This is a genomic window from Actinokineospora cianjurensis (assembly GCF_003663795.1).
GTDB classification, from domain to species: domain Bacteria; phylum Actinomycetota; class Actinomycetes; order Mycobacteriales; family Pseudonocardiaceae; genus Actinokineospora; species Actinokineospora terrae.
In genome coordinates this window covers 287902-518587 of record NZ_RCDD01000002.1, presented here as the reverse complement: position 1 = coordinate 518587, position 230686 = coordinate 287902, and the positions used below count along the sequence as shown (strand labels likewise).

Annotated in this window: 195 protein-coding genes and 1 pseudogene (2 of these 196 running past the window's edge); 113 read left to right on the top strand and 83 right to left on the bottom strand. The window is 71.2% G+C overall.

Going from position 1 to position 230686, the window contains the following annotated elements; translation table 11 throughout:
• Window positions 1-568: the 3' end of a fibronectin type III domain-containing protein gene (locus tag CLV68_RS16965; protein WP_147460033.1), read on the top strand. Its footprint begins 773 nt before the window's first position; 568 of the gene's 1341 nt are visible here — the last part of the coding sequence; its start codon lies beyond the left edge, outside the window; it ends in the stop codon at window positions 566-568.
• Window positions 569-629: 61 nt separating this feature from the next.
• Here CLV68_RS16965 and CLV68_RS16960 read toward each other — a convergent pair whose 3' ends face one another.
• From CLV68_RS16960 to CLV68_RS16950, 4 genes and pseudogenes are all read right to left on the bottom strand, one after another.
• Entirely contained in the window at window positions 630-830 is a 201-nt protein-coding gene (locus CLV68_RS16960) for a hypothetical protein (RefSeq protein ID WP_121391841.1), read from the bottom strand.
• A gap of 39 nt (window positions 831-869) precedes the next feature.
• Window positions 870-1820: a DUF4034 domain-containing protein gene (locus CLV68_RS16955; RefSeq protein WP_246010009.1), complete on the bottom strand. Its 951-nt coding sequence runs from the start codon at window positions 1818-1820 to the stop codon at window positions 870-872.
• 144 nt (window positions 1821-1964) lie between these two features.
• Window positions 1965-2105: pseudogene (locus tag CLV68_RS35675) on the bottom strand (M48 family metalloprotease); the annotation flags it as partial.
• Between the two features lie 92 nt (window positions 2106-2197).
• Window positions 2198-2746: a hypothetical protein gene (locus tag CLV68_RS16950; RefSeq protein ID WP_147460032.1), complete on the bottom strand. Its 549-nt coding sequence runs from the start codon at window positions 2744-2746 to the stop codon at window positions 2198-2200.
• A 157-nt stretch (window positions 2747-2903) separates the two neighbouring features.
• On the opposite strand from CLV68_RS16950, the gene CLV68_RS16945 reads away from it, so the two are divergent.
• A complete protein-coding gene (locus tag CLV68_RS16945; protein ID WP_121391838.1) occupies window positions 2904-3608 on the top strand; it encodes an SDR family oxidoreductase in 705 nt (234 codons plus the stop codon).
• Window position 3609: 1 nt separating this feature from the next.
• Here CLV68_RS16945 and CLV68_RS16940 read toward each other — a convergent pair whose 3' ends face one another.
• The 3 genes from CLV68_RS16940 to CLV68_RS33985 all read right to left on the bottom strand — a co-directional run bounded on the left by CLV68_RS16940 (window position 3610) and on the right by CLV68_RS33985 (window position 6258).
• Window positions 3610-4536: a helix-turn-helix domain-containing protein gene (locus CLV68_RS16940; protein ID WP_121391837.1), complete on the bottom strand. Its 927-nt coding sequence runs from the start codon at window positions 4534-4536 to the stop codon at window positions 3610-3612.
• Between the two features lie 98 nt (window positions 4537-4634).
• Window positions 4635-5852, bottom strand: coding sequence for a S1 family peptidase (locus tag CLV68_RS16935; protein WP_121391836.1), 1218 nt, complete (start codon window positions 5850-5852; stop codon window positions 4635-4637).
• Window positions 5853-6105: 253 nt separating this feature from the next.
• Window positions 6106-6258, bottom strand: coding sequence for a hypothetical protein (locus tag CLV68_RS33985; RefSeq protein ID WP_170224413.1), 153 nt, complete (start codon window positions 6256-6258; stop codon window positions 6106-6108).
• A gap of 453 nt (window positions 6259-6711) precedes the next feature.
• On the opposite strand from CLV68_RS33985, the gene CLV68_RS33980 reads away from it, so the two are divergent.
• The 5 genes from CLV68_RS33980 to CLV68_RS16900 all read left to right on the top strand — a co-directional run bounded on the left by CLV68_RS33980 (window position 6712) and on the right by CLV68_RS16900 (window position 14149).
• Window positions 6712-8064 (top strand): hypothetical protein, encoded by a 1353-nt coding sequence (locus CLV68_RS33980; protein WP_170224412.1) that lies wholly within the window; start codon window positions 6712-6714, stop codon window positions 8062-8064.
• A 146-nt stretch (window positions 8065-8210) separates the two neighbouring features.
• Window positions 8211-9665: a PKD domain-containing protein gene (locus CLV68_RS16915; protein WP_147460030.1), complete on the top strand. Its 1455-nt coding sequence runs from the start codon at window positions 8211-8213 to the stop codon at window positions 9663-9665.
• Between the two features lie 26 nt (window positions 9666-9691).
• Window positions 9692-11140: a PKD domain-containing protein gene (locus tag CLV68_RS16910; RefSeq protein ID WP_170224411.1), complete on the top strand. Its 1449-nt coding sequence runs from the start codon at window positions 9692-9694 to the stop codon at window positions 11138-11140.
• A gap of 1008 nt (window positions 11141-12148) precedes the next feature.
• Window positions 12149-13285, top strand: coding sequence for an actin cross-linking domain-containing toxin (locus CLV68_RS16905; RefSeq protein WP_121391832.1), 1137 nt, complete (start codon window positions 12149-12151; stop codon window positions 13283-13285).
• 78 nt (window positions 13286-13363) lie between these two features.
• On the top strand, window positions 13364-14149 hold the full coding sequence (locus tag CLV68_RS16900; protein ID WP_121391831.1) for a helix-turn-helix domain-containing protein: 786 nt from the start codon (window positions 13364-13366) through the stop codon (window positions 14147-14149).
• On the opposite strand, the gene CLV68_RS16895 is transcribed toward CLV68_RS16900, so the two are convergent.
• Entirely contained in the window at window positions 14146-14505 is a 360-nt protein-coding gene (locus CLV68_RS16895; protein WP_121391830.1) for a nuclear transport factor 2 family protein, read from the bottom strand. The two genes, CLV68_RS16900 and CLV68_RS16895, sit on opposite strands and share 4 nt — an antisense overlap.
• 100 nt (window positions 14506-14605) lie before the next feature.
• Entirely contained in the window at window positions 14606-15601 is a 996-nt protein-coding gene (locus tag CLV68_RS16890; protein ID WP_121391829.1) for an enoyl-CoA hydratase/isomerase family protein, read from the bottom strand.
• Between the two features lie 230 nt (window positions 15602-15831).
• Between CLV68_RS16890 and CLV68_RS16885 the strand changes: the two genes are divergently transcribed.
• The 6 genes from CLV68_RS16885 to CLV68_RS16860 are packed head-to-tail and all read left to right on the top strand — an operon-like array spanning window position 15832 to window position 22263.
• The gene (locus CLV68_RS16885) at window positions 15832-17187 is read left to right on the top strand and encodes an aminotransferase class I/II-fold pyridoxal phosphate-dependent enzyme (protein ID WP_121391828.1); all 1356 of its coding nucleotides are present in this window, start codon (window positions 15832-15834) and stop codon (window positions 17185-17187) included.
• Window positions 17188-17199: 12 nt separating this feature from the next.
• Complete coding sequence (locus CLV68_RS16880) at window positions 17200-17742, top strand: OsmC family protein (RefSeq protein WP_121391827.1); 543 nt, start codon at window positions 17200-17202, stop codon at window positions 17740-17742.
• Window positions 17739-18899, top strand: coding sequence for an ABC transporter substrate-binding protein (locus CLV68_RS16875; protein ID WP_121391826.1), 1161 nt, complete (start codon window positions 17739-17741; stop codon window positions 18897-18899). The genes CLV68_RS16880 and CLV68_RS16875 overlap by 4 nt, the downstream gene beginning before the upstream one ends.
• On the top strand, window positions 18900-20720 hold the full coding sequence (locus CLV68_RS16870; protein ID WP_121391825.1) for an ABC transporter permease: 1821 nt from the start codon (window positions 18900-18902) through the stop codon (window positions 20718-20720).
• The gene (locus CLV68_RS16865) at window positions 20717-21559 is read left to right on the top strand and encodes an ABC transporter ATP-binding protein (protein WP_121391824.1); all 843 of its coding nucleotides are present in this window, start codon (window positions 20717-20719) and stop codon (window positions 21557-21559) included. The genes CLV68_RS16870 and CLV68_RS16865 overlap by 4 nt, the downstream gene beginning before the upstream one ends.
• The gene (locus tag CLV68_RS16860; protein ID WP_121391823.1) at window positions 21556-22263 is read left to right on the top strand and encodes an ABC transporter ATP-binding protein; all 708 of its coding nucleotides are present in this window, start codon (window positions 21556-21558) and stop codon (window positions 22261-22263) included. The genes CLV68_RS16865 and CLV68_RS16860 overlap by 4 nt, the downstream gene beginning before the upstream one ends.
• A gap of 5 nt (window positions 22264-22268) precedes the next feature.
• Here the strand turns inward: CLV68_RS16860 and CLV68_RS16855 are convergent, their stop codons facing one another.
• The 3 genes from CLV68_RS16855 to CLV68_RS16845 all read right to left on the bottom strand — a co-directional run bounded on the left by CLV68_RS16855 (window position 22269) and on the right by CLV68_RS16845 (window position 24241).
• Entirely contained in the window at window positions 22269-22847 is a 579-nt protein-coding gene (locus tag CLV68_RS16855; RefSeq protein ID WP_121391822.1) for a hypothetical protein, read from the bottom strand.
• 76 nt (window positions 22848-22923) lie between these two features.
• Complete coding sequence (locus CLV68_RS16850) at window positions 22924-23325, bottom strand: hypothetical protein (protein ID WP_147460029.1); 402 nt, start codon at window positions 23323-23325, stop codon at window positions 22924-22926.
• 55 nt (window positions 23326-23380) lie between these two features.
• Window positions 23381-24241, bottom strand: a complete 861-nt coding sequence (locus tag CLV68_RS16845) for an NmrA family NAD(P)-binding protein (RefSeq protein ID WP_121391820.1) — start codon at window positions 24239-24241, stop codon at window positions 23381-23383.
• A 72-nt stretch (window positions 24242-24313) separates the two neighbouring features.
• On the opposite strand from CLV68_RS16845, the gene CLV68_RS16840 reads away from it, so the two are divergent.
• Both CLV68_RS16840 and CLV68_RS16835 read left to right on the top strand, forming a co-directional pair.
• Window positions 24314-24880 (top strand): TetR/AcrR family transcriptional regulator, encoded by a 567-nt coding sequence (locus CLV68_RS16840; RefSeq protein WP_121391819.1) that lies wholly within the window; start codon window positions 24314-24316, stop codon window positions 24878-24880.
• Window positions 24881-24978: 98 nt separating this feature from the next.
• Window positions 24979-25902: an NADP-dependent oxidoreductase gene (locus tag CLV68_RS16835; protein WP_121391818.1), complete on the top strand. Its 924-nt coding sequence runs from the start codon at window positions 24979-24981 to the stop codon at window positions 25900-25902.
• 68 nt (window positions 25903-25970) lie between these two features.
• Here the strand turns inward: CLV68_RS16835 and CLV68_RS16830 are convergent, their stop codons facing one another.
• Window positions 25971-26612, bottom strand: a complete 642-nt coding sequence (locus CLV68_RS16830) for an LLM class flavin-dependent oxidoreductase (RefSeq protein ID WP_246009921.1) — start codon at window positions 26610-26612, stop codon at window positions 25971-25973.
• Window positions 26613-26921: 309 nt separating this feature from the next.
• Here CLV68_RS16830 and CLV68_RS16825 point away from each other — a divergent pair, with 309 nt between their 5' ends.
• Window positions 26922-28229 (top strand): MFS transporter, encoded by a 1308-nt coding sequence (locus CLV68_RS16825; protein ID WP_281274671.1) that lies wholly within the window; start codon window positions 26922-26924, stop codon window positions 28227-28229.
• On the opposite strand, the gene CLV68_RS16820 is transcribed toward CLV68_RS16825, so the two are convergent.
• Window positions 28214-29380 (bottom strand): S8 family peptidase, encoded by a 1167-nt coding sequence (locus CLV68_RS16820; protein ID WP_121391816.1) that lies wholly within the window; start codon window positions 29378-29380, stop codon window positions 28214-28216. The two genes, CLV68_RS16825 and CLV68_RS16820, sit on opposite strands and share 16 nt — an antisense overlap.
• Before the next feature lie 391 nt (window positions 29381-29771).
• On the opposite strand from CLV68_RS16820, the gene CLV68_RS16815 reads away from it, so the two are divergent.
• Window positions 29772-29996, top strand: coding sequence for a hypothetical protein (locus tag CLV68_RS16815; protein ID WP_121391815.1), 225 nt, complete (start codon window positions 29772-29774; stop codon window positions 29994-29996).
• A gap of 623 nt (window positions 29997-30619) precedes the next feature.
• Here the strand turns inward: CLV68_RS16815 and CLV68_RS16810 are convergent.
• Genes CLV68_RS16810 through CLV68_RS16795 form a run of 4 tightly spaced genes read right to left on the bottom strand, consistent with a single transcriptional unit; the run spans window position 30620 to window position 36475 of the window.
• Window positions 30620-31003 (bottom strand): DUF7674 family protein, encoded by a 384-nt coding sequence (locus tag CLV68_RS16810; RefSeq protein WP_121391814.1) that lies wholly within the window; start codon window positions 31001-31003, stop codon window positions 30620-30622.
• Window positions 31003-31668, bottom strand: coding sequence for a hypothetical protein (locus CLV68_RS33390; protein ID WP_147460028.1), 666 nt, complete (start codon window positions 31666-31668; stop codon window positions 31003-31005). Before CLV68_RS33390 ends, CLV68_RS16810 begins: the two co-directional genes overlap by 1 nt.
• Window positions 31665-34469 carry an ATP-binding protein gene (locus tag CLV68_RS16800; RefSeq protein WP_121391812.1) on the bottom strand — a complete coding sequence of 935 codons (2805 nt, stop codon included), beginning with the start codon at window positions 34467-34469 and terminating at the stop codon, window positions 31665-31667. The genes CLV68_RS33390 and CLV68_RS16800 overlap by 4 nt, the downstream gene beginning before the upstream one ends.
• A complete protein-coding gene (locus CLV68_RS16795) occupies window positions 34466-36475 on the bottom strand; it encodes a hypothetical protein (RefSeq protein ID WP_121391811.1) in 2010 nt (669 codons plus the stop codon). Before CLV68_RS16795 ends, CLV68_RS16800 begins: the two co-directional genes overlap by 4 nt.
• A 503-nt stretch (window positions 36476-36978) precedes the next feature.
• On the opposite strand from CLV68_RS16795, the gene CLV68_RS16790 reads away from it, so the two are divergent.
• Window positions 36979-37500: an ATP-binding protein gene (locus tag CLV68_RS16790; RefSeq protein WP_121391810.1), complete on the top strand. Its 522-nt coding sequence runs from the start codon at window positions 36979-36981 to the stop codon at window positions 37498-37500.
• 11 nt (window positions 37501-37511) lie between these two features.
• On the opposite strand, the gene CLV68_RS16785 is transcribed toward CLV68_RS16790, so the two are convergent.
• Window positions 37512-38024, bottom strand: a complete 513-nt coding sequence (locus CLV68_RS16785) for a hypothetical protein (RefSeq protein WP_121391809.1) — start codon at window positions 38022-38024, stop codon at window positions 37512-37514.
• A 155-nt stretch (window positions 38025-38179) separates the two neighbouring features.
• On the opposite strand from CLV68_RS16785, the gene CLV68_RS16780 reads away from it, so the two are divergent.
• From CLV68_RS16780 to CLV68_RS16770, 3 genes are all read left to right on the top strand, one after another.
• Entirely contained in the window at window positions 38180-39706 is a 1527-nt protein-coding gene (locus CLV68_RS16780) for a cation:proton antiporter (RefSeq protein WP_121391808.1), read from the top strand.
• A gap of 172 nt (window positions 39707-39878) precedes the next feature.
• Window positions 39879-42755, top strand: a complete 2877-nt coding sequence (locus CLV68_RS16775; protein ID WP_121391807.1) for a trypsin-like serine protease — start codon at window positions 39879-39881, stop codon at window positions 42753-42755.
• A gap of 269 nt (window positions 42756-43024) precedes the next feature.
• Window positions 43025-43927: an XRE family transcriptional regulator gene (locus CLV68_RS16770; RefSeq protein ID WP_121391806.1), complete on the top strand. Its 903-nt coding sequence runs from the start codon at window positions 43025-43027 to the stop codon at window positions 43925-43927.
• A 420-nt stretch (window positions 43928-44347) separates the two neighbouring features.
• On the opposite strand, the gene CLV68_RS16765 is transcribed toward CLV68_RS16770, so the two are convergent.
• Both CLV68_RS16765 and CLV68_RS16760 read right to left on the bottom strand, forming a co-directional pair.
• Window positions 44348-44782, bottom strand: a complete 435-nt coding sequence (locus CLV68_RS16765; RefSeq protein WP_121392337.1) for a response regulator — start codon at window positions 44780-44782, stop codon at window positions 44348-44350.
• On the bottom strand, window positions 44761-46605 hold the full coding sequence (locus CLV68_RS16760) for a PP2C family protein-serine/threonine phosphatase (RefSeq protein ID WP_246009918.1): 1845 nt from the start codon (window positions 46603-46605) through the stop codon (window positions 44761-44763). Before CLV68_RS16760 ends, CLV68_RS16765 begins: the two co-directional genes overlap by 22 nt.
• Before the next feature lie 162 nt (window positions 46606-46767).
• Here CLV68_RS16760 and CLV68_RS16755 point away from each other — a divergent pair, with 162 nt between their 5' ends.
• The 7 genes from CLV68_RS16755 to CLV68_RS16720 all read left to right on the top strand — a co-directional run bounded on the left by CLV68_RS16755 (window position 46768) and on the right by CLV68_RS16720 (window position 57509).
• Complete coding sequence (locus tag CLV68_RS16755) at window positions 46768-49014, top strand: ATP-binding protein (protein WP_121392336.1); 2247 nt, start codon at window positions 46768-46770, stop codon at window positions 49012-49014.
• Window positions 49015-49690: 676 nt separating this feature from the next.
• Window positions 49691-50557, top strand: coding sequence for a matrixin family metalloprotease (locus CLV68_RS16745; protein WP_147460027.1), 867 nt, complete (start codon window positions 49691-49693; stop codon window positions 50555-50557).
• Between the two features lie 161 nt (window positions 50558-50718).
• Window positions 50719-51069: a hypothetical protein gene (locus tag CLV68_RS16740; RefSeq protein WP_121391801.1), complete on the top strand. Its 351-nt coding sequence runs from the start codon at window positions 50719-50721 to the stop codon at window positions 51067-51069.
• Window positions 51070-51116: 47 nt separating this feature from the next.
• Window positions 51117-52292 carry an MFS transporter gene (locus tag CLV68_RS16735; RefSeq protein ID WP_170224410.1) on the top strand — a complete coding sequence of 392 codons (1176 nt, stop codon included), beginning with the start codon at window positions 51117-51119 and terminating at the stop codon, window positions 52290-52292.
• Window positions 52289-53389: an aminotransferase class V-fold PLP-dependent enzyme gene (locus CLV68_RS16730; protein ID WP_170224409.1), complete on the top strand. Its 1101-nt coding sequence runs from the start codon at window positions 52289-52291 to the stop codon at window positions 53387-53389. The genes CLV68_RS16735 and CLV68_RS16730 overlap by 4 nt, the downstream gene beginning before the upstream one ends.
• Window positions 53390-53661: 272 nt before the next feature.
• Window positions 53662-56136 carry a tetratricopeptide repeat protein gene (locus CLV68_RS16725; RefSeq protein ID WP_121391795.1) on the top strand — a complete coding sequence of 825 codons (2475 nt, stop codon included), beginning with the start codon at window positions 53662-53664 and terminating at the stop codon, window positions 56134-56136.
• Complete coding sequence (locus CLV68_RS16720) at window positions 56133-57509, top strand: leucyl aminopeptidase (RefSeq protein WP_147460026.1); 1377 nt, start codon at window positions 56133-56135, stop codon at window positions 57507-57509. The genes CLV68_RS16725 and CLV68_RS16720 overlap by 4 nt, the downstream gene beginning before the upstream one ends.
• On the opposite strand, the gene CLV68_RS16715 is transcribed toward CLV68_RS16720, so the two are convergent.
• The 3 genes from CLV68_RS16715 to CLV68_RS35205 form a co-directional block, all read right to left on the bottom strand.
• Window positions 57487-57927 carry an HAD-IA family hydrolase gene (locus CLV68_RS16715; RefSeq protein WP_246009917.1) on the bottom strand — a complete coding sequence of 147 codons (441 nt, stop codon included), beginning with the start codon at window positions 57925-57927 and terminating at the stop codon, window positions 57487-57489. The two genes, CLV68_RS16720 and CLV68_RS16715, sit on opposite strands and share 23 nt — an antisense overlap.
• A 166-nt stretch (window positions 57928-58093) precedes the next feature.
• A complete protein-coding gene (locus CLV68_RS16710) occupies window positions 58094-59053 on the bottom strand; it encodes a quinone oxidoreductase family protein (RefSeq protein WP_121391789.1) in 960 nt (319 codons plus the stop codon).
• Between the two features lie 194 nt (window positions 59054-59247).
• Window positions 59248-59808 carry a hypothetical protein gene (locus CLV68_RS35205; RefSeq protein ID WP_246009916.1) on the bottom strand — a complete coding sequence of 187 codons (561 nt, stop codon included), beginning with the start codon at window positions 59806-59808 and terminating at the stop codon, window positions 59248-59250.
• On the opposite strand from CLV68_RS35205, the gene CLV68_RS36005 reads away from it, so the two are divergent.
• The gene (locus CLV68_RS36005; RefSeq protein WP_425454866.1) at window positions 59752-60192 is read left to right on the top strand and encodes a hypothetical protein; all 441 of its coding nucleotides are present in this window, start codon (window positions 59752-59754) and stop codon (window positions 60190-60192) included. The two genes, CLV68_RS35205 and CLV68_RS36005, sit on opposite strands and share 57 nt — an antisense overlap.
• Here the strand turns inward: CLV68_RS36005 and CLV68_RS16700 are convergent.
• The 3 genes from CLV68_RS16700 to CLV68_RS16690 all read right to left on the bottom strand — a co-directional run bounded on the left by CLV68_RS16700 (window position 60189) and on the right by CLV68_RS16690 (window position 62565).
• Window positions 60189-60812 (bottom strand): TetR/AcrR family transcriptional regulator, encoded by a 624-nt coding sequence (locus CLV68_RS16700; protein ID WP_246009915.1) that lies wholly within the window; start codon window positions 60810-60812, stop codon window positions 60189-60191. The genes CLV68_RS36005 and CLV68_RS16700 overlap by 4 nt on opposite strands.
• A 64-nt stretch (window positions 60813-60876) precedes the next feature.
• Entirely contained in the window at window positions 60877-61641 is a 765-nt protein-coding gene (locus CLV68_RS16695; protein WP_147460025.1) for a hypothetical protein, read from the bottom strand.
• A 93-nt stretch (window positions 61642-61734) separates the two neighbouring features.
• A complete protein-coding gene (locus tag CLV68_RS16690; RefSeq protein WP_211346577.1) occupies window positions 61735-62565 on the bottom strand; it encodes an NAD(P)H-binding protein in 831 nt (276 codons plus the stop codon).
• Window positions 62566-62645: 80 nt separating this feature from the next.
• Between CLV68_RS16690 and CLV68_RS16685 the strand changes: the two genes are divergently transcribed.
• Both CLV68_RS16685 and CLV68_RS34740 read left to right on the top strand, forming a co-directional pair.
• The gene (locus CLV68_RS16685; RefSeq protein ID WP_121391776.1) at window positions 62646-63548 is read left to right on the top strand and encodes an AraC family transcriptional regulator; all 903 of its coding nucleotides are present in this window, start codon (window positions 62646-62648) and stop codon (window positions 63546-63548) included.
• Between the two features lie 97 nt (window positions 63549-63645).
• Window positions 63646-64428 carry a gamma-glutamylcyclotransferase gene (locus CLV68_RS34740; RefSeq protein ID WP_211346575.1) on the top strand — a complete coding sequence of 261 codons (783 nt, stop codon included), beginning with the start codon at window positions 63646-63648 and terminating at the stop codon, window positions 64426-64428.
• A gap of 121 nt (window positions 64429-64549) precedes the next feature.
• On the opposite strand, the gene CLV68_RS16675 is transcribed toward CLV68_RS34740, so the two are convergent.
• Window positions 64550-64930 (bottom strand): PRC-barrel domain-containing protein, encoded by a 381-nt coding sequence (locus CLV68_RS16675; protein WP_246009914.1) that lies wholly within the window; start codon window positions 64928-64930, stop codon window positions 64550-64552.
• Window positions 64927-65307 carry a VOC family protein gene (locus CLV68_RS16670; RefSeq protein ID WP_121391773.1) on the bottom strand — a complete coding sequence of 127 codons (381 nt, stop codon included), beginning with the start codon at window positions 65305-65307 and terminating at the stop codon, window positions 64927-64929. The genes CLV68_RS16675 and CLV68_RS16670 overlap by 4 nt, the downstream gene beginning before the upstream one ends.
• Before the next feature lie 38 nt (window positions 65308-65345).
• Between CLV68_RS16670 and CLV68_RS16665 the strand changes: the two genes are divergently transcribed.
• Window positions 65346-65747, top strand: coding sequence for a hypothetical protein (locus tag CLV68_RS16665; RefSeq protein WP_211346571.1), 402 nt, complete (start codon window positions 65346-65348; stop codon window positions 65745-65747).
• 44 nt (window positions 65748-65791) lie between these two features.
• Here CLV68_RS16665 and CLV68_RS16660 read toward each other — a convergent pair whose 3' ends face one another.
• The 3 genes from CLV68_RS16660 to CLV68_RS16650 all read right to left on the bottom strand — a co-directional run bounded on the left by CLV68_RS16660 (window position 65792) and on the right by CLV68_RS16650 (window position 69546).
• Window positions 65792-66541: a discoidin domain-containing protein gene (locus CLV68_RS16660; protein WP_147460024.1), complete on the bottom strand. Its 750-nt coding sequence runs from the start codon at window positions 66539-66541 to the stop codon at window positions 65792-65794.
• A gap of 120 nt (window positions 66542-66661) precedes the next feature.
• Window positions 66662-68371, bottom strand: a complete 1710-nt coding sequence (locus CLV68_RS16655) for a hypothetical protein (RefSeq protein WP_121391768.1) — start codon at window positions 68369-68371, stop codon at window positions 66662-66664.
• Window positions 68368-69546, bottom strand: a complete 1179-nt coding sequence (locus CLV68_RS16650) for a vWA domain-containing protein (RefSeq protein WP_246009913.1) — start codon at window positions 69544-69546, stop codon at window positions 68368-68370. Before CLV68_RS16650 ends, CLV68_RS16655 begins: the two co-directional genes overlap by 4 nt.
• A 245-nt stretch (window positions 69547-69791) precedes the next feature.
• Here CLV68_RS16650 and CLV68_RS16645 point away from each other — a divergent pair, with 245 nt between their 5' ends.
• Window positions 69792-71006, top strand: coding sequence for an MFS transporter (locus CLV68_RS16645; protein ID WP_170224407.1), 1215 nt, complete (start codon window positions 69792-69794; stop codon window positions 71004-71006).
• A 200-nt stretch (window positions 71007-71206) separates the two neighbouring features.
• Here CLV68_RS16645 and CLV68_RS16635 read toward each other — a convergent pair whose 3' ends face one another.
• Both CLV68_RS16635 and CLV68_RS16630 read right to left on the bottom strand, forming a co-directional pair.
• The gene (locus tag CLV68_RS16635) at window positions 71207-71977 is read right to left on the bottom strand and encodes a sigma-70 family RNA polymerase sigma factor (protein WP_246009994.1); all 771 of its coding nucleotides are present in this window, start codon (window positions 71975-71977) and stop codon (window positions 71207-71209) included.
• Between the two features lie 41 nt (window positions 71978-72018).
• Window positions 72019-72729, bottom strand: coding sequence for an RNA polymerase sigma factor (locus CLV68_RS16630; protein ID WP_121391760.1), 711 nt, complete (start codon window positions 72727-72729; stop codon window positions 72019-72021).
• A 371-nt stretch (window positions 72730-73100) separates the two neighbouring features.
• On the opposite strand from CLV68_RS16630, the gene CLV68_RS16625 reads away from it, so the two are divergent.
• On the top strand, window positions 73101-75332 hold the full coding sequence (locus CLV68_RS16625; RefSeq protein ID WP_147460023.1) for an FG-GAP-like repeat-containing protein: 2232 nt from the start codon (window positions 73101-73103) through the stop codon (window positions 75330-75332).
• A 63-nt stretch (window positions 75333-75395) separates the two neighbouring features.
• On the opposite strand, the gene CLV68_RS16620 is transcribed toward CLV68_RS16625, so the two are convergent.
• Complete coding sequence (locus CLV68_RS16620; protein ID WP_147460022.1) at window positions 75396-76085, bottom strand: hypothetical protein; 690 nt, start codon at window positions 76083-76085, stop codon at window positions 75396-75398.
• Window positions 76082-77227: a hypothetical protein gene (locus tag CLV68_RS33975; protein WP_170224405.1), complete on the bottom strand. Its 1146-nt coding sequence runs from the start codon at window positions 77225-77227 to the stop codon at window positions 76082-76084. Before CLV68_RS33975 ends, CLV68_RS16620 begins: the two co-directional genes overlap by 4 nt.
• Before the next feature lie 154 nt (window positions 77228-77381).
• Here CLV68_RS33975 and CLV68_RS36000 point away from each other — a divergent pair, with 154 nt between their 5' ends.
• Together CLV68_RS36000 and CLV68_RS16605 are read left to right on the top strand one after the other, a co-directional pair.
• The gene (locus CLV68_RS36000) at window positions 77382-78896 is read left to right on the top strand and encodes an exonuclease domain-containing protein (protein ID WP_170224404.1); all 1515 of its coding nucleotides are present in this window, start codon (window positions 77382-77384) and stop codon (window positions 78894-78896) included.
• A gap of 230 nt (window positions 78897-79126) precedes the next feature.
• The gene (locus CLV68_RS16605) at window positions 79127-79693 is read left to right on the top strand and encodes a YbhB/YbcL family Raf kinase inhibitor-like protein (protein ID WP_121391747.1); all 567 of its coding nucleotides are present in this window, start codon (window positions 79127-79129) and stop codon (window positions 79691-79693) included.
• 18 nt (window positions 79694-79711) lie between these two features.
• On the opposite strand, the gene CLV68_RS16600 is transcribed toward CLV68_RS16605, so the two are convergent.
• The 3 genes from CLV68_RS16600 to CLV68_RS16590 all read right to left on the bottom strand — a co-directional run bounded on the left by CLV68_RS16600 (window position 79712) and on the right by CLV68_RS16590 (window position 81397).
• Window positions 79712-80677: a YdcF family protein gene (locus tag CLV68_RS16600; protein WP_121391745.1), complete on the bottom strand. Its 966-nt coding sequence runs from the start codon at window positions 80675-80677 to the stop codon at window positions 79712-79714.
• A gap of 74 nt (window positions 80678-80751) precedes the next feature.
• Window positions 80752-81051 (bottom strand): hypothetical protein, encoded by a 300-nt coding sequence (locus CLV68_RS16595; protein ID WP_121391744.1) that lies wholly within the window; start codon window positions 81049-81051, stop codon window positions 80752-80754.
• Window positions 81044-81397 (bottom strand): DUF3253 domain-containing protein, encoded by a 354-nt coding sequence (locus CLV68_RS16590; RefSeq protein ID WP_121391741.1) that lies wholly within the window; start codon window positions 81395-81397, stop codon window positions 81044-81046. The genes CLV68_RS16595 and CLV68_RS16590 overlap by 8 nt, the downstream gene beginning before the upstream one ends.
• Before the next feature lie 180 nt (window positions 81398-81577).
• Here CLV68_RS16590 and CLV68_RS16585 point away from each other — a divergent pair, with 180 nt between their 5' ends.
• The 3 genes from CLV68_RS16585 to CLV68_RS16575 all read left to right on the top strand — a co-directional run bounded on the left by CLV68_RS16585 (window position 81578) and on the right by CLV68_RS16575 (window position 86463).
• Complete coding sequence (locus tag CLV68_RS16585) at window positions 81578-82696, top strand: FAD-dependent monooxygenase (protein ID WP_121391739.1); 1119 nt, start codon at window positions 81578-81580, stop codon at window positions 82694-82696.
• Between the two features lie 472 nt (window positions 82697-83168).
• Window positions 83169-85190, top strand: coding sequence for an ATP-binding protein (locus CLV68_RS16580; RefSeq protein WP_121391737.1), 2022 nt, complete (start codon window positions 83169-83171; stop codon window positions 85188-85190).
• A gap of 40 nt (window positions 85191-85230) precedes the next feature.
• Entirely contained in the window at window positions 85231-86463 is a 1233-nt protein-coding gene (locus CLV68_RS16575) for a cytochrome P450 (RefSeq protein WP_121391735.1), read from the top strand.
• A 10-nt stretch (window positions 86464-86473) separates the two neighbouring features.
• Here the strand turns inward: CLV68_RS16575 and CLV68_RS16570 are convergent, their stop codons facing one another.
• A complete protein-coding gene (locus tag CLV68_RS16570) occupies window positions 86474-86998 on the bottom strand; it encodes a MarR family winged helix-turn-helix transcriptional regulator (RefSeq protein WP_121391732.1) in 525 nt (174 codons plus the stop codon).
• A gap of 125 nt (window positions 86999-87123) precedes the next feature.
• On the opposite strand from CLV68_RS16570, the gene CLV68_RS16565 reads away from it, so the two are divergent.
• From CLV68_RS16565 to CLV68_RS16555, 3 genes are read left to right on the top strand one after another with little or no spacing between them, the layout of a single operon-like run.
• Complete coding sequence (locus CLV68_RS16565; RefSeq protein WP_121391729.1) at window positions 87124-88059, top strand: NADP-dependent oxidoreductase; 936 nt, start codon at window positions 87124-87126, stop codon at window positions 88057-88059.
• 50 nt (window positions 88060-88109) lie between these two features.
• Window positions 88110-88787, top strand: a complete 678-nt coding sequence (locus CLV68_RS16560) for an O-methyltransferase (protein ID WP_211346570.1) — start codon at window positions 88110-88112, stop codon at window positions 88785-88787.
• Between the two features lie 4 nt (window positions 88788-88791).
• The gene (locus CLV68_RS16555; RefSeq protein WP_211346569.1) at window positions 88792-89703 is read left to right on the top strand and encodes an AfsR/SARP family transcriptional regulator; all 912 of its coding nucleotides are present in this window, start codon (window positions 88792-88794) and stop codon (window positions 89701-89703) included.
• A 405-nt stretch (window positions 89704-90108) separates the two neighbouring features.
• Here the strand turns inward: CLV68_RS16555 and CLV68_RS16550 are convergent, their stop codons facing one another.
• Window positions 90109-91458, bottom strand: coding sequence for a phthiocerol/phthiodiolone dimycocerosyl transferase family protein (locus CLV68_RS16550; protein WP_121391726.1), 1350 nt, complete (start codon window positions 91456-91458; stop codon window positions 90109-90111).
• A gap of 363 nt (window positions 91459-91821) precedes the next feature.
• Here CLV68_RS16550 and CLV68_RS16545 point away from each other — a divergent pair, with 363 nt between their 5' ends.
• Complete coding sequence (locus tag CLV68_RS16545; protein ID WP_121391724.1) at window positions 91822-93078, top strand: cytochrome P450 family protein; 1257 nt, start codon at window positions 91822-91824, stop codon at window positions 93076-93078.
• A 56-nt stretch (window positions 93079-93134) separates the two neighbouring features.
• On the opposite strand, the gene CLV68_RS16540 is transcribed toward CLV68_RS16545, so the two are convergent.
• A complete protein-coding gene (locus CLV68_RS16540; protein WP_121391721.1) occupies window positions 93135-94547 on the bottom strand; it encodes an FAD-binding oxidoreductase in 1413 nt (470 codons plus the stop codon).
• A gap of 173 nt (window positions 94548-94720) precedes the next feature.
• Between CLV68_RS16540 and CLV68_RS16535 the strand changes: the two genes are divergently transcribed.
• Window positions 94721-95176, top strand: a complete 456-nt coding sequence (locus CLV68_RS16535) for a MarR family winged helix-turn-helix transcriptional regulator (protein WP_121391719.1) — start codon at window positions 94721-94723, stop codon at window positions 95174-95176.
• A 972-nt stretch (window positions 95177-96148) separates the two neighbouring features.
• On the opposite strand, the gene CLV68_RS16530 is transcribed toward CLV68_RS16535, so the two are convergent.
• Window positions 96149-97192 (bottom strand): hypothetical protein, encoded by a 1044-nt coding sequence (locus tag CLV68_RS16530; RefSeq protein WP_121391716.1) that lies wholly within the window; start codon window positions 97190-97192, stop codon window positions 96149-96151.
• Between the two features lie 224 nt (window positions 97193-97416).
• Here CLV68_RS16530 and CLV68_RS16525 point away from each other — a divergent pair, with 224 nt between their 5' ends.
• From CLV68_RS16525 to CLV68_RS16515, 3 genes are all read left to right on the top strand, one after another.
• Window positions 97417-98514 (top strand): type III polyketide synthase, encoded by a 1098-nt coding sequence (locus CLV68_RS16525; protein WP_211346568.1) that lies wholly within the window; start codon window positions 97417-97419, stop codon window positions 98512-98514.
• Window positions 98515-98548: 34 nt separating this feature from the next.
• Window positions 98549-99541 carry a class I SAM-dependent methyltransferase gene (locus CLV68_RS16520; protein WP_246009912.1) on the top strand — a complete coding sequence of 331 codons (993 nt, stop codon included), beginning with the start codon at window positions 98549-98551 and terminating at the stop codon, window positions 99539-99541.
• A gap of 73 nt (window positions 99542-99614) precedes the next feature.
• Window positions 99615-100451 carry an AfsR/SARP family transcriptional regulator gene (locus CLV68_RS16515; RefSeq protein ID WP_121391713.1) on the top strand — a complete coding sequence of 279 codons (837 nt, stop codon included), beginning with the start codon at window positions 99615-99617 and terminating at the stop codon, window positions 100449-100451.
• Here the strand turns inward: CLV68_RS16515 and CLV68_RS16510 are convergent.
• On the bottom strand, window positions 100431-101174 hold the full coding sequence (locus CLV68_RS16510) for an AfsR/SARP family transcriptional regulator (protein WP_121391711.1): 744 nt from the start codon (window positions 101172-101174) through the stop codon (window positions 100431-100433). The genes CLV68_RS16515 and CLV68_RS16510 overlap by 21 nt on opposite strands.
• Window positions 101175-101534: 360 nt before the next feature.
• Between CLV68_RS16510 and CLV68_RS16505 the strand changes: the two genes are divergently transcribed.
• Together CLV68_RS16505 and CLV68_RS16500 are read left to right on the top strand one after the other, a co-directional pair.
• Window positions 101535-102599 (top strand): methyltransferase, encoded by a 1065-nt coding sequence (locus CLV68_RS16505; RefSeq protein WP_425454854.1) that lies wholly within the window; start codon window positions 101535-101537, stop codon window positions 102597-102599.
• 34 nt (window positions 102600-102633) lie between these two features.
• Window positions 102634-103704 carry a methyltransferase gene (locus CLV68_RS16500; protein WP_211346566.1) on the top strand — a complete coding sequence of 357 codons (1071 nt, stop codon included), beginning with the start codon at window positions 102634-102636 and terminating at the stop codon, window positions 103702-103704.
• Here the strand turns inward: CLV68_RS16500 and CLV68_RS16495 are convergent.
• A complete protein-coding gene (locus tag CLV68_RS16495) occupies window positions 103648-104055 on the bottom strand; it encodes a hypothetical protein (protein ID WP_121391707.1) in 408 nt (135 codons plus the stop codon). The two genes, CLV68_RS16500 and CLV68_RS16495, sit on opposite strands and share 57 nt — an antisense overlap.
• 178 nt (window positions 104056-104233) lie before the next feature.
• On the opposite strand from CLV68_RS16495, the gene CLV68_RS33970 reads away from it, so the two are divergent.
• Window positions 104234-104398: a hypothetical protein gene (locus tag CLV68_RS33970; RefSeq protein WP_170224372.1), complete on the top strand. Its 165-nt coding sequence runs from the start codon at window positions 104234-104236 to the stop codon at window positions 104396-104398.
• Window positions 104385-105701 carry an amidase gene (locus CLV68_RS16490; protein ID WP_121391704.1) on the top strand — a complete coding sequence of 439 codons (1317 nt, stop codon included), beginning with the start codon at window positions 104385-104387 and terminating at the stop codon, window positions 105699-105701. Before CLV68_RS33970 ends, CLV68_RS16490 begins: the two co-directional genes overlap by 14 nt.
• Before the next feature lie 6 nt (window positions 105702-105707).
• On the opposite strand, the gene CLV68_RS16485 is transcribed toward CLV68_RS16490, so the two are convergent.
• The 4 genes from CLV68_RS16485 to CLV68_RS16470 are packed head-to-tail and all read right to left on the bottom strand — an operon-like array spanning window position 105708 to window position 108038.
• Window positions 105708-106337 (bottom strand): response regulator, encoded by a 630-nt coding sequence (locus CLV68_RS16485; RefSeq protein WP_121391701.1) that lies wholly within the window; start codon window positions 106335-106337, stop codon window positions 105708-105710.
• Window positions 106334-106543 (bottom strand): ATP-binding protein, encoded by a 210-nt coding sequence (locus tag CLV68_RS16480; protein ID WP_121391698.1) that lies wholly within the window; start codon window positions 106541-106543, stop codon window positions 106334-106336. The genes CLV68_RS16485 and CLV68_RS16480 overlap by 4 nt, the downstream gene beginning before the upstream one ends.
• Window positions 106540-106956, bottom strand: a complete 417-nt coding sequence (locus CLV68_RS16475) for an ATP-binding protein (protein ID WP_121391695.1) — start codon at window positions 106954-106956, stop codon at window positions 106540-106542. The genes CLV68_RS16480 and CLV68_RS16475 overlap by 4 nt, the downstream gene beginning before the upstream one ends.
• A complete protein-coding gene (locus CLV68_RS16470) occupies window positions 106953-108038 on the bottom strand; it encodes a sensor histidine kinase (RefSeq protein WP_121391692.1) in 1086 nt (361 codons plus the stop codon). Before CLV68_RS16470 ends, CLV68_RS16475 begins: the two co-directional genes overlap by 4 nt.
• A 151-nt stretch (window positions 108039-108189) precedes the next feature.
• Here CLV68_RS16470 and CLV68_RS16465 point away from each other — a divergent pair, with 151 nt between their 5' ends.
• On the top strand, window positions 108190-108768 hold the full coding sequence (locus tag CLV68_RS16465; protein ID WP_121391689.1) for a hypothetical protein: 579 nt from the start codon (window positions 108190-108192) through the stop codon (window positions 108766-108768).
• A 55-nt stretch (window positions 108769-108823) separates the two neighbouring features.
• Here the strand turns inward: CLV68_RS16465 and CLV68_RS16460 are convergent, their stop codons facing one another.
• Window positions 108824-109405 (bottom strand): TetR/AcrR family transcriptional regulator, encoded by a 582-nt coding sequence (locus CLV68_RS16460; protein WP_121391686.1) that lies wholly within the window; start codon window positions 109403-109405, stop codon window positions 108824-108826.
• Window positions 109406-109458: 53 nt separating this feature from the next.
• Here CLV68_RS16460 and CLV68_RS16455 point away from each other — a divergent pair, with 53 nt between their 5' ends.
• From CLV68_RS16455 to CLV68_RS16340, 23 genes are all read left to right on the top strand, one after another.
• A complete protein-coding gene (locus CLV68_RS16455; RefSeq protein ID WP_121391684.1) occupies window positions 109459-109941 on the top strand; it encodes an FBP domain-containing protein in 483 nt (160 codons plus the stop codon).
• A 390-nt stretch (window positions 109942-110331) separates the two neighbouring features.
• Window positions 110332-113199 carry an AfsR/SARP family transcriptional regulator gene (locus CLV68_RS35670; RefSeq protein ID WP_281274670.1) on the top strand — a complete coding sequence of 956 codons (2868 nt, stop codon included), beginning with the start codon at window positions 110332-110334 and terminating at the stop codon, window positions 113197-113199.
• Between the two features lie 333 nt (window positions 113200-113532).
• Window positions 113533-114747 carry a helix-turn-helix domain-containing protein gene (locus CLV68_RS16445; protein WP_246009911.1) on the top strand — a complete coding sequence of 405 codons (1215 nt, stop codon included), beginning with the start codon at window positions 113533-113535 and terminating at the stop codon, window positions 114745-114747.
• On the top strand, window positions 114744-116177 hold the full coding sequence (locus tag CLV68_RS16440; protein WP_121391678.1) for a lyase family protein: 1434 nt from the start codon (window positions 114744-114746) through the stop codon (window positions 116175-116177). The genes CLV68_RS16445 and CLV68_RS16440 overlap by 4 nt, the downstream gene beginning before the upstream one ends.
• Complete coding sequence (locus CLV68_RS16435) at window positions 116174-117421, top strand: ATP-grasp domain-containing protein (RefSeq protein WP_121391675.1); 1248 nt, start codon at window positions 116174-116176, stop codon at window positions 117419-117421. The genes CLV68_RS16440 and CLV68_RS16435 overlap by 4 nt, the downstream gene beginning before the upstream one ends.
• A gap of 124 nt (window positions 117422-117545) precedes the next feature.
• The gene (locus CLV68_RS16430; protein WP_246009910.1) at window positions 117546-117947 is read left to right on the top strand and encodes a cobalamin B12-binding domain-containing protein; all 402 of its coding nucleotides are present in this window, start codon (window positions 117546-117548) and stop codon (window positions 117945-117947) included.
• The gene (locus tag CLV68_RS35885; protein WP_121391668.1) at window positions 117944-120223 is read left to right on the top strand and encodes an amino acid--tRNA ligase-related protein; all 2280 of its coding nucleotides are present in this window, start codon (window positions 117944-117946) and stop codon (window positions 120221-120223) included. Before CLV68_RS16430 ends, CLV68_RS35885 begins: the two co-directional genes overlap by 4 nt.
• Window positions 120220-121506, top strand: coding sequence for a glutamate synthase-related protein (locus tag CLV68_RS16420; RefSeq protein WP_121391665.1), 1287 nt, complete (start codon window positions 120220-120222; stop codon window positions 121504-121506). The genes CLV68_RS35885 and CLV68_RS16420 overlap by 4 nt, the downstream gene beginning before the upstream one ends.
• 64 nt (window positions 121507-121570) lie before the next feature.
• Window positions 121571-122530 (top strand): GHMP family kinase ATP-binding protein, encoded by a 960-nt coding sequence (locus CLV68_RS16415; RefSeq protein ID WP_246009909.1) that lies wholly within the window; start codon window positions 121571-121573, stop codon window positions 122528-122530.
• A 4-nt stretch (window positions 122531-122534) separates the two neighbouring features.
• On the top strand, window positions 122535-123572 hold the full coding sequence (locus tag CLV68_RS16410; RefSeq protein WP_121391659.1) for a PLP-dependent cysteine synthase family protein: 1038 nt from the start codon (window positions 122535-122537) through the stop codon (window positions 123570-123572).
• Between the two features lie 34 nt (window positions 123573-123606).
• Window positions 123607-123819, top strand: coding sequence for an MbtH family protein (locus tag CLV68_RS16405; RefSeq protein ID WP_121391656.1), 213 nt, complete (start codon window positions 123607-123609; stop codon window positions 123817-123819).
• A 40-nt stretch (window positions 123820-123859) separates the two neighbouring features.
• The gene (locus tag CLV68_RS16400) at window positions 123860-133183 is read left to right on the top strand and encodes a non-ribosomal peptide synthetase (protein ID WP_121391653.1); all 9324 of its coding nucleotides are present in this window, start codon (window positions 123860-123862) and stop codon (window positions 133181-133183) included.
• Entirely contained in the window at window positions 133180-146310 is a 13131-nt protein-coding gene (locus CLV68_RS16395) for a non-ribosomal peptide synthetase (protein WP_121391650.1), read from the top strand. The genes CLV68_RS16400 and CLV68_RS16395 overlap by 4 nt, the downstream gene beginning before the upstream one ends.
• 196 nt (window positions 146311-146506) lie before the next feature.
• A complete protein-coding gene (locus tag CLV68_RS16390) occupies window positions 146507-147766 on the top strand; it encodes an MFS transporter (protein WP_170224403.1) in 1260 nt (419 codons plus the stop codon).
• Between the two features lie 87 nt (window positions 147767-147853).
• A complete protein-coding gene (locus CLV68_RS16385) occupies window positions 147854-148756 on the top strand; it encodes an ornithine carbamoyltransferase (RefSeq protein WP_121391644.1) in 903 nt (300 codons plus the stop codon).
• Window positions 148756-149412 carry a nuclear transport factor 2 family protein gene (locus tag CLV68_RS35190; protein ID WP_246009908.1) on the top strand — a complete coding sequence of 219 codons (657 nt, stop codon included), beginning with the start codon at window positions 148756-148758 and terminating at the stop codon, window positions 149410-149412. Before CLV68_RS16385 ends, CLV68_RS35190 begins: the two co-directional genes overlap by 1 nt.
• Window positions 149413-149432: 20 nt before the next feature.
• A complete protein-coding gene (locus CLV68_RS16375) occupies window positions 149433-150509 on the top strand; it encodes a branched-chain amino acid aminotransferase (RefSeq protein WP_121391642.1) in 1077 nt (358 codons plus the stop codon).
• 318 nt (window positions 150510-150827) lie between these two features.
• Entirely contained in the window at window positions 150828-152045 is a 1218-nt protein-coding gene (locus tag CLV68_RS35665; protein WP_147460020.1) for a M23 family metallopeptidase, read from the top strand.
• Between the two features lie 430 nt (window positions 152046-152475).
• Entirely contained in the window at window positions 152476-153285 is an 810-nt protein-coding gene (locus CLV68_RS16365; protein ID WP_170224402.1) for a DUF3592 domain-containing protein, read from the top strand.
• 87 nt (window positions 153286-153372) lie between these two features.
• The gene (locus CLV68_RS16360) at window positions 153373-154182 is read left to right on the top strand and encodes a DUF3592 domain-containing protein (protein ID WP_121391634.1); all 810 of its coding nucleotides are present in this window, start codon (window positions 153373-153375) and stop codon (window positions 154180-154182) included.
• Window positions 154183-154623: 441 nt separating this feature from the next.
• The gene (locus tag CLV68_RS16350; RefSeq protein WP_121391631.1) at window positions 154624-155094 is read left to right on the top strand and encodes a response regulator; all 471 of its coding nucleotides are present in this window, start codon (window positions 154624-154626) and stop codon (window positions 155092-155094) included.
• A 31-nt stretch (window positions 155095-155125) separates the two neighbouring features.
• Window positions 155126-155971, top strand: coding sequence for an MEDS domain-containing protein (locus tag CLV68_RS16345; RefSeq protein WP_246009907.1), 846 nt, complete (start codon window positions 155126-155128; stop codon window positions 155969-155971).
• Window positions 155968-156915: an anti-sigma factor RsbA family regulatory protein gene (locus tag CLV68_RS16340; RefSeq protein ID WP_121391625.1), complete on the top strand. Its 948-nt coding sequence runs from the start codon at window positions 155968-155970 to the stop codon at window positions 156913-156915. Before CLV68_RS16345 ends, CLV68_RS16340 begins: the two co-directional genes overlap by 4 nt.
• Window positions 156916-156984: 69 nt before the next feature.
• On the opposite strand, the gene CLV68_RS16335 is transcribed toward CLV68_RS16340, so the two are convergent.
• Both CLV68_RS16335 and CLV68_RS16330 read right to left on the bottom strand, forming a co-directional pair.
• Window positions 156985-157422 (bottom strand): ATP-binding protein, encoded by a 438-nt coding sequence (locus tag CLV68_RS16335; protein ID WP_170224401.1) that lies wholly within the window; start codon window positions 157420-157422, stop codon window positions 156985-156987.
• A 65-nt stretch (window positions 157423-157487) separates the two neighbouring features.
• Window positions 157488-157889 carry an ATP-binding protein gene (locus CLV68_RS16330; RefSeq protein ID WP_170224400.1) on the bottom strand — a complete coding sequence of 134 codons (402 nt, stop codon included), beginning with the start codon at window positions 157887-157889 and terminating at the stop codon, window positions 157488-157490.
• 106 nt (window positions 157890-157995) lie between these two features.
• Between CLV68_RS16330 and CLV68_RS16325 the strand changes: the two genes are divergently transcribed.
• From CLV68_RS16325 to CLV68_RS16305, 5 genes are all read left to right on the top strand, one after another.
• On the top strand, window positions 157996-159225 hold the full coding sequence (locus CLV68_RS16325; protein ID WP_246009906.1) for a PP2C family protein-serine/threonine phosphatase: 1230 nt from the start codon (window positions 157996-157998) through the stop codon (window positions 159223-159225).
• A gap of 78 nt (window positions 159226-159303) precedes the next feature.
• Entirely contained in the window at window positions 159304-159714 is a 411-nt protein-coding gene (locus CLV68_RS16320) for an STAS domain-containing protein (RefSeq protein WP_170224399.1), read from the top strand.
• A 54-nt stretch (window positions 159715-159768) separates the two neighbouring features.
• A complete protein-coding gene (locus tag CLV68_RS16315) occupies window positions 159769-160374 on the top strand; it encodes a dihydrofolate reductase family protein (protein ID WP_121391612.1) in 606 nt (201 codons plus the stop codon).
• A gap of 53 nt (window positions 160375-160427) precedes the next feature.
• Window positions 160428-160751 carry a YciI family protein gene (locus CLV68_RS16310; protein ID WP_121391610.1) on the top strand — a complete coding sequence of 108 codons (324 nt, stop codon included), beginning with the start codon at window positions 160428-160430 and terminating at the stop codon, window positions 160749-160751.
• Window positions 160748-161962, top strand: a complete 1215-nt coding sequence (locus CLV68_RS16305) for an RNA polymerase sigma factor (protein ID WP_121391608.1) — start codon at window positions 160748-160750, stop codon at window positions 161960-161962. Before CLV68_RS16310 ends, CLV68_RS16305 begins: the two co-directional genes overlap by 4 nt.
• A gap of 279 nt (window positions 161963-162241) precedes the next feature.
• Here the strand turns inward: CLV68_RS16305 and CLV68_RS16300 are convergent, their stop codons facing one another.
• Together CLV68_RS16300 and CLV68_RS16295 are read right to left on the bottom strand one after the other, a co-directional pair.
• The gene (locus tag CLV68_RS16300; RefSeq protein ID WP_246009905.1) at window positions 162242-163219 is read right to left on the bottom strand and encodes a squalene cyclase; all 978 of its coding nucleotides are present in this window, start codon (window positions 163217-163219) and stop codon (window positions 162242-162244) included.
• Window positions 163220-163276: 57 nt separating this feature from the next.
• Window positions 163277-164248 (bottom strand): sugar ABC transporter substrate-binding protein, encoded by a 972-nt coding sequence (locus tag CLV68_RS16295; RefSeq protein ID WP_170224398.1) that lies wholly within the window; start codon window positions 164246-164248, stop codon window positions 163277-163279.
• Between the two features lie 148 nt (window positions 164249-164396).
• Here CLV68_RS16295 and CLV68_RS16290 point away from each other — a divergent pair, with 148 nt between their 5' ends.
• The 7 genes from CLV68_RS16290 to CLV68_RS16255 all read left to right on the top strand — a co-directional run bounded on the left by CLV68_RS16290 (window position 164397) and on the right by CLV68_RS16255 (window position 170008).
• Window positions 164397-165077, top strand: coding sequence for an arsenate reductase/protein-tyrosine-phosphatase family protein (locus tag CLV68_RS16290; protein WP_121391604.1), 681 nt, complete (start codon window positions 164397-164399; stop codon window positions 165075-165077).
• Complete coding sequence (locus tag CLV68_RS16285) at window positions 165074-165760, top strand: aquaporin (protein ID WP_121391602.1); 687 nt, start codon at window positions 165074-165076, stop codon at window positions 165758-165760. Before CLV68_RS16290 ends, CLV68_RS16285 begins: the two co-directional genes overlap by 4 nt.
• Window positions 165757-166152: an arsenate reductase ArsC gene (locus tag CLV68_RS16280; protein ID WP_425454853.1), complete on the top strand. Its 396-nt coding sequence runs from the start codon at window positions 165757-165759 to the stop codon at window positions 166150-166152. Before CLV68_RS16285 ends, CLV68_RS16280 begins: the two co-directional genes overlap by 4 nt.
• Window positions 166153-166561: 409 nt before the next feature.
• Window positions 166562-167431: a helix-turn-helix domain-containing GNAT family N-acetyltransferase gene (locus CLV68_RS16270; RefSeq protein ID WP_246009904.1), complete on the top strand. Its 870-nt coding sequence runs from the start codon at window positions 166562-166564 to the stop codon at window positions 167429-167431.
• Window positions 167432-167610: 179 nt separating this feature from the next.
• Window positions 167611-168798: an outer membrane protein assembly factor BamB family protein gene (locus CLV68_RS16265; RefSeq protein WP_170224397.1), complete on the top strand. Its 1188-nt coding sequence runs from the start codon at window positions 167611-167613 to the stop codon at window positions 168796-168798.
• 40 nt (window positions 168799-168838) lie between these two features.
• Window positions 168839-169489: a hypothetical protein gene (locus tag CLV68_RS16260; protein ID WP_121391597.1), complete on the top strand. Its 651-nt coding sequence runs from the start codon at window positions 168839-168841 to the stop codon at window positions 169487-169489.
• A gap of 117 nt (window positions 169490-169606) precedes the next feature.
• Complete coding sequence (locus CLV68_RS16255; RefSeq protein ID WP_121391596.1) at window positions 169607-170008, top strand: hypothetical protein; 402 nt, start codon at window positions 169607-169609, stop codon at window positions 170006-170008.
• 52 nt (window positions 170009-170060) lie between these two features.
• Here CLV68_RS16255 and CLV68_RS16250 read toward each other — a convergent pair whose 3' ends face one another.
• Window positions 170061-170459, bottom strand: a complete 399-nt coding sequence (locus CLV68_RS16250; RefSeq protein WP_147460019.1) for a hypothetical protein — start codon at window positions 170457-170459, stop codon at window positions 170061-170063.
• 336 nt (window positions 170460-170795) lie between these two features.
• Between CLV68_RS16250 and CLV68_RS16245 the strand changes: the two genes are divergently transcribed.
• The 4 genes from CLV68_RS16245 to CLV68_RS16230 all read left to right on the top strand — a co-directional run bounded on the left by CLV68_RS16245 (window position 170796) and on the right by CLV68_RS16230 (window position 174329).
• On the top strand, window positions 170796-171803 hold the full coding sequence (locus tag CLV68_RS16245) for a D-isomer specific 2-hydroxyacid dehydrogenase family protein (RefSeq protein WP_121391592.1): 1008 nt from the start codon (window positions 170796-170798) through the stop codon (window positions 171801-171803).
• Window positions 171796-172833 (top strand): D-alanine--(R)-lactate ligase, encoded by a 1038-nt coding sequence (gene vanA, locus CLV68_RS16240; RefSeq protein WP_121391590.1) that lies wholly within the window; start codon window positions 171796-171798, stop codon window positions 172831-172833. Before CLV68_RS16245 ends, vanA begins: the two co-directional genes overlap by 8 nt.
• Entirely contained in the window at window positions 172830-173438 is a 609-nt protein-coding gene (vanX, locus tag CLV68_RS16235; RefSeq protein ID WP_121391588.1) for a D-Ala-D-Ala dipeptidase VanX, read from the top strand. Before vanA ends, vanX begins: the two co-directional genes overlap by 4 nt.
• Before the next feature lie 153 nt (window positions 173439-173591).
• A complete protein-coding gene (locus tag CLV68_RS16230) occupies window positions 173592-174329 on the top strand; it encodes an SAM-dependent methyltransferase (protein WP_121391587.1) in 738 nt (245 codons plus the stop codon).
• Between the two features lie 50 nt (window positions 174330-174379).
• Here CLV68_RS16230 and CLV68_RS16225 read toward each other — a convergent pair whose 3' ends face one another.
• The 3 genes from CLV68_RS16225 to CLV68_RS16215 all read right to left on the bottom strand — a co-directional run bounded on the left by CLV68_RS16225 (window position 174380) and on the right by CLV68_RS16215 (window position 177954).
• Window positions 174380-175480 (bottom strand): sensor histidine kinase, encoded by a 1101-nt coding sequence (locus CLV68_RS16225; protein ID WP_281274669.1) that lies wholly within the window; start codon window positions 175478-175480, stop codon window positions 174380-174382.
• Between the two features lie 10 nt (window positions 175481-175490).
• Window positions 175491-176201 (bottom strand): response regulator transcription factor, encoded by a 711-nt coding sequence (locus CLV68_RS16220; RefSeq protein WP_121391583.1) that lies wholly within the window; start codon window positions 176199-176201, stop codon window positions 175491-175493.
• A gap of 79 nt (window positions 176202-176280) precedes the next feature.
• Window positions 176281-177954, bottom strand: coding sequence for a CHAT domain-containing protein (locus CLV68_RS16215; RefSeq protein ID WP_121391581.1), 1674 nt, complete (start codon window positions 177952-177954; stop codon window positions 176281-176283).
• 216 nt (window positions 177955-178170) lie between these two features.
• Here CLV68_RS16215 and CLV68_RS33385 point away from each other — a divergent pair, with 216 nt between their 5' ends.
• Window positions 178171-178992 (top strand): hypothetical protein, encoded by an 822-nt coding sequence (locus CLV68_RS33385; protein WP_147460018.1) that lies wholly within the window; start codon window positions 178171-178173, stop codon window positions 178990-178992.
• Window positions 178993-179156: 164 nt separating this feature from the next.
• Here CLV68_RS33385 and CLV68_RS16210 read toward each other — a convergent pair whose 3' ends face one another.
• The 4 genes from CLV68_RS16210 to CLV68_RS16195 all read right to left on the bottom strand — a co-directional run bounded on the left by CLV68_RS16210 (window position 179157) and on the right by CLV68_RS16195 (window position 182467).
• A complete protein-coding gene (locus CLV68_RS16210; RefSeq protein ID WP_121391579.1) occupies window positions 179157-179600 on the bottom strand; it encodes an NUDIX hydrolase in 444 nt (147 codons plus the stop codon).
• Between the two features lie 3 nt (window positions 179601-179603).
• Window positions 179604-180866: a DegT/DnrJ/EryC1/StrS family aminotransferase gene (locus tag CLV68_RS16205; protein ID WP_121391577.1), complete on the bottom strand. Its 1263-nt coding sequence runs from the start codon at window positions 180864-180866 to the stop codon at window positions 179604-179606.
• A complete protein-coding gene (locus CLV68_RS16200) occupies window positions 180863-181912 on the bottom strand; it encodes a Gfo/Idh/MocA family protein (protein ID WP_121391575.1) in 1050 nt (349 codons plus the stop codon). The genes CLV68_RS16205 and CLV68_RS16200 overlap by 4 nt, the downstream gene beginning before the upstream one ends.
• A gap of 159 nt (window positions 181913-182071) precedes the next feature.
• Complete coding sequence (locus CLV68_RS16195) at window positions 182072-182467, bottom strand: hypothetical protein (RefSeq protein ID WP_121391573.1); 396 nt, start codon at window positions 182465-182467, stop codon at window positions 182072-182074.
• A gap of 152 nt (window positions 182468-182619) precedes the next feature.
• On the opposite strand from CLV68_RS16195, the gene CLV68_RS16190 reads away from it, so the two are divergent.
• Window positions 182620-183972, top strand: a complete 1353-nt coding sequence (locus CLV68_RS16190; RefSeq protein WP_121391571.1) for a helix-turn-helix domain-containing protein — start codon at window positions 182620-182622, stop codon at window positions 183970-183972.
• Here the strand turns inward: CLV68_RS16190 and CLV68_RS16185 are convergent.
• The 3 genes from CLV68_RS16185 to CLV68_RS16175 all read right to left on the bottom strand — a co-directional run bounded on the left by CLV68_RS16185 (window position 183969) and on the right by CLV68_RS16175 (window position 185735).
• A complete protein-coding gene (locus CLV68_RS16185) occupies window positions 183969-184793 on the bottom strand; it encodes an alpha/beta hydrolase (protein WP_121391569.1) in 825 nt (274 codons plus the stop codon). The genes CLV68_RS16190 and CLV68_RS16185 overlap by 4 nt on opposite strands.
• Window positions 184794-184995: 202 nt before the next feature.
• The gene (locus tag CLV68_RS16180) at window positions 184996-185175 is read right to left on the bottom strand and encodes a hypothetical protein (protein ID WP_121391567.1); all 180 of its coding nucleotides are present in this window, start codon (window positions 185173-185175) and stop codon (window positions 184996-184998) included.
• Between the two features lie 35 nt (window positions 185176-185210).
• Window positions 185211-185735 carry a hypothetical protein gene (locus CLV68_RS16175; RefSeq protein ID WP_121391565.1) on the bottom strand — a complete coding sequence of 175 codons (525 nt, stop codon included), beginning with the start codon at window positions 185733-185735 and terminating at the stop codon, window positions 185211-185213.
• Window positions 185736-185813: 78 nt separating this feature from the next.
• Here CLV68_RS16175 and CLV68_RS16170 point away from each other — a divergent pair, with 78 nt between their 5' ends.
• From CLV68_RS16170 to CLV68_RS16160, 3 genes are all read left to right on the top strand, one after another.
• Window positions 185814-186155 (top strand): hypothetical protein, encoded by a 342-nt coding sequence (locus CLV68_RS16170; RefSeq protein WP_121391564.1) that lies wholly within the window; start codon window positions 185814-185816, stop codon window positions 186153-186155.
• Window positions 186152-186784, top strand: a complete 633-nt coding sequence (locus CLV68_RS16165) for a hypothetical protein (protein WP_121391562.1) — start codon at window positions 186152-186154, stop codon at window positions 186782-186784. Before CLV68_RS16170 ends, CLV68_RS16165 begins: the two co-directional genes overlap by 4 nt.
• Before the next feature lie 116 nt (window positions 186785-186900).
• A complete protein-coding gene (locus tag CLV68_RS16160; RefSeq protein WP_121391560.1) occupies window positions 186901-188838 on the top strand; it encodes a hypothetical protein in 1938 nt (645 codons plus the stop codon).
• Between the two features lie 55 nt (window positions 188839-188893).
• On the opposite strand, the gene CLV68_RS16155 is transcribed toward CLV68_RS16160, so the two are convergent.
• Window positions 188894-189586, bottom strand: a complete 693-nt coding sequence (locus CLV68_RS16155) for a type 1 glutamine amidotransferase domain-containing protein (RefSeq protein WP_121391558.1) — start codon at window positions 189584-189586, stop codon at window positions 188894-188896.
• Between the two features lie 121 nt (window positions 189587-189707).
• Between CLV68_RS16155 and CLV68_RS16150 the strand changes: the two genes are divergently transcribed.
• Complete coding sequence (locus CLV68_RS16150) at window positions 189708-190277, top strand: TetR/AcrR family transcriptional regulator (RefSeq protein ID WP_121391556.1); 570 nt, start codon at window positions 189708-189710, stop codon at window positions 190275-190277.
• A gap of 15 nt (window positions 190278-190292) precedes the next feature.
• On the opposite strand, the gene CLV68_RS35995 is transcribed toward CLV68_RS16150, so the two are convergent.
• The 3 genes from CLV68_RS35995 to CLV68_RS16135 form a co-directional block, all read right to left on the bottom strand.
• Complete coding sequence (locus tag CLV68_RS35995) at window positions 190293-190523, bottom strand: response regulator transcription factor (RefSeq protein ID WP_425454865.1); 231 nt, start codon at window positions 190521-190523, stop codon at window positions 190293-190295.
• Window positions 190524-190908: 385 nt separating this feature from the next.
• Window positions 190909-192135 (bottom strand): SGNH/GDSL hydrolase family protein, encoded by a 1227-nt coding sequence (locus tag CLV68_RS16140; RefSeq protein ID WP_246009903.1) that lies wholly within the window; start codon window positions 192133-192135, stop codon window positions 190909-190911.
• Between the two features lie 541 nt (window positions 192136-192676).
• A complete protein-coding gene (locus CLV68_RS16135; RefSeq protein ID WP_121391552.1) occupies window positions 192677-194101 on the bottom strand; it encodes a DEAD/DEAH box helicase in 1425 nt (474 codons plus the stop codon).
• Window positions 194102-194454: 353 nt separating this feature from the next.
• Here CLV68_RS16135 and CLV68_RS16130 point away from each other — a divergent pair, with 353 nt between their 5' ends.
• Window positions 194455-194886 (top strand): hypothetical protein, encoded by a 432-nt coding sequence (locus CLV68_RS16130; protein ID WP_147460017.1) that lies wholly within the window; start codon window positions 194455-194457, stop codon window positions 194884-194886.
• Between the two features lie 81 nt (window positions 194887-194967).
• On the opposite strand, the gene CLV68_RS16125 is transcribed toward CLV68_RS16130, so the two are convergent.
• Window positions 194968-195342 (bottom strand): DoxX family protein, encoded by a 375-nt coding sequence (locus tag CLV68_RS16125; protein ID WP_121391548.1) that lies wholly within the window; start codon window positions 195340-195342, stop codon window positions 194968-194970.
• A 247-nt stretch (window positions 195343-195589) separates the two neighbouring features.
• Between CLV68_RS16125 and CLV68_RS16120 the strand changes: the two genes are divergently transcribed.
• The 3 genes from CLV68_RS16120 to CLV68_RS16110 all read left to right on the top strand — a co-directional run bounded on the left by CLV68_RS16120 (window position 195590) and on the right by CLV68_RS16110 (window position 197738).
• The gene (locus tag CLV68_RS16120; protein WP_121391547.1) at window positions 195590-196372 is read left to right on the top strand and encodes an isocitrate lyase/PEP mutase family protein; all 783 of its coding nucleotides are present in this window, start codon (window positions 195590-195592) and stop codon (window positions 196370-196372) included.
• A 40-nt stretch (window positions 196373-196412) separates the two neighbouring features.
• Window positions 196413-196991 carry a dihydrofolate reductase family protein gene (locus tag CLV68_RS16115; RefSeq protein WP_121391545.1) on the top strand — a complete coding sequence of 193 codons (579 nt, stop codon included), beginning with the start codon at window positions 196413-196415 and terminating at the stop codon, window positions 196989-196991.
• Between the two features lie 150 nt (window positions 196992-197141).
• A complete protein-coding gene (locus tag CLV68_RS16110) occupies window positions 197142-197738 on the top strand; it encodes a Rossmann-fold NAD(P)-binding domain-containing protein (protein ID WP_121391543.1) in 597 nt (198 codons plus the stop codon).
• Here CLV68_RS16110 and CLV68_RS16105 read toward each other — a convergent pair.
• The gene (locus CLV68_RS16105; protein WP_121391541.1) at window positions 197735-199381 is read right to left on the bottom strand and encodes a SulP family inorganic anion transporter; all 1647 of its coding nucleotides are present in this window, start codon (window positions 199379-199381) and stop codon (window positions 197735-197737) included. The genes CLV68_RS16110 and CLV68_RS16105 overlap by 4 nt on opposite strands.
• 208 nt (window positions 199382-199589) lie before the next feature.
• On the opposite strand from CLV68_RS16105, the gene CLV68_RS16100 reads away from it, so the two are divergent.
• From CLV68_RS16100 to CLV68_RS16090, 3 genes are read left to right on the top strand one after another with little or no spacing between them, the layout of a single operon-like run.
• Window positions 199590-200120, top strand: coding sequence for an HdeD family acid-resistance protein (locus CLV68_RS16100; RefSeq protein ID WP_170224395.1), 531 nt, complete (start codon window positions 199590-199592; stop codon window positions 200118-200120).
• On the top strand, window positions 200117-200995 hold the full coding sequence (locus tag CLV68_RS16095; RefSeq protein WP_211346565.1) for a formylglycine-generating enzyme family protein: 879 nt from the start codon (window positions 200117-200119) through the stop codon (window positions 200993-200995). The genes CLV68_RS16100 and CLV68_RS16095 overlap by 4 nt, the downstream gene beginning before the upstream one ends.
• 59 nt (window positions 200996-201054) lie before the next feature.
• Complete coding sequence (locus CLV68_RS16090; RefSeq protein WP_121391537.1) at window positions 201055-202599, top strand: arylsulfatase; 1545 nt, start codon at window positions 201055-201057, stop codon at window positions 202597-202599.
• Between the two features lie 165 nt (window positions 202600-202764).
• Here the strand turns inward: CLV68_RS16090 and CLV68_RS16085 are convergent, their stop codons facing one another.
• Genes CLV68_RS16085 through CLV68_RS16055 form a run of 7 tightly spaced genes read right to left on the bottom strand, consistent with a single transcriptional unit; the run spans window position 202765 to window position 211304 of the window.
• Entirely contained in the window at window positions 202765-204018 is a 1254-nt protein-coding gene (locus CLV68_RS16085; protein WP_121391535.1) for a phenylacetate--CoA ligase family protein, read from the bottom strand.
• Window positions 204019-204057: 39 nt separating this feature from the next.
• Window positions 204058-205737 carry an amino acid adenylation domain-containing protein gene (locus CLV68_RS16080; protein WP_121391533.1) on the bottom strand — a complete coding sequence of 560 codons (1680 nt, stop codon included), beginning with the start codon at window positions 205735-205737 and terminating at the stop codon, window positions 204058-204060.
• Window positions 205734-206033: an acyl carrier protein gene (locus CLV68_RS16075; protein WP_121391531.1), complete on the bottom strand. Its 300-nt coding sequence runs from the start codon at window positions 206031-206033 to the stop codon at window positions 205734-205736. Before CLV68_RS16075 ends, CLV68_RS16080 begins: the two co-directional genes overlap by 4 nt.
• Window positions 206014-207384 carry an MFS transporter gene (locus CLV68_RS16070; RefSeq protein WP_121391529.1) on the bottom strand — a complete coding sequence of 457 codons (1371 nt, stop codon included), beginning with the start codon at window positions 207382-207384 and terminating at the stop codon, window positions 206014-206016. Before CLV68_RS16070 ends, CLV68_RS16075 begins: the two co-directional genes overlap by 20 nt.
• Window positions 207374-208708, bottom strand: a complete 1335-nt coding sequence (locus CLV68_RS16065; RefSeq protein ID WP_170224394.1) for a condensation domain-containing protein — start codon at window positions 208706-208708, stop codon at window positions 207374-207376. Before CLV68_RS16065 ends, CLV68_RS16070 begins: the two co-directional genes overlap by 11 nt.
• The gene (locus tag CLV68_RS16060; RefSeq protein ID WP_121391526.1) at window positions 208705-209790 is read right to left on the bottom strand and encodes a methyltransferase domain-containing protein; all 1086 of its coding nucleotides are present in this window, start codon (window positions 209788-209790) and stop codon (window positions 208705-208707) included. Before CLV68_RS16060 ends, CLV68_RS16065 begins: the two co-directional genes overlap by 4 nt.
• A gap of 2 nt (window positions 209791-209792) precedes the next feature.
• Window positions 209793-211304: an amino acid adenylation domain-containing protein gene (locus tag CLV68_RS16055; protein ID WP_121391524.1), complete on the bottom strand. Its 1512-nt coding sequence runs from the start codon at window positions 211302-211304 to the stop codon at window positions 209793-209795.
• A 1241-nt stretch (window positions 211305-212545) separates the two neighbouring features.
• Between CLV68_RS16055 and CLV68_RS16050 the strand changes: the two genes are divergently transcribed.
• From CLV68_RS16050 to CLV68_RS16030, 5 genes are read left to right on the top strand one after another with little or no spacing between them, the layout of a single operon-like run.
• Entirely contained in the window at window positions 212546-213508 is a 963-nt protein-coding gene (locus CLV68_RS16050) for an ACP S-malonyltransferase (RefSeq protein ID WP_121391522.1), read from the top strand.
• 58 nt (window positions 213509-213566) lie between these two features.
• Window positions 213567-214388, top strand: a complete 822-nt coding sequence (locus CLV68_RS16045; protein ID WP_147460016.1) for an ACP S-malonyltransferase — start codon at window positions 213567-213569, stop codon at window positions 214386-214388.
• 10 nt (window positions 214389-214398) lie between these two features.
• Window positions 214399-217986, top strand: a complete 3588-nt coding sequence (locus CLV68_RS16040; protein WP_121391518.1) for a type I polyketide synthase — start codon at window positions 214399-214401, stop codon at window positions 217984-217986.
• A complete protein-coding gene (locus CLV68_RS16035) occupies window positions 217986-219335 on the top strand; it encodes an MATE family efflux transporter (protein ID WP_121391516.1) in 1350 nt (449 codons plus the stop codon). The genes CLV68_RS16040 and CLV68_RS16035 overlap by 1 nt, the downstream gene beginning before the upstream one ends.
• Window positions 219332-220657 carry a condensation domain-containing protein gene (locus CLV68_RS16030; RefSeq protein ID WP_170224393.1) on the top strand — a complete coding sequence of 442 codons (1326 nt, stop codon included), beginning with the start codon at window positions 219332-219334 and terminating at the stop codon, window positions 220655-220657. Before CLV68_RS16035 ends, CLV68_RS16030 begins: the two co-directional genes overlap by 4 nt.
• A 7-nt stretch (window positions 220658-220664) precedes the next feature.
• Here CLV68_RS16030 and CLV68_RS16025 read toward each other — a convergent pair whose 3' ends face one another.
• Complete coding sequence (locus CLV68_RS16025) at window positions 220665-221063, bottom strand: hypothetical protein (RefSeq protein WP_121391514.1); 399 nt, start codon at window positions 221061-221063, stop codon at window positions 220665-220667.
• Between the two features lie 130 nt (window positions 221064-221193).
• The gene (locus tag CLV68_RS16020; protein WP_121391512.1) at window positions 221194-221496 is read right to left on the bottom strand and encodes a DUF4286 family protein; all 303 of its coding nucleotides are present in this window, start codon (window positions 221494-221496) and stop codon (window positions 221194-221196) included.
• Between the two features lie 354 nt (window positions 221497-221850).
• On the opposite strand from CLV68_RS16020, the gene CLV68_RS16015 reads away from it, so the two are divergent.
• Entirely contained in the window at window positions 221851-222045 is a 195-nt protein-coding gene (locus tag CLV68_RS16015) for a DUF4926 domain-containing protein (RefSeq protein ID WP_121391510.1), read from the top strand.
• A gap of 172 nt (window positions 222046-222217) precedes the next feature.
• On the opposite strand, the gene CLV68_RS16010 is transcribed toward CLV68_RS16015, so the two are convergent.
• A complete protein-coding gene (locus tag CLV68_RS16010; RefSeq protein WP_121391508.1) occupies window positions 222218-222571 on the bottom strand; it encodes a nuclear transport factor 2 family protein in 354 nt (117 codons plus the stop codon).
• 204 nt (window positions 222572-222775) lie between these two features.
• On the opposite strand from CLV68_RS16010, the gene CLV68_RS16005 reads away from it, so the two are divergent.
• Window positions 222776-224086, top strand: a complete 1311-nt coding sequence (locus tag CLV68_RS16005; protein ID WP_211346564.1) for an MFS transporter — start codon at window positions 222776-222778, stop codon at window positions 224084-224086.
• 5 nt (window positions 224087-224091) lie between these two features.
• Here the strand turns inward: CLV68_RS16005 and CLV68_RS16000 are convergent, their stop codons facing one another.
• Window positions 224092-227136 carry an NACHT domain-containing protein gene (locus CLV68_RS16000; RefSeq protein ID WP_121391506.1) on the bottom strand — a complete coding sequence of 1015 codons (3045 nt, stop codon included), beginning with the start codon at window positions 227134-227136 and terminating at the stop codon, window positions 224092-224094.
• A gap of 281 nt (window positions 227137-227417) precedes the next feature.
• Between CLV68_RS16000 and CLV68_RS15995 the strand changes: the two genes are divergently transcribed.
• Window positions 227418-228434 (top strand): AI-2E family transporter, encoded by a 1017-nt coding sequence (locus CLV68_RS15995; protein ID WP_246009902.1) that lies wholly within the window; start codon window positions 227418-227420, stop codon window positions 228432-228434.
• Window positions 228435-228438: 4 nt separating this feature from the next.
• On the opposite strand, the gene CLV68_RS15990 is transcribed toward CLV68_RS15995, so the two are convergent.
• Window positions 228439-228753 (bottom strand): RNA polymerase sigma factor, encoded by a 315-nt coding sequence (locus CLV68_RS15990; RefSeq protein WP_121391504.1) that lies wholly within the window; start codon window positions 228751-228753, stop codon window positions 228439-228441.
• 165 nt (window positions 228754-228918) lie between these two features.
• Here CLV68_RS15990 and CLV68_RS15985 point away from each other — a divergent pair, with 165 nt between their 5' ends.
• Window positions 228919-230686, top strand: partial view of an nSTAND1 domain-containing NTPase gene (locus CLV68_RS15985; protein ID WP_147460015.1) — the 5' portion only. It continues 1037 nt past the right edge of the window; the window shows 1768 of its 2805 coding nt (coding positions 1-1768); the start codon lies at window positions 228919-228921; its stop codon lies beyond the right edge, outside the window.

The window sequence follows — 230686 nt, the reverse complement described above, 5'->3', positions numbered from 1 at the left end:
CGACTACTACATCCGCGTCAAGGCCGTCGACAGGGGCGGCGAGCGCCGCAGCGAGGTGTTCCCCGTCCGCACCGGGGACTTCCTCGCCCGCCACTACTTCGACATCGGCGGGATGATCGCGATCAAGGACACCGCCCTGCGACTCGTCGGCGAGCAGGCGACCGCGCTCGAACTCGCCACCGGCACCCACACCTCGAACCCGACCTTCGCCCCCACCCAGGTCCGCCTCGCGACCTACGGCACCGCGAACGTCGAGTTCACCCCGGTGTCCCCGGCCACCGGCACCTTCCGCGGCGGCGTGTTCACGGTGACCACCCGGCAGAAGGTGACCGTCCCGCGCATCACGATCGGCAACCGCACCTACCTCACCCCGAACTGCACCACCACCGTCGACCTCCCCCTGACCTCCGGCCCCGACTTCACGACCAACGGCACCCCCAACCCGATGACCGGCACCGTCACCATCCCCCCGTTCCGCGACTGCGGCCAGGCGACCAGCACCCTCAACCGCTTGGTAGCGGGTCCGGGCAACACCGCTGACATCACCTACACCTCCTACCCGGGCTGAGGTCCACACAGGACGAACGCCCCGCCTGGCCGGACAGCGGGCGGGGCGTTCGCCGGTGGAGTCAGGTGGTTCGCTGGTCGCCCAACCACAGCGGGGCCAACTCGGCCACGTGCCCAGCCGCGACACGGGTGAGGGCCTGGAACGCCGCGAGCAACCGGTCGTCGAGCCCCGGGTCGGTGGCGGCCAGCAGCACCCGCAGTGCCGCCACCTTCCGCGGCGAGTCGTACTCCGCGAGTTCGGCCAAGGACTCCTCCAGGGTCACACGCCACCTCCCGGTACCAAGATGCCCGAGATGGGACACCTAGCGAGCGGCCTCGGTGCGGGCCTGCTCCCGGGTGTGCAGGAAGACGCGGCGCGCCTGGCCGGTGAGGGACCAGGGTTCGTTGTCGGCTCTGGAGCCGAGGGCGCGGAACTGGGTGAGCGCGTCGGCGGGGCGGTTGTTGGCCATGAGGGCGTGGATGGCCCAGCCGCGTTCCTTGCGGGTGAAGTTGGTTTCCGCGGTCTCCGTGGCCAGCCGGGCGATGAGGGCGTCCAGGGCGGCGACGACGTCGGGGGCGCGCCAGCGGTCGTCGGTGTGCTCGAAGGCGCCGAGCAGGGCGATCAGGGCCAGGCGCGGGGACTTGGCCGCGGCGCGGGTGGCGAAGTCGGTCATCAGGTCGTCGGAGCCGTGCCACTTGGCGCACCAGTACTGCAGGGCCTGGATGTGGCCGTAGCGGTGCAGCGGGTCCCTGGCCACCAACTCGGCCCACACGGCCTCGAACTCCGCGTGCGGGACAGGCAGACCACGCGCCAGCATGACCTGCGTCCACCACGGCGTCGGGTCCTCCGGCGCGGCCTCGGCGGCCACCAGCGCGGCGGCACGCCCCTCGGTGAGCAGGCGCTGGAAGCCCTCGACCTGGTCCGGGGTCGTCTCGTCCGCCTTCCGCGCGCCGCGGATCTCCCAGGCGCGCAGCACGAACGACTGGGCCAGCACCGCCGCGTGCCCGGGGTCGTCCGGGCGAGCGGCGCGCCACGCGGTCAGCCAACCGTCGTCCTGCGCGGCCGCGTCCGCGAGCTCGAACACGACATCCGCCCGCGCTTCCCAGTCGCCCCAGGTGGAAGCGACCACCTCTGCGGCGGGTTCCCAGTCACCACCGAGCGCGGTCCGGTAGGCGGCCAGTACCCCGGGGTGGTCCGGGATCCGGTTGTCGCTGACTTCCTCGTCCGGCACCAGGTCCGGTACGGACTTCTTACGGGAGAACAACTTCCTCAACGCTTCCCTCCAGAGTGGACCAACAGACGGACAGGTCGAACTCGCCGGTGTCCGGGCTGGGCAGGAAGGTCCAGTCGACCGACCAGCGGCTGTGCCCGGCGTCGACGAGCGCCAGCAACACCAGCTGGTACAGCGGTTGGCGTAGTGGCCCAGTTCGTGCGCGAGGATCGCCGCCAACTGCCTCTCGCTCATCGCCGCCAGCAACGGTGCGCCCACGGACATCCGGCGCCGCAACACGACCAGCCCGAGCACCACCGCCACCGCGGCGCGCGTGAACAAGAACATGTCCCCCACAGACCTTTCCCCAGTGCCGACCCCCGGACGCGGCACCGCGAGTGTGCCGCACCCACCCGGTCGGACGCGATAGGGGGTGTTGATCAGGTGGGCTTGGGCGCGGTGTCCAGGCGGGTGAGCAGGGGGGTCAGCAGGGCGTTCAGCTCGCGCACCAGGGTCGTCAGGACCAGGCGGGCGGCTTCGGGGACGGCGTCGGTGGAATGGGGGGCCGGGGGGAGGTCGGTGAACGGGATGGGGGCCTGGACCAGCAGGGTCGAGCGCAGGTGGGGGACGGTGGCGATGTCGCGGTCGGTCGGGTCGACGTACTGGCCGAACAGGGTGGGCCAGTCGCGCCAGCCCCGGTCGGCGGACCAGTCGCGGGGCCACGCCAGCGTGGCGGGCCAGGGGGCGGCGATGCTCACCGACGCGGTCAGGGTGCCGTCCCACCCGCTCGGGTCGAGGTCGGCCGACAGCACCCGCGGGTGGCGCCGGAGGTAGCCGGGGTCCACCGCGGGCGGTCCGGCCAGCCGCCACACCGCGCAGGCGAACGGGACCGGGCTGATCTCGCCGAACAGCGGGGCGAGGACGTCCTCGCGCTCCAGCACGTACCGGTCGAAACCGTCGTCCAACCGCTCCGTCCACAAAGGTCGCACGAGGCCCCCTCCAGAGTCGCCGGATGCCAGCCTACTCCGGTCCGGCCGGTGCGGTATTCCCGTGAAAAGCGCTGGAGTTTGCTCCAACTCCAGAAGTTTGCGGCGCGAAACGGGCGCGCGTATAAAGTCGACATCACCTTCGGAATCTGGGGAGATCATGTCCGACGCGCGAGTGGCATTGGTGACCGGTGGCGGAAGTGGAATCGGCGCGGCGACCGCGGAGCAGTTGCTCCAGCAGGGGTACCGGGTCGTCATCACCGGCCGGGACGGGGAGAAGTTGCGGGCTTTCGCGGCGCGGCTGGGCGATCCGGAGGGGCTGTTGACCGTGCCGGGGGACGCCGCTGATCACGTGGCCGTGCGGGCGGCGGTGGAGCGGGCGGTGGCGGCGTTCGGGCGGCTGGACTGCGTGGTGGCGAACGCGGGGTTCGCGGTGTTCGACGGGCTCGACGACGGTGACCCCGCCGGGTGGCGCGACATGGTCCTGACCAACGTGCTCGGCCCGGCCGTGCTGATCAACGTCGCGCTGCCCGCGTTGCGCGCCACCCAGGGGCGGATCGTGCTGGTCGGCAGCGTCGCCGGGCACGTGCACTCGCCCGGCAACCTCTACGGCGTGACCAAGTGGGCCGTCACCGGGCTCGCCGAGAACACCCGGCGCATGCTCGTCGACGACGGCATCGGCGTCACCCTGGTCTCCCCGGGGGCCACCCGCACCGACTTCTTCGACAAGGCACCCGGCGGCGTGCCCGACCGCGATTTCCTCTCCGCCGAGAAACTGGGGGAGACGATCGTGTGGGCGTTGACCCAACCCGATGGCGTGGACGTGAACACGATCATCATCCGGCCGACCGGGATGGTCATCTGAGCTACTTCCACTGCCACATCAACCCGTACACCCCGGGCACGCATTTCGGGAAGTACGTGTGAATGGTGTTCGACGCGTCCGCCAGCAGCCTGCGCCGGTTCTTCTGGGCGGCCGGGACCGAGTCCCGGAAGTAGCCGTGGCAGCGGGTGGGCAGCGCGGCGGGGTCGAACCGGACGCGCAGCAGCACGCTCGGCACCGCGTTGCGGAACCGGTGCTCGTGCACCCGCGACGGCACGGCGCTCTCGCCCAGGACGGTGTCGTACTCGACGATGGTCGTCTCGTTCTTCGCCAGCACCCGGCCGAAGCGGATCTCGGCGGCCAGGAAGCCGTTCTCGTGGTCGACCCGCACCTCGCCGAGGTGCCCGGAGTGCACCCGGATGTCGGTCGGCATGACGTCGCCCTCGTCGACGCCGTGCACGACCAGGAAGTGGTCCTGGTCCTCCCGCACCGCGCGCAGCACCTGCATGGTCCTGATCAGCCGCAGCGACCGGCCCGCGTCCACGGTGCACGACTCGGTCAGGTTCATCGGCACGATGCCGTTGTTGAACCGCTCGAACGACCCGCCGAGCACCCCGCGGATCGGGGAGTCGTCGCCGTAGAGGCGGGTCCCGGTGACCCCGCTGGGTGCCAACGGCCGACCGCGGGGTTTCGGCGGGTCGAGCAGGTCGAACAGCGCGTTCGACGGCAGGTTGAGGATCGTCTCCAACTCCCGCAGCGCCCGCAGCGACTTGGCCCGCTCCGGCCTGCTGCGGCCCTGCTGCCAGTAGCTGAGGGTGGCCAGGCTGATGTCGACGCCCCGGTCGGCGAGCCTGCTGCGGATCCGGTCCAGGGTGAGGTCGCGCCGGTGGATGGCGGTGCGCAGCGCGTCGCCGAAGTTCTCCTCGCGCGGCACCGCGCCCACCTCGCTCTCCTGGCGGAACCCGGTCATGGCGCTCACTCTCCTAGGGCGAGGACGGAGTATCACCCTGATGGCACCGTCGCCGCCACCCCCTCGGGGTGACGGCGACGGTGGGTGAGCGGTGCTGATCAGCCCACGGTGAGGGTGAGGCCGTAGTAGGACAGCGCGTCGCTCAGCGGCTGGAAGTAGGAGGACTTCCCGCTCTGCACGCCGCCGTTGAAGGTGCACTGCTGGCCGGTCGGGCCGCCGGAGGTCATGCCCTGGGCCTGGTTGCCGGAGATGTAGGCGCCGCCGCTGTCGCCGCCCATGGTGCAGACCGACGAGCTGGCCAGGCCGCGGACCACGGTGTCCGGGCCGCCGTTCTGGTCGGTGTAGGTGACCGTCACGTTGTACGCCTTGATGGTGCCGCAGGTCCAGCCGCTGGTGGCGCCGGACTTGCAGATCGACGAGCCGACCGACGCCTTGGTGCCGCCGCGCACCGCCACGTTGGTGGTGGCGCCCCAGGTACCGACCGTGGTGGCGATCGAGTTACCCGAGTTGATCTTGGCGACGCCCATGTCGACGCTGTTGCTGCCCACCGCGAACCGGGTGGCGGTGCCCTTGGCGAACGCGGCGCCGTTGTTGTACAGCGATGGCAGACCCGCGATGCAGTGACCGGCGCTGACCAGGTACTGCGTGCCGGAGGAGTTGCGGGCACCGAAGCCGACGGAGCAGTAGCCGCTGCCGCCGTTGATGTTCATCTTGCTGCCCGGGTACACCACCGCCTGGGTCTGCAGCGGGGTACCGGTCCTGACGACCTGCACCGCGGCGCCGAACTTGGCGACCTCGGCGAGGAACGCCTTGGCCTGCGGCCGCGCCGCGTCGGACACCTCGACCTTGACCACGTCGGCGGCCACGTCGACGCTCCACGACGCCACACCGGCGGGGACCTGCCGGGTCGCGGCCTGGTCGAGCTGCGCCTGCACGCGGCTGAGCGCGGCCTCACCGCGGGCCGGGGCCCGCGTCGCGAGACCGGCCGAGCGCGCCGTGGCCGCCGACGAGGCGTCGGTGGTGTTGACGGTGAGGGTGCCGTTGGCGTCGACGAAGCTGCCGTCGATCCGCAGGCCACCGCGGGTGAGGTCGGCGAGCTTCTGCTGCTGCGCGGCCTCGCGGTCCAGTCGCGCGACCGCCGCGCCCTCATCGATGCCCAGCGACTTGGCCAGCACCGACACCATCTCCGGCTGGTACTTCGGCTGCTGCGCGGGCTGCGCCGCCGTCGCCGAGGAACTGGCCGCCCACAGCACCGCCGGGACGACCGCGCTGACCGCGAGACCCGCGATCAGGCTCTTTCGGAGGGTGATTGCCATAAACCGTGCCTTCCCTGACCGGGTTCACCACACGCAGGGGGAGGGAATGTCCGAATGACTTGCTTTCACACATTCCCAGTGTGGTGATCCCCGGGCGATCGGGGGGACGCCCGATCGCTGGAAAAGCACTCTCCTACTAGTTCCGCGCCGCCGACAAGACTTGTCGCGGAACGGTTTTTCACAGACAGCCGAGGCTACTCTGAATACACAGAAGGGACCGCCCGGCGGCGGCCCCGTCCCGTGTGGTGCTACCTCAGAAGACCAGCACGGCCAGCAGGATCAGCCCGAGCGCGACGGCGATGACGGTGGGGATCAGTGCGGGCGAGCGGCGGTAGTGGCTCTGCACCGAGGTCGTGCGGAACCAGCTACCCGGCAACCGGCGGCGGTGCTGCTGAACCCGAGGCATCATCTACTCCCAACCCGTGGCGTCTCGTGGCGTCGAGACTGCTTGTCGAACACGATCACCCTTCACGTACCCCCGACCGCGGGCGATCACACATTCGGATCGGGGTGGGAAAAGCGCTGCGGCGGAAATCCGCTTTCGGCGATGGGAGCGGCCGCGGGAACCGGCGGTGGGGTGGGGTCGATGGCTGGGGGTTTGCCGGTTCGGGCAGACGCGGTGCTGGGCAGGTTGACCAACGCGGTCTTGCGCGAGGGGGCCGGACGCGGTGCTTCGCGCTCGGGAGGGCCTGCCGCGCGGTGATGCGGTGGTCGCGGGCGTGGGCCGTGCCGAGCAGCTCCCGTTTCCAGCCTTCCGGAGTGCGGGACCGGGGGCCAGGGTGACATCGCGGGCTGTGGATGGGTCGCGGGGATGTGGACAACTCGCGGTGGGACGATGGACGCCGGTTGAGGGGGGCGTGTGGCGGACAGGGGTGTGCGGGCCCTGCGGATCGCGGCGGGGGCCTTGGTGTTCGGGGTCGCGGCGTGGGCGTTGGTGCAGTTCGGTGTGCCGGGGTGGTTGTCGGACGAGCGGCACCCGCTGCGGCCGGTGCTGGAGGCGGCCTCGTGGGTCGCGGGACTGTTGGGGTTGGCCGTGTCGGTCGCGGCGTTGGTGGTGTCCACGCGGGTAGGTGGCCGATCGGGCGGCCCGGCATCGGGTGAGCCGGTCCGGGGCCCCGTACAGGTCTCGGGCGACTCGGGCAATGACCAGGTCTCGGGCAACACGATGTCCGGGCATGTCGGCGGGTCGGTGGTGCAGGCGCACACGATCACCGGGGCGGTGACGGTGACCGCGCCGCTGCCGAGGTGGGTGCTGGGCGCGGTGGGGCTCGTGGCCGTCGTCGTGCTGGGGGTGGCGGTGATGGCGGTGGTGGTCGTGACGGCGCCCGCGGACGAGGCGGAGTTGCGGGCCGTGGTCACCGTGAGTCCCGGCAAGTGCGCGGGTGGGTGGGTCGTGCCCAACCCCACAGGCCCTATACCGCTGACAGACCGGCCGGAGGGTGCGATCCAGGCTGATCAAGGGCAGGTAGTGCTGACGTTGCAGGGTTCTGTTCCTGCGGCGGTTGTGTTGCAGTCGCTTCGCGTGGAAGTGGTGTCCCGCAAGCCCGCCGCGTCCGGGGTGCTGCTGGACACGCCGTGCGGCGCGGACGTCACACCGCGCAGCTTCGGCGTCGACCTGAACAAGGACAACCCGTCCGCGGTAGGTCTACCGGGCACCGAGGGTGGCGAAACCATCCCCGCGCCGCGGTTCCCCTTCCAGGTCAACGAGTCCGAGGTCGAGCAGTTCGTCATCACCCCCTCCGTCGCCACCGACGAGGTCGAGTGGCGCCTGCACCTCACCTGGACCTCCGGCACCCGCCGCGGCGAGACCACCATCGACGACAACGGCCGCCCGTTCCGCACCACCGGCACCACAGCCGTGACCACCAACTACTGCGCCGACCTCACCGCCATCGAGTGGACTCCCAACTACTCCTGCCTCCGCCTCCAGTCACCCACCGCGGGCGGCTTCGTGGGCGCCTGGGAGGGCCCCGGCACCATCACCTTCAACGACGACGGCACCGCCCTGTGGAAGTCCGCCACCGGAGAGGCCCACATCCGCCTCCTCTCCGTGATCGGCTACCTGGCCACCGCGGACGTCACCGCCAGCACCACCCCGGAACTCGCCCCCGGCGACCGCGTCCGCTTCGCGAACAACACCGACAACCTGCGCGCCGTGACCCAGTTGGGCAAGGTGCTGACCTGGTGCAAGCGGGGGGCCACGTGCCAGTGAGCCCGGGCACGCACCCAGGTGGACGGGTCAACCGGCAGCTTTGACGTTCCGGTCGGGTAAGTGGTTACGGAACCGGTGGCTGGGTCGAATCAGGGGCCGGGGGTCCTTCCGAATGGGGGCGGGGCCTGACTCTGGGGAGTGCTGGGATGCGCCTGTCGTGGTGCAAGTCGGTCGTGGCCGCCTGTCTGATCGCGGTGGCTGTGCCGGGGATGGCGGAGGCAGCGCCTCCGTCCAATGATGACTTCGCTGGCGCCACGGCGGTCACGTCGTTGCCGTTCGCGGGTGCGGTGACGTTCACCGAGGCCACCACCGCGCCGGACGATCCGTGGCTGTGCAGTTCCAGCAACGAACGTTCCGTGTGGTTCGACTTCACCCCCACTGCGGATGGCCTAGTGCAGATAGACCTAACGGGCTACGGCTACGGCACGCTGGCCCTGTTGACCGGTACGCGCGGAGCGCTGACCGTAGTGCCGGGCACCTGCCACAACTCGAGCGAGAACGCGGCTCTGGTCCCTGTTGTGGCTGGGACCACCTACCACGTGATGGTGATCAGCCCGTCATGGTCGAACTCGCCTCTTACGCTGACTGTGGACAGCATCCAGCCGCCTGCCAACGACAACTTCGCGAACGCGGCACCCATCACGACGGTCCCCGCCGCCGCTGAGGCAGCGTTGGGCGCGGCGACCGCGGAACCGTCCGAGCCCAACCCGTCGTGCGTGCAAGGGACAGCTGGTGCCCCGTCGGTGTGGTACTCGTTCACCGCGCCGCGCACCGAATGGATCACCTTCGACCAGACCAGCGACGACTACGAGTCCGTGTTCGCTGTCTACACCGGCAACTCGCTCGGCAGCCTCACCGAGGTCCTGTGCGATGCCTACTACCGCCGCGTGCTGGCTGTCACCGCTGGTCAGACCTACCGCGTCCAGGTGAGTAACTGGCAGCCCGCCGCTATCCCGACTCGGCTCGAACTGGCCGCGGCCCCTGCCCTGCGCACGGAGATCACCCAGCAGGTGTTCGACCCGTCGGTGTTCGACACCGTCACCTTCTCGCAGTACCTGTCGGACCTCGAGAACGAGGCCGTCACCGGCTCGACCTGGAACTTCGGCGACGGCACCACCGGGTCCGGCCACCAGGTGAGCCACCAGTTCACCGCCGACGGCGACTACCAGGTCCGCGTCACGACCACCACCGCCAGCGGCCGCACCGCCACCGCCACCCGCGCGATCGCCGTCCGGACCCACGACGTGCGGGTCGCCGGGTTCACCGTCCCCACCGCGGGCCGCACCGGGCAGACGAAGCCGATCGAGGTCACCGTCGGCAACACGAGGATCGCCGAGAACGCCACTGTCACGCTGTACCGCAGCACGTCCACGGGGTTCCAGGAGATCGCGCGCGCGACCCAGTACGTGCCCGCGCGACCGAACCGCACCGTGGCGTTCCCGTTCAACTACACCTTCACCCCCGGCGACGCCACCCTCGGGCGGGTCACCTTCCGGGCCGTGGTGACCCTCGACCAGGGCGTGCGCGACGTCCGGCCGGTCGACAACGAGGCCGTGGCCCCGGCGACGACGGTCCGCACCGGTCCGAACGGCCTGAGCTGACCATGCGACGAGACACCTGGAGAGCCATGACCACGCGAGGGACCCGCCTGCGCCTGGCCGCGACGGCCGTCGCCGCCCTGGCCGCCGCCGCACTGGCACCCGGCACCGCGCACGCCGCGCCACCGTCCAACGACGACTTCGACAACGCCACCGCGATCACCCTGCCCTTCACCGAGCAGGTCGACCCGCGGGAGGCCACCCGCGCGCCGGACGACCCCAACAGCTGCCTGCACCCGGCGAACGGCACCGCGTGGTACTCGTTCACCTCCACTGTGGACACGACGCTGGCGTTGGACTTCCACCGCGCCTACGTCGACACCGGCGTCTACACCGGCACCCGCGGCGCGCTGGCACTCGTCCCGCGCAGCTGCTCCACCGGCAGCGAGATCCGCGAACTGGACGCCCGCGCGGGCGTCACCTACTACCTCAGCGTCGCGGCCAACTCGTGGTCGTGGCCGTTCCAGTTCACCGCCGAGGTGGTGCCGCAGCCCGCCAACGACCACTTCGCGGCCGCCGAGACCATCGGGGCGCTGCCGTTCACGGGGCAGGTCAAGCTGGCGGCCGCCACGGTCGAGGCCGGTGAGCCCACGGCCAGTTGCGACCACAACCCCGGGTCGCCGTCGGTCTGGTACGAGTACACGCCTGTCGAGACCGGGTCGCTGGTGCTGAGCGCGGACGCGTGGGCCGACCACAACGCCGTCGCCGCCGTCTACACCGGGCCTGAGCGGACCGAGTTGGCCTGTGTCCACAGCCACCACGGGATCTTGCGCGCCGAGGCAGGCCGCACGCTGCACATCCAGTTCACCGCGGCGAACGCGGGCGCCGACGACGTGGTGCTGGGCCTGCGGGCCGCGGAGGTGCTGCGGCCCGCGCTGCAGGTCTCGCCCGAAGGCGCTTCGATCCACGACGAGGTGCGGTTCGACAACACCTCCCAGGACCCCGAGGGCTACGGCACGAGCATCGAGCGGCTCGACTTCGGCGATGGCACCCCTGTTGTCGCCCCCGACCGCTCATACGTCTATCACCGCTACGCCGCTGACGGGGACTACACCGCGCGCTTGACCGTCGCGAGCCTCGGCGGCCGCACCGCGACCATCACCAAGACCATCCCCATCCGCACCCACGACGTCGCGATCACCGGCTTCGACGTCCCCACCGCCGCCAGGGTCGACGCCACCAAGCCGATCGACGTCACGCTCGCCAACGGCAACTACACCGAGACCGTGAAGGTCACCCTCTACCGCGGCACCGCCACCGGCTTCCAGCCCGTCACCTCGCTGACCAAGACCATCCGCCCCAACCGCACCACCCGCTTCCCCTTCACCTACACCTTCACCGCCGCGGACCTGACCGAGGGCACCATCGTCTTCAAGGCCACCGCCGAACCCACGACCCGCGACGCCCTCCCGAGCGACAACACGGTGATCGCCCCCGCCACCCGCGTCCGCAAGGCCGCACCACAGGGCGCCAGCTGACCAACTCCAGCAGAACGGGAGACGACCCCAGCCAGGGTCGTCTCCCGTTCTGCCCGTGCACCGATCGCCCGGGGCGTGGACCAGCAGAGACCGGGTCCGAGGTGGACACCCGGCAACCGCCCTTCGCCTGGCAGGCGGTCACTCATCCCGGCTGGCCTCGATGGGTGGCCAGTCCGCGCAGAGTCCGGTCAAGGCACGGCTCGTGGCGGTGGTGTCTGAGCGGGGACGGTCTTGGACACCACTTCATCGGCGCAGGTCGGAGTCGCCCAGGCGCGGGGCGTGATCCGCGTGGTGGTCGACCGGGATGACGTGCCTGACCGCGGTGGAGCGAGGACGCCCGAAGCGGTCCGGTGGGGATGTCCGCCAAGTGGATGCCTCGATACTCCCAGTCCGGGCATCGCTGTCTTCGCGAGCAGGGCTGCCGGGATTCCTGCCCATCCGCTGAGCGTGCTGTCCACCAGCCACGCCGAGTGGGCCGCGCCATCGTCGCTTGCTCGACGCCCGGCCATGGATCGCCACTGGACCGTTCCCGCGCGGGACGCGGTCCGAGGTGGACATCCGAGCGTCCGTTCGGGTGGCCGCCTCCACTGGGCGGTGGTCGCTCATCCGGCCGGTGCAGGTCAGCGGCGACCAGGTGCGGGGGTGATCCTCGTGTTGGACGACCGAGCCGATGCGCGTGACCGCAGCGGGGCGAGGACGCCCGAAGCGGTCCGATGAGGATGTCCGCCAGCCGGATGCCTTGACGCGGGCACCGCCGTGCTCGTTGCCAGACCGCGGGGGTTTCTGGCAGTTCGCGAGCCGTGCTGTCGACTGGCCCCGCCCGTCCGATGCCCGGCCGTGGATCGCCACCGAGCCGCCACGGTCGCGCTCAGGACACCTGACACCCGGTCCGAGGTGGACATCCGAGCGTCCATTCGGGTGATCAACTCGGGTGGGGTGATATGCCGGGGTGGGTGGTGGCGATCGGGTGGGTGGTCCACCTGTCGGTCCCAGAACCGGAGTTCGCGCATGATGCCTCTCGACCTGTCGCCGTACCGCACCGAGTTCACCGGGCCCTCGGTGGGCACGGAGCAGGAGTTCCTCGGGGTGCGGATCGGCCGGAAGTCCGCCGGTGGGTCGGGGATCGCCGATGTGGTGTCGCACGGGCAGGTGTTGGTGCAGATCACGACCGACATCGGCGGTGGTGGGGACGCGCCGTTCGGGTACCTCGGGTACACGATGGAGATCAAGACCAGTCCGACCGAGGTGACCGACGTCGCCGGGTGGGAGTCGCGCCGGAGCGCCATCCGGGAGGTCATCGCCGCGATCGCGATCATGGTTCAGGTCAAGGGCGGCGCGTTCACCGCGGGGAAGTTGGGCGAGTTCGACCTGGTCGTGCACAACAGCGACCACGTCGTCTACGGCTCGGACACCCTGTCGACCGGGGTGAGCGGCAGCAGCAGGCACGCGACCTTCGGCCTGCCCTTCGCGCTGCTGGGCACCGAGCACGCGGCGCTGGTCACCAAGGCGGGCTGGTACCAGGACTGGTCCGAGGAGTTCGACCTGATCGAGGGCACCGGGTGGGTCGACCGCGACCGGTCCCTCGGGGTCTACAACTACCTGCGCTCGGTACTGACGCGGCTCGCCGAGCTGACCGCCGACTACTCGCTGGCGGTGCACGGCCTGCACGAGCTCAAGGGCTTCACCGGCAACCTCTACGACAGCGCGATCAAGAACCGGTGGGGTGTCCTGCCCAGGACCTCCCCCTGGGTCGCGATCGAGCTCCTGGCGACGAGCGACCGCGACCGCATCCGGCCGACCCTGCTCAAGCGCCCGTCCCGGATCGACGACCCGGTGATCTGGAGTGCCGCCGTCAGCCACATCACCCAGCACCGGTCGCTGGCGGGCCACACGCCCACGGCGCCCACCTACACCGAGCAGGACCTGCCCGGCACCCTGTTCGAGTTCCGCTCCGCCATCCCGTTCGCCTTCAGGCACGCCTTCGTCCTCGTCGACGACGAGATCGGCGGCTTCGACGGCGAACCGCCGCTGCCCAGGCCGAACGCGACCCAGGACCAGCTCGACCTGCACAACGTGATCAAGGGCCGTCGCAGGTCCGACGAGGACTTCGAGGACTCGGACTCCGACGACAACAGCTTCGACTGACCGCCCCGGCGGCCCGGTCCCGGTGATCGGGCCGCCTTTCACCGGTAGCATTGCCCTGCACCGGTAGCATTGCCCGCGATGACACAGACCGCGTCGATCGGCGGGATGCTCCGGGAGTGGCGCCGGATCCGCGACGTCAGCCAGCTCGCGCTCGCGTCGCGGACCGAGATCTCGGCCAGGCACCTGAGCTTCGTGGAGACCGGGCGGTCGGCGCCGAGCCGGGCGATGGTGTTGCGGCTGGCCGAGCAGCTGGACGTGCCCCTGCGCGACCGCAACCGGATGCTGCTGGCCGCGGGGTACGCCCCCGCCTACCCCGAGAGCGCCCTGGACACCCCGCGCCTGGAGTCGGTCCGCGCCGCCGTCCGCCGGGTCCTCACCAGCCACAACCCGTTCCCCGCGTTCGTCGTCGACGGCGGCTGGGACATGGTCGACGCGAACACCGCCGTCACCCTGCTCACCGAGGGCGCACCACCGGACCTGCTCGCGCCGCCGTTCAACGTGCTGCGCTACAGCCTGCACCCGCGGGGGCTCGCCGCGCGCATCGTGAACCTGACCCAGTGGCGCCGCTACGTCCTGACCCGCCTGGAGCGCCAGCTCCGCGCGGGCCTGGTCCACCTGACCGACCTGCACCGGGAGCTGCTCGCCTTCCCGTCGACCAACTCGCTGACCGACCCCGGCGACTGCCCGACCGACCCCTTCGACGTCGTCACCCCGCTGCGGCTGCGCCACGACGGCCACGACCTGTCCCTGTTCGGCACGGTCACCACCTTCGGCACACCCCGCGACATCACCGTCGAGGAACTGCACGTCGAGAACTTCTACCCCTCCGACGAGGCGACGGAGCGGTTCCTGCGCTCCCGCTAGTACCTGTCCAGGAACCCGTACACCGCCTCGAGCCGCCCGTTCCCGTCGACCACGGCCACGTCGAACCCGACCACGATCGCCTCGGCCCCCGCGGCCGGGATCAACTCCCAGCTGAACCGGGCGACGTTGTGGTGCTCCTCGAACACCGCCCCCCGCGCGAACCGCATCCCGGTGAACCGCGCCTGCGCCTGCGCCACCACCTGGTCAACCCCCGCCCACCCCCTGACGTCCACCAGGGGATCCACGTACCGCCCGTCCTCGCTCCACACCCCCTCCACCATCTCCCTCCGCGCCGTCGCGTCCGTCCGGTTCCACACGGCCAGGTACGCGTCGACAACACTGCTGAGATCGCTCACTCGAACCCCTTGAGTCAAGGTCAACCGACCCCTCAAGTCTCACCAAAGCGAAGCCCGCGGTCGATTACCTCGCAGGTAATGGCCCACCGCTTCGGGGCGATCACGGCGCGAAGTAGCTGTCGACCAGGGACTCGTCCACTTCGGCCAGCGTGGCGGGGGACCAGCGGGGTGAGCGGTCCTTGTCGATGATCCGGGCCCGGATGCCCTCGACGAGGTCCGGTGATCGCAGGGCGCGGCGGGAGGTGCGGAAGTCCTGGGCCAGCACGGCTTCCAGGTCCGGCAGCACTGCCGCGGTGCGCAGGGCCCGCAGGGTCACCTTCAGGGCCGACGGTGACTTCTGCTCGATCTCCTTCGCCGCGGCGATCGCTGCCTCGCCGCTGCCGCGCAAGCGGTCGAGCACTTCCTCGACGGAATCCGGCGCGTAGCAGTGATCGATCCATTCCCGCTCTGCTGCCAGCGCGCTCGGCGGGGCAGTGATCGCGACGCCCGCGATGGCGTCATCCCGGGATTCGAGCGCCTCCAGCAGGTCCGGCAACCGATCGCTGGGCGCGTAGTGGTCCGCGAGTCCACAGTGGATCGCGTCCGGGCCGGAGATCGAGGTGCCCGTCAAGGCGATGTGCGTGCCCAGTTCCCCGGGGGACCGGGACAGCAGGTACGTGCCGCCGACGTCGGGTGCCAGCCCGATCCCCACCTCGGGCATCGCGATCCTGGACCGCTCCGTCACCACCCGGTGGCTGCCGTGCGCGGAGATCCCGACACCGCCGCCCATCACCACGCCGTCCATGAGCGCCACGTACGGCTTCGGGTACCGCGCGATCAGGGCGTTCATCCGGTACTCATCAGCCCAGAACGCCAGCGACGCCTCCCCACCCGCGCGGGCGTCCTCGTGGATGAACCGGATGTCGCCACCCGCGCACAGTCCCCGCTCGCCCGCGCCCAAGACGACCACCACCCGCACCGCGGGATCGGCGCGCCACAGTTCGAGGTGCTCGGTGACCGCCAGCACCATCGCGTGGTCGAGAGCGTTGAGCGCCCGCGGCCGGTTCAACGTGATCCGCCCGACACCACCACGGACGACGAACTCGACATCGCTCACAGCGCCTCCACCAGGTCAAGGTCAGCCAACCGTAACCGCCCCCACCCGGCGATCTGAACAAACCCTCCGGCGAGTGGTGTCGATCACGGGCGTCACCCGGATGCCCGGGTTTTGTGCGGTTTTTGTTCAGTTCGGCCACCAGGTGAAACGTTCTTGACCGGCGGTTCCGGCCGGCTACGGTTCCTGCTTGTCGCAGCACGACGAGAACGCACAAACCGGGGGAGTCGGGGATGAGCCACACCGCGCAGACGCCGGTGCACTGGCTCGTCAACCGGATTCGGGATCGGACGGCCAAGGGGATCGCGGTGGCGGTGGGGGAGTTGATCCGGGACGGGGAGTTGCCGCCCGGTACCCGGTTGCCGACGGTGCGGGCGCTGGCCGCCGGGCTGGCGGTGAGTCCGGCGACGGTCGCGGACTCGTGGGGGCAGTTGCGGGCCGAGCAGCTCATCAACACCGGTCGACGCCGTGGGACGACCACGCTCGCGCCGCCGGACTCCACCCCGCGCGACTGCTTCCCCGGGTGGTCGGCGATCGACCTCGAACAGGGGCTGCCCGACCCGGTGTTGTTGCCCCCGTTGGAAGACGCCGTCGCGGCCGGGGTTCGCACCGAGCGGCTCAACGGGTTCGAGCACGACTACATCACCCCGCGCCTGCAAGCCGCCGTCGCGACCACCTGGCCGTTCGCCCCCGAGGCGTGGACGGTCGTGGCGGGCGGTTACGAGGGCACGCTGCTGGCCTGCCAGGCGGTCGCGGCGCCCGGTGAGCTGGTCGCGGTGGAGGAACCGACCGCGCCGCGGGTGCTGGACACGTTGCGGCGCTCCGGCATCCGCGTGATCGGCGTGCGGTGCGACGAGGAAGGCCCGATCCCCGCGGCGCTGGCCGAGGCCCTGGCGCACAAGCCCGTCGCGTTCATCTACCAACCGCGCGCCCACATCCCCTTCGGGCACACCGTCTCCGCCGACCGCGCCGCGCAACTGGCCGACGTGCTCGAGAGCGATCCCGATGTGTCCGTTGTGGAGGATGACAACCTCGGCCCGCTCGCCTCGGCCCCCGTCGCCAGCATCGGCGCGCACATACCCGAACGGCTCCTGCTGGTCCGCTCCTACTGCAAGGCGTACGGCCTGGAGCTGCGCAGCTGCGTGGTGGCCGGGGCCGAACACCTGGTCGAGCAGGTACGGCACAAGCGCGGGTTCGGCCTGGTGTGGGCGAGTCGCATCCTCCAGGACGCGCAGGCGTACCTCATCAACGACCCCGCGACGGGCGTCCTGATCAGACAGGCGAGGGAACGCTACACCCACCGCCGCACGACCCTCGCGGACGCGTTGCGCGACCGGGGTTTCGACGTCCACTCGCGCGACGGGCTCGTGCTCTGGGTCCCCGTCCCCGACGAGACGCGCGCGATGGTCACCCTGGCCGGGTACGGGGTCGCCGTCGCGCCGGGCAGCCGGTGCTACATCGACCCGCCCGCCGAGCACCACATCCGGATCGCCACCAGCCACCTGCCCGACGACCCGCTCCGGGTCGCCGAGCTGGCCGACCTGGTGGCCCGCGCCGCGGCAACCGCACCGCGCGACGAGTTCGACTGACCTGGAGGAACCTTGAGCACGCTGCGCGAGTACCTCGCCCAGAAACGCCTCGCCTGGCTGTCCAAACAGGACACCATCGCCACCGCCGACGTCATCACCCCGACCGCGAAGGTCAGCGCCGAGGGCCGCAGCGGTGTCCGCCGGATCCGCATCCGCGACCACCAGGTCCTCAGCGACAGCGGCCAGGACTACGCGGGCTACGACCTCGGCCCCAGCTCGCCCGAGCTGCAACTCGGCGTCCTGGGCAGCTGCGTCACGCACATCTTCCTGATCCAGGCGGCGGCCGCCGACCTCGTCCTGGACTCCGTCGAGGTCGAGGTCACCGCGACCATCGACCCGAAGGCGGGGACCCCCGGCTTCGAGGACGTCCCGCCGTCGCCGCAGAACATCTCCTACACCGTCCAGATCGGATCGCCCGCGACCGACGAGGAGATCGACGCGCTGTTCGCCGCCGTCGAGCGGGCCTGCCCGATCTTGAACCTGTTGACCAACCCGCAGACCATCACCGCAACGGTGGTGCGGGTGCCCGCCCAGAGTGAGGAAAGCGCACGATGATCAGCAGACGTGGATTGTTCACCGCCGCGGCCGGAGTGGGCGCTACCGCGGTGCTCGCGAGCTGCGGCAGGCTCTCCGGCGAGCAGGCCGCCGCGGCTCCCGCACCCGCGGCGGGCCCGATCTTCTTCGGGGTGTCGGCTCCGCTGTCGGGCGCCTCCGCCGAGTACGGCAAGATCTGGCGCACCGGCTTCGACCTCGCCCTCGACGAGATCAACGGCGCCGGTGGGGTCAAGGGCCGCGAGATCGAGCTGCTCTGGGAGGACACCCAGTCCGACCAGAAGCAGTCCGTGCCGGTCGCGCAGAAGTTCGCCGGGGACAGCAGGGTCCTCGCCGAGCTCGGCGACTTCGCCAGCCCCGCGTCGATGGCCGCGTCGCCGGTGTACGAGAAGGCGCACCTCGTGCAGTTCGGCTTCACCAACTCGCACCCCGACTTCACCAAGGGTGGCGAGTACATGTGGAGCACCTCGACCACCCAGCAGGACCACGCGCCGGAGTTGGCCGACCTGGCGAAGTCGTTGGGCACCAAGCAGGCGGTGTACTACATCAACACCGACTGGGGCAAGACGACCTGGAAGCTCTACGAGGAGCACGCCAAGAAGTCCGGCTACGAGATCGTGCACAGCGAGGCCGTGCAGGCCGACGGCTCCGACTTCCGGCCGAGCCTGATCAGCGGCCGGGACAAGGGCGCCGACGTGCTCGTGTTCATCGCGTACTACCAGGCCGCCGCACTGCTGACCCAGCAGGCGAAGAACGTCGGCCTCGGCCAGGCCAAGATCGCCCTGCCCAGCTCGGCGTACTCCCCGCAGTACATCGCGCTCGGCGGCGAGGCGACCGAGGGCTCGCAGCTGATCGTCCGCTTCCACCCCGGTGACACGCGGCCGCAGGTGCGCGAGTTCGTGGACAAGTACCAGAAGCGCTACGGCAAGCAGCCCGACGACTTCGGTGCCGGTGCGTATGACGCGCTGAAGATCCTCGCGTGGGCGGTCGAGCACAGCGACGGCACCCGCGAGGGCGTGCGCAAGGCTTTGCTGGAGGGCAAGGACATCCCGAGCCTGCTCTACGGTCCGTTCGCCTTCCGCGAGGACCGCCGGGTGACGACGCCCAAGTCGACGCGGCTCGTGGTCAAGGGTGGCGCCTTCACGCTCGCGGGGGCGTAGGTGCTCGACACCGCCCTGGCAGGTCTGGTCAACGGCAGTTCGTACGCGCTGCTGGCGCTCGGGCTGTCGCTGATCTTCGGCGTGGCGAACGTCATCAACTTCGCGCACGCCTCGGTGTTCGCGGTCGGCGCCATGTCCGGCTGGTGGTTCTCCGTCGACCTCGACTGGCCGTTGTGGACGGTGCTGCTCGGGGTCGTGGCGGTCACCGGCCTGCTCGGGTTGGTGATCAACCTCGTCGCGGTGACCCCGCTGGCGAAAGCACCGCCGATCGCCGCGCTGCTGTCCACGTTCGCGGTGTCGGTCGTGGTGGACAACGGCGCGCAGTTGGTGTTCGGCCCGGAGACCAGGCGGTTCCCGGCGCTGCTGGCCACCGACAACCTCGGCCTCGGCGGACTGCGCTTCGGAACCCTCGACGTCACGATCCTGGTGGTGGCGATCGGGTTGATGCTGCTGCTCGGCTGGTTCCTGCGCGCCACCCGTTACGGCCGGGCGATCCGGGCGGTGGCGCAGGATCGGGACGCGGCCGCGCAGATGGGCATCCCGCTGGCGCGCGTGCAGAACCTGGCGTTCGTGGTCGCGTCGGTGCTCGGCGGCGTCGCGGGCGTGCTGGGCGGGATGTACTTGAACAACATCTCGCCGACCGTCGGCTCGACCGTGGGGATGTCGGCCTTCGCCGCCGCCACCCTCGGCGGGCTGGGCAGTCTCCCCGGCGCGGTCGCGGGCGGATTGTTGCTCGGCGTCGTGGAGGCGTTCGGGGTGTCGTGGTGGGGCGGGAACACGCGCACGCTGATCACGTTCGCCGTGCTGCTGCTCGTGCTCTGGGTGCGGCCGTCGGGGCTGTTCGGCAAGCGGACACCGCTGGCGGCGGAGCCGATGACGGGGACGTTCTTCGGCGCCGCGCGCACCGTCCGGCTCAAGCCGTGGCAGGTCGCGGTGGCGGCTGTGGCGGCGTATGTGGTGCCCGCTGTGGCGTTGGACGACTACACGGTGCAGATCGGCGTGCAGGTCGTCGTCTACGCGATCCTGGCGTTGTCCCTCACGCTGGTGTCCGGGCAGGCAGGGCAGATCTCGCTCGGACAGGCCGCTCCGCTCGCCATCGGCGCTTACACCTCTGCGCTGCTGACTACCGCTACCGGGATGGACTTCTGGGTAAGCCTGCCTATCGCGGGTGTGGTGGCGGCGGTGCTGAGCGTCGTGTTGGTGTCACCGTCGTGGCGGCTGCGTGGGCACTACGTGTCCATCGCGACCCTCGCGACCGGGCTGCTGGTGGCCGCGGCGGCGGTGAACTTCGACTGGCTGACCAACGGGCCGTCCGGGGTGTCCGCCATCCCGCCGCCGTCGCTGTTCGGCGCTGAGGTGAGCGCGCCGCTGGCGGTGTACTTCCTCGACCTGACCATCCTGCTGGTGGTGCTGCTGCTGGTCGTGCGGCTGCGGCGGTCCACCCTCGGCCGGATCTGGTCCGCGGTGCGCGAGGACGAGGTCGCGGCGCGCTCCAGCGGCATCGCGGCGGCGGACCACAAGTCGCTCGCGTTCGGCATCGGCGGGTTCGTGGCCGGGATCGGTGGCGCTTTGTTCGCGCAGCAGTACGGGTACATCGACCCCAGCGTGTTCGGCATCTCGGTGTCGCTGCTCGCGCTGACGATCGTGGTGCTCGGCGGGCTGAACTCGCCGCTCGGGGCGGTGGTGGGCGCGATCGTGCTGGTCGGGCTGCCGGAGGCGCTGCGGCTGCTGGAGGAGACCCGGATGCTCGCCTACGGCCTGCTGCTGCTCGCCGTGGTGCTGTTCCGCCCGCAGGGCCTGATGGGGAAGGTGGCGCGATGACGGTCCTGGAGGTCACCGGGCTGCGGCGCTCGTTCGCCGGGCTGCGCGCGGTCGACGGGGTGTCGTTCACGGTGGGGCAGGGCGAGGTGGTGAGCGTCATCGGGCCCAACGGGTCCGGCAAGACGACCGCGCTCAACCTGGTCAGCGGCGTGCTGCGGCCGGACGCGGGTCGGGTGGGGTTCCTGGGGCGCGACGTCACCGGGTGGCGACCCGAGCGCCTGGCCGAGGCCGGGTTGTCCAGGACGTTCCAGAACGGGCGGGTGTTCGGCAACCTGTCGGTGGCGGAGAACGTCCTGATTGGACTGACGTCGACGCTGGAGGCCGCCCGACCGTTGGCGCGGTGGCGGAACGTGCCGGTCTTGCGTTGGGCATCGTTGCTCGCCGAGACCGCGGTGGCACTGGTCGAGCCGCCTTCGGTGCGCCGGGAGTTGGCTGAGCGCCAAGCCGAGGTCTCGGCGCAACTCGACCGGTTCGGCGACCGGCTGACCCCACGCGCCTCGGACGCGGCACACACGTTGTCGTATGCGAACCGGCGCCGGACGGAGATCGCCCGCGCCCTGGCCGCGAGCCCGGCGCTGCTGGTGCTCGACGAGCCGACGGCCGGGATGAACCCGGCGGAGACGGCGGAGGTGCTGGAGCAGCTGCTGGCGCTGAAGGCGACCGGGCAGACGATCCTGCTGGTGGAACACAAGATCGACCTCGTGATGCGGCTCTCGGACCGGGTGCTGGTGCTCGACGCGGGCGCGGTGATCGCCGCGGGCACGCCGGACGAGGTCAGGACCGACCCCCGGGTCATCGAGGCGTACCTCGGCAAACGACGAACGGTGGCGCGTCCATGAGCCTGCTGGAACTGGACTCGGTGTCGGTGTTCTACGGTCAGACGCAGGCGCTGTACGACGTGAGCCTGGTGGTGGAGCCCGGGGAGATCGTGTGCCTGCTCGGGGGCAACGCCTCGGGCAAGTCCACGACGATGAAGACGATCCTGGGGCTCACCACACCGCGAACGGGTGAGGTGCGGCTGGCGGGGGAGCGGGTGACCCGGCTGGCACCCGCCGGGCGGATCCGGCGCGGGCTGGCCTCGGTCCCGGAGGCGCGGCGGGTGTTCCCGGAGATGTCGGTGGAGGACAACCTGCTGACCGGCGCGTTCACCCGCCGCAGCGGGGTCCGCGCCGAACTGGCCTCGGTGTACGAGTCGTTCCCGCGCCTGGCCGAACGCCGCCGCCAACCCGCGGGCACCCTCTCCGGCGGCGAGCAGCAGATGCTGGCCTTCGGCCGCGCCCTGATGAGCGCCCCGACCCTGATCTGCATGGACGAGCCCACCATGGGCCTGGCCCCGATCTTCGTCGACCGCGTCCTCGACCTCATCGCCGCCCTCAACCGCGACCGCGGCCTCGCCGTCCTCATGGTCGAGCAGAACGCCGAGCTGGCGCTCTCCATCGCCCACCGCGGCTACGTCCTCAACACCGGCCACATCGCTCTCTCCGGCCCGGCCCCCGACCTCGTCGACAACCCCGCCATCCGCACCGCCTACCTGGGCGCCTGACCGGGTCAGCAGCCCAGGGTGAGCGGGGTGGTGGGGCGGGCGGTCGTGGGGTCGAGGGTGATGTCGATGTCGTCCGGGCGGGAGATGAGGACGCGGACGGTGTCGGCGCCGGTCCAGCGGACGCCGTTGAGGGTGGCGGTGTCGGAGTTGACGCAGCCGAGGTCCCACGAGCGGGCGGTGGGCCAGGCTCCGGTGGTCACGCGGAGTTGCCACGACGGGGTCATCCCGGTGTAGCCCCGCGAGATGATGACCTCCCGTTCACCGTTGGGTGACGCGTGCCGGGACTGCTCCACGGGGGCGACGGTCATCGACCCGACCAGCGCCCCGAAGGCCGCCCAGCACAGCGCGAGCGCCGAGAACGCCCCGATCAGGAACGGCCGCCAAGCGTTGTGGTCGACCACCAACCAGCACACGAACGCCACCATCGCGATCGCGATAGTCCCGAACAGCACCGGCTGGTCCAACCACCCCAGCACCACATACCCACCCGGCCGCCGCCGCCCGACCACCACGGCCGCGACCAGCACCACCGCCACCGCGGCAGGCAAGATCCACTGCCGGTTCCGCACCGAGGTCTCACTCATGGTGACCGGATGCTACGGCAGCCCCGGCCGCACACCCCGCACCGCGGAAGGCGTGTCCCGCCCTCCGGCGGGGACGTTATCGCCACCCCTCGATTGTGGCCCGCAGCCGCCGAACCCGTCGAGGCGTGCCGAAGTAGTACGCCAACGACGTCAAGGCGACCTCCTCCCCGGAGCACCGCACGATCACCACCACCTTCGATGGCAACACGCTGCCCACGTTCGCCCTCTCCTCCACCCCCGCGACGTCCTCCCGCGCCACGAACTCCCCGCCCCCGAAGAACGGTCGCTCCCGCACCCCGCTCTCGTCGACCCGCACGCCAGACCGCATCGCTGCCACCACGCCCGCGATCCCCAGCCCCACCGCGACAACCCCCAGCACGATCTCATCGCCGTAGGTCACCATCACCACCCCGAGCAGTCCGAATGCCGCCGCGCACGCCACCGCTGCCCATATCCACACCGACCGAACTGCACGCATGGCCCGCATTCTCCGAGTTGGGCTACACGGCAGTCAGATCAGCCCCAGGTTCACCTCACCAGGCAGCGCGGATCTGGGTGGCGTTCTCGCGGAGGAAGGTGTCGAAGGTGTTGGGGGTGCGGGAGGTCAGGGTGGTCACGTCGGTGGTGACGGGGGACAGGCGGCCGGATGCCACCTCGGCGAAGAGGGTGGCCACGTCGGTGGCGAAGGTGTCGGGGAGGCCGAGGGTGGTGAGGTGGGCGGCGAAGTCGGGGGCGGGGAGGTCGAGGTAGCGGATTCCCCGGCCGACGAAGGCGGACAGCTTCTCGGCGATCTCGGTGTGGGTCAGGGGTTCCGGGCCGGTGAGGACGAAGGTCTCGCCGGGGCGCGGGTCGGTCAGGGTGGCGGCCGCGGCGGCGGCGATGTCCTCGCAGTCGACATAGGACACCGCGGCGTCGCCGTAGGCGCCGAGCAGGTGGCCGTCGTGGGTGGTGACCGCTGTGCCGGTGCTGAAGTTCTGCATGAAACCGTTGGGCTGCAGGATGGTCCACGCGAGACCCGACGCCTTCAGGTACTCCTCGATCACCCCGTGCGCGCCCTCGGCCAGCTTGCCGCCCACCCGCGCGTGCCACACCGACAGCTTCACCACGTGCGACACGCCCGCCTCGACCGCCGCGTCGATCACGGCCAGTTGTTGGCGGACCATCGGCTGCTCGCCGACCGCGGGCACCGCCCCGCCCGCGTTGAGGAACACCCGGTCAACCCTCGCCAGGGCGGCGGCCAGGGTCGCCGGGTCGTCGAAGTCGCCGACCGCGTACCGGCCGCCCAGGGCCCCGCCCTTCGCCGGGTCGCGCACGAACGCCGTGGTCGGGGTGCCCGCCAGGCGCCGCACCAGGCGGCGGCCGACCGAACCCGACGCGCCGGTTACCAGGATCATCGTTCCTCCACTAACCTGAGGGTGCCTCGAACTATTAAGTCGAGGCTACCTCGAATTAGCTCGGAGCCGACAGTGCCCCCTCCCGGACGCCCACGCGCCGACGCCCGCGCCAACCGTCAGCGCCTCCTGGCCGAGGCCGACGCCGTGTTCCGCGAACAGGGCACCGGCGCGTCCCTGGAGGCCATCGCCAAGCGGGCTGGCCTCGCCATCGGGACCCTCTACGGCCACTTCCCGACCCGCAGGGCCCTGCTCGGCGCGCTGATGGCCGAACGCAACGAGGCCGTCTTCGACGCCGGGGACGCCCTGTCCGCCGAACCCCCCGACCGCGCCCTCCGCACCTGGATCCAGCTCACCGTCACCCACGCCGCCACCTACAGCGGCCTGGCCTCACTGCTGGCCGACGGCACCGACGACGCCTCCTCCGAACTGCACGCCTCCTGCGTCCGCATGGCCGGGATCGGCGACACGCTCCTGCGCCGCGCCATCGACGCGGGCACGATCCACCCCGCCACCACCAGCGCCGACCTGCACACCCTCACCACCGCCTGCGCGCTGGCCCGCGAGCACACCACCGCGGAACAGGCGGACCGCTTGGTGGCCATCACCTTCACCGGCTTGCTCGTGCGGCCGTCGCCGTAGTGGTTGTGCGCCAACGGTTGTTTATTCCCCTTGCCCGGTTGGTGAGACGGCTGGTCGGGCCTGCCTAGTCTCGGGGGCGGACAGGGAAGGGGAGTGCCATGGGGACATACCGCGTGGTGGAGTTCGACGAGTTCGGAGCTCCGGAGGTGCTGCACGTCGTCGAGCGCGACGTTGTCGAGCCCGGTCCGGGGCAGGTGCGGATCAGGGTCCGGGCCGCCGGGGTCAACCCGGTCGACTGGAAGATCCGCTCGGGTTTGCTGGCCGGGGCCAGGGAGACCCCGTTCCCGTACGTCGTCGGTGGTGACGTCGCGGGCGTGGTCGACGCGGTCGGGTCGGGCGTGACCGGGTACGCGGTGGGCGACGAGGTGCTCGCCGCGACCGGCCAGGGCGGCTACGCCGAGGTCGTGATCACCGATGTCGCGGCGGTGGCGGCGAAGCCCGCCGAGATCGGGTGGGAACTGGCGGCGACGCTGCCGGTGGCGGCCAACACGACGTACGCCGTGTTCGACGAGATCCGGCCGGTGGCGGGGGAGACGATCGTCATCCACGGTGCCGCGGGCGGGGTCGGTACGGTGGCCGTGCAGATCGCGGTCGACCTGGGCCTGCGGGTGATCGCGACGGCCAGCGAGGCCAACCACGACTACCTGCGCGGCCTCGGCGCCGAGCCCACCACCTACGGAGACGGTGTCGTGGACCGCGTCCGCGCACTGGCCCCGGATGGCGTGGACCTGGCCTACGACGTCTCCGGCCACGGCAGCGCTCGGGCGTTGGTGGAACTGGTCGGCGGCACCGAGCGCGTCGTGACCATCGCCGACTTCGAGGCCACCGAGTACGGGGTCCGCTTCATCCGCGGCGTCGAGCAGGAGAAGGTCAGCGACCGCCTCACCGCGGCCGCCGCCCTCGCCGCCAGGGACAAGCTGTCGGTTCCGATCGCCGCGACCTACGGCCTTGCCGACGCGGCCGAGGCCCACCGGGTCAGCGCGGAGGGGCACGTGCGGGGCAAGCTGATCCTGCTGCCCTGACCGAACGCCTTGTCTCCGCTGGGAAGTAGCTTCCCAGCGGAGACCGACCACGTCCGGCGACTCTCTCACTACTGCGCCGGTTGCCAGCCGAGGGCCGGGCCGAGATGGGCGGCGATGTCGGTGAGGATCTGGGTGTAGTCGGCGGGTTCGAAAGCGAAGGGGAGGGCGACGTGACCCTGGGAGACGCGGGCTTTGTCGCCGTCCGGGTGGTGGGCGCGGAACTCGCGGATGTGGGACAGCTGGATCTCGGCGAAGTCCTCGGACTGCTCGGCCTTGACGACGCTGCTGGTCAGGAAGTTCATCCCGTTCTCACCCGCCCACCGCGCCGAGCTCAGGCTGCCGCCGCCGTACCAGAGCCTGCTGCCGAGCCCGGGGGAGTGCGGTTGCACGCGGTCGGAGAACACCTCGAAGCCTTCGGACAGAACGTCCACAGTGGCCAGGTCCTCCGCCAGCCGCAGCGGGTTCTCCCAGCCGAGCGGGATGACGGCCGTGCCGAGGTGGATGCGGCTGGTGCGCTGGGACGCCGCCGCCAGCACCGCGACCGGCGAGGAGATGCCGAACTGCAGGTGCCGGTGCCGCACCCACGCGCTGTCGAACCCGAGCCGCTCACCGAGCTCGATGACCTCCAGCGTCGTCTCGTGCCCCGCCCCCGGGTCGGCGCCGTCGAACAACCCGATGGTCAGGAATCCCAGATTCCGCAACGAACCCACGCGCTTCCTCCCACTTTCCCGGTACCGCCGAGTCTGCCCCGTTCCACCACCCGGGCGCGCCGGTTCCACCATCCGGACACCGGATCGGTGGGCCTGGGCAGCGTTGCCACGGGGCGTCCAGCATGCGAACTCGCGGCCGGACTGGGGCGGGCGCTGTGAGCATGGGGGACGTGCGCACAGCGGATGACCGGGCGTCCTGGCGGGTGTTGGTGGTGTGCCTGGCGGCGGGGGTGACCACGTTGCTGGACCAGTCGGTGTTGACCATTGCGGTGCCGTCGCTGCGGGAGTCGTTGCAGGCAGGGGCGACCGATGTGCAGTGGATCGTGTCCGGGTACTCGCTGGCGTTCGGGTTGGCGCTGGTGCCGGGGGCAGTCTGGGGGACGCGCGCGGGCGCAAGACGCTGTTCCTGGTCGGGTTGGCGACGTTCGTGGTGTTCGCGGTTGTGGCTGCGGCCGGGCGAACGCGACGACTGTGATTGTGGCGCGGCTGGTTCAGGGTGCGGGGGCCGGGCTGGTGAACTCGCAGCTCATCGGGACCATCCAGGACGTCTTCCACGGGGTTGGCCGTACCCGCGCGCTCGGGATGTACGCGGTCGTCGCAGGGGTGTCGAGTGCTCTGGGGCCCGCGTTGGGCGGGGTGCTGGTGTCGGTGGCCGGGCCGGGCGCCGGGTGGAGGTGGTGTCTGCTGCTGAGCGTGCCGTGCGGGGTGGTGACGCTGGCGTTGGCGGCGCGGCAGCTGCCCCAACCGCAGCGGGTCAGTGAGGGGCGGCTCGACGGGTGGGGGTTGCTGTGCGTGGCCGTGTTGACCGTGTCGTCGATGATGCCGTTCATCACCGGGACGCACGTCGGCTGGTGGGTGGCCGCGGTGATCGGGTCGGTGGTGGCGCTGGTGGTCGGGCACCGCAGGCGGGTGCGGGTCGGGAAGGTGCCGCTGGTGCACCCGGCGTTGACCCGCTCCGCGCCGTTCGTGCTGGGCACCGTGGTCGCGATGGCCCAGTTCGGGTCCGCGATGGCGGCGAGCCTGGTGCTGGTGCTGTTCCTCCAGAGTGGACTGGGGATGTCCGCGCTGACCGCGGCGGCGGTGACGCTGCCGTCGGCCGTGGCCATGGTGGCGACCTCCGCGATCGCGTGGCGGGTGGTGCGGCGGATCGGCTCGCACGCGGTCACCCTGGGGACGGGGCTGGGGATCGTGATGCTGCTGGTCGGTGCCTTGGTGGTGGTCGTGGTGCCCGCGCTGGTGCTGCCGGTCGCGCTGGCGGTCGTGCAGCTGGCCTGGGGTGCTGCCAACGGGCTTTCGTTGTCGCCCAACCAAGCCCGGGTGTTGCGGCACGCGCCCGCTGAGGCCGCCGGTGTCGCGGGCGCGATCCTCCAGATGTCCCAACGTGTCGCGGCAGCGGTCTGCCTCAGCGCCATCTCCGGGGTGTACCTGCGGGCCGGGACGCCCGAGGCGGCGTTCGTCCACGCGTCGTTGGTGTGCGCGGGACTCCTGGTCGCCGCCCTGGTCGCGTGCGTGGTGCTGACCAGGGTCGACGCCGGGTCCACATCGGACGGAGCGCCGCGCCCGCCCCGGCTCGTGGTCGGGACGGGCGCGACCGGGGGAGGTCAGGCTCCGACGTAGACGAGGTTGTTGGGGCTCTTCGGGTCGGTGATCTTGTTCTTGGTGGCGGCCGCGACCAGGGCGTCGCGGACCTGGGCCGGGGTGGCGGTGCGGGTGGTCAGGTACAGCGCCGCCGCGCCCGCGACGTGGGGGGTGGCCTGCGAGGTGCCGCTCACGGTGTTGGTCGCGCTGTCCGAGGTGCGCCACGCCGACGGGATGTCGACACCCGGGCCGAAGATGTCGACACCGTTGCCGTGGTTGGAGAACGACGCACGGCGGTCGGCGTTGTCGGACGCGGCCACCGTGATGGCCTCCGGGACGCGAGCGGGGGAGGCGGTGGAGGCGTCCGCGTTGGAGTTGCCCGCCGCGACGACGAAGGTGACGCCCGCGCGGATCGCCTTCTGCACCGCGGTGTCCACAGTGGTGTTGGTGCCGCCACCGAGGCTCAGGTTCGCGACGGCCTTCTTGCCCGCCGCGTCCTTGGCGACCCAGTCGATGCCCGCGACGACACCGGCGATGCTGCCGCTGCCGTTGTCGCCGAGCACCCGGACCGCGACGATGCCGACCTGCTTGGCGACACCGTAGGTGCGGCCGCCGACGATGCCTGCGACGTGCGTGCCGTGGCCGTGGCCGTCCTGCGCGACGGTGTCGTTGTCCACCGCGTCGAAGCCGTTGCGCGCGCGGCCGCCGAACTCGGAGTGGCTGATCCGCACACCGGTGTCCACCACGTACGCGGTGACGCCGCTGCCGCCGTTGTCCGGGTAGGCGTAGGACTTGCTCAGCGGCAGGTTCCGCTGGTCGACCCGGTCGAGCCCCCACGGCGGGGTGGACTGGATGCCCTGGATGGACACGACCTCGTCCTGCGCCACGTAGGCCACCGCGGGGTCGGCCGCGATCCGCCGCGCCGCCCGGTCGGACAACTGCGCGGAATAGCCGGACAGCACCGTGGAATAGGTGTGGCTGACCGTCCCGCCGTAGCGCTTGGCGTGGTCCGCCGCCGCCGCGTGCACGGTCCCGTCCTTGAACACCACCACGTACGACCCGCTCACAGCGGTCCCCGACGCGGCCCTGACCTGGCCCTCAGCAGCCGCGGCAGGCGAGGCGAGCGCACCGGCGGTGGCCGCGGCGGCCACCGCGGCAATGGCGAGTTTCACGCGGAAATGAGCAGACATTGAGGTGCCTTCCCGGTCCCGGCCCCCCGAGTGGGGCCACGAGGAAAAGCCTGACAGGACTGTCCCCGCGGGTTTCCGGGCGGCTTTCCCATTTCCCACTGTGTAACAGTTTCCGGGGTGCGTGGGCTGCGCCTATGACGTGACCGTTGCCGGAAAATCACCACCACGGCCGCCCCGCGCCGTTTCATGGCATGAGATCACCCGTTCGGGGTCTCCACAAGCGACCGGCCACCCTGGGCGGTCCGCTCGCCGTTCGGGTCGTGTTCGCCCAGTGGGACAGTGCTGTTCGGGTGCTGGTGGGGACACGGAACGTGGCGGGCAGTGCGCCCGCCTTACCGCCCGATAGGGTGACGGGGTCATGTTCGACTCTCGGTGTGGAGGGGTATTCGCGATGGCAGTCTCCGTGGATCTGGACAAGCAGCTGGACAAGGCGTACGAGGGCCTGGGCGTGTCCGAGGTGCTCGACGCGCCGGTGGCCGCGCTGGCGGGCGTGAGCGAGGGCGACGCGGAGAAGTTGGCGGCGGCCTTCGGCGTCAAGACGGTCCGCGACCTCGGGACCAACAAGTTCTTCGCGCTCGCCGCGGCGCTGGTGGCGCTGGAGCAGGCCGCGAAGTAGGTCCGCCCGGTGATGACGGGGGTGCGGTTCGCGCGCCCCCGTTCTCGCTGTTCTCGCCCCGGGTGCCGCGGCTGCCGCGCGCTCCGTTCCGGCACGAGCAGTCGATGACGTGGTCACGCCGTCGTCGAGTGCCGTGTTCGTCGAGTAATTGCCTTGCACCGGCCCGTCATGCCCTGGCACGCTATCGGCATGTCAACGCGTAAAGGCTGTGCGGCTCTCGCTAGCTGAGCCTCCCCGGCGCGGGATCGCCCGCGTGAGGCTTCCCCCGCTCTCCACTGCCCGGACGGCATCCGTCGGGAGTGGACACCGCGCCCCAGCCCCCGGCGCCGCCGTGCGTTCACCCTTGCCTGGCATCCACATCGGATCCCGCTCGGCTCCTGTCGCACACCACCGAGACCCGAGCCCCCATCGGCGATAGCGCACGCCTGAACCCATCTCGGCCACACCCGCCGAGTACTCCACCGCGCCGACCGACCAGTGGTCGATGCGTGGCTGCCCCACGCCCTGCCACACCACTACAACACACAGAAAAGGTGAATCCGTTGAACTACAAGCCCTTGCCCGTCATCGTGCGCGCTGTCAACCAGGACCGCGAGTGGTGAGCCCCTGCGCGACCGACCCGATCACCCGGACCCCACGTCGATGGACCGCATCCACTCCGGCGTGGGGACCCCGGTGAACTCGTTCCACGCTATGCAGTACTCACGCGACTCCGGCCCCACGTGCTGCCAGATCGACTCCAGGTCGAACCCCCGGTCCCAGGCGGACAACACCGATTCGAGGAACCCGGTGGCCGCGGCGTCCTTCTCCTGCTCGGTCCCGTCGCGCAGCGCGTCCTCCAACACGCGGAAGGTCTTCTGCACCACCGAGGTGTCGAGTGTGTCGAAGACCTCGACGAACTGCTGTGCCGCCTCGATCGCCTGTGATATCGGCAGCTCCTCGGCCATGTAGCTGGGCGTGTACGCGATGTCCGCGGCTATCTCTCGCAACCATGCGTGCTCGATCATCACACGTCCTTCAGTGAGTTCTTCATGTCCAGGATGACGTTCTCGGCCGTGGCTCGGTCATTGCGCGAGGCATCGGGGTTGTTGAACAACCATTTCTCAAGGCTTCGAATGGAAGTTTGTGCTTTTCCTGAGTGAAACCTTCCCTTTACTCGTTCTCCCGTCTCCCGCTCATATCGGACGGCCGCCGCCGTGCTCCCACTGCCAATCTCGGCATCGTCACGGTACAGCTCTTCCATCCACTTTGCCAGATTTGGATTGCTTACCTCGGGGCGCGCCATCTCCTTGCGCAAGTCTGCTTTGAGGACCTCGCCACGTGCGCTGCTCTGCGGATATCCCCGGGATCCCGGTGGCGCTTCCGACCGGGCATCACTCGATAGACGGACATCCACATCGGGGACAACATGCCTGGTGTTGCCCTCCTTGCTACTGGGCTTGGTAGGGGTCAGCGCGGCGCGCAGCGGGTGCGCCGCCGCCTTCTCCGGCTTCGCGTGGTTGCCCGGGGAATCCGTTGGGGTGAGCGCCGCCTTCAACGCGGCCTCGGGTGGCTTCGGTGTCTTCCCGTTCTTCGAATCGCCGTTGCTCGCCGCTGTCCGTGCCGCGGAATCGGCGGGTCGGGCCGATTCTCCCGAGGGTGGGGTTGGCTGACCGGACGTGAGTTCGCTCATGGGTTCTCACCTCGGGCATACAGCAGGTCCGCGAAGTTCCAGTCCAGGTTCAGGAAGTCGGCGGCCCTGGCCAACCGGTCGGCTGGTTCGCCGCCCGGGCTGATCGCGGTCGCCGCTCGTTCGAAGTACGTGGGGTTGACCCGTCCACGGTGGACGATCGGCGTGGCCAGGAGCAGTTCCGGCAACCCCAGCAGCGCGTCCAACTGCTCCCGGCACGGCGCGTCCGGCAGGCGGAGGCCCCGGGTGCGCCACCGCTGGGTGTCCGGGTGCGGATCGGGGGAGTCCTCGGACTCGGCCAGGGCGACGAACACGTCCGACCACCGGTACTGCCCGGCCTGCCACCGCACATCCGGTCCACTGTCGACAGTCCGGCCCGCGAGCACCGAGTCGCACAGTGAACGGAGGTGCCGGGCGAGGTCCTCGGGTTGGTAGTGCGCCACCAGCGCCGGGTATCGCGTGTGGACACTGTCCTGGATGACCCCCGCGATCGCGCAGTCGAGGACGTGCCGGTCAGCGCCCGCTGTCAACCGGGAGAGCCACGCGCGATCCGGCCGGGGGCAGGTCACCCCGGTCACCAGGGCGATGGTCGTCAGCTCGATCCACAGCACCAGTCGGGGAGTGGTCTCGGCGAACCGCTCGGCCTCGCGGATCCGCCTGCGGGCGCAGGGCTCGGCGGCGCACCGGGTGGGGCAGGCCGGGCTGCGGGGAGCGCTGATGGCGGGGGTGCGGTCGACCCCGTCGGCGGACTCGCGGGCGTTGCCGAGCGGGATCCGGGTGAGGATCGGGTGGTCCATACCGCCCGCGAAGAGGGCCGCCTGGCCGGGTGGCAGCGCCACCACGTAGCGGGACTGCTCGTCGGTGAGGTTCATGGTGGCGCCGACCAGGGCGCGGTCGTCGGCGGCAGGCAGCCGGTGCACGATCTTGAGCGCCGAGTTCTTGACCACGTCCGGGGTGACCTTGCTCGGGATCTGCTCGGCGACGACGATCCCCTCGCCGTAGGCGCGGACCTCGGCCAGCAGCGTGGCGAACAACTCGACCGCGTGCGCGGCGGGACTGCCCGGCTCGACCTTCTTGAGCAGCCGGTGCGCCTCCTCGATCACGGTGACGTGCCGCAGGTGCTCGCCGGACGGGGATGCGGTGTGCCGCTGCCGCAGGTGTTCGTTGATCCGGATCAGCACCGCGCCGATGAGGAACGCCTGGTCCTGGTCGCTGCCGACGTCCTCCAGCTCCAGCACGGTGTTGCGGCTGAGCAGCCCGCCGACGTCGAGGGCGTGCCCGCCGTGGAAGAACCGGCCTGGCGTGCCGAGGGTGAGGCTGCCCAGGCGCACGTCGATGAACCCGCGCACGTTGTCGGTGATCTCCCGGCCGTACCCGATGTTCTCCACCACGTCCAACGCGATGTCCCGCAGCTCACTGAGCGTCGGGTAGCGCGGTGTGACACCCGCGGTGCCCGGCTCGCCGAGCGCGAGGTCCCAGCCCAGCTCGCGGTAGGCGCGGTCGAGCGCGTGGCTGAGTACCTGGGGGAACGGCTCGAACGCGTCGAACGCGGCGAGGAACAGCGCGCGGACGAGGTCGATGTGGGTCTGCAGCGGGAAACCGGGCTCGGGTTCGAGCGGGTTGAGGCACCCCGGCACGGCCGACGGGTCGCCGGGGCGGATCGCGAGCACCGGCCGGTCGAGGTCGCGCAGCCGCCCGGCCATGCCCGCGTACTCGGCCTTCGCCGGTTCGATCACCAGCCAGGGGACCGGCCGCGGCGCCCGGGCCAGCTGTTCCAGGATCGCCCGCACCGTCTGGGACTTGCCGGACCCGGTGGCGCCGCTGACGAAGGTGTGCCGGTTGAGGGTGTCGAACCCCACGTGCACCGGCCCGGCAGGCAGGCCGTCGTGGTCGATGACCTGTCCGATGAGGACGGTCTCGGCGTCGGCGACGTGTTCGGGGGTGACGTCGAAAGTGGACCGTTCGACGAGCCGGACGCCCGGGATCTCCGCGGCGGGGACCTGCGCCAGGCTGGTCACCAGGCGCGGGTCGGCCAGGAACGGCTCGTGCTGGGTGGCGGCGTCGAGCCCGTGCACCGGTTTGGTGGGGATGAGCGCGTACGGGGTGCCCCGGAAGTCCTGACCCGCCACGAGCAACCCGGCCACAGCGGTCGCGGACGACTCGTCGACACCCCCGGCGAGCAGCCGCACCCGCCACAGCCCGGTGGAGTTGCCCGCGCTGACCTCCCGGTAGCGGCGCGCGAGCCGCTCGGCGCTGACCAGGTCCTCGGGGTTGGAGGCGTAGTCGCGGGCGGTGCTCTCCTGGTCGGCCAACCACGCCGCCTCGCGGTCCATGTCCTCTCGGGACACCGCCTCGGCGAGCAGCAACCACGCGAACGGCCCGTGCCACGCGGCCAACAAGCTCTGCTCCAGCCCGGGCAGCGGGTGCGCGCTGTGGTCCGGGTGCAGCGCTGGCACGAGCGCGTCCACGACACCGGCGACCGGAACCCACCAGGGCATCGACTCCAGGTCGTCGCGCAGGCTGTCCGCGCCGATCGGGCTGCCCCGGGTGCCGGGCGGGAACACGAGCGCCGACGGATGATCGTCTCCGGCGGTAGTCGTCGACACGGCGACGGTCACCCGCGCGCCCGCCCGTTGTCGGTACCAGCCGACCAGCAGGGGCTCCCCGCTGACCAACCGCTGGTGGTACGCCGCCACGACCGCCGGGTACCGCGGATGCGCCCGCCCTCCGGCCGCCTTGTCCGGTACCCGGTACACCTCCTCGACCCGGCACAGCGCCCCCACCGCGCCCAACCACCCCGTCATGGGCGTTGCCAGGGGGATCCGCCGGTGGCCAGAAGGGCGATCTCCGGGTTCAGCTCGACCGGGCGCACCTGGCGCGGGGTGCCGTCGGTGGGGGGTTCGACGACGAGCATGGCGTAGTCCGGGAGGTTCTTGATGACCTCGGGGTCGACCCGGTGTTCGTGCACCCGCTGCCGGGTCTCGCCGTCCGACCAGCTCTCGGTCGTGGCGTCGGAGACGGTGGTGCCCCAGGTCCTGGTGCGGCTCCAGGACTGGGTGTCGGCCTCGCTCCAGCCCTTGGAGCGGGACAGGTTCGTGGTCTTGGGCACCCGGGACTTCGCGGAGTCGCCGCGGTTGGCGCTCCTGGTCTTGGAGCGGTTGGTGCTCTCGTTGTGCGACTCGCCGTAGTTGTTGGCGTTGCTGACGCTGTTGGCGACCGAGTGGGTCTCCTGCCCGCCGAGGGTGGTGCTCAGCTGGGAGACGGTGAACGTGTACTCGCGGCCGATGAAGTCCGCCGCCCTGGCGGCCTGCCGCGGGTCGTCGAGCCGCAGGAACGCGACCACGCCCCGGCCGATCACCCTGGCCGTCACGTCCTCGAACCGGCGGAACAGCGCGACCAGCCGCACCCCGCGCCGCTCGCACAGCTCCGTCAGCCGGTCCAGGTGCCGCACGGCCAGCCGGTCGGCCGCGGTGAGCACCAGCGTCGGCACCGCGCCGGGGTCGTCGATCACCTGGCGGGCGGCCCAGCCGACCAGCAGGTCGGCCAGGACGTCGGCCTGCGCGCTGGTCCACTCGCTCGACATCGACAGCACCCGCAACCGGCCGACCAGCGCGGACACCTCACCGGTGCCCATCGCGGCTAGCGGACCGGTCATCGCCTCCAGGTCGCGCAGGTTGGGCAGGACCTGGCGGCGGTACTCGTCGGAGAACGACCGGCGCAGCGCCGAGCGCTCGTCGAGGGACAGCAGCGCCTCGTCGGTGTCGCGGACCCGCGCCCGCATCGCCACCCGCAGCGCCGCCGCGATCCGGCCCATGGACAGCCCGTCCGCCGCGAGCACGTCGAGGACCTGGGCCAGGATCCGCTCGTCCACGCCGCGCACGCCCTGGTCCTGCCGCGCCTGGCCGCCGTGCCTGGCCTCGACCAGCAGCCTGGCCACCTGCTCGCCGCCCAGCCCGGCCAGCAGGTCCACCTCCGGCAGCTCGGTCGGCAGCAGCCGGAACGCCACCGGGTAGCCGGTCTGCCGCGCCCCGCGCACCAACTCGCCCGCCACGATGTCGCCGGTGAGGTCCAGCACGGTCACCGAGCCGCCGTCGGCGAGGATCGACGAGCCCAGCACCGTCAGCAGCGCCTCGGTCCCGTAGGCGTTGTCCCCGATGACGCTCACCCGGGTCACCGCGGGGGACAGCGGGGCGGCGGTCCAGTCGGAGATGGTCGCCAGGCGCTCGCGCTCACCGTCGTCGAACCGGTCGCGCCGCGCCGCCCACTCGACCAGCCGCTGCTCGTGCCGCCGGTAGGACAGCGACCACGAGTCGCACACCACGTTCTTCAGGCCGCGCACCAGGCGCGACCACGTCCACCAGGCGACCCCCGCGGCGGGGACGGCCATGGCCGCCGCCCACAGCATCGTGGTATCGAGGGACAACGCCGTCGCCTCGTGGAACCAGGAGTACACACCGGACACCAGCCACGTCAGGAATCCGCCTGCCAGAACGAGAACCAGCACGCCGACCGCCACCGGCCTGGCTTCCCCGCCGCGCCTGTCGGCGTCCACCTCGACCCGCCACAGGTGGTGGTCCAGCGCGTCCTCGCGCACCTGGGCCCGTGCCCCGCCGAGGAAACCGCAGGCGACCGGCAACAGCACGGACGGCACCAGGCTCCCCGGCGCGCGCACCGCCTCGCCGCGCCAGACCGGCTCGGGCTCGGCGAACACCTGCCGGTGCGCGGCGCGGTCGCTGAACCGCCACCCCAGCCGCTCCGGCCCGCGGAACAACACCGGCCACGCGCCCGCCCCCGCGTCGTCGGACGACACCCGTCCCCCACCCCGCTCCCGATTCCACGACCCGCATCCCCGCTACCGCGGTCGCGCCCTCCCCGAAGGCGGCTGTCCTGCTCATGACCCGTTCCTGCTTCTGACCCGTTCCGCGCCAACGCTTCCGCGTGACGGACCGAACCGAGATTAACGCTGACCGGGCGGGGTTCGCGGGGGATGACCTCATCGGTGATCATGTACCGCGCGAACTTCACTCGATCGGCGGGCGCTCATCGACTGTTGGTGACCGCCGAGGCGATCTCGCGGCGGTGTCGTCCACTGATGCGAGGAGAAAACGCGAGTTTCGGACAAAGGCGTTGCGGTCTCACGACTATCGTGCGTTGTCGCTCGCTGCTTCGGAATGAACATTGCTCGCGCTATGCAGAAGATTCCGCATGGCGCGGTAAATCAGCTGGCTTCGGTGTGGTGACAGCAGGCTTGTGGTTCCAGGGGCGTGGTCTTCGCCGGTGTTCAGCGGGTGTCGGCGTCTCGTGGGTGCCGGGATGGCGGTCGTCATGCCCGGGGCCGCCGGGGGCGCTAGGGTGGCCAACGGGGAGGACGACGTGCTCGACGACTCGACCGCACAGGACCGCGTGGCGACGGCCGACGTGGCGGTGCCCGATTCGTCCACCTTGCGGGTCGAGATCACCGCGGTGATCGCGGACGTCCCGGTGTTCCGCGCCGCGCTGCGCGCCTGGCTCACCGCCCGCCGCCTGCTCGACCGCCGCGGCGAGGACATCCTGCTCGCCGTCGACGAGGCCGTGGCCAACAGCGTCGAGCACGCCTACCGCGGCACCGCCCCCGGACCCGTGGTGCTGACCGCCCTGACGGTCGGCGCCGCCACCGTGCGGATCTCCGTGGCCGACCGCGGCCAGTGGCTCACCCCGACCCCGGACGACAACGCCGTGCCGCTGCGGGGCCGGGGACTGTCCATCATCCGCGCGGTGGCCGACGTCGTCAGCATCGACCGCGGCACCCCCACCGCGCCGGGCACCACGACCACCGCCGAGTTCACCGGGCCGTGACCCGCGCTTCCTCAGAGGAACGTCGTTTGTCCAATCGGGACGGTGATGCTGGACAGACCGCCCAGCGCGCAACCCAGGTTCGGGTTCGCCGCGGCCACGGTCAACGACGTCGTGCCCGCCAGCGGTCCGCTGGTCTGCCAGGTCTGCAGCGTGACGAGCCCGTTGAGCGGGTTCGTGTTGACGGTGAAGTCGAACGTGGTGTGACCGCCGGTGGGTGCCCAGTCGATGGTGGCGCGGCCGGTGATGGTCGCCAAGAGGTTGCACGGGATCCCACCGAGACTGGTGACGGTCCCGGTGGCGTCGCTGACCGTCCCGGCCTGCAGGTGGCCGAAGTTCCCGCTGGGGGACAGGCAGTTGACGACGTTCGCGACCCCGGTGACCGCCGCCGTGGTCCGCGTCGCGGTGAGTGCGGGGCTGAAGCTCAAGTGGACGTTCACGTTGCACGTGAGCTCGACGAGGGCGGCCTGGGCGGGCGCCGCGGGTACCAGGAACCCGATGACGAGCGCGACAACCCCCGCGTACACCGTTCTCCGTGCCGAGCGCGCCATGGCCGTCCTCTCCGTCAGGGGCAGTCCGGACAATGCTGGGATCCGCCGCCGACCACGGGCAATCCCCATGACACGGTCGCCCGGCAACGTCACCCGCTCGTCCGGCAGGCCCGTCACCTAGAGTCGTGCGCATGAACGGCGTTCAGCTCTTGCTCATCGTCGGCCTCGGCATCGCGGTGACCTCGGTGGCCCGCAGGCACCGGGTCGAACCCGGGTGGTTGATCGTGGTGTTGGCCGCCGGGGCGTCGTTCATCCCCGGGGTACCCCGGTTGGAGCTCGACAGCGAGCTGATCCTCGCCCTCGTCATCCCGCCGCTGCTGTACTCGGCGACCCGCGGCGCCTCGTTCGCGGGCTTCGGCGCGAACCTGCGGGCGATCACCTATCTGGGTGTCGTCACAGTGGTCCTCACCGCTGGGGTCCTCGGCTGGCTGTCGTCGCTCCTGCTGCCCTCGATCGGGCTGGCGGCGGCGTTCGTCCTGGGGTCGGTGCTGGCCCCGCCGGACACCATCACCACGGTGTCGCACGGCGCCGAGATCGGCATGCCGCGGCGGGTCACCTCGATCCTCACCGGGGAGAGCCTGGTCAACGACGCGACCGCGCTGACCCTGTTCACCATCGCGGTCGCCGCGGTCAACGGCCAGCACGCCACCTGGTACGGCGGCATCGGCGAGTTCTTCCGCAACGCCCTGGTCGGGCTGGCCATCGGGCTGGTGTTCACCCTGGTCGCGCTGGTGATCCGCAAGAAGCTGGGCAACCCGACGCTGGAGACCGCGCTGGTCCTGCTGCTGCCGTTCACCGCGTTCCTCACCGCCGAGGCCGCGCACGCCTCGGGGATCCTCGCCGTGGTCGCCGCCGCGTTCTCGCTCAGCATCAACCTCGCGCTCGACCCCAAGCACCAGTACCCGGGCGGGCACCTGACCCGGTTGCAGGAGGAGGGCGTCTGGCGGGTGGTGGACTTCCTGCTGGAGACCTTCGTCTTCGCCTACATCGGCCTGCAGCTGCGGTTCGTCCTGGAGGACCTCGCCGACTCGCCGGACACCGGCGTGGTCAAGACCCTGGTCGCGGCCGGGGTGCTGCTGGTGGCGGCGATCGTGTTCCGGATCGCGGCGGTGTTCGGCCTGTTCGGCCGCTGGACCCTGCGCCACCGCGGCGTGCAGCGCCGGATCGACCGGGACCCCCGGTTCCGCGCGTCCCTGGCCAGGCGCCGCCGGGGCGGCGAGCCGCTGCCACCGCCGACCACCAAGGAGACCGCCCTGGTCGGCTGGACCGGCATGCGCGGCATCCTCACCCTCGCCGCCGCCGCGGGCATCCCCGAGACCACCACCGCGGGCGCCCCCTTCCCCGGCCGCTCCGAGATCCAGGCCATCGCCCTGATCGTCACCCTCGGCACCCTGCTCATCCAGGGCACCACGATCGGGTGGCTCGCCCGCAGGCTCCGCTTCGACCTGACCACCGAACGCGCCGAGAACCACCGCCTGCTGACCGAGGGCCGCCGCCTCATCACCGAAGCCGCCACCGGCGACGACGACGCCTCCTACGACGCCCAACGCCTGGCGCTCGGCGTAGCGGTACACGACCGGCGGCTGCCCGAGCACGTGGCCCGCGAGTTGGTCGAGGAAGTAGACCTGCGCCAGGCCGCCCGCCCTTCCGCGCAGTGATCGGGAAATGGTGTTCGGGGCAGTGGACAACTGTTTCGGCAACTAGGTCCTGAGCTGCGGTTCCCCGACGGGAAAACGCCGGGGTAGTGATGGGGAACAGAACTCTTCAACCGCGTGGAGAAAGCGGGTTGACTTCCGCCGTCCAAGCTCCACGCGGATGAGGAGTACAGCAATGCCCTGCAAATCACGAACGTTACTGGCGTCCGCCGCCGCCCTGGTGGCGGTGGTCGGTGCGGTGGTGGTCACCCCGGTGGCCTTCGCCGGTCAGGCGGAGGGGCCGGTGCGGGTGGCGGCCAAGAACCCCGTCCCGGGGGTGTACCTGGTCAAGCTGAAGGACTACGCGGGCGCGGCGTCGTCGTCGAGTCGGGCGCAGGCGTTGACCGAGCAGTACGGCGGGACCGCGGCGCACGTCCTCGACCGGGTCATGCGCGGGTACGTCGCCGAGAACCTCGACGACCAGGGGGCCCGGCGCCTCGCGGCCAACCCGGAGGTCGAGTCGGTCACGCAGTCCGGCACCTCGCACGCGGCCGACGTCCAGGACAACCCCGCGAACTGGGGTCTGGACCGGGTCGACCAGCGGGACCTGCCGCTGGACAAGAAGTACACCTACCCGGCAGGCGGCGGCGCGGGCGTCAACGCCTACATCGTCGACACCGGGATCCGGTTCACCCACCAGGAGTTCGAGGGCCGCGCGAAGGTCGCCGCGGACTTCGTCGTGCCCTCCACCAACGGCAACGACTGCGACTCGGCGAAGGCCGGTCACGGCACGCACGTGGCGGGCATCGTCGGCGGCAAGACCCGCGGCGTGGCGAAGAAGGTGAACCTCTGGGCGGTGCGCATCCTCAACTGCCAGTCCTCCGGGAAGGACACCGACATCGTGGTGGCCGCCGAGTGGCTGGCCAAGAACGCGGTGAAACCCGCCGTGGCCAACATGAGCGTCTACGCCGACGACCCCACCATCGGCGTCGACGCGATCAAGGGCTCGATCGCCAACGGTGTCCAATGGGGACTGATCACCGGCAACAACGGTGGCAACTCCTGCGACTACGGCCCCGGCAGCCGGGTCGACACCGGTGTGCGCACCGGCAACTCGACCTCGTCGGACCAGCGCGCCGGTGACTCCAACGACGGCCCGTGCATGGACGTGTTCGCGCCGGGCAGCAACATCGACTCGTCGATCAACTCCTCGGACACCGCCTACGGGCAGAAGTCCGGCACCTCGATGGCCGCCCCGCACGTGACCGGCGCGCTGGCGCTGCGGTTGGCCGAGGCGCCGTCCTCGACCCCGGCGGACCTCAAGAAGTGGATCGTCGACAACGCCACCACCGGCAAGATGACCAACATCCGCACCGGGACTCCGAACAAGCTGCTCTACCTCCCGAGCGCGCCGCCGTCGACCAACGACTTCGCCATCGCGGCGAGCCCGGCGTCGGTCAGCGCCGATCCTGGCGCCAGCGCCACCAGCACGATCTCCACCTCGGTCGTGCGCGGCTCGGCGCAGAGCGTCGCGCTGTCGGCGAGCGGCCTGCCCTCGGGCGTGACCGCCGCGTTCGACCCGACCTCGGTGACGGCGGGCAACTCGTCGAAGCTGACGCTGTCGGTCTCCTCCAGCGCGTCCCCGGGCTCCTACCGCGTCACCGTGACCGGTAAGAGCGCCGACGCCACGCACACCGCGGACGTGAACCTGACGGTCAACGGGACTGTTCCCAACGACTTCAGCCTCAGCGCCTCCCCGAGCAGCGGCTCGGTGGCGGCGGGTTCCTCGGCGTCGACGACCATCAGCGCGAGCGCTGTCCGCAACGCCCGCAACGACGGTCTCACCGACGGCACGTCCGGCACCGCGTCCGGGCCGGGTGTGATCAACGGGTCGCCGACCACGGTCGCGAAGTACCCGTTCATCATCTCCCAGCACCGCACCGGTGGCGTCCGCCCGCAGGAGCAGTCCTGCACCGGGTCGGTCGTGGCCAAGCGGGCCGTGCTGATCGCCGCGCACTGCAAGTTCTCCCAGGGCGACCCGAAGTACCTGGTGTACGGCCGCGACGACCTCAACGCCACCACCACCGGTACCCGCGTCGAGATCGAGGAGTACCGCACCCACCCCAACTACGACGCCAACGACGGCTGGCGCACCGGGTTCGACGTCGCGGTGATCTTCACCAAGACCGACATCCCGGTCCCGGCAGGCTTCCAGTTCCCGAAGATCGCCAAGTCGGGTGACAGCCTCCCGTTGGGCACCAGGGGAACCGCGATCGGCTACGGCAAGACCGACGCCAACGACGCCAACAAGAACGCCCTGCTGCGCGAGACCACGCTGCCCACCGTGGCGGACCAGAACTGCGCGAACATCAACTCGCAGTTCGACGCCCGCTACATGTTCTGCGACGGTTTCGGCAACGGCAGCACCGGTCTGTGCCAGGGCGACTCGGGTGGTCCGTACTACCACGACGGCACCATCTGGGGCGTGTTCTCCTGGCTGCGCACCGACTGCGCGTCCTACAACGCCCACGGCAAGCTGTGGGGCGTCATGGGCGACTGGGCCAACCAGCAGGTCGGCACCGGCCCGCAGCCGCCGACCGGTGACATCACCCTCTCGGCCAGTGGTCTGCCTTCTGGCGCCACGGCCGCGTTCAGCCCCACCGCGATCGGCGCGGGTGGCAACTCCACCTTCACGGTCAGCACGTCCGCGTCCACGGCCGCCGGTGAGTACCGGATCACGGTCAGCGGCACGCGGTCCGGTGTCACCCGCACCACGGTGTACACCCTGACCGTCACCGGCGGCGGCAACACCCCGCTCACGGTGGCCAACCCCAACACGCAGACCAACGTCAAGGGGAAGCCGGTCAGCCTGCAGATCAACGCCGGCGGTGGCAAGGGCGGCAACCGCTTCACCGCCACCGGGCTGCCCGCTGGGTTGAGCATCAACGCCACCACCGGGCTGATCTCCGGATCGCCGACCACGTGGGCGAACTACCACCCCACGGTGACGGTGACCGACAGCTCCGGCGCCAAGGCGAGCGCCACATTCTACTGGTTCATCTTCCCGAACTGATGATCCGGCCGGGCTGGGACCCGGTCTCCGATCGGACCGGCCTGCCGCGCCCTGGCTCCTGAGGGCGTAGACAGGGCCGCCCTGCCGGTGCAGGGACCTCGCGGGCGGCCACACCGGTCCGGGGAATGGCGGGCGGGCACCACACGGTGCCCGCCCGCTCTCGCGTGGTTGCGCCGTTGCGTGGCTACATCTGGCCGTTGGCCGGCCGTGCCCTTCTCGGCGCGGCCGCAACCGTCTACCTTCCCCGGAGCACCTTCGGGAGGTGGGCGATGAACACGCAGACGCGTCGGCTGCTGCGCACCGGGCCGTTCGAGGTCGCGCTCGACACGGCAATCGAGGCGTCCGGCCTGACCCTGGACCGGTTGTGCCGCAGGCTGTCCGACCGCGGGATCACGGTGAGCCGCACCGCGATCTCGTACTGGCGCAGCGGCCGCAGCCGACCGGAACGGGCCGAGTCGCTGGTGGCGCTCGGCGTGCTGGAGGAGGTCCTGGGGCTGCCGTCGTCGTCGTTGGTGGCCCTGCTTGGCGGGCGCCGACCGCGCGGCGGGGCGACGAGCCGACCACCGGGAACGCTGTCGCGGCGCGAGCTGTGGCCCTCGTGCGGGCGGCTGCTGACCGGCCTGGACGCCGCGCCGGACGGGCAACTGGACTACCTGGGCGTCAACGACGTGCTGGTGGTCGACGACCGGACCGGCGAACGCAGGCAGCGCATCCGGCTCGTCGTCCGCGCCACCGCCGACCGCGTCGACCGCTGCGTCGTCTGCCACGAGACCGACGACCCCGACTTCACCGCCCCCACCCTCCTCGGCGCCACCTTCGCCCGCCTCGGCCGCGCCCGCCACGACCCCACCACCCGCTCCCTGGTCGCCGAGTTCCTCTTCGACCGCCCCCTCAACCGCGGCGAGGACGCGGTGGTGGAATACGACTTGCGCCTGCCGCAGGGCCAGCCGATCGACCACATCTACCGCCGCTTCCCGCGCCCGGTGGGCCTCTACACGATGCAACTCCGCTTCCTGGGCGTACCGCCTGCCCGAGTGCGCCGCTACGACCGGGTGGGCTTACGCGGCCCGGAACAGCACGTCGAGGACCTGTGGATAGGCGCCGCGGGCACCACCGCCCTGGTCATCCCCGCGGTCCGCCCCGGCACCGTGGGCGTCCGCTGGGAGCGGTAGGTCGCCGCACCGACCCTGCTGCATACCGGACCCGCTATACGCCCTGGCCACCGGATGTTGACGCCGCTGCACGCCGACGCCACTGCCCAACTGATGCTGCTGGACACCGGGGCCGCTGGAAGTCGAGACCGGCCCTGCCGGTGGGAGTGTCGCCTGTGGATATCGCTGACGACGGTCTCTGGGAGATCCGTTCGCTGAGGAAGCGAGGCAGGCGGACTTGGCAAGTGGTGTCGTCACCCGGTCGGAGTGGGCAAGCTGTCCGCGCGAAGTGGCACCCGTGGATGAGTGAGCGCTGATCGACGGTGGTGAAGTCGCACGGCCTCAACGCGCCGGACCGGTGACCAGAGAGCGCCGAGCATCCACCCGGGTAGATGCCGTTATGGATGATTTGTGTCGATTATGGACAGTTGCTGCGGAGGGTCACGGGGTGCTGGGCGGTAGGGAGTGCCAGTAGTCGACGGCGCCCTGGAGGACTGTGCGGAAGAGGGCGAAGTTGACCGGCTTGTAGATGTAGCTGTCCGCGCCCGCCGCGTAGCAGCGGTCGATGTCGGCTGAGGTGGTGGAGGAGGTGAGCACGATGATGGTCAGGTCGGCGAAGGTGGTGTCGGCGCGGACGGAGGACAGGACTCCGTAGCCGTCTACGCCGGGCATGGACAGGTCGAGGAACATCAGCGACGGGCGGGGGCGGGACTGGTCGCGGAGGCGGTCGAGGACGGTGTTGCCGTCGGGGAGGAACTCGAGGACCAACTCGGGGTGGGAGCGGGACAGGGCGCGGTCGATGGCCTCGCGGTCGACCTCGCTGTCCTCGACGACCAGGACCAGGTTGTCGTCGATCACGCTGTCAGCTCGGTCCACGCGGTTCCTCCGTTGGGGTTCGTGAGCTCGATCCGCGCCCACGTCGCGTCGCCCGAGACCTTCGCGGTGATCGCGCAGGGGGCGGTGAACTGGAGCAGGTGGTCGGGGAGTGCCGCCGGGTGGCCGAGTTGCCGCAGCGCGTCGGTGACAGCACCCGGCACCTCGTCCGACGGCAGCTCGCGGTCAAGAGTGGTGACGCCGAGGTTGCGGACCACGAGCACCGCGACGTCGTCGTTGACGTGGTACCGGTCAGAACCGGCCAAGAGAGCGTCAACCATCGCGGGCAGCGGTAGGTCACGCGACCGGGTCAGGGTCAGGTTCAGCTCGGTGTCGCCATAGAAGCCCCCATCGGCGTCGCGCGCCTCGATCAGCCCGTCGGAGAACAGCACCAACAGCTCCCCGGGCAGCAGCGTGCCCACCCCGGGGCGCAGGTCCAACCGCGGTAGCACCCCCACGAGCCGACCGCGACACCCCGACTCCTCCACGGACCCGTCCCGGCGCACGACCAGCGGTGGCGGGTGCCCGGCCGACTGGGTCTCGACCAGCAGCTCACCCCGCTCGCCCTGCGTCAGCGTCGCCGTGGCGATCGTCAGGAACCGCGAGATCCGCTCGCGCAGCATCTTGCGGTTCAGGATGTCGAGCGCGTGCGGCGCCGGTCCGCCCTCGGCGAGCACCGTCTCCAGGGTGTGCCGGGCCAAGCCGGTGACCGCCGTCGCCGCCGCGCCGCGGCCGCAGACGTCACCGACCAGCGCCACCACCGTCCCGTCCGGCTGGTCGACGACGCCGTAGAAGTCGCCGCCCACCTCCAGCGTGTGGTCGGCCGCGTTGTACCCGGCCGCGAACTCCAGCCCCGGCACCGTCGGCAGGACCGCGGGCAGCAGGTGCTGCTGCAGCGAGGTGACGTCGTGGCGGCGCTGCTCGTAGAGGGTCGCGTTGTCGATCGCCAGCGCCGCGCGCCCGGCCAGGTCGTGCAGGAACCGGGTCGACACCCGCCGGTCGGACCGGCCGCGGTGGAAGAAGGTAAGCAGCCCGACATCGCGCCCCCGCGCGCGCAGGACCCCCATGGTCATCGTGTCCAGGCCCACCTCGACCGGCAGCCCCGCCGGGCACGGCCCGTCGCCCGCCCTGGCCGTGCCCGTGACGACCGGCTCGCCCGCCCAGCGCCCGCCGCGCAGGTGCTCGGCCAGCAGCCGCTCCCGCCGGGCGTCGACGTGGGCGGCGGCGATCTGCACCATCTGCTCGTCGCGCCGGATGTGGATGGCCGCGCCGTCGGCCAGCGCCGGGACGACCATCCGCAGCACCGCGCGCAGCGTGTCGGCGATGTCGAGCGAGGCGTCCATCCGCAGCGACGCCTCCGCCAGCAGCGCGTCGAGCGCCTGGTGGTCCTCCAGGGCGCGCTGCTCGCTGATCCGGTGGTCCGCGGCCACCACCAGCTCGACGACCTGCGTCAACGCCGTGCCGAGCTCGGCGGCGTCGCTCTCGTCGGCCGCGGTGGCCAGCCCGATCAGCCCCCGCCCGCCCTCGGCGACGCCGAAGACCGTCACCAGCAGCCCGTCGCCCCCCACCGCGGCGACCCTGGCGGCCATACCGGGGGAGCGCCGGGTCAGCTCGGCCAGCGGCAGCGGGTACTCGCCGGGGTCGGAGGGGAGTTCGGTGGCGTCGGCGGCGAGCCCCCTCGGCCCGCTGGACAGCCCCGACCCGTCCGCCCAGCGGGTGACCAGGACCTCGTCGGCGGGGGACAGGCGGGCACCGAGGACGGCGCGGACACCGGGGAGCACGAGCAGGCCGGTGTAGAGCTCGTGCGCGAACTGCCGGGTGCTCACGGCCGCGAACGCGGACCGCCACAGCCTGTGCAGTCGGTCCGGCCAGTGGCCCTGTCGGTTCGGGTGCAAGCTTCCACTTCGCTCGTTCGGGGACGCCGGTCCAACTGTAGGGTCTGCCCCCGGGCCCGGCCGCGCGGCTCGGGGACGGCGAACGGGGTGGGTGTGGGCACTGGCGACGACACGGTCTGGCAGCCGGACGACCGCGCCAGGGCCGCCGAGGTGGAGTCCGGCACGTCGTTCGACCTGTCGGTCTGCCTGAACGAGCCGATCCACCGGCTCGGCGGCATCCAGTCCTACGGCGCCCTGCTGGCCATCGGCGTCGACGGGCGGGTCGCGGTCGTCAGCTCCAACTGCGAGTCGCTGCTCGGCCTGAGCCAGGACGCGGTGCTCGGGTCGTCCGCGGAGGCCCTCTTCGGCGCGGACGCTTTGGCCGCCGTGCACCGCACACTCGACGCCCCCACCGGCGACCGCGGGCTGCTCAGCCTCACCGTGGCCGGACGCGAGTTCGACGCCACCGTGTACCGGGCCGACGGGCGGCTCGTCGTCGAGCTGGAACCGGCCACCGCCGAGCGCCCGTTCGTGTTCTCCCACTTCTACCCCGCCGTCCGCGCCGCGCTGGCCAAGCTCCAGCACGGCCGCACGGTGGTCGACGTGTGCGCCGTCGCGGTCGCCGAGATCCGGGCGCTGACCGGCTACGACCGGGTGGTCGCCTACCGGTTCGAGGGCCAGGCCGGGCCGGGCGAGGTGATCGCCGAGTCGCGCGCCGACGGGGTGGAGCCGTGGCTGGGGCTCTGGTTCCCGGCCACCGACATCCCGCCGCAGGCCCGCAGGCTCTACGAGCGCAACTGGATCCGGGTCATCCACGACGTCGACGACGACACCGCGCTGCTGGTCCCGCGGGTGGGCGAGCCGCTCGACCTGTCGGACTCGGCGCTGCGCACGGTGTCCGGGTTCCACCTGGAGTACCTGCGCAACATCGGCGTGCGGTCGTCGATGTCGGTGTCGCTGCTCAACGACGGCAGGCTGTGGGGGCTCATCGCCTGCCACGGCCTCGCGCCCCGCAAGCTCAGCGCCGAGGTCAGGGCCGCCTGCGAGTTCTTCGGCGTCACGCTGTCGCTCCAGTTGGCCGCCCTGCAGGACACCGAGGCCACCATCGCCCGCCAGCACGCCCGCACGGCGCTGCTGAGCCTGCTCACCGGGCCGTACTCGGACGTCCCCGGGTCGCTGCTGGCCAACAGCGCCGAGCTGATCGCCCTGGTCCAGGCCGACGCCGTGCTGGTGCGGTTCGCTGGCCAGACCGTCGCCGAGGGCGCGCCACCGGACCCACGCGTCATCGAGGCGCTGTGGGGGCACGTGCCGCCGCTGGCCGCCGGGCGGGTGTGGACCTGCGAGAGTCTCGCCGAGCTGGACCCGGCGTTCGTGGGTAGCGCCGCCGAGCTGAGCGGCGTGTTGGTGCTGTCCTTGGACGGTGAGGACGACCTGGTCGTCTGGACGCGGGGGGAGCGCCGCGCGGCCCGCACCTGGGCGACGGACCCGGAGCAGCCCGTCCGCCTGGGACCGCACGGGCAGCGGCTGACCCCGCGCGGGTCGTCTGCGGTCTACCAGGCCGTGGTGCGGGGGCGTTGTCTGCCGTGGACCGCTGGTGACGTGGCGGTCGCGGAGGAGTTCGGCAGCGCGTTGCGTACCGCCGCACTGCGCCGCGCGTCCGAACTGTCCGCCTTGAACGACGAACTGCGCCGTGCCAACGACGACCTCGACACCTTCACCCACGTCGCCGCGCACGAGATGAAGGAACCGCTGCGCGGCATCGCGACCACCGCCGCGTTCATCACCGAGGACGCCCCCGACCTCGACGCCACCACCGCGCGCAGGCTCGGCACCATCCAGAAGCTGGCCCAGCGGATGGACGAGCTGATCAACAGCCTGCTGCACTTCGCCCAGCTCGGCCAGGGCGCGCTGCACCCGGTCGAGATCGACCTGCGGGCCGCCACCGAGCAGGCCATGGAGGTCGCGGGCATCCGGCTCGCCGAGCGCGCGGTCGAGGTGACCCTGCCCGAGCCGGGGGTCGTGGTGGTCGCCGACGCGGAGCGGCTCCAGGAGATCCTGGTGAACCTGCTGGTCAACGCCGCGAAGTACGCCAACCCAGAACCCCCGCGCACGGTGGCCGTCGGCGCTGTCGACGGGACCCTGTTCGTCCGCGACAACGGCATCGGGATCCCGCAGGCGCACCAGGAGGACGTCTTCCGCCTGTTCCGCCGCCTGCACCCCCGCGACTCCCACGGCGGCGGCCACGGCGCGGGCCTGGCGATCGTGTCCCGCATCGTCGAACGCCACAACGGCCACCTGCGCCTGGAGTCCACCCCCGCCGAGGGCACGACCGTGTGGTTCACCCTGGGCCCGGAGGTCTGACTCCACCGTCACCCGCCACCGCCTCGACGACGGCCCCATCCGCGTCGGCTCCACCTGGCACAACGTCTCGAAGTTCCTCGGCTCGGAAACCGAACTGACCTACCACGCCCACATCGACTTCCACGGTGTGGCCAAACTCGCCACCCCGGTCGCCAAGATCGCCTTCGAGAAACTCGCCACCGACACCGAGAAGAACCTCACCAAGGTCTTCAGCGGCACGCACTAGGCAATGACGCCCAGGTGTTGAACCAGGAATCGTTCCGCTTCGACGCCTGGGCGAGTCGCATTACCTGTTCGGTGCCGAATAGGTACTCGGCGATCCGGATGGTGCGCAGGCGGCCACCTGCACCCCGAGGTCTGGCGTCTCGGCTGACCGCGAGCTAGCAGCCCGACCGCGCCGAGGGTCGGCGATTCCCCGATACTTCCGCAAGACTGTCCCTCTTGTCTGAATTCGACCGCTTTCCGGCCTGCTGGACGAACTGCCGGTCTCTGTCGCCACCCCGAGCCGCGCGCTCGGGGTAGGATCGCATTGTTCGTTTCTGGGGCAACTGGGGGATTATCAGCTCGACGGCGCGCTTTCGCATGCGCGTATTCCGTCTTGTGGTTGTCTGCGTGACGAGCCGAATCATCATTCGCCGCCCGATCGCGTATCGGGCGATTCGCTCGAGGGGAAGTCATGTCCTTAGTCTCTGCGCGCCGTCTTGGCGTGCTCCTCACCAGCGCCACCGCCGTGGTCCTGCTGGGTCTCTCCTCCCCGGTGGCCGCCGCCGCGGCGCCCACCGCACCGGCCGCACCGCCGCCGGGCAAGCCGTTGGTCACCACCGATGTCAAACCGCCGACGCAGCCGGTGACCAAGCGGCCGCCGACCGCGCCCGGCCAGGTCGACCAAGGTGTGCGCACGATCAAGCGCAACGCCGACGGCAGCTACAGCATGTCGGTGTACTCGCCCGCGCCCGGTGTCACCGACCAGGACCTCTACCGCAGGCTCAAGGCGCGGGGTGTCCGGGATCTGGTGAACCCGAGCCAGGCGGTGACGACGTTCGACGACGGTTCGTGCGCTTGGGGGACCTCCACCACCGCGGCGTGCCCGCGGGTGGAGTGGGCCCGCAACGGCCACAGCCACCCGCAGATCTACTTCAACGACCACACCAGTGCGGCGTGGCCGGTCGACGCCGCGGTCGCCAAGTGGAACCAGGCCGAGGGGGTGGACTCCTGGTACCGCTGGAACAGCTGTCCCAACGTCGCGGGCTCGCACTGCGTCCACGTCTACAGCGCCAACTACGGTGAGACCGGCACCGTCGGTGTCACCCACCTCCAGTGGACGGGTGACTACTTCAGCGACGGTCAGGTGTCCATCGAGCTCAACGACTTCTACAACATCACCGCCGCCCGCCACCGCAAGTCCACCTGCCACGAGCTCGGCCACGCACTGGGCCTGGGCCACAGCTCGTCGTCGGGCAGCTGCATGATCAGCGGCGCCTACGAGACGCTGTACCCGGACTCCAACGACTACAACCTGTTGCACGATCTCTACCAAGGATGAGCCTGTAGCGGGCAACCGGATCGCGCCCGCGATCCGTCCTTGTGACGAGGTAGTGACAACGAGGTGATGGGGGAGTACCGATGTCCACCGGATTCCGGAACGCTTGTCTGCTAGTGGTGGCGGGAACGCTGTTGACCGGCTGTGCTCGTCAGGTCGAACCGGTGGACCAGGGACTCCCTGCGTCGAGTTCGGCGGGGGCCACCACGGAGGTGGTCCCCGCCACCTCGGAAGCCGCGGTGGGGGTGGCGGTTCCGTTCCAGCTGCCGACGCATTGTGGGATCAAGTACGCGCGGTTCGCGGACAAGTGGTGGCGGGCCGAGCAGGAATCGCCGGATCCGCGGCGGGTGCTCGCCGCGGATGGGAGTGGGAGTTACACCGGTTCTGTGCCGGGCAGGGTTGTGCTCGTGGATGAGCGGACGCTGAGGTTCACCGTGGATAGTGGGGTTATCGAGGGCGGGCCGACCGAGGTCGTCCTCCATCCCACTGCCGACCAGCCGCCGCTCTGCGACTGAGCGGCCGCCCCTGGGTGGGTTGACGGTCCGGCTTAGATGGGGCGGTGGTGGAGAGCAGCAGGGTTGTGGCGCGGCGGCCGTTGGGGTTGTTGTTGGGGGCCAAGGCGGTGTCCGACATCGGGTACGCGTTGGACTTCGTGTGCTTGTCGATCTTCGTGTGGGAGTCGAGCAGGTCGGCGTTGGCCACCGGGTTGGTGAGCGTGTCCCTGTACGCGGGGGCGATCGTCGGGGGCAGGCTGGGGCACGCGTACGGCGCGCGGTGGGACCGGCGGTCGGTGATGATCACCGCCGACCTGGTGCGGATGGCTGCCCTGCTCACCCTCGCCCTGCTGCCCGGCCAACCGCAGCTCTACGTCGCGGTGTTCCTGGTCGGCATCGGGCGCTCGGTGTTCGAGGGCACGTTGAGCGCGGCGACACCGGTGCTGGCAGGGGAGAAGACCCAGCTGGTCAACAGCGTGCTCGCCGCGCTCAAGGGCGTCGCGTTCATGCTCGGCATGAGCCTGTCCGCGGTGGCCGTGCCGCTCATCGGGTTCCAAGGTGTCTTCGCCCTCGACGCCGCCAGCTACGCCCTTTCCGCGCTCGTGCTCGTCGCGATCCGCGTCCCCTTCCGGGAAAACGGCCCCACCGCGGACACAACCGACAAGACGGTCGTCTGGCCCGCGGTGGTCGCCGCCGGGCTGGTGCCGCTGTTCGTGGTCCGCTGCCTCGACGCGTTCGGCAGTTCGTCGCAGCACGTCGGCATCCCCATCCTCGGCAGCGAGCTGAACCCGGCATCACCCACCCAGGTCGCGGGCCTCGTCTGGGGTGTCTGGGCGGCCGGGCTGCTGCTCGCCGGGTTCGTCTTCCGCCCGCTGGCGACCAGCCTCATCGCCCGCGCGCCGGGGGTGGTGTTCTGCCTCGCCACGATCGTCATGTCGCTCGGGTTCATCGGCATCTTCTGGTTCGACGACTGGGGACTGCGCCTGGCCAGCGCCGCGCTCGCCGGGATCGGGGACGCCTTCAGCGAGGTCGCGTTCAAGCAGGCCGTGCAACGCCTGCCCGACGAGCGGCGCGGACCGGTGTTCGGCCTGTCCCAGATCGTCGTGAACAGCGGGTTCATGGCCGGGCTGCTCGCCACCAGCCTGCTGCTCACCCCGGACATCGTGCCGCAGTGGGTGTTGCTGCTGCACGGCGTCCCGCTCGTGGTCGCCGCCGTCGCCGCTGTCCGGTTGCGTGTCCGGTGACCGCCTACCTCGACTACGCGGGACTCGGCAAGCTCCGCCAACCGGCCGTCACCGCCATGCGCGACGCGCTGGTCGACGTCCTCCCGCACGGCAGCGCCGAGATCGGCCGCATCTTCCCCGCGCGCCGCCGGGCCCGGGCCCTCGCCGCGGACCTGCTGGCCTGCTCGACCGACGAGATCGCCCTCGTCACCAACACCTCGACCGGCCTGCACCTGGTCGCCGACGGCCTGGACTGGCGGCCGGGCGACGAGGTCGTGGTGTTCGACCGGGACTTCCCCGCCAACGTCCACCCGTGGCGCGCCCGCGGTGTCCGGTTGGTCTGGGTGCCGATGCGCGACGGCGGGTACCGGCTGGAGGACGTCGAGGCCGCCATCGGCCCGGCCACCCGGCTGGTCGCGGTCAGCCACGTCAACTTCGCCACCGGTTTCCGCGTCGACCTCGACGCCGTGTGCGCGCTCGCCCACCGGGTCGGCGCCCTGGTCAGCGTGGACGCGGTGCAGAGCATCGGGGTGCTGCCGCTGTCGATGGCCGACACCCCGGTCGACTTCCTCGCCGCGGGCGCGCACAAGTGGCTCTGCGGTCCGGTCGGCACCGGGATCTTCTTCTGCCGCCGCGAGCACCTGCCGCGGTTGCGCCTGCCGGGCGGCTGGTTCGGCTTCCAGGGCGCCAACGACATGCTCACCAAGGGCGCGGGCCACTTCCGCTACGACCTGTCACCACTGCCGACGGCCGCGCGCGCCGAAGGTGGGATGTACGACGTGCTCGGCATGGTGGGACTCGCGGAGACGCTGGCCGAACTGTCCGAAGTGGGCATTCCGGCGGTGGCCGACCGGGTGCGCCATTTGACACAGCGGCTCTGCGCCGGACTGCGCAACGCCGGGTGCGCCATTTCCGCGAGCACCGAGGACGACGCGTGGTCGGGCATCGTCGGATTCAGCCACCCCGCGGTGGAATCCGTCGCGCTGGCAACCGAACTCGTGGCCGCGGGCATCCACGTGTCGCACCCGGATGGACTCGTCCGCGCGGCGCCGCACTACTGGACCGAGGAAGCCGAGGTGGACGCGCTCGTGGCCGCCATCACCCTTCGTGTTCATTGACCGGAAATGTTCGGCGTGCCACCGCGGACATCGGCTGAAAGCAGTCTTGTTAGGCCATGGACCCGCTGCTATGTTCCGATTCACTGTTCCTCGCACCAAGGAGTCGGAAATGGCCTACGAGACTTGGGAATCGCTCGCGGACGAGGTCGAGATCAGCACCGGCGCCGCTGACTGCTGGGTGTGCCTGGTCGACGCCTGACCCACCAGGACCGGCCCCGCACCCCGGGGCCGGTCCGGGACGCCCCCCCATCCGACGACGAGAACGCGAGGCGATGGACCGCTGGGAACGGGCGCACGGCCACATCGGGGCCGCCGCGCCGAGTTGGCTCACCTTCGAGGTCCACCGGCCCTACCTGGACGGCGCCGATTCGGCGCTGACCACGGTGCACGCCAGAGGATCCCTGCTCGCCGCCCGCCGGTTCGAGCACCGCCAGCCGACCGCGCTGAGGTTCGGGATGACCATGCCGGGCAGTTACCGGAGCCTGCTCGACGGGGAGGCGCGGCTCGCTCGGTACCGGGTGCGCGACCCGCTGGGGTTGGCCACCGACCTGGCGTCGCCGACGTGGCGGCGGATGGCCGAGGCGTACGGGCACCGGGCTGACCTCGACGACGTGGACCGCGCCGGGTTGGCCCAGTGGTTGATCGCCGTGTGCCTGCCGGATTCGGTGCTGGAAGTGCTCCCCGCGGACCTTTCCGAAAGCGACTGCGCGGACCCTGTTCGAGCTATCGCGCAATGGTCCAGGGCCAGTGCCCTATTCGCCATCGAGGGCCTTTCGGACCGTGCTAGAGCGGCCTATTCGCCTTTGGTCGACAATCCCGCGCCGACCGTGGCGCACGCCCAGGCGGTCGCCGCGTGGGGCTACCTCGTCACCCGGCACGCCGCCGACGACTCCGACACCCCGGAGCTGTTCGCGCGGGCCGAGGAGGTCCGAAAAGGACTCGACCTCACCGACTTCGAGCACTCCCTGCTGCACGCCAGACTCCTGCTGCGCCAGGTGATGCACGCTGAGCGGCAGGGTGCCTTCGACGACGCGTGGCAGTTGCTGGCCGAGGCCGCGGACGTGCTCGAACCGCCGGTCGACGCGGATGAGGAAGCGCTGACCGTGGAGATGCGGCGCAGGATCATCGACCGCCGCGTCGACATCGCCGTGCGCCGGGGTGATCGCGAGGCTGAGTCCGCGTACATCGCCGAGGGGCTGGCGCTCGACCCGTACGACGTCAAGATCCGGATGCAGGCCGCTCAGGCAACGGAACGCTTGGGGGACAACGAGAAGGCGTTGGCCGAGTACCTCGACGCCGCCCGGCTCGGCCCGTACGGCACCGCGTTCGCACTGCTGGCCGCCGTGCGCTGCGCCAAGGCCCTCGGGCACGACGAGTTCGCCAGGGCGCTCGCCGAACGCGCCTACCGCACCGCGCCCCGGTCCGCCCGCACCCGGGAAGCCCTGGCCGAGCTGTCCGACGGCCCGCTCGCCGAGATGATCTCGCTGCCCGCCGAGCACCCGTACGAGCACAACTGGCACTACCGGATGTACGCGGCGTACTTCAACCTCGGTGAGTCGCATTCGCCTGGCCTCTATTCCTCGTTGCCCACGTGGGCATACGAGTTCGCCGAGGCGGGGGCGCCGCCGGAGGTCAACTGGCAGCGGTTGATGCCGCCCGCGTTCCGCGCCAACCTGGTCCGCGAGTCCGGCCTCACCGAGTTCGCCGTCACGCACCCTGCCGACCTGCCCACTCATCTGCGGACGCCCGCGTGGGATCAGCTGTGTGCGTGGGTGGCTGAGTTCCCGACCGCTGACGTCGAACGGCAGTACCTCACCGCGGTTGTGCTGTTCAGGCTCGGGTTCGGGAAGCTCGTGCTCGACCTGCTGCCGCCTCGACCTGTCGCCGAGCTGACCACGCCCGCGCAGTTGCGGCTGTGGCACTGGCGCGATGTCGTGCGGTACGTGGGTTCTGTCGGTTCGTCAGGGGTGGTGGAGCCGACCGCGTCGTTCGAGATCGCCGACCACCCGGCGTGCCCGACGCACTTGCGGTTCGTCATCTCGGTGTTCGCGGTCGTGTTCCACGCCAGGGAGACCAAGTCGCTGGAGGCCGCGTCGCTGTGGCGGGACAAGGCGCAGGCGAGCCTCGACGAGCTGCTGGCGGGGGAGGAGCACTCGCCGTTCGAGAAGGCGATGATGGAGAGCCGCTTCTACCGCAGCGTCACCTATGTGCCGTTCCTGCGTCGAGACCGCGACCAACTGGCCCGGGAGATGGACCGCGCCGAGGAGTTGGCCTGGTCGGTGCCCGCGAGCACGTCGTACGAGGAGTTCCTGGCCCGGGAGAACCTTCGAGCCTGCCTGGAGAGCCGGTCCAAGGAGGCGTTCGGGTTCGGCGAGCACGAGAAGGGCAGGCGGCTGGTCGAGGAGGTGCTGACCATCGACCCGTACGAGCCGAAGACGCACATGGAACTGGCCGAGGTGCTGCTCGCGGAGGGCCGTGAGCGGGAGGCGGGGGAGTCGTACCTGCGGACGGCCCGGCTCGGTCCTATCGGGACCGCGCGGGGATTCGCGTTGGCGGGGGAGTGTTTCGACCGCGCCGGATTGCCGCTGCTGGCTGAGGATTGCTTCGTGCAGGCGCTGCGGGTCGATCCGCACGCGGTGTCGGCGGCGCGCGGGTGGGCTCGGGTCGCGTCGGGGGTTCTGGCGGGTGTGGCGGCTGAGTACGCGCGCGATCTGGAGGCGTGGGGCGCCGCGCGGCGGGGCCGATGACCGAGTGGCGAGTGGCGTCGGCTGGTGCCGGCACGTCCGTGCTTCCGGCGTACTCGGACCGGCTGCCTGATGTGGTGCAGGCGGAGTACCTGGCCGCCGTGGGGTTCACCGGGTCGGTCGGTCAAGTGGTCCAGGTCCCCGAGTATGTCCTTTTCGGACTCGGTGCCTCGGGCGAGGTGGACGCGGACACTGTTCGGGCGGCGGCGGGATGTCTCGCCAGGGAGGTCCGGGGGCACTCGCACCTGTCGATCACGGTGCCCGCTGGGTTCTTGCGGCCGCTGGTCGAGGGGTTCGTGCTGGGTGCGTACCGGTTCGACCGCTATCGCAGTGCTGCTCGGCCGATCGGGCCGTCGCGTGTCGACCTGATCGCGCCGGAGGTCGATGCCGCCGAGCTGCGGACCGCGCTCGTGGTGGCCGAGGCGGTGACCCTTGCTCGGGACCTGGTCAGCGAGCCGGGGGATGTCCTCACTCCGAGCGTCTTCGCCGATCGGGCAGTGGAGGTCGCACGTGCTTCCGGCTTGCACTGCGAGGTGTGGGACGAACACCGGATCGCGGAGGAGCGGTTGGGTGGGCTCATGGGGGTGGCGCGGGGGTCTCGGCAGCCGCCTCGGCTCGTCCGGTTGCGACACTTGCCGGACCGGGGCACGCCGATCGCGTTGGTGGGCAAGGGGGTCACGTTCGACGCGGGCGGGCTGTCGCTGAAGCCGACCCCACAGATGATCGACATGAAGGCCGACATGGCGGGAGCGGCCACCGTCCTCGCCGCCATGTCCGCGCTGGGACCGCTGTCGTGCCCGCACCCGGTGGACGCGTGGCTGCCGCTCACCGAGAACATGCCCACAGTGGACCCGATGCGCATCGGCGACATCCTCCGCATCCGCGACGGCACCACCGTCGAGATCCGCAACGCCGACGCCGAGGGCAGGCTCATCCTGGCTGACGCACTTGTCCTGGCAGGCGAGACCAACCCGTCCGCCATCATCGACGTCGCCACCCTCACCGATGCCGCCGCCATCGCGTTGGGCCGAGACATCGCCGCTGTCATGGGCAACAACCAGCCCCTGATCGACGCCGTCCTCGCCGCTGGTGCACGCGCGGGTGAACCCCTGTGGCCACTACCGCTCCCGCCGCGCTATCGGTCCCAGTTAGACTCAACCATCGCCGACTTGGTCAACTACACCACCGGCGTCCGCCACGGCACGGCGCTGTTGGCGGGACTGTTCCTCCAGCACTTCGTCACCGCGCCTTGGGCCCACCTCGACATCCAAGCCACCGCCCTGACCGACCACACCCACGGCGAATGGCCCCAGGGTCCCACCGGCTTCGCGGTCCGCACCCTTGTCGACCTGGTCACAACAGGCATACCCCGGTGAGGTCCGCTATCCGGCGGTAGTGCACCCCGGTCATCCCCACTGCTCTCGCTCCGACGACGTTCTCCTCGGTGTCGTCGATGAACAGGCACTCCTGCGGCGGTACGCCTGCTTCCCGAGCGGCCGCCAGGTATATCCCCGCGTCCGGCTTCGCCACCCCGACCCGAGCACTGCTGACCACGAAGTCCACGACGTCCGCCACGCCCAGCGCTCGCAGATCGTCCTCTAGCCGGGTGGTCGCGTTGGACACCAAGCCCACTGGCACTTTCCCGCGCAGACCCACCAGGATCTCCCGCACGGCCTGGTCCACCTCGCCCTCGATGAGGGTCCACGCCGCAACCAACTCGGCTGCCCGGTCCGCGCAACCACACACCCCGACCAGATCGTTGGCGACACCTGCCCGCCGTTGCGCGTCGGTCACCTGCCCGACGATCGCGGGTCCCACCCTCTCCGCTCGGAACGCGGCTCCCGCGAGGGTTCCCCCTGGCAAGCCGTATGCGCGATCCACTGTGGACATGGCGTCGGCAACCCACAGTCGCGGCACGCCGTCGACATCGCACAGCACCGTGCCGGAAGTGGTTGCGCGGTCAGGCTACTGGCCGCAGGACGATGCGTTTGCCGTCCTGGTCGCCGCGGGTCCAGAGCGTCTCCACGTCGGCGAGCGGGTGCTGGTCGGTCGCGACTCTCAGGGTGCCTGAGGCGGCGAGACCGACCAGCTTGCCGTATGCCTCGCGGCGGATGTCGGGCGGTGCGAAGCCGCCGGAGCCGAGGAGGGTGATGGCGGCGCTGCGGAGGGTCCCGGCGGACAGGGTGATCTCCGGGCCCGCGCCGTCGCCGACCTGGACCAGGCGGGTCTCGGTGGTGGCGGCCTGGAACGAGCGGGTGGTGAGCGCGGCGAGCAGGGCCTCGACCGGCTCGCCCCACACGTAGTCGACGACCACCTGGTAGCCGGTGTCGCCCGCGGCCGCGGTGAACGCCTCGACGAGCTCCTCCCGCGGTCGGTCGAGCCGGATAACCGCGTCCGCGTCCAGCGACTCCAGCCCACGCGGGTCCCGCCCGGCGGCCACGACCCGCCCCGCGCCCAGCAGCCTCGCCAACCGGACCGCCAACCGGCCCGTGACCCCGGTGGCCCCCAGCACCAGCACCGTCTCGCCATCGACCAGCCGCCCGCGCCAGGCCAGCGGCAGGTACGCCCCCATCCCGGGGTTGATCAACGCCGCCGCCTCGGCGTCCCCGACCTCGTCGGGCAGCGGCGCGCACATCCACCTGGGCACGACCGTCCGCTCGGCCATCGCCCCGAACGGCGCCCGCGGCAGCGCGAACCACACCCGCTCCCCGTCCTGGGTAACCCCAACGCCATCGGTACCGCACACCGCAGGCAACTCCCGCGGCGACGCGTAGTGCTTCCCGGACGCCCGAGCCCGGTCGATCCGGTGCAGCGCCGCCGCCCGGACCTCGATCAGGTTCTCCCCTTCCGCAGCGACCGGCTCCGCGAACTCGAGGTACCGGGGTGGCGCCCCGGCAGACTGCTGGACAGCTGCGTACATGGCGTTCCTCGTCGGGTGAGTGACAGTTCAGTGAAGCAGGATTCACTGACGATGAGTTCACTATCCGCCTGGCCGCGAGCGCTGTCAAGCACGTGGCTGGGCGGCGCAGTATTCCGTCCGGGTGTCAACCCCCGCGGCGGTCGGACGAACCGGTGTCCGCCTCGTACCGTCGAGCATCCCGAGACCCGGCGAGGTCACATGATCAGCGACGACGCGCAGCCGCTCGACGTGGGCGCTGAACCGCACAACACCGCGTCCGGGGCCGTGGTGTCCGGCCTGGTCGTGCAGGCGGGCTCGGTCGGAACCGTGCAGGTCCACCACCCTGCCCTCCCACTGAGATCGGTGCCGCGGCAACTCCCCGCCTCGCCACCCGGTTTCGTCGGCCGCGCGGGGGAGTTGGTCGAACTGGACACGGCCCTGGACCGTGGGGCCGCCGGGTTGGTGGTGGTCTCGGCGTTGGGCGGAACAGGGGGGATCGGGAAGACCTGGCTGGCGCTGCACTGGGCGCACACCCGCGCCGAGCGGTTCCCGGACGGCCAGTTGTTCGCGGACCTCAACGGGGGCACCGCCAGGACCGGCTCGCCGTGTGGCGGACCGCCGAGGCGTCGTCGCACTCGCGCGATCCCATCACCCGCGTCCACCGGCTCGTCGGTGACGTCCATGCCGAACTCGGTCGGTACGAGGACGCGCTCGCCCACCTGTACCAGGCGCTCCGCCTCACCGAGTCGAGCCGCGAGCCGACGCAGCAGGCTCACACCCACCACGCACTCGCGTGGGCCCAGGGGCAGCGGGGAACCGACCGGAAAGCACTGGAACACGCCCTGCGCGCTCTGATCCTCTACCGCGGCCTCGACCAGCCGGTTTGGGAAGCCAGGACGCTCAACGCGGTGGGGTGGCACGCTGCTCGTGCGGGTGAACACGACAGGGCCCGCGCTCACTGCCAGGAAGCCCTCACCCCGCACCGGCGCCACCACGACGCGGGCGGCGAGCGGCCACCCCGGACAGTCTTGGCTACGTCGAGCAGGGCAGCGGCCACCACGCCCACGCCCTCACCTCGCGCTGCGGCGTCGGCTGGACGACCTCGACACCCATCGGGCTGGGGCACGGGAAACCCCTGGCGGGGGAGGAGTCGGGACTAGGCCGGGCCGGTGATGCCGTGCAGGAGGAAGGCCGTGAGGGTGTCGATGGCCTCGTCGTCGGGCAGCGGGGGCTGGGTGGGGTCCGGCTGGTCGAGGATCCAGTTCTGGCAGAACTCGGTCAGGGTCGCGAGCATCGCCGAGGCGACGAGGTCGTTGGAGCCCGGGAGCGCGTGGCCCCGGTCGCGCATGGCCTGCAGGTGCTCGCGCAGGACGTGCGTCTCGGCGAAGCGCAACGCGCTCAGCCTGGCGGCGAAGGCCGGGTCGACGATGGCGGCCTCGCGCAGGGCCCGGATCTCGGGACCGTGTTCGCGGTAGGTGCGCCAGACCGCGGCCACGTGCCAGCGCAGGTGTTCCGGGTCGGCCAGGTCGTGGTCGTCGCCGTGCTGGGTGAGCTCGTCGCCCGCGGCGGCGATCCAGTCGGTCAGCAACGACTCCAGCAGCGCTTCCTTGCTCGCGAAGTGGTTGTAGAACGACCCCGACGCCCGGCCTGCCTCGGCGGTGATGTCGCTGATCTTCGCGCCGACGAACCCCTTGCGCGCGAACACCCGCCTGGCCGCCGCCTTCAACGCGATCTCGGTCAGCTCGGCCTGCCGCTTGCGCGACACTGGCGTCGCCGTCATGTCGTCTCCTGGCTGGGCGGTGCGGGGGAGACCCATGATGAACCAGGGCTCACTGAACCACAACTCACCGCTGGGACAGGCAGAGGACGTAGGAGTCCTTGACCGACAGGGTCCGGGAGATCTCGACGCCCCCGTAGGTCTCGACGTTGTAGAGTTCGACGATGAACGCGTGGCTGTAGCCGCGCTGGCCCGCGCAGGCTTTGCCGTCCGTGGTGGCCACGAGCTTGTTCAGCACCTTGAAGGACCCGCTCTGGCACTGTGGGGCTGGGGCCATGGCGGGTGCCTCGTCGGTGCCCTGGTTGGCCAGGCACGAACCGGGTTTCACATCCTTGAGCGCGTCCTCGCTCAGCAGCGTGCGGCGGGGTTCCACCGTCGTCGGCGCGATGGTCGTCGGGACGGTCGTGATCGGCGGCGCCGTGGTCGGTACCGGCGCGCGAGTCGTGGTCGGGTCGAGGGTGTAGGTCTTGACCGGCAGGTAGGAGGAGGTGGGCGCGGCTGCCTCGTCGGAGCTCAGGGTGGAACCGGCCCGCGCCACGCCGAGCGCGATGGCCCCGACCAGCACCACCCCACCCACCGCCGCCCAGATCTTCTTGCGGTTGCTCATCTTCGGCACTTCCAGGACCCGGACCAGCAGGTACGGCCCGTCCGGCGCCGTCCCGACCGGCAGCAGTGCCCCGTCCCGCACGTCCGCGGGGACGTGCACGTTCAGCGTCCCGGCCGCCCCGTTGACCTCGACGGGGAGCGGCACCACCACCGGACCCTGCCCCCGGACCACCCGGATCTCCCCGACCACGCGTGGTGGGACACCCGTGAAACCGTGTTCGTCCATGGTCGTTGATACGCGACCTGTCGGATTTCCGTTACGCGGGGCTACCCGTTCGGCCCAGCGCGCGGCAAAGCCCTGTGCGGGCGGCGATGGCGGTCAGCCGGTCGACCAGCCGCCCGCGGTCGCGGTGGCGTGCGCGAACTCGGCGAAGGTTCGCGGTGGGCGGCCCAGCGCTTGCCGGACGCCGTCGGAGACGCGCGCGTCCTTGCCCTCGCGCACGGCCGCGAAGAGGTCGGCGAACGCCTGGGCGTCCGGCGGTGGCACCCCCTGCCCGACGAGTTCGGCGACGTACTGCTCGGGGGACAGGGGCACGTAGCGGATCTCGCGGCCCGCGGCATCGGAGATCGTGGCGACGGCCTCGGCGAGGGTCACCGGGTGGGGGCCGGACAATTCGTAGACCCGGCCCGAGTGGCCGTCCTCGGTCAGCGCGGCGGCCACCACCGCGGCGATGTCCTCGGCGTCGACGAAGGCCGCGGCGGCGGAGCCACCGGGCAGCCGCAGTTCGCCCGTGCGGATCCCGTCGGCGAAGAAGCCCTCGCTGAAGTTCTGGGCGAACCACCCGGGTCTGGTGATCGTCCACTCCAGACCGCTCGCGCGGGTCGCCGCCTCGCTGTCGACGAGTCCTGGTCGTACACCGGCGGTGTCCCTGGCGTAGTCCGGGTCGTCGAGCCCGCGCCCTGACGCGAGCACAATCCGCCGCACACCGTGTCGCGCCGCCCGTTCGATGAACGGGCGGACCAGCGTCGTACCGTCCAGTTGCACGACGTAGACGGCTCGCACGCCCTCCAGCGCGGCGTCCCACGTTCCTTCGTCTGTCCAGTCGAACACCGGCCGGGCGGCTGCCCTGACCGCCACGCCCTTGGCCCGCAGGTGCTGGACGACGCGCTTGCCCGATTTGCCGGTCGCCCCGGTGACAAGAATTGACATGCGGTGAGTCAACAGGCCGCCGCTGAGACGATCCATGGCTGAGCGGCTCGATGTGATGTCTGGTCGTCTACGCTGACCGGGTGGACGCCGTCTCGGACCTGCTGGCTGACGTCCGGGCGCGGGGTGCCGTGTTCCGGCAGACCGTCATCGACCCGCCGTGGGCGCTGCGGATGGCCAGCGGGGCCCCGCTCGCGCTGGCCACGATGCTGCACGGCCACGCCTGGATCGTCCCCGACCAAGGCGCCCCGGTCCTCGTCGGCGCGGGCGACGTCGCCGTCATCCGCGGCGACGCGCCGTTCGTGCTGGCCGACGACCCCGCCACCGCGCCGTCCCGCGTGGTCACCAGGGACGACTACTGCCCCGGCGTCTGCGGCAATCCCGTCGACGGGGCGCCCGTGCTGCTCAGCGGCGCGTTCGAACGCCGGGGCGACCTGAGTGAAAGGCTGCTGCACGCCCTGCCCCCGGTGCTGGTCGTGCCCGCCGCGCGGAGCCCGCTGACCGGGGTGTTGGCCGACGAGGTCACCAGGGACCGCCCGGGTCAGCAACTGGTGCTCGACCGGTTGCTGGACCTGATGCTGGTCTCCGCGCTGCGCGGCTGGCTGGCCAACCCCGACACCACGGCCCCCGCCTGGTGCCGTGCCCTGGACGACCCGATCATCGGCACCGCCCTGCGCCTGCTGCACGACAGCCCCGCCCACCCCTGGACCGTCGCCACCCTGGCCGCCAAGTCGGGCGTCTCCCGAGCCACTCTCGCCCGCCGCTTCACCACCCTCGTCGGCGACCCCCCGATGACCTACCTCACCCACTGGCGCCTGGCCCTGGCCGCCGACCTGTTGCACCAGACCAACGACACGGTGGCCACCATCGCCCGAAAAGTGGGCTACGCCAACGCCTTCGCCCTCAGCGTCGCCTTCACCCGCCTGCACGGCATCCGCCCGACCGACCACCGCCGCACCCGACCCGGCGCTGTGGACCAGGTGTGAGGACATCGGGTTGTCAGCACAGGGTGGCGGTCGTTGTCCGGATACCGGGTTCGACCACCGTCCACTAGCGACTGGGCGCCTTGTTAGGGTTCGGCACGTGATTGAGTCGAGTCGTCCGCAGGGTGCGCACGCGGTCAACCGGGTTGTCGACCAGCTCCTCGGGCACCAGTTGGGGCATCCGCTGCTCGTCGCCGTCGACGGGGTTCCCGGTGCTGGTCAGGCCGTTGTGGCCCGGGCGTTGGTGGCGGCGATCGAGGGGCGCGGGCGGGTCGCGGTCCACCTGAGTTCCGACGGTTCGCCGGAGTTCGTGGAGACGGTGGTGCACCAGCCGGGAGCGCCGTCGGACGCCGTGGTGGTGGTCGACGGCGCCTTCCTGCAGCGCGAGCCCCTGGCCGAGGTGTGGGACGAGGTGGTGTTCGTGGACGCCGAGCAGCACGACCCGTACCTGGACGAGCACCCGGCGCAACGGGCCACCATCGTGGTCGGCGCCGGGCCGGTGCTGCGCCGCATCGGTGGCACCGGATCGGCCACCGTCCAGCTGTTCTCCTACGGCACCCTGCGCCTCCCGCAGGTCCAGGTCGCCCACTTCGGCCGCGAACTCGACGGCACCCCCGACACCCTCCCCGCCCACCGCGCCGACTGGGTCACCATCACCGACCCCGCCGTGATCGCCGACAGCGGCACCGACCGACACCCCATCGTCCGCCCCTCCACCGACCCGTCCGACTCCGTCCCCGGCACCCTCCTCACCCTCACCACCACAGACCTGGCCGCCGCCGACACCTACGAGGTCCCCGCCTACCACCGCGTCCCCGTCGACCTGGGCTCCGGCACCCGCGCCTGGACCTACCTGGCGGTCAACCCGGCAACACCCAGCTGAGCCCGCCAGTCGCAGGTCATCGCGCGGCGCGACTCCTCGGGGTCGGGGCGTTCGGCCGCTAGCCCGGGCGCCCATCGGCCGGGTGGTAGGCCGCTAGCCCGGGCGCCCACTGGCCGAGTGGTCAGCGGCGGGCGAGGCGGCGTTCGGGGCGGGTGCCGTAGTCGAGGTGGTAGTGGGCGAAGACCTTGGGTTCGTCGGCCGCGGCGAGTTCGCCGTCGGTCGGGATCTGGGGGGCGTCTCTGACCTGGTCTTTCGTGTACTGGACGCGGACGGCCCTGGGGGTGACGGTGGCGCCGACGACCGGGACGAAGGCCAGGTGGCGGGTGAGCAGGCCGAACTGCACGGTGACGAAGAGGGGCTCGTCGCTGAGGGTGTCCACGTACACCGCCTCCAGGGTGCCGATCTTCTTGGAGTCGGTGTCGATGATGTCGAGTCCGGTCCAGTCGCGCAGGTTCTCCACGGGGAACATGGTCGCGGAGTACCCCGCCGGGGCCGCGGTCACTCAGCCGCTGTGATCGCGGCGCGCGCGATGAGGCAGAACGGGTGCCCGGCTGGGTCAAGGTAGACGCGGAAGTCGCTTTCCGGGTGGGGCTCGGTCACCCGCTCGGCGCCGATCGCCAGCACCCGCCGCTCCGCCTCGTCGGGGTCGTCGACCACCAGGTCCAGGTGCACCTGCTGCGACCCGGCCGGGTCCGGGAACCGCGGCGGCTCGTGCCCGGGGGACAGCTGGCAGGCGATCCGGAGCCCGGTCGGGTCGGTGACGACGTACCAGTCGTGCTCCTCCGCGGTCACCGCCCCGCCCACCAGGCCGACGTAGAACTCGGCCAGCCGCCGGGGATCCCTGGTGTCCAACACGATGCTGCGCAGTCGTCCGATCACGACCTCCAGTGTGCCCCCGCGCCGCCTACAGTGCACCCATGACGAGCGACACCCGGTTGGCCGACTGCCTGCGCGACCACGCGGCGGGCGGCTACCCGGTGACCCACGTGGTCGAGTCCACCTGCGACTGCGGCGGGCGCGAGTTCCGGGTCGCGGTCGACGACACCCAGGGCTGGGCGGAACGGTTCTGCGTGGCGTGTGAGTCGATCACCGCCATCGCCGACAGCGCGGAGCACTGGGACGACGCCGAACCGGGGGAGTGCGAGTGCCCGTGCGGCGGCGCGACCTTCGCCGCGGCGGTCGGGTTCGCGCTGCACGCCGACGGCGAGGTCCGCTGGGTCAGCCTCGGCCTGCGCTGCCTGACCGACGGGACCGTGGGCGTCTACACCGACTGGAAGATCGACTACCGGCCGTCGCGGCACCTGCTCGACCGGGCCTGAGGGCCCGCTCGGTCGGCGGGCCCCCAGGATCGCTCACGCTGTCCTCAGTAGGCGAACGCCTGGATCTCGTTCACCCGGGCGATCCCCGGCGCGCTGGTCGAGCCCACCTTGACCAGCACCCGCACGGCCCTGGTGTTGCGCGCGCCGAACCACGACCTCACCACGGTGTTGGTGTTGTTGTTGTAGGTGGCGACGGTGTCCCACCACTTGCCGCTCTCGTTCAACACCTGGATGTCGAAGTCGCGCGTCTCCAGCAGGAGACTGTTGTAGACGACGACGTGGCCGACGCTGCGCAGGTCGGGCCAGGTCACCGACACCCACTCCGGGTTGTCGATCGACCGGTTCGCGCTGACCCAGGCGTACTGGCAGTTCGACGCGGTCCCGGTGTTGCCGTCGTTGACCTTCGCGGGCGTGTAGTAGTTGGTCAACGTCGACGACGCCCGGGCAACCCCGGACAGCGCGAAGTTCTCCCCCGGCAACGGCGGCCGGGGCGTGGTCGGCAACGGCGGCATGGTGCTGCTCGGCTGCGTCGTCGACGTCGGCGTCGGCGTCGCGAGGTAGGTGGTCCCCGACGGCGGGCTCGACGGCGGCCCCTGGTAGCACGGGTCCCACGTCGGCATGGTCGGCGGCGAACTCGGCGGCGTCGTGGTGACGGTGGTCGCGACAGCGGCACCGGAACCACCGCTGCCCGCCTGCGGCGCCGCCATCGCCGTCGGCACGAGTACACCGAGGACGGACACACCGGCCAAAGCCAACGCGGCGGGAAGAAGATGTCTGCGGTCGAGGAGACGCACGGGGTTCCTCTCAGGAAACAGGGTAAGACAAACGATGTCGGGACGACCCGCTGAAACTACCGAAGATCCCCACCCCTGGAAATGCCTCCCACCAGTACCCACCACCGTCCACAAACACGCCTATCGAACAATCCCCGCCACGGCAATGGCCAACGCCCCCACGACGACATCGACCCGCTTGCCATCGACCTCGACATACAGCGTGCCACCGTCGGGGGAGACATCGGTGGTGTCCGGAGTCGGAGCCGTGATCGCGGCCCGGGTCCCAGGTCCGACCAGTCGGGAATCCAGCACGGGGCTGTCGTACTGGACCGCCCACTGATCACCTACGAGTCGTTCGTGGCTCCCACGCTGGATGTAGGTCGGCTCGTTGAGTTGTGAGCATCGCCAGGTGCTGTTGATCCTGTTCAGAACCCCATCGCCGTCATACCACGCCGCGACCATGCCGCCGTAGATGTCCGAGTCGAAATCCGGGGAAACCGCGCCCGGAGTCCGAACCTCGCCGGAGCCTGTCGACACGATAGTTGTCGTATAACGCTCCTCGCAGGAACCGCCATGTGTTCCGCGCACGTAAGCCACTGCCTCGCCATCCGGGGCGATGGCGGCAACACCGACTCCCAGATTGCTGTCCGTGGTTCCCAGGGCCCGAACCTCCCCGTCCAGGTTGACCAGGAAGAGATCTTCTGGTCCGCCGTATGCCGCTGTCCCGGCCGCGTCGGGCAAGGTGACGAGCACCGTGCCCTCGGCGCCCGCCTGGAGCCTTGCCGGTTGGTCGGCGTAGTCGCTCGACGGTGGCACTGCGGGCAGCGCCACGGACGTGACCGGCTGCTGGGCTTGAGCTCCCGCGAGGTCGGCGATCATCAGCCGGTTCGCTTGGTCGACCCAGGCGATGCGACTGCCGCCCACCGGCACCGCCTTCACGCATCCGTCGCAGGGGATAGTGCGGCCTGCTCCCGACTCGACATCGATCGTCGTCACACCAGGTGCGTTGGCCGCGAAAGCGAACCGTCCGTCGAGGGTGAGATCGGGCGTCGGTGTCTGGTACTCCTCGCGCATCCGAACATCTGCCTGCGCGGTCACCCGACCGCCTTCGACCACGCCCAGTTTGTCGATCGTGGTGAACGCGAAGCGCGGCTCGGCGGGCGGCTTCGGTGGGGGAGCGGTGACCTTGATCCGGGCCGCCTCCGGGGACTGGGGTATCGCCAGTTCGTCCAGTGTGACCGCGAGTTGTGCGGGGTCGTCGGTGAAGGCCGTGCCGGGGGAGAGGGAGGTCAGAGTGGCTCGCTGGTCCTCGGGGACCCTGTGGCCGATCACGCGGAGGTCGATGGTGAGGCCCGCGGCTCTGATGTGGTCCTGGATGGTGCGGCTGACTTCCCCCTGGTCCGCCGTGCAGGCGTCGGTGCCGGTGGTGGTGATCACGATGATCCGGTTGCGTTCGCTGCCGCGGAAGGGGTAGACGCCGGTGAAGTCGTCGACCGCGGCGAGGATTCCACTGAGGAGGGTCGCACGGCCCGACGGGTGCAGTGACTGGAGGGCGGGTCTGGCCTCGACCGGGTCGTCGGTGAGTTCAGCGGTGTTGTCGGCCGAGCCGCAGTCGCCGCCGAAGCGCCGGACGGACACAGCGTCGCCGGAGCCGGTGTTGTGCAGGGTAGCGCCGACGGCGTCGGCGATGGCCGGGAAGTCGGCGCCCGGGGCGGACGTGTCGACCAGCACGGTGGTGCGGTAGTCGGGGATCGCCGACACGACGAGGAGGCCGATGGTGCCCGCGATCGCCGTCGCGGCCGCCGCAGCGATGACGAGCAGCTGCCTCTTCTTGGTCGGGGTGGTCATGTCCGCGCTCCAGGTCCGCTCGCGCGCAGCCGCGCCAAAGTGGCGTTGACCGCGCTGACGCTGTCGTTGTACTCCTTGGCCGCACGCTGGTACTTGGTGAGCTGCTGGTCCAGCGGTACCCCGGATCTGGCCGTTTCCCACAGTTCCCGCGCGACCTCGACCACGCGCCGGTGGCGCTCACGCAGGTCGACCGCCTGGGCGTGCAACGCGGTGGCCTCCGGTGTTCTCGCCCTGCTGCCCAGGTTCTCGAACTCGGCGTCCGCGGTCACCGGTTCGACCTCGGCCAGCAGCCTGCGCGCCGTGTCCAGCCTGCCGTCGAGCATCGACCGCACCGCCCGGTCGAGCTGGTCCACCGTCGGGTTGAACACGTCGACCACCTGCTTCGCCGACCGCAGCACCGGTTCGACGTTGGTGATCCAGTCCAACGCGGCCTTGAGCTCGTCCGGGTCCCGCGCCAGCACCGGCGGTGGCGCCTCGGCCCCGGTCGCGAGCGCCGCCAGCCCGTCCTCGTGCCCGGCGGGCAGTTGGTAGCCGACGAACCGGAAGTCCAGCGCCAACCCGCTCGCCGCGACCCGGTCCCGGATCTCCTCCCGGACGTACCCGGTGTCGTCGTCGCAGGCGTCGACACCGTTGCGCGTCACCACGATGATCCTGTTGACCTGCTTGGCCTGCTGGCTGAACGGCGTCGAGAAGTCCTGTGTGGCCTCGATGATGCCGCGCAACAACGTCGCACCACCCCCGGTCGCCGCCCCGCGCGCGGCGTCGCCGATCTCGGAGCGGTTGTCGGTCCCGAAGTCCACCAGTTGCGTCGTGTTGTCGTCGGATCCGCACTCCCCGCCGAAGGCCCGCAGCGCGATCGCGTCGTCCTCGCCGGAGTTGCCCAGCGCCTTGCGCAGCGACTCGACGCTCGCGGTGACCTCGTCCACCGAGTCGGCGCCGGACAGGTCGATGAGGAACTCTGTCTTGTAGGTCGGCGCGAACTGCGGCACCACCCAGGTCAGCACCGCGTAGGTGACCCCGCCCAGCAGCGCCACCACCAGAACCGCGACCACCGAGTTCCGCACCGCGGGCGGCATGGCCACGGTGTACCGGTGCACACGACTGATTACCCGACCGCGGAACGACCCCGTCTGGATGACGGTCTCGGCTTGGGAGTTCGTCAGGCTGTTCCGCACCCCGGGACGATCCGGCTCGTCCATGCCCACCAGATCGCCCGCACTTCCGCGGTGTTGCGACCACCCGCTTGATCCGACCGAATTCCGCGACGGTGTCAAGTAAATTTCCGCTGGACACGCTCGGATTATCGAGCGGCGGTGGTTGGCGGAGCCGGATAGGGTGGGCCTTCCGATTCCCCGGGGGTGGGCATGGCTGGATGGTCCTTTGTGGATGTTCTGGTTGTCGGTCACCGCGGGCAGGTCTGGTGACCACTTACCGCGCCCTCTTCGCGATCCGTGAGTTCCGGGTGCTGTTCTTCGTCCGGTTGTTCACGATGGTCGGTGTGGTCGTGAGCAGTCTGGCCCTGGGCACCGTGATGTACGGCGAGACCGGGTCGCCGCTGCTGACGGCGATCTCCCTGTTCGGCGGGCCGCTCGTCCAACTCGGCACGGCGCGGTACCTGCTGGCGTCGTCCGATCTGCTGCGGCCCCGGTCGGCGATGGTCGCCATGGCAGCCATCGCGACGGCGACCGCCGCACTGCAAGCGTTGCCCGGTTTGGCCTGGTGGGTGCGCTTCGTCATCCTCGCGGCGGGGTACGTGGCGATGGGGGCGACGTCGGGGACGGTGCTCGCGCTGCTGTCGGACATCGTGCCGGAGAAGGCTTTTGTGCTCGCCCGCGCGACGATGAACATCACCGTGGGCGGCATGCAGGTCCTCGGCTACGCGGTCGGCGCCGTGCTCCTCGCCGCTTTCTCACCGACCTGGCTGTTCGGCATCGCGGCTGTCGTGGGTGTGGTGGCGGGCGCCCTCGCGCGGACCGGTCTTGTGGACCGTCCGGCGCGCGCCCAGGGCAAGGTCGTCGAGCGCAGCCGCCGGGTCAACCGCGCGTTGCTCGGCTCACCGGTCGTCCGGCCGATCTACCTGATGATGTGGATCCCGAATGGTCTCATCGTCGGCTGCGAAGCCCTCTTCATCCCTTACGCCGCCGACCAAGCCGGATACCTGTTCGCCGCGGGCGCCGCGGGCATGCTCACCGGCGACATCGTCATCGGCCGCTTCGTCCCGGAATCCTTGCGGGACCGCCTCATCGTGCCGTTGCGCGTCCTGCTCGCCGTGCCATTCCTCGCTTTCCCCCTGTCACCACCGCTTCCGGTCGCAGGCATCCTGATCACCCTCTCCGCCTTCGGCTACGCCGCCGCCCTCCCCCTGCAAGAACGCCTGATCCACCACACCCCCATCGACGTCCGCGGCCAAGCCTTCGGCCTCTCCACCACCGGCCTCACGACCGGCCAAGCCCTCGGCGCCCTGACCGCGGGCACCATCGCCCAACTCCTCCCCACCACCCACGCCGAGGAATGGACCATGACCACCCTGGCCACCCTCTCCCTGACCACCACCGCCCTCCTCCGCCCCACCCTCCACCGCTCCCACCTATTCCCGACGAACACCCCACCCCACCTCACCCCCGACGACGCCTGACCGCGGAGATAGCCCCCACCCCCGCCACCCCCAGAACCCAACCCGGCGCGGCGGCGACAATCACGATCAGCAGCCCCGCCACCGAGCCGGCGAGGATCAACAACCGCAGAAACGGCGTCCAATCACGAGCCGTGAGCGTCGCCACCACCGCGAACACCACCCGCCACTGCGGCGGGTCGACCCGGTTCGCGGTTGGTCGCCTAGTGAGAGGACCGGGCATCGCTTTCCTCCTCTGTTCCGAGGAACGTCCGTAGCCGTGCCAGCGCCCGATGCTGAGCGACGCGGACAGCGCCGGGTGTCGACCCGATCGCCTGGGCCGTCTCCTCGACGGAGAGCCCGATGACAATCCGCAGGATGACGATCTCGCGGTGCTTGTCGGGAAGCATTCGCAGAAGTTCGCCCATCCTGGTGGGCAGATCGGTTCGCATTGCGTCGTCCTCGGCATTGGAGTCGTGGCTGCGCAGAACGCCAGTCACGAGTTTCGCGGCCCGATCGTCCAGGTTGTGACGCGAGCCTCGGGTACGTGCAGCCTGCGCACTCCGGGTCCCGAAGGACGAGCGAGCCATCAACTCGCTGACACCAGACTCGCCGAGTCGCCTTGTCGATCCGTCCGACTCGTGCCCGAGGAGCCGCAGTTCGTCGGCGAGCACGGCTTGATGGTCTGGATCCGGTGCGAAGTGGACCGCATTGATGTCGATTGTGCCGGGCGTATCCCTGTTGGCGGCCCGGTATGCGTCAGCGACCTTGTGGGCCGCGATCCCGTAGATGAGAGCGAGGAACGGTCGTTCCTGGTCTCGGTATCCGGGAAGGGCGGTGAGCACTGCGAGGCAGACCTCCTGTGCGATGTCATCCGCACTGGCGAAGGTGCGGTTCTGGCTGCCAATCCGAGCTCGGCAATAGGGCACGACGAACTGGCGGGTGATCGCCAGGACCCGTTCGATCGCTCGAGGATCCCCCAAGACTGCTGCCATGACGGAGCTGACCAGACCGTCCGTGTCATGGGTTTGGTCGGTCATGGTGTCCTCCTCCGCCGGTCTCGGAACGGTTCGACCTTCTGCCTGGCGCGGGTGACGCGGCCTTCGACGGCGCGCGGGGTCAGGTTCAGGTGGGCGGCGATCTCGGTGTGCGAGAAGCCCTCGCTGATCAGCAGGAAGATCGTGGTCTCGACCTCGGTGAGGACTTCCAGCAGGCGGTCGAGCAGGTCGCTGGAGTCGGCGGGGGTCGCGGTGTCGCCGAGAACCTCGTCCAGACCCGCGATGTCGACCGTCGCGTCACGGCGGTGCCGTTCGCTCCACCGGGTGTACTGAGCCTTGAACACCAGCTTGCAGGCACCGTCGAAGTAGGTCGCCAGCGATGCCCCACCGTGCGGGGACCAGCCGGACTCGACCAGGCCCTTCTTGACGAACAGGCCGAATCCGGCCAACACGACGTCGCTCGCCAGCTCGTCGAGGTCGCCTGGTGTGCCTGCTGGTCCGGAGTACGACCTGCCCGGCAGCAGTGCCCTGGCCGCCAAGCGCATTCGGGTGCGGCCCAAGCCGTAGGCGAGGAGGTGGTGGACGAAACACTCCCAGTCGGGGCCTTGGTACTTCTGTTCGCGGAAGTAAGCGCAGAGCGCGGTGTCGGCGCGTCTCCTGGCCTCGACGTCTTCTGTTGGGCGCGAACGGTTCCACTGGTGGAGGTGATCACGCACGACGGGGTCGGCGTGGTGTTCACCACCGAACATCCCGCACCTCCCCGGTCGACGCCTACACCCCCTTCTATGCACTCGTTCCGACTCGGATCCCACGGAAAGGTCGGTCAGTCACCCGGTTGGACCAGTTGGCGCGACCGGTGGCTAGGTGCTGCACGTAGACCGAGGGAGTGGAAGTGGCAGGGTCGCGGCGGCCGAGGATGACGACGCGGAGGCTGAGGTGTTCGTGGCTGCTTGGGCCGACTGGGCGGCCTGGGCCGGGTGGACCGACTCGGTTGTTGGGGGCTGAGTAGCGCTGGTGGGGCGGGGTTCCCGGTGTTGATAATCGGGGAGTTGTCCGCCCGCGGGGTGGCGGACGTCGATGCCTTCTGTGTCGATCGGTGAATTCTGGGAAGGAATCCCCTGTGAGACTGCGAAGAATCATGCCCGTGGCCGTTGTCGCGGTGGTGCTCGGCGGTGGGGCACCCGTCGTGGCGGTCGCGGAGCGGCCGGTGGTGTCCGATCCTGTGGTGGCGGCCATGGGGCGGGATCTGGGGTTCGCCCCGGAGCAGGTGGCGCCGCGGTTGGCCAAGGAGGCTGCTGGGGGCAGGTTGGAGCACCGCGTGCGGGTGGAGACGGGTGCGGCGTTCGCCGGTGCCTGGCTCGACGCGGGTGCGGAGTTGGTGGTGGCGGTGACCGATGAGGCGGCGGCGCGGACAGCGCGGGCGGCTGGGGCGAAGGCCACGGTCGTGCGGTGGAGCGAGCAGCGCCTGGCCGAGGTCAAGCGCGGGCTCGACGCGAGGCGGGCGGCGCCTGACGCGGTCACCGGGTGGTACGTGGACGGCCCGAGCAACAGCGTCGTGGTGACCGCGACGGACCCCGACGCCGCCGACGTGCGGGCCTTCGCGGGGACGGCGCCGCAGATCCGGATCACCCGGGCGACTGGGAAACCCCAGCCGCTGCACGACGTGCGCGGCGGGGACGCCTACTACGGCGCCGCCGGGCGCTGCTCCATCGGATTCGCGGTGCAAGGCGGGTTCGTGACCGCGGGGCACTGCGGCGCGGCCGGGACGGCGACCTCCGGGTCCAACCAGGTCGCACAGGGCACCGTGGAACGCTCCGACTTCCCCGGCGACGACATGGGCTGGGTGCGCACCAACGCGAACTGGACGCCCCGACCGCTGGTGAACAACTGGGCGGGCGGCACGGTCGCGGTCCGCGGATCGGCGGAAGCCCCGGTGGGCGCGTCGGTGTGCCGCTCCGGTTCCACCACCTTCTGGCGGTGCGGCACCATCCTGGCCAAGGACCAGACGGTCAAGTACACCGAGGAAGGCGTTGACAGGTACGTCTACGGACTCACCAAGTCCAACGCGTGCGCGGAGAAGGGTGACTCGGGCGGCTCCTGGCTGGCGGGCGACCAGGCCCAGGGCGTCACCTCCGGCGGCGTCGTCGGGTGCACGATCGCCAACCCGCAGATGTACTTCCAGCCGGTCAACGAGATCCTCCAGCGCTACGGCCTGACTCTCGCCGTCGACACCCCGCCCCAGCCGCCCGCCACGCCCGAGAGCAGCGTGACCGGGGACTTCACCGGTGACGGCAAGGCGGATGTGCTGTCCCTCTACGACTACGGCAACTCGACGACCGGCCTGATCGTCATCCCCGGCACCTCGGGGAGCGGTGACTCCGCCTCGGTCCCCTACCGCACCTGGCTCAGCGGCGCGGGCGGGTTCACCTGGGCCAACGCGAAGATCACCGCGGGCGACTTCACCGGCGACGGCAAGACCGATGTCCTCGCCCTCTACGATTACGGCAACTCGACGACCGGCCTGTTCGTCTTCCCCGGGACTTCCGCGCGGGGCGACGGTGCGTCCGTGCCCTACCGCGTGTGGCTCAGCGGTACGGGCGGGTTCACCTGGGCCAACACCAAGATCTCGGCGGGCGACTTCACCGGCGACGGCAAGGCGGATCTGACCGCGTTGTACGACTACGGCAGTTCCACCACCGGTCTGTTCGTCTTCCCCGGCACCAGTGGCACCGGCGACGGCGCGAGTGTCCCGCGCCGCACCTGGCTCAGCGCGGCGGGCGGCTTTGCCTGGGGCAACTCGAAGATCGCGACCGGCGACTTCACCGGTGACGGCAAGGCGGACGTGGCCGCGTTGTACGACTACGGCTCCTCGACATCCGGGCTCTTCATCGCGCCCGGCACGGCGGCGACCGGTGACTCGGCCTCGGTCCCCTACCGCACCTGGCTCAGCGGGGCGGGCGGCTTCACCTGGGGCAACACCAAGGTCTCGGCGGGCGACTTCACCGGTGACGGGAAGGCGGACGTCGCGCTCTTCTACGACTACGGCGCGTCGACCTCGGGCTTGTGGATCGCCCAGGGGACGGGTGCCGCCGGGGACTCGGCCAGTGTGCCGCGCCGCGTGTGGCTCAGCGGACCCGGTGGGTTCACCTGGTCGAACGCGAAGGTCACCGCGGGCGACTTCACCGGCGACCGCAAGGCCGATGTCCTGGCCCTGTACGACTACGGGACCGCCACGACCGGGCTCTGGACCTTCCCCGGCACGGCCGCTTCCGGCGACTCGGCGAGCGCGCCGTACCGCGTGTGGCTCAGCGGCGTGGGCGGCTGGGACTGGAAACGGGGGGCGATAGCGTAGTGCGCCAAGGGGGCTGGGGCCTTCCCGGGTCCCAGCCCCCGCAGGTCTGAAGTGGACAGTCGGTCAGCAACCGGTGGTGGTGTTGGCGATGTCCGCCGGGACGCGCCACACGACGCCGTGGTCCAAGAGGACGGTGACGGAATCGGCCGAGCCCAGCAGGAGCAGGCAGTCGGCACCGGGTGGGCGGGCCGGACCGTCGATGCCGGTGAGGCGCACCCGGGTGGCGTGGATGGGGCTCAGGGGTATGCCCAGGAGGGTCACGGTGGTCGGGTTGCCCTCGGCGGCGGTGTCGGCTGCTGACGAGGCGGCGGTGAGGGCGAGGGTCGTGGCGGTCACGGCGAGCATGGCCAGCACCAGGAGCCAGACGCGGTGGCCGAGAGTCTCCTCCAGACCGCCCAGCACCGACAGCACGCCGATGGCCAGCAGGACAAGGGCGAGCAGGCCGAGGCCGCGCCAGGTGAACAGCGTCCCGTCCTTGGCGAAGTCGATGGTCAGGTAGACGCCGACACCGCCACCGATGGCCGCCGCCAACCGGCCGAGCAGGATCAGCAGCGCGCCGATGGCCGCGGTGGCGGTCATGACCAGCAGGGTCGGCGCGAGCAGCGAGTCGTAGCGCAGCCCCACCTCGGACGGCAGGACGTCGAAGCGGCTGTAGAAGGTCTCCACCACGACCCGGCCGAGGGCGTAGCCGACCGGGCCGGACAGCGCGGTCACCCAGGTCAACAGCTTCCACCGGGACAGTTCCCCGGTCACCGGCACTCTCCCGCCGCGCTGACCACGTTCTGCGTCGGCACCCGCACCACCCGGCCCGCGCGCAGGAACACGGTGATGCCGTAGGCGTTGCCGAGCCGGTGCGCGCACCCACCGGGCGGCAGGTCCGGGGGCAGGCGCTGGCCCTCGACCGGCCACACCCGCACCGTCGGCGCCCACAGCGCGGCGATCTGGATGGTGCCCAGCTTCGGTGTCGCTGGTTCGGCCGCGGCCAACCGCAGCCGCATCTCGTCGGCGAACCCGTACGCCAGCACCAGGAGCCCGACCAGCACCAACCCGGTCACCGACAGGATCCAGCCCCGCGACCGCGGCCGCGCCTCGGGCACGAACTCCGAGGTGCCGATCGCGACGGCGCAGAACAGCACGCCGTAGATGATCACGGCCGACAGCTCGCCCAGCCCGCCGAGGGCCACCCCGAGCGCGGTGAACAGCGGGACCCGCAGCACCGGGTGCCGGACCTTGCGCCACAGGGTGTCCAGCACGAGGATGCCGACCGCGACGAGGACCCCGCCGACGCCCGCCGCCAGCAGCAGGTCGGCCGCGGTCAGGCCGACCTCCTCGGGGGACACCCCGAACGAGCCGTAGAACCACTGGGCGGCCAACCAGGACATCCCGTACAGGGTGCCCGCGATGATCACCAGCACGACCTCGCCCTCGCGCAGCACCTGCCGCGCGTCTGCCAGCGGGAGCTCCGACACCTGCCCGGAGCGGTCGAACGAGCTGGTCACCGCGTACCGGACCGCCCGCCCGGACCGTCGAACCAGGTCGCTGGTCCGCAGCGACGACACCAGCCGCGCCTTGGCCCGCGCGGCCGCCAGGAGCCGCGGGCCGAACCGCTGCCACAACTCCACGCCACCCGCGACCGCCGCCATGCTCACCGCGCCGAACAACCGCTCCCGCGCAGGGTCGTCGAAGGTGATCAGGTACCCGAAAGCCCCACCGAGGACCAGCGCGGGCCACACCCTCGGCCACGCCGACAGCGCGCCGACCGCGAACACCAGCGCGAGGTCGAACCAGTCGTCGAGCCGCCACGCGTCGGGCAGGAAGAAGGTCCCCGCGACCGCCACGGCCCCGAGCACCGCCGCGACCCGCACCCGGGTGTCGCGCAACCAGTCCCAACGCATCCCGCTCCGCTCCCGGTGTGGACGTCAGGAAGATCGGCACAACCGCGCCCGCGTTACCCGCCGCGGGGCTGCGAGATCACTCGTTGGGTCGCACATGCCGGTGCGCGGTGGAACTCGGTGTAACGAGATCACTGCGCCGAGCGACGGTGCGGCCGTGGGGTTCCTCGACATCTTCCGCCGCAAGAGCACTCCGGCATCGCCAGCGCAGGTGGGGCAATCGTCCGCCGTCGTCGCCGCGCCGGGGTTCGCCGTCATCGACGTGGAGACGACCGGGCTGTCGCCGCGGCGGCACCGGGTCCTGGAGTTGGCGATCGTGCGCACCGATCCCCGCGGGAGGGTGCTCGACGAGTGGGTCTCGCGGTTCAACCCGGCGGGACCGGTTGGGGCCACGCACATCCACGGCATCACCGCCGCCGACGTCGCCGGTGAGCCGGGTTTCGCGGACCTGCTGCCCGCGATCACCGAGCGGCTGGCCGGGTGGGCGATCGCCGGGCACAACGTCCGGTTCGACCTCGGGTTCCTGCGCGCCGAGTACGACCGGGCCGGGTGGGCGCTGCCGTTGCTGCCCGCGGCCTGCACGCTCGAGCACAGCTGGGACCACCTCCCGCGCCTGGACCGGCGGCGCCTGGCCGACTGCTGCGCCGCCGCGGGTGTCCGGCACACCGGCGCGCACTCGGCGCTCGGCGACGCCAGGGCGACCGCGCGGTTGCTGGCCGGGTTCCTCGACGCCCGGACCAGCCCACGACCGAGTGCTGATCTGCTTGCGTTGCCACAGAAGGGATCCACGGTGTCCTGGCCGTCCGCGCCCAGCGGACCCGTCGCCAGTGCGCCACCCGCGTCGCGGCCCGTGCCGCGGATCAAGCCACCGGCGCAGTCGCTGATCGACCTGCTGCGGCGGGCCTCCCTGGCGGACGCGCTGGACGACGGCGCCCCGGACGGGTCCTTGCCGTACCTCGAACTGCTCGCCGAGGTGCTCGAGGACGGCGTGGTCACCGACGACGAGCGGGCGGCGTTGACCGAGCTCGCGCGGCTCTACGGACTCGACGACGCGGGAGTCGCCGCCGCGCACCGCGGGTTCCTGCTCAGTCTCGCCCACCTCGCCGTGGACGACGGGTGGGTCAGTCGCCTGGAGAAGGCGGAACTCACGGCCACCGCGGCACTGCTGGGCGTGCGGGAGAAGGAACTGACGGCCGTGCTGGACGCCGCGGAGGCCGCGCGCCTGGCTCGGTTGTCCGCCGGTCTCGCGCCGTTGCCGTCCGATTGGTCGCGGGGTGAGCCGCTGCGGGTCGGTGACAAGGTCGCGTTCACGGGGTGCGACGCCGGGCAGCGGGAACTGCTGGAGCAGCGGGCGGAGCGGCTCGGGGTCCGGGTGCTGGGCTCGGTGTCCCGGCGGACGGCGCTGCTGGTGACCGACGGCGGGTTCTCCGGCGGGAAGGCGGAGAAAGCGGAGCTGTACGGCACTCGCCGCGTGCACCCCGACGAGTTCGCGGTGCTGCTGGACCACTTGCAGCCCGCGTCCCCGCCGGTCACCCGGGTCTCGATCCGCGCCGACGTCTCCCCGGCGGCGGTTCGGGCATGGGGGCAGGCGAACGGGTTCAGGGTCAGCGACCGGGGGCGAATCCCGCTCGAGGTCGCCGACGCGTACCAGCGCGCGCACGCTGGATCTTGACTGTGCGCACGCCGATCTTGACAGTGCGCACGCTGGCTCCTGGCAGTGCACACGCTGGATCTTGACCGGGTCCCGACTGCGCGCACGATGGATCCCGACTGTGCGCATGGCTGGTCCTGACTGGGAAATTCCGGATTCGCCGCCCCGGGGTCGGGGCGCTTACCCTGGGTTCCCCCGGCGCTTGTCCACGTCTGTCCACCGGACGGACCAAGGATCCACGGGAGTCTCCAGTGAGAAGCACACGGATCGTGCTGTGCGCGTTCCTCGTCACCTGGGCCGCCTGCCTGACGCCCGCCACCGCGTCCGCAGCGGCGTTCACCCTGTCCAGCACCGCTTTCGCCAGCGGCGGCATGATCCCGAAGGTCCACGAGTGCACCAGCGGCGGCGGCAACGACCCCGCCAAGAAGAACGAGTCCCCGCCCCTGGTCTGGTCGGGAGCCCCGGCCGCGGCCAAGAGCTATGCGCTCATCATGCGTGACCTCGACAACGCGAACCTCATCCACTGGGTCATCTACGACATCCCGGTGAGCGCCACTTCCCTGCCCCAGAACGTCGCACACGCCTACCGCCCGGCCGTTCCCGCGGGTGCCAGGCAGATCTACTACCGGGGAAGCGCGAGCCTCTACGGCTACCAGGGCCCCTGCTCCCCGTCGACCGTCAACACCTACGACTTCGTCATCCACGCCCTCAACACAGCGTCGCTGACCAGCCTGAACACCAACTCCTCCACCCAAACCGCTGCCCGGGCGATCACCGCGGCATCACTCGGCTCTGCCAAGATCACCGGCGAGTCCTGACTCACCGGAACGGCGATGTCAGCGCAACGCGGTGAGGACCGGCGGTAGGGCGGCCAAGAGGACCGCGATCGTCGTGTTGGTGCGCCAGTACTGGGCCAGCAGGGCGACGAACTCGCGGAGGAAGGCGCTGGGGACGAAGTAGGTGGCGGTCGGGGCGCCGACGACGTGGAGGGTGAGGTGGAGGCGGCGGGCGAGGACGGCGGTGCGGAACACGTGGTAGTTGTTGGTGACGGCCACGACCGTGCCGGTGTCGCCGCCCGCGAGCAGGGCCATGCTGTTGCGCAGGTTCTCCTCGGTGCTGGTCGCCTTGTCCTCCACCAGGATCCGCTCGTCCGGCACCCCCTGCCCGCGCAGGTACTCGGCCATCGCCTCGGCCTCGGAGACCTGCTCGTCGGTGCCCTGACCGCCGGAGACGACCAGTACCGCGTCGCCGTCGAGCCGCTCCACCGCCCGGTCGAGCCGGTTCGCGAGCAGGGGTGGCACCGTGGAACCGTTGAGCCCCGCGCCGAGCACGATGATCGCGTCCGCCCGCTTGCTCCGCCCGATCCGGCTGTAGAGCACCGAGTACGCGAGTAGCGCCACGAACAGGAACGCCAGGTAGGCCGCCACCAACACCACCGACGCGACCGCGGCGACCAGCCAACGCGGCCCGCCGAACCCGACCACGGCGGCGGCCGCCCCGGCCAGCCCGAGCATCGCGACCCCGGCGAGCAGCGACAGCAGGTTCCCCAGCGTGTGCCCTTCCCGCCGCCACATCACCACCCCGTTGGCGATCAGCGCCCCCGGCAGCACCAGCGCCACCAGCCCGCCGAAGGCCACCAAGCCCACGACGACCACGTGGTCGGAAAGCCCCACCACCAGCCACAACCCGCCGAGGACCGCCGCGATCCCCAGCCACACCGCGTTGCCGATCCGCCGCGGCTCCCGCCACACGCGATACCCGAACACCGCGAACGCCACCAGGGCGAGCACCGCGAAAGTCATGACCCTCCGTCACACCCAGCCGTACCGACCACGCTATCAGTCCGCAGTGGACGCTACCGATCACCGTGCGGGACTCAGGCCAACGCGTCCAGGCCCTGCTGCCAGCGCTCGCGGCGTTCGGTGGGGTTCTGTTCCCACCAGGGGGTTCCGCGCTCGCCCAAGGCCACTTTCGCCGCGTGTACCCGCGCTCGGGCGGCTCGTTGCGCATCGGCGTCCTCGGCGCGCAGGGCCGCGCCGACATCACGGCGGGCGGCCATGAGCAGGGATCGCAGTCGGGCGGCCTGCTCCGGCGGGATCCCGGGATCGGTGGCACGCCAGCGCCTGCCCTTGATGATGACGAAGTGGCCGTCCGGGGTGAGTTCGGGGTCAGCCATCGTCTGCCGCGGACAGGTGGATCCTGATCGGGCCCCGCCAGTCGGCTTCGGGGTCGAGGGCGGCGCCGCGCTGGGTGACGCGGACGGCGCCGGTGCGGGCGAGGTCCCGGGTCAGTTGCCTGGCCAAGGGCACCAGCGGGCGCCAGTCGTCGGCCACCGCCCTGGCGGCGTCGGACGGGCAGGTGCTGCTCGAGGCGCCCCGGCCGGTGGCGAGGGCGAGGATCGCGGCCCGCACCCGGTCGGCCGACGCGCCGCCGGACAGCGCGATCCGCGCCCGGTCCGCACCAGGGCCGTCGCCATCGCGGATCCGCTCCAGTTCGCGCCGCGGCCCGACCACCTCGGTCATCCACCCAGCATCGCACCCGAGCACCGACCGCGCCCGGCAGCGCGTGCCGAGTGGCGCAGGACCCTCCCGCTTCGGTTGTGCGGCGGCCATTCGGCGCCCTGGGCCGGGGTTGCCCGCCGGCTATGCTGGTGTGGATCTTGGTTCGCGGACGGTCGGTTCACGGGTTCGAGGGGGAGCGCGATGGCGTCGGTGCGGGTGTTGGTCGTGGGGGCCGGGATCGCCGGGATGGCGGCGGGGATCTCGTTGCGGCGGGTGGGGGCCGAGGTCGACCTGGTGGACATCGCACCGGAGTGGAAGGCGGCAGGCGCGGGGTTGACGATCACCGGGCCCACGCTGCGGGCGTTGCGGCAATTGGGGGTCTACCCGGAGATCGCCGAGCGCGGGTACGTGGGGGAGGGGATCCGGGTCTGCACCATCGACGGGGAGCCGGTGCGCGACATCCCGACGTCGATGCCTGCCGGGGCCGGGGTGTGCGGATCAGGGGGGATTGCCCGGCCCGTGTTGTACGACATCCTCTCCGCGCTCGTCCTCGAAGGCGGGCCGGGCCCCCGGCTCGAGGTGTCGGTCGACCGGGTGCACGACGACGGAAGCGGCGTCGACGTGGTCTTCAGCGACGGCGGCGAGGGCCGCTACGACATGGTCATCGGCGCGGACGGCGTCCACTCCCGGACCCGTGACCAGCTCTTCCCGGACGCGCCGGGGCCGGAGTACACCGGGCAGAGCGTGTGGCGGATCTTCGTGCCCCGCCCGCCCGGGGTCGACCGCAGGCACTACTTCCTCGGCGGTACCGCGAAAGTCGGCTGGACGCCGATCTCCGCGACCGAGATGTACCTGTTCGTCGTGGAGCGAACCCCCCGGGTGGTCCGGGAGCCGGGCGAGCAGCCCGGCGCGCTCCGCGAACTCCTCGCGCCGTACGGGGGCTACGTCCGCGAGGTCCGGGCGTCGATCGACGACAACACCGAGATCACCTTCCGCCCGCTGGAGTCCTTCTACCTCCCGAGCCCCTGGCACCGCGGCCGGGTCCTGCTGATCGGCGACGCCGCCCACCCCACGACCCCGCAACTGGCCTCGGGCGCGGGGATCGCGGTCGAGGACGGCTTGGTCCTGGCCGAGGAACTGGCCCGGTACGGCACCGTTACCGAGACCTTCGCGGCGTTCACCGAGCGGCGCGCGGAGCGGTGCAGGCTCGTCGTGGAGAGCTCGATCGAGATCGGCAGGCTCGAACAGGCCCAGGCGCCGCCCGCCGCGCAGACCGCCGTCGTGGAGCGGGCGCTGGCCAGGCTCGTCGAACCCCTCTGAGCCGCCCCGCGTTTACCACACCGCCCGGCCGAAACCTCAGGGAAAGAAGCCGAACCGCCGGAAAAATCGACGCCCCTGGTCCGGCCGCCGTAGTGACCAACGGCAGATCGGTGGACCGCAGAAATGCGGTTAGGAGATCTTTAGCGGTTCTTGAGTTGACTTTCCTAGCCTCGACGCCGACTGGTATTCCAGCGACCGGGGGTGGTGGCGGCACGCTGCGGACCTCGCCCCGAACGTGCGGTGGAGGGTGTCGATGCGCTGGTCACCCGGCCACCGCGGGCAGCGCTGTCCGGTATGTCGCTTCCCATTTCCGGCAGTTCCCGCCCGGTCGCCGGAGTACGCGTGAGAATGCGGCACACTGTGTGCCGCGAATATGGCAGGTGGTGTTGTCGCAGATTCGACCGGATTCCGCGGGCCGTGCCCGTGGCCCGGTCCACCAGGGCACTCCAGGAATTGACCAGGAAAGGCACCCATGACCACCGCACCCGTCGTCGGGACCGCGCACCGCACACCGCAGGACGCCCGCGGGCCAGGGCAGGCCGCCCCGGATCGGGTCCTGGTCGAGTTCCGCGCGCTGGGCCCGGTGGCGGCGACGGTCTGCGCGCGGCCGGTCGACCTCGGCGCCCCCAAGCAGCGCGCGTTGCTCGCCCTGCTGGTGAGCCAGGTCGGTCAGCCGGTGCCGGTGGACGTCGTGGTGGAGACCCTGTGGGCGGGCCACCCGCCGCCGTCGGCCATCACCTCGCTGCAGTCGTACGTGGCCAACCTGCGCCGGTTGCTGGAACCCGAGCGCGCGCCGAGGGCGCCCGCGACCGTGCTGCGCACCTCGCCCTGGGGCTACCTGCTCGACGGCGGTGTCGTCGACGTCGACGTCCGCCGGTTCGGCGAGCACTCCGCCGCGGGCTGGCGCGCGTGGGACCAGGGTGACGCGGAGCGGGCGCTGGCCGAGTTCGACGCGGGTCTGCTGCTGTGGCGCGGCCAGGCATACCCCGAGGTCGCCGACGCGCCGTGCGTGGTGCCGGAAGTGGCGCGATTAGAGGAGTTGCGGCTCTCCGTCTTCGAGATCCGCTGTGCCGCGCTGCTTGCGGTGGGCGCGCACGAGGTGGTCATCGCCGAGTTGGGCGCGTTCCTCAAGGCCAACCCGTGGCGCGAGCACGGCTACGAACTGCTGAGCCTGGCGCTGTACCGGGCCGGGCGGCAGACCGAGGCGCTGGAGGTGCTGCGCACGATCCAGTCGCGTCTCAGGGAAGAGATGGGCATCGACCCGGGACCCGCGCTCCAGCAACGCAAGCAGGAGATCCTCAACCAGGCCCCCGCGTTGGACTGGCACCCCACCACGCGGGTGACCGCGTCCCTTGTCCCGCAGCCGAAACCGGACGCCGACGAAGCGGTCTTCGTCGGCCGCGAGCCCGCGCTGGCCGTGCTCACCGGGGCGCTGGCCGCGGCGACGGCCGGCCGGGGTCAGGTGGTCGCGGTGACCGGCGAGCCCGGTGGCGGCAAGAGCGCGCTGCTGACCCGGTTCGCGGCGCTGGCGGAGGTCCCGGTGCTGTGCGGCACGTGCCCCGAACACGTTGCCGCGTCGCCGTTGTGGCCCTGGGAGCAGGTGCTGCGCGCGGCGGGAACCTGCTTCACCGACAGCCCACCGCCGGGCCCCGTTGCCGAACTGCTCGACGGCGTGGCCCCAGCGCCCACCGACGACGAGGACGCGAGCGGTGTCGCGCTGCGCCGGTTCGAGGCGATCGTCCACTACCTGACCGACGTGTCCCGCAACGCGCCCGTCGTGGTGCTGCTCGACCAGTTCCACCGCGCGGACCCGTGCTCTCTACGGCTGTTGGCGCACCTCGCCGAGTCGGTGCGGTCGCTGCGGGTGCTCCTGGTGGTGGCCTACCGGTCGGACGAGGCATCGGTCCTGGCCGAGACGATGGCCGCCCTCTCCCGCGGCGACCTGACCCGGATCGACCTCGGCGGGCTCGACATCCCGGAGACCAGGGCGCTGGCCAGTGCCGTGCTGTGCCGCGAGGTCTGCGAGAGCACGGCCGAGGAACTGCGCGCCAGGACCGGCGGCAACCCGTTCTTCCTCGTGGAACTCCTCAAACCGCCCACGGGGCACCAGGTCGACGACCCCAGCGCGGTTCCGCTGCCGCCACCCGCCCGCGAGGTGGCACTGCGTCGCGTCGCACGCCTGCCCGGCCCCGCGGTCGAACTGCTGTCGGTGGCCGCCGTCGCGGGCCGGTACTTCAACGTCGAGGTCGTCGCCGAGGTCGTCCCGGTCGGGATCGACGCGGCGCTGGTGAGCCTGGACGCCGCCATCGCCGCGGGTCTGGTGGTCGAGGACCAGCACCGGCTCGGCTGGTTCCGCTTCGCCCACGCCGTGGTCGCCGAGGCGCTGCACGAGAACACCGGGCGGCTGCGCAGGGCCCGGCTGCGCAGGCGGCTCGGCGCGGTGGCGGGCAGTCCGCGGCGCCGCGCCAGGGGCTCGACCGCGCGCGGCCGCTGACCAGGACCCGTTGGTGGACAAGCCCTCGAAGGAGACAACCATGGTGTCGACGGAGAACTCCGCGCCCGCAGGCGTCCCGTTCCTCAACGTCATCGATCCCGAGTTCGACTTCGGGTCGACCGCGGCCTTATCGGCCCAGGCGGGCAGTTGGTACGCCGACAGCCCGCTCGGGCTCCTCGTGCTGCGCTACGCCGAGGCCCAGGAGCTGTTGCGGGACAGGCGGCTCGACCACAACGGCCGCGGTTACATGGAGCAGAGCGGCGTCGTGCAGGGCCCGATCTTCGACTGGTTCGTCCCTATGATCAACAACCGCGACGGCGAGGACCACCGGCGGCTGCGCGGTCTGGTCACCAAGGCGTTCACCCCGCGGGTGATCGACGCGCTGCGCCCGTTCATCCGCGCCCAGGCCGCGCTCATGGCCGACCGGATCGCCGACGCCGGGGTGTCCGAGTTCGTCGAGAGCTTCGCGGACCCGTTGCCGCTGGCCGTGATGTGCGAGCTGCTCGGCGTGCCGAACGAGGACCTCGACTCGTTCCGCCGGTGGACCAACGACATCGGCCTGGTCTTCAGCATGGTCCACGGCGGCGACATCATCGCCCGCGTGGAGACCGCCGTTGTCGGCCTGAACGGCTACGTGGCCTCGCTCATGGCGGAGAAGGCGAAGCGGCCCGGCGACGACCTCATCTCCACCCTGGTCGCCGCGCGCCGGTCCGAGGGCTCCGATGGCACGGTCTCCGAGGAGGAGCTGCGCAACCTCATCGTCACGCTGGTGTTCGCCGCCCACGACACCACCTGCCACCAGCTCTCCAGCGCCATGGTCACCTTCTCCGAGCACCCCGAGCAGTGGGACCTGCTGGCGCGCCGACCGGACCTGGCGCCCAAGGCCGTCGAGGAGCTGATGCGCTGGGTGCCGTCGACGCCGATCATCTACCGCTGCGCCGCCGAGGACTTCGAGTACGGCGGCCTGGCCGTCACCAAGGGCACGTTCCTGACGATGTGCGTGCAGACCGCGCAGCGCGACCCCAGGGTCGTCGACGGCGGGGACACCTTCGACATCACCCGCGCCGGGTCGCCCGCGCCCCTGCTGTTCGGCGCCGGACCCCACTACTGCCTGGGCGCGGCGCTGGCCAGGGTCGAGCTGGCCGAGGCGGTCACCGCGCTCACCGAGCGGCTGTCGCCGCCGACCATCGCGGGCCCGGTCAGCTGGCGGCCACCGACCGGCATCCACGGCCCGAACGAGCTCCCGCTGCGGTTCACCTCCCGTGCGCGCTGACGCGCCGGGGTCAGGCGCTCGGCTTGCGCTTGCGGGGCACGGCGGAGCGCGGCGGCTGGGCCCGCATGTGGTCGCGGACCCTGGTCATGATGGCGCCGAGGTGGTCGAGGTCGTCGTCGGACAGCGAGTCGAACAGCAGCCCGCGGGTCACCTCGACGTGCCCGGGCAGCACCCGGCCGACCAGGTCCAGTCCGGCGCCGGTGATCGCCACCAGGGTGGAGCGCTCGTCGTCGGGGCTCGGCCGCCGGGTGATCAGCCCCGCCTTCTCCAGCAGCCCGGCCTGGTAGGTCAGGCCGCTGCGGCTGTAGACGACCCCGTCGGCGAGCTGGGTCATGGTCAGGTCGCCGCCCGCGGACGCGAGCCGGGCCAGCAGCTGGAACTGCACGTAGCTGAGGTCGCCCTCGGCGCGCAGCTGCTGCTCGACCTGGTGCTGGAGCAGGCTGACGGCCTCCATCAGCGCGAAGTAGACCCCCAGCTGCCGGGGACCGAGCGCGGGGACGCCGCCCGCGTCGGCGTCGGCAGGGGTACCGACCATGTGCCGAGCGTACCCGGCACCGCCCGCAATCCCGGGTTCCTCCGCGGCGGATGAGCCCGATGTGCTTCGAAGTCACAGTAGGCTAGGTTGGTGCTTCGACTTCGAAGCATTCCGGAGGGAAGACCATGAAGGCAGTGCGGTACCACTCCTACGGCGAGACCGACGTGCTGGTGCACGAGGACGCCGACAAGCCCCAGCCGGGGCCGGGTGAGGTCCTGGTCAAGGTGGCGGGCACCGCGTTCAACCCGGTCGACGGCTCGATCCGCGCGGGCTTCTTCCCGCAGGTGTTCCCGCTGGTCCTGCCGCACACCCCGTCCTACGACCTCGCGGGCACCGTCGCCGAGGTCGGCGCGGGCGTCACCGGCTGGACCGAGGGCGACGCGGTCGTGGCGTTCCTGCCGATCGCGGGCCGCGGCGCCGCCGCCGAGTACGCCATCGCCCCCGCCGAGACGCTGGCCGCCGCGCCCCGCGTCGGCGACCTGGCCGACGCGGCCGCCCTGCCGTCGGTCGGCCTGACCGCGTGGCAGGCGCTGTTCGAGCACGTCGGCCTCAAGCCCGACCAGACCATCCTGATCAACGGCGCGGGCGGTGCCGTGGGCGCCTACGCGACGCAGCTCGCGGTGCGCGCCGGTGCCGTCGTGACCGCTACCGGCAGCTCCCGCAGCGTCGAGCGCCTGCGCTCTTACGGTGCCCAGCGGGTCATCGACCACACCGAGACCCCGCTGCACGACGCGGTCGCGGGGGAGCGGTTCGACGTCGTGCTGAACCTGGTCTGGTACCCCACCCCGGACGGCATCGCGCGGCTGCTCGACCTCGTCGTCGACGGCGGCGCCTTCGCCAACACCGTCCCCCCGGCCCCGGAGAGCGCCGACCGCGGCGTCCGGGTGCTGCCGGTCTTCGCCCGCAGCGACGCCGAGCAGCTCGCCGAGCTGGTCAGCCGCGTCGACGCCGGTGACCTGACCATCCACGTCGCGCAGCGCAGGCCGCTGGCCGAGCTGCGCGCCGTCCACGAGCAGGCCGCCGCCGGGACGCTGCCCGGCAAGACGGTCCTGGTCCCCTGACCCGACCCCTCACCCGAGGGGCCGTGACGTGAGCTGAGGAGTGGTTGCCCGTGCTGACGACCTTGCATTCCGACCCGGTGGTCGCCACCTTGACCAGGCTGCTGTCCGCCGAGGACAAGCAGGACGTGGTGCAGGCGTTCGCCGCCGCGGGCGTCGACGTGCACGGCGAGTACCCGGACGTGGGCGCGGCCGAGCTGGCCGAGCGCACCAAGGACGTCATCATGTCGGTGTCGCGGGAGGGCGGGGAACTGCTCTACCTGCTCACCAGGGCCATCCAGGCGCGGACCGTGGTGGAGTTCGGCACCTCGTTCGGGATCTCCACCCTCTACCTGGCCTCCGCCGTGCGCGACAACGGCGGCGGCCGGGTCATCACCACCGAACTGCAGGCGGACAAGGCCCGCGGCGCCCAGGAGAGCTTCGCCGCCGCGGGCCTGTCCGACACCATCGAACTGCGCCTCGGCGACGCCCGCGAGACGCTCAAGGACCTGCCGGAGACGGTCGACCTGCTGCTGCTCGACGGGTGGCTGCACCTGCGGCAGTCGATCCTGGAGCTGGTGTGGCCCCGGCTGCGGCCGGGCGCGCTGGTGGTCGTCGACGACATCGACCTGCACACCGACCTCGACTTCGCCCAGTCGTTCCTGGCGCACCTCAAGGACCCGGCCAACGGCTTGCTCACCCTGCGGCTCCCGGTGCACCAGGGCGTCCAGGTGTGCCTCAAGCTCGCCTGAGCTGGTGCCATCGGGTGACATACCCCTGGCCGGGGCGCCTGTCGACCGGGCGCCCTCGGCCGGGGTGCTGGACGTGCGGGTCCTCGGTCCGCTGTCGGTGCACCACGGCGGCGCCGAGGTCACGCCGACCGCGCAGAAGCCGTGCACGGTGCTGGCGCTGCTGCTGCTCAACCACACCCGGGTGGTGCCGGTCCCGGCCCTGATCGACGAGCTGTGGCAGGACGTCCCGCCCAAGAGCGCCAGGGCCGCGCTGCAGATCTACGTCTCGCACCTGCGCAAGGCCCTGACCAGGACGACCGGCCTCAGCCTCGCCGAGGTGAGCGCCGAGGTCCTGCAGACCGTCCACAACGGGTACCGCCTCGTCGTCGCCCCCGGCCGGTTCGACCTGGAGACCTACCACCGACTCCACCGCGCGGGCCACACCGCGATGACCACCGGCGACCACCGCGCCGCCGCCCAGCACTTCCGCGCGGCCCTCGACCTCTGGCGCGGCCCCGCCGTCGCCGACGTCCAACCGGGCACCAGGATCCGCGCCGAGGTCGCCGCCCTCGAACAGTCCCGCCTCACCACCCGCGACTACCGGGTGGAACTCGACCTCCGCCTCGGCGCCCACCGGGAACTCCTCAGCGAACTCGCCGTCCTCACCCTCCGCGACCGCCTCCACGAGAATCTCCACGCCCAGTACGTCATCGCGCTCTACCGCTCCGGCCACCGAATCCGGGCACTGGAGGCATTCCACCGGTTGCGGCACAACATGCTGGCCGAGTTCGGCCTGGAGCCGTCGCCGCGGTTGAAGGAGTTGCACCAGGCGGTGTTGACGTTGGATCCGGTGTTGGACCGGGTGGAGGTGGTGCCGTTGCCGAGGTTGCCGGTGGTGGATCTGCCGGAGTTCCCGGTGCTGGCGGGCTCGTTCTAGGGCGGGGTGTGGCCGGGAGGTGCGGCCACACCCCGCCTTTCGCGCACTACATGCGGCAGCACCGGCCGTCGAGCCGCGCTGGGTCTGCTTGCACCGTCATCGGCGAGAGGTGGTCGGGCGGGATCCGCCCCGGCCGTGCCCCACCCCGGACGGCCGCTGAGACTCTCGGCTGCCGTCACTGTCGCGCCCCAGCGGCCGAGGCACGGGCCGTCGAGTGGTTGTGCCACCGCGTGCTTGCCGGGTCCGACTTGGGGCCGTCGCGAGGGGTGGAGAGTTGCACGAGGCGGTTGACGTTGGATCCGGTGTTGGACCGGGTGGAGGTGGTGCCGTTGCCGAGGTTGCCGGTGGTGGATCTGCCGGAGTTCCCGGTGCTGGCGGGCTCGTTCTAGCGGGTGTGCGGGTGGGTCAGCCCGCGGCGGCGAGGACGGTGCGGATGCAGTCGTCGGCCAGGCGGGTGGCTCGGGCGTGCGGGACGGCGTCGTCGATGTGGGTGAAGTTCCAGTTCAGGGTGTTGTGGCTGGTGGTCACCGAGGAGGCGAGGTAGCCGACCACCGAGATGCCGCCGACGAACTGGGCGCCGGACAGGTGCCAGCCGCCCAGGGTGTCGGGGAAGTCGAAGCGGCCGACGTTGGAGACGAAGAAGTTGAACGAGCCGTGCTCCTCGATGTACTGCACCAGCGGTCCGCTGTCGGCGACCCCGGCCGGGCCCTGCGCGGCCAGCAGGCTGAACACCGGGAACTGCTCGCCGCGCGCGCGGCGGGCGCTGATGTCGTCGTTGACGAACCGGGCCATCCGCCACAGGTCGTCGGGGGCGTAGGCCACCACCGAGTGCACCGCGGAGACGAAGCACCCCACCTCGTCCTCGCCGACTGGCCGCGCCATCTCGTCCCGGAACGCCACGGGCGAGCCGACCGCGAAGTGCGCGCCCGGCTCGGCCTTGGCGTCGCGGGCCACCGCGGCGGCCATCGCCGCGGCCAGGACGCCGTGCAGCGTCACACCTTCCCGCTTGCACGCCGCGGTGAGCCGGGCCAGCGCGTCGCCGTCGATGGACCGGTGCAGCAGCCGGGTCCTGCGCTCGTGGAACGGGACGAACCGGTCCGGCACGACCCGGCCGACCACCACGTCCTCCCCGGCGGCGCGCTCGGGCACCGGGTCCGACATGCTGCGGTACCGGTCGGGGAACAGCTCCTCCACCGCCGCGGGCACCGGTCCACCCTGGACGTCCGGCGCGGACGTGCCACGATCGGCCGAGTCGGGATCAGCCGCCAGCCGCACCCACTGGCGCAGCAACGCCAGCGCGGTCGTCCCGTCCGCGACGCAGTGCGGCAGGCTCAGCAGCAGGTCGTGGACGTCCCCCGGCTGTCGGATGTGGACCGCGCGGGCGAGCGGGCCGGTGCGCCAGTCGACGGACTCGGCGAACTCGTGCTCGTCCACCTCGCGCTCCCACCGCGACGGTTCGGCCTCGTCCAAGCGCACCTCCCGCACCGGGATCGGGTTGTCGGTCGGGACGAACCGCGCCCCGCCGGGCTCCTCGGCGATCGCCAGTCGCAGCAGCGGTTGCCCGCCCTGCAGCGCGCGCAACGCCGCCGTCAGCGCCGCTGTGGACACCTCGCCCTCGATCCGGACGCGGGCGCAGACGGTGAGTGTGGACAGCTGGTCGATGATCCAGTACCAGCGCTCGGCCGGGCTCAGCGCCCTGGTCCGGCTCGGGTGCGCGCCGACGGCGCCGGGGTGCTTCACGGTCGGGGTGTTCATGCGAATTGATCCCAATCACTGCGCTGTGCCGGGGGAGCGGCCGGAAATGGCCGACGGGGGGAGATGTGCCCGATGCTAGCAACCGCGCAACAACTGTCAACGCGATTGGCGGTGACGTGGATCACTAGCCATTAACCGGCAGATTTGGTGCGGCTTAACCGCTTTTCGAGTGCGCTGTGATGCCATTCCGGACGGGGTGCCGAGCTCGTCCACGCCAGGGCGATCGGCCGGATCTGTCCACAAAGGACCGCGCAGGCCCGCGCATGTCGAAACGCCGACAAACGATCCCGGGTCCTATTTCGCCAGGGCCGCCGAGGTCCGATTCTCGCATTCCGTCACCACGCCAGCTGGAGGAATTCCGCCATGACCGCCACGACCCCGCCGCCGTTAGTCCACATCGACCCGTCAGGCGCGGACCGGCACGGCGAGGCGGCCAGGTTGCGCGAGCTGGGGCCGGTCGTGCGCGCCGTGCTCCCCGGGGACGTCGAGATGTGGATGGTCACCGACTACGCGCTGCTGGCCGACCTGGCCGCCGACCCGAGGGTGGGCCGCGACTGGCGCAACTGGGGCGCGCTGCGCCGCGGCGAGGTCCCCGAGGACTGGCCGCTGCTGAGCATGATCCGGCTCAACAACGCGATGGCCCGCGACGGCCTCGAGCACCGGCGGCTGCGCAAGCCGCTGACCCGCACCTTCACCCGCGCCAGGGTTGAGCGCCAGCGGCCGCGGATCGAGGAGATCGTCACCGGCATGCTGGCCGACCTGCCGCGCCACACCGGGCCGGACGGCGTCGTCGACCTGCGCCTGCACTACGCCTACCCGTTTCCCATGCAGGTGATCTGCGAGCTGATCGGGGTCCCGCAGGCGTGGTGGCCGCGGTTCCGCGAGCTGATCAACACCGTCATCCGGGCCGACACCACCGCCGAGGAGTACCTGTCCACCCAGCAGGAGCGGCACGAGCGGTGGCAGGAGCTGTTCGCGATGAAGCGCGCCGCGCCAGCCGACGACCTGACCAGCGCGATGATGGCGGTCAACGGCGAGGACGGCGACACCCTCACCGACGACGAGCTCGAGGACACCCTGTGGATGCTCATCGGCGCTGGCCACGAGACCTCGATCAGCCTGATCGTCAACGCGACCCGCGCCCTGCTCACCCACCCCGACCAGCTGGCCCTGGTGCGCGGCGGTGACGCGGGGACCTGGTCCAGGGTCATCGAGGAGACGCTGCGCTGGGACGCGCCGGTCGGCAACTTCCCGGCCCGGTTCCCCACCGAGGACATCGAGGTCGCCGGGGTGCGCATCGCCGAGGGTGAGGCCATCCTCGCGCCGTGGAGCGCGGTCAACCGCGACCCGGCCCGCTACGGCCAGGACGCCGACCGGTTCGACATCACCCGCTCCGACCAGCGGCACCTGGCCTTCGGCGGCGGCCCGCACGTGTGCATCGGCCCGGCGCTGGCCAGGATGGAGGCGGCGGTCGCGCTGCCCGCCCTGTTCGAGCGCTACCCGGACCTGGCGCTGGCCGTCGACCCGGCCGAGCTGACCGCGGTGCCGTCGATCTTCTCCAACTCCGTGACCAGCCTGCCGGTCCGCCTCGGCGAGCCCCGGCTGTCCACAGCGGACTGAACGAGCGGGTGACCACGGCGCGCGGGGCCGCGAGGGCCCCGCGCGCCTCTTGGGGGTCAGCTCGCGGGCGGGATGTTGTGGTTGAGGCGGAACAGGTTCGCGGGGTCGTACACGGCCTTGATCTCGGTCAGCCGCTGGTAGTCCTTGGCGTCGTAGGCCGAGGCAACGTCCTTGGCGTCGTTCTCCCCGTTGAGGAAGGTCAGCGTCCGGCCGCCGGTGGCCCACGGGGCGAGCGCGGCGAACACCCGCTCGTGCGCGGGCCGCACGTCGCCGATCTCGGCGCGCTCCAACCGGGACACGACGTTGACGGCGTACTGCGCGTCGCGGTGGCCGACCGCGTTGGCGACGGCGGGCGGCTGGGAGAGCCTGCCGCCGAGGTGGCGCACCTCGACCACGTGCGGCACCAGGGCGTGCGGGCCGACGTGCTCGAGCAGGGCGGTCACCACGTCGGCGTCGAACGTGCCGAGCAGCGCGGTGCCGGACTCGAAGGTCCCGGGGAACGGCGGGTCGTTGTGGATCGTCCCGGCCTGGGTGTACGGGATCTCGGCGACGGTGTCGATGAACGGGTTGAGCGCCCGCAGCGGTGCCACCAGGCCCTCGCCCGCGCTCAGGTTGTCCGCGGCGTAGGCGACGCGGACGTGCACGACGTACCGGCCGCGCAGCGGCGGCGGCAGCACGGGCACGTCGGGGAAGGAGATCAGCGCGATCGACGAGGTCAACTCGTCGGGCACGGTGGTCGTCCAGTTCGCGTACGCCGTGAGGACCTCGGCCGCCGAGCCGATGTCGAAGAACAGGCCGCCGCCGTAGAGCGCGGTGATCGGCATGAGGTCGATCTCGATGCCGGTCACGATGCCGAAGTTGTCGCGGCCGCCGCGCAGCGCCCAGAACAGGTCGGGGTTCGAGGTCTCGGTGACGTTGCGCAGCGTGCCGTCCGCGGTGACCACGTCGAGGCTGCGCACGTGGTCGGCGGCGAACCCGTACCGCCGCGACAGCAGGCCGATCCCGCCGCCGAGGGTGTACGACACCGCGCCGACCCCGGGGGCGGAGCCCGACAGCGGCGCGAGCCCGGCGGCGGCGGCCTCGTCGATCACCCGCTCCCAGGTCATGCCCGCGCCGACCCACGCGGTGCCCGCCTCCGCGTTGACCCACACGCCGGTCATCCGGGAGGTGGTGATCAGCACACCGCCCTGCGCGGCGACCGCGGACAGCGCGTGCCCGGTGCCCTGCACCGCGACCGGCAGCCCCTGCTCGGTCGCGAAGGCCAGCGCCGCCCGCACGTCGGCGGGCCCGAGCGCGCCGACCACCACGTCGGGCCGGTGCCACCGGGTGGTCTGGTGCCCGGCGCGCTCGGCGTCGTACTGCTCGTCGCCCGGGACGTGCACCGGCCCCTTGACCTGCTTGGCCAGTGCCTCGACGGCCGCGGCGTCGACGACGGGGGGCGTGGGTGGTTCGTGGTCAGAACGGGTCATCGGGATTCCTACCTCTGCCGGTGATCGGGAGTGCGCCACGGGATCTGGCCAGGCGGGTACGCGCGACGGCCCCCGCCATCGCTGCCTGGTTGTCAGGGTTGGGGAGACCACAGTACTATCGCGGTGCGGATGATTGTCAAGCAACCTGACGAAACTGGCGGGAGGCGGCGCCGATGCCGACGGAACCGGGCGAGCGACCACCCCTGCCCGCCCTGCTGACGCGGGCCAAGGACCTGACCATCGACCTGCTGCACCAGCGCCTGGAGGAGCAGGGCTTCACCGGCATCCGCTACCGCCACGGCTCCGTCTTCCGCTTCATCGACGACGACGGCTCCCGGCTGACGGTGCTCGCCGAGCGCTCCGCCCTGACCAAACAGGCCATCGGCGAACTGGTGGACGAGCTGGAGCGCCTCGGTTACGTGGAACGCGCCGCCGACCCGGGGGACCGCCGCGCCAAGATCATCCGCCTGACCGCCCGGGGGGCGGAGGGACAGGCGGCGGCCGCGCGCATCCTGGTGGACATCGAGCAGCAGTGGTCCGAGCACCTCGGCGCCAACCGGATCACCCTGCTGCGCGACACGGTCCAGGACATCATCACCCTCCACAGTGGAGAGTCACCGCTCGGGTGAGCCGGTGCTGGTCGTGGACTTTCACCCGGTTCAGGGACAGAAGTTATCCACATGTGGATCTTCGGTGGCTTGTGTGAAGATCTTTTGTCGGGGGGTGCCGGTAGACTGGCACTGGGACGCCCCCCGGAGAGGGTGGGGGCTGGGCAGGGTCCTCGCGGGTGCGCGCGAAGCGGGGTTGGTGGGGTAAGAGGGCTTGCGCGGTCTTCGGGGCGGCCTCTTGTGTCTACCGGGCGCGTTGGTCTTCTGTGGAGCCGCTTCTGGGGGACTGGCTGGTTCTCGCGAGTTGCCTGCGATGGGCATGCGCACCGTCCTTCGGGCCGCTCGGGTAGCCCTGGTCTGTGCCGTTGTGCCGTTGTGCCGTTGTGCCGTTGTGCCGTTGTGCCGTTGTGCCGTTGTGCCGTTGTGCCGTTGTGCCGTTGTGCCGTTGTGCCGTGCGGGTGGTCGGGTAGTCGGGTAGTCGGATAATCAGGTGAGTCCACTGTGGACAATCAGGGTCGCGTTAGGCCCTAGTTGATCTAGCATCCTGTCGACTTGTCCCCGCGATGCCATCCCGAATCTGGCTCCATGCCCTTGACCAGGCATTCCGCTGCCCGCACCCCCTCCAGATTCACCCGTCCCAGCGACAAAAGTTATCCACATGTGGATCTTCGGCACCCCGTTTCAAGATCCTCTGTCGGCGGCTACCGGTAGGCTGGGACCTGGGACGCCCCCGGAGAGGGTGGGGGCTGGGGCCGGACTGGCGTGCGCGCGCGAAGCGGTTGCGGTGGGGTAAGCGGCCGGTAGAAGACAAGCGCCCGGTGTGGGGTAAGAGGAGCGGTCGCAGGCAACGTGGGCGGGCAGAGGGCCGTCGGGGGCGTGTGCGGGAGAGTGCGCCTAGGGGGTGAGCGGGTGCCAGGGGGTGGAAGTGAGCCAGGGTGGAAGTGGGCCAAGGTGGAAGTGAGTCAGGGTGGAAGTGAGCCAGGGAGCGACCGCTCAGGTTCGGCGGTTGCCGGTCTCCGTGGTGTGGCCGAGTGAGGCGATGATCGTGGAGAAGGCCATGCCGTAGAGGGTGTACACGACGGAGGTGGCGAACTGTTCGTATGTGGGCTCCGCGCGCATTCGGATCACGTTGCGCGAGACCGAGAAGGTCGACGCGGCGACCACGAGCAGGGTCACGAGTGCGTCGAACTGGGGTGGGTTGTTGCTCAGCAGGGTTCCCGCCACCCACTCGCGGGCGATGGGTGGGTAGAGGTTGTGGCTTCCCCAGGCGTTGCTGACGACCAGTAGTGTTGCCCAGGATGTGCCGACGCCGATGGCGCCGGAGAGGACGCCCAGGGTGCCTCGGCCCGCTTGGGTTGTGCCGGTGAGTTGGTCGATGACCAACGCCCCGAGCATGTGCAGCACCACCAGTGCCGCCAGGACCCGTAACGGCAGGAAGTCGACCGTCCAGACCCAGTACGGGACGAGCAGCAGCAGGCCGACGCCCACGAGCAGGTACCCAGCCCACAGCAGCAGCCAGCAGGTGATGGCCAGGCCGTCCGGTATGTCCTCCCAGGTCATGAGCACCACCAGCACCAGGACGCCCGCGCCGACGACGAGTACCCACACCCACCAGTCCCACCCGCGGAACCACGGCAGCACGGTGACGATCGCCCAGTGCACCGCGGCCCCCACCCAGGCGACGGCGTGCAACCCTGCTGCCGCGATAGGCACAACGAGCAGCCCGATGGCCGCGAACGCCGGTCTCCTGTGCCGCACCGCGAGCAGGAGCACGCCGACCAAGAATGCCCCGGTAGCCCAGACGAGGCACGTCAGCAGCAGTGGGAACGCGGGAAGGGCAGCGTTAACGGCCGCGCTCGTGTCGGCGAGCCAGTGGAGCCAGCCCCAGCCGTCTCGTGCGGTGAGCCGCGCCGTCCCCTCGGGCAGGCTGAACGCGGCGAACACCGTGCCGGCGGCCGCCAACAGCAACCAGACCGCGCACCCCCGGCGCACCACCCTGCCGACCGTGATCTCGGGTTCGTCGACGTCCTGTCGCACCGGCTTCCTCTCGCGTTGGGGCAGGTGATTGGTACCAGCGGGCCGTGCCGCGGTGCCGGGGAGTCGCTGTGCCGTCACCCGAACAGCGCACCCGGCGAGCCAAGTCGTGGCCAAGTGCGGGGCAAGGGGGGTGGGTGAGGGTAGGGGAGGTGCCCCGTCGAGTCGGCCAGGAGCCGGGGTCTGGGGTGCCTTCCCGCGGAGCGGACAAGAGGGGGGACGTCAGCATGCCAACGTTGTGCAAACCGTCGGTGCGGGTGCCGGAGTACGTCATCACGCTGGAGGAGACGCTGGAGTTGGCCGAGCGGGCGCACGCCGGGAAGCCGCAGTTGCCGTTGGCGCTGCGGTTGATCCGCAACACCGGCGTGCGCAAGCGGCACCTCATCCAGCCGATCGAGCAGGCGCTGGCGCACCCCGGGTTCGAGCAGCGCAACCGGCTCTTCGAGGCCGAGGCCCGCAAGCGCTGTCCCGCGGTCATCGAGGAGGCCCTGGCCAACGCGGCGCTGACGGCGCGCGACATCGACGCCATCATCTTCGTCTCCTGCACCGGGTTCACCATGCCGTCGCCGATCGCGTGGCTGATCAACAACCTCGGGTTCCGCTACACCACGCGGCAGATCCCCATCGCGCAGCTCGGTTGCGCGGCGGGCGGCGCGGCGATCAACCGCGCGCACGACTTCTGCAAGGCGTACCCCGACAGCAACGTCCTGATCGTCTCCTGCGAACTCTGCTCGCTGTGCTACCAACCCGACGACGACGGCATCGGTTCCCTCTTATCCGATGGCCTGTTCGGTGACGCGGTCGCGGCCGCCGTCGTGCGGGGCAACGGCGGGTTCGGGGTCGCGTTGGAGCGCAACGCCTCTTACATCATCCCGGACACGGAGAGCTGGATCTCCTACGCCGTGCGCTCCACCGGGTTCCACTTCCAGCTCGACCGCCGCGTCCCCGGCACGATGGAGCCGCTGGCCCCGGTGCTGCGCGAGCTCGCTCTCGACCACGGGTGGGACGTCGGCGACCTCGACTTCTACATCATCCACGCGGGCGGCCCGCGCATCCTGGCCGACCTGAGCAAGTTCCTCGGCGTCGACAACAGCATGTTCCGGCACAGCTGGGCGACGCTGACCGAGTACGGCAACATCGCCAGCGCCGTGGTGTTCGACGCGCTGCGCAGGCTCTTCGACGAGGGTGGCCTGACACCGGGCGCCACCGGCGTGATCGCCGGGTTCGGCCCGGGCATCACCGCCGAGATGTCGGTCGGCCGCTGGTCGAGCGACACCCCGAGCGGCCTGGACCGGGCCACCGAGGCCATCGGCGCCGCTCGCTGAGCAGCCGCCACCCCACCGGACCGCAGGAGGCAGCGTGACCGACCGACCGACACCAGACCGGATCATGGAGATCGCCAACGGCTACTGGGCCACCGGCATCCTGGGAACGGCGGCGAGGTGCTCGCTGTTCACCCACCTTGAGGCGGGCGTGGACACCGCGAGCGGGCTGGCCGCCGCGGCCGGGATCGCCGAGCGCGGCGCGCAGACCCTGCTCGACGGGCTCGTCGGGCTCGGCCTGGTGGAGCGCACCGGCGCTGGCTACCGCAACACCGCCGAGGCGTCGGCGTTCCTGGTCGAGGGCAGGCCCGCGAGCCTCAGCGGGTACGCCGGGTTGAAGCTGGGCCAGATGGACAAGATGGGCGACCTGCTGGCGGTGTACCGCACCGGCGGCCCGGTGGCCGCGATGACCGAGGTGGCCGACAACCCGCACTGGGAGGTCGTCGTCCCGGCCATCGCCGCGCAGTCGGTGCCGGTCGCCGAGGTCGCGGCCGGGCTGCTCGGCCTGGCGGAGGCGGGGGAGATCTCCATCCTCGACCTGGGCGGCGGCTCGGGCATCTTCTCCGCGATCTGGCTGGAGCTCAACCCGGCCGCCCGCTCGACCCAGCTCGACTGGGCGCCGATCAACGCCATCGCCCGCAGGCTGCTCAAGGAGCGGCACGTCGCGGACAGGTTCACCTGCGTGGACGGCGACTTCCACACCACCGAGTTCGGCGTGGCCGCCCACGACATCGTCGTGTACTCGCACGTCGCGCACCAGGAAGGCCCCGAGGACAACATCGCGACCTTCACGAGGGTGAAGGCGGCCCTCAAACCCGGTGGCACGTTCGTGGTCTGCGACTACGTCGTCGACGACGACCGCGGCGGCCCGTTCTTCCCGCTCCTGTTCGCCTCCGAGATGCTGCTCAAGAGCAAGAAGGGCGGGACGTGGCGGCAGGCCGACTACCGCGACTGGCTCACCGCGGCCGGGTTCGACGAGGTGTCGTTCCACCCGACGTCCTCGCCGACCGGGCTGGTCCTCGCGCGGTGACCGGGTAGCGGTGCCCCGGCACGTTCTCCGGATTCCCCGGCGCCGCGGCGACCGCGGCCGTTATCGTCGCCCGATGTGTCGTGGTGGACGGCTGGACGTGCGGGTGCTGGGACCGCTGTCCCTGCGGCGCGAGGGCGAGGACCTGCTGCGGGTGGTCGGGAAACCCCGGCAGCTGCTGGCCCTGCTGCTGCTCAACGTGCCGCACCGGGTGTCGACCGGGTCGCTGGTCACCGAGCTGTGGGACGACCTGCCGCCGCGCAGCGTCACGACCACGTTGCAGACCCACGTGTTCGCCCTGCGCGGCGAGTTCGCGCGGACCCTCGGCGTGCCGCGCGAACAGGTGGCGCGGGACCTGCTGCAGACCAGGGACGGCGGCTACCGGTTCGACCTCGGCGGGGCGTCGTTCGACCTCACCGAGTTCCACCGGCTGCGCGCCTCCGGCCAGGCGCTGGTCGCCGCGGGTGACGCGCTCGGCGCGGGCCGGGTGCTCAGCGCCGCGCTGCACCTGTGGCAGGGGCCCGCGCTGCTCGACATCGACCACGGCAGGCTGCTGCGGGCCTGCGTCGCCGAGCTCGACAAGTCCAGAGTGGACACACTGGTGCTGCTGCTCGGCACCCGGCTGCGCCTGGGCGCGCACCGCGAGGTGCTCAGCGAGCTGGCCAGGCTGGTCGTGCGGCACCCGCACCACGAGGAGCTGCACGCCCAGTTCATGGTCGCGCTGTACCGCTCGGGCTACCGGACCAGGGCGCTGGAGGTGTTCGACGGGCTGCGGCGCGACCTGCGCGACGAACTCGGCGTCGCGCCGTCGCCCAGGGTCTCCCGGTTGTGGCACCTCATGCGGGTCGCCGACACCGAGGCCGTCGACGCGACCTGCGGCTACGAGACCCCGCTAGGCCAACAGGGCCGGTAGCTCGCCCAGGGCCGGGTCGCGGTTGAGGGCCGCCTGGTAGCACCGGTACAGCCGCGGGGACGGTTCGAGGCCGAACCGGCTGACCATGTCCTCGCGCAGCCGGTGGAACACCTCCAGCGCCCGGGTCCGGTGCCCGCAGCGGTACAGCGCGACCATGAACTGGGCGTGCAGGTCCTCGTTGAACCGGTCCCGCGCGGCCAGACCCGCCAGCTCGTCGAGGATCTCGCGGTGCCTGCCCAGCACCAACTCCACCTCGATGCGCTGGTCGAGCACCGTCGCCCTGGACTGCTCCAACCCGGCCACCTCGGCCCGGATGCCGGGACCAGGCTCCACGCCTGCCAACGCCGGACCGCTCCACATCCACAGCGCGGCCTTGAAGTCCCACGCGGCCTTGGCCAGGTCGCCGTCGGCCAGCGCGGCCAACCCGGCCCGCTCCCGCTCGCGGAACGAGCGCAGGTCGAACCAGGTCGGCTCGGCGACGAACTTGTACCCGTTGCGCGCCCGGCACAGCACCTCGTTGGCCACCGTGCCCATGTCGAGCCCGGTGGCCTCGGCCAGCCGCTTGCGCAGTTCGAAGACGTACACCTGCACCGCCGCGCGCGCCGTCCTGGGCGCCGGAGGAGTCCACAGCTCGTCGATCAGCGTGGTCGTCGGCACGACGCGCGGGCTGTCGAGCAGCAGCAGCGCCAGGATCTGCCGGGGTTTGCGCGCGACCGGCGCCATGTCGCCGTCGGCGCAGAGAATCCGCAGCGGCCCAAGAAGGTGAACCCAGATGTCGATTCTCCTCTCCGGACACGCGCGTGCGCCCGGGCCAAGACGACTCCAGCCGAATGGCCCGCGCGCAAATCGTGCACCGTGGATATCGAGGCCGATGCTATGGTCGCCGGAAGCCGGTTGTCAAGCAACCTGATAGTTGTCGACGCGGGCACCGCCGCCCGGCCCAAGCGATCACCAACTCCCCGCCAAGGCCCGGGGTCGATGCTGGCGAACGGGTGGCCGCGAGCGCTGGGCCCCGCCGTTCGGCGCAGCCGGGGGTGGTGGGCGCGCCGCGTCGCGGCGGACGGACTCGGAGGGGATCAGCACATGACCGCGGAAGCCACACTCGCGCGATTCCGGGAATACATGGTAGGGCCCGCGCGATTCATGAACCTGCTGTCCTGTTTCGAATTGGGCATCGTCGACCACCTGCGCGCGAAACCCGGCAGCACGGCCGAGGAATTGGGTGCGGCGGTCGGGGCGAAAGCGGCAGCGGTCGAGCAGATGCTGTTCCTGCTGGTGAAAGAGGGGTTCGTCGCGCGCGACGACACCACCGGCGGGTACGCGCTCGACGCGCTCGCCGAGGTGGACGAACTCGACCTGCGCAGGCCGCTGGAGTTCATGGACAAGATCAAGGTCACCACCCTGCGGCAGCTGTTCCACCTCACCGAGAGCGTCCGCGCGGGCAAGCCCGTCGGCCTGCGCGAGCTCTACGGGTTCGACGGCGACCTGTACGAGGCGATGACCGTGCACGCCGACCTGCGGGCGTCCTGGGGGCGGCTGATGGACTCGGTGACCGCGCGGATCGACCCCTGGTTCTTCGACAACGTCGACATCCCGCCGGGCTCGCGGGTGCTGGACCTGGCGGGCAACACCGGCCTCGGCGCGATCCACACCGTCAAGATGAAGCCGTCACCGGGGTTGCGGGTGACCACGTTCGACCTGCCCGGCCGCGAGGAGGCGTGCCTGCGCAACTTCCGCGAGCAGGGCGTGGCCGAGCAGTGCTCGTTCATCGGTGGCGACGTGTTCGTGTCGGTGCCCACCGGCTTCGACGTCGTGCTGATCAAGCACTTCCTGAACATGTTCGACAAGGACGAGGTGTTCGCGATCCTCGACGGCGTCCGCGACGCGCTGGAGCCAGGCGGCCAGGTGCACGTGCTGGTGCCCATCTACTCCGAGGACATCAAGGACTCCTGCACCGTCGACTACTACCCGAGCTTCTTCCTCGGGTGCGCCACCGGGCAGGGCGGCCCGCAGAAGCTGTCCACCTTCCGGTCCTGGATGCGCGAGCGCGGGTTCACCATCACCAACACCCTCGCCCAGCACCCGTCCGAACTGCCGCCGGACGCCCTGCCGTTGCAGGGGATCCTCAGCGCGACGAAGACCGCGTGACCATCTCACTCACCGAAAGCGGAGGGATCAGCACATGACCGCGGAAGCCACGCTCGCGCGTTTCCGGGAATACATGGTGGGACCGGCGCGGTTCATGAACCTGTTGTCCTGCTTCGAGTTGGGCATCGTCGACGAGCTGCGGGCGCGACCGGGACTGACCGCGGCCGAGCTGGGCGGCGCGGTCGGTGCCAAGGCCGCGGCCATCGAGCAGATGCTGTTCCTGCTGGTGAAGGAGGGTTTCGTCGCGCACGACGAGACCTCGGGCGGGTACCGCCTCGACGCGCTCGCCGACGTGCCGGAGGCGGAACTGGCGGGCGTGGTCGACTTCATGCACTTCATCAAGGTCGTCACGCTGCGGCAGCTGTTCCACCTCACCGAGAGCGTGCGCAGCGGCACCCTCGTCGGCCTGAGCGAGTTCTACGGGTTCGAGGGCACCCTCTACGAGGCCGCCGCCACGCACAAGGACATCGGCGACCCGTGGTCGCGGGTGATGAACGCGACCACCGCCCGCATCGACCCGTGGTTCTTCGCCAACATCGACGTCCCGGCGGGCTCGCGGGTGCTGGACCTGGCGGGCAACACCGGCCTCGGCGCGATCCACACCTACCGGCACAAGGCGTCGCCGGGGCTGACCGTCACGACCTTCGACCTGCCGGAGCGGGAAGAGGACTGCCTGCGCAACTTCCGCGAGCACGGCGTGGAAGAGCACTGCTCGTTCATCGGCGGCGACGTGTTCGTGGCCATCCCGGGCGGCTTCGACGTGGTGCTGATCAAGCACTTCGTCGACATGTGGGACAAGGACGACGTCCTGCGGATCCTCTCCGGCGTCCGCGACGCGCTGGAGCCCGGCGGCCAGGTGCACATCCTGGTGCCGATCTACCCGGAGGACGTGCACGACACCGACAACTACACCATCGACTTCTTCCCCAGCTTCTTCCTCGGCTGCTCGATGGGCTACGGCGGCCCCCAGAAGCTCTCGGTCTACCGCGCGTGGCTGGAGGAGTCCGGCTTCACCGTCACCCAGACCCTCGCCAAGGACCCCGCCGACCTACCCCGCTACGCCCTCCCCGTCCAGGCCATCCTCTCCGCCACCAAACCGCTCTGACCCCAACCACCGCATCGCCGCGTCGGCGCTGTCGCCCGGCCCCCGGTTGAACGCGACAGCCGCCTTCGGCGCGTACCGGTGCACGAGGTTGATCACGACCTCGAAGAACTCCAACAACCCCTCGTCCCGCCGGATCCCGCCCCCGACCACCACGCACGCGTACTCCACGGCCCTGAGCGCGCCGACGATCGCCCCCTCCGGATCGTCGTCCACCGCCACCAGGCACAGGTCCGACTCGATCCCCAACTCCGCGAACCGCGCCTGCCCCCGCACGACGGCCGCCTGGATCGGTCGCGGGTCCCACCCCCGCGACCTGGCCGGATCGAGCCCGATCACCAACACCCGCCCCATGGTCCCTCCCCGTGGTCGCCCCTCCCGGATCTTGTCACACTCCGGCAGAGGGCATCTCGGGCTTCGGAGCCGGTTGCCGCGGAATGTCTCTTGTGGACGGATGTCGGGTGGGCGCTGTGTTGCCTCCGGGAGTGCCGCGCCGTACGGTTCGATCAAAGGTGACCCGCTGGAGGAGCGCATGTCCGATTCCGCGCCGGACTCGGCCGTGCGGGTGGGTCTTCCCCCGTCCGCCGAGGTGGCCGATCTCGCCCGGCACATCCAGGACGTGGTCTCGGTGCTGCGCGAGTTGGACCTGGGCGACACCGAGCCGTATCGCGCGGAGGTGCCCGATGCGGCCGTGTGAGCTGACACTCACCGCCGCTGCCCGTGCCATCGGTGATCGTGAGCTGTCCCCGGTGGAGCTGGTCGACTCGGTGCTGGAGCGCGTCGCGGAGGTCGATTCCGGTTTCGGCGCCTACGTCCTGGTGACCGCGGACCGGGCGCGCGCGGCGGCTGTGCGGGCCGAGAGTGAGATCGCCGCAGGGAGGCTTCGGGGGCCGTTGCACGGGATCCCGTACGCGCTGAAGGACCTCCTGGACGTGGCCGGGTTGCCCACGACCGCGAGTTCCCGGGTCCGGGCCGGGCATCGGGCCGACGCCGACAGCGCGGTTGCCGCGGGGTTGGCCGCGGCGGGTGGTGCGCTCGTGGGCAAGACGCACACGCACGAGTTCGCGTATGGGCTGATCACCCCGCAGACGGTGAACGCGGTGGACCCGGGTCGGGTCGCGGGTGGGTCCAGTGGTGGTTCGGCTGTCGCGGTGGCGTCGGGCACGGCGGTGTTCGCGCTGGGCACCGACACCGGCGGGTCGATCCGGGTCCCCGCGGCGCTCAACGGTGTGGTCGGGTTGAAGCCGACCCACGGGCTCGTGTCCAGGGACGGTGTGGTGCCGCTGTCGTGGTCGCTCGACCACGTCGGCCCGATCACCCGCACGGTCGCCGACGCGGCACTCGTGTTGCCCGCGTTGACCGGCCGCGAGTACGCGCCCAGCGCGGAGATCGCCTGCCTGCGAGTCGGGGTGCCGCGCGACTTCTACTTCGAGCACGTCGACCCGGAGGTGGAATCCGCTGTCCGCGCGGCCATCGCGCGGCTGGAGTCGCTCGGCGCTCGGCTCGTCGACGTCGACATCCCGATGGCCCGCTACATCCAGGCGACGCAGTGGGGCCTGATGATGTCGGAGGCATCGGCCTACCACGAGCGGACATTGCGCACGGTCCCGGATCTGTACACAGAGGACGTCCGGGCGCTTCTCCTGGCAGGGGAAGCGCTGTCGGCGGGGGACTACCTGCGGGCACAGCGCGCCCGCACCCTCATGCGGCAGGAGTGGCTGCGCCTTCTGGACACTGTGGACGTTGTCGCCGCTCCCAGCTCGGCGCTGACAGCGGTCCCCATCGGACAGAAAGACGTGACCTGGCCGGACGGGACCACCGAAACCGTCCCCAACGCCTACGCTCGCCTCTCACCCCCGGCCAACATCACCGGCCTGCCGTCCCTGAGCGTCCCAGTAGGACACGACAGCGACGGGCTGCCGATCGGCATGCAGCTCATCGGCCACCCGTACGCCGAGGGCGTGCTACTCGGGGCGGGGCTCGCCTACGAGCAGCTGTGAACCCACCTACAGCAGGCCGTGGTCGCGGGCGTACAGGGCGGCCTGGGTGCGGTCGCGCAGGCCGAGCCGGTTGAGGATCCGGGAGATGTGGTTCTTGACCGTGCCCTCGCTCAGGTAGAGGCGGGCGGCGATCTCGCGGTTCGTGGCACCGCCCGCGATCAGGCGGAGCACCTCGGTCTCCCGGGTGGTCAGGGCGTCGGTGGGGGAGGAGGGCGTCGCCCGCAGGGCAGCGGTGACGTGCCTGGCGGCCGCGGCGTCGAGCTGGGTGACACCCGCGTTGGCCAGCCGGACCGCGGCGGCCAACTCGGTCGCGGGCAGGTCCTTGAGCAGGTACCCGGTCGCGCCCGCCCGCAGCGCCTGCACCACGTACTCCTCGTCGTCGAACGTGGTGAGCATGACGACCCGGCAGGCCGGTGCCCTGGTCCGCAGCACGGCCACCGCGGCCACCCCGTCCAGCTCGGGCATCCGGACGTCCATCAGCACCAGGTCCGGGGCCAGGGCGATGGCGCGGTCGATGGCCTCCTTGCCGTCCGCCGCGGTGCCGACGACCTCGATGTCGGCCTGCAGGCCCAGCAGCGAGGCGATGCCCTCGCGGATCAACTGCTGGTCGTCGACCACCAGCACCCGGATACTCATGCCGAGACTCGCAGCGACACGGTAGTGCCCGCCCCGGGCGCGCTGTCCACCCGTACCTCGGCGCCGACCAGCGCTGCCCGTTCCCGTAGCTCGATCGGGCCGAACCCGTCTGTCCGTGCGGGGAGGTCGAATCCGCGGCCGTCGTCGCGGACGGTGAGACCCACCTCCTGTGCGGTGAATGTCACCGTCAGCGCCCGGATGGTCATGCCGAGACTCGCAGCGACGCGGTGGTGCCCGCCCCTGGCGTGCTGTCCACTCGTACCTCGGCGCGGATCAGCGCCGCTCGTTCCCGTAGCCCGACCGGCCCGAATCCGTCTGTCTGCGTGGGTAGGTCGAATCCGTGGCCGTCGTCGCGGACGGTGAGACCCACGTCCTGTGCGGTGAATGCCACCGTCAGCGCCCGGATGGTCATGCCGAGACCCGTAGCGACACGGTGGTGCCCGCCCCACGGCGCGCTGTCCACTCGTACCTCGGCGCGGATCAGCGCCGCTCGTTCCCGTAGCCCGATCAGGCCGTACCCGTCTGTCTGCGTGGGTAGGTCGAACCTGCGGCCGTCGTCGCGGACGGTGAGACCCACCTCCTGTGCGGTGAATGTCACCGTCAGCGCCCGGATGGTCATGCCGACACCCGCAGCGACACGGTGGTGCCCGCCCCCGGCGCGCTGTCCACCCGCACCTCGGCGCCGACCAGCGCCGCCCGTTCCCGTAGCCCGATCAGGCCGAACCCGTCTGTCCGTGCGGGGAGGTCGAATCCGCGGCCGTCGTCGCGGACGGTGAGACCGACCTCCCGCGCGGTGAACGCCACCGTGACCTCCACCCGGGTGGCCGCGCTGTGCCTGCGGGCGTTGGTCAGTGCTTCCTGCGCGGTCCGGTACAGCGTGGTGACCGCGGCCTGGCCGATCGGGCGCTCGACCCCGTCGACCCGCAGGGTCACCTCGGGGGCGGTGCCGTCGACCAGTCCGGCCAAAGCCGCGGTCAGGGACACGGGCGTGCGCAACGCCCCCACCGAGGCCCGTACGTCGGCCAGCGCCAACCGGGCCGAGCGGCGGGCGTCGGCTACCGCGCGGTCGGCCGTCTCGGCGTCGTGCTCGCGGAACGCCGCCGCCTTCTCCAACTGCACCGAGATCGCGGTCAGGTGGTGGCCGAGGCTGTCGTGGATGTCCCTGGCCACCCGGTTGCGCTCGGTGGCCGCCGACAGCTCACCGACCCGCGCCGCGGCGGCCCGCTCCCGCAGCACCGCGTCGGCCATCGCGACTGCCAGCACGACCCCCATGCCGAACATCAACAGGTCGGACACGTACACCGCGTCCCGGTACCAGCCGGGGACCCACACCGCGAAGCCCGCGACCAGCACCGCGAGGCACACCCCGCCGGACACCAGGCCGACCACCCGCCCCAGGCTCAGGTACGCCAGGAAGGGCACCAGCACGAACAGCGCGCGCGACAACCCCGACCCGTCCAACGCCGCCGCGCAGGCGAACAACGCCAACCGCAGCACCAGGAACGCCACCGCCGTGCGCCGCCCGCGGTCCAGGCGCGCGGCCAGCCGCTCGACCGCGAACAGCGCGACCAGGCACGCGCCGAACCCCGCTGTCCTCAGTGGATGGACGACGCCGAGACCGGCTGCCGCGTAGTACAACCCGGCCGCCAGCACGATCCCGTACACCGCGCTGGTCACCCAGGGCGCCGTCCGCTCAGTCACGAGCCGAGCGTACGCCGCCGCGCCGGTTGTCCACAGGGCACATGACTTCCGGCCGGGGGAGTCGTGACCAGGGCGTGCCCGCCGACACTTCCGGCTGGCCGGTGCCCGTTCCTAGCCTCGGTCCGACCACTGAGCGAGGAGAACTCCTGCCATGAACCCCACCCTGACCCGGCTCGGCACCTACAGCGGCATCGCCGCGGGCGCGCTGATCGCCCTGCCCGCCGCCGTCGAGACCGTCACCGGCGAGACCGCGGCCACCAGCTTCCTGCTCGGCCTCTCGCCCGCGCTCGCCGTGCCCCTGCTCGTCGTCCTGCACCTGCGCCAAGCCGACGCCAGCGGCTCGTTCGGCGCCATCGCCGCCGTCGCCAACCTGCTCGGTCTCGGCCTCTTCGGCGGCGCCGCGTTCATGCTCAACATGGGCGTGTTCTACCTGCCGGAGGCGACGGCGAAGGAACTGCTGCAAGGTCCGCCCAAGGTGGCCCTGCTGGGAAGCGCCCTGGTCTTCACGGTCGGCTCGGTCCTGTTCGGCATCGCCATGGTCCGCGCCAGGGTCTTCCCGCGAATCCCGTCGCTGGTCTACATCGGCGCCCTTCCCGCCCTGGCGTTGGCGGCACCACTGCCGGACACCTTGGTGACGAGTTCGCTGCATGTCATCTGCGGTGCCACCCTGGTCTGGCTCGCACTGTCACTCGTCCGCGACCGTCGCGAGTCGGCCCTGTCGGCTGGCTAGCGTGGTGCCGCGCTCGTCTGGTTCGTGCTGGCGCCGCGTGACCGCTCAGAGTTGGCTATGTCGGCTGGCCGGCGTGCGGCCAGTGTGTGAGCAGGGCGTCGAGGGCGTCCAGGGTCGCGGACCAGGAGGCGTCGGGGGTGCGGGGGGTGTGGCGGAAGCGGCCGGTCGATTCCAGGGTGACGTAGCCGTGGAAGGTGCTGTGGAGCAGGCGGATGGCGTCGGTCTGGGCGGGCTCGGGGAGGTGGTAGCCGCGCAGGAGGGCGCGGGTCATCTCCGAGTGCCGGACGGCGGCGCTGGTGGCCATCGTGTCGTCGTCGAGGTCTAGTTGGGCGGCGGTGTACCGGCCGGGGTGGCGCAGGGCGTAGTCGCGGTGGGCGTTGGCGAAGGCGACCAGGGCGTCCTTGCCCGCGCGGCCCGCCAGCGCGGTGGCGACGCGGTCGGCGAGCTCGGCCAGCGCCAGCAGCGCGACCCGGACCCGCAGGTCGTGCGCGTTCTTGACGTGCGAGTACAGGCTCGCGTCGCGGACCCCGAACCGCCGGGCGAGCATGGCGACGGTCACCTTCTCGAAGCCGACCTCGTCCGCCAGCTCGGCCGCCGCCACCGCCAGCCGCTCGACCGTCACCCCGGCCCGTGCCACGCGCTCTCCCTATGCCGGTTATTCACTTGCCTAGGGATACTAGGCTAGTCCCTATGTTGCCGGTATCCGAGACCGCTATCCGAGCCTGTCTGGTCAACTGCACCAAGGGCGAGGCCAGACGCCTGGCCGTCCCGCGCGACCTGCCCGACCGACCGTGGCCCGACCTCGACTTCCTCGGCTGGCGCGACCCCGCCGCCCGCGAACGCGCCTACCTGGTCGCCGAGACCCCCGACGGCCTCGTCGGCGTGGCCCTGCGCGTCGCCCCGCAACCCACCCAGGCCCGCCGCGGCATGTGCTCCCTCTGCCTCACCACCCACCCCGGCACCGGCGTCTCCCTGATGACCGCCCGCAAACCCCGCCAGCCCACCAACTCGGTCGGCACCTACATCTGCACCGACCTGGCCTGCTCCCTCTACCTGCGCGGCAAGAAGCCCCTCGAGCCCGGCGGCCGCGTCCACGAGACCCTGACCCTGGCCGAGAAGGTCGACCGCACCACCGCCAACCTGGTCGGCTTCCTCAACCGAGTCCGCGAGTAGCCCCCGCGGTCGCTCCACACAGGACTACTGCCACCCGCGCCGCCGTGCCGCACCCGGCCGCGGTCGACCCCTGCCGCGCCGGTCGCCGTGGTGCTTTCCCGACAACCTGGTACCCGGGGACATCCCACGGCGCAATTCCAGTGCGGGCGAGTTCCGGCAAATGGGGACGAGAGGGGCAGGCGTCCGGTCAGCGCGGGGCGGCCGAATGGACCAAGGGGCGGCGATTGTCCGGAAGTGCCGTCACTCGCTCGGAGCATGGGGGACCCGGCGCGGGTTGATATCATTTCCTATTCGCCCTGAATCGGACGGGCGGCGGTTATCAGGTGATGGCCTCGCGGCAGGTAACTCCCTTACAGTGAAACCGACGCCGCCGTCCACGGGGGGATGCGAGTGAGCCCGAGCGAGGGGGTGCCCGCCGCGGCGCCGGACTACCGGATCCTGGGTCCGCTCGAGGTCGGCACCGGGGCGAGCACCAGGCTCAGGGTGGCGCCGGGGCGGCAGCAGGTCGTGCTCGGCGCGCTGTTGCTGGAGCCGAACCGGGTGGTCAGCATCGCGCAGCTGGTCGACACCGTGTGGTACGAGGACCCGCCCGCGACCGCGCGCACCCAGGTGCAGATCTGCGTGTCGTCGCTGCGCGCCAAGCTGACCGAGGCCGCGAGCGGGGCCGCCATCGTCACCCGCCCGCCGGGGTACCTGCTGCGCGTCGACGAGGACGGCATCGACGGCCACCGCTTCGCCGCGATGGTCTCCGAGGCGACGGCGTTGACCGCGGCGGTGCGGTTGGCGGAGGCCGCGACCCTCCTGCGGGCCGCCGACGCGCTGTGGCGCGGCCCGGCGCTGTCCGGGATCCCGAGCCGCATCCTGCAGGTCCGCGCGGGCCAGCTCGACGAGAGCAGGCTCAACGCCGTCGAGTCGCGCTTCGACCTGGAGCTGCGCCTGGGCCGCCACCACCAGCTCGTCGGCGAGATCGCCACCCTGCTCAACGAGCACCCCCTGCGCGAACGCGCCCGCGGCCAGCTGATGCTCGCCCTGCACCGCGCCGGACGCCAGAGCGAGGCGCTCCAGGTCTACCGCGAGGGCCGCGAGCTGCTGGTGGAGCAGTTCGGCCTGGAACCGGGTGACGAGCTGCGCAGGCTGGAGCGGGCGATCCTCGCCGACGACGACACCCTGCGCGTCGCCCCGGCCCGCGTGGTGTCCACTCAGGACCGAACCGGTCGGGTGGCGCCGCCGCCTGCCGGGCCGACCGAGGTCCCGCTGCAACTGCCCGGCGACATCGCCGACTTCGCGGGCCGCGCCGACCTGGTGGCGCGCACCGAGGACCTGCTGCTCGAGGGCGCGGGCCGGGCGGCGACCCGCGTGGTCGTGCTGCTCGGCAAACCGGGCATCGGCAAGACCGCGCTCGCCGTCCACGTGGCGCACCGGTTGTCGTTCGACGACTTCCCCGACGGCCAGCTCTACTGCGACCTCGGCGGCACCCGGGCCCGCGCGGTCAGCGCCGCCGAGGCGCTCGGCCGGTTCCTGCGCGCGTTGGGCGTCCCCGGCTCGTCGGTGCCGGACGTCCTCGCCGAGCGCGCCGAGATGTACCGCAGCCTGCTGGCCCGGCGCCGGATGGTCGTGCTGCTCGACGACGCCGCGGCCGAGACCCAGGTGCGCAACCTGTTGCCGGGCACCAGCGGCTGCGTCGTGCTGATCACCAGCCGGGCGCGGCTCACCGGGCTGGCCGGCGCCAGGCTGGTCGACGTGGAGGTCATGGACCACGCCCAGGCCCACCGGCTGCTGACCACCGTGGTCGGCCAGGAGCGGGTCGACGCCGAGCCGGTCGCGGCCGCCGAGCTGATCGAGGTGGCCAGCGGTCTCCCGCTGGCGCTGCGCATCCTCGCCGCCCGGCTGGCCGCGCGCCCGGGCCGGTCGCTGGCGTGGATGGTGCGGCGGCTGGTCGACGAGCACCGCAGGCTCGACGAACTGGCGCACGGCGACCTGGCCGTGCGGGCGAGCGTCGCCCTGAGCTACGACGGCCTGCCCCCGGACGCCCGCAGGCTGGTGCGGCGGTTGAGCGTGCTCGACGTGTCGAGCGTGCCGGTGTGGGTGGCCGACGCGTTGCTCGACGACGACTCCCAGCGCACGGCCGACCTGTTGGAACTGCTGGTGGACGAGCAGATGCTGGAGGAGACCGAGGACGCGTCCGGGCTGCGCTACCGCTTCCACAACCTCATCCGCCTCTTCGCCAGGGAACGACTGGAGGCCACCGAGACCCCGGGGGAGCGCAGGCGGTCGGTGAGCCGGGTCGCCGACGGCTGGCTGACCCTCGCGGGCGAGGCACACCGGCGCATCTACGGCGGCGACTACGCGATCCTGCGCGGCGTTGAACCGCGTTGGGTGCCGGGGGCGGAGTACCTGGCGCGCGTGCACGAGGATCCGTTGGCGTGGCTGGAATCCGAGCGCGTCACGTTGTGCGCCGCGGTCGAGTTGACGGCGGCGGCCGGGCTCGACGAGATCTGCTGCGAGCTGGCGATCACGCTGGTGACCCTGTTCGAGTCCGGGTGCTACTTCGAGGACTGGGAGCACACGCACCTGCGCGCGCTGGAGGTGGCCGAGGCGGCGGGCAACCGGCGCGCGCTGGCGGTGCTGCGGTGCTCGCTGGCGTCGCTGCACCTGAGCCGCGGCAGGCTGTCGGCGGCGCAGGAGCTGCTGGAGCCGGTGCTGGTGGAGTTCACCGAACTCGGCGACGTCCACGGCCAGGCGATGGCCCGCCGCAACCTGGCTCTGGTCGACCACCTGCGGGGCGACCTCGACCCGGCGCTGATGGGGTACCGGGTGGCGTTGGCCCAGTTCCGCACCGCCGGTGACCCGGTGGGGCAGGCGCACGTGCTGTGCCAGATCGCGCAGCTCGACCTCGACGCCGAGCAGTTGGCCGCCGCGGAGACGAACCTCGTCGCGGCGTTGGAGATCTGCGGCCGCGTAGGCAGTAGGCGCGTGGAGGTGCAGGTGCGGTTCCGGTTGAGCGGGTTGCTGGTTGCGCAGGGCCAGTTCCGGCAGGCGGACGCCGAGTTGGCCGAACTGCTGGTCGCCGTGCGGTCCACCGGGGACGTGGTCGGCGAGGGCCGGGTGCTGCACCGGCTGGGGACCGTGAAGGCGTTGCTGGGGCGGACCGACGAGGCGGTCGCCGTGCTCACCGAGGCGTTGGCGCTGCGGGAGCGGACGATGGACCTGAGCGGCGCAGCCGAGGTCCGCAAGGAGCTGGCCAGGCTGACCGGCTGAGCTCAGCCGCCCCAGGGGGTGTCGCCGAGGGTGGCCGTGGCGGCGCTGGGGGCGGCGGCGGTGATCCCGGTAGCGGTGGTGCTGGCGGTGTTGGTCATCTGATTCCCCTTTTCCCGGGGCCGGTATTCGCTCTCCGACCGTCTGTGCCAACGGTAGGAACGCCCGGCATCGCGGGGTTATCGCCCGCGCCGCCCGGTCGCTTGGCCCCGTGATAACGCGGCGATAAGCGCGTGCCGATGCTGGAGACACGGGACGCCGCGACCTCGTTCGGCGTGGGAGAACGTGATGGGAAGTGAAATGCGCATACCGCACACGCGTCGGGATTTCGGCGAATTGCTCAGAATCCACCGCATCCGCAGGGCCGCCACCCAGCACCAGTTGGCCGGGTTGTCCACGGTCAGCGTCCGGGCCATCCGCGACCTGGAGCTCGGCAAGGCGCACCGGCCGCGCCGCGACACCGTGCGGCTGCTCGCCGACGGCCTCGGGCTCACCGGGCGGGAGCGGGTGGAGTTCGAGACCGCCTCGGCCGCTCCCGGTTGGGCCACCCCGGCCCACGACCTCACCGCCGCCCCGCCGCCCGCGCCGCTGGACGCCATCGTGGGTCGCGACGCCGAGGTCGCCGTGCTGACCGAGCTGGCCAGGTCCGGCAGCCAGCGGCTGGTCACCGTGGTCGGACTGCCCGGCGTCGGCAAGTCGCGGGCGGTGCTGGAGGTGGCGGGCGCGCTCGGTGACCTGCCGGTCCTGTGGAGCGACGCGGCCGCCGAGCCCGCGCCGGACACGCTGGCCGCGCTGGTCCGCGCCGCGCTCGGGTCGCCGGGTTCGGCTCGTGGGGCCGACATGGCCGCCGCGCACCTGGCCGAACTGGTCGGTGCCGCCGCGGCGGTGCTCGTCCTCGACGGGTACGACCGCGACGATGTCGACCGCGCGGCGCTCCCGGTCCTGCTCCAGCGCTGCCCCGGTTTGCGGATCGTGCTCACCACCCGCGTCCCGTGGGGTTTGGCGGGCGAGCGGGTGTTCCCCCTGGGGCCGTTGGCCGTCCCGGCGCCCGACGCCGACCCGGAGTCCGTGCCGTCCGTCCGGTTGCTGAGATCGCACCTGTCCCGATTACAGCCGGGGTTCACCCACACCGCGACCGGCGTGGGCGCCCTGTGCCGCGCGCTCGACGGCATCCCCTCGGCGCTGGAGGCCGCCGCGTCCGCGCTGACGGTCTACCCCCTGGCCGAGCTGGTCGAGGAGTTGGCCGACGACCCGTTCGACATCGCGGGCGAGCACCTCGACACCCACCTGCGCCGCGCGGTCGCCACGCTCGACGCGCCGGTGGCCGCGCTGCTGTCGCGGCTGGTCGGGCTGCGCGGGGGCTGGTCGATGACCGACGCCGTGCGGGCCAGTGGGCTGCGCGCCGGGGTGTGCGCGCCGCTGGTGCGCGCCCTGCTCGTGCGCGGGCTGGTGCGCTGCGCCGACGACACCGATCGGACCCGGTTCACCGTGCTGGGCCTGGTGACCGCGCTGTACCGCGCCCGGCGCCTGACCGCCAAGGAGGCGATGTGACCGCCACGCTCGACACCGGCAGGCTCTCGACGGGTCTGCGCGCCCGCACCGCCGCGATGATCTTCGGTACCACCCCGGCGGAGCTGACCGGGGAACTGCGCCTGATCTCGACCGTCGACCTGGCGCACGTGGTCATGCTCGCCGGCCAGGGTCTGCTGGACGCCGACACCGCCAGGGTGCTGCTGCGGGAGATCCGGTCGCTGCGCGCCGAGGACTTCGTGTCCCTGCACGGGTTGCCCGCTCCGCGCGGGGCGTACCTGATGTACGAGAACCAGCTCGCGGCCCGCCTCGGCGAGGACGTCGGCGGCACGCTGCACACCGGTCGGTCCCGCAACGACCTCAAGGCCACCACGACGATCCTGGGCCTGCGGGCCTGGCTCACCGATTTCCTCACCGAGGCGCTGCGGCTGGAGGCGGTGCTGCTGGGCCGGGCGCGGGCGTACCGCGGTGTCGTGATGCCGGTGTACACGCACTTCCAGGCCGCGATGCCGATCACCTACGGGCACTACCTGCTGGGCGTCGCCGTGGCGCTGGGCCGCGACATCGACGCGGTGCTGTCCGCCGCCGAGGGCCTTTCCCGGTGCCCGATGGGCGCGTGCGCGGTGGCGGGTACCGACCTGCCGCTGGACCCCTCGCTCACCGCGCGCCTGCTCGGGTTCGCCGCCGGTCCGGTGCACGCGGTGGACGCGGTCGCCAGCCGTGACGTCCTGCTGCGGGTGCTGGCCGCGGTGGCCGGGCTGGGGATCACGCTGAGCAGGCTGGGCACCGACCTGCAGCTGTGGAGCAGCGCCGAGTTCGGCATGGTCGCCTTCCCCGACCGGCTGGTCGGCGGGAGCTCGGCGATGCCGCAGAAGCGCAACGCCTTCCTGCTGGAGCACGTCAAGGCCAAGGCGGGCGCCGCGATCGGCGCGTGGACGGCCGCGGCGGCGATGACCAAGTCGACGCCGTTCACCAACACCATCGAGGTCGGCACCGAGGCCGTGGCCGCGGCTCGTCCCGGGTTGGCCGCGGTGTCCGACGCGGTGCTGCTGAGCCAGGTCCTGGTGGGCGGCGCCACCCCCGTCGCGGCGCGGATGACCGAGCGCGCCGAACACGGCTTCACCATGGCCACCACCGCGGCGAACCGCCTGGTCCTCTCGGGAACCCCGTTCCGCACCGCCCACCACACCGTCGGAGCCGCCGTCCGCGACGCGATCGCCGCGGGCACCACCGACCTGGGAGCCCTCGGCCTCCCCCCAACCGCCCTACCCGAGGTAGTCACCACGACCGCCCACGGCGGCGGCCCCGGCGCCTTCGACTCGATCTTCACCACGGCGACGGCGTCCGCCGCCGCCCGCGCCACCCTCTGCCGCACGCACCGCGACACCCTGCTGGCCGCGGAATCCCACCTCGACGCCGCCGTCACCGCACTCGCGGGCGGTGCGCGATGAGCGACTGGTTCGTGTTGGTCGAGAGCAACACCACCGGGTCCGGGCAGGTGTTCTGCGCCAGGGCGCGGGCGAGGGGACTGCGGCCGGTCGTGCTCACCGCGTCCCCGGGCCGATACCCGTACCTCGACGAGGACGCCGTCGACAGGCTTGTGGTCGACACCGGTGACCTCGACGCGGTGCTGGCCACGTGCCGGACGTTGTCGCGGGTAGCGGGAGTCACCTCCAGTTCCGAGTACTTCATCGCCACCGCCGCCGAGGTCGCCGCGCGGCTGGGGCTGCCGGGGCCGGATCCGGTGGCGGTGCGGTTGTGCCGGGACAAGGCGTGGCAGCGGAGGACCCTGGCGAGGGCCGGGGTCGCGGTGCCCGGGTTCCGGGTCATCACCACCGACGCGGTCGACGGGGTGCTCGCGGCGCGGGAGTTGGGGTTCCCGGTCGTGGTCAAGCCTGCCACCGGGTCGGGGTCGCTGGGGGTCAGGCTGTGCGCCGACGAGGACGAGGTCGCGAGGGCGGTCGGGCTGCTGCTGGCCAACACGACCGACGAGCGGGGCGCCCCGCGTGAGCCCGTGGTGCTGGTCGAGCGGTTCGCGCGCGGCCGGGAGTTCTCCGTCGAGACCGTGGGCGACACGGTCGCGGGTGTCACCGGCAAGCACCTCGGCGTGCCGCCGTACTTCGTGGAGACCGGGCACGACTTCCCCGCCCGGGTGCGCGACTCCGAACGCGACGAACTGGTCGACACCACCCTCAAGGCCCTCACCGCACTCGGGGTCGGGTGGGGCGCGGCGCACACCGAGTTGCGGCTCACCCCGGCCGGACCGGTGCTGATCGAGGTCAACCCCCGGCTGGCGGGCGGCATGATCCCGGCGGTCGTGGCGGCCGCGACCGGGCTCGACCTGGTCGACGCCTGTGTGGCGCGCGCCTGCGGGCAACCGCCACCCCCGGCGGTCGGCGGTCCCGGGGCGGCGGCGATCAGGTTCGTGCTGGCCCGGGGCCCGGGCGTCGTCAGCGCCGTCACCGGGCTGAGCGAGGCCGCCGCCCTGCCCGGGGTGGCGGCCGCGAAGGTCACCACCGCCGTCGGTGCGCGGCTGGGCGAGCCGACCGGGTCGTTCCAGGACCGGGTCGGCCACGTGATCACCACCGCGGGCGCGTCCCCGACCGCCGCGGCACGGGCCGAGGCGGCGCTCGCCGCCGTCGGGGTCGCGGTGTCGCGCACCACGCACGCAGACGCCCTGCGGCTGCCGCGCTAACTGCCGCTCGGCGCCACCGCCGGGCCCTACCGTTCCCTGAGGACCGGAAACCCCGGGAACCCAAGCCGGACAACGACTCTTGTGAGCGTGGATGATGATGTCCCCACCTTCGGGGGAGCCGGTCGTGATCAGCGGCACCTCCTCGGACTCGCACACGTGGAACCTGGTCTACCTCCAGTTGCTCGTGCGGGAGCTGGGCCACCCGGTGCTCAACCTGGGCCCGTGCGTCCCGGACGACCTGCTGGTCGCCGAGTGCGCGCGGACCCGGCCGCGACTGGTCGTGATCAGCACCGTCAACGGGCACGGGTACGCCGACGCGGTCCGGGTGGCGCCCCGGCTGCGGGCCAGCCGGGAGCTGGCGGGCACCAGGCTGGTGATCGGCGGCAAGCTCGGCATCCACGGCGCGGCCGCCGCGCAGCGCCGCGACCAGCTCGTGGCGGCCGGGTTCGACCGCGTCTACGAGGAGACCGAGCTGGCCGCCTTCGCCGACGACCTCGCCCGGCTGCGGGTCGGGGTGGCGTCGTGACCGCGGGGTTCGGCGGGTTCGTGGCCAGGGCGCGGGCGGCCGGGCGGCTGGTGGTGCAGCCGAGGATGGGCTTCAGCGACACCGCGACCATGCGCGCCGGGCTCCTGGCCACCAAACGCGTCCCCGCGACAACCGTCGGCACCCTGACCCTCGACAGCTACACCCGCGTCAACGACATCGCCTCGGCCGACCGCGCACTCGCCGAAGGCATACCCCTCAACGGTTACCCCATCGTTTCCTACGGCCCCGAGCGGACCACGACCGTCCTCGACGGCATCCGCGACGCCGGGTTCCCGGTACAGGTGCGCCACGGTTCGGCGCGTCCGCAGGACATCGTGCGCGCCTCCCTGGCCGCCGGTCTCGACGCCACCGAGGGCGGGCCGGTCTCGTACTGCCTGCCCTACAGCAGGATGCCGCTCAGGGACGCCGTCCGGAACTGGTCGCACACGGCCGAGATCCTCGTCAGCGCGCCGAACGCCCACGTGGAGACCTTCGGCGGGTGCATGCTCGGCCAGCTCTGCCCGCCCAGCATGCTCGTCGCCCTCAGTGTCCTCGAAGGACTGTTCTTCGTCCAACACGGACTGCGCAGCGTCTCGTTGAGCTACGCCCAGCAGGTCGACGCGGAGCAGGACGAGGAAGCCGTGCACGCCCTGCGCAGGCTCGCCGCCGACCTGCTGCCCGGAGTGGACTGGCACGTCGTCGTCTACACCTACATGGGCCTCTACCCGACCACCCCGCACGGCGCGGCGGCGCTGCTGGAGAGCAGCGCCCGGCTCGCGGTGCGCTCCGGAGCCGCGCGGCTGATCGTCAAGACCGCCGCTGAGGCCAGGCGGATCCCGACCATCGCCGAGAACGTCGACGCGCTCACCCTGGCCGCCGAGGTCGCCGCCGCCACCCGCTGGGCCGACGCCGAACCCGACGCCGCCGACACCACCGTGCACACCGAGGCCCGCGCCATCGTCACGGCCGTGCTCGGCCTGGCCGACACCGTCGCCGAGGCGCTGCCCGCGGCGTTCCGCCTCGGCTACCTGGACATCCCCTACTGCCTGCACCCGGACAACGCGGGCAGGACCACCAGCGAGATCGACCCGACCGGGCGGCTGCGCTGGGCCGCCACCGGGTCGCTTCCGTTTCGCGCCAGACCCGCCGTCGCGGGCCGAGGACCGACCTCCGCCGGCCTGCTGGCCGCGCTCTCGCACACGCAACGCCGCTTCGACCGCCTGCCCGCCACCGCGGGCCCGGCCGACCGACCCGTCCTGGGAGCACAGATGACCATCACGACACCGGGTCCCACCAGCACCTACCTGCCGCCGTCGCCGCCGGAGCACCTGGCGTCGCCGGTGACCCGCGCCGCGCTGCGCGTGCAGCAGCAGGTGCTCACCGCGGCCAGGTCCTTCCTCTCCGGCGACGGGTTCATCGAGCTGCTGCCGCCGGTGATCGGCCCGGTCACCGACCCGGGGGTGCGCGGCTCCAAGCAGCTCGACGTCGACTACTACGGCCACCGCTACAAGCTGATGACCAGCGGCATCCTCTACAAGCAGGCGTCGCTGCTCGCCTTCGACAAGCTGTTCTTCATCGCCCCCAACGTGCGCGCCGAGCCGGTCGAGACCTGCAACACCCGCCGCCACCTCGCCGAGTTCCACCAGATCGACGTCGAGATCTCCGGCGGCACCCGTGCCGACGCGCGCAGGCTGGCCGAGCGGCTGCTGGTGCACGTCGTGCGGCACGTGCTGCGCACCGCGGGCGACGACCTCGCCGCGCTCGGCCGCGACCCGGTGGTGTTCGCCGAGTTGCTGCGCGAGCCGTTCGACGTGCTCACCCACGCCGAGGCCGTCGCCGCGCTGCACGACCTGCAGTACCCGCAGAGCACCGACGCCGAGATCGAGTGGGAGGGCGAGGAACTGCTCTCGCACAAGGCGCGCAGGCCGTTCTTCGTCACCGACTACCCGAAGGGCTCGCGCGGGTTCTACGACCGCGAGAACCCCGAGTCGCCGGGCACGCTGCGCAACTTCGACCTCATCGTGCCCGGCGGGTACGGCGAGCTGGTGAGCGGCAGCGAGCGCGAGTCCGACTACGCCACGATCGTCACCCGGATGCGGGAGACCGGGGAGAACCCGGCGAAGTACAAGTGGTACCTGGACATGGTCCGCGACGGCATCCCGGCCAGCGCCGGGTTCGGGATGGGCCTGGAGCGGCTCACCCGGTTCCTCACCGGACTCGACTCGGTGTGGCAGGTCAACGCCTACCCCAAGGTCCCCGGCTTGGTGGCGCCATGACCGTCCTGGCGCAGGGCCTGCCGGAGGCCGCGATCCGGGAACGGGCCCGATCCGGTGCCGCCGCGGTGTTCCCGGCGCTGGCGGGCTACGGCGCGCAGGTGTACGGGGAATCGCCCGAGCGGTCCACGGCGGACGAACTGGATCGGATGAGGTTGGTGCCGCCGGTGTTCGTGCCGCGCAGGCTGGAGAAGCTCATCGAGCTCGGCCGGGAGCCGCTGTACTCCGATGTGGACACTCGAACGTCGGTGGGCGGCTTCACCGCCACCCTCCCGCTGTACCTCTCGGCATTCGGCTCGACCCAGCTCGGAAGTACCGGACTCGGCGTGGCAGCGGCCAGGCAGGCGGGCGAGCTGGGCATCCCGATGGTCATCGGCGAGAACGTGGTGCCGGTCAACGGCTACGGTCGGGGCGCCGCCGACGCCGGGGCGATGCTGATGGCCAGGGTCCGCGCCTACCTGGAGCGCGTGCCCGACGACGTCGGCGGTGTGGTGGTGCAGCAGAGCACCGAGGACGCCGACGCCGAGGTGTGGAACCTGGTCTACAGCGACCCCGCCACGGTGCCGCTACTGGCCGAGGGCAGGCTCGCGTTCGAGCTGAAGGTCGGCCAGGGCGCCAAACCCGGGCTCGGCGGGATGACCGTGCTCGACGCCGAGGCGGCACGCCGCGTCGGCGACCAGTTCGCCATCGACGCGATCTTCGCCGACGACCGCGTGCTGCGCTCCAGCAGCCCCGGGACCTTCACCGACGAGATCTTGCGGCAACAGATCCGCCTGATGCGCAACAACTTCCCGCGCGCCAAGGTGTGGGTGAAGCTGCCCGGTGCTCGGGACGTGGCCGCTGCCGCGGCGGTGGCGTGGGCGGCGGGCGCGGACGCGGTGACCGTCGACGGCGCCGAGGGCGGTAGCGGCTGGGCCCCGACGGCGTTCCTGGACACCGTCGGCCTGCCACTGGCCGAATGCCTGCGGCGCATCGGTTCCCCGGGCGGCTGCCTGCTGGCCAGTGGCCGGATGTGGGAGGGCGCGCGGGCGGTGAAGTGCCTGGCGCTGGGTGCCAGAGCCGTCGGACTCGGTCGCGCCGCGCTGGTCGCGGTGGACGAGGACCCCGACCACGGGCTCGTGCGGCTGGTGGCGGCGCTGGCGCTGGAGATGCGGCTGCTGGCGAGCGCGCTGGGCAAGTACACCACCGGCGCGCTCGACGCCGCCGACCTGTGGTTGCCCGGCACCCCGGCAACTGCCGACGTGCTGCCCGCGCTGGTGCCCGGGACGACACCCGGGAATGGCTAGTTTTCCTGCCAGGGCGGCGAAATCACCCAGCTGACCGCGCGACGAGACGGGCTGCGGAGCGGACATGACGATGAGCGAGAAGTGGTACCCGACCGCCGCGGGCGAGTCGGCGATCGGGGTGGTCGAACCGCCACCGGCCCGCACGGGCGTCGCGACGGCGAGCACCCACCACGGCGAGATCCTGCAGGGGATGTTCGAGGACGCCGACGGCAGGCTGCACCGCGGCCTGCTGACGATGCCCTGCGACCTCTACCGCACCCGGGCCACCTACACCCCGGTGAACCTGCCCTCGGTCGTGGTGCGCCAGACCGACAAGGTCAAGGCGCGCCGGGCGGCGGAGGAGACGCTGGCGGTGCTCGGGTGGCCGTGCACCGGCGGCTACCTGGACCTGCGGGGCGAGGTGCCCGCCTCGCGCGGGTTCGGTTCGTCCACCAGCGACGTGCTGGCCGCCATCCGCGCGGTCGCGGACGCCTTCGGCTGCGCCCTGCCCGACTGGTTGGTGGCGCAGTTGGCGGTGCGCGCGGAGACCGCCTCGGACTCGTTGATGTTCGGCGACAACACAGTCCTGTTCGCCCAGCGCGAGGGGATCGTGCTGGAGGACTTCGGCCGCCGGTTGCCCCGCTTGGCCGCCGTCGGCTTTGGGACCAGCAGCACCGGGTCCGGAGTGGACACCCTCGCGCTGCGGCCTGCCGACTACGGCCCCTGGGAGATCGCCCGTTTCCGCGAACTGCGGGCCCAGTTGCGCGTGGCGCTGGCCGCGGGTGACGCCGCCGGGCTCGGCGCGGTCGCCACGGCCAGCGCCGAGATCAACCAACGGCACCTCCCGGTGCCCGGCTTCGACCGGATCACCGCGCTGGTCCGGCGCACGGGGGCGGTCGGCTTGCAGACCGCGCACAGCGGCGACATCGCCAGCCTGCTGTTCGACGCGGCCCAGCCGGACCACCGGCGGCGCTGCGAGCTGGCCAGGCGGCTGCTCGCCGGGATCGGTGTCGACGACGTATGGCTCTTCACGACGGGTGGATGAGGACATGACCGTGACCACGATTGCCCAGACCAAGGCGTTCCCCTCGATCGTCGAGGCCACCGAGTTGCCCAGGATCATCGAACTGGGCACCAACTTCTACGCGGCGTCGTTCACCCTGATGAAGCTGCTGCCCGCGCGCTTCATCATCGACCGCGCCCGCCGCGACGGCCTGCTCGCCCCAGGCGGCATGGTGATCGAGACCTCGTCTGGCACCTTCGGCCTCGGCCTGGCGCTGGTGTGCCGCCGCCACGGGCACCCGCTGGTGGTGGTCGGCGACCCGGCCATCGACGCCAACCTGCGCACCCGGCTGGAGTTGCTGGGTGCCCGGGTGGAGATCGTCGACGACTTCGACGCCCCCGGCGGCATCCAGGGCGCCCGGCTGGAGCGGGTGCGGGAGCTCAGCGCGCGCAACCCCGGCAGCTACGTGCCCGGCCAGTACGACAACCCGGACAACCCGGCCGCCTACGACATCGTCGCCGACCTGCTCGCCGACACCATCGGCCCGATCGACCGCCTCGTCGGTCCGGTGGGTTCGGGCGGGTCGACCGGCGGCCTCGCCACCGCGCTGCGACTCGCGGGCCACGACACCCGGTTGTCCGGTGTGGACACCCCGGGCAGTGTGATCTTCGGTGACCGCAACGGCCCCCGGTTGCTGCGTGGTCTCGGCAGCAGCATCCACGCCGCGAACGTGCGGCACACCGCCTACGACGACGTGCACTGGGTCGGCGCGGGCGCGGCCTTCCACGCCACCCGCGAGCTGTACGCCACGCACGGCATCTTCGCGGGCCCGACCAGCGGCGCGTCGTTCCTGGCCGCCCGCTGGCACGCCGCCCAGGAGCCGGACGCGGTCACCGTCGCCCTCATGCCCGACGACGGCTACCGCTACCTCGACAACGTCTACAACGAGACCTGGTTGCGCGCCAACGGTCTCGCCGACGTGATCGCCCCCGCCGCGCCGAGGGCCGTCACCGACCCGACCGACCTCGACGAGCACTGGTCCCACCTGCCCTGGGGCCGCCGCGAGCTGTCCACCCACCGCTAGATCCGAGTACCCGACCGATTGAGGAGTGTTCCCGATGAGCAGCAACCCGTTCGACAACGAGGACGGCGTGTTCCTGGTGCTGGTGAACGCGGAGAACCAGCACTCGCTGTGGCCGGAGGCGGTCGACGTCCCCACGGGCTGGACGGTGGTGCACGAGCGCGACACCCGGCAAGCCTGCCTGGACTACGTGGAGCGCAACTGGACCGACATGCGCCCGGCCTCCCTCATCGCCGCGATGGGCGACTGACGCATACCCGAACGCACCAGTGGATAAGGGGTGGATCTCCGTGGTTCCGTTGTCGTTCGCGCAGGCGCGCTTGTGGTTCCTGGACGAGTTGGGAGGAGGGGGCGGCTCGGCCTACACGGTCGCGGTGACCGTGCGGCTGGGCGGCGCGCTGGACCGGGTCGCGCTGGCGGGCGCGCTGGTCGACGTGGTGGACCGGCACGAGGTGCTGCGGACCGTGTACCCGGCCCCCGACGGCGTGCCCAGGCAGCACGTGCTGGCCGCGCCCGACCTCGAACTGTCCACTGTGGAGGTGACGGCGGCCGAGTACGAGCAGCGGGTCGTCGACACCGCACGGCTGACATTCGACCTGGCCACGGAGATCCCGCTTCGGGCGACCCTGTTCGCCGTACCCTCCGACGAGCCGCACCACGTGTTGCTGCTCGTCCTGCACCACATCGCCTTCGACGGCTGGTCCCTGGCCCCGCTGGTGCGCGACCTCGGCGAGGCGTACTCCGCGCGGCTCACCGGCTCGGCACCGGCCTGGCCCGAGCTGCCCGTCACCTACCAGGACTACACGCTCTGGCAGCACGACCTGCTCGGCGCCCAGGACGACCCGGACAGCGTCGCCGCCACCCAGCTCGCCTACTGGTCCGACCAGCTCGCGGGCATCCCGGAGGAACTGGACCTGCCGCTGGACCGCCCTCGACCCGCGACGGCCTGCGCCGAGGGCGACATCATCCACGCCACGGTCACCCCGGCGACCACAACCGCGTTGACCGGCCTCGCCAAGACCAGGGGCGCATCGCTGTTCATGGTGCTGCGCGCGGCGCTGGCCGTGCTCTACACCAAGCTCGGCGCGGGGACGGACTTGCCGTTCGGCTCACCCATCGCGGGCCGGACCGACGAGGCCCTGGAAGACCTGGTCGGGTTCTTCGTCAACACGGTCGTCCTGCGCACGGACACCTCGGGTGACCCGACCTTCACCGAACTGCTCGACCGGGTCCGCGAGACCGACCTCGCCGCGTTCGCCAACCAGGACGTCCCGTTCGAGCGGCTGGTCGAGGTGCTCAACCCGGAGCGGTCGAGCAGCAGGCACCCGCTGTTCCAGACCCTGTTCGCGCTGCAGAACAACGCCGAGGCGGAGCGCGGGTTCGCCGGGCTCGACGTGCGGGTCGACGTGCGCTCCGGCGGCACCGCCAAGTTCGACCTGCAGTTCGAGCTGACCGAGCACCCCGACGGGCTGCGCCTGGCCCTGGAGTACGCGACCGACCTGTTCGACCGGCCGACCGCGGAACTGCTGGCCCAGCGGTACCTGCGGGTGCTCGACCAGGTCTCCGCCGATCCCGGCCGCGCGCTTTCCCGGATCGACGTCCTCGACCAGCCGGAACGCCGCGCCCTGACGGTCGCCTACAACGACACCCCCGCCGCCGCGTCCGGCTCGCTCACCGGCCTGTTCGAGGCCAGAGCCGCCGTGACGCCGGACGCGGTGGCCATCCGCTGCGGCGCGGAAGTCCTGACCTACGCCGAGGTCAACGCCAAGGCCAACCGCTGGGCGCGACACCTGCGCGCCCAGGGTGCCGGGCCGGAGCGGTTCGTGGGCCTGGCCATCCCGCGTTCGGCCGCCGCCGTGGTCGCCATGCTCGCGGTGGCGAAGTCCGGCGCGGCCTACGTGCCGATCGACCGCGCCCAACCCGCTGCCCGCGCCGCCGCCGTCCTCGCCGTGGTGGACCCGGTGCTGCTGCTCGACGCCGAACCCGCGTCGTCGGTGCTCGCCGGGTACTCGGCCGCCGACCTGGACATCGCCGTCGGGCCTGACGCGCTGGCCTACGCCATGTTCACCTCCGGCTCCACCGGTGTGCCCAAGGGCGTGGCCGTGACCAGGGCGAACGTGGTGGCCTTGGTCCGTGACCACGCGTGGAGCCGTGGTCATGAGCGGGTGCTGTGCTACTCGGTGCAGGCGTTCGACGCCTCGGTCTACGAGACCTGGGTGCCGCTGTGCGCGGGCGGTTCGGTGGTCGTGGTCCCGGACGGCCGGGTCGACACCGACGTGCTCGCGGGCGTGATCAGCTCCGGCGCGGTGACGGCGGCGTACATGACCACCGCGCTGTTCGCTGCCATGGCGCAGGACGAGGTCGAGGCGCTGGCGGGCCTGGACGTGGTGTGGACCGGCGGCGACGTGCTGTCCCGCGAGGCGCTGCGCCGGGTCCTCCGGCAGTGCCCGGACACGACCGTCGTCCACGTCTACGGCCCCACCGAGACCACGGTCTTCTGCAGCCACGAGTCCTTCCGGGACACCGACGTCGACCGGCTCTCGCTCGGTGTTCCGATGGACGGCACCGCCATGTACCTGCTCGACGCCGACCTCCAGCCGGTTCCCGTCGGCGGGCTCGGCGAGCTGTACGTCGCCGGGTCGCACGTGGCCCGGGGCTACCTGGGTCAGCCTGGGATCACGTCGGCGAGGTTCGTGGCGTGCCCGTCCGGTGGCCGGATGTACCGCACGGGTGACCTCGCGCGGTGGCGGGCCGAAGGAGTACTGGAGTTCGTCGGGCGTGTCGACGGGCAGGTGAAGCTGCGCGGGTTCCGGATCGAACTGGGCGAGGTCGAGCGCGCGCTGACCGCCGTGCCCGAGGTCGACCAGGCCGCGGTGATCGTCAGGGAGGACCGGCCGGGCGACAAGCGCCTGGTGGCCTACGTGACCGGCACCGCCGATCCCACTGCCCTGCGCCGAGCCGTGGCCGACGCCGTGCCCGGCTACATGGTGCCCTCGGCGTTCGTCATGCTGGAGTCGTTGCCGCGCAACACCAACGGCAAGCTCGACCGCGCCGCCCTGCCCGCACCGGACACCGCCGCCACCAGCCGAGCGCCCCGAACCGGCACCGAGGAGATCCTCTGCGGACTCTTCGCCGAGGTGCTGGGCGTGTCGTCGGTCGGGGTCGACGACGGGTTCTTCGACCTGGGCGGCCACTCGCTGCTGGCCACCCGGTTGATCAGTCGCGTTCGGACGGTCCTCGGCGCCGAGTTGGGCATCCGCGACCTGTTCGCCGCGCCCACCGTCGCCGGTCTGGCTGGACGGCTGCGGGAGGCCGACCGGCAACCGCCGCGACCGGCCGAGCGCCCCGACCCGATGCCGCTTTCCCCCGCACAGCACCGGCTGTGGTTCCACCACCAGCTCGAAGGCGCCGGGGCCACCTACAACATCCCCCTCGCGCTACGGCTCACCGGCCCGCTCGACCGCACCGCGCTGGAAGGTGCCCTGGTCGACCTGACCGTACGCCACGAGACCCTGCGCACGGTGTTCCCCGCCGTGGACGGCACGCCCGTCCAGCGTGTCCTCGATCACGCCGACATCGGCCTGACCTGCGTCGATGCCGAACCCGACCAGCTGGAGACCCTGCTCGACCACGCGGCCAGGCACTCGTTCGACCTCGCCACCGCGCCACCGATCCGGGCCTGGCTCTACACCCTCGCGCCCGACGAGCACGTCCTGCTGCTGGTGCTGCACCACATCGCCGCCGATGGCTGGTCGCTCACCCCGCTGCTCACCGACCTCGCCGCCGCCTACAGCACCCGCACCAGCGACGGCCCGCCTCGCCAGGCCCTGCCCGTGCAGTACGCCGACTACACGCTCTGGCAACGCGAACTGCTGGACCGGATCGGCGCCGAGCAACTCGCGTACTGGACGGAGACGCTCGCTGACCTGCCGGAGGAGTTGCCCCTCCCGTTCGACCGGCCACGCCCGTCGATCGCCTCGCACGCCGGTGAGGTGCTGCCGCTGACCCTCGACGGCGACCTGCACCGCGCGGTGGCCGACCTGGCCCGGCGCAGCGGCGTGACCGTGTTCATGGTGCTCCAGGCCGCGTTGGCCACCGTCTACACGAAACTCGGCGCGGGCACCGACATCCCGCTCGGCGCCGCCGTGGCCGGTCGCTCCGATGAGGCGCTCGACGACCTGGTCGGCTTCTTCGTCACGACGGTCCTCCTGCGCACCGACACCTCCGGCGACCCCACCTTCACCGAGCTGCTCGACCGGGTCCGCGAGACCGACCTCGCCGCCCTCGCCCACCAGGACGTGCCGTTCGAGCAGGTCGTGGAGGCGGTCAACCCGGTCCGCACGGCGGCTCGGCACCCGCTGTTCCAGACCATGATCACCGTCCAGGGTGCCGCCGACGTCGAGTTCCCCGGGCTGGCGGCGACCCTCGACTCGCGGGCGGCGGGCGCCGCCAAGTTCGACCTGACCTTCGCCTTCACCGAACGCCGTGCGGCCGACGGCAGCCCAGAGGGCCTCGGCGTCGACGTCGAGTACGCGGTCGACCTGTTCGATCGGTCCACTGTGGAATCCCTGGCCGCCCGAGTGATCCGAGTCCTGGTCGCGGTGTGTGCTGATCCCTTGGTGCGACTATCCACTGTGGACGTGTTTGATGGTGACGAGCGGGCCGCGCTCGTCCACGCCTACAACGCCGTGCCGCCCGCGCCCGCCCCGGCGACCGTGGCCGGGTTGTTCGCCCGGCAGGCCATCGCCACACCCAGCGCGATCGCCGTGAGCTGTGGCGACCGCGAGATCACCTACCGCGAGCTGGAGGAACGGTCCGGCCAGATCGTGGGCCTGTTGTGCGGCAACGGGGTCCGGCCCGGCGACGCGGTCGCGGTGCTGATGGCCCGCTCGATCGACGCCGTCGCGGTGGTCGTGGCGCTCGCCCGCCTCGGCGCGGTCTACGTGCCGCTGACCGAGCACTACCCGCTGGAACGCGTCCGGTCGATCGTGGCCGACACCCGACCGGTGGTGCTGGTGGCCGACGACATCACGGCGTCGAATGTGCGGGACCTCGGGGCGCCCGTGCTCTCGGTCGCCGAGGCCGTTGTAGAGGTCTCGCCACCTGAGCCGTCGCCGGAGTCACTGCTCTACGTCATGTTCACCTCAGGGTCCACCGGTCGGCCTAAGGGTGTCGCGGTGACCCACGCCAACGTGGCCGACTTCGTCCGCGACAGCGCGTGGTCCGGTTCGTACGACCGGGTCCTGTCCTACTCGGTGTCGGCGTTCGACGCCGCCGTGTTCGAGACGTGGGTACCGCTGTGCTCGGGCGGCCGCGTGGTCGTGGTGCCCGACGGCCCGGTCGACACCCAGGTCCTGGCCCGGGTGATCCGCTCCGGCGCGGTGTCGGCGGCGTACATGACCACTGCCCTGTTCTCGGCCATGGCCGACGCGGAACTCGACGCGCTGGCCGCGCTGTCGGTGGTGTGGACCGGCGGCGACATCCTCTCCCGCGCCGCCGCGGCCAAGGTGCTCGACCACTGCCCGGACACCTCGGTCGTGCACGTCTACGGCCCCACCGAGACCACGGTGTTCTGCAGCCACGAGACCTTCGGCCCTGGCAAGCCGCTGACCGGCGCGTTGTCGCTGGGCACGCCGATGGACGGCACCGCCATGTACCTGCTCGACGCCGACCTCCAGCCGGTCCCGGTCGGCGGCACCGGCGAGCTGTACGTCGCGGGGACCCACTTGGCTCGCGGGTACCTGGGTCAGCCCGGGGTCACGGCGACACGGTTCGTCGCGTGCCCGTTCGGCGGCCGGATGTACCGCACGGGTGACCTCGCGCGGTGGCGGGCCGAGGGGGTGCTGGAGTTCGTCGGCCGGGCCGACAGCCTGGTGAAGGTCCGCGGCTTCCGCATCGAACTGGGCGAGGTCGAGCACGCCATCGCCGCGCTGCCCGGGGTCGGGCAGGTCGCGGTGGTCGTGCGGGAGGACCGGCCGGGGGACAAGCGCCTGGTCGCCTACGTCACCGGGCACGCCGACCCGGCCGCCCTACGTCGCGGGCTCGCCGCGACCCTGCCCGAGTACACGCTCCCGTCCGCGTTCGTGGTGCTGGAATCGCTGCCACGCACCGGAAACGGCAAACTCGACCGGCAGGCACTGCCCGCGCCACGGCACGAGGCGAGCGACACCCCAGCCCGATCACCACGCGCGGTGGCCCTCTGCGGCCTGTTCGCCGAGGTCCTGGGCGTGGCATCAGTCGGCGTGCGCGACGACTTCTTCGCCCTCGGCGGCCATTCCCTGCTGGCCACCCGCCTGGTCAGTCGCGTTCGGACGGTCCTGGGCGCCGACCTGGCCCTGCGCGACCTGTTCCTCACCCCGACCGTCGCGGGCCTGCTCGAACGGCTGCGAGAGAGCGAACACCGCCCCGGCCCGCGACCCGTGCCACGACCAGACCGGCTGCCGCTGTCCTATGCGCAGCAACGGCTCTGGTTCGCCGCGGCGGTGGGTGGCGCGGGAGCGGCCTACAACATCCCGCTCGCGCTGCGGTTGACCGGCGAGGTCGATCGCGACGCCCTCGCGCTCGCGTTCGCCGACGTCATCGGCCGACACGAGCCGCTGCGCACGGTCTTCCCGGCCGTGGACGGCGTGCCCTACCAGCGGGTCCTCGACCGTCCCACGACCGCTCTGACCGTGGCCGAGGTACCGGAGTCGCGGATCGCCGGACTCGTGGCCGAGTACGCCCACCACGAGTTCGACCTCGCCACCGAGGCCCCACTGCGGTTCGGCCTCTACGCCACCGCCCCCGACCAGCATGTGCTGCTGCTCGTCCTGCACCACATCGCCTGCGACGGTTCCTCCCTCGCCCCGCTGACCCGCGACCTGGGCGTGGCCTACGCCGCACGGCTCGCAGGCGAGAGTCCACAGTGGCCTGACCTGCCCGTCCAGTACGCCGATTACACGCTCTGGCAACGCGGGCTGCTCGACGACGGCTCGCTCGCCGCGCAGACCGAGTTCTGGACCCGCGCCCTCGCCGACCTGCCCGTCGAACTGGACCTGCCCGACACCCGACCCCGGCCCGTGGTCCCCAGCCACACCGGCGGGGTCGTCACCGCCGCGCTCGACGCCGACCTGCACCGCGGCCTCGCGGTCCTCGCCAGGGCCGAGCACGCGACGGTGTTCATGGTCCTCCAGTCCGCACTCGCCGCCCTCTACACGGCACTGGGTGCGGGCACCGACATCCCCCTCGGATCGCCGGTCGCGGCCCGGGGTGACGAGTCCCTCGACGACCTGGTCGGGTTCTTCGTCAACACCCTGGTCCTGCGCGCCGACACCGCGGGCGACCCGACCTTCGCCGAACTGCTGCGCCGGGTCCGCGACACCGACCTGGCCGCGCTCGCCCACCAGGACGTGCCGTTCGAGCGGCTGGTCGAGGTGCTCAACCCCGACCGCTCCAGCGCCCGCCACCCGCTGTTCCAGACCATGCTCACCCTGCAGAGCACCGGCGACGTCGCCCCTGACCTGCCCGGACTGGTCGTCGTGGCCGATTTCGGCGGGATGGGCGGGGCCAAGTTCGACCTGACCGTCGCCGCGACCGAGCGGCACACCGACGACGGCCTGCCCGCCGGGATCTCGCTGGCCGTCGAATACGGCGACGACCGGTTCGCCCGGCGGACCGTGCGGACGCTGGTCGAGCGGTTCGTCCGGCTGCTGGCCGCCGCCGCCGCCCGCCCGCTTTCGCCGCTGTCCGCGCTGGAGGTGCTGTCGGACACCGAGCGCGACCTGGTCGTGCGGGCCTGGAACGACACCGCCGTCGAGGTCCCCGACACGACCGTCACCGGCCGCTTCGAGCAGCAGGCCGCGGCGACACCGGACGCGGTCGCCATCGTCTCGGGCACCGACCAGGTGACCTACGGCGGCCTCGACGCCCGCGCCGACCGGCTCGCCCGCCACCTGGTGGACCTGGGTGTGGGGCCGGACGCAGTGGTCGGGGTCTACCTCGAACGCGGCGTCGACCTGATCGTCGCGCTGCTCGCGGTGCTCAAGGCAGGCGGGGCGTACACGCTGCTCGACCTCGAACACCCCGTGGAGCGGCTGCGGTCGGTCCTGCGCGGGGTCGGCTCCGCGGTGGTGCTCACCCGGGCCGGGCTCGGCGAGCGACTGGCCGATCCGGGTACCCGCCTGGTGGACGTCGCCACCGCCCCGGACGTCGGGGGCGATGGCCCGTCCGTGCCGGTGGACCCGGCGGGGCTGGCGTGCGTGATGTTCACGTCCGGCTCGACCGGCACCCCCAAGGGGGTGATGACCCCGCACCGGGCGCTGGTGTCCACGCTGGTGAACCAGGACTTCATCGACTTCGGTCCCGGCGAGGTCTTCCTCCAGTGCTCCCCGGTCCCGTGGGACGCCTTCGCGCTGGAGCTGTTCGGCGCCCTGTTCCACGGCCGCACCTGCGTGCTGCTGCCCGGGGAGCGGACTGACCCGACCGCGGTGCGGGACCTGTTGCGCGACAAGGGCATCACCACCGCCTACCTGTCGTCGAGCCTGTTCAACTTCCTGCTCGACGAGTACCCGGGCGTCTACGCCGACCTGCACCAGGTGATGACCGGCGGCGAGCCGCTGTCGGTGGCGCACGTGGCCAGGGCGCGGGCCGAGTACCCGCGGCTGCGGATCGTCAACGGGTACAGCCCGCTGGAGAACACGATCTTCACCGTCTGCCACACCGTGCGCCCCGAGGACACCGAGGCGGCCACGATCCCGGTCGGCAAGCCGATCGCGAACAAGACCACGTTCGTCCTCGACGAGCACCTGCGGCCGGTGGCGCCAGGCGTGGCCGGTGAGCTGTACATGGCGGGACGAGGTCTGGCCCGTGGCTACGCCGCGCAGCCCGCGCTCACCGCGGGTCGGTTCGTGGCCTGCCCGTTCGGCGCCGCGGGGGAGCGGATGTACCGCACCGGCGACCTGGTGCGCTGGACGGCGGCGGGCCTGCTGGAGTTCCTCGGCCGGGTCGACGACCAGGTCAAGATCCGCGGCTTCCGGGTCGAGCCCGCCGAGGTCGAGCACGTGATCGGCGGACTGCCCGGGGTGGCGCGGGTGGCGGTCGTCGTCCGGCAGGACACGCCGGGGGACAAGCGCCTGGTGGCCTACCTGGTACCCGACGGTCCGCTGGACGTCGACCGGGTGCGGGCGGTCGTGGCGGACCGGCTGCCGGACTACCTGGTGCCCGCCGCGTTCGTCGTGCTCGACGCGCTGCCGATGACCCCCAACGGGAAACTCGACCGCAAGGCGCTGCCCGAGCCGGTCCGCGTGGACACCGGTGGCCGCGCGCCGGAGACGCCGCAGGAGAAGGTCCTGTGTGGACTCTTCGCCGAGGTGCTCGGGCTGCCGTCGGTGTCGGTCGACGGCCACTTCTTCCACCTGGGTGGGCACTCGCTGCTGGCGACCAGGCTGGTCAGCCGGGTGCGCACGGAGCTGGGCGTGGAGCTGGGCATCCGCGAGGTGTTCGGCAACCCCACCGTCGCCGGGCTGGTCCCGCTGCTCGGCGGGCTGCGCAAGGCCCGTCCCGCCCTGCGCCGCCGCTCGGCCGGTCCTGAATCCCTGATGACCTCGCTGACCCCGACCACGAATGGGTTGTCATGATCCCCTTGTCGTTCGCCCAGCAGCGGCTCTGGTTCCTCAACGAGCTGGAGGGCCCCAGCTCCACCTACACCGTGGTCGTCGCCCACCGGATGACCGGCTCCCTCGACCGCGCCGCGCTCACCCAGGCGGTCACGGATGTCGTCGGTCGGCACGAGGCCGTGCGCACCGTGTTCCCGGCCGAGAACGGCGTCCCCTGCCAACGGGTCCTCCCCGTGGCCGACGCGGGCATCACCCCGCACCTGGTCGAGGTCCCCGATGGCGGCCTCGACGCTGCCCTCGCCGCGACCCGTGCCCACCGGTTCGACCTGTCAGTCGAGCCACCGGTCCGGGTGTCGCTGCTGGCTGTTGCCCCCGACGAGCACGTGCTGGTGGTCGCCGCGCACCACATCGCCTGCGACGGCTGGTCGCTGGCCCCGCTGATGCGCGACCTCGGCGTCGCCTACACCGCCCGCCTCGACGGCACGGCGCCCGGCTGGGACGAGCTGCCGGTCCAGTACGCCGACTACACGCTCTGGCAGCGCGACCTGCTCGGCACCGAGGACGACCCGGACAGCCTGCTCTCCGCCCAGCTCGACTACTGGCGCCACCGGCTCGTCGACCTGCCGGACGAGATCACCCTGCCCTGGGACCGGTCCCGCCCCGCCGTCGCCTCGTACCGCGGCGAGGTCGTCTCCACCCGGCTCGACGCCACGCTGCACAGCGCGCTGCGCGACCTGGCCTCCGCGCACGGCGCCACGCTGTTCATGGTGGTGCAGGCGGCACTGGCCGTGCTGTACACCAAGCTCGGCGCGGGGACCGACATCCCGTTCGGCACCGCGCTGGCCGGGCGGACCGACGACGCGCTCGACGACCTGGTGGGGTTCTTCGTCACCACCGTCGTGCTGCGCACCGACACCTCGGGCAACCCGACCTTCGCCGAGCTGCTGCGCCGGGTCCGGGAGGACGACCTCGCCGCGTTCGGCAACCAGGACGTGCCGTTCGAGCGGCTCGTGGAGCTGCTCAACCCCAGCCGCGGCACCGCGCGGCACCCGCTGTTCCAGACGATGCTCTCGATCCAGAACAACGCCAGGGGCGACGCCGGGTTCCCCGGCCTGGTGCTGACCGAGCTGCCGGTCGCCCTCGACGCCGCCAAGTTCGACCTGGTCATCGCCATCACCGAGGACTTCGACGCCACCGGCGCGCCTGCCGGACTGCACGGCGCCGTCGAGTACGCCGTCGACCTGTTCGACCGGATCACGGTGACCACGCTGCTCGACCAGTTCGTCCGGCTGCTCGCCGCGGTGGCCGAGGACCCGACTCGGCCGCTCGACCGGCTCGACGTGCACGCGCCCGAGGAGTTCCGGCTCCAGACCACGGAGTTCAACGACACCACGGGCATCGATCCCGTGCCCGCGCGCGGCTGCCTCGGCACGCTGTTCGAGGAGCAGGTCGCGCGGACCCCCGATGCCGTCGCCATCTCGTGCGGCGACCGGCGGCTCACCTACGCCGAGGTCAACGCCACGGCCAACCGGCTCGCCGCGTGGCTCATCGACCGCGGTGTCGAGCCGGAGAAGTTCGTCGCGCTGTCGCTGCCGCGCTCACCGGAGGCGCTGATCGCCACGATCGCGGTGGCCAAGACCGGCGGCGCCTACGTCCCGCTCGCCCGCGACCTGCCGGAAGCCCGCCGCGACCACCTGCTGGCCACGACGGCGCCGGTGCTCGTGCTCACGGACTTGCCCGCCGACCTCGACACCTACCCCGCCGAGAACCCCGGAGTCGTTGGCGAGCCGGACGCGCTGGCGTACGTGATGTTCACCAGCGGGTCGACCGGCAAGCCCAAGGGGGTCGCGGTCAGCCACGCCAACGTCGCCGCCTACGCCGCGTCGTCGTACTGGCGCAACGAGACCCACGCGCGGGTGCTCTGCTATTCCGTGCCCTCGTTCGACGGCACGGTGTTCGAGACCTGGGCGCCCTGGTTCGCGGGCAACGAGGTCGTCGTGGTGCCCGATGGCCCCGTCGACTCGGACGTGCTCGCCGGGGTGATCAAGGCCCAGGGCGTCACCGCGGTGTTCATGACCACGGCACTGTTCGCCGCCATGGTCGACACCGAGATCGACGCGCTCGGCCTGCTGCGTGAGGTGTCCACCGGTGGCGACATCCTGTCCCGCGCCGCGGTCGACAAGGTGTTCCAGGAGTGCCCCGACCTGCGGCTGATGCACGCCTATGGTCCTACTGAGACGACCGTGTTCAGCATCCACGGACTGTTGCCGCGACCGCTGCCGTCCGCCGTGCCGCTGGGGCGGCCGTTGCCGGGTGCGCACGAGTACGTGCTGGACGAGAACCTGCGGCCCGTCCCGACCGGCGGCACAGGGGAGCTCTACATCTTCGGGACGCAGGTGTCCCGTGGTTACGTGGGTTTGCCGGGGCTCAGCGCGTCGCGGTTCGTCGCGTGCCCGTTCGGTGTGCCGGGCGAGCGCATGTACCGCACGGGTGACCTGGTGCGGTGGCGTCCCGGTGGGGTGTTGGAGTTCGTCGGCCGGGTCGACGGGCAGGTGAAGCTGCGCGGGTTCCGCATCGAACTCGCGGAGATCGAGCACGCGCTGGACCTGCTGCCCGACGCGGGCCACTCCGTGGTGGTCGTGCGCGAGGACCGGCCGGGCGACCGGCGGTTGGTGGCCTACCTGACCGGCACCGCCGAGCCCGACGCGTTGCGCCGGGGCCTGTCCGCGACGCTGCCCGACTACATGCTGCCGGTGGCGTTCGTGCGGCTGGAGTCGCTGCCGTTCAGCTTCACCGGCAAACTCGACCGCTCGGCGCTGCCCGCCCCGGACTACGAGCAGGTCCGGGGTCGTGCTGCCCGCTCGCCGCAGGAGCAGATCCTGTGTGGACTCTTCGCCGAGGTCTTGGGCCTGCCCGAGGTCGGCGTTGACGACGGGTTCTTCGACCTGGGCGGGCACTCGCTGCTGGCCACCCGGTTGATCAGTCGCGTTCGGACTGTCCTGGGCGCGGAGCTGACGATCCGCGACCTGTTCCAGGCCCCGACCGTCGCGGGTCTGGGGGAACGTCTGCGGGCCGCCGCCGACACCCGCCCCGCGCCCCGCCGGTACGACCGGCCGGAGCGCCCGCCGCTGTCACACGCCCAACAGCGGCTGTGGTTCCTCGGCGAACTGGAAGGCGTCAACGCCACCTACACCGTGCCGGTGACTCTGCGGCTCACCGGGCCGCTCGACCACGACGCGCTCGCCGCCGCCCTGGCCGACGTCGTGCACCGGCACGAGACGCTGCGCACGATCTTCCCCACGCACGACGGCGTTCCCTGCCAACTGGTCTTGCCCGAGGGTGACGCGCTGCGCGTCGTGCACACCGACCTCGCCGACCTCGACGCCGCCATCGAGGCCGACGCCGCGCTGCCGTTCGACCTCGCCACCGAGACCTCCCTGCGCACCACGCTGCACGTCCTGGGGCCGGACGACCACGCGCTGTCGGTCGTGGCGCACCACATCGCCGCGGACGGTTGGTCGCTGGGCCCGCTGCTCGACGACCTCGCCACCGCCTACACCGCCCGGACCACCGGCCAAGCTCCACAGTGGACCGAATTGCCCGTGCAGTACGTCGACTACACGCTCTGGCAACAGGACCTGCTCGGCACCGACGCCGACCCGGACAGCCTGCTCACCCGCCAGCTCGGCTTCTGGGCGAAGTCGCTGGCGGGCGCCCCCGCCGAGGTGACCCTGCCGACCGACCGGCCCCGGCCCGCCGTCGCCTCGCACGCGGGCGAGATCCTGCCCTTCACCGTGGACGCGGACCTGCGCGAGTCCGTGCTGCGACTGGCCAGCTCGCACGGCGTCACGCTGTTCATGGTCTTGCAGGCCGCCCTCGCCACCGTGTGCACCAAGCTGGGCGCGGGCACCGACGTCGTGCTCGGCACCGTGGTCGCGGGCCGCACCGACGAGTCCCTCGACGACCTGGTCGGCTTCTTCGTCAACACCCTCGTGCTGCGCACCGACACGGCGGGCGACCCGACCTTCGCCGACCTGCTCACCCGGGTCCGCGAGACCGACCTGGCCGCGTTCGCCCACCAGGACGTCCCGTTCGAGCGACTGGTGGAGGAGCTGAACCCGCGCCGCTCACCCGCCAGGCACCCGCTGTTCCAGGTGATGCTCACCGTGCAGAACGCCACCTCCGGCGCCGGACCGGCCGAGTTCGCGGGCCTGCCCGCCGCCGGGCGCCAGGTGACCACCCGGGTCGCGAAGTTCGACCTGACCTTCGCGTTCGCCGAGTCCGCCGACGGGCTGGCCTGCACCATCGAGTACGCCACCGACCTCTACGACCGGGAGACCGTCGAAACCCTCGCCCAGCGGGTTCGGCGCTTGCTGGGGCTGGTCGTGGCGAACCCGTCCGCCCGGCTCAGCGAGCTGGACGTGCTGGCCGCGGCCGAACGACACGCCTTGGTCACCGCGTACAACGACGTGCTCGCGATCCCTGCGCCGAGGCTGTCGGTCGGCGAGTTGTTCGGCAGGCAGGTCGCGTCCACACCGGACGCCGTCGCGGTGGAGTGCGGTGATTCCCGGCTGTCGTACGCGGAGTTGGCGGACCAGTCGGCCCGGATCGCGGGGCTGTTGCGGTGGCACGGGGTGCGCCCGGGTGACGCGGTGGCGGTGCTGATGGACCGTTCGGTCGACGCCGTGGCGGCCGTGGTCGCGCTGGCTCGGCTCGGGGCGGTGTACGTGCCGCTGGTCGAGAGCTACCCGCTGGAGCGGGTCCGGTCGATCGTGGCCGACACCGAGCCGGTCGTGCTGCTGGTCGACCGGCCGTCGCGAGGCCAGGACATGGCGCTGCCGGTGGTCGTTGCCAGCGACGCGGCCGGGTCCGAGCCTGCCTTGGACATCGTGGTTGACCCGGACGCACTGCTGTACGTCATGTTCACCTCCGGGTCGACCGGGCGCCCCAAGGGTGTCGGGGTGACCCACCACAATGTGGCGTCGCTCGTGCGCGACTCGGCTTATGGGCGCGGTCCGCAGCGGATCTTGTCGTACTCGGTGCCCGCGTTCGACGCCTCCGTCTACGAGATCTGGGTCCCGCTGGCGCAGGGCGGCCGGGTGGTCGTGGTGCCCGAGGGGCGGATCGACACCGACGTGCTGGCGGCCGTGTCGAGCGCGGGAGCGGTCGACGCGACATACATGACCACGGCGCTGTTCGCGGCGATGGCCGAGCACGAGATCGCCGCTCTGCGGGCACTGGACGTGGTGTGGACCGGCGGTGACGTGCTGTCGCCCACCGTGCTGCGCCGGGTGCTCGACCAGTGCCCTGGGCTCACTGTCGTGCACGTCTACGGGCCGACCGAGACCACGGTGTTCTGCAGCTACGAGGTGTTCGGCCCTGGTAGGCCATTGGTGGGGGCGTTGTCGCTCGGCAAGCCGATGGATGGCACCGCGATGTACCTGCTCGACGCTGACCTGCGGCCGGTTCCGGTTGGCGGCGTGGGGGAGTTGTACGTCTCCGGTGATCACGTCGCTCGTGGCTACATCGGGCGTCCGGGGACTACGGCGTCCCGGTTCGTGGCTTGCCCGTTCGGCGGTCGGATGTATCGGACGGGCGACTTGGCCCGGTGGCGTTCGGCAGGGGTGATGGAGTTCCTCGGTCGGGTCGACGGGCAGGTGAAGCTGCGCGGGTTCCGGATCGAGTTGGGTGAGGTGGAGCGCGCGGCCACTGCTGTCGCGGGGGTCGAGCAGGCCGCGGCGGTGATCAGGGAGGACCGGCCGGGGGACAAGCGGCTCGTCGCGTACCTGACCGGCGATGGCGACACGGCTCGGGTGCTGGGTGCGCTGGCCGAGACGCTGCCGGAGTACGTTCTGCCGTCCGCGGTGGTGTGGCTGGAGTCGTTGCCGCGCAATGGGAACGGCAAGCTGGACCGGCAGGCACTGCCTGCGCCGGAGCTGCCGGTGTCGGTCGCGGGAGCGCCGAGGACCGCGCAGGAAGAGATCCTGTGTGGACTGTTCGCCGAGGTGCTTGGCGTGTCGTCGGTCGGGGTCGACGACGGATTCTTCGACCTGGGTGGGCACTCGTTGCTGGCCACCCGGTTGATCAGTCGCGTTCGGACGGTTCTGGGTGCCGAGTTGGGCATCCGGGACTTGTTCACCGCGCCGACGGTCGCGGGGCTGGTGGGGCGCTTGGATGCTGCACCACGGCCCGCCTTGCGTCCCGCTGCGCGCCCGGAGCGGTTGCCGTTGTCTCCGGCGCAGCGCCGCCTGTGGTTCCTGGAGGGTTGGGAGGGCAGACGGTCGGTTTACAACGTCACCGTCGCGTTGCGGATGACCGGTCCGCTCGATGTCGGTGCGTTGGCTATGGCGCTGGACGACATCGCCGCGCGGCACGAGAGCCTGCGGACCGTGCTGCCCGCCGCGGACGGCGAGCCGTGGCAGCACGTCACCGACCTGGGTCTGCGGCTCGACACCCGCTCGACGCGTCCCGACCGGCTCGCGGACGACCTCGCCGAGGCCGCCGAGTACGCGTTCGACCTGGCAGTCGAGCCGCCAGTGCTGGCCACGCTGTTCACCGTCGCCGAGCAGGAGCACGTCCTGCTGCTGGTGATCCACCACATCGCCTGCGACGGCTGGTCGCTCGGCCCGCTCGCCCGTGACCTCGGCACCGCGTATTCCGCTCGCGCCGCCGATAATGCTCCACAGTGGACTCCGTTGCCGGTGCAGTACGCCGACTACACGCTCTGGCTGCGCGACCTGCTCGGCACCGAGGACGACCCGGACAGTCCAGCTGCCGTCCAACTCGCCTACTGGCGCACGCGTCTGGCCGCACTGCCTGCTGAACTCGTCCTGCCCACCGACCGTCCGCGTCCGCCGATCGCCTCCCACCGGGGCGAGGTCATCCCGATCGCGGTCGACGCCGACCTGCACGCCGGACTGCTGCGACTGGCCAGGGCGAACGGCACCACGCTGTTCATGGTCCTGCAAGCCGCTCTGGCAGCGCTCTACACCAAGCTCGGCGCGGGCACTGACATCGCCTTCGGCACCCCGGTGGCCGGGCGCGGCGACGAGGCGCTGAACGAGCTGATCGGGGTCTTCCTCAACACACTGGTGCTGCGCACCGACACGTCAGGCGACCCCACCTTCGCTTCGCTGCTCGGGCGGGTCCGGGAAACCGACCTGGCGGCGTTCGCCCACCAGGACGTCCCGTTCGAGCGGCTGGTCGAGGTGCTCAACCCGGAGCGGTCGAGCAGCAGGCACCCGCTGTTCCAGACGTCGCTGACCTTGCAGAACCGCGACGAACGCGCCGTCACCGTCGAGGGCGATCTCACGGTGACGCCGATGTCGGTCCGCTCGGCGGCGGCCAAGTTCGACCTGTCCTTCGCCTTCGCCGAGACTCATGCCGATGGTGCGCCCGCGGGCCTGGCGGGCGGCGTCGAATACGCGACCGACCTCTTCGACAGCTCCACTGTGGAATCCGTCCTCGCCCGCCTCATCCGGATCCTGGCGCAGGTGAGCCTCGACCCGACCATCCGCCTACGGGACCTGGACGTCATCACCCCACAAGAGCGGCGGCGCCTGATCAAGGGAACCGGCGAACCCCTCTGCACCCTCCCACACGCCGGAGTGCACGAACTCTTCGAACACCACGCCGCCACCACCCCGAACGCCATCGCTGTCGAACACGCGGGGACGGAACTCACCTACCGTGACCTCAACACCGCGGCCAACCGCCTGGCCCGCCGCCTACTAGCCCTCGGCGCGGGTCCGGAGCGATTCGTGGCCCTGCTCCTGCCCCGGGTACCGGAGTCCCTGACAGCGATCCTCGCCGTACTCAAGTCCGGTGCCGCCTACGTGCCCATCGACCCGGCCTACCCCGAGACCCGCGTTCGCCAGATCCTCGACGGTACCCGGCCGGTAGCGGTCCTGACGGTGGGGAACATCGTCGTGCCGGACTATCCGATCCTGGTGCTCGACGAGCCGGATGTGGTTGAGCGATCGGGTGATGACCTGGGGATACCGCTGCACTCGAGCGCGTTGGCGTATGTCATTCACACCTCCGGGTCCACCGGGAAGCCCAAGGGCGTCGCCGTGCAGCACGACAGTGTGACCCGGTACCTGAGGTGGTCCGTGGAGCACTACCCGGGGCTCACCGGGTCGGCGTTGATGCACTCGTCGTCGTCGTTCGACCTGTCGGTCACGGGGTTGCTCGGGCCGCTGATCAGCGGGGGGCGGGTCCGGCTCGCCGACCTCGACGCGGGGACCGTGCCGGGGCGGGTGTCCACGACGTTCCTCAAGGCGACGCCCAGTCACCTGGCGGTGCTGCTCGCCGGGCCGGGGGAATGGTCGCCGTCGGGGGAGTTGGTGCTCGGGGGTGAGGCGTTGACCGGCGATCAGCTCCGCGAGTGGCGACGCCGCAACCCGGGGGCCACCGTGATCAACGAGTACGGTCCGACCGAGGCGACGGTCGGGTGCGCCGAGTACCGCGTCGAGCCCGGCGTCGACCTCGCTCCCGGGCCGGTCCCGATCGGCCTGCCCGGGCGGGGCAGCACGCTCTACCTGCTCGACGACGACCTGCGTCCGGTGCCGCCCGGGGTGCGCGGCGAGCTGTACATCGGCGGCATCCAGCTCGCCCGCGGCTACCTGGGCCGTCCCGAGCTGACCGCGACCCGGTTCGTCGCCTGCCCCTTCGGTGGCCGCATGTACCGCACCGGTGACATCGCCAGGTGGACCCCGGCCGGTGTCCTGGAGTACCTGGGCCGTGCCGACGACCAGGTCAAGATCCGCGGCTTCCGGATCGAGCCGGGGGAGGTCGAGAAGGTGCTCGCGGCAGGCCCCGGTGTCGAGCAGGTGGCCGTCATCGCCCGCGAGGACCGGCCCGGTGACCAGCGGCTGGTGGCATACCTGGTCGGCGACATCAGCGTGGACACGTTACGCGCCAAGGCGGCCGCCGTGCTGCCCGAGTACATGGTGCCTGCCGCGTTCGTCGTGCTCGACGCGCTTCCGTTAACCACCAACGGAAAGCTCGACCGCCGCGCACTACCCGCCCCCGAGTACGCCGCCGACCCCGCAGGCCGGACGGCCGACACCCCGCGCGAGCAGATCCTCGCCGGTCTGTTCGCCGAAGTCCTCGGCCTGACATCGGTGGGCATCGACGACGACTTCTTCGCCCTGGGCGGCCACTCGCTGCTGGCCACCCGCCTGATCAGTCGCATCAGGACGGTCCTCGGCGCCGAACTCGGCATCCGCGACCTGTTCGCCGACCCGACCGTCGCGGGCGTGGACCACAGGCTCGACCCGCTCACCGGCGCCCGACCCGCACTGACGGTCCAGGAACGACCCGAGCGACTCCCGCTCTCCTACGCCCAGCGCAGGCTGTGGTTCCTCACCGAGCTCGAAGGCGCGGGCGCCACCTACAACTCCTGGCTCGCGCTGCGCCTGGCAGGCCCGGTCGACGTGGACGCTCTGCGGGCCGCGCTCGGCGACCTGCTCGACCGGCACGAGGTGCTCCGCACGGTGTACCCGGTGGCTGACGGCGTCCCCTGGCAACAGGTCCTCCCCCCGCTGCCCGCCGATCTGGATCTGATCACCGCTACCCCCGACGAGGTCGAGCGGCTCGTGCTCGCCGCCGCCGAACACCCGTTCCGGCTCGCCGACGGCCCGCCGGTGCGGGCAACGCTGATCACCGTGCGGCCGGACGAGCACGTGTTCGTCCTCGCCGTGCACCACATCGCCTCCGACGGGTGGTCGCTCACCCCGCTGACCCGCGACCTCGCCGACGCCTACGCCGCCCGAAAAGCAGGCGAAGCTCCACAGTGGACGCCATTGTCGGTCCAGTACGGGGACTACACGCTCTGGCAAGACAAGCTGCTCGGCGAAGAGACCGAGGACAGCACACTGGCCCGCCAGCTCACCTTCTGGCGCGAGACCCTGGCCGGGCTGCCGGAGGAGATCGCGCTGCCCACCGACCGGCCGCGCCCCGCCGTGGCCTCGGCGGCCGGTGACCTGGTCGACATCGACCTCGACGCGGGCACCCACGCCGCACTCATCGCACTCGCCAGGGCCCAAGGCGCCACGCCGTTCATGGTCTTGCAAGCCGCGGTCGCGGTCCTGCTGACCGCGCTCGGCGCGGGCACCGACATCCCGCTCGGTACGCCGATCGCGGGCCGCACCGACGACGCCCTCGACGACCTGGTCGGCTTCTTCGTCAACACCCTCGTCCTGCGCACCGACACCTCCGGCGACCCCACCTTCGCCGAGCTGCTGGGGCGCGTCCGGACCGCCGACCTGGTCGCCTACTCACACCAGGACGTCCCGTTCGAGCGGTTGGTGGAGGCGATCAACCCGGTCCGGTCCACGGCGAGGCAGCCGCTGTTCCAGACCATGGTGGCGCTGCAGAACACCAGCGGCGACGGGGTCGTGCGGTTCGCCGGGGTCGACGCCGAACCGATCGCGGTGCCGGTCCGGGTGGCGAAGTTCGACCTGTCGTTCACCTTCGTGGAGACCACCGCGCCGGACGGGACGCCCGCGGGCATCCTGGGCGGCCTGGAGTACGCGACGGAGCTGTTCGACCGGGAGAGCGTGGTCGGTCTGCTCGACCGGTTCACCCTGCTGCTGGGCCAACTGCTCACGGACCCGGCCGTCCCGCTGAGCCGACTGGAGATCACCACAGCCGCCGAGCGTGACCTCCTGGACACGTGGAATGGCCCGGTATCCGCCATGTCGGAGACCACCTTCACCACCGCTTTCGCGGCCCAGGCCCGGCGCACGCCGGACCGGTTGGCCGTGGTCTGCGGCGATGACAAGTACACCTACGCCGAACTCGACGCACGGGCTGGTCAGTTGGCTCGTTACCTGGTGGACCACGGCGCGGGACCTGAGCGGGTGGTCGCGGTGATGTTGCCGCGCTCGGCCGACCTGGTGATCGCCTTGCTCGCGGTCTTCAAGGCAGGAGCGGTGTTCCTGCCGATCGATCCGGACCTGCCCGCTGCTCGCCGCGAGCACGTGTTGCGGGAGACGGCACCGGTAGTAGTGCTCACCGATCCGATGCCCACTCTCGACGGAACCCTCGTGTCCGATGTGGACGTGAATCCCGACAGTGCCGCGTACGTCATCTACACCTCCGGATCGACTGGCACGCCCAAGGGTGTGGTCGTCAGTCACCGCGCGTTGGCGAACCTGATGGCGACCCAGCAGGGTGACGCGCTGGTCGACACCGGTGGCGCGCCGGTGCGGGTGGCGGTCACCGCGCCCGCCTCGTTCGACAGCTGGCTGGAAGGTCCGCTCCGGTTGGCGCAGGGCGGTGAGCTGCACCTGCTGACCGACGAGGTCCGCCGCGATGCCGACGCGGTCGTCGACTACGTGCGACGACACCGGATCGACCTGCTGGACGTGACGCCGTCGTTCGCCACGCACCTCATCGCCGCCGGTCTCCTCGACACCGGGTTGCCGCTACTGGTCCTCGGCGGCGAGGCGGTGCCCCCGGCCCTGTGGCAGGACTTGGCCTCGGCCGGTACGGCGACGTACAACCTCTACGGTCCAACAGAGTGCACGGTCGACGCGTTCGCTCACCGGGTCCAGGGCGCCACGCCGTCGATCGGTCGACCGCTGCCCAACCTGCGGGCCCACGTGCTCGACGACGCGCTCCGACCGGTCCCGCCGGGAGCGCCGGGTGAGCTGTACCTGGCGGGCGTCCAGTTGGCGCGCGGGTACCTCGGCAGCCCCGGCCTGACCGCGAGCCGGTTCGTCGCCGACGCGCACGGGAACCGGATGTACCGCACGGGCGACCGGGCTCGCTGGACCGCTTCCGGCCATGTCGAGTTCCTCGGTCGGGTCGACGACCAGGTGAAGCTGCGCGGGTTCCGGATCGAACTCGGCGAGGTGGAGCGGGTGCTCGGCGCGGGTGCCGAGGTCGCCCAGGTTGCCGTGGTGGTGCGCGAGGACCGCCCGGGGGAGCCGCGTTTGGTGGCTTACGTGGTCGGTGATGCCTCGGAGGCCGAGTTGCGGGAAGCCGCGGTGGCCCAACTGCCGGACTACATGCTGCCTTCCGCCTACGTCCCGCTCGCCGCGTTGCCGGTCACCACCAACGGCAAGCTCGATCGCGCCGCGCTGCCCGCCCCGGACGTGAGCCGGGTGTCGGTGGGTCGTGCCGCCCGCACCCCGCGCGAGTCAGTCCTGTGTGGACTGTTCGAGGAGGTGATCGGGGTCGATGGCGTCGGTGTGGACGACAACTTCTTCGAACTGGGCGGCCACTCGCTGCTCGCCACCCGGCTCGTCAGCCGGGCCAGGCAGGTGCTGGACATGCCGCTGACCGTCCGCACGGTGTTCCGCCGCCCCACCGTCGCCGCCCTGTGCGCCGAGCGGGACGACGCGTCCGGCCTCGACGGCGGCTTGGGTGTGCTGCTGCCGCTGCGGACCGGGGGAGTGGGCGCGCCGCTGTTCTGCGTGCACCCCGCCACGGGCATCAGCTGGTCGTACTCGGGCCTGCTGCGGCACGTCGACAGCCCGCTCTACGGCCTCCAGACCTCCGTCCCCACCGAACCCGGCCTGCCCGGCTCCGTCGACGAGATCGCCGACCGCTACCTCCGCGCCATCCGCACCGTCCAACCCCACGGCCCCTACCACCTCCTCGGCTGGTCCTTCGGCGGCCTGGTAGCCCACGCCATGGCCACCCACCTCCAAGCCGCTGGCGAAGAAGTCGCCCTCCTAGCCGCCCTGGACGCCTACCCCGTCCCCCCAGGCCCCACCACCCCCATCACCCCGGACGAAACCCTCGCCATCCTCATCGGCGAACCCCCCACCGACTACACCTGGCCCACCACCCCCTACGACCTCCCGACCGAGGCCCGCCGCGCCAACCCGGTCCTCGCCATGCTCACCCCCGCCGAGGTCACCGCCCTGGCCACCGCCGCCACCAACCACGCCCACCTCATGGACACCTTCACCCCATCCCGCTTCAACGGCGACCTACACCTGTTCATCGCCGCCGAGAACCACCCCCAAGGCCCACCCCTCAACCGCTGGCTCCCACACCTCACCGGCGCGCTCCACACCCACGAGATCGCCACCGGACACCTGCGAATGACCGACCCAGCCCCCCTCGCGGCGATCGCCGCGGTGCTCCGGCCCCACCTCGGCGCACCTGCCCCGGAGCAGGTGCGGACATGACCGTGATCTCGTTGCTCGTCCACCTGGCTGGTCTCCCCGGAATCGCCGCCGAACACCGGAACCCGTCGCCTCGCCACCACAGCTCGATTCGACCGCACGAGGCCACCGCGGGGTGTCCGCGGTCGGCTGGTCCAGCGCCGCTCGGTGCGGTGTTCCTGTCCCGTATCGGGGCACCTGTCACGGAAGAGGTGCGCACGTGACCACGTCCACGCCGGTATCGCCGACCGGGCGGAGTGCTCCGCCGTTGTGGCGGGACACCGCCACGCTGGGGTACGCGTTCGCCAACGGGGTGTCGCAGATCGGGGACGAGATCTGGTTCGTCGCCCTCGCCTACACCGCCGCCCAGCTCGGGGACGCGGGGCTGGCCGGTCTCGTCCTGGCCTGCGCCACCCTGCCCCGGGCGCTCCTCATGCTCCTCGGTGGCGCGCTCACCGACCGACTCGACGCCCGGCGGATGATGATCACCAGTGATATCGCCAGGATCGTCGTGCTCGCGGGTGCCCTGGCTGTCCTGGCCGCGCAAGGGGTCTCCGCGGGGTTGCTGATCACCGTCGGGTTCCTCTTCGGGGTCGCGGACGCCTTCTACGGACCCGCGTGCAGCTCGTTCCCACGACAGTTGGTACCCAAGGACCAACTGGTCCGGCTTTCCGCGCTACGCCAACTGATCAGCCGGTTCGCGGGCGTGCTCGGCGCCCCGATCGGTGGTCTTCTCGTCGCCGGGTACGGGCTCGGCGGCGCGATGCTCACCGACGCGCTGTCGTTCGCGGTGATCCTGGTCGTGCTCATCCTGGTCCGCCCCCGCTGGCCCAGGGCGAAGTCGACCGGCGTCTCCGTGCGCGCCGACGTCCGCGACGGCCTGGACTACCTGCGCCGCACGCCCAGGGTGCGCGACCTGGTGATCACCCTCTCCGGCCTGAACGTGTTCGTCTCCCCGGTCCTGTCCATCGGCCTGGCACTGCACGTCAGCGCCAACAGCTGGGGCGCGGCGGGTCTCGGCTGGCTCTCCGGCGCCATCGGCATCGGCGCCGCGGCGGGCACGGCGGTGGCCATGAAGTGGCGCCCCGCCCGCCCACTGCGCGCGGCCCTTCTCCTGCTGCTGGCCCAAGCGGCGTCACTGGTACTCGTCGGCTTCGCGTCGTACGCGGTCACCATGGGCGCGATGGTCGTGGTCGGCATCGTCGCGGGACTGGCCTCCCCGCTGCTGTCCGGCGCGTTCCAGGCCACAGTGGACGAAGAGTACGTCGGCCGGGCAAGCGCGATCCTCAGCGTCACCGACGACGGGCTCGCCCCGGTCGCCATGGCGGCCTTCGGTTTCCTCGCCAAGGTGACGAGCCTGGCGACGGCCACCACCGCGTTCGGTGTCTGCTTCGCCGCGCTGCTCTGCTTCGCCCTGTCCCGGCCGCACGTGCGCGACCTGCGCCTCGACGGCAGCACCGCCGAGGAGAACTGCCCATGACCTGCCGCCGGGGGCGCCTCCCCGGCGCCCCCGGCCGACCCACACTGAGCGGGCACAGGTGACCTCCAACGCAGGGGTGGGACAGACATGCGGAGTGTGATTTCGCTCGACGACCTCACGGCCGCCGACGTCGACGCGCTGACCGGCCGGGCCGTCGCGTTCGGCGCGGGCGAGCGGTCCTCGGCCCTGGCCGGGCGCGCGGTCGGCGTCTACTTCCAGAAGTCGTCCACGCGGACCAGGACCTCGTTCTGGCGCGCGGCGACCAGGCTCGGCGCCCAGGTGATCACCTACGGGCCCGACGACCTGCAGCTCACCACCGGCGAGACGCTGGAGGACACCGCCAGGGTCCTCTCCGGCTACCTCGACGCGTTGGTCGTGCGCACCAACGGCGACATCGCCGAACTGCGCGCCTTGGCCAAGGGCGACATCGCCGTCGTCAACGCGCTCACCCAGTTCGAGCACCCGACGCAGGCCCTGGCCGACATCGCCACCCTCCGCGAGGAGTTCGGCGACCTCTCCGGCAGGCACCTGCTCTACATCGGCGAGGGCAACAGCACCGCCGCCGCCCTCGTGCGCGCCGCCGAACTGACCCCCGGCCTGACCTTCACCGTGGTGACCCCTCCCGGCTACGGCGTACCCGCCGACGTGCTGGCGGGCAAGCCGTCGCGCATCACCCAGCACCACGACCTCGACGCACTCCCCGAGACCGTCGACGCCGTCTACACCAGCCGGTGGCAGACGATGGGAGTGTCCAAAGCAGACCCGGACTGGCTCGGCGTGTTCACACCGTACCAAGTGGACGACACCTTGCTGGAGCGGGTCTCGCACGAGGGGACGATCTTCCTGCACGACCTGCCCGCCGTCCGCGGCCAGGAGGTCACCGACGAGGTGCTCGACGGCAAGCGCAGCCGCGCCTGGCGGCAGGCCCACCACAAGATGACCATCGCCATGGCCGTCCTGGAGTGGTGCGTCACCGGCAGCGCCGACTGATGTCGACCACGCACCCGCAACTCGACGGGCCCCCGAGGCTGTGGCTGCTCGACGGTCTGGTCGAGGCGGTGCGCGCCGCCAGTGACCGCACCGACCCGCTCGACGAGACCGTGCTGTGCCTGGCCGAGTCGGCCGCGATCGCCGCCGCGTCCGTCGAACGCGCGCGCAGCGAACCCCACGGCTCCACGGCCCGCCGTGCGGCGATGGCCCGTTCGCTCGCCGCCGCGCGCGCCGCCGTCGTTTGCGCCACCTACGCCCTCGCCGACGAACCCCGCGTCGAATGGAACAAGACCATGACCGCCACCGACGGCGCGGCTCTCGCCAGGGCCGTGTACGACCGCGTCGACGCCGACGACGTCGAGGGCCTGCTCGCCCTGTTCACCGAGGACTGCGTCTACACCCGGCCCGGCTACGACCCGTGGGTCGGCCACGCCGGGCTCGCCACCTTCTACCGCGAGGCCCGCTCGATCCGCTCCGGCGCGCACACCCTGACGACCGTCCTGGCCACCGGCCGCGACGTCGCCGTGCACGGCGAGTTCCACGGCCTGCTGCGCACCGGCGACGAGGTCCACCTGCGCTTCGCCGAGTTCCTCGAACTCGCCGCCGACGGCCGCTTCGCCCGCCGCACCACCTACTACTTCGCGCCGCTGGCGTAGACCCGACAAGGAGCCCGCAGATGACGCTGGAGCTGACCCCCACGCCGTTGCCCTCCCCCGTGCGCGGGCCCGGCCACGGGGACGCGTTCACCGACCACATGGTCACCCTGGCCTGGAACCCCGTCGACGGTTGGCACGACCGCCGCGTCGGCCCGCTCACCGCGCTGCCGCTGCACCCGGCGACCATCGGCCTGCACTACGCCCAGGTGATCTTCGAGGGCCTCAAGGCGCACCGCCGGGTCGACGGCTCGGTCGCGGTGTTCCGCCCCGACCGCAACGCCACCCGCTTCCGCGCCTCGGCCAGGCGGCTGGAGATGCCCGAACTGCCGGAGGAACTGTTCCTGGCCGCGGTCGACGACCTCGTCGGCCTGGACCAGCACCTGCTCTCCGACGACCCCGACCTGAGCATCTACCTGCGGCCGCTGATGTTCGCCACCGAGCCCAACCTGATGCTGCGGCCGTCGGGGGAGTACCTGTTCCTGCTCATGGCCTTCGTCGCGGGCGGCTTCTTCGGCGCCGACCCGTTCGCCCCCGTCTCGGTCCTCATCGGCCGCACCCACACCAGGGCGGTCCCCGGCGGCACCGGGGACGTGAAGTGCGCCGCCAACTACGGTCCGTCGTTCGTCGCCCAGCGGCTCGCCCAGGAGGCGGGCTGCCAGCAGGTCGTCTGGCTCGACGCGATCGAGCGCAGGTGGATCGAGGAGATGGGCGGCATGAACATGTTCTTCGTCCGCCAGGGGTTCTCCGGCCCCGAGGTCTTCACCCCCGCCCTCACCGGCACCCTCCTGCCCGGCGTCACCCGCGACTCCCTCCTGACCCTGGCGGCGGGTCTCGGCTACCCGGTCAGCGAGGAACGCATCTCAGTTGACCAGTGGCGCGAGGAATCGCTCTCCGGACGCATCACCGAGACCTTCGCCTGCGGCACCGCCGCCGTGGTCACCCCCGTCGGCCGCGTCCACGACACCAACGACCACTGGCTCATCGGCGACGGCACCGCGGGCCCGGTCACCACCGCCCTCCGCAAGGCCCTGGTCGACGTCCAGCACGGCCGCACCCCCGCCCCCGAGGGCTGGCTCCGCCCCATCGCACCGCGCTAGTCGGACGCGGGGGACTCGGACACGGGAGGACTCCACCCTGTCCCGCTCGCCACACCGGTAGCCCCCGGCTGACCGTTCGGCCGGGGGCACCGGGGCGCGCGCAAAGTGAACAACTGTTTCCTGACATGCCCGGTGACCCGCGGTTTCGTTTGGCAACAACGGCGACCACCGACGCGTAACCAAACCATTGAGGTCGTCGGAGGTCGCCGGCTAGCTTTCGGTTCCCGCGAGTCCCCGCGGGAACGAGCCGCGGTGCGGGTGGCGACCACCGGTCCGTGCCAGGGGTTCGGTGTCCACCCCGCAGTCGGAGACCACCACATGACACGTCCCCATCGTCGCCGTGCCACCGCGATCGCCCTGGCGGCAGCCGCGGCCGCCGTGGCGTTCGTCCCCTTCTCCGCCGAGGCCGGTCAGCAGGCCGGGCTCGCCGATAGCGTCACCGACACCCTCCTCGCCGAGCGCGGTCCTGCTGTTGCCGAGCAACGTGGTGTGGCCGCGGTGGCCCGCCACGCTGTTGTCGAGCCCCGGCGTGAGGTGTCCGACTGGTCGTTCGGCGCGGCCACGATCCCGGGCGATGCCGCCGCCCACGCGCCCGATGCCAGTCTGTACGTCGCGCACCGGGTCGCCGGTCGGTGGCAGGTGGGTGTCCTCGGCAGTGACACCTTCGTCGCGTTGACCCGCCAGGCGCCGGATTCCGTTGTCAGTGCTTCGGAGAAGGGCCTGTTCGCGCAGAACCACGCCGCCGCGGGTCCGGGTGCCGCGGCCCGTTCCGTCGAGACCGGGCTCGCGTTGCCGGTCACCGCGTCCAGCAACGTCGGCTGGGGCGGCGGCCCGCACGCCAACGACGGCTCGGGCTCGCTCTACAGCTCACTGGACTTCGGCGGCAGCGGCACCGAGGTCCGCGCCGCGGCGGCGGGCAAGGTCTACCGCGCCTGCGTCGACGCAGGTTCGAACCAGACCGCGTTGATCCTCATCGTGCACGCCAACGGTTACACCACCGGCTACTACCACCTCAACCAGCGCGGCAACTTCCCCGCGGACGGCACCTCGGTCGACCTCGGCTACTCCCTGGGCACCGCGGGCACCAACACCGTCTGCGGCGGCAGCGCCAACGGCGCCCACGTCCACTTCACCCTCCGCTCCGGCGACCGCAACAACCTCGCCTTCGAGTCGGTCATCGGCAAGACCATCGGCGGCTGGACCTTCCACACCAACGGCTCCAACTACGACGGCTACGCCACCCACGGCAACACCAAGGTCCAGGACGGCGGCACCCTCTACAACTATGGCCGCTACACCGGCAACGGCCCCTACGCCGCCACCGTGAGCTCCTCCAACGGCGCCAACGTTCGCTACAACACCAACTCCTCCACCAGTTCGACCATGTACACCGCCCCCAACGGCCGCGCCCTCGCCCTCAGCTGCAAGACCACCGGCAGCGCGGTCAACAACAACACCACCTGGTACCGCCTCACCGACACCGACTACGTCGCCGCCTCCCTGATCAGCACCACCGCCACCATCCCGAACTGCTGACCCCACCGAACGCCGGCGGCGCCCCAACCCGGGCGCCGCCGGCGTTCGGCGTACCGCACGGGGCGCGAACGGCGGAACCTGGCGATCATCACCGGATGCGCGGTTCCCGGTTGTGGCAAGGTGTTTCCCGCGTCAGGGAGGGAGCACTGTGGCGAACAACTCGTCGCGGGTTCGGCACCCGGACGACGGTCCTGTTCACCGGGGCCCCCATCCTCGCCGCCGCGCGGATGGACGGGGTGTCATCGGTGGTTCAGCGGCTGTTCGACGTCCCGTGATCCGCTTCCGCCGTGGTCCGGACCATTCGGGCGTGACCTGGCGGGCGATCGGCGTATCCGGGTGTGCGCGTGGTGGAACCTGCTGATGATCACCTGGTGGGCGGGCGGCGCCTGTGGCACGGTGCGCGCAACCGTTGCCGGGGAGGGGAATCGTCGTGGCAGAGCGGATTCGTCGGCTGTCGTTGCGGTCGGTGGTGGTGCGCGGGCAGGACGACCTGGGCCTGCCGAAGAAGGACGTGACCGTCGACGACGGCACGGCGACCCGAGGCGTGGCCCGGCTGCTCCGGCGCGCGGTGCTCTGCGGGGTGGCCGCGCTGGTGTGCGCCGGTCTCATCGTGCTGGTCCGGCTGCTGCTCGAGGCCCACCACGAGTCGCTGCAACGCGAAGGGGCCCGCGTCGAGGGCACCGTGGTGGCGGTGCACGACCCGGGCTTCAGCAGAAGGGGTGAGCCCCGCCCGACCATCGAGGTGCGCTACACGGTGCGCGGCGAGACCTTCACCGAGACCTACGACAGCCCGAGCACCCAGGTCGCCGTCAAGGACCGCGTGATCTCACTCGTTCACGACCCCGACGACCCCGCGGACTCCGCTGTGGCCGGGGAGCCCTTCGAGGGCCCGGCGTGGTTCGTCTGGTTCGCCGTCGTGCTGTTCCTGGGTTTCGCCATGCTCGCCTTCGGCGCCGTGGTCGGCACCACCCGCTGGTCGATCCGCCTCGGCCCGGCCAGGACCGGTTGGCGACCCGGCCACAGCCACCCGGTCATCGGGCAACCCCGCGTCATCGCCGTCATCTTCGAGGACGGCACCACCTCGATCCTGACCCTCACCCGACCCGTGAACCTGACCATCCCCATCCCCCACCGGGACAGCCCGGTACTGGTCGCGGGCGCGGGCGCGCGAACCACCATCCTGTTCACCAGCGGTCCCGTCCTCGCCGCCGCCCGAGAGCGTTCCGCCTCGACCAGGTGACCCCGTAGTGGGCAACGGAAACACCGGTGATCATCTCACCGCCCGTGGCAGGATGCGCGCAACCACCGGTGGGAAAGGGGAAACGCGTTGGTCGGGCCGATTCGCCGGTTGTCACTGGCGCCGTTGTTGTTGCAGGGGTGCGACGACCTCGGGGAACCGGGTGAGGGGGCTGCCGTCGATGGCGGTACCGCGACCTGGGGAGTCGGCAGGTTGTTGCGACGCGCCCTGGTCAGCGGGGTCATCGCACTGGTCTGCGCGGGTTGCGTCGTGCTGATCGCGTGGCTGCCCAGTGTTCACCACGAGTCGCTGCAACGCGAGGGCGCGCGCGTGGAGGGCACGGTACTGTCGATCGACGACGTGAACAGCAAGGGGGACAGGGCGTCCAATCCGACTATGGACGTCCGCTACGCGGTGCGCGGCGAGACCTTCGTCGAGACCTACTACGTCCCCGTCGACCGGGCCGTCGCCGAGGGCGTCAAGATCGAGGTCGTCCACGACCCGGATGACCCCGACGACTCCGCGGTGGCCGACGCGCCCTACGACTTCCCCGCCTGGAACCTCTGGCTGGGCATCCCGCTGTTCCTCGCGTTCGCGGGCTTCGGCTTCGGCTCCCTCGTCGGCACCGTCCGCTGGTCGATCCGCCTCGGCCCGGCGAGGACCGGCTGGCGCACCGGGCGCAGCCGATCGGTCGTCGAGAAGCCGAACGACATCACCATCACGTTCGACGACGGCGCCACCACCACGCTCACCCTCGCCCGTCCGGTGAGCCTCGCCATTCCCGTCTCGCACCAGTACGGCCCAGTGCTGATAGCGGGCTCTGGTGCGCGAACAACGGTCCTGTTCCTCAGCGGCCCGGTCCTCGCCGCCGCGTGGGAACACCTCACCGAGGACGGGTGATTCAGTCAGGGACGCGCAGGACGAGCGAAGCCGTGTCACCGGTGGCGGGCAAGCAGGACGCCGCCGCAGGGTCACGAAGGCCCGCCCGACACCGGTGAGCGCGGCGGCCAGCCGCGCGAGGTCGTCGAACACGTCCTCACCGGCGGTCTCCACCAGCCCGGTGGCCGCGACCGCCGCCAACCGCCCCGGATCCGACAGCGCCGCGGGCAAGCCGTCCGCCCGCATCCCGCCGGGGAACAACCCCGCGACCTGAGCCACGCATGCCCTCCAGGAGACCACCGGCCCGTCACGACAGGTGAGCCGAGCCCAGGACACCCCGTGCGCTTGGTCTCGATCCGGGTACCACCGGCGACCCGCGGGCTCGGCGGTCGGACCACGTGATCACCCGGCGTGGCACGATTCGGCCCACTCGTCGTCCTGAGTCCTGATCCGGGAGTGCACATGACCGACCAGAACACCGCGCGGGGCGACTCGACCGATCTGCCGCCCGCGCCGATCGACGTGCTGGTGGTGGAGGACGACGAGGGTGACGTGCTGATGATCCGGGAGGCGTTCGAGCAGCACGGGCAGCGCACCCGGCTGCACGTGGTCAACGACGGCGCCGACGCGGTGGCGTTCCTGCGGCGCGAGGGCGGGTTCGAGGACGCGCCGAGACCCCGGCTGGTGCTGCTCGACCTCAACATGCCCCGGATGGACGGTCGCGAGGTCCTGGCCCAGGTGAAGGCCGACCCCGCGCTGGCCTCGATCCCCGTGGTCGTCCTGACCACCTCCGCCGCGCACGACGACGTGGTCAGCAGCTACTCGTTGCACGCCAACGCCTACGTGACCAAGCCGGTCGACTTCGACGAGTTCATGACCGCGGTCGGCAAGGTCGACGAGTTCTTCAGCGCCACCGTCCGCCTCCCGTCCTGACCTGCGGCCCCAGCCCGCGTATTCTGCTCGGGTGAGGTCATCCGGGGTCCTGGACCACGTGCGCGGACTCGGGGTGCACGACCACGTCTGCTGGGGCTACCGCGACCCGGACGACTTCCGCGACCACGCCGGTGGGTTCCTCGTGGACGGCCTGGCCATCGGGCAGCGCCCCCAGTACGTCGTCACCAGCCAGGACGCCCCCCGGGCCCTCGCCAGGTTGCGGCGCGACCCGCGGCTGGACCGAGCCGTGCGCGACGGGGTCCTGCAGGTCACCGCCATCGACGCGGCCTACGCGGGCGAGGCGGCGGTGGACCCCGCGGCGCAGGTCGACTGGTACGTCGCCGCCACGCAGGACGCCGTCGCCGCCGGGTTCACCGGGCTGCGCGTGGTGGGGGAGGCGACGCCGCTGGTGGGCACCGCGGGCCAGTTCGACGCGTTCGCCCGCTACGAGCACCTCATGGACCGCCGGATGCCCGATGTGCCGTTCGCCGCGCTGTGCGGCTACGACCTCACCGTCCTCGGCGAACCGGCCGTCGCGCAGATCGCGGTCATGCACCCGTTCACCAACCTCGACCGCCCGGGTTTCCGGCTGTGCGGGTCGCCGCTGCCGGGGTGCGCGGTGGCCATCGGCGGGGAGCTGGATCTGGCCAACGCCGACTTGTTCGCCGCGGCACTCGACCGGGCCGACCTCCCGGTCGTCGACGGGACCATCACCCTCGACTGCACCGACCTCGAGTTCATCGACCACCGCGCGCTGATCACCCTCGCCGAGCGCGCCGGTGACGCCACCCTCGTGCTGCTGACCCCCAGGTCGGGGCCCTCCCGCGTCGTCGACCTGCTCGGGCTGCGCTCGGTGCGCGTGGAGCGACCGGCATGACCCGGTTCTCCCACCCCGCCTGGTTCTACACCTCCGACGAGGACTACCTCGCCGCGCTGGTGCCGTTCATCACCGACGGCCTCGCCGCGGGCGACCCGGTCGCCGCCGCCGTCCCCACCCCCAGGCTCGACCTGCTGCGCGACGCGCTCGGCGGCACCGCGCGCGAGGTGTACCTGCAGGACATGGCGGTCGTGGGCGCGAACCCCGGGCGGATCCTGTCCGGCGTGCTCACCCAGTTCGCCGACCGGCACCCCGACCGGCACGTCCGCATCGTCGGCGAGCCGGTCTGGGGCGCCCGCGACAGCGCCGACTACCCCGCGTGCGTCCGGCACGAGGCGCTGACCAACCTCGCCTTCGCCGACCGGCACGCCACCATCCTGTGCCCCTACGACGGCACGGTCCTGCCCCCGCACGTCCTGGCCGACGCCCGCGTCACCCACCCGGAGATCTGGTCGACCACGGGCCGCGACGCCAGCGACCACTACGCCCCGGACCAGGCGATCAGCAAGTACAACCTGCCGATCCCGCACCCCGCCCACGCCACCACCTTCACGGTGACCACCCCGGCGGGGGTCCGCGCCGCCCGCACCGCCATCACCCGCGCCGCGGCCGACGCCGGACTCGACACCGCGGGCCGCGCCGACCTGGAGATCATCGTCACCGAACTGGCCACCAACAGCCTCACCCACGGCGGCGGCCACTGCGAGATCGCCCTCTGGCCCGAGGACGACCTCCTCCTCTGCTCGGTCAGCGACCCCGGCCGCTTCACCAACCCCCTCGCCGGAACCACCCCCCTCACCGTCGGCCAACCCTCCGGCCGCGGCCTGTGGCTGGTCCACCACCTGGCCCACCTCGTCCGAGTCCACACCACCGAGGACGGCACCACGATCCGCGCCTACCTGCAGATCCCCACACGAACGCAAGACGCGGCGGCCGGCCTCTAGGCGAGGTGGGTTCGGCCGCGCGTTGTGCGAAGTCGCTTCCCGAGTGCGAGATCCGCGTTGCCGGGCCGATCAAGCGTGGTCGACGACGTGGGTCTGCTCGGCAGGTGTCCTGAAGTCGGCCACCACCGTCGTGCCCGTTTTGCCGGTAGAACGGTCCACGCGCACCGTGTCCGAGAGGGCGCGCAGCAGGAACAGGCCGCGGCCGCGGACGGAGAGGCGTTCGGTGGGGGGTTCCGCGGGTTCGCGCCAGCGTCCGTGGTCGGCGACGGTGAAGCGCAGGTTTCGCGCGCCCGCCGAGCCGCTCACCTCGTGCGCGCAGACGATCACCGGGCCGGGGGCCGTGCCGAGGTAGGCGTGTTCCACCGCGTTGGCCACTGCCTCGCCGACGCCGATCAGCACTGCGTCCACGACCTCGGCGGCGACCCGGCGCACCGTCAGCCAGGCTCGCAGGGCCGCGCGGACGACGGCCACGTCCTCGGCGCGGGCCAGGATCTCGATCCGGAGCATGGCGGTATCCATTGTCAGTAGTGGTACCCACTCGGCACCGCGGCCACGCACGCCGCCCGATGGGATCAGCCGGGGACGCGGAACTCCGCCGCCACCGTCGTGCCCGGTGCGGCGCGGGTCCCGTGGTCGATGTGCAGCCGGGCCGCGAGTGCCCGCAGGATGCCGAGCCCCCGGCCGCGGATGGCGATCCCGGCGCCCTGCGGCGGGGTCGGCTCGCGCCAGTGGCCGTGGTCGGTGACCACCACCGACACCGCGTGGTCGACGACCTCGGCCGTCACGATCACCAGGCCGGGCGGGCCGGTCGGGTAGGCGTGCTCGACGCTGTTGGTGACCGCCTCGCTGACCGCGAGCAGGATCTCCTCGGCCGTCTCGCGCGCGACCTGCCTGGCGGTGAGCCACGCGCGGACCTCGGACCGGATCTCGGACACGGCCTGGGCGCAGGCGGTGGCCTCTATCCGCAACGACACGGTGCACATCATGCCGGTAGCGCCTCGCGCCCGCTTGACGCGCCGACCCGGTGGGCGCGGGCTCGTCATCCGGATCACCGGGCGACGAGCCAGTATGCTGCCTGCCGTGCCGGGGATCTCCGAGCCCGTTGACCGGGTGAGCGTGCTGGAAGCGGTCACCGACGTCGCGCTGCGGCACATGAAGCTCGACGAGTTCCTGCGGGCGGTGCTGGTCAGGATCCAGCAGCTGTTCGAGGTCGACACGGCCTCCGTGCTGCTCTACGACTCCGCGGCCGAGGTGCTGACGGTGGAGGCATCGGTCGGCATGGACGAGGTCGGCCACGGGGTGACGGTGCCGCTGGGGGTGGGGTTCACCGGCAGGGTCGGCGCGACGAGGTCGCCGGTGGTCCTCGACCGCGTCGACCACACCACCGTCATGAGCCCGCTGCTGTGGCGGCGTGGGCTGCGCGCCCTGCTCGGCGTCCCGATGCTCGCGGGCGACGACCTCGTCGGCGTGCTGCACGTCGGATCGCTGACGCCGAGGCGGTTCACCGAGGAGGACACCCGGCTGCTGCACCTCGTCGCCGACCGGGTCGCGCTGACCATCCAGGCCGAGGTCAGCGGTGCCGAACGCGCCGCGGCCACCGCCTTGCAGCGCAGCCTGCTGCCGACCCGGTTCCCCGCCATCGACGGCCTGCGCTTCGCCGCCCGCTACATCCCCGGCACCGGCATGACCGTCGGCGGCGACTGGTACGACGTGTTCACCCTCCCCGGCGACCGCCTCGGCGTGGTCATCGGCGACGTCGCGGGCCACGGCCTGGCCGCCGCGGTCGTCATGGGCAGGCTCCGCAGCGCCCTGCGCGCGTACGCGCTGATCTACGGCAGCCCCGCCGAGGTCCTGACCAACCTGCACGCCAAGGTGTCCCACTTCGAGCAGCGCAGCATGGCCACCGTCGCGTACGGGGTCATCGACCTCGCCACCTCCCGGCTCACCCTGTCGCTGGCCGGGCACCTACCGCCCGCGCTCGCCCTCCCCGGGCAAGCCGCCACGCTGCTCACCGCGCCCCCCGACATCCCGATCGGCCTCGGGCTCACCCCGCCGTGGCCGCGCCGCGAGACCGTGATCGACCTGCCGCCCGGCTCGGTCCTGGCCCTCTACACCGACGGGTTGGTCGAACGCCCCGGCCACCTCCTCGACCCGTACCTGCGGCAGTTCCTCGACGCCATCACCCACGACGACCCCAACACGATCTGCACGCAGGTCACCGAGACGCTCCTGGGCGCCGCGCCCGCCCGCGACGACGTGGCCCTGCTCGTGGTCCGACTGACCCCCGGCGATGGCCTCGCGACCACCTGACCAGCGGTTATGCAGACCCGAGGGCACCTATTCACGTTTCGTCAAGCGAACGGGTGACCCGCGTGCTTGTCTTGGGGTGTGACCGTACGCGGAACCGAGATCGTCACCACCCAGGAGCTCGCCGGGGCCGGGCGGGCCGTCGTGCTGCGGGTCGGCGGCGAGATCGACCTCGCCACGGCGGACGCGTTCCACGACGCCCTGACCGCGGCCGTCGCCGACGTCGTCGGTCGTGGTCTGACCACCCTGGTCATCGACCTCACCGGCACCGGGTTCCTCGGCTCGGCCGGGCTCGCGGCGCTGGTGCGGGCCCACCGCCAGACCAGCCGGTCGTCGGTCGAGTCGGTGGTCGTCGCCGAGGCGGACTCGCTGGTCATGCGCGCGCTCACCGTCACCGGCCTGCACGAGGTGCTGACCGTCGCCGACTCCGTCGAGCACGCGCTCGGAAAAAAGTCTGACGGGGTTGTCGGATCGAGCCGGACCCGTTCGTAGCAGGGGTGAGGGGCTGCCGACAGTGGCGGCTCACGGGAGTAGGGAACCCCGAGCATGAAGCTGACGATCACCACCCAGGTCTCCGTCGACGGTGTGATGCAGGGCAACGGCGGGCGGCACCCGGACCTGGACCCCGGGTTCGAGCGCGGCGGCTGGGCCAGGCCGCTGTTCAGCCCCGAGGGCTCGGCGTACGTCGCATCGATCTGCCGGCGCGCCGACGCGTTCCTGTTCGGCAGGCGCACCTACGAGCTGTTCGCGGGCTACTGGGGGACGATGGCGCCGGGCAGCGGTCCCATCGCGGACGCCTTCAACACCCGACCCAAGTACCTCGCGTCCACCACGGTCACCGAACCGGGGTGGGCCGACACGACCGTGCTCTCCGGCGACCTCGCGACGGCCGTCAAGGAGCTGAAGGACCGGGGAACGGGCGAGCTGCAGGTGCACGGCAGCGGCGTACTGGCCCGGTGGCTGCTGGAGAACGACCTGGTCGACGAGCTCTCCCTCATCGTCATGCCGGTCGTCGTGGGGGAGGGCACCCGGCTGTTCCCCGCCGCCGGTCGCGACATCGCACTGGAGTTGGTCGACTCGCGCGTCTTCCCGACCGGCGCCATGGCCCAGGTCTACCGGCTTGCCGGGCGCCCGCGCTATGTGACCGACTGAGCGCGTGACAGGCTTCTACGACGAGTGTCGAACGTGGACGGGCGGGACCTGAGATGCAGTACCTGGTATCGGTGATCACCGACAACGCCGAACCCAGCACACCCGAGGAGATGGCTGCCATCAGCGCGTTCAACCGCGGGCTCCAGGCGCAGGGGTGCTGGGTGTTCGCCGGTGGCCTGGCGGAACCGAGCGCGTCTACGGTCGTGGACAACCGCGGCGGCGAGCCGCTGTTCACCGACGGGCCGTTCCTGGAGTCCAAGGAGTTCCTCATCGGCTTCTGGATCATCGAGGCGGCCGATCCGGACGTCGCGCTCGGGATCGCGGCCGAGGGGTCCAGGCACTGCAACCGCAAGGTCGAGGTCCGGCCGTTCCGGTGAGCGGGGCGCGGGAGGCGATCACCCAGGCCCACCGCGCCGAGTGGGCACGGGTGGTCGCCGCGCTGACCAAGCGGTTCGGCGACCTCGACACCGCCGAGGAAGCCGCCGCCGAGGCGTTCGCGACCGCCGTGGCGCGGTGGCCGGTGGACGGCGTGCCACCCAACCCCGGGGCCTGGCTGACGACCACGGCCAACCGCAAGGCCATCGACCGGATCCGGCGCGAGAACAAGCGCGACGACAAGGAGGGGGCGGCGTTGCTGGTGCACGACTCATCGCCCCTCGGCGCCATCGACGACGACCGGCTCCGACTGGTGTTCACCTGCTGCCACCCGGCGCTCGCCGTGGAAGCCCGCGTGGCGCTGACGCTGCGCATGGTCGGCGGCCTGACGGTGCCCGAGATCGCCCGCGCCTTCCTGGTGCAGGAGACCGCCATGGGCCAGCGGATCACCCGCGCCAAGGCCAAGATCAAGGCGGCGCGCATCCCGTACCGGGTGCCGTCCACAGAGGACCTGCCAGCGCGGGTGTCGGGCGTGCTCGCCGTGCTGTACCTGGTGTTCAACGAGGGTTACCTGGCAGGCGGGTCCAGTCCCGTGCGCGAGGACCTGACCGCAGAGGCGATCCGGCTGACCCGACTGGTTCGCGCGCTACTGCCGGATGACGGCGAGGTGGCCGGGCTGCTCGCGTTGATGCTGCTGATCGAGGCCCGCCGCCCCGCCCGGGTCTCCGCTTGTGGTGACCTCGTGCCACTGGACCAGCAAGACCGCCGCACCTGGGACTCCGGCCTGATCACCGAGGGCCACCACCTGGTCCGCGAACGCCTGGCTTCCGGCGCTCCTCCCGGCCGCTACCAACTCCTCGCCGCCATCAACGCCGTCCACACCTCCGCGCCGACCTTCGCCACCACCGACTGGTCCCAGGTCATCGCCCTCTACGACCAGTTGATGCGCCTTGACCCGTCACCCATCATCACCCTCAACCGGGCCATAGCCATCGCTGAACTCCACGGCCCCGAACCGGCCTTGGACGCCATCGCCCCGCTGGCCCCCACCCTGTCCCACTACCGCCCCTACCACGCAACCCAAGCCGACCTCCTCCGCCGCTCCGGCCACCTCTCGGAGTCCCGCGCCGCCTACGACAAGGCCATCGCCCTACCAGGCAACACCGCCGAAACCACATACCTGACCCACCGCCGCGACCAACTCGACCGATGACTCGCACCTTCGCCTTGGTGCGCTTGAGGATTCACCCGGTTCAGCGACAGAAGTTATCCACATGTGGATCTTCGGAGGGGTGGTTTCAAGATCGCCTGTCGGGGGGTACCGATAGACTGGCACTGGGACGCCCCCCGGAGAGGGTGGGGGCTGGGGCAGGACTGGCGTGCGCGCGCGAAGCGGTTGCGGTGGGGCATGTTGCGGCAACCGCCTGCACCGCGACCGACTTGACCAGTGACACCCGCGCCTGATGGTCTCCTTGCCGTGCTGACCTGGCTTTCATGCCTGCTGCGCGCTGTCCCACCAGTGCAGCACCCGCGTCCCGAACAGCGTCAGCCACTTCGACGGCTCCCCAGCCGGGACGTCGACCTCGAGCCACACCCGCCCCGGGTGTCGGCCCGCCTGGAGCCAGGTCCCGTCCGGTTGCCGGGCGGCGCGGATCAGGTCGATCGCGTCGGCCATGCGGGGATCCGGTGGTGTGCCGTCGTGGTCGGCGGCTTGGCGGAAGTAGTCGGCCGCGCGCAGGACGTCGTACGACCACCGGAACGGGTACGCGAAGCGATCCACCCACGGCGCCACCGGTTCCCCCGTGGCGAGCCGCCGGAACAAGCCGCGCTCCAGCAGGTACTCCTCACCCGAGCGCCGAGCCGCCCGCGTCGCCTCCGTGCCCCCGGTGGCGATGTCGTAGGCGAGCAACCCGTCCAGCGAGTTCACCGTCGAGTGGTACGACGACCGCGTCGACCCCGCGACCCACTCGCAGTTCCACCCGCCGTCGGCCATCCGGTGCTCGAGGAACCACTCGACGATCCCGCTGACGTCGACCCCGAGCCACACCCCGCTGGCGACCGTCATGGCGTTGATGCAGCAGTCGACCTCCCCACCCCAGTACGGCAGGTCGTCGTACTCCCACCGGCAGTTCGCGGCGAGCAACTCACCCGTCCGCCGTTCCCGCAGCACCCCCGGGTCAAGCCCCCACTCCCGCAACTCCCGCAACGCCCACGTAGTAGCCGTCCACGGCTGCCCGTCCCCACCTCGGAAGTCCGCCGGGAAGTACGCCCCACCCGCCCACTGCCCATCAACCCCCTGAAGCGCCAACAACCGCGCCCCGAACCCCTCCACCCCAACCCGCCCCCGAGTCCCCTCCCACGGCTCTCCCAGCAGATCCCGCTCCACCTGCCACCGCAACGCCACATCCGACTCGCGAAGCCACGCGCCCACCTCACTGCCCACAATGGACTGCCCGTCAGTAGATTCCACACCCCGACCATGACTAACCACTGTGGACCTGTCAAGCGCTACCCACCCGAACCACGCTCAGTCCGAGACCTGGTTGGTGATCCAGACGTTCTGGGCGTAACCGAGGGTGGCACCCGCGCCGACGTCGCGCATCTCGTTGTGGATCTGAGGGCCGGAGGAGGGGTGGGTCGACTCGCGAGTGCGGTTGGCGTACATCCGCGGCACGAGCAGTGTCCGCTTCGGTGCCGGTCGGCCGGTGCGCAACCGGTGCAGGAGGTCGACCGCCCCCGCGGCGATCTCGTAGCCGTCCTGGACCACGGTCGCCCGCAGCGGCCCGGTGCCGGTGTCGATGTGCGCCCGCGCCTCGGCGGCCCCGTCCACGCCGACGACCACCGTGCCGGTCACCCCCTGCCAGCGCAGTGCCTCGACGGCGCCCAGGGCCATCTCGTCATTGGTGCAGAACACCGCGTCCAGGCGGTGGCCACCCAGCAGCCGAGCCCGGACCGCGTCCAGCGCGGCGGATCTCAGGTAGTCGCAGGAGTCGTCCACCACCACGCTCGCCTCGGGCGAGATGGCCCGCAGCGCCGCGACGAACCCGTCCTGCCTGTCGGAGTGCTCACGGCTCGCCGCGACGAACACCGCCGGGTCCCGCCTGGCCAGGGCGCCTGCAAGCCACCGAGCCGCCGCCTCGCCGATCTGCCAGGACGGATAGCCGATGAAAGCCGTGTTCGGCGGGTAGTCGGCCTCGCTCTCGAACGGCTCCAGGTCCAGGAACACCACCGGCCCGGGGATCTCGGCACAGAACTCGACGAGGTCTTCTCGCAGCTGTGCCGGGTCTATCGGCATGATGAGCCCACCGGAGTAATCCGCCCCCCTCGCCACCAGTCGACGCAGGTGGTGGACCATCCCACGCCGATCGTAGTTGCGGCGCGGACGCTTGAGCACGACGTCGGTCTGCGCGTGGTCGAATGCCTCGAGCACGTGCCCGATGAACTCGTTGAGCCAGTACTTCTGCTCGAACGCCGACACCACGAGGAAGACCTGCGTCATCGCCCCATCCTGCCGGCCCGGGGGTCCCGTGGGGCCCCGATCGCGCTCGTCGGGCGGTGAGTGTGCGGGGTCAGGTTGCCCCGTCGTTCGGGAGCCCAGGTGTTGACCGCACTTGACACCGGTCAATAGCTCAACGAACATTGAGTCAATGGACGCTGAGTGGTCTTCGGAGCTGGTGGCGCGCGCGGCGGTGCACGCGGCGCTGGGGGAGCCCGCGCGGTTGGCGATCGTGGATCGGCTGCTGCTGGGTGACGCGTCGCCGAGTGAGGTGGGGCGGGAGTTGGGGCTGGCCAGCAACCTGGTGACCCACCACGTGAAGCTGCTCGCCCAAGCGGGTCTCGTCGAGCGGTCGCGGTCCGAGGGTGACGCCCGCCGCCTGTACCTGCGGCTCCGCCCGGCGGCCTTGGCGGGGCTGGTGCCATCCGGGACGCGGCAGGCGCGGCGGGTGGTGTTCGTGTGCACCCACAACTCGGCCCGTTCGCAGTTGGCGGCGGCACTGTGGACCAAGCGCAGCAGCCTGCCCACCGCGTCGGCCGGTACCCACCCGGCGGCCAAGGTGCACCCCTTGGCGGTCGCGGCGGCCAAGGCCCACGGCTTGTCCCTCGCCCGAGCCCGCCCGCACCACATCGACGACGTCGTGCGGCCGGACGACCTCGTGGTAGCGGTATGCGACAACGCCCACGAAGAACTTCCCGCCACCGACCGACTCCACTGGTCCATCCCCGACCCGGCCGCCGTGAACACCCCGGAAGCCTTCACCACCACCTACCAAGACCTCTCCGCCCGCATCTCCCGCCTCGCCCCGGCCGTCCACGCAGGTCCACGATGACGCGGCCGCCTGCGCACGCGCTGGTCGCGGAGTTCGTGGGCAGTCTGCTGCTCGCCGCGCTGGTGATCGGTTCGGGTATCGCCGCCCAACGGCTCTCGCCTGACGACGGCGGCTTGCAGTTGCTGGAGAACGCCGCCGCGAGCGCCGTGGGGTTGTTCGCGCTGATCCTGGTCTTCGGTCCGGTCAGCGGTGCGCACTTCAACCCCGTTGTGTCCCTTGTGGACGCTGCGCTCGGAGGGCTTTCCTGGCGCCGTTTCGTGCTCTACGCACCCACCCAAGTGGTCGGATGCGTGACCGGTGCGATCGTGGCCAACGTCCTGTTCGACTCGGCGCCGGTCAGCATCTCCACCACCGACCGCGCCACCTGGCCGCACGGGCTCTCCGAGGTCGTCGCGACCCTCGGCCTGCTGCTGGTGATCTTCTCCCTGACCCGCACCGGCCGTGGCGAGAAGGCCGCGGCCGCGGTGGGCGCGTACATCGGTGCCGCCTACTGGTTCACCAGTTCGACCAGCTTCGCCAACCCCGCCATCACCCTCGGCCGCGTGTTCAGCGACAGCTTCGCGGGCATCGCCCCGTCCTCCGCTCCGCTCTACATCGTGGCGCAGTTCGCCGCCGCGGCGATCGCCCTGCCGCTGATCCGCCTGCTCTACCCGGCCGTACGCCACGAGGAGATGACCGCGTGAAGCCCTCGGTGTTGTTCGTCTGCGTGCACAACGCGGGCCGCTCCCAGATGGCCGCCGCCTGGCTGTCACACCTCGCGGGCGACCGGGTCGAGGTCCGCTCCGCGGGCTCCACCCCCGCCGACCAGGTCAACCCCGCCGTCATCGAGGCCATGCGCGAGGTCGGCATCGACCTCTCCGCCGAAACCCCCAGACTCCTCACGTACGACGCCGTCGAGGCCGCCGACATCTGCATCACCATGGGCTGCGGCGACGCCTGCCCCATCTTCCCCGGCAAGCGCTACCTGGACTGGGCGCTCCCCGACCCCGCAGGCCAGGGCATCACCGCCGTCCGCCCGATCCGCGACGAGATCAAGGCACTGGTCGAAGCTCTGATCGCCAACTTCATCAGCTAGGCAGGCAGCGTCTCCTGACACACCTATCCCCGGCAAGGCCAACTCGACGTCGTGCAGGTAGCCGGCGCCGCAGGAGTGGACCTTAGAGTTGACGAGCGGGCCTGGCCTTGGCGGCGCCTGCAACACCGGATCCAGCTCTAGGCGTACCTCTGAGAGCCACGACAGATCCGGCAGCGCCACCGCCCAACACCGCGCCGGTCGTTCCGCGACGCAACAGCCATGTGACGTGCGTGCTCGGGTGCAGGTCGGTTAGCGCTATCAGGGCGGTCAAAGCGGAGTGTCCACTGCCCGCGACCGCTATCCGCTTGCCCACTCCGCCCCGGTCGGGTAACCCTCCGGCTGCCGCCACGGACTGTATAGACACTCATCTATGGAGGTAACCATCGATGAGTGTCTATACACTGAGCTGGTGACCCATCTCCCCGAGCAGGACGCCGACACCTACGCCGGCTGGTTCGCCTGCCTCGCCGACACAACCCGGGTCCGGCTCCTGCACGCCGTCGCCGTCGCAGGCACTCACACCGCCGTCGCTACCAGCACTGTCGCCGCCGGCGCGTCTGGTGAGATCACGGTCGGCGCGCTCGCGGAGGCGGTCGGGGTCACCCAGCCCACCTGCTCCCACCACGTCCGCAAACTCGCCGACGCGGGCTTCCTCCGCCTCCGCCGGGAAGGCACCGCCACCCTGGTGTCGATCAACCCGGCCTGCTGCACCGGCCTCCCGCACGCCGCCGACGCCGTCATGGGCACCATCGTCACCAGCCCCTGCTGCCCGCCGGACCTGCCCGCCGACGTCACCGTCCGCCCGATGACCGACGCCGACTGGCCCGAGGTCCGCCGCGTCTACGCCGAGGGTATCGCCACCGGCAACGCCACCTTCGAAACCGAGACCCCCACCCGACGCACCCTCGACACCAAGTGGCTCCCCGACCACCGCTGGATAGCCGAGATCGACGGCACCGTCGCAGGATGGGCCGCCGCCACACTCGTCTCCACCCGCGCCTGTTACTCCGGAGTCGCCGAGACCTCCGTCTACGTCAGCGAACTCCACCGCGGCCGGGGCGTAGGCAAAACACTTCTCCACCACCAGACCACCGCCGCCGACGCCGCGGGCCTGTGGACGCTGCAAACCGCCATCTTCCCCGAGAACCGCACCAGCATCGCCCTGCACCACGCCGCGGGCTTCCGCACCGTGGGCATCCGCGAACGCATAGCCCGACACCACGGCACCTGGCGCAACACAGCCCTCCTCGAACGCCGATCCCCGGACCAGCCCGATTAAGCCCATCAGCCTTGTCGCGTGCGGTGACCAGGCTTCGGTTGGCGCACAGCGGGATCGCCTCCTTGCGCGGGATGACTCCGCACCGCGGCGGCGTTCGGCCGAGTTGGTGATCATCCACACCCGGGGGAACGCGCCGGGGTGCGGACGTCGTCGCACCGGGTATGCGTCGACTTCCGCTGGTGCTGGTTGCCTTCATCATGGCCGGGTGCTCGTCGACCGACGCGCCGCCGTCCGCGACGGTCCTGCCCGCGTTGGTGGCGACTGACGAGTGGGCGCAGGAGACCGGGTGGACGCGGTCGACCGTGCCCGCCCGCACGGCTCCGAGCAGACGGTGGGAGATCAACGGCGACAGCTACTCGGTCGAGGGCGGGGTCATCGTCGTCTCCGCTGGTGGACAGGTGCGGCGGATCGACCCGGCCACCGGGAAGGCCATGTGGGAAGTCACCGTCCCCGGAGCGCCGCCGAAGACCCGGGTGTCCGGCGGCGGCGGGCTCTTCGTCCTGCGCGGTGGCGACTCGGGTGACAGTCCGTTCGCCGTCGTCCTCGATCCCGCCGATGGGCACGAGGTGTGGCGCAACCAGGGCACCGAGGCGATTCGCGGCGTGGAGGCGCGCGGTGACCTGCTGATGGTCGAGTTCGCCCGCGAGGTCCACGCCCTCGACCGGGCCACCGGCGTCCAGCGCTGGACCAGCTCCCTGGCGGCCTTCGCCTACGAGGAGGCGGTGCAGGTCTACGACGCGAGCACCGTGTCGTTCCTGGACCGTGTGACCGGCAAGCCCCGGTGGTCCGCGCACGCGTCCGGTCCCGCCGCGGTGAACGTCATGGACGACCTGGTTTTCCTGACCGGCAACGGCGGCGGTGTCGTCCACGAATTGGCCACCGGCGACGAGCGGTGGCGGATCGCGCTGCCCGGCATGTCCGAACCCTGGATGTCTCCGGTGGACGACACCACCTCCGTCATCTCCACCAACAAGCAGACCGTCGCGGTCGACAAGGCCACCGGCAAGCGGCTGTGGGAGGCGCCGGGCCTCGGCGTGGTCGAGCACGTCGACGGGGTGCCGCGCGTGGTCGTGCGCAAGTCTGTGTCGTCCCGCGAGCAGGAGATGATCGTCTACGACCCCCGCACCGGCACCCCGGTCGTCCCCGCGACGACCGTGCCGACGGCGGATCGCGCCGTGACCGCGAGCGGCCTGATGTACCTGCGCGACTTCATGGACGTTACCGCAGTACGGGTGCAGGACCTCAAGGTGCAGTGGTCGATCAGCGACCGCGACCTGACCATGGCGTACCTGCACCCCATCGACAACGGCTTCGTCGCGTACGTCAACGACGACAAGGGCGCCAGAATCGTTGGCTACCTTGGCTGAACCGGGCTCCCGGCGGCGGTGGCGTCGCTAGGGTGGGTCGGTGCGCGGACGAATCTGGTTCCAGGACAACCCATGGCCCGAAGGCCACGCCATAGCGACCTTCGAGTGGACGGCGGGCCTGGACGACAACGGCCACCTGTGGTTCGACCCGGTCCTCATCACCGAGGACTACGACGCGGAGCGGATGCCGGAGGAACCACCGGACCGCACCAGGGAATGGGACTCGCCCGAGCTGTGGACCAACTACGAGGGCTGCCTGATCGAACCCCTGGACCAGCACGCTTTCCTCGCCGCCACCCCCGGCTCGCCGTTCAGCTTCACCGCCACCGAACCCCGAACCCTGACCCTCGACCCCCTCCCCGAACCCCCCGACGCCCGCCACGCCTTCCAGTTCCACCTCCTCGGCCACGACACCTGCGCCGACCACACCTTTGTCATCACCCGCCAACCCGACGGCCACCACCGAATCGACTGGACCGCCCGCATAGCCCTGACCTACGCGGGCGAGACCGAGTACCTCCACGCCTTCCGAGCCGAACTCCACGACTGCGTCCCCACCCACATCACCTACCCCGCCGAGATGACCCCGGACCAAGCCCACCACCACCTGACCGACCTCATCGACATCCACCACCACCTCACCCCAGCCAGAGCAGACGGCCGACCCGTCCTCCGCTACACCGGCCCGTAGACCGCACACCCCGAGCACCGGTCACCCTGACGGTGGACTTTCGGTGGATGGTGGGGGCTACCGCAGTAGCGTGGCGCACGGACCACTGTGGATGCACCCGGTACTGGAGGTTGTCTGGTGCTGTTCGCGAGGAAGGCAGTCGGCGTCGTGGCGCTCGTCTGCGTGCTGGTGACAGGGTCAGCGGTCGAGGCGAGCGCCGAGGCCGCGGACGAGCGCTACGAGTGCTTTCAGAAGATCGAGGTCTACAACAGCGCGTCGTTCTTCATGTTCTTCGAAGGCCGGTACGGGCAGACGACCCACGCGGGGACCACCAAGTCCAGCGGCGCGTACCTGTTCGGGTCGCACACCACCGACTTCGCCAAGTACAAGGTGGGCAAGGGGCACAAGATCTGGCCCAGGGTGCAGGCACTGGCCGGGCTGCGCAAGAGCGGTCCGAAGGTGCGCTACTGCAAGAACGGCAAGACCGCGCACTACACGGTCACCGGCACGACACTGGCCTTCGTGGTGCTGCTCGACTGAGGACCCGACCGAGCCCGGATGGGCCGGGTCTCGCACCCGGCCCACGATCGGGTCAGTCGAGGGGGACGCAGACGTAGCCGTAGTCGGCCCAGTAGGTGGGGGTGATCTTGTGCCAGGCGATGCCGCAGACCGAGGGGGTGGTGTTGCTGCCCCAGTTCTGGTTGAGGGTGACGGTGAAGCCGACGGCGGCGGGGGCGTCCTGGTTGGTGCTGTTGAAGGTGGGGCCGTACAGCTGGAAGTGGCCGTAGAACGGGGAGCAGTTGTTGCCCACGGTCGCCGAGTTCACGTACCAGCTGACCGGGCCCGTGCGGGTGTAGTCGACCGACACCTTCACGCAGCGGTTCGTCCGCTCGGTGGTGGTGGCGCTCGCGTTCGGCGCGCCGATGACCGAGATCGCCGCCACGGACAACACGGCGCACGCGCTCGCCGCGATCTTTCGCATAATGGACACGATTCCACGCCTTTCGATGCGGGGCGGCCGGGCGTCGAACGCCCAACCGGAATCCCCAACCCGCCTCGCGCCGAATTCGGCGCCCCGATGAGCGTATCCCCGCGGTCGGGGAGCGTCTCTACTCTTTCCGGGCGCACTTGATCTACTCAAGGAAGTACGACCACTCGCGCCGGTCAGATTCTGCGCGTTGGTGACCGCGAGGAGTTATCTCCACCGTCAACAGTGTTTGCCGCTGGTCAAACATCACTCGCGCGTCGAGACAACCGTGCCGATGTGTCGGCCGCGTATCGGGAATCGTATACGGGCCCGCAACGCCGTTCCGCCTTGACTGGGCGCATGAGCTACAGCGACCCAGCACGAACGGCAGGCCGGTCGCCGGTATCGCCGAAGCTGGGAATCACGGTCTACGGCTGTGCGCAGGACGAGGCCGCCCTGTTCCGCGCGGTGGCGCCCCGCCTGGGTGTCGAGCCGACCATCACCGAGGCGGCGGTGTCCGGGGCGTCCGTCGAACTGGCAATCGGAAACCGGTGCGTCAGCGTCGACCACAAGACCCGAATCCCCAATCCCGTCATTCTCGCCCTCAGCCGGGCAGGCGTGGTGTATGTGTCCACGCGCAGCATCGGGTACGACCACATCGACGTGGAGTACGCCGCGAGCGTCGGAATCACGGTGGAGAACGTCACCTATTCACCGGACGGAGTGGCCGACTACACGGTGATGCTGATGCTCATGGCGGTGCGAAACGCGCGGGCCACCGTCAGGCGCGTGGACGTCCACGACTACCGGCTGACCGGCGCGCGAGGAAAAGAACTCCGCGACCTGACCATCGGCGTGGTCGGCACCGGGCGCATCGGCTCGGCGGTCGCGGACAGGTTGCGCGGCTTCGGCTGCCGCATAGTCGCCCACGACCGATTCCCCACGGCCGACCGTGTGCCGCTCGACGAACTGCTGCGGCTGAGCGACGTCGTCACACTCCACACCCCGCTCAACGCGGACACCCACCACCTCATGGATCAGTGCCGTATCGCGCGGATGAAGCAGGGCGCGGTCCTCGTCAACACCGGCCGCGGGTCGCTTGTGGACACAGAGGCCCTCGTCGCGGCGCTGGAGAGCGGGAAGTTGGGCGGCGCGGCCCTGGACGTCGTGGAAGGCGAGGAAGGGATCTTCTACGCCGACTGCCGAACCCGGCCGATCGGGAACAAGGCGCTCCTGCGGCTGCACGGGCTGCCGAACGTGCTGATCAGCCCGCACACCGCCTACTACACCGACCGCGCCCTGGGCGACATGGTCGAGAACAGCCTCCTCAACTGCGTGGACTTCGAAAGCGGGGAACAGCATGGCTAGGGTGAGAATCGGGATCATCTTCGGAGGCGCTTGCGAGGAGCACCCCGTCTCCGTCAAATCCGCGCGCGAGGTCGCCGCCAACCTCGACCCCGACCGGTACGAGCCGTTCTGGATCGGGATCACCGAGCAGGGCGCCTGGACACTCTGCGCGGGCCCCGAAACGGGGTGGGAGGACGACGGCCGTCCGGCGATGCTCTCCCCGGACCGCAACGTCCGCGGACTGCTTGTCCTCGACCAGGGCCGGTACGCGGAGATCGGCCTCGATGTCGTGTTGCCCGTCCTGCACGGCACACTCGGCGAGGACGGTGCGATCCAGGGTCTGCTGGAGCTCTCCGGCATCCCCTACGTCGGGTGTGACGTCCAGAGTTCCGCGCTGTGCATGGACAAGTCCCTCACCTACACCGTCGCCAGGAGCGCGGGAATCGCCACGCCGACCTTCTGGACCCTCGCGGCGAACGAGGAACCCGACCCCGCCCGGCTCCCCTATCCCGTGTTCGTCAAGCCCGCCCGCTCGGGGTCGTCCTTCGGCGTCACCAAGGTCTCCGGCGCGGACGGGGTGGCGGACGCGGTCGCGACCGCGCGGCTGTACGACTCGAAGGTGTTGATCGAGGAGGCTGTCGTCGGCAGCGAGGTCGGGTGCGCGATCCTGGGCAGCGACCTGGACCTGGTGGCGGGCGAGGTGGACCAGATCGCCCTCTCCCACGGCTTCTTCAAGATCCACCAGGAAGCGGACCCGGAGAGCGGCTCGGAGAACTCGACTATCACCGTTCCCGCGGACATCCCGGCCGAGGCGCGCGCACTCGTCCAAGCGACCGCGAAGACCGTGTACCGCGCACTGGGATGCCGTGGACTGTCGCGAGTGGACATGTTCCTGACCGGTGCCGCAACCGTGGTCCTCAACGAGGTCAACACCCTGCCCGGCCTGACGTCCTACAGCCGGTACCCGAGGATGATGGCCGCTGCGGGGTGGTCGCTTGCCGGGGTGATCGACCGGACCGTGGCGCTGGCGTTGACGGGCAAGGTCCAGTGAGGGACGGTTTCGCCTACGTGGACGACCTCGTCCCCGGCCTCCGCTGGGACGCCAAGTACGCCACCTGGGACAACTTCACCGGCAAACCCGTCGACGGCTACCTCGCCAACCGGATCGTCGGCACAGTGGCCCTGTGCGCGGCCCTGGAAAGCGCGCGGGACAGGGCCGCGTCCCTCGGCTTCGGCTTGCTGCTCTGGGACGGCTACCGCCCCCAACGCGCCGTGGACAACTTCCTGCTCTGGTCGACGCTGCCCGAGGACGGCCGGACCAAACCGCGCCACTACCCGAACATCGACCGCCCCGACATGTTCGAGAACGGCTACGTGGCAACCAGGTCCGCCCACACCCGGGGCAGCACCGTCGACCTGACCCTCTACCACCTGCCGACCGGCGAACTCGCCGCGATGGGCGGCCACCACGACCTGATGGACCCCATCTCCCACCACACCGCCCCCGACATCACCCACCTTGAGGCAACGAACCGCCACCACCTCCGCACCATCATGCACTCCGCAGGCTTCACCCCCTACGCCTTCGAGTGGTGGCACTACACCCTCACCGACGAACCCCACCCGAACACCTACTTCGACTTCCCCATCACGTGAAGACCCGTCGCGGAGGCAGGAGCAAATCGCTGGACAGCCGGGTCGAATCGCCGCTAGCGTGCGGATTCCTGTGTCGTGGTGAGGGGTGACCTGTGGCGGTCGTGTCGGCGGTACCAGTTGCCAACGTTCCTCCTGACGACAGGACCTGCCGAAGTGGACATTCCCCGTATCTTCACCATCCGTGAGAGCAGTCATCGCGTCCACAACCCGATAGACGCCACCAAGTTGGCCACGCTGGGTGGTGCGCTGGGCATCGAGCCGGGCGCCACCGCCCTGGACCTGGCCTGCGGGACCGGCGAGATGCTGTGCACCTGGGCCCGTGACCACGGTCTGATCGGCACCGGGGTCGACCTGAGCAGCGTGTTCATCGAGAGGGCACGGGCGCGGGCCACCGAACTGGGCGTCGACGTCGCCTTCCACCACGGGGACGCGTCGCAGCACGTTGCCCGGGAACGGGTCGACCTCGTCTCCTGCCTCGGCGCCACCTGGATCGGTGGTGGCCTCGAAGGCACCATCGCCCTGCTGGATCGCAGTCTCAAGCCAGGCGGGCTCATGGTGATCGGTGAGCCCTACTGGCTCAGCGAGCCACCGGACGAGGCTGTCGCCGCCTGCCACGTGACGCGCGAGGACGGGTTCGGATCGCTGCCGGAACTCCTCGAGCGCTACGACGACCTCGGCTACGACCTGGTCGAGATGGTCCTGGCGGACAAGGACAGCTGGGACCGCTACGCGGCGGCGCAGTGGCTGAACCTGCGCCGGTGGGCGGACGCCAACCCGGCGGACGAGATGGTGGCCGAGGTGCGTGCGGAGTTGCGCACGGCACCACGCGACCACGTGCGGTACCAGCGCGAGTACCTGGGCTGGGGCGCCTTCGCCCTGATGCAGCGGTGATGTCGGGTGGCGCGGGGTCCTGCCGGATCTCGCGCCACCCCACCGAAGAACTACCTGCCGGGATGTGGTTGTGCGGCAGGTAGGCGGACCGTGGCGCGGAGGCCCCCGGCAGCGCGGGGGGCGAGCGTGAGGGTTCCGTCGTGCGCGTGGGCGATGCTCTTGACAATGGCCAGGCCCAGCCCCACTCCTGCGTGGTCGGTGTGCAGGCGGCTGGTGGCGCGTTGGAAGGGTTCGGTGAGGGTCGTGACCAGGCGTGGGTTGAGGGGAGTGCCGGTGTTCTCGACCGTGAGGGTGACCGTGTCGGGGGAGGCGGTGGTGGTGACCCAGACGGTGCCGCGGGTTGGGATGTTGTGGACGATCGCGTTGTGCACCAGGTTCGTGGTCAGCTGCAGCAGGAGTGCGTGCGAGCCGTCGGCCAGGGCCACGTCACCGGAGGTCTCCAGGGTGACGGCGCGTTTCTCGGCCAGGGGCAGGAGGGTCTCGGTGGCTTCCTCCGCCGCCAGGGACAGGTCGACGGGTTCGCGGGCGAAGGAGCGCTGGTTGGCGCGGCTGAGCAGGAGCAGCGCCTCGGTGAGGTCGATGGCCCGGGAGTTCACGAAGTGCAGGCGCTCGACGAGTTCGCCGGTGTCGCGGTCCAGGTCGTTGCGGGCGACGTCGAGCAGCGCCTGCGTGATGGCCAGCGGGGTGCGCAGTTCGTGGGAGGCGTTGGCCGCGAACCGCTGCTGCTCGGCGTCGTGCGCCTCCAGTCGGGCGAGCATGGTGTCGAACGCGTCGGCGAGTTCGCGGAACTCGTCGCCGCGGCCCTCCAACTGGATCCGGTGCGACAGCGACCCGCCAGCGGCCAGCCGGGTGGCGTTCGTGATGCGGGTCAACGGCGCCAACATGCTGCCCGCCAGGACCCATCCGCCCGCCAGGCCGAACAGCAGCAGGAACGCCAGCATCAACGCCGCCTTGGGCACGAAGGCCCGCAGCAGGTCCGAGCGGTTGGGCACGATCATCGGACCCGGCCACCCCGGCGCGTCACGCGGCGCGGTGTAGATCACCTCGGGCACGTAGCGCAGCAGGAACACCCACACCACGGCCAGCAGCAGGACCCCGGCCAGCATGATGAACCCGGCGTAGCTGAGGGTGAGCTTGAGGCGGACGCTCAACCCCGGCGCCCTACCCACGATCCCCTTCACCGCGGCTGGACGCGGTGTCGACGTGGCTCGACGCCGTATCGATGCGGTAGCCCGCCCCCGCCACGGTCGCGATGATCCACGGTTCCCCGAGCCGTTTGCGCAGCGCCGAGACAGTGATGCGCACGGCGTTGGTGAACGGGTCCGCGTTCTCGTCCCACGCCCGCTCCAGGAGTTCCTCGGCGCTCAGCACACCCCCTTCAGCGGCGACCAAGACCTCCAGCACCGCGAACTGCTTGCGGGTCAACGCCACGTAGCGGCCGTCCCGGTACACCTCGCGGCGGAACGGGTCCACCCGCAGACCGGCGATCTCCCGTACCGGTGGCCGGTTGTGCGCGCGCCTGCGGTCGAGTGCCCTGAGCCGCAGCACCAACTCCCGCAGGGCGAACGGTTTGGTGAGGTAGTCGTCGGCGCCGAGTTCGAACCCGCTGGCCTTGTCGTCGAGCCGGTCGGCCGCGGTGAGCATCAGGATCGGCATGCCGCTGCCGGACGCGACGACGCTCTTGGCGATCTCGTCACCGGAGGGCCCGGGGATGTCGCGGTCGAGGACGATGATGTCGTAAGCGTTGACGCTCAACAGCTCCAGCGCGGTGTCGCCGTCACCGGCGATGTCGGCGGCGATCGCCTCCAGGCGTAGTCCGTCGCGGATGGCCTCCGCCAGGTAGAGCTCGTCCTCGACGACCAGCACACGCATGTCCCGATGCTACGAGCCCGCGCATATCGCCGTCATATCGAAAACACGAGTCATATCGACAGCACTGGACATATCGGAGCTAGATGCCCGTGTGCAGGAACGGCGCCCAGAGCAGCGGGTCCGCCGGGTGGCGCGATCGCACGCCCTCCACGGCGGCGTGCAGCGCACGGGCGGCCGCGGGCCTCGGCTCACCCGGCACGAGCCCGCCGTAGACGACATCGCTGACCTCTGCGGCGACGGCGTCGCGCACCGACCACAAGGTGGCCACGACCTGGCGGTACCCGACCACCTGCAGGGTCCCGGCCAGGTGCAGCGCCTCGTCGGCCAGGTCGATGGCACCGGTCGCCGTCTCGCACGCCGACAGGTACGCGAACGCGCCCGCGGTCCGCGTGCCCATCAGCTCGGCGACGGTCAACCGGCGGTCCCACAGTTCGACCCCGCTCGCCACCGCGTCGTGTTCGTCCTGCTGGGCGTGGCAGGCCAGGTGGACCCAGCTGTGCTCGAGGAGCGCCCGGCGCACGGCGTCGGTGGTCGCCGCGGCCTCGGACAGCGTCGTGGCGGACGGGAGCCGGGCGCCCAACAGGGCCAGTTCCGCCGGTACCGCGGGCAGGGGCGAGCGACCGGGAGCGGCGCCGACGCCGACGAGCAGGCAGTCACCGGAAGCGGGCTCCAGTCCGGTCAGCGCGGCCAGGGTCGGCGTGTACGAGCTGACGACCCGGCCCGCCACGGTCTGCGCGAGGTCCGTCGGCTGGGTGTTGGTCCGTGAGTGCCTGCCCGCCGCGTGCAGGGGGAGCGCGGTCAGCGGCCCGGTCGGACACCACCAGATCCGGGGCGGCTCACCCTCGGGGACCCCGCGGTGGCCGAGGTCCGCCAGCACCGGCTCGGCGATCTCCGTCCACAACCACTCCAGCACGTCCAGCAGCTCGCGGCGCTCGGTCTCCCGTTCCAACGCCGTCCGCCGCCGGTCGGACACGAGCACGCGCAGCCGCCGGGCCCGCGCGGCCACCTCGACCGCGGTGACAGCCAGCGGCAGCACCCGAACCGCGGGCCCCGGCGTCACGATCAGCGCGGCGCAGCCGAACCGGCTGACGTTGATCACCACCACCGGACCGGGAACCCCCAGGTCGAGGTCGTCGAACACCGCGGGCGCCAGGAAGCCCTCGAACTCCGGCATGGCGCGCGCCTGGGCCAGCAGGTCCGCCCAGGCGTCCAGCAACCGCAGCCGCATGCCGGGGCGCGGGACCTCGCCGATCGGGTCGTCCAGCCTGCCACGCAGCCGGTCGAGCCCCTCGGCGATCGTCGGGGCGCTCTCGGCCAACCGGGTCAGGTTGGCGCGCAGGTGCAGCAGCTGTCCCCACAGCAGCGCGCGGCCCCGTTCGAGCACCTCGATCGCGCGCTCCGCGGACCCCGCCGCCACCTCCAGCGCCGCCGCGTCGCACGCCACCCCGGGCCGGGTCATGATCTGGGCCTGCTGGTGGTCTCGATCCCGCCCCCGCCAGGCGAGCCGGGCGAGCATGTCCACCGCGATCCGGTGGGCGGCGACCTTCGCCGCCAGGTCGGTGGCGGTGTCGGCCCACCACAGCGCCGCGTTGAGCCGCACGTCCGGTGGGGCGATGTCCTGGGTCGCGGCCTCCGCCAGCAGATCGGCGTCACCGGTGCGCGAGCCCAGGTTGAACGCGATGCCCGCGCGGCGGGGGTCGTCCGGTGCCACCAGCCGCAGGCCCTCGCGCTGTGGAGTGCGGCCGACGACCAATGATGGTCATCTAGGAAACCGCAGGGCACCGACGAGGCCCAGGTGCGCCAACGCCACAGTGAACGTTGGTTGCCCCTATTCATCACTCACTTCGCCTTTTCCCGCAACTGACGATTCGCTGTTGATGTCAAAAGCGCATCAGCATCTGACCAAGGGCTCCAATGCTTGACAGCCCCCGGCCTCGGTGGCGCGACCTTGATGCTGCATCATCTAGCTGTGACCACGCTAAAGCTTGTCGAACTCGGGTATGCGGGCGATGTCGATCTGCCTTTGGTTTGCAGGATCATCAACCGGGCCCAGAAGTCACTTAAGGCAAAGGTTGGTACAAGTGTCGCGACAATCGGTGAACCAGACATCAGCGGGATTGCCTACACCCGCGCGAGCATCTTCTCGCTTCTCCCCGACAGGGTGGAGTCTGAGATCCTCATCGGCGTTACGCACGCTCCACTAAGCGGCAATCTATTCAGTATGACTACCCCTGTGGGGGAGATTGTGCCGAGTCTTCACGGCAGCTATGAGCTGTGTGAATTGTCCGGACGGACTCTGGAAGAGTACATTGCACAGTCCGCTCTGTCGGAGTTTCTTCAGATAAGATTCTGTCAAAGTTCCGAGGGGCACACGTGGGCCGACCTGGTCCACGATGAAGTGCGTGGGTGTCTGTTCGATTTCGTTCCGCACAAGCCAGACAAGGTTCATAAACTTCGTCGGGGCTGGTTGGATCCTCAATGTAGGGCGAAACTGATCAATGCCGGCGTTGCGGATGATGAAGTCCCTGCCGCGGAAGCGGTAATTCGCGCTATTCAGAGGCCAACTTTGGTTGGATCGTTTCTGGATGGAATCAAGCGGCCAGGCTTTGGTATTTTGCTGGGCGGATTGGCGGGTGGTGGTCTAGTAAACCTGGTTACCACGGCGATCACAAACGCTTTCAGCGCGACAATCCTCGTTTCGCTTGGTGTGATCGCAGTGGCAAGTGTTGCGCTAGTACTTGGCAACTGGATTCAAGCAATGCGTGCTGCTCGGGCGCGAATCAGGAGATGATCCCAAGAAGCGATCCGGTAAACCTGGATGCGCTTTCATGTTTCGACCTCGTTTGTCACGCCCACCCCGAGCGTCGACGAGGCAGCGGGCAGGACCAACGCGGCTCCCGCGTCAGTCCTGCCCGCTGCCTCTGTCAGGGATCTGGTTGCCCTAGTCCTCCGCGGTCACCTGGTTGCCGTGTAGGTGTTCAGCACGGCGTTTACCGCGTCGGTCACGGGTAGCTCCTCCTCGAGTGGGGCCCAGGTGAACTCGTCGTGCTCGGTCAGGACGACCGGCTCGGTGGTCTCCACCTCCACCACGAAGGTGAACTGCCTGCTGAGCTTGCCGCTGCCGGAGGTGTAGTCGAAGTAGCCGAGGTAGGCGCCGATGGCCGACACGACCAAACCGGCCTCCTCGGTCACCTCGCGCGCCAAGCCAACTTCGAGCGCCTCGCCCGGCTCGACCTTGCCGCTGGGCAGCTCGTGGATGCCGCCCATGAAGTCGTCGCCCGGCCGCTTCAGCAGCAGGACCCGCTCCTCGTGGATGATCACCGCCCCGACCACGAGCTGCTGCACGCCGTCGGCTTCGGCGGTGCTCACCAGGTCGATGAGCAGCTGGGTGTCGATCACGCGTTAGATCCCCTTCAGTTCGCGGTGGTGGGTGACCACCTTGATGAACCCGTCGATGTAGGCGCGCACCATGGGGAGATCTTCCTCCCGGTGCCAGACCGGCAGTTTCATGGTTCGCTCGTGCAGCTGCTCGGCGACGGGGAAGTCGCCGGGTCGGTAAGCCAGCTGCGCCAGTAGCGGGTCGTGCGGGAACAGTGCCCGAGCGTCCTGGAACAGAGGCAGCTGGTTCAGCGGTCTGGTTGAGCCAGGCCGGTCGACCTCGACCAGTCCCTCGGCGTGGAGTGCCTGGTAGAAGACGTCGATTGGCACGTCGTCCAGTTCGCTGGGTGAGTAGAACAGCGGCAGGCCGTACCAGCTGGCCCGTGCCCCGTCGGGCAGCTGCGGCACCTGGACACCGGGCAGCTCTCCGAGAGCCTCGCACAGCATCTGGGCGATCTTCGCCCGGCCGTCGAGGTAGTCGTCGAGCAGCGCCAGCTGGTCGAGCGCAAGGCTCGCAGCCAGCGGGTGGACGCGTAGCTTGAGCCCCATGCCGGTGACCGCGAAGCGCGCCAGGGGGTGGTCAGGAGGGATCTCGCTACGACACCGCTTGTTGTAGTGGCCGTGCAGCAGCGCCCGGTAGTAGACCTCGTCGTCGTCGGTCAGCAGGAAGCCGCCCTCGCCAGCCGACAGTGTCTTCGGCCCGTTCATCGAGAACCCGCTCGCCCTGCCCGCAGTGCCGACCAAGTGCCCGTCCCGGGCCGACCCGTGGGCGTGGGCACCATCCTCGAGCAGCATCAGGCCATGGTCATCGGCCAGCTTGCGTAGGGCCACCAGGTCGTCCGGCAGACCCCACAGGTGGGCGGCCACGATCGCCCGGGTTTTCGGTGTGATCCGGGCCTCGACGTCCTCGACCGACAACCCGCCGTCCTCGCCGCAGTCCGCGAGCACCGGGAGCGCGCCGAGCTGCAACAGTGGCGTGACCGTAGCCGGGAAGGTGTAGGCCGGAACGATCACCTCGTCGCCGGGGCCGATCTCGGTCGCCACGTACATGGAGTGCAGCGCGGCCGTGCCCGAGCTGGTCAGGACGGCGTGACGCACGCCGAAGTAGTCCTGGAGGCCCGCCTCCAGCTCAGTGATCACGCCCGAGCGGTCGGGGATGGAGACGGCGTTCAGCAGTTGCGTCCCCACCGCGGTGATCGTGGTGGTCGTGATCGGCGGCCACGAGAAGTGCGGTCGGCTGTCGGGCGCGAGGACGGGCGTGCCGCCACGGAAGGCCAGGACCCTCACAGCAGCTCCTTGGGAGAGATGGGCAGGTGGGTGCGGGCCGACTCGTAGCAGGCATGGATGAAAGCGTGGTGCGCCAAGTTGTCGCGGGGACTGCTGATGTTCGGCCTGAGGCCCTCGATGACCCGGGCGAAGTAGTTCACCTGCGAGGCCGCCGCCGCGGGCCAGGACTGCTCACGCACCAGCGACTCGACCACCTGGCCGTCATTGGTCAGGCGCTGCAACCGTCCGCGCTCCAGGTGGACGATGCCGTGGGTGCCCACCAGGCGGATCTCCTCGGTCTTGGGCCCGATGAACCGCGACAGCAGCAGCGAGCCGTAGAGGCCGCTGTCGTAGCTGAAGTGGATCAGCGCGGTGTCCTCGGCGTCGTAGTCCCGATCCGGGCGTGCCGCGACCGACGACTCCGCCTGTACGCGGTCAGGCAAGCCGAAGTACCAGAGGATCATGTCGACGATGTGGTAGCCCATGTCGATCACACAGCCGCCACCAGCTTCACCGGCCAGCCCCCGCCAGCCCTCGGAGGGATCCGGGATGTGCAGCGTGTAGGCCGCGTCGACCACGAACGGCGTGCCGATCTGGTCGGCCAACTGCTGGAAGCTGGTGTAGATCGGATTGAATCGCCGCTGGAGCGTCACCATCAGGTGGACACCGGCGCGCTCGCAGACGCCGAGCAGTTCGTGGGCCTCTTCCAAGGTGGTGGCGAACGGCTTCTCCTTCAGGATGTGGATGCCCCGTTCGGCCGCGGCCACGATGACGCTGTGGCCTGCATGGTGCGGCACGCACACCACCACGAAGTCCAGCGGCACGGTGTCGAACATGGTGACCGCGTCATCGAAGCCCGGCACACCCAGCTCTGCCGTCTGGACAGCCAGCGTGGTCGGGTCGTCGTCGCAGATGGCCACGAGCTCCGCCGCGTCCGAGGCAAGCAGCCCCGGGATGTGGTCTTCGCGGCCCTGCTTGCCAAGCCCGACCACAGCGGCGCGGAGTTTGCCCTCCCGTTTGGTACTGGCGCGTTGTCGAGCACGAGGGAGTGTCAGTAGTTCAGCCATGGCCTTTGATTCCTCCTGGTTGTAGCGGACGACGAAACGCGGCCGCGCCAATGCGGCCTGCGGGGTCAGTGGGTAGGGACAGCTACGAACCCGTTGCAGCGTCAGCGGAATCTCCGAGCGGAACGACGCACCACACCACTCGCTGGCGTGCCGCGGTCATCACGACATCTCCGCTAAGCTGCCAGCGTCGTAGCCGAACGTCCACAAGCGCTTGAACGGGGCCGGGAAGAACACCACGTGCTCAGTGCCGATCTCATAGCGGAAGCTGCGTTCGATGCCCATCTGCCAGATCGAGGGCTTGTCCGCCTGCCAACCCGTCGGCGTCGAGATCGACGCATCAACGCGGTGGTCAGCCGCAGGTCGGTGGTGGTCGATAGCGATGTGCGGGCACGACCTCAGCGCAGCGTCGGCATAGGGCTCGTGCATTGGCGGGTCGCTGTAGGTGCGTGCTGCTGCCGACCTTGGGCCGCCAAGAAAACGATCCAGTAGCCGAACAGGTAGCCGCTCATCCCGTGGTCGTCCGGCCAGCGATGCCGGGAGGTCGGGGTAGGCCATCGCCCCTCCTGGAGGCCGTTGTCGCCCGGGTGTGCCGGGCCGTACTCTTGCCAGCGAACCGGGCGTAAACCCCCTGGTACAGGGCGGTTTGAGGGGCGTAATCCGGGCAGAAACCGGGCACCGACAGGCACTACCGGGGGAAATGGGGCGGCATGGCGAAGCGACCGCAGTTGGCGCAGCGACGCAAGGCACTCGGTTTCACCCAGGACGGCCTGGCTGAGCGGCTCGGCGTCGATGCCACAACCGTCCGGCGGTGGGAGCGTGGCACCGCGACTCCACAGCCCTGGCTCCAGCCAGCCCTAGCTCGAGCACTTCAGGTGTCACCGGCTCAGCTAGCAGAGTTGCTCAACCCCAGCGAGAACGGGATTCCGGCCAGCAGCGTGAACGAGCCCACGCTGCTGCAGCGTCCGGACGGACGTAGCGTGATGGCGGAAGACACTGACGCGACGCTCGTGCGTGGCGTTCGCGTGCTTCGCCCGGCTGTCTCCCTCCGTGATTGGGAAACCATGAGCCCGCTGTCTCGTCGCTCGCTCCTGAAACAGGGCTTGCTGACCGCCGTATTCCCGGCACTCGGCCTCGAAGACCTGGAACGGGTAGCTGGAGCACTGGTAGATGCTGGTCGGTACCTCGACGGTTCTGTCGTTACCGCGCTCCGCCACCAGCTGGCCGCCGTGAAAGCTGATGACGGCACCTTGGGGCCCGGCGCAACGCGGCCGATCGTGTTGGAGCTACTCGGGGTGGTCGAGCAGCACGCCCGCCAGGTCGCGTCCGACGTGCGCGTTGAGCTCCTCACGCTCGGGATCGACTGCGCGGAGTTCGCTGGCTGGCTGTACCGCGACGCCCGCGACCTTCCCCGCGCGTTGTACTGGCACGACCGCGCCGTCGAGTGGGCTCAGGAAGTGGGCAACCTGCCAGCTCAGGGGTACGTGCTCCTCAAGAAGGCCCAACTGGCCTACGACCAGCGCGAACCAGCGCGCATGCTTGGCTTGGCGCAGGCCACGCTGACCGGCCCGTGGCAGGTGCCCTATCGAGTCCAGGCCGAAGCTGTTCAACAACGAGCCCGCGCTGAGGCCATGCTCGGCGCCCCCGTGGCCGCGGTCGAGCGCCAGCTCAACGAGGCGCGCCAGCTGCTTGAGCGAACCGATGCCCGCGATGACTCCAGCCTCGGTGCGCACTACGGCCCAGCGCTCCTCGACATGCAGACCGCCGTCTGCTTCGCCGAAGCCGGGGTCCCGCGCCGAGCACTCGCCATCTACGAGCAGGCGCTGCGGGCGCACACCTTCTCAAGCCGGGACTACGGCTTCTTCCTCTCGTGGCAGGCATCGTCGATGGCACTAGCTGGTGAGCCCGACCAAGCAGCAGCGACCGGTCTGGAAGCTGCTGCCCGCGCCGACACGGCCAGTTCCCGGCGGACGCAACAGGAGCTAGTGCGCGTGCTCGACGTGTTGAAGCCGTGGCAGCACCGCTCCGCAGTGCAGGAGCTGCGCCATGCGGTGACTATCTAGGCCGCCATACCGTTCAGCCACTGAGCGATCGCCTCGATGACCTCGGCTTGCCAGGTCTGCGTCTGCGGGTCGGCGTACTCGGGGTCGTCATGGACGGCCACGCCGTGCTGGGCACCTTCCAGTTCGATGAACCGGTGGTCGCAGGTCAGCTGCTGGACAGCCTGCCGTGACGACTCCACCGAGATGAACGTGTCCTCGCTGCCGTGCACGATGAGCGTCGGGGCCGTGATCTCGCCGAGCACCACCCGCGGCTGGAGCCAGAACACCTCGTTGAGCATCGGGCGGCCGAGCCTGAACGACGGGCCGTGGCCGACATACCCCTGCTCGCGCAGTTGCTCCGCGCCACGGTCGTTGAGGTAGTCCGCCTCCCACGCCTTCTTCTCGTCCACGAAGCGCTGCTTGTAGTCGATCAGCGGGTTGATCAGTACCAAGCGGGCAACGTCGTCCGGCCGCTTGGCCGCGTAGTACAGCGCGGCGCCACCCGAGAAACTGGCCGCCAGCACTGACACCGAGGTAACCCCCGTCTGCTCGATCAGCGCGTCCCGACCAGCCCGGATGGTGTTCAGCACCACCGAGAGGGTCAGGTCTTCCTGCCGACCCTCACTCTCACCGTGACCGGGGAGGTCGTAGCGCAGCGACGCCACACCCGCCTCAGCCAAGCCTGCGGCGATCCGCGTGAAGAAGCCACCCTCCTCCCGCGTGACGCCAGCGCCGTGAACGAGCAGAGCCGCGTGCTGGGCGGGGCCGTCTGGCTGGTCGACGGTGGCGCTGAGCTTGAGGCCGTCCAGGGTGCGAACCGTGGTGGCAGAGCTGGTGGGCATGGCCTTGAGACTCCCGGGTTCGGGCGCAGGGACAGCAACAGAGACCATCCTCGCATCGCGATCGACGGGTGTGTGTGGACGGGACGTCTGTCGCTGGTGCTCTCCTGCGGTGGCAGTGCGTTGAGGCTGGCGCGTGACGCAAGTTGATGAGCCTGAGCCGCAGAGCGTAGGGATGGTGCGGGTGAGCAGTAGAAGCTGGCACCTAGGTGAGCCAGATAGATCCCATCCGGCCAAGCAGGAGTTTCAGGGAGCTGTCGAGCGCTTCCGTCACATGCAACAGCTCCACCACATCCAGCCGCCGCTCGTACTTGAGCCCCAGGTCGGCGTCGATCATCTCGCGGGTCCTGCGGAACTCACCGAGGAAGTGGTTGCCCGCGTCCACGAACCGAGCCGTGCCACCGACAGCGCGATCGACGACTACGGCGCCCTCGTCATGAGCACCATCCGCCTCGCGCTGGCCCCGGACGACGAACCGCTGGTCAGCACCTCCATCTGCCAGGCGAGGGTGCCCGCGGTCCGCCACCGCTGGTCGTCGGGCATCGCGCGTCCCCGGTCGTCGAGGAACGGCACGCGCTGCTTGACGGCCGCTCGCGAAGTGACCTGGACGAGGTGCTCGACGGCCGTGGACTCGGTCGCCAGCAGGACGACCCCGGCGGCCCGCGAGTACCACTCGACGCGGCTGAGCAGTTCCCGCGCCGCCTCCGGCACACCGACGTGGTGGGCCTGGTACACGAACTCCCTGCGCCACCAGTAGGCGAGCGCGAGTCCCGGCGAGCCCCGGTCGCGGGCGGAGTGGATGAGCTCGGTCAACTGCCTCAGCGCCGCCGGGGTGGCCAGGACGGGGTTCGCCTCGTACAGGGCGACCAGGTCCGCCGCGGTCCCGGCCTCGACCAGCGCGGTCATGACGTCCTTGGCCGCGGCGCGCCGCCGGAACACCCCCATGACTCGGTGATCATGGCGGACCCGGCTGTGCCAGGCTAGAGCCGAACGCGGCGGATCTGTCCCGGGGAGGGTGGGCGGTTGGACGGCGAGGTCGACTTCGAGGACACAGCGGACTTCGAGTGGACAGTCCGGGCATTCGAGGCACTGGAGGGCGGTCGCCTGCACGGCAAGGTGTTCACCGCCGATGGCGTGGTGTCCACCCACGTGTGGGGCCGGTGCCCGCGCTGCGCCCACCCGCTCGACGACCGGCAGGTCCACACCGCCGTGATCACCGGTCCGAGCCGCGAGGCCGACGCGCAGGACGAGCCGCCCGCGCTCGCCGTGGACATCGCCTGCCAGTGCGGCCATCCCCACCCACAGGCCCCGGACGGTGTCGCGGGTTGCGGTGTCAGCTTCCGCGTCGAGTTGGTGCTCGGATGAGCGGGTTCCGCCGCCCCGCCGCGCCACCGGAGCCGGTGAGCCGGGCGGAGCACGCCGCCTTCGCCGCCCTGGTCGCCGAGTCGCTACCCGCCGTCCGGGCGAGCGCGGCCGCGTGGCGCACCGGCCTGACCGCCCTGGTCACCCTCATCACCGCCGCCGTCGTGCTGCAGGGCAGGCGCGCCACCGCCGACCTCACCCCGTGGTGGCTGCTCGCGGTCACCGTCCTCATCGGCGGCGGCCTGGCCTGCTGCGCGGCGGGCCTGTGGCGGGTGCTCGCCGCCGAGGCGGGCTCCCGCACCACCACCCTCACCCTCGCCGACATCCACACCCGCCACGGTTCGGTCGCCGCCTACCAGGCCGCCCTGGCGGTCAAGGCGGGCAAGCAGTTGCGTCAGGCCCGCGGTCTCGTGGCCGTCGCCCTGTGCCTGCTGTTCGCGGGCACCGCGGCGACGTGGTGGGCACCACCCGCCCCCAAGCTGCTCAAGGTCACCCACGGCGGCACCACGACCTGCGGCCCGCTCCAGTCCGCGGACGGTGGGCGGGTCCGCATCACCCTGCCGGGCACCAATGCCTTCTCCGACATCAGGTTCACCGACGTCACCGGCATCGCCGTCGTGCCGTCCTGCTGACCGCGACGCTCCGCCGTGGACAGTCGTGCCGGGCGCGGAGAACCTCCGACGAACAGCGGATGAAAGCGGGTTCGCGTTCGTGACGCCCGGGCCCCGCGCGCTCTAGCGTCCGGGACATGATCGGTGTGCGTCGGATCGCGCTGGCCAGCGCGATGGGTGTGGTGTCCCTGCTCGTGGCGGTCGGACCGGCCGGGGCGGTGGGCAACGGGGTGGATCCGGGAACGACGGTGATCCGCGAGCCGGTGAGCGGACGGGCGGTCGACGACTGGAAGCTCGCCGGGCGCGCGAGCGCGTCCGGGGTGCAGGTGGCGCCGCAGTGGGTGCTGACGACCAGGCACGCGCCGGGGTCGGTCGGCGGGTCGTTCACCAACGCCTACGGGACCGCGAGGATCGACTCGGTGACCTCGTGCCCGGGGTCGAACTGCGACCTCAGCCTGTCCCACCTCGCGGTGGCGCTGCCCGCGCCCGCGTTCGTCGACCTGGTGGACAACGGGATCCCGCGGGTGGACAACACCCTCGCGGGCTCGGCACTCGCGGTCGGCATGGGCGGCGGCAAGCTCACGGCGGGCTGGACGTCGCCGACCGGCGGGCTGATGCTGTCCACTTTGGTCAACCCGCCGACGGCGATCCCGGGTGACAGCGGCGGTCCGGTGTTCTACCACCGGCCCGGTGACATCAACGGGCACCTGTTCGGTCTGATGACCTACGCCTCGACCGGCGTGATCAGTGGGGTGCCGCAGTTCACCGCGGAGGCCAAGACCTTCATCAGCGGTGTCGTGGGGACCGCGGTCCGGTGGACGACCTTCGAGCAGCTCGGCCCGCGGCCGCAACTGCCCGCCGCGATCACCGACTTCACCGCGTCCGCGACGCAGAACTCGATCCGGATGGACTGGAAGCCGGTGCCCGCGGTGACGGCGTACACCGCGGTGCTGATCAACCCGGACAACCCGGCCGACCGCGAACTGGTGCGCACCAACGCCACCACGGCCACTTTCGCCGTGCCCGCGGGCGTGCGGTGGGGCGCGTTCGTGCTCCCGGAGACCGCGAACGGACAGGCCCTGGTGCCCGCCGGGATGGACACCATGGGGTCGACGATCACCTACCGCTACTTCCGGTACGTCGCCGCGGGTCCACCGCCCACGCCGGTCCGCAACGTCACCGTCGAGTCGACCTCGACCGGGTTCACGGTCGTCTGGGAGAGAGGTCCCGAGGCTCTGCCGGAGGTGAACGACACCGAGGTCCGCGTGTGCGTGCCCAGTGACATCCTTTGTGGACGCCCCATCCTCCGGGTGAACTCCGAGCAGCCCGGGGTGGACATCACCGTTCCCGGTGTGGCCTACGGCGACCGGTTCATCCTGGCGTTGACCGACCACAACCCGTCCGGGACGGCGGCTCAGGCCGTTGTGCCGGTCACCCACCTGCCGCTGCTGCCGCCGACCGCGGCCCGCTCGCTGTCCGCCCACGTGACCGACACGAAGATCACCTTCGGCTACGACTCGCGCGGCGACGACCCGGTCACCATGGTCCCGCTCGGCCGCTACCGCCAGCACGCCCCTGCCGACGTCTACCTCGTGTCGTTCATCGACCTGCAGGGCCGCAAGCGCACCCTCCCCGTGGTCAACCCCGCGACCCAGCCCACCTTCGATGTGAACCCCGTCACCTCCCGGCTCACCCCCGGCCGGTACGACTTCACCCTGACCCCGCACAGCTGGACCTGGGGCGACGGCAAGCCGATCACCCTCTCGGTCCAGATCGGCACCCCCGGCGACTACTCCGTCGCGGCCAAGGTCCCCCCGGCGCCCGTGTTCACCGGCGCCAACCCGATCACCTGGACCCAGCCCGCGCCCACCGCGAACCAGTCCGGTGTGGACACCTACCTGCTGGTCGAACTGGTCAGCGGCCAGGTCTACGAACTCGGCCCCGACGTCCGCGACTTCGACCCGTTCTCGGCTCACCTGCAGCGGGACCAGCAGTGGCGGGTCATCGCGGCGAACTACGAGTACGGCCAGTCCCTCCCGACGACCGCCGCCCCCATCGAGGTACTCGGCGACTGACCGCCCGCGACGCGACCACCGCCCGGCAGGTGCCCGGGCGGTGGTCGCGTTCCCGCTAGCCGAGGTGGTCGACCAGGGTCTTGGCGATCACCGGGGCGCTGGCCGGGTTCTGGCCGGTGATCAGCGGGCCGTCCTGCACGACGTTGGGCTGCCAGTTGGCCGCCGACCTGGTGAAGTTCGCGCCGCGCATGGTGAGGTCGTCCTCCAGCGAGAACAGCAGGTGGCGGGACAGGTCGAGTTCGTCGTCCTCGGTGTTGGAGAACCCGGTGACGGCGCGACCGGCCACGTACGGGTCGCCGTCGGGGGACCTCACGTCGCGCAGGATGCCAGGGGCGTGGCAGACCATGGCGACCGGGGTGTCGGCGGCGAGGGCCTGCTCGACCATCCGGATCACCCGCGAGTCGACGGCCAGGTCCCACAGCAGGCCGTAGCCGCCGGGGAAGAACAGCGCGTCGAAGTCGCGGTGGTCCACTGTGGCCAGCGCGGCGGTCTCGCGGATGGCCAGCATCCCGGCCGGGTCCTGGGCGAACCGCTCGGTGTTCGCGGTCGTGAAGGGGGCCTGCTGGCTGAGGTGGTCGATGGGTGCCTCCCCGCCGAGCGGTGAGGCGAAGACGACCTGGTAGCCGGCCTCGGTGAACACGTAGTACGGGGTGGCGACCTCTTCGAACCAGGTGCCGGTCTTCTTGCCGCTCACGCCGAGGTCGGCGTGGGAGGACATGGTGACGAGGATCCGCCGCGGTCGGGACATCGTGTGCTCCTTCGGTGCTCTACCTACTAGTAGATAGGGAGAGCCTGTCGGTCGGGACGCGGGGCCGTCAAGGGGGTGAGAGAGTGCTCACGCCTACCTATCAACAGGTAGGCTTTCCGGTATGGACCGAGTCGACACCCGAGGCGCCCTGCTCGACCACGCGACGCGGCTGGTCCGCACCCGGGGCTACTCCGCGTTCAGCTACGCCGACCTCGCGGCCGCGGTCGGGATCCGCAAGGCCAGCGTCCACCACCACTTCGCCACCAAGGAAGAACTCGGCGTCCGGCTCGTGGCCCGCTACACCGAGCGGTTCCAGGCCCGACTGGCCGACATCGACCAGCAGGCCGCAGGCCCGGTCGACGCCCTTGAGCGCTACGCCGTGCTGTACCGCGAGGGCCTCTCCGACGGCGAAGCCTGCCTGTGCGGCGTGATCGCCGCCGAGATCGCCGCCGTACCCCCGGCCGTCGCCGCGGGCGTCGCGGACTTCTTCCACGTCAACCGAACCTGGCTGACCACCCTCATCGAGACCGGCGCGCACTCAGGAGTCCTGCACCCCCAACGGACTCCCGCCGACCACGCCGCGACCCTGCTCGCCACCCTGGAAGGCGCCATCTTCGTCGCCAGGGCCCACAACGACGTCACCGCGTTCGACCAGATCGCCACGACCGCGATCGCGACGCTCACGGCGTGAGAGGTCCCTCTCGCGCTAGTGACGCCATCCACTCCGGTAGAGCACGCCCACTGCCTCCGCCCGGTTCCGCGCACCCAGCCTCTGGTGGGCGCTGGCCAGCTGGTTCTTCGCGGTGTGCGGACTGATGCCCAATTGCCTCGCCGCCTGGCGGGTGGTCGCTCCCCGGGCCACCGCTTCCAGGACAGCTCGTTCGCCCGGGGGTAGGCGACGGATCTGTTCGCGTTCCGGGGGGTCGGCGCGGAACATGAGTTGCTGGTCGGCATCGCGCCGGTGGCGAGCCCACGTGCCGGCTATCCGCACACCCGCGTGATCAACGCCCCTACCCGAACTCCATCCTGTTCTCGCTGACCGCGTCCGAGGCCGCGCGGCTCGACTACCACCTGCCCGGCGCCGCGCGGCTCGTCGCCACGATCGGACTGGTCGACGTGCCGGGTGGGACCACGGCGGGGGCCACGGTCTTCGTCCAGGACGGGGGCACCGACCAGCGGACCGGGCTCTCCCCTAAGGTCCTGCCCGACACCAGGGTGTCCTACGGCCGACCCGTGGAGCTCGCCGTCGCCGTCCGGTCGGGCACGCCGCTGAGGATCCAGGGGTCCGACCTGGCACGCCTAGGATCGAGCGGCGTTAGCCGCTACAGCGAGGCCAGGTCGACGGCGTTCGCCATGGCGCGGTGGCCCGCGTCGTTGGGGTGCAGGTGGTCGCCGCTGTCGTACGCGGGGTTGAGGGCGTCCGGGTCGGTGGGGGAGACGGTGGCGCGGTCGAAGTCGGCCACGCCGTCGAACTCGCCCGAGGTGCGGATCCAGGCGTTGACCTGGTCGCGCACCGCCTCGCCCTGGGGGCGGTAGTAGTCCGAACCCTTGTACGGCATCAGGGTCCCGCCGATGACCCGCACGCCCTTGGCACGCGCTTGCCGGATCAGCTTGCGGTAGCCCGCGATCACGTCCGCGGCGGTGACGCGCGGGTTGGGCACGGCGCACTCGAAGTCGATCTCGCTGAACCCGATGTCGTTGATGCCCTCCAACAGGATCACCGTCCGCACGTCGGGCTGCCCGAGCGCGTCCCTGGCGAACCGGTCGACGGCACTGTCGCCGAAGCAGGTGGAGTCGTTGAGCACCCGGTTGCCGCCGATGCCCGCGTTCACCACGGGAACCCGGCCCCTGAGTCGCTCGGCCAGCTCGTCCGGATATCGGTTGTTCGCGTCCGGTGCGGACCCCGCCCCCTCGGTGATCGAGTCACCGAAAGCCACCACCACGTTCCGCCGCGGCGACAGGTCGACCACCTCGACACCGCTGACGTAGTAGAAGGACTGCGTCGTCTCACCGAACGCGCCAGCCGCGACGTCCGCCCGGTGATCGCCCGCAGCGTGGTAGCTCGTCGCGTCGGCGAAGGTGTGCCCGGTGACCTTCCCGGTCCCGGTGGGGAAGTAGAGCGTCACGCTCAACCGCTGCAACGGGGCGACGGGCAGGAGAGCGAGATCCGTGACGATCTCCCCGCCAGCCGGGACGACCACGGTCCGCTTGCCGCCGAAAGTCAGGTGCCGCAGCGTGTCGCGCCGGACGGCCGCGCCTTCCGCGGCCACCGCGACGGTCGCCCCGCCCACCTTGAGCGCGGTGCTGCTGTGCGCGTTGGACAGCCGCACCCGGACCGCGGGCCCGCCCGTGCTGATCCGCAGGACCTGTCGAACAGTGTCGTTGTCGAACCCCTCGACCGCCCACGCCGGGCTGACCAGGGCATGCGGCTCCTGCACCGACGTGGCCCAGGTCGCCGCCCAGTCCAGCCCTGACTCCGCCCCAGCAGGCGGCGCCACCAGCACCATCCCAGCGGTGAAAGCCAACCCCAGCACGACGATCCTCTTCACCGGTGCGCCCCCGAAGCCGAGTAATGGTCCAGACCAAAGATCAACCTACCGCCTGAGCGCCACACCTTCCAGCGCTCTTTCCGCCGGAGGGTGTGACGATACGCGAGTTGACCCGCTGGGCCGGGGCGCTATCGAGTGCGGCGCCGACCGGCGCGAGTGCCTGCGGAGAAAGCCGCCGCGCTCGCGGTCGTGACCTCCGGGGCGGCCGCGTTGCCGACCGGATGCAGCCCTGCGTGCCAGACCTCTTTCCGCCGAAGGGCATGACGGCATGCGGGCCGACCTGCTGGACCAGGGCGCTACCGGGTGCAGCACCGACCGGCGCGGGTGCACGCAGAGAAGCAGCCGCACTTGTGGTCTTCGTCGCGATTTCCGGGGTGGCTGTGGGTGTCGGCGGAGAGAGCGACCGCGCTGGTGGTCTTGGTCGCGACTTTCGGGTTGGCCGTGGGTGCCGACCGGCTACTGCCTGCGGGGCCACGCCCTCCAGCACTCTTTCCCGCCGGAGGGCGTGACGGCATGCGGGTCGACCCGCTGGGCCAAGGCGCTAGCGGGCGCGGCGGAGACCGGCGCGGGTGCCTGCGGAGAAGGCCGCCGCGCCCGTGGTCTTCGTCGCGACCTCCGGGGCGGCCGCAGGTGTAGAGCGGTTCTGCTTGGGGGTCGACGGCACCTGGCGGCGCTTGGTGGTCGCGGGCTTGCGGGGGGTGCGGGGCGACCGCTCCGTGACCGGTTTCGCGGTCGGTGCGACGAACGTGCGTTCCCCGGGGGCGAGTTCGGCGAGCAGCGGGTGGCCGGGTCGCAGTCGGGTGATCGTGGCGGCGACGCCTGCCTTGCGGGTGAGGTCGCGGACGTCGGCGACCTGGGCGTCGGTCATCAGGGTGATGACGGTGCCGGACGCCCCGGCCCGGGCCGTGCGGCCCGAGCGGTGCAGGTACGCCTTGTGCTCGACCGGCGGGTCGGCGTGGATGACCAGCGCGACGTCGTCGACGTGGATGCCGCGGGCGGCGATGTCGGTGGCCACCAGGGTGCTCGCCCGGCCCTCGGTGAACGCGAGCAGGTTCCTGGTGCGCGCCGTCTGCCCCAGGTCACCGTGCAGTTCCACCGCGGGGACGCCCTCCGCCACGAGCTGGCGGGTGAGCCGCGTCGCGCCGCGCTTGGTCCTGGTGAACACCACCGCCCGGCCGGGTGCGGCGGTCAGGTCGACCAGGACCGGGAGCCGGGCCGCGGGCTGCACGTGCAGCACGTGGTGGGTCATGGCCGTGACCGGCGAGGACGGCGGGTCGGTGCTGTGCGTGGCCGGGTTGGACAGGAACCGGCGCACCAGCACGTCGACCCCGGCGTCGAGGGTGGCGGAGAACAGCAGCCGCTGGCCGCCGCGCGGGGTCTTGTCCAGCAGCCTGGTGACGACCGGGAGGAACCCCAGGTCGGCCATGTGGTCGGCCTCGTCGAGCACGGTGATCTCGACGGCGTCGAGGTGGGCGTGCCCGGTGGCGATGTGGTCGGCGAGCCTGCCGGGGCAGGCGATCAGCACGTCGACGCCCGCGCGCAGCGCCGAGACCTGGGGCCCCGGCCGCACACCGCCGTAGACGGTCAGCGTGGTCAGCGACAGGGCCTCGGCCAGCGGGGCCACGCTCGCGGCGATCTGGTCGGCCAGCTCCCGGGTGGGGGCCAGGATCAGCGCCCGCGGCCTGCCGGGGCGCCGCGCCCTGGTGCTGCCCGCGAGCCGGGCGAGCAGGGGCAGGGCGAACGCGTAGGTCTTGCCCGACCCGGTCCGGCCGCGGCCGAGCACGTCCCGGCCGGACAGCGAGTCCGGCAGGGTGGCGGCCTGGATCGGGAAAGGACTGTCGATGCCGCGCGCGGCGAGCACGTCGACCAGCGCGGCGGGAACTCCCAGCCCCGCGAAGGTCGGGCTCTCGGCCGGGGTGACCCCGGTCGTGGACGGGCTGGTCTTGCTGGGGCGGCGAGCCGCCATACGGTACTCCGGAACGTTGAGGGACGTCTCTAGCAGACGTGCGCCGCCAGAACCAAGCGCGCGTCGCAGACGCGATGCGAAGGCAGCCCGCAGCGGTGCAGGGCGAGGCCGCACCCCGAACCCTACAGGACCGAGCGGCCGCTGTCTGGTGATTGTCGCCGCACCCGGCCCCTGGTCCACCGCGGACCTCCCGGGCGGTCGGGTGGACCACCGTCGGAACCAGCGGGCTCCGCTGATCGGTCGGGGTGGACTTTCCTTGCCTGCCAAGGAATCCGCGTGTCACCCGGTCGGCTGATTCGGGTCGTCGGGGTTGCTGCCTAGGCTCGGGGAAATCGCGTCGGGGAGGACGAGAAATGGTTACTGGCAGGAGAACCGCGGTGGTCGTGGCCGCGTGCGCCGCACTGGTCTGCGCGACCGCGCCGACCGCGGCGGCCGACAACGCGGTGCTCGGCAGCACGTGCCTCAACGGGTGGTACGCCTTCACCGTGACCGCCACCGCGGGCGACATCCCCGCGGGCAGCCAGTGGACCTCGCAGTGGGTGGCCGCCTCCCAGGTCCCGGCCGAGTACGACGTCGTCGCCCACCCCGGCGTCATCACCTCGACCCCGGTCAACGCGCACCTGGTCACCCTCACCAACCCCGCCCCGATCGCCGCGGGCACCCGCGTCCTGCTGGAACCGCACGGCTACTCGCTGACCAACAAGAGCAGGCTCACCCTCCGCCTGTCGGGCTACGGCGGCTCGGTCGGCCGCACCTTCCCGGTCGGCGAGTGGCCCACCTGCTGACGGGAAGTCCTCACCGGACCCTGGGTCGCCACGTCGTTGCCCGGCGGCACCGCCTACGCCGGGTTGACCAACGCGGGCGGGTCAGAAGGCGTACGGGCCGAACCGTCCCCATGCCACCGCCGCGGCGAGGATCAGTAGCGCCAGATTCAGTGCCAGGTAACGGAATTCGCCACGCCGGGCGTGCACCGCCATCGCGCCCGCCATCGTCACGGCCAGGCCGGTGGCGGCGATCGGCACCAGGATCGGAGCGATGTCGATCACCGCGGGCAGCACGAGTCCGACCGCGGCCAGCAGTTCGAGGACGCCGAGCACCTTGATCGCCACCGGCGGCCAGCCCCGGTACCAGCCGAGACCCGCCTCGACCAGTTGCTCCCGGTCGTACCGCAGTTTCGTCGTCCCCGGGTACACGAACGCGGCCGCCAGGAGCACGGCAATGACCCAGAGCGCGATGTGCATGATTCACCCTCGAAACGGATAGAGTTAAACGGTGGGGCGAAAATAGCGGCTATTGCCCGAAAAGTGCAAGTATTCACGTTTTGTGCCGAGCGGCCGCGATGCGCCCGCCCTGCCCGCGTAAAGCTCCCTCCAGCTCTTCTCGCAATCGCCAGCACCTGGGCCGTAACGCAGCCCACCTGGCGCGGTCGGGGGAAGTCGGCCAGGATCGCGCTCAGTGATCCATCCACGCCCAGCACGGGGAGAGCAGATGTCCAGCAGCCAGTCGGACCGCGCGCGGGAGTTGCTGCGGCTGCACCGCGAGCCCGCCCTGCTCACCGTGGTGAACGTGTGGGACGCCATCACCGCCAAGGTGGTCGCCGACATCCCCGGCACCAAGGCGCTGGCCACCGCGAGCCACTCGATCGCCGCCAGTCGCGGGTACCCCGACGGCGAGAAGATCCCGGTGGCGGAGATGATCGCCGAGGTCAAGAACATCGTCGACGCGACCGACCTGCCCGTCACCGCCGACCTCGAGGGCGGGTACGGCGACGCGGCCGACACGATCCGCAGGGCGATCGCGGTGGGTGTGGTCGGCGCGAACCTGGAGGACCAGGTCAAGCCCGTCGCCGAGGCCGCGGCGCAGGTGGCGGCGGTGATCGCGGCGGCCGAGGCGGAGGGTGTGCCGGACTTCGTGCTCAACGCCCGCACCGACGTGTTCGTCAGGGCGGGCGACCGCGACCCCGCCGAGGTGCTGGCCGACGCCATCGAGCGCGGCCGCGCCTACCTCGACGCGGGCGCGCCGGTGGTGTTCGTCCCCGGCAAGCTGGACCTCGACCAGGTCACCGCGCTGGTGGACGCCGTCGGCCCGCAGCGCCTGACCCTGATCGGTCTCCCCGGCACGCCCGCGCTGAGCGACCTGGAGCGCCTCGGTGTGGCCCGGGTGTCCTTCGGCCCGCTGTCCCAGCGGGTCGCGCTCACCGCGCTGGCCGAACTGGTCGAGTCCGTTCACCAAGGGGGCGGCGTCCCCGAGGGCACCCGACCGCTGAACTGACCCGCGCTAGTTTGGGCACTCCGAAGCAGAGGAGTGCCCCGTGGGCAAGGTGGTCATGTACGGCTCGGTGTCGGTGGACGGTTTCATCGCGGACGACGACGACCAACCCGGACCGCTGTTCGACTGGCTGACCAGCGGCGACGTCCCGTTGGACGAGACCGGGGCCCTCAAGGTGTCCCAGACGTCGTACGACCACACCCGCGCGTATTGGGACCGGATCGGGGTGACCGTCGTCGGCCGCCACGTCTTCGACATCACGGACGGCTGGGGCGGCACACCGCCGAGCGGCATCGACCACGTGGTCGTCGTGACGCACCGACCCGCGCCCGACGGCTGGGACCCCGAGGCACCCTTCCACTTCATCGACGGCGTCGAGGCAGCCGTGGCCAAGGCGCAGAACCTCGCGGGCGACCGCGTCGTCGAGGTCGCCGCGGGCGACGTCGGTGGCCAGGCGCTCGCCGCCGGCCTGGTCGACGAGGTGCGCATGGACGTCGTGCCGGTGGTGTTCGGGTCCGGCAAGCGCTACTTCGGGTCGGTCGACGCGCGGCACCTGCTGGAGGACCCGGACGTGGTCCAGGGCAACCGGGTCCTCCACCTCCGCTACCAGGTGCGCCGCTGACCGACCCGAGCGAGGACGAATGGTGCTCGGGCACCAGGGCAGTCCGAGTCTCGGCCGATCAGCGGCCGTCGAGCGCGATCTTGATCAATCCGGCCACGGTGCCGCGCTGGTGCTGATATCACTTCTCCGGAGGACGGGGGAGGACTGGATATGGCGCAGCAGGAGGATGTTGTCGAGCTCTACCTGACCGAGGTGGCCGAGGACCGCAGGCCGCTCTGGGACGACCTCCTGGAACTGCCGCGCTACGTCGAGTCGGTGCGGGTGGACATGGCGGCGTTCCGGGGGTTCCTGGGCAGGCTCGGTGTGCACCGGATCCTGGCCGAGGCCACCCGGGTCCGCGTGGTGGGCACGGTGCGCGAGGACATCCACGACCACCGCGTGCCCGACCGCGTGATCACGTTGCACCTGGGCGGGCTCCTCAAGGGGATCGACAGGGCCAGGCGCGTGGAGCCGGGGCTCACCGACCCTGTCGCGGCCGAGCGGGTGGCCAGGGCGATGTCCGACGCCATGATCCACCTGGGTGGTCACCTCAGCTCGGACGTGGACGCCGGCACGCCGCTCGACCGCGATGTCACCTTCGCCGGGAAGGTGGGCAAGGCGATCGGCTTCCTCGTCGAGATCGGGGTGACGGCGGTCTTCGTCGCCTTGCTCGCGTTCGAGGAGACCTACATGTACTTGTTCATCGCCGAGATCTTCGCCTTCCCCTACCTCGGCTACCGCGCCGGTCGCCACACCTGGCCCGGCTAGCGGATCCGGGCGGCGTCGGCGGCGGCCTTCGTCGTGGTGTGCAGGTGGTCCGCGCCGATCCGGTCGAGGAAGCCGGTCTCGGCGAGCAGTGCCCGGACCTCGCGATGAGCCCTGGCCAGGCGTAGTTCGACCCCACGGCTCGCCAAGTCGGCGTGGAGGTCGGACAGCATGTCCGCCGCGGGGACGTCGAGGTCTGTTGTGGACTCAAGGTCGACGACCACGGTACGAGCACCGCCCAACAGCGGGATGACGGCCTCGTGGACGGCGACGGCGTTGGCGAAGAAGACCGGACCATCCGGGCGAACCACGAGCACGCCCGGCACCGGCGAGCCGTCGGCGACCAGTCCCGTGCCGTCCGAGGTCCGCCCGAGCGTCGAGATCCCCGCGCGGGCCGCCCGGTAGATCACCGCCAGCACGGACACCAGGACCGCCACTGCCAAGCCGGGCAACACGTCCAACACCAGCACACCCAGCAGCGCGACGACGGCCAGCACGAAGTCGGTCCGGCGCAACCGCCACAACCTGCGCAGTTCCCCGACCTTGACCATCCGCGACACCGCCACCAGCACGATCCCGCCCAGCACCGCCTCCGGCAACGGGGCGAACAACCCGGTCAACACCAACGCGACCACCGCGGTCACCACGGCCGCGGTGAGGAGCGAGACAGCGGACCGGGCACCCGCCAGGTCGTTCGCCGCCGACTTCGACAGGCTCGCGCCGACCGGGTAACCGCGGAAGAAGCCCGCGCCGATGTTGGCCGCGCCCAACGCCCGCAGTTCCGCGTCGGGGTCGATCGTGTTGCCGTGCTTACGAGCTAGGGACCGAGCCGGACCGATCGCCTCGGCGAAGGTGACCAGCGCCAGACCCGCCGCGCTACCCGCCAGGGTCACCAGGTCCGCAAAGGACACATCGGGCACGGCGGGAGTTGCCAGGCCGCTGGGCAGGTCGCCCACGACGTCGACACCGTGGCCGTCGAGGCCGAGCAGCGCCGAGACCGCGATCCCGGCGATCAACGCGATCAGCGCCACGGGCACCCGGGGCAGGAACCGTTCCACGACGAGCATCAGCGCCACACAGCCCGCCCCGACCGCCAGCGTGGCGAGGTGGGTGTCGCCCAGGTGCCGGACGATCAGCCAGACCCGGTCGAAGAACCCCTCGCCGCCGCCGTCGACGCCCAACACCTTCGGCACCTGCTTCACGGCGATGACCAGCGCCAACCCGGTGACGAACCCGGTCAGCACGGACTCCGAGAAGAACTGCGAGAACCGCCCGAGCCGCAACACGCCCGCCAGCACCATGAACAGACCGGTCACGACGGCCAACGCGCCGGTGAGCGCGATGAACTCCGCCGATCCCGTCGCCGCGAGAGCGCCGACCGCGGCCGCCGACAGCACCGCGACCGTGGCGGAGTCGGCGATCACCAGCTGCCTGGAGGTCCCGAACACGGCGTAGAGCAGCAGGGCGACCGGGGTGATGTAGAACGCCGTCTGGGGCGGCATGCCCGCCAACTGCGCGTACGCCATGCCTTCCGGGACGACGAGCGCGGCGACGCTCAGCCCGGCGAGCAGGTCGACGGACAGCCACGCCCGCCGGTACCCCGGCAGCCATCCGACTACCGGTACCAGCTTGGCCAGTGCGGCCATGCACCCTCCTTTGTCGACGGTCGGCCGTCAGTGTCGGGTCGCGGCCGGGTGGGGGCCTCACCCGCGGCAGGTGGAGTCGACCCGGCGACGTGCCCGGCCCGCCCGCTCCGGGTGATGCGGTGAGCCGGTCGGCCGAACGACTCTGGCGGCATTCGTCGAGGAGAGGTCGAGACGCATGACGCGACAGCAAGGTGTGCCCGAAGCGCGAGTGAACCCGACCCGGGGGCGCGCGAGCGGGCACTGGGGCGTGCTCAACGGGGTGCTGATGGTCGGGGTGGGGGTGGCCGCCCTGGTCTGGCCAGGCGCCTCACTGGTCCTGGTGGCGGTCCTGTTCGCGATCACGTTGATGGCCAACGGCGTCGTGCGCGTCGTGCAGGCCATCGCCGACTCCGGGTCCGGCGGCGGTCGGGTGCTGCTCGGCCTGCTCGGCGCGCTGTCGCTGCTGGTGGGCGTGCTGTGCCTGCGGGCGCCGTTGCAGACCTTGGCGCTGCTCGCCGTGCTGATCGGCTCGTGGTGGCTCGTCAGCGGCGTCCTGGCGGTCGTGGCCGCCCTCGGTGACGGCGGGGGAGGAGGCTGGTCGGTCGCGCTGGGCGTGTTGAGCGCGATCGCGGGCATCTACGTCCTGGTACAGCCCGGGATCTCGCTCGCCGCGCTCGAGATCGCGCTCGGCGTCGGCCTGGTCGTCCTCGGTGCCGTCACCGCCGTCGAGGCCGTCCGCACCCGCCCGACCGGGCGATGACCGCCCACCGCGAGGGCATGGTGTGGATCGGGGCCGGGACGTTCGCGATGGGCTCCGACGACCACTACCCCGAGGAGGCGCCGGTCCACGAGGTCGGCGTGGCCGGGTTCTGGATCGACCGGACCACGGTCACCAACCGCGACTTCGCCCGCTTCGCCTGCGACACCGGGCACGTCACGGTCGCCGAACGCGCACCCGACCCGAGCGCCTACCCCGATGTCGACCCGTGCTCGCTGGTCCCCGCGTCGGTGGTGTTCGTGCCCCCGTCCGGGCCGGTCGACACGCGGGACAACCACAACTGGTGGCACTACGTCCCCGGCGCCAACTGGCGGCGCCCGGCAGGGCTGGGCAGCTCGATCCGGCGGATCCCGGACCACCCGGTGGTCCACCTCGCCTGGGACGACGCCGTCGCGTACGCCGCGTGGGCGGGCAAGGACATCCCCACCGAGGCGGAGTGGGAGTACGCCGCCCGCGGGGGACTGGACCGCAAGCCCTATGCCTGGGGTGACGAGTTCGCTCCCGGCGGGGTGCACATGGCCAACACCTGGCAGGGCCCGTTCCCCTATCGCAACACCGTGGAGGACCGCTTCGAGGGGACCGCGCCCGTGGGTTCTTTCCCGGCCAACGACTACGGCCTGCACGACATGATCGGCAACGTGTGGGAGTGGACGTCGGACTGGTACGCGCCGCACTCCGCACCTGTCCGCGCGTGCTGCTCTTCGTCCACATCGGACGTACCTCGGCGCGTGGTCAAGGGCGGCTCCTTCTTGTGCGCACCCGCCTACTGCCGCCGCTACCGCCCCGCCGCCCGCATGGGGCAGCCCGTCGACACCTCGACCTGCCACGTCGGCCTGCGCCTGGTGGCCCGGCCGTGACCGAACATGCTCCGCCGCAGGTGATGCGGCGGTCCGGCACCTGATTGGACAGTGCAACCATGGACCCTTCGAACAAGCCCAACATCCTGGTCATCTGGGGCGACGACATCGGTATCACCAACCTCAGCTGCTACGGCGACGGCGTGATGGGCTACCGCACCCCGAACATCGACCGCATCGCCACCGAGGGCATGCGGTTCACCGACGCCTACGGCGAGCAGAGCTGTACCGCGGGCCGGTCGTCGTTCATCACCGGCCAGAGCGCGTACCGCACCGGTCTGTCCAAAGTGGGCATACCCGGGGCCGACACGGGGTTGCGGGCCGAGGACCCGACGATCGCCGAACTGCTCAAACCGCTCGGCTACGCCACCGGCCAGTTCGGCAAGAACCACCTCGGTGACCGCAACGAGTTCCTCCCGACCGTGCACGGCTTCGACGAGTTCTTCGGCAACCTCTACCACCTCAACGCCGAGGAGGAGCCCGAGCTGCCGGACTACCCGCCCACCGCCGACTTCCCCGAGTTCCGCGAGCGGTTCGGGCCGCGCGGGGTCCTGCACTGCTGGGCCACCGAGGAGGACGACCCGACCGAGGAACCCCGCTACGGACGGGTCGGCAAGCAGCGCGTCGAGGACACCGGCCCGTTGACCAAGAAGCGGATGGAGACCATCGACGACGAGATCCTCGACCACGCAGCCGACTTCATCCACCGCAAGCACGCCGAGGGGACCCCGTTCTTCGCGTGGGTCAACACGACCCACATGCACCTGCGCACCCACCCCAAGCCCGACAGCGTCGGCCAGGCCGGGCGCTGGCAGTCCCCGTACCACGACACCATGATCGACCACGACGCGCTCGTCGGGTCGCTGCTCGACCTGCTCGACGACCTGGGCATCGCTGACGACACGATCGTCGTGTACTCCACGGACAACGGCCCGCACACCAACACCTGGCCCGACGGTGGCACGACGCCGTTCCGCTCGGAGAAGAACACCAACTGGGAGGGCGCTTTCCGCGTCCCCCAGGTGATCCGCTGGCCCGGCCGGATCGCGCCGGGAACGGTGCGCAACGAGATCATCAGCCACCACGACTGGTTGCCCACCTTCGTCGCCGCGGCGGGCGAGCCCGACATCGTCGCCAAGCTCCTCGACGGCCACCGGGCCGGGGACAAGACCTTCCGCGTCCACCTCGACGGCTACAACATCCTCCCGTACCTCACCGGAGCGGCGGACTCCAGCCCCCGCCCCGGCTTCTTCTACTTCTCCGACGACGGCGACCTGCTGGCGCTGCGCTTCGACAACCTCAAGATGGTCTTCATGGAGCAACGGGCCACCGGCACCCTCCAACTCTGGGCCGAACCCTTCGTCGCCCTCCGCCTGCCCAAGCTCTTCAACCTCCGCACCGACCCCTTCGAACGAGCCGACACGACCTCGAACACCTACTACGACTGGTTCCTCAACGAGGCGTTCCTGGTGCTGGCCGCCCAGGCGCTGGTCACCCGCTTCCTGGCCACCTTCACCCAGTTCCCACCCCGCCAACGAGCCGCCTCCTTCACCATCGACCAGGCCCTCGCCCGCCTCGAAGCCACCATCACCACCGGCCGCTGACCACCGGCCCTGGTGGACAACGCCCCGTCCACCAGGGCCGCTCCGGCGCGGCTGCTCCGTCCAACGCGACACGCTGGCACCATCTTCGCCGATGCCGATAGGGCCACGTGCGGCCTTGGTGGGCAGGGGAGTGTCCACCGAGGCCGGTTCGGGCGCTCGGACCGTTCAGGACGTGGGTCGTTCGTCCACGACCTCGATCAGCTTGCCGGTCCGGGCGTTCGTGGCCAGTTCCGAGGGGCGGACCCATTCCACGGTGATCGGGTGGATGAGGCCCCGGCGGACGGCGGTGGGGTAGGGCGGGCTGGCGGCGTAGACCGCTTCGACGATGGTGTGGTCGAGGCCGGGTGGGGGCGTGTGGGTGGCCAGGCGCAGGATGAGGCCGTCCTTGGCGTCCCAGTGGCGGGCCACCAGTTGCATGCCGGTGATGGCGCCGTGCACGTCGGCGCGGGTGATGACGGTGCGGATCTCGCCGGGGCGCAGGACGTCCGGGCCGACCTTGACCGAGTCCTCGGACCGGCCGAGCAGGCGGAACCGCCCGAGGTCGGGGTCTGTCCACTCAGCACGGTCGCCGACCGGGTAGCGGATGACCGGCATCAGGGTTCGGGACGTGTTGGTGGCCACCAGCCTGCCCGGGACACCGGCGGCGGTGATGGGCTCGCCGGTGGTCTCGTCGTGGATCTCGATGAGGCTGTACGGGGCGAGGGTCTCGTGCACGCGGACGTCGTCGCCGGGCACGGGAGCGCCGAGCGGGCCGCCGTCGACCGCGGCGTACCCGAGGGAGCCGATGCCCGCCCGTGGGAACGCCTTGGCCAGCACCGAGCGGACGTCGTCGAAGAGGGGTTCGCCCGCGAACAGCAGCAGTTCGACCGACTCGGCCACCTCGCCCCGCTCCAGCAGCAGGTCGGCGACCTTGACCAGGGTGGAGGCCATGCCGCAGGTGACGTTGACGCCGAACTCCCTGATCGTCTCGGCGACGAACTCGACCGGGGCGGTGCCCGCGATCGGCAGCCGCAGGTTCTCCACCGACGCCTTGGCCAGCACGTCGTTGGTGAACAGGAACCCGCTGTAGAGCTCGCCCGCCACGAACAGGTTCGCCACCCGGTGGCCGGGCCGCAGCCCCGCGCGGACCAACCCGGTGCCGAACGCGACGGCGGCGTCGGTGTTCTCCTCCTCGTCCCACGGCGAGAACTTCGGCGCACCGGTCGTGCCGCCGGACTTGTAGACGATCCCGTTGGTCAGCGGCCTGGTCAGCAGCCTGTTGTCCGGGAACGTGTTCGCGGCCCAGAAAGCCTCCTGGTCGACGACCGGGAGCTGGGCGAGATCCGTGATCACCGCGGGCAGGTCGTGGTAGAGCTCGGCGTAGAAGGGGGAGTTGCGGCGGGCGTAGTCGACCAGCACCTGCAAGGACTTCGCTGGCACCTGAACCTCTTTCGCGGTCGGGGAGTACGAAAAGGACGATCAGTCGAACAGGGCGGCGAGCGCGGCCCGGTCGACCTTGCCGTTCTGGTTGAGGGGAAGCGCGTCGACCGCCCGCACGTCCCCCGGGATCATGTACGCGGGCAGGACGGCGCCCACGGCACCGCGCAGGTCATCCGGAACCCCACCCGCGGTGACCAGCACCGCCTTCAACGCCCGGGTGACACCCTCGCCGTGCACCAGTGCGACGGCCTGCCGCACGTCCGGGTGCGCGACCAGGGCGTGCTCGACCTCCTCGAGCTCGATGCGCTGACCGTTGAGCTTCACCTGCCGGTCAGCCCGCCCGAGGAACTCGATGTCGCCGGACGCGGTGAGCCTGCCGAGGTCGCCGGTGCGGTAGACCCGCCTGCCCTCGACGGTGACGAACCGGTCCGCCGTCAGATCCGGCCGACCGACGTACCCGAGCGCCACCCCCGGCCCGGACACGCAGATCTCGCCCACCTCGCCCCGCGCCACCCGGCGCAGGTCCGGCCCGAGCAGGTCCACCTCGCGGTGGGGCAGTGCCCGCCCGATCGGCACCGAGGTCGCCTCCGGTGCCAGCTCGGCGATCGGGAACGTCGTCGCGATCACGGTCGTCTCCGTCGGCCCGTACGCGTTGATGATCGGCAGGTCGGGAACCCGCGCGTGGGCCGCCCGAACGTGCCTCGGTGACTGCGGCTCGCCCGCGATCACCAACGCCGACAACGGATCCAGCAGATCCGGGGCACTGTCGACGACCACGTTGAACAGCGCGGCGGTCAGCGTCAGCGTGTTCACCTTGTTGTCCCGGATGGCCGCCCGCAGCCGCGCCGCGCTCGGGAACGCGCCGTCGAACAGCACGCAGGTGCCGCCGTGCAGCAGCGGACCCCACAGCTCGACCGTCATCCCGTCGAAGCTGGGTGACATGTGCGCGAGCAGCACAGTGTCCGCGGACAGGTCGAGGAAGTCTCCGGGGAACAGCAGGCTGGTGATACCGCGGTGCGTGACCAGTACGCCCTTCGGCTCCCCGGTCGACCCGGACGTGAAGTTCACGACCGCGGCGCCCCCGGGATCCACCGCCACCTCCGGGCCGTCATCACGGCTCGACGCGTGGAACCGCAGGTGGGTGACGTGCTCAGGCAGCGCCACGTCGGTGGCCGCGTCGGTGACGACAACCCGCACGGACGCCAATCCGACCATCGTCGCCAACCGAGCCGCGGGCCACCCGGCGTCGATCGGCATATACGCGCCGCCCGCCTTGAGGACTCCCAACAACGCCACCACGAACTCAGGCGTCCGCCCCATCGCCACCCCGACGACAGCCCCTTGCCGCACACCCGCCTCACGCAACCGCCAAGCAACGGCATTGGCAGCACGATCAAGCTCCCGGTACGTCAGCACACGATCGCGGTACCGCACCGCCACCGCCCCAGGAACCCGCCCCGCCTGCCACGCGACCAACTCGCCAACAGCCCGATCCGGAAACCCCGCCCCGCCCGATTCGACCACGCTGCCCGATTCGACCACGCTGCCCGGCTCGATCACGACGCTGGGGCCGACGGTGCCAGGCTCGATGACGCCGGTCGGCTCGGCCGCGCCGCTTGGCTGGGCCAGGTCCGCCTGCGTGACCACGGTGTTCGGCTGGGCCGTGCCCAACGGCTCGGCAGCGCCTGGCGACTCGATGACGCCCGCTGACTCGGTCACAGTGCCGGGCCGGTCGCCGCGGACGGCCCGAGTGCGGCGGAAGGTTCGACCGCGGCGCCGGAGTTGGCCGCGATCACCGCCAGTACCTCGGCGAACTTCGGGCCCCGGTACAGGTCCTCCGGCGTCAGCACGTCGATGCCGAACACCTCCTCCACCTCGGCCAGGAACTTCACCGCGGCCAGCGAAGTCCCCCCGACGGCGAAGAAGTCGTCGTCAGGGTCGACCGCCTCCCGGTTGAGGACTTCCCGCCAGATCGCCGCCACCGCCGCGGCGCGGTCAGCCGGTTCCCACCGCACTGGTCACCCCTCTCGTCTCGTCCGAACGGATCAGCAGGAACGTGCTGAGCGCGCCGACCCCGGTCACCAGCACGCAGATCGCGAACAGGGTCGGGTAGCCGTTGGTGGCGTTGACCAGCAGGGCGCTGCCCACGGCGAACCCGCCCTGGCGCAGGATGGTCATCACCGCCGCGATCGACCCGGCACGCTCCGGTGGCGCGCTCGCGATGAGCGCCCCGGTCACCTGGTTCTGCACCGTCGCCGCGCCGATCCCGGCGATGGTCATCCCGGCGATCACCACGGCCAACGTGCGCAGTTGCGCTCCCACGGCGATGAGCAGGCACCCCGCCGCGACCACGGCGAGGCCACCGCCGAAGAACGTGCTCTGCCTGGCTCGCGTCGCCACCCCCGTGACCAGGTACGGCACGGCGAACAGCGGCACGGTGAAGAACAGCATCAGGTACGACGTGGTCGCCAACCCCAGGCCGAGCGAGGACTCCAGGAACAGCGGCAGGTACACCATCAGCGACCAGTACCCGACCGCCAGGCACAGCGGGACCAGCGCCAGGCCGACCACGCCGCGTACCCGGAACAGCCCCAGGTCGACGGCCGGGTACCGGACGCGGCGCTCGACCAGCACGAACGCCGCGAACAGGGCCACCAGCACCGCGCCGACCAGTGGCGCGCTCAGCCGGGTCGAGCCGATGACCGGGCCGTAGAGCAGCAGCCAGGTCGCCACGAACAGGAACGCGCTGAACGTGGCCAGTCCGAGCACGTCGAGCGGCTTGTCCTTGCGCTCGCCCGGTTGGTCCCGCGCGGTGAGGCAGCCCGCGATGATCACCGCGCACACCGGCACGTTGACCAGGAAGATCCACTCCCAGCCCAGCGCGCTCGCGATGAGCCCGCCGAGGCCGGGGCCGACCACCAGCGCCGACCCCTGGATGGTGCCGATGAGGGCGAACGCGCGCACCCGCTCGGCCTTCTCCGTGTAGAGCCTGCCGACCAGCGCGAGCCCGCCGCAGACGATGAACGACCCGCCGACACCCTGCAGGACGCGGCCGCCGACGAGCACCGCGTACACCGGGGCGTACGCGCACGCCACCGACGCCAAGCCGAACAACGCGGCCCCGAGCACCACCGAGCGCCGGTGGCCGTACCGGTCGGCGAGGACGCCCGCGGTGATCAGCATGATCGTCAGGGCCAGGCTGTAGCCGTTCATCACCCAGACCGACCCCGCGAGGTCGACCTCGAAGCGCGCCCCGATGTCGGAGAGCACCAGCGACACGGCGGTCACGTCGAAGGTGGCGATGAATCCGCCGAGGCCCATCACCACGGCGGGCACGTACCCTGCCTTGGTCGTCTCATGGCTCATGGAGAACCCTTACCAGCAACCGCTCGTACTCCGCGGCCAGGGCCACGGCCTCCGCACGGGAGAACACCGCGCGGGAGAACTGCCAGAACATCCGCGCGTGCCCGGTGTCGCGCGTCGGGCTCGGCGGGATCACCACCACGTTCATGTCGAACTTCGCCGACTGGTTCTGCGCCTCGCGGATCTCGGCGGTCGCGCCGCCGAACCGCAGCCGTGGCACGTCCGAGTCGTGGAAGCTGAAGCAGTGCTGGAAGACCGGGTTGCGGCCGCGCCGCTGCGCCAGCCCCAGCCTGCGCACGATCAGCGACAGCGGCACGTCGTTGTAGCGCAGCGCCCGGAACAGCGACCCCTGCACGCCGCGGGCCACGCCGGGCAGCCCTTCCCCCGCGCCGACCGCGACCCGCACCGGGACGGTGTTGACCACCATGCCGACCAGCGGCTCCAACTCGGCCTCGGTCCTGGCGTTCACCGCGGTCCCGACGCAGAAGTCGGTCGCGCCGGTCTTGCCTGCCAGCAGCAGCGCGTAGGCGCTGAACATCACCACGAACGGCGACACCGCGAGTTCCCCGGCCCGTTCCCGGACACGGGCGAAGGTCTCCGCCGTGACGGTGAGCTCCAGGTTGTGGCCGTCGAGGCTGTCCGCCCCGGTCGGTTCGCCGCCGAGCACCACCTCCCCGGCGCCGTCGAGGTAGTCGGACCAGAACTCGACCGCCCGCTCGCCGTACTCGCCCGCCATCCGGTCGCGCTGCCAGCGGACGAACTGCTGGTACTGCGCGGGCAACGCCGCCAACTCGGGCGCCCGGCCACCGGCCAGGGCGTCGTAGCAGTCCTGGATCTCCGCCCAGAGCCTGCCGAATGACCAGCCGTCGTGCACCGCGTGGTGCTCGACCTGCAACAGCGCCCACTCGTCCGCGGCCAGCCGGACCGCGTCGAGGGTGAGCAGCGGCAGCACGGTGGTGTCGAAGACCTGGTCCTGCAACCGCGACCGGATCGCCGCCAACTCCCGCTCGGCCTCCCCGTCGGGGAGGCCGGTCAGGTCGTGCCGCCTGATCGTGAACGGGAACGGCGGGTGCACCGTCGCCAGGTAGCCGGTGGCGCCGAGGCTGATCGTGGTGCGCAGCATCTCGTGCCGCTCGACCACGTGCGACACCGCCCGCTCCAGAGTGGACAGATCGAGAGCGCCCCGCACGCGGATCTCCGCCTGGGCGTTGTACGCCTTGTTGCGCGGGTAGAACGCCTCCAGCAGGCAGATCTGCTCCTGGTTGAAGGACACGCCGGGAGCGGGCGGGAGCTCGGAGATCCGCGGTCGGGTGCGGACGGCGGTCACGCGGTCCTCGACACGAACATGTAGCGGTACTGCTCGATCCCGGCCTCGTAGGCGGCCTCGGCGTAGCGGAACTCGAACAGCTCCTCGTTGCCCTCCGCGGCGAACCTGCCCCGCAGCGAGTCGAGCACCTCGACCTTCTTCTTCCAGTGCGCGTTCTCCTCGCGCGACAGGTCGACGGTGTCGTAGCCGCCGAACAGCTCGCGCAGCAGCGTCGCCAACTCGGTGCGGTCCGGGCTCCAGGTGTCCGCGGTGAACGTGCGGATCGGGAACGTGCGGACGATGCCGACCCGCAGGTCCGCGGTGCCGATCTCCTGGAACCGGCGCAGCAGGTCCCGCAGCGACGGGGCGTAGTAGATGGTGTCGATGGAGACGATGTGGGTGAACGTGCCCGCCGGGAAGGTCAGGTCGTTGGCGTCCTGCACCTGGAAGCTGAGCCGGTCGTCGGACTCGGCCAACCCCTGGGCGTAGGCGATGGCGCTGGCGGAGAGGTCGACGCCGACGACGTTCGCGCCGGTCTTCTCGGCGATGTACTGCGAGATCAGCCCGTAGCCGCAGCCGAGGTCGAGGATGGTGTCGCCCTCCTTCGCCCCCAGCAGTTCCAGCATCCGGTCGATCTGGCCGAAGTCGGCCATGCCGTGCTGGCCGAGGTTGCGGCCGTAGACCTGCTCGCAGAACTCCGCGTGCGCGGCGCTGCTGATGGCGTTGGCGTAGTAGTACTCGAACCGCTGGTTGCGGTTCTCGCGGCGCGTGGGCTCGTTGTAGCCCAGCAGCCGCTCGGTCTGGGTCGTCGACCCGTCCGGCGCCCGCTCCTCCACGACCGCGGTGGCGTCCTCGGCGCGCAGCACGTACTCCACGAACGCGGCCAGCGTCGGGTTCTCCACCAGCGCGAACAGCGGGACGGACTTGCCCAGGTCGGTGGCGACCCTGGTGACCAGCAGCATGGCGGTGAGCGAGTGCCCGCCCGCGGCGAAGAAGTCGGTCGACGGGGTGATCCGGTCGTCGCCGGTGTTGAGCAGTTCGGCCCAGATCGGCGCGATCGCGCCGGCGGCGCGCTGGTACTCGTCGGTGGTCGATGCGGTCATCGTCAGCCTCCCAGTTTTCCGAGAACGGTGAGCACGGCGGCTCGGTCGACTTTCTGGTTGAGCGTCAGCGGGAGGTCGTCGACGACCCCCAGGCTGCTCGGCACGGCGTAGCCCGGTAGCTGTTGCTCGAGGTGCTTGCGCAGCAGGGACTCGGTGAGCCCCTCGGTGCTGGTGGCCACGGCGACGAGCGTGCGGGAGCCGTGCTCGCGGACGGTCGTCACGTACGCCGCGGCCACCATGGGGTGGTTCAGGATCGCGGCCGACACCTCGGCCAACTCGACCCGGTTGCCGCGGATCTTGACCTGGTCGTCCTTCCTGCCGACGAAGACCAGGTCGCCCCGCGGGTCGCGCCGGACGATGTCGCCGGTGCGGTACAGGGTCGTTCCCGGCTCGAACGGGTTGTCGGTGAAGGCGGTCGACTCGCGGTTGAGGTAGCCGGGGGCGACGCCCGCGCCCGCGAGGCAGAGTTCGCCCTGCTCGAGCGCGGGGGAGTCGTCCTCGTCCACCAGGTACACCCGCGTTCCCGGGATCGGCGCGCCGATCGGCACGGATCCGTCCCGGTCGGTCTCGGGGTCGAAGGTGTGCACGACGCACCCGACGGTGGCCTCGGTCGGGCCGTACTCGTTGATGATCTCCACCGGTCCCAGCAGGCGGTGCACGCGCGCCGCGAGTTCCGCGGGCAGGTCCTCGCCGCCGACGACGACGCGCCGCAGGTGCGTGGTGCCGCTGTGCAGTTGGGACACCAGGTGCAGGTACGACGGGGTGATCTTGATGACGGTCACGAACCGGTCGGCCAGGATCCGCTGGATCACCATCGGATCGCGCACACCGTCGTAGACGGCGATCGACGCGCCCGCGAGCAGGGGCGGGAACAGGCACGTGACGGTGAAGTCGAACGCGAGAGTTGTGTAGAGCGCGACCCGGTCGTCGGGTGAGTCTATGTAGCGTTGGGCCGCCCACCGGACGTAGCTCGCCAGGTTCGCGTGCGTGATGCCGACACCCTTCGGATTCCCCGTCGACCCTGAGGTGTAAAGGATGTAGGCCAGGTCGGATGGCTGGACGACGGCCGTCGGGATCGGGTGGGCCGGTCGACCCAGCCCGCGCAGGACCACGTCGACCAACCCGAACCGGTCGGCCAACTCGGTGTGCTCGCCCGAGTGGACGATCGCCGTCGCCCCGCTGTCGGACACGATGTGACCGATCCGGTCCACCGGGTTCCTGGTGTCGACGGGGATGTAGGTCGCCCCGAGTTTGAGCACGGCGAGCACCGACGCGACCAGGTCGACCCCGTGGCGCACGGCGAGGCAGACCCGGGTTCCCGGTCGACAACCGCGCCCGTGCAAGGCACCGGCGATCTCGTCGACCCGGCGCCCCAACCAGGCGTAGTCGTGCTCACCGCGATCGTCGGACACGGCGACGCGGTCGTTGTGCGACAACAGGTTCTGTTCAATCAACGCGTACAGATCCGCTTCCCCGCGGCGCTGCGGCGCCGCGGGGTTGATTCCGCCCAGCATGAAACCCCTCGGTGTAGCGTTTCGCGAATGGCCCCGCCGGTGGCAAGCGGAATGCGTGTTCCGCTCGACCGGGCAGGGTGAAGGGACCCGTCAATGAGTCCACGGGTGTCGGCGCGGCCTTCCGGCCGGGCGCCAGTGCGCGGAGGAAAGGACTAGCCGACCAACCGGATCGGTTGGGCCACCTGGACTCCGCGCAAGAAAGTAGTGGTCATGGCGCTACCCCCCTGGGTCTCGTCATCGAAACGCGACGATGCGCGTGAGATTGATGCTGGCACAGGAACCTGCCGCACCGCAACGACTCCCATGCCTTCCTGTCCGATTTCGTTACCGCGCCACCTCGCGCACCGCTCTCGATGGTGACTCTTGTGTCATAACCGCAGGTCACACTACCTGTCGACGGCGTCCGCCCGTCTGGCGACACGCAACACACCGGCAATAAACGTCCACTCGGAATACAGGCAACCGCCCGCCACTCCCTTTGCTGTTGGCCCATCCGGACCCGTTCACCCGGGCGGGTTCGTCTGCCCGAAGCGGAATTGAGCAGAAGCGCTCGATCTACTGTCCGTGACGTAAGGACGCGATAGTTGTGACATGCACGTGCATCAGTCGCGTGCGTTTCCCGAGCCGGGCCCTTGGCAATTGACCATTCCGCCAGAAGTCGCAAGTGGACAATCGCCCGCCGGTTGATCGAGCGCGCTGGTCCGTTCGACCATTGTGGACTGTGGTCCGGCGGGCCGCCGGGACCCGCCCGGACCCGGGCATCGGGGTGGGTTCGTCGTGCCCGGGCCGTGCCGCCAGGGTTTCCCTATACCACGACATCGTCTCCCGGCGCCACCGGCTCTCGGGCGGGCGAACTGCCAACCCCTAAACCCCGTAGATATCCACTTCGACCCCCCTTGTGGCGCACCCTGAATGGCGCCTTTCGTCAGTGCAGGCGCGGGTAACGGAAGTGCGGGTCGCCGGAAGATCTCGGACAGCGGAGAGGTGAATTGTGTGGTGGTGACTATCGGTGAAGAACTGGGCCGATCGGGTGGAGGGCGGAGGTTGGTAATTGTCTATCGGCCGGGCGCGGTATTAGCGTGAGCGGCGGAGTACTGGTCGGACCTGGGAGAACTCCGTCGGATCGGGCAAGTCATAAAGGGACGGTGTACGGCGGAGAATGGCTGCCAGTTGGTGATTGCGGTCACCCGAAATGCGATGTTCGCCCCCGTGTCCCGGTTGTCGGAAAAGGTCGAGGTGTGATGCGGTCGCTTGTCCTGTTCGACGGTCTCGGCGCGCGCACCGAGTCGTTGATCCCGGTGGTGCGGCAAGCGGGTCGCCACCAGGGGAATGCCGCGTTCTTCGAGTCGGTGCACCGCGCGCTCGACGAGGCGGTCGACCACCTCGGGCCGACCGCGCTGCCCGACGGGCTACCGCTGGCGAAGTGGCTCGACGGTGTGGCGCCGCCCGTGCTGGACTCCGTGGCGACCGGCGTGCTGGTCCACGTGCACCAACTCTGCCTACTGCAACCGGGGACCCTGCCCGACGACGTGGCAGGCGCGCTCGGGCACAGCATCGGACTGCAGGCCGCCATCGTGGCCGGTGCGCGCCTGCGCCGGGTGGACGACTTCCTCGCGCTGGCGTCGGCCTCGGTCAAGCTGGTGCTGGTCAGCCTGGCCCGCGCCAACCAACTGGTCGCCCCCGGCGGCACCCCGATGGCCGCCGTCGCGGGCCCGACCACGGCGGACCTGCGCGCCGTGCTCGCCGATCACCCCACCGTGGTCATCGGCCTGGTCAACACCCCGACCGCGCACGTGCTCACCGGACCGCCCGCTGACCTGCGCGCGTTGCGCGGCACCCAGCCGGGCACCTGGACCGACCTGCCCACGACGATCCCGTTCCACAGCCCCCTGCTGGCCGACCTGCCCGAGCGGGTACGCGCCGATCTGCCCGCCATCGGCCCGATGCCCGGGCCGCACGACCTGGCGCTGCCCGTCTACGCGGCCGACGCCGGTCGAGACCTGCGGGCCGCGGACGACCTCGTCGACGAGTACCTGCGGCAGGTCTTCGCGCACCCGAACGACTGGGCCACCGCCGTCGAGCACGCGATCGCCGACTCGGCCGCCGACCGCGTGCTGGACGCGGGCCCAGGCCCGGGCGCCCGCCGGTTCGCCCGCGAGTGCGCCCCGACCACCCGCTTCCACCCCCTGCGACAAGCCCACTGAGACAGGCCCACCCGAGGTCAAGCCCGCCGAGGACGAGTCCACTGAGAAGGAGCGATCCGTGCGTTGTCTGCTGTTCCCGGGTCAAGGCGTGCAGAAGCGCGGGATGGGGTCGGACCTGTTCGCCCGCCACCCCGAGGCGACCGCGCTGGCCGACGACGTGCTGGGCTACTCGATCGAGGAGCTGTGCGCCCGCGACCCGCTGCGGCGGCTGCGCGACACGCGCTTCGCCCAGCCCGCGGTGTTCTTCGTCAACGCGCTCCTGGCGAGAGAGCAGCCCCAGCCCGACTTCGTGGCCGGGCACAGCCTGGGGGAGTACAACGCGCTGGTCGCCGCGGGCGTGCTCACCCTGGCCGACGGGCTGGCGCTGGTGGCAAGGCGCGCCGAGCTGATGGCCGAGGTCACCGGCGGCGGCATGTCCGCCGTGCAGGGTGTGCCCGCCGCGTTCGTGCGCCGCGCGCTCACCGAGACCTGCCTGCCGAACGTCTTCCTGGCGAACCTCAACGCCGACACCCAGACCACGATCGCCGGTGACCGCGCGGAACTCGCCGTGGCGGGCAAGGCGATCGCCGCGCTGCCCGGCGCGCGGGTCGTGCCGCTGAACGTGAGCGGTCCGTTCCACACCCCGCTGATGGCGCCCGCCGCGGCCCGGTTGCGAGGGGTGCTCGCCGAGCAGGTCTTCGCGCCCGCCGCCGTCCCGGTGGTCTCCAGCGTCACCGGCGAGCTGTTCGACCCCGCTGACGGCGCGGACCTGCTGGCCCGCCAGCTGGCCGAGCCGGTCGAGTGGGTGCGGGTCGTGCACACCCTGCGCGCGCTGGGTGTCACGGAGTTCGACGAGGTCAACGGCCGGACGGTGACCGCGCTGGTCACCCGGATCCACTGAGCGGGGAATCATGGGGCACGACAAGGACATCGCCGTCGTCGGCTTATCGGTCGACCTGCCCGGCGCGTCCGGGCTCGACGAGCTGTGGCGGCTGGTCAGCACCGGGTCGGGCACCGCGCGGCCGTTCCCGGCCGACCGGGCGGCCAAGCTCGCCGAGTACATCTCCTACCTGCGCGCGACCAGCATCGACCCGCTGGACGAGCCGGACGTGGAGTACCACAACGGCTACTTCCTCGACACCGTCGACCACTTCGACCACACCGCGTTCGGTATGAACCCGCGGCAGGCGACGCTGACCGACCCGCACCACCGGATGGTGTTGCGGGCGATGTACCTGGCCTTCGAGGACGCGGGCTACTCGCTGGAGCGGTTGCGCGGCAGCCGGACCGGGGTGTTCGTCGGCTTCGCGGTCAACCCGGGCTCGACCTACCTGGACTACATCAGCCGGGTCGACCCGTCGGTGGGCCAGCAGGCGATCACCGGCAACATCCCGGCGATGCTGGCCAACCGGCTCTCGCACCTGCTCGACCTGCGCGGCCCCAGCATGGTGGTGGACACCGCGTGCTCGGCGACCCTGGTCGCGGTGCACCAGGCCAAGAACGCGCTGCTGCTCGGCGACTGCGACCTGGCCGTGGTCGGCGGCGCGCGGATCGTGTTCGCGCCGGTCAGGCACCAGCACTCCAACATCGGCATCGAGTCGTCCGACGGCGTCACCCGCACCTTCGACGAGGCGGCGGACGGCACCGGGTTCGGCGAGGGTTCCGGCGCGGTGGTGCTCAAGCGGCTCGACCGGGCACTCGCCGACGGCGACCAGGTGTACGCGGTGCTCAAGGGCAGCGCGGTCAACCACGACGGCAACACCGAGGGCATCACCAACCCCGACAGCGATTCCCAGGCCGACCTGCTGCTCAGCGCGTGGCGCGATGCCGACGTCGACCCGCGCACCATCGGCTACTTCGAGGCGCACGGCACGGCCACCCGGGTCGGCGACCCGATCGAGCACGAGGGCATCAAGCGGGCGTTCGCCCGGCACACCACCGACCGGCAGTTCTGCGCGGTGGGCACGGTGAAGGCCAACGTCGGGCACCTGTTCGAGGGGTCCGGTGTGGTCGGTCTGATCAAGGCGATCGCGGTGCTGCGCAACGGGATCATCCCACCGCAGGCCAACTACCGGACGCCCAACCCCAAGCTGGACTTCACCTCCGGGCCGCTGTACCTGCCCACCGAGCCGCGTCCGTGGCAGCCGGGGGGATTGCGCCGCGCCGGGGTGAGCGCGTTCGGTCTCGGCGGCACGAACGCGCACGCCGTGCTGGAGGAGCACATCGCGGTCGACGAGCGGCCCGCGTCCACCGGTCCGCAACTGTTCGTGCTCAGCGCGGCGACGATCAAGTCATTGACGTGGACTGTGGAGCGGCACGTCGCGTTCATCGACGCGGACGGGCTCGACGGCGTGGACATCGCCGACGTCTGCCACACGACCCGGGTTTCCCGGGCCGGGCACCGGCACCGGATCGCGGTGGTCGTCACCGACGCCGCCGACCTGCGCCGTCAGCTGGTGGGCTTGCTGGCCGAGCAGCGCGATCCGTTGCCGGAAGGGCCATTGGGCGAGGCAGCCACCAGCTTCCTCCGTGATGGCAAGGTAGACCTTGTTTCGACGGGGGACCGGCAGCCGCGGATCGTCCGACTGCCCGGCTACGCGTTCGACGAAACTGTTGCGTGGGTGCAGTTCCCGGACACGTGGCGCGAGACGATGAACCTCACCACCCACGACGAGCGGCACCCGGTGACCCACGACGTGGAGCTGCGTGAGGTCCCGCTGTCGGTCGTCGCCGCGGATCCCGTGCGGGCGCTCGCGATCGTGGACCCGGACACCGACGCCGAGGACGTCCTGACCGCCGCCGGGCTCGGTGACGTGCGGTTCATCCGGATCGGCGAACCCGTCGTCCCCGGCGGCGCCCCGTTCCGGCCCACCGACCCCGCCGGGTGCGCCGAGGTGGCCCGGCTCGTCGACGAGGGCGTCACGCACGTGCTGCACGCCACCGCCTTCGAGGACAAGGCCGTGCTCGACGTGTCCGTTGTGGACGACCGGGTGGCGAAGAACCTCGACGGCCTGTTCCAGCTGACCAAGTCGCTCATGGCGGCCGGGGTGAAGACGCGCCTGGTTGTGCTCACCAGGACCGCGGTGTGCGCGGCGCCGGGGGAGCAGGTGGTGCCGGAGAACGCGGCACTGGTCGGGTTCGGCAAGGTCGTCGAGCGCGAGTACCCGTACATCAAGGTCAGCCACATCGACCTCGACCCGGCGGTGTCCCCGGCCGCCCTGCGCGCCGAGGTGCTGTCCGAGGACCGTGGGCTGTCCGTGCTGCGTGGGGACAGGCGGCTGCGCGAGGTGTTCGTCGAGGTGCCCGAGGTCGACACCGACGGCCCCGCCGAGCACCTGCGCGCGGGTGGCACATACCTGATCACCGGCGGCACCGGGGCCCTCGGTCTCGCCGTCGCGGCCCGGTTCGCCGCCACCCAGCCGGACATCGATCTCGTGCTGCTGAGCCGGTCCGGGCTGCCGCGGCGCGAGCAGTGGGACGACGTGTCGGTGGTGCCGAGCGGGTCCCCAGTGGCCCGGCGCGTTGCCGCGGTGCGGGAGATCGAGCAGACCGGCGCGCGGGTCCGCGTCGTCGCGGCGGACGCGGGTGACCCGGCCGCCTTCGGTGCGGCCATCACCGAGATCCAGCGCGACCACGGCCGCATCGACGGCGTCGTGCACGCGGCGGGCCTGCCCGGCGGCAGCACCGTGATGTTCCGCGAACGGGCCGACTTCGACGCGGTCGTCCGGGCCAAGCTGCACGCCGCCGTCGTGCTCGACCGGCTGACCGAGGCCGACCAGCCGGACTTCATCGCGCACTTCTCGTCCGTGGCCTCGGTGTTCCCGGCCCCCGGCCAGGCCGACTACGCCGCGGCCAACTACTACCTGGACAACCTGGCGCGGGCCAGGGCGGGCGGCCCCTGCCACGTCATCGCCCTGGACTGGGTGGCGTGGAAGGAGATCGGCATGGCGGTCGACTTCGGCACCAACGGCGACACCATGTTCAAGGCGCTGCCCACCGCCACCGGCCTCGACGTCCTCGACGCGGGCCTGCGGTCGGGCAGGTCGCGGCTGTTCGCCGGTGAGCTGAACTACCGCGGCGAGCTGATCCACCTGCTGCGGTCCTACGACGTCGCGCTCTCGGCCGACATCGAGGCCAAGGTGGAGCACGAGATGCGCGCGCTGCGGGAGCGGCTGCGCGCCGCGGCCGACAAGACCAGGGCCACCGTCGCCGCGGTCGAGGTCGAGTTGACCGGCCGCGACGAGTTCACCGACGTGGAGCGGACCGTCGCGCAGTGCCTCGCGCTCGCGTTCGGCTACGACGAACTCGACGTGGAGGGCGACTTCTTCGACCTGGGCGGCGACTCGATCATGGCGGCCACCGTCGCGAGCACGATCGCCACCGTCCACGGGGTCGGCTACGACGTGGCCGACCTGCTCGCCGACCGCACGGTGAGCGAGATCGCCTACCACATCGAGGACCTGGTCACCTTCGCCGACATGAACCCCGAGGCCGTCTGATGGGCGCCGACGCCACGGACATGACCACCGGGCCGCCGCTGCGCAAGGTCCTCGGGTTCGCGCTGCCGCTGACCGCCGCGAACCTGTTGCAGCAGGGGTACCTGCTGGTCGACGGCGTGGTCGTCGGGCACTGGACGGGCGTCGACGGACTCGCCGCGATCGGTGCGGCCGGCCCGCTGTTCTACCTGCTCAACGCGATGTTCATCGGGCTGGGCACGGCGTTCACCATCCGGCTGGCGCACCTGCGCGGCGCCGGGGACGCCGACGCCAGGCGCGGGGTGGTGCTGTCGCTGGCACTGGTCACGGCGGTCTGGTCGGTGGGCTGCGTGCTCGTGGCGACGGTCCTGGTGGACCCGGCGCTGGCGGTGATGGGCCTGCGCGGGCAGCTCGCGCACGACGCGTCGGTGTTCCTCAGCACCCTGTCGCTGGGCTTCCCCGGCATCTTCGGCACGGCCGCGGTCAGCGCGTACCTGCGCGGGCTCGGCGACTCGCGGACGGCGCTGTGGGTGGCGGGCTTCGGCAGCGTCGCCAACGCCGCGCTGGTGCTGCTGCTGGTCGCGGCCTGGGACCAGGGGATCGCCGGTGCCGCGCTGGCGACGGCGATCTCGTCCACCGCGGCACTGGTCGTCGGGCTGGTGGTGGCCGCGCGCAAGTACCCGGTGGCCAGGACCGGCGGGCGGCCCGCGGTGCGGCGCGAGCTCGTCGACGCCGTCCGGTTGGGATTCCCGCTGGCGAGCCAGCACATCATCCTGGCGTTGGGGATCATGGTGCTGGTCTGGATCCTGCAGGCGTTCGGGCCGGTGGTGTTGGCCGCGTTCAGCATCGTGGCCAGGGTCGAGCAGGTCACCGCCATGCTGTTCCTGGACTTCTCCGGCGCGATCACCGCGTTCACCGCGCAGAACCTCGGCGCGGACGACCCACCGCGGGCGCGGACCGGGTTGGTCAGGACCCTCGGCCTGACCGCCGTGCTCACCGTGGTCGCCTCCGCGGTGGTGCTGGTGGCCCGCGGCCCCATCGCCGCGCTGTTCACCGACGACCCGGCGACGCGGGCGCTGACCGAGCGGTACCTGCTGATCATCTACCCGTTCCTGGCGCTCTACACGCTGATGGTTGTGCTGCACGGCTACCTCAACGGCGCCCGCCGCACCACCGCGCCGCTGATCTGCACGGTGATCGCGTTCCTGCTGGTGCAGATCCCGTTCGCCTACCTGTTCCACGGCGTGTTCGGCGTCGAGGCGGTGATGTGGGCGGTGGTCGTCGGGTGGACCGCCGGGCTGACCTACTCGGTGCTGTGCCTGCGCCGCGTGCTGTTCGGGCCACTGGTCCACAAGGAGGTCGTGCCGTCGTGATCACCGAGAGCCGGGCCGTCGTGGAGTTCCACGGCGGCACCGCGCGCACCGGCCCGCTCTGCTGGGGGCAGCAGGGCACGTGGGACAGCCTCGCCCAGTGGTACCCGGAGGTGAAGCCGTTCTTCTTCCTGACCCGCTGGCTCCCGGTGCCGCTGCTGCTGGAGGTGGGCGACGTGCTGGCTGTGGTCGGTGAACTGCTCGTGCGGCACGAGTCGCTGCGCACGCACGTCTCGCAGCCGCCCGGCGGCGAACCGACCCAGCGGGTGCTGGCGTCGGGCACGCTGCCGGTCGACGTCCACGACCGTCCCGCCGACGACCCCGTCCAGTTCGAGGACATCGTCGCGACCTGCTGGGAGCGGGGGACCGCGCGGCCGCTCGACCACTCGCGTGAGCTGCCGTTGCGGCTGTCGATCGCGCTGCACGAGGGCATCCCGGTGGTCATCGCGTTCACGCTCTCGCACCTGGCCGCGGACTACACCGCGACCGACGCGCTGGTCCGCGAGCTCACCGCCATGCTCGACGCCAAGGCGTCCGGCACGCCCCTGCCCCCGGCCCGGCCCGCCGCGCAGCCGCTGGACCTCGCCCAGGCCGAGCGCTCACCCGAGGGCCAGCGCCGCAACGTCGACGCGATCCGGCACCTGCGCTCGGTCCTGGACCGCGCGCCCGCGCCGATCCCGCCCCAGGCCACCCCGGAGTCACCGCGGTTCGTCGGCGCGGACCTGGAGTCGGACCTGCTCGCGGTCGCGGTCCGCCGAACCGCGCGCCGCTGCCGGACCAGCACGTCGGTGGTCCTGCTGGCGCTCACCACGGCCCTGGTCCGCTCGTTCTGGCCAGAACCCCGGCTGCGCCTGGACATCATGCAGGGCAACCGCACCAGCCCGGAGGTCGCCGCCAGCGTCACGACCCTCAACCAGGTCGTCCACACCATCACCGACCTCGACGGCGAGTCGCTGACCGAGCTGCTCGACACCGCCACCCGTGCGATGGCGGTGGCCCGGGCCCACTCCCGCTACGACAACCGAGCCGCCCGCGAGGTCCTCCGCGCCGGTGACCTACCCCCGGGTGTCCAGTTCAACGACATGTGGTCGACCCTCCCCGCAGGACCGCGGACCGCGACGCCGTCCGCGACCACCCTGACCTGGCCCGCCACGTCCAACGCCGAGAGCATGGCCCTCTACCTCGACGTCCGAGGAACCCCCACCCGGATCCGCCTGGGCGCCATGGCCGACACCGCCATCCTCCCGCGCGCCGACCTGGCCGCCCTCCTGCACACCTTCGAACACCTCGCCGTCGACTGGGCGGAAGGCGTGGACGGTCGCTGACCCCGGGTCAGGAGGTCGCGGGCCCGATGTGGACCACCGAGGCCGCGGTGTTGTTGGAGGTGTTCGCCTCGCTCCCCGCGACCGACAGCCCGGTGATCGACTCGACACTCCCCGTCACGTGCCTGCCCACCCGCACCGCCACGGTGACCGGCGGGTAGGACTCACCGGGGGCCACGGTCCGGCTGGACAGGCAGACCACCCGGTGCCCGGAGATGGCACAACTCCAGTCGTCACCCTCCGCGGCGGTCGGGGTGAGGCCCATCGGCAGGGTGTGGGTGAGGGTGACCAACTTGTCGGACCGCTCGTGCGCCAGGTCAGCGCTGACGGACAGGGTGTAGGACCCCGTACCCCCAGCCACCCACGGCCCGTCGTTGCCCGCACTCACCGTCAGGTCGGCCACTGCCATCTCGCTACCCCTCCACCCGCGGGCGCCGCACAGCGCCCACCCCATGATCACCGATTCCCGCCCGGCCCCCAGAACCGGGGTCATCCCCTGGGACGTCCCACGCCGCCGGACGTTGCCCCGGGGTTCGTGATCAGCCGAACCTGGCGACGACCTCCCCGGTACTCCGCGTCGCCGTCAACGAGTCCGCCGGGAACAACTCGCCAGCCTCGGCCCGCAACGCGACCGCGGGCCCCGCCTCATACGCCGCCAACGCCGCCCGGTCGGTGAAGGTGTACCGCATCTCCAGCCCCCCATCCGCAAGCGCCAACACCTCAGCCGACCGCGCCCCCGCCGCCACCACGGCCGCCGCGTGGCCACCGGTGACCCACTTCAGGTAGCTGTCGCGAACGGCCTCATCGGTGAACTGGACCCGGACGGCGTAGATGACGGTCATGCCGCCTTTCTACCGCACGACCAACCAGAGCCGACTGGCCCCGTCACCAGGCGGTGCGGGCCACCAGCGACCCGATCCTCAGCCCAGGGGACTATCACGACCGTTCGGCACCGTGATGGCAGGCGCGGATGTTGGAGTATCGCTAGGGTCCAGCACTACCAGCGAAGCCGCGGCAGGTACGCACCTGGCCAGTCGTTGCCCGAACCGATGTGAGGGGCCGGAGTGCGCGACAGCACGCTGTCGATCCAGTGGGCGGTGTGCCTTGTGGCACTGTGAGACCGCCACCGCGGCCACCGTGATCGAGAGTCTCGCCGTCGACCTGCCGCTGAACCCCTCGCCGGCGGTGAAGTGGTCATGATGCTTGACCTGTTCGACGTGGTGCGCGTCAAGACGGCACTGCCGGAACAAGGACTTGACGCGGGCGCGATCGGTGCGGTGGTCGCGATCCTTCGCGATCCGGACCTGAGGTACGAGATCGAGGTCGTCGACGAGGATGGCCGTACCCGGTTCCTGGGACCAATCGCGCCCGACGACCTTGAACGGTGCTGAAGCCGCCCTCGGGTGGTCGAGCAACACCGTCAGCGAGACGTCCACGGCGTCCGCGCCGCTGCTCGCGGTGGACCCGGTGCTTCTCGCTCACCACAAGAACACGGCGCGGGTCGTCTTCGACGCTCCTTGAGTCCGTTGTGGACGGCCAACCACTGAGCCACACGTTCGGCGGCTAAACCAGGGGAGTGAAGAAGAACGTCGTCCGGCTGACGAACCCGCCATCCCCGTCAACCGTGAAGAAGTCGGCGAACTCGATCGAGACGGTTGTGCCGTCGCGCAGTACTCCGTCGAATCGGCCGTGTACCGCGTAGCGGGGGCCGTCGTGCAGCACGGACTGGAGTGTGTGCTCGCCGTGGTGGATCAGGCGTTCGTGGCGGTAGAAGTGTTCGATCGCGGTGCGTCCGGCGAGGTCGGGGTAGCCGGGTCGGCGGTAGACGGCAGCCGGGGTGAACAACGCGGCGAGTGCGCCGAAGTCGCCCGCGTCGACGAGTCGGTAGTAGTGGAGGACTGGTGCTTGATCGGTCACGGCACCCCCAGCACGTCGGCTGAAGGATACCGGGGGAGGGCGCCGCTCGGGAACTGACAGAACGTGGACAAACGCGTGGAGTTGCGTCCTTAGGGGTGGAGTGGCGGACGTGGGGGAACGGGTGTGGGACGGTGTGCGTTGGATCACTTGTCGAGGTCGCCGCGGGGGGCGTGGCGGAGTTGCTTCGAGTGCACGGAGGTTCGCGTGGCCAGTGCCGCCACACCGGGGAGACCGCACGGCGGCGCGCTGCCCCGGGACCGCAGCCGCAGGACGCCGTCGCGGCGCGGTCTGGTGGCGGCGTCGTTGGGCAACGCGCTGGAGTGGTTCGACTGGAATGCCTACGCCGTGTTCTCCGTGTACTTCGCCGACCGCTTCTTCCCCTCGGGGGAGCCGGGAACCGCGCAACTGCAGGCGCTGCTGGTGTTCGCGGTCGGCTTCCTCTTCCGGCCGCTCGGTGGTGTGCTGCTCGCCGGGTTCGCCGACAAGCACGGTCGTCGCTCGGCGTTGACGTTGTCGGTGTTCTTCATGGCGGGCGGCAGCGTGCTCATCGCGGGCACCCCCACCTACGACGACATCGGCGTGGTGGCACCGGTTCTGCTCGTAGTGGCCCGTGCCGCGCAGGGCCTGTCGACCGGAGGCGAGTTCGCTGCCGCGACGACCTACCTGGTCGAGGTAGCGCCACCGCGCCACCGGGCGTTCTACTCCAGCTTCGCCTACGTGACCGCGATGCTCGGACTGCTCGCCGTCACGCTCGTCGACATGCTGCTGACCACCGTGCTCTCCCACGACGACCTCGTGGCGTGGGGTTGGCGCGTCCCTTTCGCCTGCGGCGCGCTCATCGGCGTCTACGGCCTGTACCTGCGCCGCGGCCTGGACGAGACCGAGGCATACCTCGCCAACCGCGATCGCGGCGTCCGCAGACCGACCTGGGAGGTGCTGCGCAGGCACCCCACCAGCGGATTGCGAGTCGTCGGTTTCACCACGGGCGCCACGATCGCCTACTACATGTTCGTGGTCTACCTGCCGTCCTACGCGCGGAACACGCTGGGAGCGGACACGCGCGTCGTGCAGTGGACGGCGATCATCGCCCAACTGGCCATGATCGGCGCGTTGCCGCTGCTGGGTGCCCTGTCGGACCGGGTCGGCCGCAAACCGCTGCTGGTGGTCTTCGCCGCCGGGTACGCCGTGGGCATCGGGCCCGCCGTGGCGCTGCTGGACGACTCGCCGTGGACCCTCGGGGTCGTCATGACCGCGGGCATGCTGCTGTTCGCCTGCTACGGCGCGGTCGGCCCGATCGCCATGGCCGAGATGTTCCCGACGCAGGTGCGCACCGCGGGCATCGGCGCGCCGTACTCGGTCACGGTCGCCCTGTTCGGTGGCACCGCGCCGTACCTCTCGGTGGCGCTCGCGGAGGCGGGCAAGACCTACCTGTTCACCGCGTACGTGATGGTCCTGTGCCTGATCAGCCTGGTCGCGTACGCCACCGCGCGCGAGACCCGCGGCGTGCCGCTGTGAGCGGGTCACCCCGACGCCAGGACGATCGTCTCCGTCCCGTGCTCCACACCCGATGCCCTGCGCTGCACCAGCGTGATCCCGGCCGCGACCTCCTGGAACGCCGCCACCAGGCCGTGATCGGCGAACCCGCGGCACTCCGCGGCCAGGCACAGCGAGGCGACCCGGATGGCTGTCGCGGTGGGCGCGGCCGCGGTGTCGCGGCCGTCGGTGGCCTCCCGCACCCGCTCGACGAGCCGCTCGACCACCTGCCGTGACCTGGTCTCGCCCGGCGCGACCCGGTCCAGCCGGGCCAGCAACCGGGCGCAGCCGCCGAGCACCCGGTCCACCAGTTCGTCGGGTGGGACCACGAGGACGGGCTCCAGCATGCCCGCGTCCGCGATGAGCGTCCTGGCCAGCTCACCCGGCCACTGCGCGGGATCGGTGTCGGCGCGCAGCACGGCCGCCGCCGCGGCGGCGAGCACCCCGCCCATGACGTGGTCCAGCCGCCACTCGAACTCCACCTCCAGCGCGCTGCCCGCGTAGGGGCCCTGGTCGCGCACGCGCGCCGGGGCCAGGTCCAGCAGCAGCGCCCGGTCGAGCGGCGACAGTTCGGCACACGCCTGCCCGACCACCGTGTCCAACTGGGCGACGAGGTCGAGCGCGCGCGACCGGAACTCGGCGATCGGGCCGCGTTGCGGTTGCCTGCCGTCGTTGAGCGCCTCGGCCAGCACGCGCGCGGCGCCGATGTCGATCCGCGGCGCCGCCCCCGTGTCGAGCGCCTCGGCGTGGCGCAGGGTCCGGCACAGGTCGAAGAGGTGGTCGAGCACCACGTCCGCGGCCATGTCGAGCACCGGGATCTGCCCGATGCCGTTGAACAGCACCCTGGCCGACACCGCGGCGCGCAGCACCAGCAGCCGGACGAGGCTGGCGGAGGAGTCGGCGATGTCGGAGCGGACGTGGTCGGCCACGGTGTCGCGGGCGACGGCGTGCGGGTGACCGGCGCCGGGCGGGACGAACAGCGTCGGCCGCGCACCGGCCACGGCGGGGTCCAGCCAGACGCTGGCCGTGACGCCGGTCGCGAGGCGCGCGGGTACGGCACGGGAGACCGCCGGGTCGAGGACCTCGTCGGCGGTGGGGAGCCGGTACACGACCCCGGTCACCTCGGACAGCCACCGCGCCACCGCCCACGCCGCGGTGCCCCGCACCCCGGTGATGGGGAGGTCCCGGTCGGCGCGCGAGCCGGGTCCCGGTGTGGTCTGGAAGGTGTCGGACTCGTAGAGCCAGTAGATGCCGTTGGTCACGGGGGACAGGCACACACTGCTGCCCGAGCGCGTGCGCGCCACCCGGTTGAGGTTGCGGCGCACGAGGACACCCACCATCGACCTGCGCCGGTCCGGCTCGGCGTCGGCGGTGAACGCGGACTCCAGCATCCGCTCCAGCCGCGCGCGCAACTCCGGCGCGAGCCGCCCACCCGCCGCGACGCACTCGAACGCCAGCGACAGGGCGGCGACGCTGCTCGACTCCAGGCACGCCACGACCAGCGCGTCGATATCGGCGCCCGCCGAGAACAGCACCGTCGTCTCCTGCCACCACAGGTCGTCGACCCCACCCACCAGGGTCGCGGTGTCGCCGGTCTCCCGGATGTGCGCGGCGGCGAGGTACTCCTGGAACGTGTGGTGCACGAACGCGTAGGTGGCCGGTTCCGGCTCGGCGACCAGACCGCTGCCGAACACCGTGCCGAGGAACCGCTCCGCGGTGATCGCCGTGGAGATGCGCCGCAGCACCGGCCGGATGGCGGCCACCGCCTCGGCGTGCGGCAGGTGCGTGACGCGGGCGCGCATCATCGCGAACGCCATGACCCGCAGCAGGGCCTCCTGGTCGTCACCGGAGAGCCTGGTCGGCAACCGCTTGGACTCCGCCCGGCTCCACAGCACCATCGTGCAGATCTCGGCGTACAGGCGGGCCCGGGAGCCGGGCAGGGCACCCCGGTGCCGGTCGACGATCACGATCATGGTGAGCAGCAGCGGGTTGGTGACCAGGTCCCGCAGCGCCGGGGCCGCGGCGAGCCGGTCGAGCAGGTCCTCGGCGGCCGCCGCCGCGCGCACCCCGGCGTCCTGGGCGCGGCGGTCGCGCACCAGCACGGCGGTGTACCAGGCTTTCAGGAAGTGCGTCACCTGCTCCTCGTCGAAGCCGTGCACGTGCAGCACGGTGGCGCCGTTGACCGGTGCCGGGAGGTAGCCCTGCGGCCGGGCGGTGATGACGAAGTCGTTGCGCGAGTAGTGCCCCGCCTGCGCCTCGATCCAGTCCGCGATCCGCCGCCGGTCACCCGCGTCCGCGACCTCGTCCAACCCGTCGAGCAGCACGGTGCAGGCGCCGTCGCGCAACCGCTGCTCGAACCACCCCGCCGGCTCCACCAACCCGGCGCCGAGGGTGGCCCGGATCAACGCGGGCAGCGCGATCCCCGGCTCCGCCAGGATCTTCGCCGCGTGGTCCCGCAACGGGATCAGCACCGGCACCGCCCGCCGCCGCCCGCACAACGCCTTGGCCACGAACCGCACCAACGTCGTCTTCCCCGACCCCGGCCCACCCAACAACACCACCAACGACGACGCCCGCCGGTCCAGGAAGTCCCCCAACGACTGCCGCTCCACCGTGTCCGCCCGCGGCCCCCCGATCAACCCGGCCGGCACCTGGTGCGGCGCCTTCGACACCAGGTGCGGGTGGACGAACACCTCGTCGAGCTCCGGCGCGTACGGGGTGATCGTCGGCACGCCCTTGAGGTCGATGTAGCGCAACCCGCCTGCCAGAGCGTCCCGGTACGCCCGATCGAACCGACTCACCCGCCGCCCGGCCGCACCGTCCACCGCGTCGGCGGCCCGCTTCTCCCACCGCCCCAACACATCCGACCCCACCCGCCCCGCGACCGCCACCACACCCACGACGAACTCATAAGCAAGAGCCACCCCGGCCGCGGCGATCGGGTGCCGCAGCACCAAGTCGTGCCAGACCCCAGCGGCCACCGAGGGAGGCACGAACGCCGCCATCAACCACCCGACCACCTTGCCCGTCACCCGACACCCCCGATCCACGACGCGCCAACATCGGCAGTCCCCACGGCGGAAGCACCACCCACCACCAAGTCTGCTGCGTCGTTCCCAGCAGGGCCAGAGCCCACCGGGTTCGACGTCCGGGACGCTGAACGCGGAGAGGAGTCGAGATCGTGCCGCCTGTCCACCGGGTTCGATCTCGGCAGGCGTGGCTACCGCAAGCGGCAGGTGCGCCACTCGTGCCAGTGGCGCTCATTCGTCGTGGGGGAGGCGGTGGAGGGCGGGTGGTCCCTAACTTCAGCCGGGTGGATGACGTGGAGCGGGGACTGCCCCGTGCGGTGGTGATCCTGGTCGCCGGTGCGGCTGGGATCGTTGTGGTGGCCGGGATGTCGCTGGCCGCGTGGTTGGTCGGACCGCTGCTGCTGGCGATGATGATCGTGGTGGCGGTGCGGCCGGTGTCGGAGTGGCTGCGTGCGCGGGGGTGGCCGTCGTGGGCGGCGACCGGTGTGCTGGTGCTGATCATCTACCTCGGGTTCGCCGCGATGGTGGTGGTGCTGGTGGTGTCCGCGGCCGGGGTGGCCGACCTGGTGCCCGGCTACGCCGACCGGGCGCAGGCGCTGCTCGACCGGGTCGACACCCTGCTGGCCGCGGTGGACATCAAGGATCCCGGCAAGCTGCTCGGCTGGCTGGGTTCGGCGCTCGACCTGTTGAGCGGGATCGTCTTCCTGCTCTCCGTCCTGCTGTTCCTCGGCATCGACGCGGCCACCACCAAGGCCAGGCACGACGTCGTCGCCGCCGACCGGCCGCGGGTCGCCGCCGCGCTGGTCTCCTTCGCTGGCGACGTCCGCCGCTACCTGTGGGTCACGACCGTGTTCGGGTTCCTGGTCGCGGTGTACGACGTGATCGGGCTCGCCGTGCTCGGCATCCCCCTGCCGTTCCTGTGGGGAGTCCTGTCCTTCATCACGAACTACGTCCCCACCATCGGCTTCATCCTCGGCGTCGCCCCACCCGCCGTCCTCGGCTTGTTGCAGGGCGGCTGGCCGCTGATGACCTGGGTCATCGTCCTGTACTGCGGGATGAACTTCCTGCTCCAGTCGGTGATCCAGCCCCGGTTCGTCGGCGACGCCGTCGGCCTGTCGGTGACCGCCACCTTCCTCTCCCTGATCCTGTGGGGCTGGGTGCTCGGCCCGCTCGGCGCGGTACTGGCCATCCCGCTCACCCTGCTGGCGAAAGCCCTCCTGGTCGACGTCGACCCCCGCGCCCGCTGGGTCAACGCCCTGCTCGACGCCAAACCCGCCCGAACCCCGGCCCCCGACGCCTAGCGGCTCAGGTGGCGACCCGCTCGACGCTCGACGCCGACCCACCGGCGGCCGCGGCTCGCTGGTGCCGTCGGTGCAGGGTGCGCGTCAGGTCGGCCACGATGGCCAGCAGCCAGGGGCGGAACCGGGCTCCGGCGCGCAGGGTGTGGGCGCGGCGCAGGGCGTGCAGCACCGCGGCCCGCACGACGTCCTCGGTGTCCTCACCCGCTCCCATGGCCTCGGCGAGCAGGCACGCCGCGGCGTGGTGCGGCAGCACCAATTCGCCGAACGCCCTCGCGCACCCCGCTCGGGCGCTCCTGATCAACTCGAGTTCGGTGGTCACCGGGTTCTCCCCTCGCCGAGGCGCTTTCACGCCATCGCCCGTCTCGGCCACCTGTGTAGCGTGTCCGGCGTTGTTCACGATCTGCCTCGAATCCCTGGTCAACGGGTTGCGAACAGAGACGAGCGCATGCCGCGACACGAACGTCCGATCGAGCCTGGAAACCCGGTGCTGGTGGGGTTCGCTGAGGCGTTGCGGGAACTGCGTCGGCTGGCGGGTTCTCCGACCTACCGCCAGTTGGGTGCCCGCGCGCACTACTCGGCCGCCGCGCTGTCCGATGCCGCGGCCGGGCGGAAACTGCCGACCCTGGCCGTCACCCTCGCCTACGTCCGTGCCTGCGGCGGCGACGCGCGGGAGTGGGAGCAGCGCTGGCGGGAAGCGGAAGCGCAACACACCCACCCCGCGCGCCAGGACGACCCGGCCGTCCCCTACCAGGGGCTGTTCGCCTTCCACGAGGGCGACGCCGAGGTGTTCTTCGGTCGGGACCGGGCGGTCCGCGAGGTGCTCGACCGCCTGGGGGAGCGGCGGTTCGTCGGCGTGTTCGGCGCGTCGGGCACGGGCAAGACCTCGGTGCTGCGGGCGGGTGTCGCCGTGCGCTGGCCCGGCCCGGTCCTCGTGCTGACCCCCGGCGCCCGCCCGGTCGAGGAGTGCGCGGTCCGCGTCTCCGGGCTGGTGGGTCGGTCCACGGTCGAGGTGCACGAGCAGTTGCGCGCGGACCCGGCGAACCTGGCACTACTCCTGGGGCCGGTGCAGGGTGCACTGTTGATCGTCGACCAGTTCGAGGAGCTGTTCACCCTCTGCGATGACCCGGGGGAACGCGCGTGGTTCGTGCGGGCACTGGTCGCCGCCTCGGGTCGGACGAGGGTGCTGCTCGGGGTGCGCGCCGACTTCTACGGGCACTGCGCGGAGCACGAACCGCTGGTGGAAGCCCTGCGCGACGGGCTGGTCCTGCTCGGCGGGCTCAGCGTCGACGAACTGCGCGAGGCCATCGTCGCGCCCGCCACCGCGCGCGGGCATCGCCTGGAGGCCGAACTTGTGACCCGCCTGGTCGCCGACGCCGCGGGCCGTCGCGGTGTCCTGCCGATGCTCTCGCACGCCCTGTTCGAGACGTGGCACCGCCGCCGCGGCATCACGCTGACCCTCGACGGCTACACCGCCACCGGCGGCATCGACCACGCCATCGCCCGCACCGCCGAGACCGTCTACTCCGAGTTCGACGAGCAGGGGCAGGCAATCGCCAAGGCCACCTTCACCCGGCTCGTGGCCCTGGGTGACGGCGACGACACCAAGCGCCGCGTCCCGCGCGACGAGTGGGACCGCGACCCCGACACGACCGCCGTCCTGCACACCCTGGCCGCCGCCCGCCTCGTCACCCTCGACCGCGACAGCGTCGAACCCGCGCACGAGGCCCTGATCACCCACTGGCCGCGGCTGCGCGCCTGGCTCGCCGAGGACCGCGACACCCTGCGCGTGCACCGCCACCTCGTCGACGCCACCCGCACCTGGCAGGACCTCGACCGCGATCCCGCCGCCCTCTACCGGGGCGCCCTGCTCACGCGGGCGCGTGAACTGCTCGTCACCCACCCCAACCTGGTCACCGCCCCCCAGCGCCGTTTCCTCGCCGCGGCCCACACCGCGGGCACCGCCAACCGCCGCCGCCGGAGGCTGGGCGTGGTCGCCGCCGTCGCCCTGGTCGTGGTCCTCGCCGCGGTCGGTGTCTACGCCGTGCGCACCTCGGCGGACAACGACCGCCGCGCGACCGAGGCAGTGGTCGACCAGGCCGTGGTCCAGGCGCGTGCGCTTCGGTCCGCCGACCCGTCCCTCGCCGGTCAGGTGGCGCTCGCCGCCTACCGGCTACGGCCGGACCCGAACACTCTGGGGGGCTTGTTCGACGTGGTCGCGGCGTTCAGCCAGGCCAACGAGACCGGCGAGTTCC

Excerpts from the sequence above, each read along its gene's own strand:
- CLV68_RS16155 (WP_121391558.1), bottom strand. The coding sequence starts at position 189,586 with ATGTCCCGACCGCGGCGGATCCTCGTCACCATGTCCTCCCACGCCGAC.
- CLV68_RS16865 (WP_121391824.1), top strand. The coding sequence starts at position 20,717 with ATGACGGTCCTGGAGGTCACCGGGCTGCGGCGCTCGTTCGCCGGGCTG.
- CLV68_RS16595 (WP_121391744.1), bottom strand. The coding sequence starts at position 81,051 with ATGGCTGACCCCGAACTCACCCCGGACGGCCACTTCGTCATCATCAAG.
- CLV68_RS16335 (WP_170224401.1), bottom strand. The coding sequence starts at position 157,422 with ATGCTCCGGATCGAGATCCTGGCCCGCGCCGAGGACGTGGCCGTCGTC.
- CLV68_RS16025 (WP_121391514.1), bottom strand. The coding sequence starts at position 221,063 with ATGGCAGTGGCCGACCTGACGGTGAGTGCGGGCAACGACGGGCCGTGG.
- CLV68_RS16850 (WP_147460029.1), bottom strand. The coding sequence starts at position 23,325 with ATGCGTGCAGTTCGGTCGGTGTGGATATGGGCAGCGGTGGCGTGCGCG.
- CLV68_RS16070 (WP_121391529.1), bottom strand. The coding sequence starts at position 207,384 with ATGAGCCATGAGACGACCAAGGCAGGGTACGTGCCCGCCGTGGTGATG.
- CLV68_RS16600 (WP_121391745.1), bottom strand. The coding sequence starts at position 80,677 with ATGACTTTCGCGGTGCTCGCCCTGGTGGCGTTCGCGGTGTTCGGGTAT.
- CLV68_RS16295 (WP_170224398.1), bottom strand. The coding sequence starts at position 164,248 with ATGACGCAGGTCTTCCTCGTGGTGTCGGCGTTCGAGCAGAAGTACTGG.
- CLV68_RS16015 (WP_121391510.1), top strand. The coding sequence starts at position 221,851 with ATGATGCTTGACCTGTTCGACGTGGTGCGCGTCAAGACGGCACTGCCG.
- CLV68_RS16695 (WP_147460025.1), bottom strand. The coding sequence starts at position 61,641 with ATGGACGAACACGGTTTCACGGGTGTCCCACCACGCGTGGTCGGGGAG.
- CLV68_RS16790 (WP_121391810.1), top strand. The coding sequence starts at position 36,979 with ATGGCGGTCGTCATGCCCGGGGCCGCCGGGGGCGCTAGGGTGGCCAAC.
- CLV68_RS16375 (WP_121391642.1), top strand. The coding sequence starts at position 149,433 with ATGACGCTGGAGCTGACCCCCACGCCGTTGCCCTCCCCCGTGCGCGGG.
- CLV68_RS16160 (WP_121391560.1), top strand. The coding sequence starts at position 186,901 with ATGATCGGTGTGCGTCGGATCGCGCTGGCCAGCGCGATGGGTGTGGTG.
- CLV68_RS16820 (WP_121391816.1), bottom strand. The coding sequence starts at position 29,380 with ATGTCTGCTCATTTCCGCGTGAAACTCGCCATTGCCGCGGTGGCCGCC.
- CLV68_RS16690 (WP_211346577.1), bottom strand. The coding sequence starts at position 62,565 with ATGTCAATTCTTGTCACCGGGGCGACCGGCAAATCGGGCAAGCGCGTC.
- CLV68_RS16845 (WP_121391820.1), bottom strand. The coding sequence starts at position 24,241 with ATGATCCTGGTAACCGGCGCGTCGGGTTCGGTCGGCCGCCGCCTGGTG.
- CLV68_RS16480 (WP_121391698.1), bottom strand. The coding sequence starts at position 106,543 with ATGACCATCCGGGCGCTGACGGTGACATTCACCGCACAGGAGGTGGGT.
- CLV68_RS16910 (WP_170224411.1), top strand. The coding sequence starts at position 9,692 with ATGACCACGCGAGGGACCCGCCTGCGCCTGGCCGCGACGGCCGTCGCC.
- CLV68_RS16505 (WP_425454854.1), top strand. The coding sequence starts at position 101,535 with ATGACCGCGGAAGCCACACTCGCGCGATTCCGGGAATACATGGTAGGG.
- CLV68_RS16885 (WP_121391828.1), top strand. The coding sequence starts at position 15,832 with ATGAGCCACACCGCGCAGACGCCGGTGCACTGGCTCGTCAACCGGATT.
- CLV68_RS16465 (WP_121391689.1), top strand. The coding sequence starts at position 108,190 with ATGAACCCCACCCTGACCCGGCTCGGCACCTACAGCGGCATCGCCGCG.
- CLV68_RS16455 (WP_121391684.1), top strand. The coding sequence starts at position 109,459 with ATGTTGCCGGTATCCGAGACCGCTATCCGAGCCTGTCTGGTCAACTGC.
- CLV68_RS16725 (WP_121391795.1), top strand. The coding sequence starts at position 53,662 with ATGGACCGCTGGGAACGGGCGCACGGCCACATCGGGGCCGCCGCGCCG.
- CLV68_RS16495 (WP_121391707.1), bottom strand. The coding sequence starts at position 104,055 with ATGGGGCGGGTGTTGGTGATCGGGCTCGATCCGGCCAGGTCGCGGGGG.
- CLV68_RS33985 (WP_170224413.1), bottom strand. The coding sequence starts at position 6,258 with ATGCCTCGGGTTCAGCAGCACCGCCGCCGGTTGCCGGGTAGCTGGTTC.
- CLV68_RS16575 (WP_121391735.1), top strand. The coding sequence starts at position 85,231 with ATGGTGTCGACGGAGAACTCCGCGCCCGCAGGCGTCCCGTTCCTCAAC.
- CLV68_RS16290 (WP_121391604.1), top strand. The coding sequence starts at position 164,397 with ATGGACGCTGAGTGGTCTTCGGAGCTGGTGGCGCGCGCGGCGGTGCAC.
- CLV68_RS16935 (WP_121391836.1), bottom strand. The coding sequence starts at position 5,852 with ATGGCAATCACCCTCCGAAAGAGCCTGATCGCGGGTCTCGCGGTCAGC.
- CLV68_RS16490 (WP_121391704.1), top strand. The coding sequence starts at position 104,385 with ATGCGGCCGTGTGAGCTGACACTCACCGCCGCTGCCCGTGCCATCGGT.
- CLV68_RS16835 (WP_121391818.1), top strand. The coding sequence starts at position 24,979 with ATGGGGACATACCGCGTGGTGGAGTTCGACGAGTTCGGAGCTCCGGAG.
- CLV68_RS16655 (WP_121391768.1), bottom strand. The coding sequence starts at position 68,371 with ATGACCACCCCGACCAAGAAGAGGCAGCTGCTCGTCATCGCTGCGGCG.
- CLV68_RS33975 (WP_170224405.1), bottom strand. The coding sequence starts at position 77,227 with ATGCGTTGGGACTGGTTGCGCGACACCCGGGTGCGGGTCGCGGCGGTG.
- CLV68_RS16875 (WP_121391826.1), top strand. The coding sequence starts at position 17,739 with ATGATCAGCAGACGTGGATTGTTCACCGCCGCGGCCGGAGTGGGCGCT.
- CLV68_RS16125 (WP_121391548.1), bottom strand. The coding sequence starts at position 195,342 with ATGCACATCGCGCTCTGGGTCATTGCCGTGCTCCTGGCGGCCGCGTTC.
- CLV68_RS33390 (WP_147460028.1), bottom strand. The coding sequence starts at position 31,668 with ATGAGCGAACTCACGTCCGGTCAGCCAACCCCACCCTCGGGAGAATCG.
- CLV68_RS16745 (WP_147460027.1), top strand. The coding sequence starts at position 49,691 with ATGTCCTTAGTCTCTGCGCGCCGTCTTGGCGTGCTCCTCACCAGCGCC.
- CLV68_RS16915 (WP_147460030.1), top strand. The coding sequence starts at position 8,211 with ATGCGCCTGTCGTGGTGCAAGTCGGTCGTGGCCGCCTGTCTGATCGCG.
- CLV68_RS16665 (WP_211346571.1), top strand. The coding sequence starts at position 65,346 with ATGACGAGCGACACCCGGTTGGCCGACTGCCTGCGCGACCACGCGGCG.
- CLV68_RS35665 (WP_147460020.1), top strand. The coding sequence starts at position 150,828 with ATGACACGTCCCCATCGTCGCCGTGCCACCGCGATCGCCCTGGCGGCA.
- CLV68_RS16720 (WP_147460026.1), top strand. The coding sequence starts at position 56,133 with ATGACCGAGTGGCGAGTGGCGTCGGCTGGTGCCGGCACGTCCGTGCTT.
- CLV68_RS16150 (WP_121391556.1), top strand. The coding sequence starts at position 189,708 with ATGGACCGAGTCGACACCCGAGGCGCCCTGCTCGACCACGCGACGCGG.
- CLV68_RS16110 (WP_121391543.1), top strand. The coding sequence starts at position 197,142 with ATGGCGCAGCAGGAGGATGTTGTCGAGCTCTACCTGACCGAGGTGGCC.
- CLV68_RS16585 (WP_121391739.1), top strand. The coding sequence starts at position 81,578 with ATGGCGTCGGTGCGGGTGTTGGTCGTGGGGGCCGGGATCGCCGGGATG.
- CLV68_RS16060 (WP_121391526.1), bottom strand. The coding sequence starts at position 209,790 with ATGACCGCATCGACCACCGACGAGTACCAGCGCGCCGCCGGCGCGATC.
- CLV68_RS16775 (WP_121391807.1), top strand. The coding sequence starts at position 39,879 with ATGCCCTGCAAATCACGAACGTTACTGGCGTCCGCCGCCGCCCTGGTG.
- CLV68_RS16245 (WP_121391592.1), top strand. The coding sequence starts at position 170,796 with ATGAGCTACAGCGACCCAGCACGAACGGCAGGCCGGTCGCCGGTATCG.
- CLV68_RS16550 (WP_121391726.1), bottom strand. The coding sequence starts at position 91,458 with ATGAACACCCCGACCGTGAAGCACCCCGGCGCCGTCGGCGCGCACCCG.
- CLV68_RS16700 (WP_246009915.1), bottom strand. The coding sequence starts at position 60,812 with ATGACGGCGACGCCAGTGTCGCGCAAGCGGCAGGCCGAGCTGACCGAG.
- CLV68_RS16385 (WP_121391644.1), top strand. The coding sequence starts at position 147,854 with ATGCGGAGTGTGATTTCGCTCGACGACCTCACGGCCGCCGACGTCGAC.
- CLV68_RS16135 (WP_121391552.1), bottom strand. The coding sequence starts at position 194,101 with ATGGCGGCTCGCCGCCCCAGCAAGACCAGCCCGTCCACGACCGGGGTC.
- vanA (WP_121391590.1), top strand. The coding sequence starts at position 171,796 with ATGGCTAGGGTGAGAATCGGGATCATCTTCGGAGGCGCTTGCGAGGAG.
- CLV68_RS16035 (WP_121391516.1), top strand. The coding sequence starts at position 217,986 with ATGGGCGCCGACGCCACGGACATGACCACCGGGCCGCCGCTGCGCAAG.
- CLV68_RS16040 (WP_121391518.1), top strand. The coding sequence starts at position 214,399 with ATGGGGCACGACAAGGACATCGCCGTCGTCGGCTTATCGGTCGACCTG.
- CLV68_RS16310 (WP_121391610.1), top strand. The coding sequence starts at position 160,428 with ATGCAGTACCTGGTATCGGTGATCACCGACAACGCCGAACCCAGCACA.
- CLV68_RS16525 (WP_211346568.1), top strand. The coding sequence starts at position 97,417 with ATGCCAACGTTGTGCAAACCGTCGGTGCGGGTGCCGGAGTACGTCATC.
- CLV68_RS16175 (WP_121391565.1), bottom strand. The coding sequence starts at position 185,735 with ATGGGGGTGTTCCGGCGGCGCGCCGCGGCCAAGGACGTCATGACCGCG.
- CLV68_RS16535 (WP_121391719.1), top strand. The coding sequence starts at position 94,721 with ATGCCGACGGAACCGGGCGAGCGACCACCCCTGCCCGCCCTGCTGACG.
- CLV68_RS33970 (WP_170224372.1), top strand. The coding sequence starts at position 104,234 with ATGTCCGATTCCGCGCCGGACTCGGCCGTGCGGGTGGGTCTTCCCCCG.
- CLV68_RS16285 (WP_121391602.1), top strand. The coding sequence starts at position 165,074 with ATGACGCGGCCGCCTGCGCACGCGCTGGTCGCGGAGTTCGTGGGCAGT.
- CLV68_RS16580 (WP_121391737.1), top strand. The coding sequence starts at position 83,169 with ATGACCACCGCACCCGTCGTCGGGACCGCGCACCGCACACCGCAGGAC.
- CLV68_RS16350 (WP_121391631.1), top strand. The coding sequence starts at position 154,624 with ATGACCGACCAGAACACCGCGCGGGGCGACTCGACCGATCTGCCGCCC.
- CLV68_RS16120 (WP_121391547.1), top strand. The coding sequence starts at position 195,590 with ATGTCCAGCAGCCAGTCGGACCGCGCGCGGGAGTTGCTGCGGCTGCAC.
- CLV68_RS16315 (WP_121391612.1), top strand. The coding sequence starts at position 159,769 with ATGAAGCTGACGATCACCACCCAGGTCTCCGTCGACGGTGTGATGCAG.
- CLV68_RS16105 (WP_121391541.1), bottom strand. The coding sequence starts at position 199,381 with ATGGCCGCACTGGCCAAGCTGGTACCGGTAGTCGGATGGCTGCCGGGG.
- CLV68_RS16940 (WP_121391837.1), bottom strand. The coding sequence starts at position 4,536 with ATGACCGGGTTCCGCCAGGAGAGCGAGGTGGGCGCGGTGCCGCGCGAG.
- CLV68_RS16475 (WP_121391695.1), bottom strand. The coding sequence starts at position 106,956 with ATGACCATCCGGGCGCTGACGGTGACATTCACCGCACAGGAGGTGGGT.
- CLV68_RS16165 (WP_121391562.1), top strand. The coding sequence starts at position 186,152 with ATGAGCGGGTTCCGCCGCCCCGCCGCGCCACCGGAGCCGGTGAGCCGG.
- CLV68_RS16410 (WP_121391659.1), top strand. The coding sequence starts at position 122,535 with ATGACCGTGACCACGATTGCCCAGACCAAGGCGTTCCCCTCGATCGTC.
- CLV68_RS16630 (WP_121391760.1), bottom strand. The coding sequence starts at position 72,729 with ATGTTCGGTGGTGAACACCACGCCGACCCCGTCGTGCGTGATCACCTC.
- CLV68_RS16810 (WP_121391814.1), bottom strand. The coding sequence starts at position 31,003 with ATGATCGAGCACGCATGGTTGCGAGAGATAGCCGCGGACATCGCGTAC.
- CLV68_RS16540 (WP_121391721.1), bottom strand. The coding sequence starts at position 94,547 with ATGACCCGTTCTGACCACGAACCACCCACGCCCCCCGTCGTCGACGCC.
- CLV68_RS16190 (WP_121391571.1), top strand. The coding sequence starts at position 182,620 with ATGGCGAAGCGACCGCAGTTGGCGCAGCGACGCAAGGCACTCGGTTTC.
- CLV68_RS16900 (WP_121391831.1), top strand. The coding sequence starts at position 13,364 with ATGACACAGACCGCGTCGATCGGCGGGATGCTCCGGGAGTGGCGCCGG.
- CLV68_RS16860 (WP_121391823.1), top strand. The coding sequence starts at position 21,556 with ATGAGCCTGCTGGAACTGGACTCGGTGTCGGTGTTCTACGGTCAGACG.
- CLV68_RS16485 (WP_121391701.1), bottom strand. The coding sequence starts at position 106,337 with ATGAGTATCCGGGTGCTGGTGGTCGACGACCAGCAGTTGATCCGCGAG.
- CLV68_RS16200 (WP_121391575.1), bottom strand. The coding sequence starts at position 181,912 with ATGGCTGAACTACTGACACTCCCTCGTGCTCGACAACGCGCCAGTACC.
- CLV68_RS16500 (WP_211346566.1), top strand. The coding sequence starts at position 102,634 with ATGACCGCGGAAGCCACGCTCGCGCGTTTCCGGGAATACATGGTGGGA.
- CLV68_RS16095 (WP_211346565.1), top strand. The coding sequence starts at position 200,117 with ATGACCGCCCACCGCGAGGGCATGGTGTGGATCGGGGCCGGGACGTTC.
- CLV68_RS16340 (WP_121391625.1), top strand. The coding sequence starts at position 155,968 with ATGACCCGGTTCTCCCACCCCGCCTGGTTCTACACCTCCGACGAGGAC.
- CLV68_RS16780 (WP_121391808.1), top strand. The coding sequence starts at position 38,180 with ATGAACGGCGTTCAGCTCTTGCTCATCGTCGGCCTCGGCATCGCGGTG.
- CLV68_RS16050 (WP_121391522.1), top strand. The coding sequence starts at position 212,546 with ATGCGGTCGCTTGTCCTGTTCGACGGTCTCGGCGCGCGCACCGAGTCG.
- CLV68_RS16905 (WP_121391832.1), top strand. The coding sequence starts at position 12,149 with ATGATGCCTCTCGACCTGTCGCCGTACCGCACCGAGTTCACCGGGCCC.
- CLV68_RS16570 (WP_121391732.1), bottom strand. The coding sequence starts at position 86,998 with ATGGTCGGTACCCCTGCCGACGCCGACGCGGGCGGCGTCCCCGCGCTC.
- CLV68_RS16405 (WP_121391656.1), top strand. The coding sequence starts at position 123,607 with ATGAGCAGCAACCCGTTCGACAACGAGGACGGCGTGTTCCTGGTGCTG.
- CLV68_RS35995 (WP_425454865.1), bottom strand. The coding sequence starts at position 190,523 with ATGTTCCGCGCCGACCCCCCGGAACGCGAACAGATCCGTCGCCTACCC.
- CLV68_RS16515 (WP_121391713.1), top strand. The coding sequence starts at position 99,615 with ATGTGTCGTGGTGGACGGCTGGACGTGCGGGTGCTGGGACCGCTGTCC.
- CLV68_RS16565 (WP_121391729.1), top strand. The coding sequence starts at position 87,124 with ATGAAGGCAGTGCGGTACCACTCCTACGGCGAGACCGACGTGCTGGTG.
- CLV68_RS16435 (WP_121391675.1), top strand. The coding sequence starts at position 116,174 with ATGAGCGACTGGTTCGTGTTGGTCGAGAGCAACACCACCGGGTCCGGG.
- CLV68_RS16770 (WP_121391806.1), top strand. The coding sequence starts at position 43,025 with ATGAACACGCAGACGCGTCGGCTGCTGCGCACCGGGCCGTTCGAGGTC.
- CLV68_RS16635 (WP_246009994.1), bottom strand. The coding sequence starts at position 71,977 with ATGGCAGCAGTCTTGGGGGATCCTCGAGCGATCGAACGGGTCCTGGCG.
- CLV68_RS16590 (WP_121391741.1), bottom strand. The coding sequence starts at position 81,397 with ATGACCGAGGTGGTCGGGCCGCGGCGCGAACTGGAGCGGATCCGCGAT.
- CLV68_RS16510 (WP_121391711.1), bottom strand. The coding sequence starts at position 101,174 with ATGGCGCCGGTCGCGCGCAAACCCCGGCAGATCCTGGCGCTGCTGCTG.
- CLV68_RS16185 (WP_121391569.1), bottom strand. The coding sequence starts at position 184,793 with ATGCCCACCAGCTCTGCCACCACGGTTCGCACCCTGGACGGCCTCAAG.
- CLV68_RS35190 (WP_246009908.1), top strand. The coding sequence starts at position 148,756 with ATGTCGACCACGCACCCGCAACTCGACGGGCCCCCGAGGCTGTGGCTG.
- CLV68_RS16415 (WP_246009909.1), top strand. The coding sequence starts at position 121,571 with ATGACGATGAGCGAGAAGTGGTACCCGACCGCCGCGGGCGAGTCGGCG.
- CLV68_RS16815 (WP_121391815.1), top strand. The coding sequence starts at position 29,772 with ATGGCAGTCTCCGTGGATCTGGACAAGCAGCTGGACAAGGCGTACGAG.
- CLV68_RS16020 (WP_121391512.1), bottom strand. The coding sequence starts at position 221,496 with ATGACCGTCATCTACGCCGTCCGGGTCCAGTTCACCGATGAGGCCGTT.
- CLV68_RS16710 (WP_121391789.1), bottom strand. The coding sequence starts at position 59,053 with ATGTACGCAGCTGTCCAGCAGTCTGCCGGGGCGCCACCCCGGTACCTC.
- CLV68_RS16825 (WP_281274671.1), top strand. The coding sequence starts at position 26,922 with ATGTGCAGTGGATCGTGTCCGGGTACTCGCTGGCGTTCGGGTTGGCGC.
- CLV68_RS16130 (WP_147460017.1), top strand. The coding sequence starts at position 194,455 with ATGGTTACTGGCAGGAGAACCGCGGTGGTCGTGGCCGCGTGCGCCGCA.
- CLV68_RS16420 (WP_121391665.1), top strand. The coding sequence starts at position 120,220 with ATGACCGTCCTGGCGCAGGGCCTGCCGGAGGCCGCGATCCGGGAACGG.
- CLV68_RS16090 (WP_121391537.1), top strand. The coding sequence starts at position 201,055 with ATGGACCCTTCGAACAAGCCCAACATCCTGGTCATCTGGGGCGACGAC.
- CLV68_RS16395 (WP_121391650.1), top strand. The coding sequence starts at position 133,180 with ATGATCCCCTTGTCGTTCGCCCAGCAGCGGCTCTGGTTCCTCAACGAG.
- CLV68_RS16945 (WP_121391838.1), top strand. The coding sequence starts at position 2,904 with ATGTCCGACGCGCGAGTGGCATTGGTGACCGGTGGCGGAAGTGGAATC.
- CLV68_RS16195 (WP_121391573.1), bottom strand. The coding sequence starts at position 182,467 with ATGGCCTACCCCGACCTCCCGGCATCGCTGGCCGGACGACCACGGGAT.
- CLV68_RS16055 (WP_121391524.1), bottom strand. The coding sequence starts at position 211,304 with ATGCTGGGCGGAATCAACCCCGCGGCGCCGCAGCGCCGCGGGGAAGCG.
- CLV68_RS16800 (WP_121391812.1), bottom strand. The coding sequence starts at position 34,469 with ATGACGGGGTGGTTGGGCGCGGTGGGGGCGCTGTGCCGGGTCGAGGAG.
- CLV68_RS16855 (WP_121391822.1), bottom strand. The coding sequence starts at position 22,847 with ATGAGTGAGACCTCGGTGCGGAACCGGCAGTGGATCTTGCCTGCCGCG.
- CLV68_RS16220 (WP_121391583.1), bottom strand. The coding sequence starts at position 176,201 with ATGCGTGTGCTGGTCGTCGAGGACGAGCTCTACCTGGCGGAGGCCATC.
- CLV68_RS16545 (WP_121391724.1), top strand. The coding sequence starts at position 91,822 with ATGACCGCCACGACCCCGCCGCCGTTAGTCCACATCGACCCGTCAGGC.